The sequence below is a fragment of the Variovorax beijingensis genome (genome assembly GCF_003951285.1).
GTDB classification, from domain to species: Bacteria; Pseudomonadota; Gammaproteobacteria; order Burkholderiales; family Burkholderiaceae_C; genus Variovorax; species Variovorax beijingensis.
This window is the reverse complement of sequence record NZ_RXFQ01000006.1, coordinates 218,524-406,722: the sequence shown is the minus strand read 5'-3', so window position 1 is coordinate 406,722 and position 188,199 is coordinate 218,524. Positions and strand designations below refer to the sequence as shown.

The following is a 188,199-nucleotide window of genomic DNA, read 5'->3' as shown; positions in this document are numbered from 1 at the left end:
ACATCGCGCCGGTAGCGGCCCTCTGCCACCAGCGTGCCGCAGGCCAGCTCGCCCAGCACCTCGCGCAATGCGAGGTCGACGCCCGGCGCCATGCCTTCGAGGCTGCCGCAGACGTAGACCACCGCACCCTCGGCCACCCATTGGCGCAGCAGGCCGGCCGCCTCGCGCAGCCGGTGCTGCACATACAGGCGCTCGGCCTGGTCGCGCGAGAACACCAGGTCGACGCGCGCGAGCGCCGCGGCCGCCTGCCACTGCGCGATCTCCTCGGCGCAGAAGGCGTCGTGCGCGGCCTGCCGCTCGCCGAACACCAGCCAGTTGCGGCCGTGGCCTCGGCGCACGCGCTCGCGAAGATGCGCGCGCAGGCCGGCAAAGCCGGAGCCATTGCCGATGAAGACGCAGGGCACCTCGTCGTCGACGAGCGCGAACGCGGGATTGGGCAGCAGGCGCAGTTCGACCTGCGCATCCAGCGGCGCTCCGTCGGTCAGCCAGCCCGAGGCCACGCCCATGCCGTCCGCATGGCGCGCCTGGCGCACCAGCAGCTGCACGCAGCCATCGGCCGTGGTCGAGGCCACCGAATAGCGCCGCGGTGCGAGCGGCACCAGCGCGTCGGCCAGTGCCTGCGCGCTGGCCGCCGGTGCGGCCGGAAGCATGCTGCGGGACAGCGCGTCTTCGAGCGTGCACTCGCGGCCTTCGCAGCGAACGCGCGTTCGCCCGTCGAGGCCGGAGCGGCGCAGCAGTTGTTCGACGGCGTGGCCGGACTGGCGCGGCAGCAGTTCGACCAGCGCGCCCGGCGCCCAGGCGGCCGCGCCCGCATGCGCGAGCTCGATCTCGAAGAGCGGATCGCCCTGGCTGCCGGCATTGAGCAGGGTGCGCCGCACGAGGCGCCAGGGCGCGAAGGGCGCCGCCTTCGGTTCGTGCGCCTTCCACGCGCCGGGCTGCAGCACGCCGAAGGCTTCGGCCAGCGCGTGCTGCCAGCGGGCCAGCGCACCGGCATCGCCGTTGTGCACTTCGATCATCGGGAACAGCGCCTCTGCGCCATGGCCGCGCAGGTCGCGGTCGAGCGACCGGCCGAAGCCGCAGAAGTTGGCGTAGTGCCGGTCCCCCAGCGCGAGCAGGCCGTAGCGCACATGCTGCAGGCCGGAACCGGTCTGCAGCGCGAACTGGCGCGCAAAGGCGCGCAGGCTGTCCGGCGGACCGCCGTCGCCGAAGGTGCTGGCCACCAGCAGCACCTTGCGGTAGCGCCGCAGCGCATCCACGCTCAGGCGCACCAGCGGCTGCAGCACCACCGCGACGCCGGCCGATTGCAGCACCGCGGCCGTCTGCAGCGCGATGCGCTCCGCCTGGCCGGTCTGGCTTGCAAAGGTGAGCAGCACGGGCTCGGCGCCGGGTCCGTCCGGCCGCAGCGCAGGACCGAGCCGCGTGCGCTCCTCGCGCACGGCCCGCTGGGTGCGCCGGCGTCCGAGGTAGAGCATCCACCCCGTGACCGCGAACAGCGCCAGGCCCAGGCTGCCGAGCAGCATCACGATGCGGCCCGGCAATCCCCAGTAGGTGCCCATGTGCATCGGATAGATGCTGTTGACCAGCCGGCCGGCCAGCGGCTTGTCGGCATAGCGCTGGTGGCGGCTGGGCTCGCCGGTGGTGGCATCGAGGTAGAGGCGGTTGCGTGCGCGTTCGTGTTCGGGGTGGGCGCGCAGGTAGGTCGCTTCCACTTGCGATGCATTGCGCGCCGGCGGGCGCAGCGTGGCCAGGCTCCAGTCGCCGCCGGTTTCATCGAGGAAGGACTGCCACACGCGCTGCAGGTCGGGCGCCGCCTGCGCCTTGGCGGGCGCGCTGCCGGCCTGCATGCCTTGCGCGCGGACCACGCGCCCTTCGCCGGCGGCGTTGTCGACCACCGTACGCACGGCATCGAAGGCCCAGTAGATGCCCGTGAGGCTCGAGACCAGGTACACCAGCAGCGCAAGGGTGCCGGCCACCGCATGCAGGTTCCAGAGAAACGCGCGGCCGGTCAGCGCGAAGTCCAGCTTCAACCAGGCCCGCCACGCGAGCGGCCGGCGCGGCCAGCGCAGGTAGAGGCCCGACAGCGCAAGCACCAGCAGCCCCGCGGCCAGGGTGCCGGTGACGGGCTTGCCCGCATCGCGCGGCAGCAGCAGCCAGCGATGCAGGTGCTCGGCGAACTCGAAGAAGGCCTCGCCCGTAGGCACGGGCAGCAGCGCACCCGTCCAGGGGTCGATCAGCCGGACCTCGCCTTGGCGCTGGCCTTCGGGCGGCGCGAAGTTGACGCGCGCCGCCCGCCCGGGTTCGGCGAACACCGTGAGCGCGGCGATGCGCAGCGCCGGCTCTGCCGCCTGCACCTGCGCCGCCAGCGCCGCGGGCCGCAGCGCCGGTACACCGGCGGGGTTGGGAATGTGGCGCAGCGCGGGATTGAGCGCGTCGACGATCTCGGCGCGAAAGGAGAGCACCGCGCCGCTCAGCCCGATCACGACAAGCACGCTTCCGGCCGTGATGCCGATGAACCAGTGGATCTGGAACCAGACCCGTCTCAGGAGAGCCATAGGGGAAAAACGCCGAAGGATGCGGAGGGACGCTGCCGTCTTGTTGCGGATGCGTTCAAAGGTCGATCTTGAGCGTCGCCTTGATGCTGCGCGGCGCGCCCACGGCCAGCCGCGTGCCGGCCGCCGCCCAGTAGCGCTTGTCGGCCACGTTGTCGACGTTGACCTGCCACAGCGTGCGCTTGCCGAACAGCTGCGCCACATAGCGCGCGCCCAGGCCGAAGAGGGTGTTGCCGCCGATGAAGGCCTGGTTCAGGTCGTCCACCGGCCGGCGCCCCGTGTAGTAGGCGCCCGCGTTGACCGACAGGCCCGGCACCGCGGCAATGTCGTACGAGAGGAAGGCGCTGGCCGTTTGCCTGGCGGTGTTCTCGGGCATCTTCCCGTTGTATTGCGCGTTGATGCCGCGGAACTCGGCGTCGAGCGACTGGGCCGACAGCTGCCAGGCGAGCGCGCGCGTCAGGCGGCCCTGCGCCGAAATTTCAAGTCCGCGGTAGCGCTGGCGGCCGTCGGCCACGAAGGTGTTGGCGCTGTTGGTGTAGGCGCCGGGGCGTTCGATGTCGAACAGCGCGCCCGACAGCAGCATGCCGCCGCCCGTGAGCCAGCGCAGGCCGATTTCCTTCTGCCTGCTCACGCCGGGCGGCATGCGGGCGTTCTGGTTGGCGGTGCCGGCCGGTGCGATCTCGCCTTCCTCCACGCCCTCTGCATAGGAGACGTAGCCCACCAGCGCGGGCGTGAACCTGTAGCTCAGCGCAGCCAGCGGTGTGGTCTTGCGCACGTCGTAGGCGATCGACGGGATCGTGGCGCTGGCCCCCTGCGTGCTTTCGTAGCGGGTGCGGCGCAGGCCGGCCACCAGCTGCCACTGCGGCGAGAAGGTGATGCGGTCGAGCGCATAGAGCCCGAGCTCCTCGCTCTCCTGCGCCCCGGTGGTGGGCCGGGTCGGCAGCGCCGTCAGCGGCAGATAGCCGATGGGCACCGGGTTGTAGAGGTTCTGCACGGTGCTTGCGCCGCCGTAGTTGCGCTGGAAGATCGGGTCCTGCGTCTTCTTGCTGCGCGCGGCGCCGAGCGTGAGTTCGTGCTGCACGCTGCCGGTCGAGAAGGTGCCGAACAGCTCGGTGCGCAGCAGGTCCGAGGTCTGCTTCAGGCTCTGGTCGTTGCCGGTGATGCGGCCGGCACCGGTCAGCACGTTGTAGTTGCTGAAGCTTGCAAGCCGGCGGTCGCGCTCGGCTTCGGAGTGGCCGGCTTCCACGGTCAGCGCCCAGTTGTCGCCGAGCGAATAGTCGGCGCGCAATTGCGTGTTGGTGACCTCCGCATCGAACACGGCCCACGGCGGCCCGAGCAGCTTGTCGGGGTTGGGCACGGCGGGCAGCGCGATCACGCCGTTGACGGCCGCGAGCCGGGTGATGCCGGCCTGCTCGGTGATGCGCTTGCGGTAGTTCTCGACGTCGGCCTTCAGCGTGAGCCGGCTGCTGACGCGCCAGTCGAACGCGGCCGACACGAACCTGCGGTGGCCGTCCACGCCGTCGATGCTGGAGCCGATGCGCCCGCCGGCCGCGTTGATGCGCAGCCCGTACTGCTTCTGGTCGCCGAACTGCCGTCCGAGGTCGACCAGCGCCTGCGCCGAGCCGCGGTCGCCGAGCGTGAGGCCCACGGTGCTCACGGGCGTGCTGCCCGCGCGCTTGGTCGCGAGGTTGACGATGCCCGCCGGCGTGGTGAAGCCGTAGTAGAGCGCCGATGCGCCCTTCAGCACCTCGACGCGCTCCTTGTTCTCCATGGGAATCTCGGAGATGTTGGGAATCGCGAGCGAGCCGTTGAGCCGGTAGTTCGTGCGGTTCTCCACCGCGATGCCGCGGATCACGAGCTGGTCGAAGGTGTCGCCGCCGTTCTGCTGGCGCGTCACGCCGGCCGTGTTGCGCAGCGCCTCGTAGATGCTGGCCGCGCCCTGCAGCTCCAGCACCTCGCGCGTGACGGTGTTGACCGTGGCGGGCACGTCCATGATGCCGGCGCCGCGGAAGGTGCCGGCCTCCACGGTGTGGGCGACGAAGCCGGTGGTCGCACTGGATTCCACCGTGACGGTGCCGAGCTGTCCGCGCGCCTCGGCGGCGGGCTCGGTGGTTTGGGCATGGGAAAAGGCCCCCGCGAGCGCGAGAGGCGTTGCCAGAAAGAACTTGTGCATGGGAAAAGCAGGGGCCGGCGCTGCTTCGATCGACGCGGGCAGCAGCCGGAAAGGAATCGTGCGGACGGGGGCGCCATTCTACCGATGCATTTGAGAATCATTCTCAGACCCCCTGCTGACGCAGGGCAGGTGGGTAAGCCCTGTGAGGCGATGTCGTCACGCTTGATACGATTTTTGCCGGAACGCCCCCGTCAAGGGCGCTGGAGACAAGATGGACCCGAGCAATTCAGGCACGGCGCTGTACCGCGCCATGGTGCGCATCCGCGCCTTCGAAAACGCCGCCGAAGCCGCGAGCCAGGGCGGCGTGAGCGCCTATGGCCAGCAGGCCGCCGGCGCCGCCAAGGTGCGCGGTCCGCTGCACCTTTCGACGGGCCAGGAGGCGGTGCCCGCGGGCGTCTGCGCGCATCTGCGGGCCAGCGACTACCTCACCTCCACGCACCGCGGCCACGGCCACACGCTGGCCAAGGGCGCCGACCTCGCCCGCATGATGTGCGAGCTGTTCGGCAAGGCCACCGGCTTCAACGGCGGCAAGGGCGGCTCGATGCACATCGCGGACTTCTCGGTCGGCATGCTGGGCGCGAACGGCGTGGTGGCGGCGGGGCTGCCGATCGCGGTGGGCGCGGCGCATGCGCAGAAGCTGCTGAGGAAAAGCGACGACATCACGGTCTGCTTCTTCGGCGACGGCGCGATCAACCGCGGCCCTTTCCTCGAAGCGCTGAACTGGGCGCGCGTGTACACGCTGCCGGTGCTCTTCGTCTGCGAGGACAACCGCTGGAGCGCCACCACCGCGAGCGGCCCGATGACCGCGGGCGACGGCGCCTCGGCGCGCGCCGCCTCGATGGACATCGCGGCCACGCAGGTCGACGGCAACGACGTGTTCGCGGTGCACGAAACCGCCGCGCGGCTGGTCGCCGAAGTGCGCGGCGGCGGCGGACCGCGGCTGCTGCATGCGCTGACCTACCGCGTGAAGGGGCATGTGTCGGTCGATCTTGCGGCCTACCGCGATCCGGCCGAACTGGCCGCCGCGCTCGAAACCGATCCGATCGCACGGGCGCGCGGGCACCTGCTGGACATTGGCGTGGCCGCCGCGACGCTGGACGCCATCGAGAATGCCGCGCGTGACGAGGTGGACACCGCCCTCGCCGTCGCCGACGCTGCGCCCTGGCCCGACGCCAGTGCCGCCTTCACCGACGTGCAAACCACCGGAGCGGGCCAATGGCATTGAAGGATTTGAGCTATTCCGAAGCCGCCGTGCTCGCGCTCCAGCACGAGATGCAGGCCGATGCGCGCGTGGTGGTGCTCGGCGAGGACGTGGGCCGCGGCGGCATCTTCGGGCAATACAAGGGCCTGCAGCAGGCCTTCGGCGCCGAGCGCGTGATCGACACGCCGATCAGCGAGGCCGCGATCATGGGCGCCGGCGTGGGCATGGCGCTCGCGGGCCTCAAGCCCGTGGTCGAGATGCGCGTGGTCGACTTTGCGCTCTGCGGCATGGACGAGCTGGTGAACCAGGCCGCCAAGAACCGCTTCATGTTCGGCGGCCAGGGCCGCGTGCCGCTGGTGGCCCGCATGCCCGGCGGCATCTGGGACGCCTCGGCCGCGCAGCATTCGCAGTCGCTCGAGGCCTGGTTCGCGCACCTGCCGGGCGTGGTGGTAGTGAGCCCGTCGACGCCGCAGGACAACTACGGCCTCCTGCGCGCTGCGCTCGCGTGCGGCGACCCGGTGGTCTACATCGAGCACAAGACGCTGTGGGGCCTGCGCGGCGAGGTCGACGAAGACATCGCCGTGCCGCTCGGCAAGGCGCGGCGCGTGCGCGAAGGCAATGCGCTCACGCTCGTGAGCTGGAGCCGGCAGATGCAGGCCTGCGCCGCGGCCTGCGATGCGCTGGCGGCCGAAGGCATCGCGGTCGACCTGATCGACCTGCGCACGCTCTGGCCCTGGGACCGCGAGACGGTGCTCGCGTCGTGCGCGCGCACCCAGCGGCTGCTGGTGGTGCACGAGGCGGTGCAGGTGGCCGGCTTCGGCGCCGAGATTGCCGCCAGCGCCGCGGAGGCCACGGGCTGCCGCGTGGCGCGGCTCGGCGCGCCGCGCATTCCGGTCGGCTATGCGCCGGTGCTGGAGGCGCAATCGCGCGTCGGCCCCGAAGCCGTCGTGGCCGCCGCGAGAAAACTGCTGGGCTGAACCGCGCCGCGCCATGGACCCGCTGTTCTTCAAGCTGGTGCGGGTGGTCAACCTCACGGCGCGGCCCTTTCACGAGAAGGTGGGCCGCGAGCACCACCTCACGCTCAACGAATGGCGTGCCATGGCGGTGCTCGGCGCGCAGCCGGGGCTCAATGCCACGCAGATCGCGGATCTCACCGGGCTCGACAAGATGGCGGTGAGCCGCGCCCTGGCCGGCCTGAAGCGCCACAAGCGCGTGCAGCCCCTGGGCGACCCCACCGACCGGCGCCGCAGCCGGCTCTATCTCACCGCGGCGGGCAAGGCGCTGCACGAAACCGTCGGCGTGCTGGGCCGGCAGCGCGAGGCCGTGCTGTTCGAAGGCATCGACGCCGACGAGCTCGCCCGCCTCGATGCCACCCTGGACAAGCTCATTGCCGCCGTCCAGCGCGCCGGGTAGCCGTCACGCGGCGAAACCGCCGTCGATGTTGAGGCTGGCGCCCGTCACAAAGGCGGCTTCGGGGCTTGCAAGGTACGCCACCATGCCGGCGATTTCCTCGGGGCGCGCATGGCGGGCCAGCGCCATCAGGCCATGCATCGCGGCGGCGTTGGGGCCGTCGACCGGGTTCATGTCGGTGTTGACCGGGCCGGGCTGCACGTTGTTGACCGTGATGCCGCGCGGTCCGAGGTCGCGCGACAGGCCCTGCACCAGGCCCTTGAGCGCCGACTTGCTCATGGCATAGGCGCTGCCGCCGGGCCAGGGCATGCGCTCGGCGTTGGTGCTGCCGATGTTGATGATGCGCCCGCCCTCGCCCATGTGGCGCACGGCCGCCTTGGCCGCCACGAACACGGCGCGCACGTTGATGTCCAGCGTGCGGTCGAAATCCTCGAGCGAGAAATCCTCGAGCGTGCCGGGCAGGAAGATGCCGGCGTTGTTGACCAGCACGTCGATGCGGCCGAGCTTGCGCGCGGCCTCGTCGATGCCGGCGGTGAGCGCGGCGGCATCGGCGCTGTCGATCTTCAGCGCCAGCGCGCGGCCGCCTTCGGCCTCGAGGCTGCGCACGAGTTCGTCGGCCGGGGCCTTGGAGCTGGCATAGCTGAAGGCGACGGCGGCGCCGTCCTCGGCCAGGCGGCGCACGATGGCGGCGCCGATGCCGCGCGAGCCGCCGGTGACGAAAGCGACCTTGCCCGCGAGCACGGGGGAAGTGGATTTGCTGAGAGCCATGGTGGTGGTTTCCTGTGGGTGGTGAGGTGGAAGACCTTCAGTGTCGGGATTCCATTACCGTTTCGGTAGCCGTCAATTGGTCCAATCAGATTCAACTACTGGTTGAAAATAGCCCCATGGAACCGCTCAATCACCTCCAGTCCTTCGTGCAGAGCGCCGAAAGCGGCAGTTTCTCGGCCGCGGCCCGCCGGCTCGGGCTCACGCCGGCCGCGGTCAGCAAGAACGTCGCGCGGCTCGAAGCGCGGCTGGGCGTGCGGCTGTTCCAGCGCAGCACCCGCCGCCTCACGCTGACGGAGGGCGGCGAGCGCTTCCTCGGCCAGATCGGCGGGGCGCTGGCCACGCTGCAGGATGCGGTGGCCGGCCTCTCGAAGGACGACGGCCAGCCCGCCGGCACGCTCAAGGTGAGCATGGGCCAGGCCTTCGGCCGCGAGCACGTGCTGCCGATGATGGGCGACTTCCTGGCCCGCTATCCGTCCATCCTGCCCGACTGGCACTTCGACAACCAGCAGGTGGACCTGGTGGGCGAAGGCTTCGACGCGGCCATCGGCGGCGGCATCGAGCTGTCGCCCGGCGTGGTGGCGCGCGAACTGGCGCGCATCCATGTGGTGGCGGTGGCCGCACCGGCCTACCTGGCAGGCCGCGCGCTGCCGGCGCAGCCCGCGGAACTGGCGCAGCTCGACGCCCTGCTGCGCCGCTCCTCGCCCACCGGCCGGCTTCGCAGCTGGACGCTGCAGCACGCGGGCGGCGACCAGGTGACAGTGGAGCTGCCGCGGCCGCGCGCGATCTTCAACGACCCCGAAGCCATTGCGCATGCCGCGCTGATGGGCCTGGGCGTCGCCATGCTGCCGATGCCCTTCGTCGAACGCGGCTTGCGCAGCGGCGAGCTGGTGCGCCTGCTGCCCAAGTGGCACTTCGACGCGGGCGCGGTCTGGCTCTACTACCCGAGCAAGAAGCTGCTGCCCGCGAAGACCCGCGTGTTCATCGACTTCGTGCTCGAGCGTTTTCGCAGCGAGCGCTTCGCCGAGCGGATGCAGGTGGCATAGCCCGGCGCTCCACGGGGTTTTTACCCGCCATGCGCGCAGCGGTTCCCCTGTACAAACGCCCGCATGACCTCTTCAAATTTCAAGACAAACCGCCGCGCCGCACTGGCCGCTTCCGCCGCCGCCATCGCCCTCGCAGCCGCCCCTTCCTGGGCCCAGAACGCCTGGCCGAACAAGCCGGTGCGCATCGTCGTGCCCTTTGCGGCCGGCGGCACCACCGACATCCTGGCGCGTGCCATCGCGCCCGAGCTGTCGAAGGCATTCGGCCAGCAGTTCATCGTCGACAACCGCGCGGGCGCGGGCGGCAACGTGGGCGCCGAGATCGTGGCGCGCGCGCCGAACGACGGCTATACGCTCCTGATGGGCACGGTCGGCACGCACGGCATCAACCGCGCGCTCTATCCCAAGCTGCCGTTCGACCCGATCAAGGATTTCGCGCCGATCACGCTGGTGGCGGCCGTGCCGAACGTCATGGAAATGAACGCCGACAAGGCCAAGGCGCTGAACATCCACAACGTGCAGGACTTCATCAAGTACGCCAAGGCCAACCCGGGCAAGCTCAACATGGCCTCGAGCGGCAGCGGCACCTCGATCCACCTGGCGGGCGAACTCTTCAAGAGCATGACCGGCACCTTCATGGCGCACATCCCGTACAAGGGCTCGGGCCCGGCGCTGCTGGACATGGTGGGCGGCAATGCCGACGTGATGTTCGACAACCTGCCTTCGTCGATGGCGCAGATCAAGGCCGGCAAGCTCACGGCCCTGGCCGTGACCAGCGCCAAGCGTTCGCCGGCGCTGCCCGACATTCCGACGGTCGAGGAAGCGGGCGGTCCGGCGCTCAAGGGCTTCGAGGCGAGCTCGTGGTTCGGCCTGCTGGCGCCGGCCGGCACCTCGCCAGAGATCGTGAACCGGATCCAGCAGGAAGTGGCCAAGTCGCTCGGCACGCCCGCCATCAAGGAAAAGATGCTCGCCCAGGGCGCCATCCCGAGCGGCAATTCGCCGGCCGACTTCGCCAAGCTGATTGCCAGCGAGCACGTGAAGTGGGCGAAGGTGGTGAAGGACTCCGGCGCAAAGGTTGACTGACCCCCAGGCTTCGCGCACTTCGTGTCGCTTCTCCCTCCCCCTTGCAGGGGGCAGCGCCTGCGGCCCGGCGAAGCCGGTTCCGCGGCGCTTCTTGAAATGAGAAGGCAGGAGAAGCTCAGGTCTTCCAGGTCACGTCTTTTTTGTCGGCCAGGGAGTCCCTGAGCATGTGGAGCAGCGGGGCCGCGCGCTGGTGCAGGCCCACGTGCTGCTTCTCGGCCTCGTCGGCATGGCCTTCGACGGCGTAGTCGTCGTGGTTGTGCGGGTTGCTGGCCTCTCGCGCCAGCGCGGATTCGAGCGCCGCGATGGCACCGGGAATCTGCTCGAGCGTGATGATGCCCTGCGGCGCGGGCGCCTTGCCGACGATGTCGAACAGCTGGCGGGCATGCACCTCCAGCATCACGAAGTCAGGGGAGGCCCGGGACTGGAATCGGTACAGCATGGTTGTTCTCACTCACTTGTAGATGTAGTCACGGGCAAAAGGGTACACCGATTGCGAACCGCGCAAAACACCATGCTCGACGCGGCCGTCGGGCTTGCTCGAAAGCATCTGGTGCAGTGAGATCCAGCCCTGCTCGAAGCTCATGGCCGAGCCCGCCAGGTAGAGGCGGTAGGCCCGCAGGATGCGTTCGGCATTCTCGCCCTGGCGCCCGCCCGCGCGCGCGAGCACTTCGCGCGCCGTGTCCAGCTGCGACTCCAGCGCGTCCGACCAGGCCCACAGCGTGCGCGCATAGTGCGGGCGCAGGCTTTCGGTATCGACCATCTCCAGGCCCGCGGCCGCCGTCTCGCGCAGCACGTGCGTCACGTGCAGCAGTTCGCCGCCCGGGAAGATGTACTTCTCGATGAAGTCGCCCATGCCCGCGCCCAGCTGGCGGTAGTCGAGCTGGCCCGAGGTGATGCCGTGGTTCAGCACCAGGCCGCCGGGCTTGAGCAGCGAATGGATCTTGCGGAAATAGGTGGGCATGTTGGCCGCGCCCACGTGCTCGAACATGCCGACCGAGGAGATCTTGTCGAAGGGCGCATCGGCGGAGAGTTCGCGGTAGTCGCGCAGCTCCACCCGCACGCGGCCCTGCAGGCCCTTTTCCTCGATCAGGCGCTGCACGTGCGCATGCTGGTTCTTCGACAGCGTGATGCCGGTGGCGTCGACGCCATAGTGCTCCGCCGCCCACAGCAGCAGCCCGCCCCAGCCGGAGCCGATGTCCAGGAAGCGCTCGCCGGGCTGCAGCAGCAGCTTGCGGCAGATGTGGTCCAGCTTGGCCTCCTGGGCCTGCGCCAGCGTCAGCCCGGGGGTGCGGAAATAGGCACACGAATACACCCGGCGCGGATCGAGCCACAGCGCGTAGAAGTCGTCGGAAACGTCGTAGTGGAACTGGATCTGCTCGGCATCCTTGTGCAGCGAATGCGAGTTGTGGGACTTGGCCAGCCGCAGCAGGCGGGTCCACCAGGTGGTGTTGGTCTCCGCGGGATTGCCCGGGAGCATGCCGACCGTGGCGTCGATCAGGTCGCGCATCGCGCCTTCGATCTGCACCCGGCCCTCCACGTAGGCCTCGCCGATGGCTCCCACCTGGTGCGCCGCCAGCTTGGCCAGCGCCGACCATTCGCTGAACGCCAGGGTGACACGCGACCCCGGCTTGGCAACTCTTCGGCCATCAGGCAGTTCCAGCGCGATGGGCACGGGCAGCGACGCAAGCTGCGACTCGATCTTGGGTATCAAGCTTTGCATGGTGAAGCCATGGTATTGATTTTTTCAGTTTTTTGCATGACACCCGGCCTCCCGGGGTACCCCGCCGGGGATGGCCCCGTTGACACCAGATTGTTTATGCTTAAACTATTCAATCATGAATAGCCTAACCGCCGGCTCCTTTGCCGCACCCGCCATGGACCTTCAACGCATCCTGTGCATCGGCGGCGGCCCCGCGGGCCTGTACTTCGCGCTGCTGATGAAGGCGCGCAACCCCGCGCTCGAGATCACCGTGGTGGAGCGCAACCGCCCCTTCGACACCTTCGGCTGGGGCGTGGTGCTCAGCGACCAGACGCTCGCCAACCTGCGTGCAGCCGACGCCGAGACCGCGGCGCTGATCGGCAGCGAGTTCCACCACTGGGACGACATCCAGGTGTTCTTCAAGGGCCGGCAGGTGCGCTCGGGCGGCCACGGCTTCTGCGGCATCGGCCGCAAGCGGCTCCTGAACATCCTGCAGGAGCGCTGCCTCGCGCTCGGCGTGAAGCTGGTCTTCGAGACCGACGCCGCCGACGACCAGGCGATCGCCGCCCAGTACAACGCCGACCTGGTGATTGCCAGCGACGGCCTCAACAGCCGCATCCGCCAGCGCTATGCCGACGTGTTCAAGCCCGACATCGACCTGCGCAACTGCCGCTTCGTGTGGCTGGGCACGCACCAGACCTTCGACGCCTTCACCTTCGCCTTCGAACAGACCGAGCACGGCTGGTTCCAGGCCCATGCCTACCAGTTCGACGACAAGACCTCGACCTTCATCGTCGAGACGCCCGAGGCGGTGTGGAAGGCCCACGGCCTCGACCGGATGGAGCAGCCCGAGGCCATCGCCTTCTGCGAGAAGCTGTTCGCCAAGTACCTGGGCGGCCATTCGCTCATCAGCAATGCCACGCACCTGCGCGGCTCGGCCAACTGGATCCGTTTTCCGCGCGTGGTGTGCGAGCGCTGGACCCACCGCATCGACGTCGAGGGCCGCTCGGTGCCCGTGGTGCTGATGGGCGACGCGGCGCACACGGCGCACTTCTCGATCGGCTCGGGCACCAAGCTCGCGCTGGAAGACGCGATCGACCTGGCCAACGAATTCGCGCAAGGCGGCACCGTCGACCGCGTGCTCGAGGGCTACGAGGCGCGCCGCAGCGTCGAGGTGCTCAAGATCCAGAACGCCGCGCGCAACTCCACCGAATGGTTCGAGAACGTGCCGCGCTACACCGGCATGCAGATCGAGCAGTTCGCCTACTCGCTGCTCACGCGCTCGCAGCGCATCAGCCACGAGAACCTGCGCGTTCGCGACACGCAATGGCTCGGCGGCTACGAGCAGTGGCTGGCCGGCGGCAAGCCCATTGCGCCCATGCTGATGCCGCTGCAGGTGCGCGGCCTCACGCTGAAGAACCGCATCCTGGTGTCGCCGATGGCCACCTACAGCGCGGTCGACGGCGTGCCGCAGGACTTTTTGCTGGTGCACCTGGGCGCCCGCGCGCTCGGCGGCGCCGCCATGGTGTTCGTCGAGATGACGAGCCCGACGCCCGAAGGCCGCATCACCCCCGGCTGCACGGGCCTGTACAACGACACGCAGCAGGCCGCGTTCAAGCGCATCGTCGATTTCGTGCACACGCAGTCGAGCGCGAAGATCGCCATGCAGCTCGGCCACAGCGGCCCCAAGGGTTCGACGCGCGTGGGCTGGGAAGGCACCGACGAGCCGCTGGAAAGCGGCAACTGGCCGCTGCTGGCCGCCAGCGCGGTGGCCTACGGCGAACAGAACCAGCTGCCGGCCGCCATGACGCGCGAGCAGATGGACGCCATGCGCGACCAGTTCGTGGCGTCCACGCGCCGCGCCGCCGAATGCGGCTTCGACTGGCTCGAGCTGCACTGCGCGCACGGCTACCTGCTGTCGGCCTTCATCAGCCCGCTCACGAACCTGCGCACCGACGAATACGGCGGCGGCATCGAAGCGCGCTGCCGCTACCCGCTCGAGGTGTTCCGCGCCATGCGCGCCGCCTGGCCGGCCGACAAGCCGATGAGCGTGCGCATCTCGGCGCACGACTGGGCCCCCGGCGGCAACACCGATGCCGATGCCGTGGTGGTGGCGCGCCTCTTCAAGGAGGCCGGCGCCGATTTCATCGACGTCTCCTCGGGCCAGACCACGCGCACCGCCAAGCCGGTGTACGGCCGCATGTACCAGACGCCGTTCTCGGACCGCATCCGCAACGAGGTCGGCATCTCGACCATCGCAGTCGGCGCCATCACCGACGCCGACCAGGCCAACAGCATCATCGCGGCCGGCCGCGCCGACCTCTGCGCCATTGCGCGCCCGCATCTTGCCGACCCCGCGTGGACCTTGCACGAAGCCGCCAAGCTGCAAAGCCGCGACGTCGACTGGCCCAGGCAGTACCTGAGCGGGCGCGACCAGATGTACCGCGAGATCGCCAAGCAGCAGCAGATCGCCGCGGCCAACGCCGCGATGACCGTCGCGCCGAACCCCGAGGAGACACACTGACATGGACCTCGAAGCACGCGCCCACAGCGAGCACCCCGAGGCCCTGCGCCTCTGGCTGCGGCTGCTCACCTGCACTCAGCTGATCGAGAAGCAGGTGCGCAACGAACTGCGCTCGCAGTTCGCCACCACGCTGCCGCGCTTCGACCTGATGTCGCAGCTGGAGCGCTCGCCCGATGGCCTGAAGATGAACGAGCTGTCGCGCCGCATGATGGTGACCGGCGGCAACGTCACCGGCATCACCGACCAGCTCGTGACCGAAGGGCTGGTCGAGCGCATCAACGTCGAGGGCGACCGCCGCGCCTGGCGCGTGCGGCTCACGGCGCGCGGACGCAAGCTCTTCAACGAGATGGCGCAGCAGCACGAAGACTGGATCGTCGACGCCTTCGCGGCCCTCAGCGCCAAGGAGATCGCGCAGCTGCACAAGCTGCTCGGCAAGGTCAAGCAACACTCACACAGCCAGATGGCGGAGGCCGAATGAAGCACTACATCGGCGCGGGCAATCCCATGCACGCGCAATTCGAGGCCAAGGCGCCTTACGCAGCGAAGCACTTCGCATGGCACTACGAAGCGGGCGTCGGCACCATCACGCTGAACCGCCCCGAGCGCAAGAACCCGCTGACCTTCGATTCGTATGCCGAACTGCGCGACCTGTTCCGCGCCTTGACTTATGCGACCGACGTGAAGGCCATCGTGGTCACCGGCGCCGGCGGCAACTTCTGCTCGGGTGGCGACGTGCACGAGATCATCGGCCCGCTCACCGGCATGCGCATGCCCGAGCTGCTCGAGTTCACGCGCATGACCGGCGACCTGGTCAAGGCCATCCGCCATTGCCCGCAGCCGATCGTCGGCGCGATCGACGGTGTGTGCGCCGGTGCCGGCGCGATGATCGCGCTGGCCTGCGACCTGCGCTACGGCTCGCCCGCCACGCGCACCGCGTTCCTGTTCACGCGCGTCGGCCTTGCCGGCGCCGACATGGGTGCCTGCGCCTTGCTGCCGCGCGTGATCGGCCAGGGCCGTGCCTCGGAACTCCTCTTCACCGGCCGCGCGATGACGGCACAGGAAGGCCAGGCCTGGGGCTTCTTCAATGCGCTGCACGAAAGCGAGGCACTGCTCGAAGCGGCCACCAAGGTGGCGCGCGAACTGGCCGAAGGCCCGAGCTTCGCGCACGGCATGACCAAGACCATGCTCTCGCAGGAGTGGTCGATGACCATCGACCAGGCCATCGAGGCCGAAGCGCAGGCACAGGCAATCTGCATGCAGACCGAGGATTTCAAGCGCGCCTACGAAGCGTTTGCGGCCAAGCGCAAGCCCGTGTTCGGCGGGGATTGAGCCATGATGACCAAGACCCCCGCACCGCCCTCGACAGCGCACCTCGCGCTGCCGTTCTTCGACGATGCGCATCGCGCGCTCGCAAGCGAGCTGCTGCCCTGGTGCGCCGCGCAGGAAGTCGACGAGCGCGACGACCGCGCGGCCTGCCGCGAATGGGTGCGCCGCCTCGGCGATGGCGGCTGGCTGCGCTATGCCGTGCCCGGCAGCGCAGGCGGTGCGCTGGAACGCCTCGATTCGCGCGCGCTCGTGCTGCTGCGCGAGACGCTCGGCTACCACTCGCCGCTGGCCGACTTCGCGTTTGCGATGCAGGGGCTGGGCAGCGGCGCGATCACGCTGGCGGGCACGCCCGAGCAGCAATCGCACTACCTCACGGCCGTAGGCAAGGGCGAGAAGATCGCCGCCTTTGCCCTCAGCGAACCCGACGCGGGCTCCGACGTGGCGGCCATGGCCATGCGCGCCGAAGCCACGGCCGACGGCTGGCTGCTGAACGGTGAAAAGACCTGGATCAGCAACGGCGGCATCGCCGACTTCTACTGCCTGTTCGCCAAGACCGATCCCGCAGGCGGCACGCGCGGCATCACGGCTTTCATCGTCGATGCAACGGCGGCCGGGCTCGACACCTCCGAGCACATCGACGTGATGGCACCGCATCCGCTGGCCACGCTGCGCTTCCAGGACTGCGTCGTGCCGCGCACGGCGCAGCTCGGCGAACTCAACGGCGGCTTCAAGCTCGCGATGCGCACGCTCGACATCTTCCGCGCATCCGTTGCAGCGGCGGCATTGGGCATGGGGCGCCGCGCGCTCGCCGAAGCCATCGCGCATGCGAAGGGCCGGCGCATGTTCGGCCAGACGCTCGCCGATTTCCAGCTCACGCAGGCCAAGCTCGGCGAGATGGCGGCATTGATCGACAGCGCCGCCTTGCTCACCTACCGCGCCGCATGGATGCGCGACGACGCCGAACAGCGCGGCGCACCTGCGGTGGGCGACGTGTCGGCCGCCGCGGCCATGGCCAAGATGTGTGCCACCGAGAACGCGAGCCGCGTGATCGACATGGCGCTGCAGATGCACGGCGGCCTCGGCGTGAAGGTTGGCACGAAGATTGAGAGCCTCTACCGCGACATCCGCTCGCTGCGCATCTACGAAGGCGCGACGGAGGTTCAACAACTGATCATCGGCAAATCCGTTTTGCGGGGATAAATACCGTGTCTGCCCAAGTCGACCGCTTCGTTCACGACCGCCTGCCGCCCGCCGAGCAGCTGCCGGTCTTCCGCTACGACCTTCCGGAGCTGCAGCTGCCCGACCAGCTGAACCTCGTCGAGGAGCTCCTGGACAAGGCGCCCGCCAAGGGCTTCGGCGACAGGCCGATGCTGCGTTCGCCCGCCGGCACGCTGACCTATTCGCAGGCCGCCGTCGAAGTCAACCGCATCGCGCAGGTGCTGACCGAAGACCTCGGCCTCGTGCCCGGCAACCGCGTGCTGCTGCGCGGCGGCAACTCGGTGGCCATGGCGCTGTCGTGGCTTGCGGTGGTCAAGGCCGGGTTGATTGCCGTCGCCACCATGCCGCTGCTGCGCGCCAAGGAACTCGGCGAGATCATCGAGAAGGCGCGCCCCGTGGCAGCGCTGTGCGACGGACGCCTGCTCGACGAACTCGTGCTGGCGCAGCGGGAGCATCCCGTGCTCGCATCGGTGATCGCGTTCAACAAACCCGATGCGCCCGATTCGCTGTCGGCACGCGCGGCCGGCAAGAGCGGCGTGTTCACCGCCTGCCCCACGGCGTCGGACGACATCGCCCTGCTCGCGTTCACCTCCGGCACCACGGGCAAGCCCAAGGCACCGGTCACCACGCACCGCGATGTGCTCGCGATGTGCAACACCTGGCCGCGCCATGTGCTGCGGGCGCGCAGCGACGACATCGTGATCGGCTCGCCGCCGCTGGCCTTCACCTTCGGGCTCGGCGGGCTGCTGGTGTTCCCGATGTGGGCCGGCGCCTCGGTGTACTTTGCCGATGCGCCGTTCACGCCCGAAGCCCTCGTGAAGCTCATCAACGAGGTCGGCGCGACCATCTGCTACACGGCACCCACCTTCTACCGCCAGATGGCGCCCTTCGTGCGCCAGCACGGCGCGCCGAGCCTGCGCATCTGCGTGAGCGCCGGCGAGGCACTGCCCGACGCCACGCGGCAGCTGTGGAAGGAAGCCACCGGCATCGAGATGCTCGACGGCATCGGTGGCACCGAGGTGTTCCATATCTACATCTCCGCCGCCGGCGACCAGGTGCGCCGCGGCGCGGTCGGCAAGGTGGTGCCCGGCTTCACCGCCAGGGTGGTGGACGACCAGGGCAACGAAGTGCCGCGCGGCACGGTCGGCAAGCTGGCGCTGCAGGGCCCCGTGGGCTGCCGCTACCTGGACGATCCGCGCCAGGCCGACTACGTGAAGAACGGCTGGAACTACCCCGGCGACTCGTTCGTGCAGGACGACGACGGCTACTTCTTCTACCAGGCGCGCGCCGACGACATGATCATCACGGCCGGCTACAACGTCGGCGGTCCCGAGGTCGAGGATGCGCTGCTCAAGCACCCGGCCGTGGCCGAGTGCGGCGTGATCGGCAAGCCCGACGCCGACCGCGGCATGATCGTGAAGGCCTTCTGCGTGCTGAAGCCCGGCCATGAAGGCGATGCGGCGCTCGTCAAGGCGCTGCAAGACCATGTGAAGGCCACCATCGCGCCCTTCAAATACCCGCGGGAGATCGAGTTCGTGCCGGTGCTGCCGCGCACCGAGACCGGCAAGCTCCAGCGATTCAAACTGAGACAACTCAACGACGACACCACATCATGATGAACAAACTCTTGCAGCCCCCGGGCTGGTTGCCCCCCAAGGGCTATGCGAATGGCGTGGCCGCACGCGGCACCATGGTGTTCATCGGCGGCCAGATCGGCTGGAATGCGCAGCAGCAGTTCGAGTCGGACGACTTCATCGAGCAGTGCGGCCTGGCGCTGCGCAACATCGCTGAAGTGCTGCGCGAAGCCGGCGCCGGCCCCGAGCACATGGTGCGCATGACCTGGTACGTGACCGACCGCGACGAATACAGCCGCCGCCTCGGCGAGCTCGGCCCGGTCTACCGCGATGCGATGGGGCGCCATTTCCCAGCCATGACCTGCGTGCAGGTTGCGGCGCTGGTCGAGCACCGCGCCAAGGTCGAGATCGAGGTCACGGCGGTCATTCCGGACTGACGGAACGCCCGCGAGAAGCCGCCCGTGCGGCACAAACAAGAATGCCCTCTCGCGAGGGCATTTTTTATGGACGCATGGATCTGCGGATCCGAAGATCGTCGGCCAAAGAAAAAAGGCCCTTTGAAATTCAAAGGGCCTTTTAAATTGGTTGCGCGAGCAAGATTTGAACTTGCGACCTTTGGGTTATGAGCCCAACGAGCTACCAGGCTGCTCCATCGCGCGGCAAGATGGAATTATACCTTATTCAGCAGCGCCTTGCTCGGCGGCTTCTTCTTTAATTTCAGGACGGTCGACCAGTTCGACCAGCGCCATGGGTGCATTGTCGCCAACGCGGAAACCCATCTTCAGGATGCGGGTGTAGCCGCCCGGACGCGCTGCGAAACGCGGGCCGAGTTCACCGAAGAGCTTCACGACGCTGTCGCGATCGCGCAGGCGGTCGAAGGCCAGGCGCTTGTTGGCAACCGTGGGCTTCTTGGCGAGCGTGATCATCGGTTCGATAACGCGGCGCAGTTCCTTGGCCTTGGGGACCGTGGTCTTGATGACTTCGTGCTCGATGAGCGAATTCATCATGTTCTGCAGCATCGCAAGGCGGTGCGAGCTGGTGCGGTTGAGTTTGCGGAGTCCGTGTCCGTGACGCATGGTGCTTTCCTTTACTTTATTAAACAGGCAGCCGTATCAGGTACTGCCCGGTGCACGGGCCCTCGTGAGCCCACTTCTTCAAAAAATCAACGCTTGTCGAGACCGGCCGGCGGCCAGCTTTCAAGCTTCATACCCAAGGTCAGGCCGCGCGAGGCAAGCACTTCCTTGATTTCGTTGAGCGACTTGCGACCCAGGTTCGGGGTCTTGAGCAGCTCGTTCTCGGTGCGCTGGATCAGGTCGCCGATGTAGTAGATGTTTTCGGCCTTCAGGCAGTTGGCCGAACGCACGGTGAGCTCGAGCTCGTCGACAGGGCGCAGCAGGATCGGATCGAATTGCTGTGCGCTGCGCGGTGCCGGCGCATCGAATGCAGCCAGTTCGCCGCCTTCGAGCTGCGCGAACACGGCCAGCTGTTCGACCAGGATTTTAGCCGAGGCGCGCACGGCGTCTTCGGCGGTGATCGCACCGTTGGTTTCGATTTCGACCAGCAGCTTGTCCAGGTCGGTACGCTGTTCGACACGGGCGCTTTCGACCGTGTAGCTCACGCGCTTGACGGGCGAGAACGAGGCGTCCAGGACGATGCGGCCGATCGACTTGGTCGGCTCGTCGGCATAGCGGCGCATCGTGCCGGGCACGTAGCCACGGCCCTTTTCGACCTTGATCTGCATGTCGAGCTTGCCGCCTTGCGACAGGTGCGCGATCACGTGGTCGGGGTTGATGATCTCGACGTCGTGCGGGGTCTGGATGTCCGATGCCAGCACCGGGCCTTCGCCGTCCTTGCGCAGGCTCAGCGTGACTTCGTCGCGGTTGTGGAGCTTGAACACCACGCCCTTGAGATTCAGCAGGATGTTGACGACATCTTCCTGCACGCCGTCGATCGACGAGTATTCGTGCAGAACGCCGGCGATCGTGACTTCAGTGGCCGAATAACCGACCATCGACGACAGCAGGACGCGGCGCAGCGCGTTGCCGAGCGTGTGGCCGTAGCCGCGCTCGAAAGGCTCGAGCGTCACCTTGGCCTTGTTGGCGGCAAGTTGCTCGACCTGGATGGTCTTGGGTTTCAGCAGGGTGGTTTGCATGCAGACTTCCTCTCAATACCCCCGGCTCGTTACACCGGTAAGGCTGGTGAAGCACCCGTCGGGAGTGCCTCCCGATGGGAACAAAAAAATCAAAATCGGGCCGCGAAGCGCGGCCCGTTGTCGCCCGTTTAGCGCGAGTACAGTTCGACGATCAGCGATTCGTTGATGTCGGCTGCGAATTCGTCGCGATCGGGCACCTTCTTGAAGGTACCTTCGGCCTTGTCGGCGTTCACCTCGACCCAGGCCGGGATGCCGACTTGCTGGGCGAGCTGGAGCGCTTCGGCAATGCGGGTCTGCTTCTTCGACTTGTCGCGAACGGCGATCACGTCGCCGGTCTTCACCAGGTACGACGGGATGTTGACCGACTGGCCATTCACCGTGATCGCCTTGTGCGACACGAGCTGGCGTGCTTCGGCGCGCGTCGAGCCGAAGCCCATGCGGTAGACGACGTTGTCCAGGCGCGATTCGAGGATGAACAGCAGGTTGGCACCGGTGTTGCCGCGGCGGCGGTCGGCTTCTTCGAAGTAGCGGCGGAACTGCTTCTCGAGCACGCCGTACATGCGCTTGACCTTCTGCTTTTCGCGCAGCTGCAGGCCGTAGTCGGAGGTACGCTGACCCGAAGTGCGGCCATGCTGGCCGGGCTTGGAGTCGAACTTGGCCTTGTCCTGGATGGAGCGGCGGGCGCTCTTGAGGAACAGGTCGGTGCCTTCACGGCGGGAAAGTTTGGCCTTGGGGCCGAGGTAGCGTGCCACGATTTTTCCTTTGTGTCATCTGCCGCAGTTGCCTGCGGGAGCCATCGGCGAGGACGCGGATGGCGGTGGGCTTAGTAAAAAAACAAATGCGCAGCCGCTCAAAAGCCGGCTGCGCCTTGCGGACTGACGATCAGATGCGGCGACGCTTCTGGGGACGGCAGCCGTTGTGCGGAACGGGCGTCACGTCGGCAATGGAATTGATCCGGATGCCGAGCGCAGCCAGTGCGCGCACCGACGATTCGCGACCGGGGCCGGGGCCCTTGATCTCGACGTCGAGGTTCTTGATGCCTTGTTCGACAGCAGCACGGCCGGCCACTTCGGAAGCGACCTGCGCAGCGAACGGGGTCGACTTGCGCGAGCCCTTGAAGCCCTGGCCACCCGACGAAGCCCACGACAGGGCGTTGCCCTGGCGATCGGTGATCGTGATGATGGTGTTGTTGAACGAGGCATGCACGTGGGCGATGCCGTCCGCAACGTTCTTGCGAACCTTCTTGCGAACGCGCTGTGCGGCGTTGTTTGCAGGTGCTTTAGCCATGCTGGTCTATCCTTATTTCTTCAGGGACTGCGCAGCCTTGCGCGGACCCTTGCGGGTGCGGGCGTTGGTGCGCGTGCGCTGGCCGCGCATCGGCAGGCCGCGACGGTGACGGAAGCCGCGATAGCAGCCGATGTCCATCAAACGCTTGATGTTCATCGTCGTCTCGCGACGCAGATCGCCTTCGATGGTGAACAAGGCGATCTGGTCGCGGATCTTCTCGAGATCGGCGTCAGTCAGGTCCTTGATCTTCTTCGAATATTCGATGCCGCTCGCTTCGCAGATCTGACGGGCGCGGGTGCGACCGATGCCGAAGATGGCGGTCAGGCCGATTTCAGCGTGCTTGTGCGGCGGAATGTTGATGCCAGCAATACGTGCCATGTGCGTCCTCTAATACTCTTCAATCAACCCTGGCGCTGCTTGTGGCGCGGGTCGGTGCAAATCACACGCACCACACCTTTACGGCGGATGACCTTGCAATTACGGCAGATGGTTTTGACCGAAGCCGAAACTCTCATTTCATTCTCCTAAAACTGTTTAACGTGGCGGTACACCGCCCATACCCAAATTCTCAATACTGAAACTCACAGCCCTACGATGTCTTGAAGTTGGCCTTCTTCAGCAGCGATTCGTACTGCTGGGACATCATGTAGTTTTGCACCTGGGCCATGAAGTCCATCGTGACGACCACGATGATCAGCAGGGAGGTACCACCGAAGTAGAACGGTACGTTGTACTTCAGGATCAGGAACTCGGGCAGCAGGCAGACGAAGGTGATGTACACCGCGCCGGCCAACGTCAGGCGAACCAGAATCTTGTCGATATAGCGAGCGGTCTGGTCACCCGGACGAATGCCCGGAATGAATGCACCGCTCTTCTTGAGGTTGTCGGCCGTTTCCTTGCTGTTGAACACGAGCGCCGTGTAGAAGAAGCAGAAGAAAACGATCGCGGCAGCGTACAGCAGCACATAGATCGGCTCGCCCGGACGCAGCGCGCCGGCAATGTCCTTGATCCAGCCGAAACCACCTTCGCCGGTGCTGAACCAGCCGACCACCGTTGCGGGCAGCAGGATGATCGACGAGGCGAAGATCGGCGGAATCACACCGGCCATGTTCAGCTTCAAGGGCAGATGCGACGACTGGCCGCCATAGACCTTGTTGCCGACCTGGCGCCGCGCATAGTTCACGAGGATCTTGCGCTGGCCGCGTTCGACGAACACCACGAAGTAGGTGACCAGCACCACGATCGCGATGATGAACAGCGCGATGATCGGATTCATCGCACCGGTGGTCACCAGCGAAGCGAGGCCGCCAATGGCGCTCGGCAGGCCGGCGGCGATACCTGCAAAGATCAGGATCGAGATGCCGTTGCCGAGGCCGCGTTCGGTGATCTGCTCGCCGAGCCACATCAGGAACATCGAACCTGCCGTGAGGCTCACCATGGCGGTCAGGCGGAAGCCGAAGCCGGGGGAGTTCACCAGGCCGGCCGAAGACTCGAGCGCCACTGCAATGCTGAACGACTGGAACAGGGCCAGGCCGAGCGCGCCATAGCGCGTGTACTGCGTGATCTTGCGGCGGCCGGCCTCGCCTTCCTTCTTCAATTGCTCGAAGGTCGGAACCACGTAGGTCATCAGCTGCATGATGATCGACGCCGAGATGTACGGCATGATCCCCAACGCGAACACGGTGAAGCGCGACAGCGCCCCGCCCGAGAACATGTTGAACAGGCTCAGGATGCCGCCCTGCTGGCCCTGGAACAACGCCGCCAGCTGGTCCGGGTTGATGCCCGGCACAGGAATGTGCGCGCCGATCCGATAGACCACGAGCGCGAGCAGCAAGAAGACGAGCCGGCGACGCAGGTCGCCGAACTTGCCTGTCTTTGCGATCGTTGCCGCGTTAGTTGCCACGAAGAACTTCTTTCAGTCCGGTGTGATCAGGCGACGCTGCCGCCGGCTGCTTCGATCGCAGCCTTGGCACCGGCGGTTGCACCCACGCCCGTCAGCTTGACGGCCTTGGTGAGTTCACCGGTCTTGACGATCTTGACGACCTTGGCGAGCTGGCCCACGAGGCCGGCTTGCTTGAGCGCCAGGACATCCACTTCGGCCAGGCCAAGCTGCTCGAGGGCAGTCAGCGTGACTTCGGCGTTGAACTTCAGCAGGTGCGACTTGAAGCCACGCTTGGGCAGGCGGCGCTGCAGCGGCATTTGACCGCCTTCGAAGCCGACCTTGTGGAAACCGCCTGCGCGCGACTTCTGACCCTTGTGACCGCGACCTGCGGTCTTGCCGATACCGGAGCCGATACCGCGGCCGACACGGCGCTTGGCGTGCTTGGCGCCAGCTGCCGGCTTGATGCCATTGAGTTCCATATCAGTCTCTCTTACAGAACTTTGACCAGATAACTGATCTTGTTGATCATGCCGCGCACCGCCGGGGTGTCCTGCAGCTCGCTCACGCTGTTGAGCTTGCGCAGGCCGAGGCCACGCACGGTCGCGCGATGCGATTCCTTGGTACCAATCGGGCTCTTGACCAATTGCACCTTGAGGGTTTGTTGTTGCGTCGTCATTTGAATGCTTCCTTCAGCCTTGCGAGAGCTTGCGCTCAGGCGAAGATTTCTTCGACGGTCAGGCCGCGCTTGGCAGCCACTTCGGACGCGGTCGTCGAGTTCTTCAACCCGTCGAGCGTGGCGCGAACCATGTTGTAGGGGTTCGACGAACCATGGCTCTTGGCCACGATGTCGGTGATGCCCATGACTTCGAACACGGCGCGCATCGGGCCGCCGGCGATGATGCCGGTACCCTTCGGGGCGGGGATCATGACGACCGAAGCGGCGCCATGGTGACCCGTCACGCGGTGATGCAGCGTGCCGTTCTTGATCGAGATCTTGGCCAGGTTGCGGCGGGCTTCTTCCATCGCCTTCTGCACGGCAGCAGGCACTTCCTTGGACTTGCCCTTGCCCATGCCGACGCGGCCGTCGCCGTCGCCCACGACGGTGAGTGCTGCGAAACCGAGGATACGACCACCCTTCACCACCTTGGTGACGCGGTTGATCGCGATCATCTTCTCGCGCAAACCGTCTTCAGGGCCTTCGTTCTGCGTTCTTGCTTGAATCTTTGCCATTTTGAATCTCGTGTCCGTTTAGAACTGCAGGCCGGCTTCGCGGGCAGCGTCGGCCAGCGCCTTGACGCGGCCGTGGTACGCGAAACCAGCGCGGTCGAAGGCGACCTTCTCGACGCCGGCAGCCTTCGCCTTTTCAGCGATGCGCTTGCCGATGGCCGTTGCAGCGGCGGCATTGCCGCCCTTGCCCGAGCCGCCGAGTGCAGCGCGCACTTCGGCTTCGGCCGTCGATGCGGTGGCGATCACCTTGGTGCCGTCGTCGGAGATGACGGTGGCATAGATGTGCAGGTTGGTGCGGTTCACCGTCAGACGGGCCACACCCTGCGTCGCGATGCGGATGCGGGTCTGGCGCGAGCGGCGAAGACGCTGTGCTTTTTTGGTCAACATCATTTTGCTGCCCCTTACTTCTTCTTGGTCTCTTTGATCACGATCTTCTCGTCCGAATAACGGATGCCCTTGCCCTTGTAGGGCTCAGGCGGACGAACAGCGCGGATCTCAGCGGCGATTTGACCAACGCGCTGACGGTCAGCACCCTTGATCACGATTTCGGTCGGGGTCGCAGTGGCCACCGTGATGCCTTGCGGCATGTCGATGTTGACCGGGTGCGAATAGCCGACTTGCAGGTTCAACTTGTTGTTGGAGGCTGCAGCCTTGTAGCCGACGCCGACCAGGTTGAGCTTCTTCTCGAAGCCCTTGGTCACGCCAACCACCATGTTGTTCACCAGCTGACGGATCGTGCCGCTCATCGCGTTCGCTTCACGCGACTCGTTGGCGGGCTCGAAATTCAGCTTGCCGTCGTTGCTGACGATCTTGACCAGGGGGTTGCGCGCGAGGGCGAGCGTGCCGCCCGTGCCCTTGACGCTGATCTGGTCTTCCTTGATCGACACATCCACGCCTGCGGGGATGGTGATCGGCATTTTTCCTACTCGGGACATTTCAGTTACTCCTCGATGTCTCGGTTAGGCGACGTAGCACAGCACTTCGCCACCGACACCGGTAGCGCGCGCCTTGCGGTCGGTCATCACGCCCTTGGGGGTCGTGACGATCGCGACGCCGAGGCCGTTCTGGACTTGCGGAATGGAAGCGCTGGCCTTGTAGACGCGCAGGCCGGGACGGCTCACGCGCTCGATGCGCTCGATGACCGGACGGCCGGCGTAGTACTTCAGGGTGATGACGAGTTCGGACTTGCCGTCTTCGGTCTTGACCTGGAAACCGTCGATATAGCCTTCGTCCTTCAGGACCTGCGAGATCGCGATCTTCACCTTGGAAGACGGGACCGACACAGTGGGCTTCGCCACCATCTGCGCGTTACGGATACGCGTCAGCAGGTCGGCAATGGGATCACTCATGCTCATGTTGTTTGCTCCTGCCTGGCTTACCAGCTGGCCTTGGTGACACCGGGGATGTCGCCATTGAAGGCCAGTTCGCGGATCTTGGCGCGGGCCAGACCGAATTGACGGAAGGTGCCACGGGGGCGACCGGTGATTTCGCAACGGTTGCGCTGACGCGTGGGGTTCGCGTTGCGCGGGAGCTTCTGCAGGCCCAGGCGGGCAGCAGCGCGCTCTTCGTCGCTCTTCTTCAGGTCGTTGGAAATTGCCTTCAGTTCCGCGTGCTTCGCAGCGTACTTGGCGACCAGCTTGTCGCGCTTGAGTTCGCGTTGGATCAGGGATTGTTTAGCCACGGTGCGCCTCAGTTCTTGAACGGGAAACGGAAACCAGCGAGAAGCGCCTTGGCTTCTTCGTCGGTCTTGGCCGTCGTCGTGATGCTGATGTTGAGACCGCGCAGGGCATCGACCTTGTCGTATTCGATCTCGGGGAAAATGATCTGTTCCTTGACGCCGATGTTGTAGTTGCCACGGCCGTCGAACGCACGGCCGGAAATGCCGCGGAAGTCGCGAACACGCGGCAGCGCGATGGTCACGAAACGGTCCAGGAACTCATACATCTGCACGCCACGCAGCGTGACCATGCAGCCGATCGGCTGGTTTTCGCGGATCTTGAAACCGGCGATGGCCTTCTTCGACTTGGTGACCACGGGCTTCTGGCCGGCGATCTTGGTCAGGTCGGCAACTGCGTTGTCCAGGACCTTCTTGTCGGCGACAGCTTCGCCCACGCCCATGTTGAGCGTGATCTTGGTGAGGCGGGGGACCTGCATCGGCGACTTGTAGCCGAACTTTTCCGTCAGGTCTTTCGCGATCTTTTCGCGATAGTGTTGTTGGAGACGTGCCATGTGAGTACCTCTTAGGCGAACTTGATTTCGTCGCCGCTCGACTTGAAGACGCGAACAGCCACGCGCTTGCCGTCAGCACCCTGGGTGATCTTGATGCCCACGCGATCGGCCTTGCCGGTCGCGGCATTGAAGATCGCCACGTTGGATTGGTGGATGGGCATGGTCTTCTCGACGATGCCGCCGGTCGTACCCTTGAGGGGGTTCGGCTTGGCGTGCTTCTTGACGATGTTCACGCCCTCGACGACGAGGTGCGAATCATCCTTGCGCAGCGAGACGGTGCCGCGCTTGCCTTTGTCGCGCCCGGCCAACACGATGACCTGGTCGCCTTTGCGAATCTTGTTCATGGCGTTGTTGTCCTTAGAGAACTTCGGGGGCCAGCGACACGATCTTCATGAACTTTTCGGTGCGCAGCTCGCGCGTCACCGGTCCGAAGATGCGGGTGCCGATCGGCTCCAGCTTGGCGTTGAGCAACACGGCTGCGTTGCCATCGAATTTGACGAGCGAGCCGTCGGCGCGACGGATGCCCTTGGCGGTGCGGACCACCACTGCGCTGTAGATCTCGCCCTTTTTGACGCGACCACGCGGAGCGGCTTCCTTGATGCTCACCTTGATGACGTCGCCCACGCTGGCATAACGCCGCTTGGAGCCACCGAGCACCTTGATACACAGGACGGACTTCGCGCCTGTGTTGTCGGCCACTTCGAGCCGGGATTCAGTTTGGATCATTGCTAGTAGTTCCCAACTTGTACCGATGCGCCTCCGGGAGGGAAACGCTGCGGTCAGTCTTGGGCCCGTCGTCCGCACCTCGAACCACTCGAGGCACTTCCGCTTTGGGCTGAAAGCTTCGCCTTTTTTGAAGCGAAGCCTGCGATTGTTGCACGCAGGCAAAGGCATGTCAACTGCCTTCTGAGATCGAATTGGACTGGAACTAGACTCGGCGGCGTGCGCACCTTCGATCCTGGCCCCACATCGTCCATGCGCCGCCGGCTGCTGGCGGGCGCGGGCGCCATGGCGGCGGGGCTCGCAGGGCTGGGATTGGCCGGCTGCCGCAGTCCGGCCAGCCCCCCCGCGGGGCCGGCGCGGCTGCGCCGCCTGGCCGAGGCGCACTGGCCGCACCGGCTGAATATACAGGGCACGACCGCCGGCGGCCTCTCGGGCATCGACTACGACGCGGAGAGAAGTGAGTACCTGCTGCCAAGCGACGATCGGTCAGACCTCGACCCTGCGCGTTTCTATGTGGTGCAATGGGCATCTCCCTGGGCGCAGCCACCCGAACCGAAAGGTGTCGTGCGGCTGCAACGTCCTGGTGGCGGCCCCTGGCCCGCACGGCGCCGCGCCGAGCCCGGCATCCCGGTTCCGGACCCCGAATCGCTGCGCCTGCGCCCAGGCGCCGGAACCCTGCTCTGGACGAGCGAAGGCGACGTCGGGCGGGGATTCGGCCCGGCCTTGTACGAGTCGGCGCGGGACGGCCGCCTGCTGCGCGAGTTCGCGCTGCCGGCCATGTTCAACCCCGATCCGGCGCAGCGCAGCGGCCCGCGCGACAACCTGGGTTTCGAGGGCCTGGCGCTGACGCCGGACGGCCGCCACGCCTGGCTTGGCATGGAAAACGCGCTGCTCCAGGACGGCCCGGTTCCCACCACGCGGACGCCGGGCGGCCCCTGCCGGCTGACCCTGGTCGACCTGGAGACCGGCCAGGCCACGCGCCAGATCGCCTATGTTCCCGATGCGATTCCGTTGCGGCCGCTCGTTCCCGGCAGCCATGCCGACAACGGCATCAGCGAGATCCTGATGCTCGACGCCGACCGCATGCTGGTGCTGGAGCGCGCCTATGCCACCGGCGCCGGAAACTCGCTGCGCCTCTACGAGATCGATACCCGCAACGCCACCGACGTGCTGGCGATCGACGCGCTCGCCGAGGGCAACCACCGCGCCGCGGCGAAGACGCTGATCGCCGACTTCGCCTCGCTCGGCCTTTCGCGCCTCGACAACACCGAGGGCATGTGCTGGGGACCGCCGCTTGCGGACGGCAAGCGCACGCTGGTGGTCGTGAGCGACGACAATTTCAACCCGCTGCAGACAACCCAGTTCGCGGCATTCGAATACACCGACCGACCATGACCATCGCCGTCACCTTCCTGCCCCGCACCGCACCGCCGCCGCTGCCTCCGATCGCCTTCATCGGCGGCGGCAACATGGCCAGCGCCATCATCGGCGGCCTCATCAAGCAGGGTACGCCCGCCAGCACCTTCGAGGTGGTCGAGCCTTTCGAGGAAGCCCGCACCAGGCTCGCGCAAGCCTTCGGCATTGCCGCCCACGCCGAGGCCGGCGACGCCCTTTCGCGCTGCGCCGTGGTGGTGTGGGCGGTCAAGCCGCAGACTTTTGCGGACGCTGCCGCCCCGGTGCGCGCGTTCGCGGCCAACGCACTGCACCTGAGCGTGGCGGCCGGCATTCCGTCGGGCAGCATCGCGCGCTGGCTCGGCAGCGAACGCGTGGTGCGCGCCATGCCCAACACGCCGGCGCTGGTGGGCCAGGGCATGACCGGCCTCTATGCGCGAGCCGCGGTGGACGCCGCCGACCGCGCCCTGGTCGGACAGCTGCTGGCGCCGACCGGCGAGCTGCTCTGGGTCGACGACGAAGCCGCGCTCGACGCAGTGACGGCCATGTCCGGCTCCGGCCCCGCCTATGTGTTCTATTTCATCGAGGCCATGACGGAGGCCGGCGTCGAGATGGGCCTGCCGCTCGAGCAGGCCCAGCGGCTGGCCATCGGCACCTTCACCGGCGCTTCGGCGCTTGCGCACAGCGCCACCGAGCCGCCGTCGGTGCTGCGCGAGCGCGTGACGTCGAAGGGTGGCACCACCCATGCGGCGATCACCTCGCTCGAGGGCGCCGACGTCAAGGCAAAGTTCAAGGCCGCCATCCGCGCGGCGCAGAAGCGCGCCGCCGAACTGGGCGAGGAATTCGGCCGCGCCTGAGCCTCGTCAGGCCGCCAATGCGCGCGGCCCGAGGAAGACCAGCCACTCGGCCGCCAGCGTGACGGTGCCGTCCTCGAGCTCGAGCAGCACCGCCTCCTTCAACAGGAAGCTGTCGCCGGGCTTGGACGCCACCTCGAGAATGCGCACACGTGCCCGGAAGCGCGCACCGACCGGCATCGGCCTGACGAAGCGCAAGCGGTCGAATCCATAGTTCAGCGCGTGGTTCGCATCGAAGGGCAGCAGCGTCCGCATGGCCTCGCCGGTCAGCCGGATCAGGTGCGACACCTGGAAGAAGCCCGGCACGATCGTTCCGCCGTAGCTCGCCTCGCGTGCGGCGCGCTCCGGATCGAGGTGGATCCATTCGCCCTCGCCGTCGCCCGACAGCGCCGCGTAGCGGTCGACCATCTCCTGCGTGATGAGGTGCCATCCGGACAGGCCTTCCTGGCCGATCTTCTGCGTCAGGCGATCGAGCATGTGCGTCCTGTCTGTCTAGCTAGCGAATGGCGTAGCCGGCCGCGATGCCGGCAAACACGGTGAAGCCCAGCCAGTGGTTCAGCCGGAAGGCCTTGAAGCAGCCGTCGCGGGTGCGCTCGCGGATCAGCCGCCAGTGCCAGGCGGCCTGCGCCAAGGCGATGCCGATGGCCGCGAAGAACACGGCCCCCAGGCCCCGGCTCGCGCCCGCCCACGCCCAGACGGCCAGGAAGATGCCGTAGCTCGCCATGACGGCCGCCACGTCGAGGCGGCCGAAGGTGATGGCCGAGGTCTTCATGCCGATCTTGAGGTCGTCGTCGCGGTCGACCATCGCGTACTCGGTGTCGTAGGCCAGCACCCAGAACAGGTTGCCGGCCAGCAGCCAGGCGGCGAACACGGGCACGCTGGCCTGCACTGCCGCAAAGGCCATCGGAATGCCGAAGCTGAAGGCAATGCCGAGCACCGCCTGCGGAACCGACACGAAGCGCTTGGCGAAAGGATAGGCCAAGGTGATGGCCAGCGCTGCGAACGACCACAGGATGGTGAGCCGGTTGGTCGTGAGCACCAGCCCGAAGGCCAGGAGCGCCAGCACCGCGCCCAGCGCGAGCGCCTCCCTGACCGACACCGCGCCGCTGGTCACCGGCCGCTGGGAGGTTCGCTTCACATGGCGATCGAAGTCGCGGTCGGCCACGTCGTTGACACAGCAGCCCGCGCTGCGCATCAGGATGGTGCCCAGCACGAACACGGCCAGCAGGTGCCAGCCCGGCCAGCCTTCGGCCGCGAACCACAGCGCGCCCAGCGTGGGCCACAGCAGCAGCAGCCAGCCGGCGGGGCGGTTCCAGCGGATCAGGTCGAGATAGAGCGCAAAACGGCGGGCAAGCATGCGGCGGGCAAAAAAAGAGCGGCCATTGTGCCGCTCCTGGGTTCCCGGGCTCGGGCGATCAATCTTCGAGCAGCGAGCGCAGCATCCAGGCGGTCTGGTCGTGCACGGTGCAGCGCGCGGTCAGCATGTCGGCCGTCGGGTCGTCGCCGGCTTCCTCGGCCACGGGGATGAATTCGCGCGCGATGCGCGACACGGTTTCGTGGCCCTTGACCAGGATGCGCACCATCTCCATCGCCTTGGGCGGGGTCTGGGGCACGTCGGGCACGGTGGCGATCTTGCTGAACTCGGCGTAGGAGCCCGGCGCGTAGTGGCCAAGGGCGCGAATGCGTTCCGCGAGCACGTCGGTGGCGCCCCAGAGCTCGGTGTACTGGCCCATGAACATCGCATGCAGCGAATTGAAGTGCGGCCCCGTCACGTTCCAGTGGAAGTTGTGGGTCGTGAGGTAGAGCGTGTAGGTGTCGGCCAGCACGCGGCTCAGGCCCTCGGCAATGGCGGCGCGGTCCTGCCGCTCGATGCCGATGTTGATGAGGGGCGCATTGCGGCTGCCGGATTCCTGCGCCACCACGGCGCCGCCCTTCTTGGGCACCTTGCCGGACGATGAGGACAACGATGTTTTCTTCGATGCTTTGGCCATGGCTGGAAACTCTTTCTTCAGGTTTTGCTGAACACGCCGTTATTCTGAAAGCCGACCCGCGGCTTCGCAACAGCGCCACTCTATCCCGGCGATCAACGAATTCGAACGGCCGCCGCGTAGGCCAAGTTCGCGTCTTTCCTTCTACGACAGCCGTTTGACACCCGGCAGCTCGCACGCATAGATCGCGTTGCGCAAGGCCGCGATCGCCTCGTAGCGCGTGAAGGTGCGGCGCCAGGCCAGCACCACGCGCCGCGTCGGCGGATCGCGGTCCTGCGCGTCGCGCACCGGCAGGTAGCGCACCATCTGCTCGGGCTCCTTGCGCCCCTTGACCTTGGGCTTGAGCGCTTCGGCCGGTACCGACAGGCGCGGCACCAGCGTCACGCCCATGCCCGACGCCACCATGTGCTTGATGGTCTCGAGCGACGAGCCCTCGAAGCTCTTGCGGATGCCCTCGGCGTTGCTCGAGAAGCGCGCGAACTCGGGGCACACCTCGAGCACGTGGTCGCGAAAGCAATGGCCGGTGCCCAGCAGCAGCATGGTTTCGTTCTGCAGCTCTTCCGAAGTGATCGACTCGCGGTCGGCGAACTTGTGCTTCACGGGCAGCGCCGCCATGAAGGGCTCGTCGTAGAGCGGCGCCATGGCCAGGCCGGTGTCGGGGAAGGGCTCGGCCATGATCGCGCAGTCGATCTCGCCGGCACGCAGCATCTCGAGCAGCTTGGCGGTGAAGTTCTCCTGCAGCACCAGGGGCATCTGCGGCGTACGCGCAATCACCTGGCGCACCAGGTCGGGCAGCAGGTACGGGCCGATGGTGTAGATCACGCCGAGGTTCAGCGGGCCCGCCAGCGGATCCTTTCCGCGCTTGGCGATTTCCTTGATGCTGGCGGCCTGGTCGAGCACGCTCTGCGCCTGCTGGACGATCTGCTCGCCGAGCGGCGTGACGGTGACTTCGCCCGCGCTGCGCTCGAAGAGCTTGACCTCGAGTTCGTCCTCGAGCTTCTTGATGGCCACCGAGAGAGTGGGTTGGGAGACGTAGCAGGCCTCGGCTGCCTTGCCGAAGTGCCGTTCACGGGCCACTGCGACGATGTATTTGAGTTCGGTGAGAGTCATAGCTTGCGTCAATTATGCGCAAGCGACCGTGACCGGACATTGTCTGGGGTCGGCCTGCAGATAATGGTGGCCCCATCGACACCGGTGCAGCCATGACCTTGTCCACCTATCTGCTGTTCCTGCCGGCCTGCTTCGCCATCAACATGGCCTTCGGCCCCAACAATCTGCTGTCGGTCACCAACGGCGCGCGCCACGGCGTTTCGCCGGCGGTCATCGCGGCCGGCGGGCGCCTCGCGGCCTTCGCCATCATGATCGCCATCGCGGGCCTGGGCATGGGCGCGGTGCTGGTCGCGTCGGAGCTGGCCTTCGACGTCATCAAGTACATCGGCGCCGCCTACCTTGTGTGGATCGGCATCCGCCTGCTGCGCGCCCCGGCGCCGGCGGCCGAAGCGCAGGCATCGGACGCGGCAGCGCCACCCTCGATGCGTGCGCTGGTGCGCCAGGAGTTCACCGTGGCGGCGGGCAATCCCAAGGCGATCCTGGTGTTCACGGCCTTCTTTCCGCAGTTCGTGGTGCCGGGGGCCTATGCCACCAGCTACCTGCTGCTGGGCACCACCTTCCTGCTGCTCGAAGTGGTCGCGATCGCGCTCTACGCGATGCTCGGCGCCCGCATGCGCCGGCTCGCCAGCGGCAGCCGCGCGATGCGCTGGTTCAACAAGGTGAGCGGCAGCATGATGGTCGGCTTCGGGCTGCTGCTGGCCTTCACGCGCCGCCCCGCCGCCTGAGGAAGCGCGTTCAGGCTTTCAGGTACTCCGCCTTGGTGCCGAGCCAGCGGTCGATGTGGCGCTGGGCCAGCTCGGGGTGCTTGTCGAGCATCAGCGGCGCGAGTTCGCGCGCCCAGTCGAGCAGCATCGTGTCGGTGCTGAGGTCGGCAAAGCGCAGCAGCGGCGCGCCCGACTGGCGCGCGCCCAGGAATTCGCCCGGGCCGCGGATCTCGAGGTCGCGCCGCGCAATCTCGAAGCCGTCGCCGGTTTCGGCCATGGCCTTGAGCCGGGCGCGGGCCGCTTCGCCGACGCGGCCGCTGTCGCCCGGCGCGTAGAGCAGCACGCAGGCCGAAGCCGCGGCGCCGCGGCCCACGCGGCCGCGCAGCTGGTGCAGCTGCGAGAGCCCGAAGCGCTCGGCATGCTCGATCACCATCAGCGAGGCGTTCGGCACGTCCACGCCCACCTCGATCACCGTGGTGCTCACCAGCACCTGGATCTCGTTGGCCGTGAAGGCCGCCATCACCGCCTGCTTCTCGGCCGTGGGCATGCGCGAATGCAGCAGCCCGACGTTGACGGCCGCGCCGAGCGCATCGGCGAGCTCGTCGCGCGTCTCGGTGGCGTTGCGCAGGTCGACCGCCTCGCTCTCCTCGATCAGCGGGCAGACCCAGTAGACCTGCCGGCCCTGGGCGATCTGCGCCTGGATGCGGTCGATCACCTCGTCGCGCCGGTGGTCGGCCACCAGCTTGGTGACGATGGGCGTGCGGCCCGGCGGCAGCTCGTCGAGCGTGGAAACGTCCAGGTCGGCGTAGTAGCTCATCGCCAGCGTGCGCGGGATCGGGGTGGCGCTCATCATCAACAGGTGCGGCTCGAGATGGCCCACGGCCTTGCCGCGCAGCGCCAGGCGCTGCGCCACGCCGAAGCGGTGCTGCTCGTCGATGATCGCCAATGCGAGGTTCTTGAAGCGCACCTTCTCCGAGATGACCGCGTGGGTGCCGATGACCAGGGCCGCCTCGCCGCTCTCGACCGCGGCCGACATCGCGTCGCGCTCCTTCTTCTTCTGGCTGCCGGTGAGCCAGGCCACGCGCAGGCCGCGCTCGGCCAGGAGCGGATCGAGCCAGCCGACCAGCTTGCCGAAGTGCTGGGCCGCGAGGATTTCGGTCGGCGCCATCAGCGCGCACTGAAAGCCCGCGTCGATGCAGCGCGCCGCCGCGAGCGCCGCCACCACCGTCTTGCCCGAGCCCACATCGCCCTGCAGCAGGCGGTGCATCGGGATCTCGCGGCCGAGGTCGCGCGTGATCTCCTCGCCCACGCGCTGCTGCGCGCCGGTCAGGCCGAAGGGCAGCACCGCGAGCAACTGCGCATGCAGCGAGCTCGCCTGCGGCTCGGCCGAGGAAGGCAGCATCGGTGCCCGCTGCGCCGCGCGCTCCAGCCGCGCCTGCAATTGCGAGAGCTGCTGCGCCAGCAGCTCTTCCGCCTTGATGCGCTGCCATGCCGGATGGCTGTGGTCTTCGAGCGTGGCCATGGCCACGTCGGGCGTCGGGTAGTGCAGGAAGGTCAGCGAACTGCGCAGGTCCCAGGCGCCGCGCCATCCGATCTGCACGGGAATCGTCTCGTCGAGCACCGCACGCGCCAGGCCCGAGCGCACCTCGCGCCGGAGCACCGGCTGCGGGAGGCCCGCAATGGTCGAGTAGACCGGCGTCAGCGCCTGCGGCAACGCCGTGCCGGCCGCCTTGACGGCGGGATGCATCATCTGCCGCCCGACGAAGCCGCCGCGCATCTCGCCCCGCACGCGCACACGCGCGCCGGCGGCCAGCTGCTTCTGCTGCGAGGGATAGAAGTTGAAGAAGCGCAGCTGGCAGGTGTCGCTGCCGTCGTCGATGGTGGCGATCAGCTGCCGGCGCGGGCGGAACACCACCTCGCATTCGGTCACCACGCCCTCGACCTGGGCCATGTCGCCGTCGCGCGTGTCGGCCAGGCGCACGATGCGCGTCTCGTCTTCGTAGCGCATCGGCAGGTAGAGCGCGAAGTCGATGTCGCGCACCAGGCCGAGCTTGCGCAGCGCGCGCTGCACGGCGCTCAGCCCGGCCCCGGGCGCGGCCGGGGCGGCAGCGGGCGGGCTTGTGGTCTTTTCGGGCGGCACGGACTTCGCGGAAGCGGGCATGGGACAATTCTGCCCGGCTCCGGCCACGTCCCACTCATCTTCCATGCCTCCTTGGCACGGGCCCGTCCGGCCCTCAAGCACCATGCGCGCCTTCACGCTTTCCGATTTCGATTTCGACTTGCCGCCCGAACTGGTGGCGCAACACCCGGCCCCCGAACGCACGTCCTCCCGCCTTCTCGACGGCACCGGCAGCACCCCGGTCGACCGCATCTTCAAGGGCCTGCCCTCGCTGCTGCGCGCGGGCGACCTGCTGGTCTTCAACGACACGCGCGTGGTCAAGGCGCGCCTGTTCGGGGAGAAGCCGACCGGCGGCAAGCTCGAGCTGCTGGTCGAGCGCGTGCTGCAGGGCCACGAAGTGGTGGCGCACATGAAGGTCAGCAAGAAGCCGCCCGTGGGCACCACGCTGCAGATGGTCGGCGGCTTTCGCGCGACGCTGCTGGGCCGTTGGCCGGAGGAAGACGGCGCGCTGTTCCGCTTCGGCTTCGAGAGCGACGCCGGCGAAGACCCCTATGCGCTGATGGCCCGCTGCGGCCACGTGCCGCTGCCGCCCTACATCACGCACACCGATTCGGCCGACGACGAGCGCCGCTACCAGACCGTGTTCGCGCGCGTGCCGGGCGCGGTGGCCGCCCCGACCGCCGCGCTGCATTTCGACGAGGCGCTGCTGGCGGAGCTCGAAGCGCGCGGCGTGCAGCGCGCCAGCGTCACGCTGCACGTGGGCGCCGGCACCTTCCAGCCGGTCAAGACCGAGAACATTTCAGAGCACACGATGCACGCCGAGCGCTACGAAGTGCCCGAGGCCACGCAGCGCGCGATTGCCGACTGCAAGGCGCGCGGCGGCCGTGTGGTCGCGGTCGGCACCACCACCGTGCGCACGCTCGAATCGTGGGCCAGGAGCGGCGAGGCCACGGGCGACACGCGCATCTTCATCACGCCGGGCTTCGTGTTCGAGCACGTCGACCTGCTGGTCACCAACTTCCATTTGCCGAAGAGCACGCTGATGATGCTGGTCTCGGCCTTTGCGGGCTACGAGCACGTGATGGCGCTCTATGCCCACGCCATCGCTCAGCATTACCGGTTCTTCAGCTACGGCGACGCCATGCTGCTGGCGCGCGCTTCCGCATGAACACCAGCGCCATCCGCTCCGCGCTGGCCGCGCTCGCATTCGGATGCGCGCTGCTGCTGCCCGTGGCCGTCCAAGCACGCGGCTACACCCCGCAGGGGCTGTGCGGCGTCTATGCGCGGCTCGACATCGGCAGCCCCGCGGGCACCTGCGTCGCGCTGCTGGCCGACGAGGCCCAGGGCCTGCGTGCGCCCCGGCGCATCCTCGAGGTGGCGCCGGGCCGCTACTGGGTCGTCGACATGGGCTCGTGGGAGCCGCGCCGCGGCCGCCTGCTCGAGATGGTGCTGCCCACCGAAGGGCCTGCGCCGCGGCGTGCGCGCTTGAGCGTGCTGGCCGAGCAGCTCGACCGGCCCCTGGGCCTCGTTGCCGGACCCGACGGCAAGATCTACGTCGGCGAGTCGGGCGCGGTCTGGCGCACGCCGATCCCTTCTTCGCCTGGCGGCGCGCTGCAGCGCGAGACGGTGATCGACGGCCTGCCGGGCGACGGCACGCATCCGCTCAAGGAACTGGCCTTCGGACCGGACGGGCGGCTCTACGTCAACGTCGGCTCCGACTCCGATGCCTGCCGCGATGCGTCGTCGAAGCAGTACCCGCTGCCCTGCCCCGACCTGGCCGGGCCGAAGCCGCGCGCCGCCGTGTACGAGGCCGTGCTCGCCGGGCCGGACCACAAGCTGCAGAGCTTCAAGCCCTTTGCCACCGGCCTGCGCAACTCGGTCGCCTTGACCGTGCTGCCGGACGGCCCCGCCAGGGGCACCGTGCTGCAGGGCGAGAATTCCATCGACTACGAAGACGTGGGCCAGCCGCCCGAAGAGCTGAACCGGCTGCAGGCCGGGCGCGACTACGGCTGGCCCTATTGCGTGGGCAACCGGCAGCCCGCGCGCGGCTACGAGAGCCGGCCGGGTTGCAAGGCCACCGAGGCGCCGCTGATGCTCTGGCCCGCGCACGCCGCGCCGCTGCAGATGATCACCGGGCCCGCGGGCAGCCGCTTCGCGGGCCAGCTGCTGGTCGCCTGGCGCGGCCACCAGCCGCCCGGCCACCGCGTGGTGGGCTACAGGCTCGACGCGCGCGGCCTGCCGTCGGGCAAGCCGGTCGAATGGCTCGCCGGCTGGAGCCCCAAGCCCGGCGTGCGCCCGATGGGCCGCCCCACCGGCATCACCGTCGACCGGCAGGGCCGCCTGCTCGCCGTCGAAGACTTCAACCGTACCATCCTGATGCTGCTGCCGGACACCGGCGCCGCCCTCCAGAAATGACCGCCACCACGTCCCTGCCGCGCCTGAAGTTCGAACTTCTCAAGACCGATCCCGCGAGCCACGCGCGCCGCGGCACGCTCACGCTCAACCATGGCGTGGTGCAGACGCCGATCTTCATGCCCGTGGGCACCTACGGCACCGTCAAGGGCGTGATGCCGCGCAGCCTCGAGGAGATGGGCGCGCAGATCATCCTGGGCAACACCTTCCACCTGTGGATGCGCCCCGGCCTCGACGTGATGGCCAGCTTCGGCGGGCTGCACCAGTTCGAGAAGTGGAACAAGCCCATCCTCACCGACTCGGGCGGCTTCCAGGTCTGGTCGCTGGGCGCGATGCGCAAGATCAGCGAGGAAGGCGTGAAGTTCGCCTCGCCCGTCAACGGCGACAAGCTGTTCCTCACGCCCGAGGTCTCGATGCAGATCCAGACCATCCTCAACAGCGACATCGTGATGCAGTTCGACGAGTGCACGCCCTACGACACCAAGGGCCACATCACGACCGAGGCCGAGGCGCGCATCTCGATGGAGCTGAGCCTGCGCTGGGCCAGGCGCTGCCAGCACGAGTTCGCGCGGCTTCAGAACCCCAACGCGCTGTTCGGCATCGTGCAGGGCGGCATGTTCGAGAACCTGCGCGAGGAATCGCTCGCGGCGCTGGTGGAGATGGACTTTCCGGGCTACGCCATCGGCGGCGTGAGCGTGGGCGAGCCCAAGGAGGAGATGCTGCACATCATGGGCCACACGCCGCACCGGCTGCCCGCGAACAAGCCGCGCTACCTGATGGGCGTGGGCACGCCCGAAGACCTGGTGCAGGGCGTGGCCGACGGCGTCGACATGTTCGACTGCGTGATGCCCACGCGCAATGCGCGCAACGGCACGCTGTTCACGCGCTTCGGCGACCTGAAGATGCGCAATGCGCGCCACAAGAACGATCCGCAGCCCATCGACCCGAGCTGCACCTGCCATGCCTGCGCGGGCACCTCGGGCGTTTCGTGGAACGACGGCGGGCGCGAGGGCTTCAGCCGCGCCTACCTGCACCACCTCGACCGCTGCGCCGAGATGCTCGGGCCGATGCTCGCCACCATCCACAACCTGCACTATTACCTGAACCTGATGCGCGAGATCCGCGAAGCGCTCGAGGCGGGCACGTTCACGGAATTCCGCGCGCGCTTCAAGTCGGAGCGCGCGCGCGGCGTCTGACGCGCAGGGCAAGCTACTTCGGCGGCTGGATCGCGAGTGGCGTGGCATGGGGCTCGATGCGCAGCAGTTCGTTCCTGAAGACCACGATCTGCCTGAGCGGCGCCTGCACCAGCGCGCCGCTCGCGTCCTTGTGCGAGGCGTACTGCCACAGCGTGAGCTGGCCCTTGGCCGCGAGCTGAGCGGCCAGCCGTTCCACGGCCGGGTTGGAGCCCGGGCCCAGCTGCGCCGCATCGGCGCCCACGATCACCTCGTCGCGCGGCGAGACCACCTTGAAGAGCTGCATGGAGGCCGCCGCCTGGGCGCGCACGGAGCGCACCGCCAGAGCGGCGGGAAGAAGCGCGACCCCAAGGAGGGTGCGGCGGGGAAGCGTGTTCGTCGTCATGGAGAAGGAGCGTAGCCACGCGCGCCCGCGCCGGCCATTCGCCGTAAGCCATACGCCTGCCGGCGGCCCCTCGCCCGGCAGGGGCACGCCCATCCGGTACGCTTGCCGCCCGTGTCCATCGCCGTTGCTGCATTCACATGACCGACGCATCACCACTTTCGCCCTACACCGCCCGCTATCCCTCGCTGGCCGGCCGCACCGTCTTCATCTCCGGCGGCGCCAGCGGCATCGGCGAGGCGCTGGTGCGGGCCTTCCATGCGCAGGGCGCGAAGGTCGGCTTCTGCGACCTCGATACGGCCGCCGGCACCGCGCTCGCGGCGCAGCTGCAGGGCGGCACGCCCGCGCTGTTCCGCGAATGCGACGTGACCGACATGGCGGCGCTCGCAGCCACCATCGCCGCGGTACGCGCGCAATTCGGCCCGATCGGCGTGCTGCTCAACAATGCCGCCAACGACCGGCGCCACGAGATGGCCGACGTCACCAGCGAGGACTTCGACCGCCTCGTGGCCGTCAACTTCAAGCACCAGTTCTTTGCCGCGCAGGCCGTAGCCGACGACATGCGCGCGCTGGGCGGCGGCTCGATCATCAACTTCGGCTCGATCAGCTGGATGATCAAGGGCCGGGGCTACCCGGTCTACCAGGCCTGCAAGGCGGCCGCGCGCGGCCTCACGCGCTCGCTGGCGCGCGACCTGGGCAAAGAGAACATCCGCGTCAATTCGATCGTGCCGGGCTGGGTGATGACCGAGCGGCAGGTCAGGCTGTGGGTCAAGCCCGAGTCGGCCGCGGAGATCGATGCGGCGCAATGCCTGCCGGGGCGCGTGATGGCGCAGGACATCGCCGCGATGGCGCTGTTCCTGGCGGCCGACGATTCACGCATGTGCACCGCGCAGGACTACGTGGTGGATGCCGGCTGGACCTGAAGCCTCTTGTCGCCCTTCAAAGCAAAAAGCCCGGCATGCCGGGCTTTTTGCTTTGTGCATTGCGCGCAGATCAGTCGCGCAGTTCCGCCGGCACCTTGCCGCCGTTGGCGGCCAGCTTGGTCATGACCTGGCGATGCAGCCAGATGTTCATCTTGGCGCTGTCGCTGGTGTCGGCGCCGTAGCTCAGTTCGGCGGCGAGCTGCTTGCGTGCGTCGAGGCTGCTGTCCAGGCCGAGCAGCTTCATCAGGTCGACGATCGACGTGCGCCAGTTCAGGCTGCTCGCACCGGGCATGCCGTCGAGCAGGGCCTCGACGTCCACCACCGTGATGGCGGGCGGCGGTGCCGCGGCGGCGGGTGCGCCTGCGGGCGCCGGGGCTGCCGGAGCAGCAGGTGCGGGGGCGGCGTTCGCGGAAGGAAAGATCTTGGAAAGGATGCTGCCGAAAATGCTCATGCTTTTTGCTCCGTCGAGGTTGATGGCTGACTGAAAACCGCGGCAGCGTGCGTGCCGCAGCCGGCGGTTGTAGCACGCGCATGCGGCGGCGCCGCTACACGGCCGGCTTCAGCGGCCCGCCGGGCGTGAACGAATCCACAGACCCGGGCGCCGATCCACCGGCCGCTGCCTGCGGCACGCGTGGCAGCGCGGAGGTACCGCAGGCATGGCAGAACTTCGAGAACGCGCTCTTGCGCGTCTCGCACTGGCCGCAGTGGTCGAACAGGCCGATGCCGCAGTGCGGGCAGAAGTCGATCTCGTCGTTCTTCAGGTCCACCGGGCGTTCGCAGCCGGGACACACGCCCTTGCCGAGCCGCGCGAGCGCGACGTCGTAGCTGAGTTCCTCGCGCCGGACCTGGTCGGGCTGCTGCTCGGCGAGCTTCTGGCGCGCGAGGTAGGCGTTGAGCGCCACGATCGCATAGCGCCCGACGAGCACCGTGACCAGAATGCCCACCACGTAGCGCACATAGCCGCCGTAGCTCGGCAGGTAGGGCACCAGTTCGACGAAGAAGGCGAACAACGCGAAGAAGATGAAACCCCAGACGAAGGGCCAGTAGGTGCTCTTGCGCTTCTTTGCGAACAGCCAGCCCGCCACGACCAGCAGCGGCAGCGTGAGCGCAAGGCGGTAGGCGAACACGCGCAGTTCGACGCGGCGGTACTCGGCGTCGAGTTTTTCCCGCGCATCGCGCTCCAGCAGCGACAGCGCTTCGCGGGCGCGCTGCTCGGCGTGGCGCGCGTCGAGCACGACCTGCTGCTGCGCATTCACCAGGCGCTGGACCTCGTCTTCCTTCTGCTTGAAGGCATCGAGCGCCTTGGTGCGTGCGATCAGCTCCGTGTCCTGGTCGGGCTGCGCGGTGGCGCGCCGCGTGGCGATCCAGTTGCCGAAGGTCTCTCGGGCGTTGGCGCTGGCCTGCCGCGCAGCGCTCTGCTGCAGGCGGACCTGCTCCAGCTCCCGTGTCGCCTGCAGCTCGGCGGCCTCCGACGCCTTGATGGTGCTGCGCAGCGGCTCGGCCGCGGGGCGGTCGATGAAGTCGTCGAGCTCGAGCGCCCGCTCGACCTGCGGCAGGTCGTCCACGATGGCGCCGCCGAGTCCGATCAGGAAGCTCGCGAACGCCAGCGCCACGAGCCAGAGCCCGCGACGAAACCATTTTTCGGACAGACGCAATGACTTGCTCATTTCATTCTTTCGGTGAGAGAGAGATTTCTTACTGCAGCTTGAACGCCACCGGCGCCGCGCCGAGCCCCGCGCGCGGCATCCATGCGAACACCGAGTCGACCGTCACCGTCTCGATGCGGTCCGAGAACCGCTTCTCGTTCGGATGGTCGTCGAAAGCCACGTTGGCCGAGCCCACGCGGCCGCCCAGCCGCGTGAGCGGGCCGAGCCGCAATGCGGTCGGTTCGTAGCCCTTGAACTGCATCCACGCCTGCGCCTGCGTGCGGCTGCCGATGGTGGCGGGCTCCATGGCCGCGGCCAGCGTCTCGACCGCCCACTGGTTCGACTGCTGGTACTTCTGCCCCCAGGCGTAGCTCACGATGCTGTAGGACGAGATGTTCAGCCGCACGATGCGCGCGGGCGGCTCATGGAGCGCGGCCAGCAGCTGCGTTTGCACGGCGGGCGTGGGCACCACCCAGGCGGCCTCGTAGCGCCACAGGTCGTCGAGGAAGAACTCGCCGAGCCCCTGCCGGTAGACCGCGGCCACGGCGGTGCCGCACTGGTTGAGCTTGTGCACCACGCGCCATGGACCCTCGTCGGTCTTGTAGGCGATGCCCAGGTGCGAATAGCGCAGGCCGTACTTGCCCAGGTCCTGCCCGGCGCGCGCCAGCAGCACGACGCGCGCGCCGCTGGCATCGAGCTGCTGCGAGGTGCGCTCGGCCAGCTGCATGCCCTTGACGATCAATTCGGCGGCTGGCCTGGCCTGTTCGCAGGAGCGGCCGGCCTGCGCCTGCAGCGGCAGTGCCGCCGCGAGCGCCAGCAGGAGCGCAGGAAAGGCCGTGCGCTTCACGACAGCCTCTCGTTGTGCAGCAGCGCGCGGCCGATGGCATTGGGCACGAAGGCCAGCACCTCGCCCGCGGCCGACAGCACGACGCCGCTGCCGATGACGCTGACCAGGACACCCGTGCCCACCGCCGCCGACACGCCGTTGGCGGCGCGCCCCATCACCTTGACGCTGGCACGCGCGCCGTCCGAGGCACGCTCCAGCAAATAGACGGTGCCATCGGCCGAAGCCTCGACCGCCACCACGGTGAGCATCGAGCCACCCACCGAGAGTGCGGCAGGCAGCGCGACCACGGCCGTCGCGGAGGCGCCCACCGCCGAAGCGGCACCCACGACCGAGGCCACCGGCAGCAGCGAGAGTGCGGCCGAAGCCTCGCTCTGCGCCTGGGCATGAAGGGGCAGCGTGGCGCCCGCGAACGCGGTGCAGGCGGCAACCAGAAGCGCAGCAACGGATTTTTTCATGGCGGTCTTTCGTGGATTGATGAAGAAGAAAAAAGCAGCGCTCATTCGGCCGAGCCGGCAGCAGCGGCTTCCTGGCGGGCGGCGCGGCGGCCTTGCAGGCGCGCGTCGACCAGGTCGGCCTCGTGGCGGTCGCGCAGGGTCTTGGCCAGCGTGAAGGCCGAGCTGATCAGGAACAGCCAGCTCACACCGAGGAAGGCCTTGTAGGCGTCGTTGATCTCCATGCGGACCAGGCCCCAGCCGGTCAGGCCCATCGCGGTGAAGAAGCTGCCCCAGACCACCAGGCGCCACATCGGCACGTCGCGGCTTGCCGTCGTGCCGCCGGCGCCCGCCTGCTGGCTGTCGCGCACGAACTTGGCCAGCATGAAGGCGGTGCTCAGGCAGAACACATAGCCCATCACCATGAACGCACGGTCCAGCGCCTCGCCCGGCAGCCAGCTCAGGCCGGTGGCACACAGGAACACGGCGATTGCGAACGAAGCCCAGGCCTGGAATTGCCAGGCCCGCGTGTCGCGCTGGATCGAAACGGTGGTGGAAGGGAAGGTTTGCATGAGTGCCTCGCGGCGTAGTGAAGGTGAGCGAATGATGGTTCGCTCCCGCACTGCGGGGCTCGAATACTTCGACCAGTTCCGGTTTGAGCCGCTACTGGTATCTGGGCAAGATACTTTTCTGGCGCCTCAGGCGGCCAGCAGTCCGCTCACGCGCTGCTGCAGCGCCTCGGGCCGCACCTCGGGCGGCGGCACGGCATGGCCGACGTTGAGCCCCACGCGGCTGAAGAAGCCGCGGCGGAAGGGCTTGGCCATGGCCACGTTCTCGCCGCCGCGCAGCTCGATGCGGCTGAAGTACGAGCCCCAGAGGTTGGTCAGCGCCATCGGGATCACCGGCGGCTCGATGCCTTCGGCGCGCGCGCTTTCGATGATCTTCATCACCCCGCGCTTGAAGGGCTGCAGCTGGCCGTCGCGCGTGATCGCGCCCTCGGGGAAGATGGCCAGCAGGTCGCCTTCGCGCAGCACGCCCAGCGCCCTGGCAAAGGCCGCTTCGTAGGCCGCCGGGTCTTCCTTCTGCGGCGCGATCGGAATCGCCTTGGCCAGCTTGAACAGCCAGCCGAGCACCGGCACCTTGAAGATCCGGTGGTCCATGATGAAGCGGATCGGACGCGGGCTCGCCGCCATCAGCAGGATGGCGTCGATGAAGCTCACGTGGTTGCACACCAGCACCGCGGCGCCTTCGGTGGGAATGTGCTCGTCGCCCTTGATCTCGAAGCGGTAGACGAAGTGCGACAGCATCCACGCGATGAAGCGCAGCAGGTACTCGGGCACCAGCATGAAGATGTAGAACGCCACCACGGCGTTGGCAATGCCCGTGAACAGGAAGATCTGCGGAATCGTGAAGCCGGCGCCGAGCAAGGCGCCCGCGATCACCGAGCTGCCGATCATGAACAGCGCATTGAGGATGTTGTTGGCCGCGATGATGCGTGCGCGGTGCGTGGGCTGGCTGCGCAGCTGGATCAGCGCGTACATCGGCACGCTGTAGAGTCCCGCGAAGAGCGACAGCAGCGCCAGGTCGGCCATCACGCGCCAGTGCGCGGGCTGGCCCATGAAGGCGCCCAGCCCCATGCCGGCGGACGGCGGCAGCGCACGCGACGCAAAGTACAGGTCGATGGCGAACACGCTCATGCCGATGGCGCCCAGCGGCACCAGGCCGATCTCCACCTGCCGGCGGCTCAGCGTCTCGCACAGCAGCGAGCCCACGCCGATGCCCACCGAGAACACCACCAGCAGCAGCGAGGCCACCTGCTCGTCGCCGTGCAGCACTTCCTTCGCGAAGCTGGGGAACTGGCTCAGGAACACCGCGCCGAAGAACCACATCCACGAGATGCCCAGGAGCGAGCGGAACACCACGATGTTGCCGTGCGCGAGCTTGAGGTTGCGCCAGGTCTCGCTGAACGGGTTCCAGTTGATCACCAGGCCCGGGTCGGTGGCGGGTGCCCGCGGAATGGCCTGCGCCACGCCGCGCCCGGCCAGTGCCAGCAGCAGGCAGGCCACCGCCACCGTGGTGTGGCCGACTTGCGGCAGCGCCACCAGCAGCCCGCCCGCGACCTGCCCGAGCAGGATGGCGACGAAGGTGCCCATCTCGACCATGCCGTTGCCGCCCGTGAGCTCGCGCGCGTCGAGCACCTGCGGCAGGTAGGCGAACTTGACCGGCCCGAACAGCGTGGAATGCAGGCCCATGAGGAACACGCAGCCCAGCAGCACCACCGCATCGGCGCGCACGAAGCCCCAGGCCGCAATCAGCATGATCGCGATCTCGAGGTTCTTGACGAAGCGGATCATCTTCGTCTTGTCGAACTTGTCGGTGAGCTGCCCCGCCGTGGCCGAGAACAGCAGGAACGGCAGGATGAACAGCGCGCCGATGGCCAGCCCCGCCATGGCCGGCGGCATCCAGCTCAGCTGGAGCTGGTAGGTCACCATCACGGTGAAGGCGAACTTGAAGAGGTTGTCGTTGGCCGCGCCCGCGAACTGGGTCCAGAAGAAGGGTGCGAAGCGCCGCTGCCCGAGAAGCGCGAACTGGTTGGCGTGGGCGTTCGCCTCGTGGGGCGCGGTGGCGGCAGTGGCAGCAGCGGCGGGGGTTGTCATTCGAAGAATTCTCCTCATGCCGTCAGGGCGGCGGCTGCGTCGGGATTGTGCCGCAGCAGGGTCGCGCGCCAGTTCATGTCGAGCTTGCGCAGCGCCGCCAGCACCGGCAGGCCCGCCAGCGATGCGGTCAGGTGCTTGAGGGTGTGGCCCGAAACCACCTGCTGCGTCGCCTCGTAGATCGCGTGGTCCGCCAGCTCGAAGACCTTGGCCAGGGCATAGAAGCAGATCACCCAGCCCAGCTTGAGCCCCACCGCGCCGCGCATCGGCGTGGCCAATGCGAGCGTGAGCACCAGCGCCATGCCGCCGAACTGCACGATCGCCCAGGGCAGCACGTTGCCGCTTTCCTGGAACACCTCGGCCGAGAGCAGCCCGGCCATCAGCACGAACCAGGCGGCCGGCCAGCCGGCGCGCTGGCTCACGCGCTCGCAGACCGCGATGCCGATCAGCCCCGCGAAAGCCACCGCCATGCCGGCGCGGTCGGCGGCGAGCCGGGCGCCATCGGGCACCAGGTGGAAGAAGGCCGATCCCGCGGCGGTGGCGACCAGGCCGGCAAAGAAAAGCCAGGCGCAGTCGAGCGTGTTGTCCGGCGGATCGTTGGCCGGCGGCGCCAGCGGGAACTGCGCCAGCGCCTCCTGGTGGGCCCGGTCGATGCGGTTGAGCCGGTACAGGCCCCAGAAGCCGATCAGCAGGAAGGGCAGGTTGCTCAGCACGTCCATCGCGTTGGGCAGGCCGTGCCAGCTGCGGTCGTCGGCGAACACCGAGGCAATGGCCACCTCGGCCGCCGGCAATGCGGGTCCGAACAGAGCCACCAGCGCGAGCAGCGCGAAGGTGAAGAGCAATCCGCGCTCGCGGCGGCTGAGGGTGGGCAAAGGCATGGCGGTCCTCGGTGGTGGGTGGCAGAAGCCGCGGAATTTAGTTGCCAGTCGCTCCACAGGCATCGAGAATCGATACGAGGCACTAATTCACACCTTTCGGTATCTTTTTCCAATACCTCCTTCCGCATCACCACCCTCATGAGCACCACCGTCGACCTCGTCCAAGCCCTCAAGAACGAACTCAAGAGCGCCCGCATGACCTACGCCGATCTGGCGCGCTCGCTCGACATGGCCGAATCCAGCGTGAAGCGCATGCTGGCCAAGAGCGACATGCCGCTGTCGCGCGTCGACGCGATCTGCCGCGCGCTCAAGATCGACTTCGCCGAGCTGGCGCGCCGTGTCGCCGACGCCCAGCCGCTGCTGAAGGAGCTCACGCAGGAGCAGGAAAAGGCGGTGGTCAAGGACAAGAAACTGCTGCTGGTGGCCATCAGCGTGCTGAGCCAGTGGACGCTGGAGCAGATCGTGGCGGCCTACCGGATCAGCGAGGCCGAGTGCATCGGCTGCCTGGCGCAGCTGGACCGCATCGGCATCATCGAGCTGCGCCCGCTGAACCGCTACCGGCTGAAGCTGGCCAAGACCTTCCGCTGGCGGCCGCACGGCCCGGTGATGGAGTTCTTCCGCGAGAACGTGGTGCTCGACTACTACGCCGGCGGCTTCGACGGCCCGGCCGAGGGGCTGCTGCTGGTGCATGGGCAGATCAGCCGCTCGCTCGCGCCCGCGTTCCTGGAACGCCTGCAGCGCGTGGCGCAGGACTTCGCGCAGCAGCACCAGACCGACCAGAAGCTGGCCGCCAAGGACCGCGAGGGCTACACGCTGCTGCTGGGCATGCGGAACTGGGAGTTCGAGGCCTTCACTAGGCTGCGCCGCGCCTGATTGGCTCTCCCCCAGGCTTCGCGCACTTCGTGTCGCTTCTCCACCCCCTCGCCGGGGGCAACACCAGCGGCCCGGCAAAGCCGGTTCCGCGGTGTTCCACGAAAAGGCCCGTCAGGCCTTGGCTGTTTCCAGCGCGTCGCGCGTGGTGCGCGCGGCCTTTTGGGCCGCCTCGGCAAAGTCGTCGCCCGAGGAGGCGTAGATGATGGCGCGCGACGAGTTCACGATGATCGGCGCATCGGGGCGCCAGCCGGCGCGCACCGTGGCCACCGCATCGCCGCCCTGCGCGCCAACGCCCGGAATCAGCAGCGGCACCGTCGGCGCGAGCTCGCGCACGCGCTCGATCTCGGCCGGGTAGGTTGCACCCACCACGAGGCCGAGCTGGCCGTTGAGGTTCCACGGGCCCTGCGCCAGCCGGGCGACGTGCTCGTAGAGGAAGGGCTGGCCCTCGATGTCCGCCAGCCGCTGGCCCTGCAGGTCGGAGCCGCCCGGGTTGCTGGTGCGGCAGAGCAGGAAGGCGCCCTTGCCCTGGTGCTTGAGGTAGGGCGCCACCGAGTCGAAGCCCATGAAGGGCGACAGGGTCACGGCGTCGGCGCCGTAGCGCTCGAAGGCCTCGATCGCGTACTGCTCGGCCGTGGAGCCGATGTCGCCGCGCTTGGCGTCCAGGATCACGGGCACGCCGGGCGCGTTGCGGCGCATGTGCTCCATCAGTTGTTCGAGCTGGGCTTCTGCGCGGTGGGCCGCGAAATAGGCGATCTGCGGCTTGAAGGCGATGACCAGGCCGGCCGTGGCGTCGACGATGCGCGCGCAGAAGTCATAGATGCGGCTGGCGTCGCCCTTGAGCTGCCCCGGGAACTTGGCTGGCTCCGGATCGAGCCCCACACAGAGCAACGAACCGTTTGTTTGCTGTGCGGTGGCCAGCTTGTCGAGGAAAGTCATGGGGTCCGATTTTACGGACCCGCCCGCCGCACCTCAGTTCGACGGTGTTTGCTGTTCAGCGGCCAGGCACAAATCCGCCCAGGCGCGGGCCTTGTCGGCCGGGTTTCGCAGCAGGTAGGCCGGATGGTAGGTGGCCACCGCCGGCACGCCGCTGGCCGAGGGCAGCGGCACCGCGCGGCCGCGCAGCTTGCCGAGCGGATCGGTGCTTTGCATCAGGCTCTGGGCGGCCAGCGGACCCATGGCGAGCACCAGGCTCGGCGCCAGCGCGGCGGCGTGTTCCGCGAACGCCTCGTCCATCGGACGCGGGCTGCCGGGCTGGCCGGCGCCCACGCCGCGGTGCGTGCGCATCAGGTGCACGGGCATCCTGCCGTCGTGCAGCTGGAGGGCGCGCAGCATGTTGTCGAGCAGCTTGCCGGCATCGCCCGCAAAAGGCTCGCCGTGGCGGCCGTCGGCTTCGGGCGGCATGTCGGCCACCACCAGCCAGCCGCCTTGCGCCGCTTCGGCGGCGGCCTCGGCGTAGAGGCGGCGGGGCGCATCGACCAGCACGGCGGCGCCCTGCCCGAGCAGCGCGGCGGGCGCGGTGGGGCGCGCCGCCGGGGCCGGTGCGGCTGCAACAGGCCTTGCGGCCGGCGCCTCGGCCACGGATGGCGCGCGCTCGCGGACGGTGGGCGGCGGCGCGGCCACCGCAGCCGCTTCCATGGCCGCGGGCGCCGCTTCGGCCACCTCAGGCATCGGCCACCAGACCTTCACGCCCATCTCGTCGAGCATCGCGCGCTGCCGGGCGTCGAGCTTCAGTGTCTGTACCGCGTTCATCGCAAGGCTCCCCAGGCAGAGCCTGATTCGTTCAATCGCAGGCTCATGACGACCGCGTCCTCGCGCTTGCCTTCGTGGGCCGGGTAGTAGCCCTTGCGCACGCCGACGCTGCGGAAACCGTGGCGCATGTAGATGTCGAGCGCGCGCCGGTTGCTCTGGCGCACCTCGAGCCAGAGCCACTGCGCGCCCTGCGCGCGCGACCAGCCGGTCAGCGCCTCGAGCATCAGCGGCGCCCAGCCCTGGCGCTGGAAGACCGGCGCCACGGTGATGTTGAGCAGGTGCACTTCGTCCACGCCCTTCATGGCGACGAAGTAGCCGATCAGCGTCTCGCCGAGACTGGTGATCGGCGTGCCCAGGTCGGGCCGCGAAACCGGGGCCAGCAGGCACTGGCAGTGGTAGCCGACCGCCATCGAATCGATGAAGTTGGCCCGCGTCCACGGATGGCTGTAGGCCGTCTGCTCGACCGCGCAGACGGCATCGAGCCGCTCGACGGTGAGCGGTTCGAGGCGGGCTTCGACGGGCTGGAGGACGGCGCTCATGGCTAGTTGGCAACAGGTGGAACCGCCAGGGCGGCCGCCTTGATGGCAGCGCGCTCATCGGTGGTTTGCGCCACTTTATCGCGAACATAGAGCGGCCAGGCATGCGCCGCATCCACCGTGCGTCCCGCGGCGAGCAGCGCGGGCGCCAGCCGCAGCATGGCGGTGGCTGTCGGCAGCACTTCGTGGCGCGCCGCGGCCGGTGCCAGGCGGGGGCCGTAGGCGGCAAAGGCGTTGCCGGCAAGGGACCAGCCGGCGGGCACTTCGAGCGCCTCGGGCGCGAGCAGCAGCGGTTCGCCGTCCGCGCCGCCCAGCCCACCGCCCCCGTCGAAGTCGTAGCGCGCGGCATAGAGCTGGTCCATGCGCGCGTCGAGCACCGCCACCACCTGGCGTGCGCCGAAGGCATGGCGCGCTTCCTCGGCCACGGCCAGCAGCGTGTCGACCGGCAGCAGCGGCACGCCGGCGCCGAAGGCCAGGCCCTGCGCCACCGAGCAGGCGGTGCGCAGGCCCGTGAAGGAGCCCGGCCCGCGGCCGAAGGCGATGGCGTCGAGCGCGGCCAGTTCGAGCCCCGCCTGGGCCAGCAGTTGCAGGATGAGCGGGATCAGCGTGCTCGACGCCTGCGCGCCGCCGGCCCCGCTGTGCATGAACAGGCGCTCGCCGTGGCGCACCGCCACCGACAGGTGCTCGGTGCTGGTATCGAAAGCCAGGAGCCTAGGCATCGCGGCACCCCGTGGCGGTGGCCGGCACTGCGGGCCGCGGAGCGGCGCGGCCGCCGGCCGATGTTTTCTGCACGCCGAACAGGATGCCGGCGGTCACCAGCAGCAGGCCGGCGATCAGGTTCCAGTAAAGCGGCTCGTCGAGCCAGATCACTGCGCCGAAGGCCGAAAGGCCGGGCACCAGGGCCGTGATCATGGTGCTGCGCACCGGCCCGAAGTACTGGATCATCTTCGTGAAGGTGATGCCCGAGACGACGACCGAGCCGACGCCCTGGAACAGCATCTGGAACGCCACCTCGCCCCAGGGCGCGGCGCCGATGTGGCTCACGACCGCGCCGCCCGCCACCAGCAGGCCGTAGACCGGAACGTAGGCCAGCAGCGCGAACACGGTGATGGCGATGGTCGCGCGCACGGCGTCGAGCCCGTGGCGGCGCGCCACCACGCTGTAGCAGGCCCAGCAGAAGGCCGCGGCCATGAAGAGCAGGTCGCCCTTCCAGACCTCGCCGCCGTCGAAGGCATGCAGCAGGCTGCGCCCGCCGACCACCAGGTCGCCGGCCACGATCAGCGCGAGGCCGAAGGCGCGGCCCGGCGTGATGCGCTCGCGCAGCACCAGGGCGGCCAGCAGCGTGGTCCACAGCGGCAGGCTGCCGGGCATCAGCACCGAGGCATGGCCCGCGGGCGCGAAGAAGAAGCCGCTGTAGGCCAAGAGGGCATAGGCCACGCCGCCGAAGATGCCGGCACCGGCCGTGAGGCGCAGCGACAGCGGCGACAGCCCGAACAGCGACGACGCGGTGCCGTCCTTGCGCCGCAGGTCCTTCATGACCATCCAGGCGCCCCAGGGCACCAGCACCAGGCTGGCACCGCAGATGCGCGCGAGCGCCAGGTCGAACGGGGTGAGCGAGCGTGCGGCCGAAGCCCGGGCGATCACGATGAAGGCGGTCCAGACCAGCACGGTGACCACGGCCGCGCCGATGCCGATCGTGCGGGGCGAGAAACGGGGCGGGGCGGGCATCCCCCGATTATCCAGGGCAGGCCGCGGCCGCGCCGGCCAGGGGCGAATCGGCGGCGGACCGGCGCGCTCAGCCGCCGTCGCTGCGCAGGATGGCAAGCCCGGCCTTGCGCAGCGGCGCCAGCGCGGCGGCGGGCGCTTCCGGCGACACCAGGAGGGTGGTCGCGGCCGAGACAGGTTGGATGACCCAGGCCGAGGCCGCGCCGATCTTTTCCGACGAGGCCAGCACCACCGTCTCGGCCGCGGCCGCCATGAGCGCGCGCTTGATCGCGGCCTCCTCGACGTCGCCGGTGGTCAGGCCCGCCTCGGCATGCACGCCGGTCACGCCCAGGAAGCAGGTGTCGGCGTGGATGCGCGAAATGGCGTCCATGGCCGCGGCGCCCACCGCCACCATCGAATGCCGGAACAGGCGCCCGCCGATCAGCACCACCTCGATGCCGGCATGGCCCGCGAGCTCGACCGCCACCGACGGACTGTGCGTCGCCACGGTGGCGCGCAGGCCGGCCGGCAGGTGCCGCGCCATCTGCACGGCCGTGGTGCCGCCGTCGATCAAGACCACCTGCCCGGGCCGCACCAGGCGCGCGGCGGCACGGCCGATCGCCACCTTTTCCGCGGTTGCGAGTTGCAGTCGGCCCGCGAAGTCGGCTTCGGCCCTGGCGACCGGCAGCGCGCCGCCGTGCACGCGCTGCAAGAGCCCCTCGGCGGCCAGTTCGCGCAGGTCGCGGCGGATGGTGTCTTCCGACAGTGCCAGCTCCTCGCTGAGCGACTTGGCGACGACGTTGCCGTCGCGCTGCAGGACCGAGAGGATGTGTTGCTTGCGCTGGCGGGTGAGCATCGGGCGATGGTAGCGGGCAGGACCGCGAATTGCACGAATTTTCTTGTTTCTGCACGAATTTGCGCATAAGCTGCGCACCATGACGACCCTCCACGACCGCGTCCGGGTGCACGAAGTCACCCTGCTTTCCGACAACTGGTACACGCTCAAGACCACCGCCTTCGACTGGCGGCGCAACGACGGCCAGTGGCAGCGCATGCACCGCGAGACCTACGACCGCGGCAACGGCGCCACGCTGCTGCCCTGCAACCTCGCGCAGCGCACGGTGCTGCTGACGCGGCAGTTCCGCTACCCGGCCTTCGTCAACGGCCATGACGACCTGCTGATCGAGGCGGCGGCCGGCCTGCTGGACAACGCGGCGCCCGAGGAGCGCATCCGCGCCGAGGTGGAAGAAGAACTGGGCTATCGCCTGGGCGCGGTGCAGAAGGTGCTCGAAGCCTTCATGAGCCCGGGTTCGGTGACCGAGAGGCTGCACTTCTTCGTGGCCGAGTACGAGCCGTCGATGCGCATCGGCGACGGCGGCGGCCTGGCCGAGGAGGGCGAGGACATCGAGGTGCTCGAGCTCGGCATCGACGAGGCGCTGGCCATGGTGGCGGACGGGCGCATCGCCGACGCCAAGACGGTGATGCTGCTGTATCACGCGCAACTGCATGTTTTTCCGCCGAGATAATCGGCACGATGCGTCTTCTTCGTCTCTCCTTGCTGCGCACCGCCTGCGCGCTTTCCTTCACCGCACTCGCCGTTCCGGGTGCCCTCGCGCAACAGGCCGCCTTTCCAGGCGAAGTGGAGACCGCCCTCGCGCGCGCCAAGGTGCCGCGCGATTCGGTGACGATGCTGGTGGCCGACGCCGACGGCCTGCGCCCGCCGCGCCTGGCCTGGCGCACGCAGGTGCCGGTGAACCCGGCGTCGATCATGAAGCTGGTCACCACCTATGCCGCGCTCGACCTGCTCGGGCCGGCCTACAGCTGGAGCACGCCGGTGTATGTCGACGGCACCGTGAACAACGGCGTGCTCAACGGCAACCTCTACATCAAGGGCCAGGGCGATCCCAAGCTGGTGCTGGAACGGGCCTGGCTGCTGCTGCGGCGCGTGCAGGGCCTGGGCATCACCACCGTGAGCGGCGACATCGTGCTGGACCGCAGCGCCTTCGATGGCGCGATCGAGAACAACGACCCCGCCGCCTTCGACGGCGAGCCGCTGCGGCCCTACAACGCGTCGCCCGAGGCGCTGCTCGTCAACTTCAAGTCGGTCAACATGGTCTTCACGCCCGAGCGCGGCGGCCAGCAGGCGCGCGTGAGCTACGAGCCGCCGCTCGCCAGCGTGTCGATGCAGCCCACGGTGGCGCTCGCGCCCGGCGAATGCGGCGACTGGCGCGCGGCGATCAAGCCCGACTTCAGCGACCCGAACCGCATCCGCTTCCTGGGCGCCCTGCCGGCCGCCTGCGGCGAGAAGAGCTGGGCCGTGGCCTATGCCGATCCGCGCTCCTACGGCCTGCGCGCCATCGGCGGCATGTGGGCCGAGATGGGCGGCCGGGTCGGCGGCCAGATGCGCGACGGCCGCGTGCCGGCCGGGCTCAGGCCGGCGTTCGAGTTCGGCTCGCCGCCGCTTTCGGAGGTGGTGCGCGACATCAACAAGTACAGCAACAACGTGATGGCGCAGCAGCTGTTCCTCACGCTCGGCCTCACGCAGAAGAACCGCGGCAGCTTCGAGGCCTCGCGCAGCGCGCTGGGCCAGTGGTGGCGCGAGCGCATCGGCACCGGCGAGGCACCGCCGGTGTTCGACAACGGCTCGGGCCTGTCGCGCGACGAACGCATCAGCGCCGCGGCGCTCGGCCGGATGCTGCAGGTGGCCTGGCGCTCGCCGCTGATGCCGGAGCTGGTGTCGTCGCTGCCCGCCATGGGGGTGGACGGCACGCTCAGGAAGCGCACGCTGCGCTCGGGCGGCGCGGCCCACCTGAAGACCGGCTCGCTGCGCGATGCGGCCGGCGTGGCCGGCTATGTGCACGGCGCGAGCGGCCGGCGCTACGTGCTGGTGGCCATTGCCAACGGCGAGAACGCCGGCGCCGCGCGCGCCGCGTTCGACGCGCTGGTCGACTGGGCGTCGCAGGACAACTGAGGGCCTTCGGCCGCTTGGCAGCGGCCCTGTACTGAAAACTTCTCTAGGTAGACGCGCCGCTTGCGCGTGGCCATGGCGCTGCACAGAATCGGACGCTCGTTCGATTCGACAACATCAGGAGCCACGCCTTGAAAAAAAAGCCGCAACGACAACTCCCCACTGCGCTGCACAAGATTGCGGCTCTGGCCGGTGCCACGCTGCTGCTGGTGGCCTGCGGCGGCGGTGGTGGAGGGGGCGGCAGCATCGGCATCGGCTTTCCGCCCCCGGCCGGCGACACCGGCCGCGGCACGGTCGTCACGGACCCGCCCGAGCAGACCGCCAAGCTCTCGGCCGACCAGTTCCGCACCAGCCTCCAGGCTACCGACCAGGGCAAGGCCCTGCTGCAGGTGGCCGGCACGCCCAGGTGCGGGGTCGAGGTGCGCTATCTCGAATACCGCACCATCGGCGCCAAGAACGAAGCCACCAACGCAACCGCCGCGATCATGCTGCCCTCCGGCGCCGACGTGGCCTGCAACGGGCCGCGCCCGGTGGTGCTGTATGCGCACGGCACCACGGCCGCGCGCAACTACAACCTCGCCAGGTGGACCGACGCCACGCAGCCGGCCGCCGGCGAAGGCCTGACGGTCGCCGCCATGTTCGCGGCGCAGGGCTACATCGTGGTGGCGCCCAACTACGCGGGCTACGACAAGTCGACGCTGCCCTACCATCCGTACCTCAACGGCGACCAGCAGGGCAAGGACATGGTGGACGCGCTCACCGCGGCGCGCAAGACCTTCGCGGGCATCAGTGCCAGCGACGCGGGCTCGCTGCTGATCACCGGCTACTCGCAGGGCGGCTACGTGGCGCTGGCGGCGCACCGCGAGATGCAGGCCACGGGCAGGCCGGTGACGGCGTCGGCGCCGCTCTCGGCGCCTTCGGCCATCGGCCTGCTGGCGGACTACCCCTTCATGGGCTGGCCGGCGCTCGGCAGCACGCTCTTCGTGCCGCTGCTCTCGGCCAGCTGGCAGCAGCAGTTCGGCGATGTCTACGGCAGCACCAGCGACATCTACGAGTCGCAGTACGCCACCGGCATCGACACGCTGCTGCCGAGCCTGACGCCCATCGCCACGCTGTATGCCGACGGCAAGCTGCCGCAGCTCGCGCTGTTTCCTGCCGGTGCGACGCCGGGCCCGGTGAGCCCGGAGCTGTCGATCTTCTACGGCGCGAACAACCTCATCCGCCAGAGCTACCTGACGCAGGCGGCCGGCGACATCCAGGCGAACCCCTGCCCCGGCAATGCGCTGCCCGCCACGGCGGCCTCGCTGAGCACCACCTCGCCGCTCGATTGCAGGCCGGCGGTGGGCTTTCGCAAGGCGGCGCGCGCCAACGACCTGCGCAACTGGCTGCCGACGCGGCCGGTGCTCATGTGCGGCGGCGCCAACGATCCGACCGTGAACTTCCTGAGCACCCGCGCCACCGCCGGCTACTTCCGCGCCCGCGGCATGCCCGCTGCGGCACTGACGGTGGTCGACCTCGAGGATTCGGCCACCACCGACGCCTACTCCGCCGCGCGCGCCGGCTTCGCCCAGGCCAAGAGCACGCTGGCGCAGAACACCCCCGGCAGCGACGCCGACAAGCGGCAGGCCGTCACCCTGGCCTACCACGGCACCCTGGCGCCACCGTTCTGCCTGGCTTCGGCGCGCGGCTTCTTCCAGGGCGTGCTGGCCGCCGGCGGCTAGCGAAAGGCCTGGGGGTCAGCCCATCGACGCGCGATGGAGGCGGTCCCGCACGCCTTCCCATTCGGGCGTGTCGGGCGGCGTCTCGACCCAGATCAGCTTGACGCCCTCGGCATCGAACTCGCGCAGCACCGCGAACAGCTGGTGCGCGCTGGCCGCCGCGTCGTCCGGCATGCGCCGCTGCAGCACGCGCTGCGAGTGGCTGCGCACCTCGGCGCGCGTCCACACGGCGATGTGGGCCGCGCCCGGGCCGAGCACGTCGAGGCCGGCCTGGATGGCCTTGGCATCCATCAGCCGCAGCTTGGCGTTCGGCGCGTAGTGCGCCTCGAGCGTGCCGGAGGCGCGCGGATCGGGTGTCTCGAGCACCTCGCGGTTGCTCAGGCGCTCGCCCGCGGCGGCCTCGATCTGCGCGCGCGTGATCAGGCCCGGGCGCAGCAGCACGGGCGCGCCGCGGCTGCAGTCGACGATGGTCGACTCGATGCCCACCTCGCAGGCGCCGCCGTCGATCACCGTCAGCGCATCGCCGAACTCGTCATGCACATGCTGCGCGGTGGTGGGGCTCACGCGGCCGAAGCGGTTGGCGCTCGGGCCCGCGAGCCCCGGCACGCCCTGCTCGGCGCAGGCCTCGAGCAGGGCCTGCGCGACCGGATGCGATGGGCAGCGCAGGCCGATGGTGTCCTGCCCGCCGGCGGCCGCGGCCGCCACGCCGGGCTGGCGCGTGACGATCAGCGTCAGCGGGCCGGGCCAGAAGGCCTGCACCAGCTTCTGCGCGAAGGGCGGCAGCGGCTGCGCGAAGCGCGACAGCGCCTCGGTGCCCTTGATGCCGGCCGCCACGTGGACGATCAGCGGATGGTCGGCCGGCCGGCCCTTGGCCTTGAAGATGCCGGCCACCGCCATGTCGCTGGTGGCATCGGCGCCCAGTCCGTAGACGGTCTCGGTCGGGAATGCGACCAGCCCGCCCGCGCGCAGCACGCGCACGGCCTCGGCAATGGCTTCCGGGGATTGGCCGTCGAGGATCATGCGAAGTCGGCCGCCGACAGCGCCGGCAGGCCAAGCAGCGTTGCGGCCTGGGAGGCCGCGGCGCGCACATTTTCGAGCGTGGCGCCGGTGAGCGTCAGGTGGCCCATCTTGCGGCCGCGGCGCGGTTCGATCTTGCCGTACAGATGCAGGTGCACGCCGGGCAGCGCGAGCACGTCGCTCCAGCGCGGCGCCACCGGCTTGTCGCCGCCCGCGGTGAACCACAGGTCGCCCAGCAGGTTCAGCATGATCGCCGGACTGTGCTGGCGCGGCGCGGCCAGCGGCAGGCCCGCGAGCGTGCGCACCTGCAGCTCGAACTGCGAGACGTCGCAGGCTTCCATGGTGTAGTGGCCGCTGTTGTGCGGCCGGGGCGCCATTTCGTTCACCACCAGCGAGCCGTCGGCCAGCGCGAAGAACTCCACGCACAGCACGCCCACGTAGTCCAGCCCGGTGGCAATGCTCTTGGCCGAGTTGATGGCCGCCTGGGCCACGGTCTTGGGCATGTTCTGCGCGTGCACCTCGGTCACGGCCAGGATGCCGTCGCGATGCAGGTTGCGCTGCGGCGGAAAGTGCACCAGCTGCCCGTCGCGGCCGCGCGCGACGATCACCGAGCATTCGAATTCGAGCGGCAGCAGCTTTTCGAGCACGCAGGGCACGCAGCCCACGGCCTGCCAGGCGTCGACCAGTTCGGCGCGCGTGGCCACGCGCTGCTGGCCCTTGCCGTCGTAGCCCAGGCGCGCGGTCTTGAGGATGCCGGGCAGCAGCATGTCGGAGGCGGCGGCGAGCTGGGCCGCGGTCTCGATGACCGCATAGGGCGCGCAGGCCACGCCGCAGCGCGTGAAATGGGCCTTTTCGGCGATGCGGTCCTGCGCGATGGCGATGGCGCCCGCATCGGGCGCCACGGGCCGGGCCACCGACAGCTTCTCCAGCGAGGGCGCCGGCACGTTCTCGAACTCGGTCGTGACCGCATCGGCCAGGCCCGCGAGCCGCGCCAGGCCGTCGACGTCGGCGTAGTCGGTGTGGATGTGGTGGTGGCTCACGCGGCCGGCCGGGCTGTCGGCGTCGGGGTCGAGCACGGCCGTGAAATAGCCCATGCGCTGGGCGGCATGGGCGAACATGCGGCCCAGCTGGCCGCCGCCGAGCACGCCGAGCGTGGCGCCGGGAAGAATGGGAAGGCCGTTGTTGCCGTTCACAGCGCACCCCCGCCTTGGGGCGAGAACGGCGACACGGCGGCGGCATCCGCGGCCGGCGGCGGCAGCGTCATGGCCTCGGCCGCGGCGGTCTGCGCGGCACGGAAGGCGTCGAGTCGCGCCCGCAGCGCCGGATCGTTCACCGCCAGCATGGCCACCGCGAACAGCGCCGCATTGGCCGCCCCCGCATTGCCGATGGCAAAGGTGGCCACCGGCACGCCCTTGGGCATCTGCACGATGCTGTAGAGAGAATCGACGCCCTGCAGGTGGCGGCTGGCCACCGGCACGCCGAGCACCGGCACCGTGGTCTTGGCAGCCAGCATGCCCGGCAGGTGGGCCGCGCCGCCCGCGCCCGCGATGATCGCGGCGAGCCCGCGCCCGGCGGCGCTTTCGGCATACGCGAAGAGCGCATCGGGCATCCGGTGGGCCGAGACCACCTTCGCTTCGTGCTGGATCCCGAATTGCTGGAGAATCTCGACCGCGTTGCGCATCGTCTCCCAATCGGAGTTCGAGCCCATCACTACACCGACCTGAATGGTTTCGTTCATGGTTCCAATTTTACGTTTCACCCCCAGTTGTTCCCGATGATCGACATCACTCTCGAAAATTTTCAGGCTGAACTGATCGAAGGCTCGGTCGCCACGCCGGTGCTGCTCGACATCTGGGCCGAATGGTGCGGACCGTGCAAGCAGCTCGGCCCGGTGCTCGAAAAGCTCGAAACCGAGTACGCCGGGCGCTTCACGCTGGCCAAGCTGGATGCCGACAAGGTGCCCCAGATCTCGTCGCAGCTGTCCGAAATGTTCGGCGTGCGCAGCATCCCGTTCTGCGTGATGTTCAAGGACGGCCAGCCGGTGGACGGCTTCGTGGGCGCCATTCCGGCCGACAAGATCCGCGAATTCCTCGACAAGCACGTGCCCGCCGCCGAGCAGGTCGAAGCCGCCTCCCAGGAGGCCGCGGCCCAGGAAGCACTGGCCGAAGGCGACACAGAGGGCGCGCTCGAGCGGCTGCAGCATGCGGTGGCGACCGACCCGGCCAACGACGATGCGCGCTTCGACTACATCAAGCTGCTGCTGCAGATGGGCCGCATCGACGATGCCAAGGTGGCGTTCGCGCCGGTGATCGCCAGGACCACGCTGGTGCGCCGCTTCGATTCGCTGCAGCGCTGGATGGACGCCATCGATTTTGCGGCGCCAGCCTCGGGCCCCGCGCCCACCCTGGCCGATTTCGACGCCCGCATTGCCGCCGGCAAGCGCGACTTCGACGCCCGCTTCGGCCGCGCGCAGTTGCTGATGGATGCGCAGCGCTGGACCGACGCCATGGACGAGCTGCTCGAGATCCTGATGCGCGACAAGAGCTGGAACGAGGAACTCGCGCGCAAGACCTACATCGCGATCCTCGACCTGATCGAGCCGCCCAAGGTGAAGGTGGCGGACGGGCAGATTCCGCCGGACGATCCGGTGGTGGCCACCTACCGCCGCCGGCTCAGCAGCGTGGTGCTGAGCTGAGCTGAACCGGCTGCGCGGCCGATGGCGGCAGGCGCATGCATCTTGGCGAGCCGGGGCGGCCTCGCATACGATGGCGGCGATTCAACTTGTTGCAATTGAGAAGGACACACCGGCCATGCGCTTTTCCGCCCGCCACCGCGCCCGCATCGCGCTTTCCGTTTTCGCGACCGCACTGATGGCGGCCGCCCTGGCTGGCTGCGGCAGCGGCATCAGCCTCGACGAGCCGATCGAGGGGCCGGTCTGGCGCCTGGTGCAGCTGGGCGACGAGCCCGTGCCGCCCGGCGGCGAAGCGCAGATCCAGTTCGACCGCAGCAGCGGGCGCGTCAGCGGAACGGGCGGCTGCAACCGCGTTTCCGGGTCGTTCACGCGCAGCGGCATCACGCTGCGCATCGGCCAGCTGGCCTCGACCCGCATGGCCTGCGCGGACCCGGTGCGCGGCGCCAACGAGGCGCAATTCATCTCGGCGCTGCAGACCACCGCGACCTACCGCCTGGCCGGCCCGGGGCGGCTCGCGCTGCTCGACGCGAGCGGGCGCACCGTGGCCACGCTGAACTCGGCGAGCCGCTGAAGCGGCCAGCCGCTTCCCTTTTCCTCAGCCCGTGAGGCGCTCCAGCGCTTCGCGGTACTTGGCCGCGGTCTTTTCGATGACCTCGGCCGGCAGGCGCGGCGCCGGCGGGGTCTTGTCCCAGGGCTTGCCGTTGATCCTGGTGGCTTCGAGCCAGTCGCGCACGAACTGCTTGTCGTAGCTCGGCGGATTGGTGCCCGCAGCCAGCGCGGCCTGATAGCCCTCGACCGGCCAGTAGCGCGAGCTGTCGGGCGTGAGCACCTCGTCCATCAGCACCAGCGTGCCGGCCTCGTCCAGGCCGAACTCGAACTTGGTGTCGGCAATGATCATTCCCTTGGCCAGCGCGATCTGCGCGGCGGTTTCGTAGATCTCGAGGCTGGTCTCGCGGATCTGCTGCGCCAGCTTGGGGCCGACGATCTCGACCACGCGGTCGTAGCTGATGTTCTCGTCGTGCTCGCCGGCCGCGGCCTTGGCGGCGGGCGTGAAGATCGGGCGCGGCAGCTTGCTCGCGTTGGTGAGCCCTTCGGGCAGCGGAACGCCGCAGACCGAGCGGCTTTCCTGGTATTCCTTCCAGCCGCTGCCGGCCAGGTAGCCGCGCACCACGGCCTCGACCGGGATCGGCGTCAGGCGCTTGACCAGCATCGAGCGGCCGGTGACCTGCGGCACCTCGTCGGGCCTGACCACGCTCTCGGGCGCTTCGCCCGTCAGGTGGTTGGGGCACAGCTGGCCGAGGCGGTCGAACCACCACAGCGCCATCTGCGTGAGGATTTCGCCCTTGCCCGGAATCGGCTCGCCCATGATCACGTCGAAGGCGCTGAGCCGGTCGCTCGCGACCATCAGGATGCGGTCTTCGCCGACGGCGTAGTTGTCTCGCACCTTGCCGCGCGCAAGCAGGGGCAGGCTCTGGATGGAAGAGGTGTGGACGGTGGTCATGGGACGGTGCTGCTGTGCGGAAACGGGTGACGGGGGAAAACGGATTGTGCGCGCAGAAAAAAGCCACCGCGAACGGTGGCCTGCGATTCGCGGAAAAAGTTTGTCTTCAGACCACTTCTTGCGCGAGCTCGCCCTTGGCGTACTTGGCGGCGACGACCTGCAGCGTGTCGCCCTTGATCTTGGCGCCCTGGCCTTCGCAGCCGAACTCGATGTAGCGCTGCTTGCAGATCAGCCTGGCGGCCTCGCGCGCGGGCTTGAGCCATTCGCGGGCGTCGAACTTCTCGGGGTTCTCGGCCAGGAACTTGCGCACCGCGCCGGTCATGGCCAGGCGGATGTCGGTGTCGATGTTGATCTTGCGCACGCCGTGCTTGATGGCTTCCTGGATTTCCTTCACGGGCACGCCGTAGGTTTCCTTCATGTTGCCGCCGTACTGGCGAATGATGGCCAGCAGCTCCTGCGGCACGCTCGACGAGCCGTGCATCACCAGATGGGTGTTGGGAATGCGGCGGTGGATTTCCTTGATGCGGTCGATCGCCAGGATGTCGCCGGTGGGCTCGCGCGTGAACTTGTAGGCGCCGTGGCTGGTGCCGATGGCAATGGCCAGCGCGTCGATCTGGGTGCGCTTGACGAAGTCGGCGGCCTGCTCGGGATCGGTCAGCAGCTGCTCGCGCGTCATGGTGTCGTCGGTGCCGTGGCCGTCTTCCTTGTCGCCCTTCATGGTCTCCAGCGAGCCCAGGCAGCCGAGCTCGCCTTCGACGGTCACGCCCAGGCGGTGGGCCATGTCCGACACCTTCTTGGTGACGTCCACGTTGTAGTCGTAGCTCGCAATGGTCTTGCCGTCGGCCTCGAGCGAGCCGTCCATCATCACCGAGCTGAAGCCCAGGTCGATGGCGCCCTTGCAGACGTCGGGGTTCTGGCCGTGGTCCTGGTGCATGACCAGCGGGATGTTGGGGTACTGCTCGATCGCGGCCTGGATCAGGTGCTTGATGAAGGCTTCGCCGGCGTATTTGCGGGCACCGGCGCTGGCCTGCAGGATGACGGGCGCGCCGGTTTCCTTGGCGGCCTCCATCACGGCCTGGACCTGTTCGAGGTTGTTGACGTTGAAGGCCGGAATGCCGTAGCCGTTGGCGGCTGCGTGGTCCAGCAGTTCGCGCATCGAGACGAGTGCCATGGGAAATACCTCGCGGAAATAGGGGAAAAAGAAGGCGGAAAGACGAGAGAAAACTGCCCCAATTCTATCGAGCCCCCTTGTGGGACGGCACTGACACGGGCCGCAGGCCCCTCCGGCGCGCAGCCGCAGGCGCTCCTAGATGGGCAGCTGCGTGGTCGACAGCACCTGCTTGAGCACCACGAAGGTCCGGATCTGCCGCACGCCCGGCAGGTACAGCAGTTGCTCCGCATGCAGGCGGTTGAAGCTGTCGTTGTCGCGCGTGCGCACGAGCATGAAGTAGTCGAACTCGCCCGTGACCACGTGGCATTCGAGGCAGCCCGAGACCTTTTGCGCGGCCTTCTCGAAATCGGCGAACGAATCGGGCGTGGAGCGGTCGAGCACCACGCCGATCATCACCAGCATGCCGAGCTCGAGCGCCTGGGCGTCGAGCAGCGCCACGATGCCCTTGACGAGCCCCGCGGCCTTGAGCCGCTCCACGCGGCGCAGGCAGGCGGGCGCGCTCAGGTTGACCTTGGCGGCCAGCGCCACGTTCGACACCGAGGCATCGCGCTGCAGGGCGCGCAGGATGGCGCGATCGGTGCGGTCGAGCTCCGCCGCCGCTTCGGCCGCCCGTGCCGGCGTGGTACGCAACTTTGTTGTGCTCATTGTGGTTCCGGCGAATCAAAAAACTCGGACTCCCCGATCTTGTCTTTTTTTGCACCGTAATTCCATCAAAGTTTGCAAGCACGTTTCGACGGCTTCTTCCTACGATCGATGGCATCCCTTTTTCTCGGAGCACACATCGATGAACCTCAAGAAATTTCCCCGCCACGCGCTCACCTTCGGCCCGACGCCGATCCATCCGCTCAAGCGCCTGAGCGCCCACCTGGGCGGCGAGGTCGAGCTCTACGCCAAGCGCGAGGACTGCAACAGCGGCCTGGCCTTCGGCGGCAACAAGACGCGCAAGCTCGAATACCTGATTCCCGAGGCGCTCGAGGGCGGCTACGACACGCTGGTGTCGATCGGCGGCATCCAGTCGAACCAGACGCGCCAGGTGGCGGCCGTGGCTGCGCACCTGGGCCTGAAGTGCGTGCTGGTGCAGGAGAACTGGGTCAACTACTCCGATGCGGTGTACGACCGCGTCGGAAACATCGAGATGTCCCGCATCATGGGCGCCGACGTGCGGCTGGACAGCGCGGGCTTCGACATCGGCATCCGCAAGAGCTGGGAAGAAGCCATGGCCGACGTGCGCAAGGCCGGCGGCAAGCCCTTTCCGATTCCGGCCGGCTGCTCGGAGCATCCGCGCGGCGGCCTCGGCTTCGTCGGGTTTGCGGAAGAAGTGCGGGAGCAGGAGGCCGAGCTGGGCTTCAAGTTCGACTACATCGTGACCTGCTCGGTCACGGGCAGCACGCAGGCCGGCATGGTGGTGGGCTTCGCGGCCGACGGCCGGGCCGACCGCGTGATCGGCATCGACGCCTCGGCCAAGCCCGAGCAGACCTTCGCGCAGATCGTGCGCATTGCCAAGGGCACAGCCGAGCTGGTCGAGCTGGGCCGCGACATCACCGACAAGGACGTGGTGCTCGACCGCCGCTTCGGCGGCCCCGAATACGGCCTGCCCAACGAAGGCACGCTGGAGTCGATCCGCCTCTGCGCGCGCCTGGAAGGCATGCTGACCGACCCCGTGTACGAGGGCAAGTCGATGCACGGGATGATCGAGAAGGTGCGCCTGGGCGAATTCCCGGCCGGCTCGAAGGTGCTCTATGCGCACCTGGGCGGCGTGCCGGCCCTGAACGCCTACAGCTTCCTCTTCAGGAATGGCTGAGCGGGCTCAGCTCGCGCGGCAGATCTTGAGCATGTTGGTGCCGCCGGGGGCGCCCATCGGCTCGCCGCAGGTGATGGCGTAGACGTCGCCGGTCTGCACGATGCCGCGCTTCTTCAGGTGGGCTTCGGCCTGCTCGAGCGCGGTGTCGCGGTCGCTCTCCGAATCCATCAGCAGCGGGCGCACGTTGCGGTAGAGCGCCATCCTGCGCTGCGTGGCCAGGCGCGAGGTCAGCGCGTACATCGGAATGTGCGCGCGGTGGCGGCTCATCCACAGCGGCGTGGAGCCCGACTCGGTGAGCGCGACGATGGCCTTGGCGCCCAGGTGGTGGGCCGTGAACAGCGCGCCCATCGCAATCGACTGGTCGATGCGGCTGTAGGTCTTGCCGCTGAAGTCCGCGTCGAGCGTCTTGTCCTCGGCCGCTTCGGCGGCTTCGCAGATGCGGCTCATCTCCTGCACGGTTTCGAGCGGATAGCGGCCCGAGGCGGTTTCGGCCGAGAGCATCACGGCGTCGGTGCCGTCGAGCACGGCGTTGGCGACGTCGCTCACCTCGGCGCGCGTGGGCACGGGGTTGGTGATCATCGACTCCATCATCTGGGTCGCGGTGATCACCACCTTGTCCATGTCGCGCGCCATGCGGATCATCTTCTTCTGCAGCGCCGGCACGGCGGCATTGCCCACCTCCACGGCCAGGTCGCCGCGCGCCACCATGATGCCGTCGCTCGCGCGCAGGATCTCCTCCAGCTTGGGAATGGCCTCGGCGCGCTCGATCTTGGCGATCAGCCCCGGCTTGTGGCCATATTCGGCCGCGGCCACGTTGCACAGCTGGCGCGCCATTTCCATGTCGGTGGCGTTCTTGGGAAAGCTCACCGCCACGTAGTCGGCCTGGAAGCTCATCGCGGTCTTGATGTCTTCCATGTCCTTGGCGGTGAGCGCCGGCGCCGTGAGGCCGCCGCCCTGCTTGTTGATGCCCTTGTTGTTGGAGAGCTCGCCGCCGAGCTTGACGGTGGTGTGCACCGCCTCGCCGCGCACGGCGTCGACCGTGAGCACGATGAGGCCGTCGTTCAGCAGCAGCCGGTCGCCGGGGCGCACGTCGCGCGGCAGGTCCTTGTAGTCGAGGCCGACCGCGTCGGCGTCGCCGGGCTCGGTGCGCGAGGCGTCGAGCACGAATTTGGCGCCCGGCTCGAGCCAGACCTTGCCCTGCGCGAACTTGCCGACGCGGATCTTGGGGCCCTGCAGGTCGGCCATGATCGCCACCTCGCGGCCCGTCTTGCGCGCCGCCTCGCGCACCATGGCCGCGCGGTCGATGTGGTCCTGCGCCGTGCCATGGCTGAAATTGAGCCGCACCACGCTGACCTTGTTCAGGATCATCTGCTCCAGCAGCTCGGGCGTGTTGGACGCCGGGCCGAGCGTGGCGACGATCTTGGTGGCGTGGCGGGGAAGGCGATCCGTGATCATTGAACTTGTCTCCATTTTGTATCCGCTACTGTATACACTTTGTGTGACAACAGGAAGCGGGCACCGCCGCGCGAGCGCGAAAAATCAGCCCGCGGCACGCTTGGCGAGGATTTCGAAAGCGGGAAGCGTCTTGCCCTCGAGCACCTCGAGGAAGGCGCCGCCGCCGGTGGAGATGTAGCCGACCTGCTTCTCGATGCCGTACTTGGCAATGGCCGCGAGCGTGTCGCCGCCGCCGGCAATCGAGAAGGCGCTGCTCTCGGCGATGGCCTGGGCGATGGCCTTGGTGCCGCCCGCGAAGGCGTCGAACTCGAACACGCCCACCGGGCCGTTCCAGACGATGGTGCCGGCCTTGCGCAATTGCGCAGCCAGGATCGCGGCGGTCTTGGGGCCGATGTCCAGGATCAGGTCGTCGTCGGCCACGGCGTTCGCGTCCTTGACGGTGGCGGGCGCATCGGCCGCGAAGGTCTTGGCCGTGACCACGTCCACCGGGATCGGCACGTCGGCGCCGCGCGCGCGCATGGCCTCGATCACCGCCTTGGCCTGGTCGACCAGGTCGGGCTCGGCCAGCGACTTGCCGATCGAAAGGCCGGCCGCGAGCATGAAGGTGTTGGCAATGCCGCCGCCGACGATCAGCTGGTCGACGTTGGCCGACAGGCTCTTGAGGATGGTGAGCTTGGTGCTGACCTTGGAGCCGGCCACGATGGCCACCAGCGGCCGCTTGGGGTGGGCCAGCGCCTTGGTGATGGCGTCGATCTCGGCCGCGAGCAGCGGACCGGCCGCGGCCACCTTGGCGAACTGCGCGATGCCGTAGGTGGTGGCTTCGGCGCGGTGGGCGGTGCCGAAGGCATCGTTCACGTAGATGTCGGTGAGCGCGGCGAGCTTGCGCGCGAGCGCCTCGTCGTTCTTCTTCTCGCCCTTGTTGACGCGGCAGTTCTCGAGCAGCACGACCTGGCCGGGCTTGACGTCGACGCCGTCGACCCAGTTGGCCACCAGCGGCACCTCGCGGCCGAGCAGTTCGCCCAGGCGCCTGGCGACGGGGGCGAGCGAGTCCTCGGGCTTGAATTCGCCTTCGGTCGGGCGGCCCAGGTGCGAGGTCACCATCACGGCGGCGCCGGCGTCGAGCGCCAGCTGGATGCAGGGCACCGAGGCGCGGATGCGCGTGTCTTCGGTGATGTGGCCTGCATCGTCCTGCGGCACGTTGAGGTCGGCACGGATGAAGACGCGCTGGCCGGCGGCCTTGCCCTGCGCGCAGAGGTCGGTGAATCGAATGACGTTCATGGATCTGGAGAAGGTGGTGGAAGACAGGTCGCCTTCCATTGTAGGTTTGGCCCCGGCACCGCTCTGAGCGCCTGTTGCGGCGTACCGATGCTTTTCATCCGCCCTTGGGCTGCGCCCGGGCGTAGCGCTCGAGGATCTCGACGAAGCTCGCGGCCGCGGGCGACAGGGTGCGCCGCGCCGCGCTGTAGATGCACACCTCGCGGTGGAAGTCGGGCGATTCGAGCCGCACCATCTGCAGGCCGTGGGCACGCACCAGCGGCGCCGAGTAGGTCGGGCACACCGTGAGCCCGAGCCCCGAGGCCACCATGCCGAGCGCGGTGGTCATGTACGACACCTCCTGGGTGCCCGGGCGCAGCATGAGCTCGCGCTCGGCCGGCGCCAGCTCGGGCAGCACGCGCTGGCGGAAGTCGCGCGTGGGCGCGATGAAGGTGTAGGGGCCGAGTTCGTGCCAGCGCACCTTGCGGCGCTTCGCAAAGGCGTGGCCGGGCGGGCAGATCAGCCAGTGCCGGTCGCGAAAGAGGGTGCGGCGCTCGACGGCCCCGTCGACCGCCACGTCCTGCCCCACCGCAAGCTCCACGTCGCCGGCCGTCACGCCGGCCAGCAGGTGCTCGGGGAGCGTGTCGGCCAGGCGCACGTCGACGTCGGGGAACGCCTCGCGGTAGAGCGCGATCACGCGCGGCATCAGCGTGCAGGCCATGAGCTGCGGCGCTGCAAGCCGCAACAGCCCTTTCTTCTTGTCACGCAAATCCGTGACGCCGGCCACCGCGCCCGCGAGGTCGGCCAGCAGCCGGTGCACCGAGGGCAGGAACTCGCGCCCGGCCTCCGACAGCTGCACGCGCCGCGTGTGGCGGTCGAGCAGCTGCACGCCCATCTCGCGCTCGAGCTCGCGCACCAGCACGCTGAGCGCCGACTGCGTGAGGTGCAGCTGCTGCGCCGCCGCGGTGAAGCTGCCGGTCTCGGCCACGGCAGCGAAGGCGCGCAACTGGCGCAGGGTCAGATTCATATGATTATTTCATCAATCGATGAATTAATTTCGATTGCATCATAAGACGCGGCATCGCCCAATAGCGGCTCACCGGAGACAAAAAAGCCATGCCGACGACTGCCAACGCGGCCCCGCCAGTTCGCGGGCTGCACCATTTCGCCTGGCGCTGCCGCGACAGCGAGGAAACCCGCCGCTTCTACGAAGACCTGCTGGGCCTGCCGCTCGCGCACGTCATCAAGAGCGACCATGTGCCCAGCACGGGCGAGTACTGCCCCTACGTGCACATCTTCTTCCGCATGCGCGACGGTTCGTACATCGCCTTCTTCGACCTGGGCGACGACGTCGCCGCGCTGCCTTCGCCCAACACGCCGGCATGGGTGAACCACATCGCGCTGCGGGTCGATTCCGTGGCCGACCTGCTCGCCGCCAAGGCGCGGCTCGAAGGCGCGGGCGTCGAGGTGCTGGGCGTGACCGACCACCACATCATCGAATCGATCTACTTCTTCGATCCCAACGGCCTTCGCGTGGAGCTCACCACGCCGACGGTGCCGCAGGCCGAGATGGAGGCGCATGCGCTGCGCGCCCGTGCGGACCTCGATGCGTGGACCGTGCGCAAGGCCGATCTGCGCACAGCGAGGGGTGCATCGCATGCCTGAGCTGCAACTCGCCGTCATCGACGTGAAGCCCGGCGCAGCCATGGAGAGCCAGTCGGGCCTGCAGATGCTTCGGCCGCGCATCTACGGCGCCTTCCGCGCGCCGCCGGGCCCGAAAAGAATCGCGGCCATCGTGATGCACCCGACCAGCAACTTCATGGGCCACTACCTGATCGGCCCGCTGGCCGAGCGCGGCATCTGCTGCATGGGGCTGAACTCGCGCTACGTGGGCAACGACACCGTGCTGCTGATGGAGCGCGCGATCCAGGACCTGGGCGCCGGCGTGCAGTACCTGCGCGCGGCCGGCTACGAGAAGGTGTTCCTGGTCGGCAACTCCGGCGGTGCGGCGCTCTCGGCCTTCTACCAGGCGCAGGCCGAGACGCTCACCGCCACCCACCTGCCGGACGGCGACCCGACGCACCTGCACCCGGGCGACCTGCCACCCGTGGACGGCATCGCGCTGTGCGCCGCGCACCTGGGCCGCACGCGGCTGATGCGCGACTGGATCGATCCGTCCGTGACCGACGAACACGACCCGCTCTCGGTGGACCCCGAGCTCGACATGTACGATCCGCGCCACCGCATGCCCTACGACCGCGGCTTTCTCGCACGCTTCAGCACGGCGCAGCAGGCGCGGCTGGGCCGCATCGAGCAGTGGTGTGTCGACCGCCTCGCGCTGCTGCGCAGCACCCCCGGCGCACCGCGCGACCAGACCTTCATCGTCTACCGCACGCATGCCGATCCGCGCTGCGTGGATCTTTCGCTCGACGCCAACGACCGCCTGCCGGGCAGCGTGTGGGGCGATGCGCGCCAGGTCAACTACTCGGCCAATGCGATGGGTCGCACCACCTCGCTCACCGCGTTCCTCTCGCAATGGTCTTCGCGCTCGCAGGCCGACGGGCCGGCCAACCTCGCGCGCACCAGCATTCCGAAGCTGCTGCTGACCTACACCGGCGACCAGTCGACCTTCCCGAGCACGCGCGATGCGTGGATGGCCGCGGGCGGCGCGCGCATCCGCAACGTCGACATCGTGGGCGGCAACCACTATCTCGCGGGCCAGCCCGAGCTGATTCCGAAGGCGGCCGACGCCATCGCCGAATTCGCCCACGCGCTGTAGAAGAGACATGGAAAGCTTTGCATTTGCGCCGGCCTACGAGTTGCCGGTCTGGCCCTTCGTGCCGCCGCCCGAGCTGGGCCGTGCGGAAGCCGTTCGCCACCCGATCGTGATCGTCGGCGCGGGACCTTCGGGCCTCACGCTGGCCTGCGACCTTGCGCAGCGCGGCGTGCGCGCGGTGCTGCTCGACGAGGACGACACCGTCGGCGTGCGCGGTGCGTCCTCGCGCGGCATCTGCTACGCACAGAAGAGCCTCGAGATCTTCGAGCGCCTGGGCATCTACGAGCGCATCGCGGCCAAGGGCATCACCTGGTCGTTCGGACGCACCTTCTCGGGCGAACAGGAGGTCTACAGCTTCAACCTGCAGGCGGAGAGCGTCTCCAGGCAGCCGCCCTTCATCAACCTGCAGCAGTTCTACATCGAGTGGTTCCTGGTCGAGCGCATCCTCGAACTCGGACTCACCGATGTGCGCTGGAAGAGCCGCGTGACGCGCGTCGAGCCCTTGAGCGATGGCGTGCGCATCGAGATCGAAACGCCCGCAGGCAGCTACACGATCGAGGCCGACCGGCTGATCGACGCGACCGGCGCCAACAGCCCGATCCGCACGCAGCTCGGCATCGACGCGCATGCCTCGCGCAGCACCGACCGCTGGTGCATCAGCGACGTACGCTTCAAGAAGCCGCTGCCCACCGAGCGCTGGACCTGGGTCGACGCGCCCTTCAACGAAGGCCGCGGCGTCTGGCAGCACCTGATGGCCGATGGCGTCTGGCGCATCGACTACCAGATGCCCGAGGACTGCGACACCGCCCACATCAGCCGGCCCGAAGTGGCGGGCGCGCGGCTGCGCGAGCAGCTCGGGCCGGGCGTGGAGTTCGAGTTCGTCTGGATCGGCCCCTACGGCTACCGCGACCACCTGCTGGACAGCTTCCGCCACGGCCGCGTGTTCTTCATCGGCGATGCCGCGCACGTGGTGAGCCCCTTCGGCGCGCGCGGCGGCAACAGCGGCATCCAGGATGCGGCGAACCTCGGCTGGAAGCTGGCGCTGGTCGCACAGGGGCAGGCAAACGATGCGCTGCTCGACAGCTACGACGCGGAGCGGCAACCCGCCGCGAAGCAGAACCTCGAGGTGACGAGCCGCTCGGCGCGTTTTCTCGCACCACGCTCGCCGGCCGAGCACACGCTGCGCCGCGCGGTGGTGGCGCTCGCCGCGCGCCATCCGTTTGCGCGCGCGCTGGTCAATGCCGGCCGCATGTCGGTCGCCAACGACTACCCGCCCGCGCCGCAGTTGCCGGAAGGCGCACGCACGGTGCAGAACCTTGCACTGCGCTGGGCCGGTGGCAGCGAGACCACGCTGATGCAGTTGCTGGCCGAGGGCACGCAGTGCCTGGGCCTGTGGCTCGCGCCGGCACGCGCCGAAGCCAGGGCGGCCATGGATGCCACGGCGTCGCTGCCGCTGCGCCTGCTCGCCATCGGTGGCGACAGCGGGCTGCCGGCACTGCAAGCCGACGAGACGCTCATGCGGCATCTCGGCCTCCACGACGCGGGCAGCTTCGTGCTCGTGCGGCCCGATGCCTACCGCGCCGCGACGCTGCCGCAGGCCACGCCCGATGCGATCGCCGCCGCGCTGCGCACGGCCCTCGCCCTCGACCACCACGCCCCATGATCACCGAGCCCCGCATCCCCGACCCCGACGGCTTCTACGCCGCGCTACTCGCCGCGCACGAAGGCCTGGGCGAAGCGCAGAGCGCCGACCTCAACGCCCGCCTCGTGCTGCTGCTGGCCAACCAGTGCGGCGACCAGGCCGTGCTGCTGGCCTGCATTCGCGCCGCCGCAGAAGACCCCACGACAACCCGGGAAGCCCCATGAGCGCCAACGTCTCCTTCGCCTCGGCCTCCGACACGCGCGAGCAGAAGCCGCAGCTGCGCGAGCTCGCGCCCGACGTGTATGGCTACATCAGCGACTTCGATCCGAACTGCGGCTTCGTCGTCGGCGACGAGCACGTGGTGCTGATCGACACGCGCCCCACGCCGCGCATGGCGCGCGACTTCCTGGCCGCCATCCGCACGGTGACCGACAAGCCCATCCAAACCATCGTGCTCACGCACTACCATGCGGTGCGCGTGATGGGCGCGAGTGCGTTCGGCGAGGTCGAGACCATCATCGCGAGCAACGGCACGCTCGACTGGATCCGCACGCGCGGCCAGGCCGATTTCGATTCGGAGGTCGGCCGCTTCCCGCGCCTCTTCGCGGGCGTGGAAGAGATCCCGGGCCTGACCTTTCCGACGCAGAGCTTCGAGCGCGAGATGAGCCTCTGGCTCGGCCCTGGCCGCAGCCAAGGCCGCGAGCTTCGCCTGATGGCGCTGGGCCACGGCCATTCGAGCGGCGACACGGTCGCGTGGCTGCCCGACTGCGGCGTGCTGTTCTCGGGCGACGTGGTCGAGAACCGCTGCGGCGTCTACGCGGGCGACGCCTACATCGGCGACTGGGCCGGCACGCTCGATGCGGTGCGGGCCCTGAAGCCGCGCGTGCTGGTGCCCGGCCGCGGGGCCGTGCTGCAGGGCGAGGCCGAATGCGCCGACGCCATCGGGCTGACCCAGGCGTTTCTCGGTACCTTGCTCGACAGCGTGAAAGCCGGCATCGCCGCGGGCGAAACGCTCAAGGGCTGCTTCGCGCGGGCAGAGGCGGCGATGGCCCCGCGCTTCGGCAGCTGGCCCGTGTTCCAGCATGTGCTGCCCTTCGACGTCTCGCGCGCGTACGACGAACTGCGCGGCATCGAACACCCGGTGGTGTGGACCGCGGAGCGCGACCGCGCGCTGTGGCAGACGCTGCGCGGCGAATGACCTGAACAGATTTCAAGACAAGCAACGGAGACAAGAAATGATGAAGCGACTGATTCCGCTCATGGCCGCGGCCCTCGCGCTGGCCATCCCCTTCGCATCGGCGCAGCAGCCCGCCGCCTACCCGAGCCAGCCGGTCAAATGGATCGTGCCCTATGTGGCCGGCGGCGGCACCGACAACCTGGCGCGCTCGCTGGCCGAGGCGATGCAGCCTTCGCTCGGGCAGCCGCTGGTCATCGACAACCGGCCCGGCGCATCGACCAACATCGGCGTCTCGGTGCTGATGCAGGCCAAGCCCGACGGCTACACCATCATGCAGGCCGAGAACGCGGCGCTGCTCTTCAACGAGCACATGTTCGCCAAGCTGCCCTACAGGCCCGCGAGCGACTTCACCTACATCGGCGCCATCGGCCGCTTTCCGGTGGCGCTGGTGGTGCATCCCGACTTTCCCGCCAGGAACGTGGCCGAGTTCGTGCGCTACGTGAAGGCCAACCCGGAGAAGGTGAGCTATGCCTCTCCCGGCAACGGCTCGCCGCACCACATGGCGATGGAGCTCTTCAAGCAGAAGGCCGGCCTGACGATCACGCACGTGCCCTACAAGGGCGCCGCGCCCGCCATGACCGACCTGATGGGCGGGCAGGTGCCCACGATGATGCTCGACCTGGCCTCGGGCCTGCCGATCATCAAGGCGGGCAAGGTGCGGGTGCTGGCGATCGCGCTGCCGCAGCGCGCGAGCGCACTGCCCGAGGTGCCCACCTTCGTCGAAGCCGGGTTCAGCGACGTCAACGCCTATGCGTTCCACGGCCTGATCGGCCCGGCGGGCATGTCGCCCGAAGCAGTGGCACGCATCAACGGCGAACTGCACAAGGCGATGAAGGCGCCGAAGGTGGCGAAGCTGTTCTCGGAGTTCGGCTTCGAGGCCCTGCCGGGCACGCCGCAGGATTTCTACAGGCTCTCGCGGGCCGAGAGCGATCGCTGGGGCAAGATCATCCAGGCCGCCGGCGTGAGGCTGGATTGAAAAAAAAGCAGGGCCGCCGGCTACCAGCCCAGGGAGAGGTGCAAGGGCAGGTACACCGCCATGCCCGCGAGCATCGTGCCGAGCACGCCGCGCCGCCAGTAGTAGTAAGCGGCGCCGACCACGGCCGCATACAGGCGTGCGTCGTGCAGCGTGGTGATCAGGTGGCCCTGGGTCATCACGATCTCGGGCGCGATCACGCCGGCCAGCGCGGCCGCCGGTGCATAGTGCAGCGCGCGGTGGGCCCACTCGGGCAGGCCCCAGGGCCGGTCGAGGATGAAGAAGAAGCAGCGCGTGAGCACCGTGACCGCGGCCAGTCCGACGATCACGCCCATCGTCCACAGGTCGGTGCCCCTCACTTGTCGTCCTCCGCGTCGGGGTCGAGCCCGAACCGCCTCTCGAGCCAGAAGCACAGCAGCACCGCGGCCCCGATGGCCACGACGATGTTGAGCTTGAGCGGCAGGGCATAGGCCGCCACCGCGGTGGCGCTGGCGACCAGCGCGGCCAGCACGCGCAGCCGCGTGGTGGCCATCGAGCAGACGATCGCCACCAGGCTCAGCACGCCGGCAAAACCCAGGCCCCAGCTCTGCGGAATGAAGTTGGCCAGCGCAATGCCCAGCAGGCTCATGCCCATCCAGGAGCACCAGGTCACGAAGTAGTTGCCGGTGAGGTAGGCCTCCTGCGACTGCTGCTCGGCGACGGTGGCCGGCGGCGCCGCGTACTGCCGGGTGAAGAGTGCATAGCTCAGGTCGGCCGTCAGGTAGCCGTGCGTCATGCGGCGCCAGCGCGGCATGTGCATGAGGTAGGGCCGCAGGTGCAGGCTGAAGACCACGAAGCGCAGGTTGACGCAAAAGCCCGTGGCCAGGATCACCCAGGCCGGCGCGCCCGCGAACAGCAGCGGAATGGCCGCGAGCTGGGAACTGCCGGCGTAGACCAGCAGCGTCATGGCCACCGACTCCAGCACGCTCATGTTCGACTTGACCATGGCCACGCCGGTCATCAGGCCCCAGGCGCCGATGCCCAGCGCGGCCGAGGACATGTCGCGGATGCCGGCGCGGAATTCGGGTCGGCGGCGAATGGCTGCGGAAAGGAACATCAGCCGAACCGCTGCCCGGGCTTCAGGTCGAAGCCGCGCAGGAAGTCGGCCACGGCCAGGCGCTTGCCGCCGGGCCGCTGCAGTTCGGTGGCCATCACCACCGAGCCGGCCGCTGCCACCGCCACGCCGGCGTCGCTCACAGCCAGCAGGGTGCCCGGCGCGGCCGAAACCGCGGCCGGCGGCGCCGCATGCGCGGCCCAGAGCTTGATGGTCTCGCCGTCGAGCAGGCTGTTGGCGCCCGGGAACGGGTCGAAGGCCCGGATGCGCCGCACGATGGCGTCGGCCGGCTGGTTCCAGTCGATCTGGGCTTCGTGCTTCTCGACCTTGCTGGCGTAGGTGACGCCCTCGGCCGGCTGCGGCGTGCGTACGAGGCGGCCGATGTCGGCCAGCGCCTGGACGATCAGGCGGCCGCCCAGTTCGGCCAGGCGGTCGTGCAGCCGGGCGGTGGAGTCGCTGCCGATGTCGAGGGCTTCGCGCAGCAGCATGTCGCCGGTGTCCAGGCCGGCGTCCATCTGCATGATGGTGATGCCGGTCTGCGCGTCGCCGGCCTCGATGGCGCGGTGGATGGGCGCCGCACCGCGCCAGCGCGGCAGCAGGCTGGCGTGGATGTTGAGGCAGCCGTGCGCCGGCAGGTCGAGCACCCATTGCGGCAGGATGAGGCCGTAGGCCGCCACCACCATCACGTCGGGCCGGGCCGCCAGCAGCGCCTCGCGCGCGGCCGCGGCGTCTTCCGGATACTTGCCGTCCAGCCGCAGGCTGCGCGGCTGCGCCACCGGCCAGCCGTGGGCGAGGGCGCATTGCTTGACGGGCGAGGCCTGCAGCTTCATGCCGCGGCCCGCGGGCCGGTCGGGCTGGCTCAGCACCAGCGCGATCTCATGGCCGGCGGCGGCAATGGCTTCGAGCGCGGCGCGCGCGAACTCGGGCGTGCCCGCGAAAACGACTTTCAGCGCAGTCAATCGCGGATCCGGACGAGTTCGAGGTCGTCCCCCGTGTGGTAGCGGCGGACCACGCCGGTGGGGTCGATGTAGATATAGAGCATGCGGCGCTCGTTCACGGCCTTGTAGCGCCAGGTCCAGACCACGCCGTCGAACGAGCTGACGCGGCTGGTTTCAAAAGGCCGGCCATAGAAGGCGAGCACGTCGTTCTGGCGCCACTGGTCGACCTTGATGTCGTGGCCGAAGCGCGCCTCGCTGAGCACCTGGGTCACGGAGACGACCTTGCCGGCGGCATCGACGTCGATGTCGGTGACCTCGAAGCCCGCCGGCATGCGCGAATACTGCAGGCGCTCGCCGCCGCCGGTGAGCGGATAGCGGCCCGTGGGCGGGCCCAGGCGCTGCAGGGTCTCGGCGGCGGTGGTGCCGGGAACGATGCGCGTGGGTTCGCTGGCGCAGCCCGCGAGCACGAGCGCTGCGGCAAGACCGAGCGCCCAGGGCCGCAGGGAGGCTTTCATGCCCGGCCCTCTTTGGCCTCTTCGCGCTGCTGCTTGAGCAGCTTGCTCTTGATGCGGTTGCGCTTGAGCGGCGACAGGTATTCGACGAACACCTTGCCCATCAGGTGGTCGAGTTCGTGCTGGATGCACACGGCCAAAAGGCCTTCGGCCTCGATGGTGCGCAGTTCGCCGTTCTCGTCCAGCGCCTGGACCTTGACCGAGGTGGAGCGCATGACGCCGTCGTAGATGCCCGGCACCGAGAGGCAGCCCTCTTCGTTCAACACTTTTTCGTCGCTTGCCCAGATAATTTCGGGATTGATGAGCACCAGCGGCTCGTTGCGTTCCTCGGACACGTCGATGACGACCAGCCGCTCGTGCACGTCGACCTGGGTCGCGGCCAGGCCGATGCCGCTGGCGTCGTACATGGTCTCGAGCATGTCGGCCACCAGGGCCTTGATGCGCGCGTCAACGCCCTGCACGGGCTTGGCAACCGTGTGCAGGCGCTTGTCCGGGTAACTCAGAATGATTCGTTTGGCCATGAAACAGGGGGAAAGTTGTGGCTATTTTCGCCAATTCCGCGACGCGGCGACTCCGGATCGCCTGAAAACGTTGCCCTCCCAAGGGCTTCGGGCGCAGAATTCGTAGCAAATTGTGAGATTCGTATGCGCGCCGATACGCGGCGCGCTCACCCATCCAGACATGAAAAAGCTCCGAATCACTGTCCGCCAGCGCCCGCATCTTCTCGCCACGTTGGCTGCCCTTGCGGTGATCACTGGCGGCACGACGGCGGCGTGGGCGCAGAACTACCCCGTCACGCCGCAGCAGCGCGCCACCGCCCAGCAAACCGCCCAGAGCGGCGTTCCGCTGAGCGAACTGGCGCCCAACGCGCCGGACGAATACACGGTCAAGCCCGGCGACACGCTGTGGGCCATCTCGCGCCTCTACCTGCTGCGTCCCTGGCGCTGGCCGGAACTGTGGGGCATGAACATCAGCGAAATCGCGAATCCGCACCGCATCTACCCGGGCCAGATCCTCTATCTGGACAAGACCGGCGGCCGTGCGCGCCTGACCATGCGCCGCGGCGCGGGCGGCAGCGGCGACGGCGGCACCATCAAGCTGTCGCCGCGCACGCGCTTCGACTCGCTGGCCGGCATGGCCTTGCCCACGCTCAACCCGAGCGTCATCGAGCCCTTCCTCAGCGAGCCGATCGTGGTCGATGCCGACACGCTGCAGGCCGCGCCGCGCATCGTCGCGGGCAACGACAGCCGCGTCCTGCTGTCGCGCGGCGACCGCGCCTATGCGCGCGGCAATGCCGAGACGCCGCTGCTCGAAACCCCGGGCCCGCTGAAGAATTTCCGCGTGTTCCGCAGCGCCACGCCGTTGAAGGACCCGGGAACCGGTGAAATCCTCGGCTACGAGGCGCAGTACCTGGGCAAGGCGCAGCTCCAGCGCGGCGAATCGACCACGGTCGAGACCACCAACGACAAGGACGTCATCACCGTGGTGCCGGCCAGCGTCGACATCATCGCGGCACGCGAGGAAATCCGCGCCGGCGACCGCCTGCTGCCCGAGCCGCCGCGCCAGCTGCTGAGCTATGTGCCGCGCGCCCCCTCCTCGCAGGTCGAGGGCCGCATCATCTCGGTCTATGGCAACGCGGTGCAGTTCGCGGCCCAGAACCAGGTGGTGGCCATCAACAAGGGCACGCGCGACGGCATCGACAGCGGCCACGTGCTGGCCATCCTGAAGAATGGCGAAACCATTCTCGACCGCACCGGCGCGCGCAAGGAAACCATCAAGCTTCCGAACGAACGCATCGGCCTCCTGATGGTGTTCCGGCCCTTCGAAAAGGTTTCGTACGCACTGGTGCTCGAGATCACCGACACTCCGAAGGCGGGCGACTTCCTCGTCAATCCCTGACGCTTTTCCGATTTTTTACCCGCTTTCTTTTTCCGCTTTCATTTGGACCGAGCAGAACTCGCAGGCTGGCTGCGGCTTTCACTGACGCCGGGCATCGGCGATGGCGCCGCGCGCCGGCTGCTGGCGGCCTTCGGCCTGCCCGAGAACGTCTTTGCGCAGACCGGCGAGGCGCTGCGCCAGGTGGTGTCGGCGGCGCAGGCCGATGCCTTGCACCAGCCGCCGCTGGGCCTGCAGGCCCAGCTCGACCAGACCTGGCAGTGGCTGCAGCCCGGCCACGATGACGGCACCGCGCGGCGCCTGGTCACGCTGGGCGATGCCGCCTACCCCGCCTCGCTGCTCGAGATGGCCGACCCGCCGTTGATGCTCTACGTGCTCGGCGCCGCGGACTTCGACCTGACCCAGCTCGGCCGCAGCATTGCGGTGGTGGGCAGCCGCAACCCCACGCCGCAGGGCGCCGCCAATGCCCGCGCCTTTGCGCGCGCGCTGGGCGACGCGGGCCTGCCGGTGGTGTCGGGGCTCGCGCTCGGCGTCGATGGCGCCGCGCACCAGGGCGCGCTCGATGCGGCCGGCGACATGCCGCGGCTCGCCACGGTGGCCGTGGTGGGCACCGGCCTGGACCGCGTCTATCCCGCGCGGCACCGCGACCTGGCGCACCGCATCACGCTGCAAGGGCTGATCGTGAGCGAGCTGCCGCTCGGCACGCCGCCGCTCACGCAGAATTTCCCCAAGCGCAACCGCCTCATTGCCGGCCTGGCGCGCGGCACGCTGGTGGTCGAGGCCGCGCTGGCGTCGGGCTCGCTGATCACCGCGCGGCTCACCTCGGAGCAGGGCAAGGAAGTGTTCGCCATTCCGGGCTCGATCCATTCGCCGCAGTCGCGCGGCTGCCATGCGCTGATCCGCCAGGGCGCGAAGCTGGTCGAGTCGGTCAACGACATCCTCGAGGAGCTGCCGTCGCCGCACGCGGGCAGCGCGGCGACGCCGGCTGCCGCGAACGGTGATGCCGGCGCTGTGTCCGCCGCGCGCGAAGAGCCCTTGCTGGACGCGCTCGGCTTCGACCCCGTGAGCCTCGACGCGCTGAGTGCGCGCACCGGCTGGAGCGCCGCCGCGCTGCAGGCCAGGCTGCTCGAACTCGAGCTCGACGGCCAGGTTGCGCGCCTGCCCGGCGGCCTGTTCCAGAGAACGGCAGCAGCGTAGCCCGCAGGCTTCGCGCAGGAAGCCTGCCGTCGAGCAACAAGCATCGGCTATATTGGGCCCATGTTCGAAGTGCTCGTGTTTGTCTACGAAAACTATTGGCGCGGCGATGCCTGCCCCGAACCCGAACAACTGGGCCGCAAGCTCAGCGCCCACGGCTTCGAGGCAGAGGAAATCCGCGATGCACTGCACTGGCTCGACGGCCTGAGCCTTGCCACGCAGGGCATGCAGCTCGAACGAAGTCCCGGCGACGACGCCGTGGCCACGGTCACGCTGCGCGGCGCGCCCGAAGCGGCCCTGCCCCAGTCGGACAACGCCATGCGGGTCTACTCGCAGGCCGAGCAGGAGCACCTGGGCGCCGACTGCCTGGGCTTCATCCGCTTTCTCGAATCGTCGAGCGTGCTGTCCTGCGGCTTGCGCGAGATCGTCATCGAGCGCGCCATGGCGGCGCCGGGCGATCCGGTCGCGCTCGACGAGCTCAAGATCATCGTGCTGATGGTGCACTGGAGTACTGGCATCGAGCCCGATGCGCTGGTGCTCGACGAACTCTGCGAAAGCCGCGAGGGGCGCGTCGCCCATTAGCCTGGCTAGTTCAGCAGCCGCTCCGGGTTGGCGTCGAGCTTGGCCAGCGCCTCGCGCGTGGCGCGCACCGTGAGCGTTTCTTCCTCGGCCGGCACCAGCAGGCCGGCCTGCAGGTAGTTGGCCAGCCGGCCGACCTGGATCAGGAAGCTGCGGCCATCGCTCGAGGCGAACAGGTGCAGCTGCTTGCGGTCGCTGCGCCAGACGAACTGCACCTGGCTCACGCGGTCGTTGTGGTCGAGCATGAACCAGTTGCCCACCTCCAGCTCGTGGGCCCACGCCAGCATGTCTTCGGCCGGAACGCCGCCCACGGTGTCGGCCACGACCTCGATCGAGGCGGCATCCACGCCCAGCAGCAGTTCGATGCTGTTCGCATCGAGCGGCAGGCTGGAGGCGCCGCCGTCGTCGCTGACGAAATCTTCCAGGTGCGCGAGGCGTTCGGCCATGGCCTCGATCTTGGCTGCGGGAATGGCCTCGGTCTTCGACAGGAAGGCGTCGGACAAGGTGGCGCCGATGGCCTTGATGTGGGCCTCCTGGGGCTCGTCGATGATGCCCAGCAGGTTCATGCCCAGGCGCAGGCGCTGCAGCAGCTGCGGCAGGTCCTGGATCACGCGTGCGCGGTCGGCGCGGTTGGGCTTGGCGCTTGCCGCCCACACCAGCTCGGAGGCCACGCGCTTGAGCATCACCGTCTGCTCGCCCTGGGCGCCGTAGCGCAGCGCGGCAATCGCCAGCACCTCGGCCCAGACCTTGAAGAGGAACTCGCGGATCTCTTCGCGCACCGGCATGTCGTTGAGCATCTTGCGCAGCTCGATGGTGTACTGGATCGCCATCGTCTCCTTTTGCTCGACCTGCTGCGCCACGCTCATGACGCGCTGGGTGGCGTCGCTTTGCGTGAGATAGCGGTTGAGGAAGGCGACGAACTCGTCGAACACCAGCTTGAAGACGCGCTGGCCGGTTTCGGGATACTGCTCGATCACCTGCACCACGCGCCGGATCTCGCCTTCGAGCGCACTGCCCGAGATGGCCGCGGCATCGAAGCCCATCACGCAGGAGCCCATGCGGTCGATCAGCATGCGCGCGGGGTGCTGCAGCGTGCCGAAGAACTCGGGCTCGGCAATGGCCACGCGCAGCACCGGCATCTGCAGGCGGGCAAACCACACGCGCGCCGAGAAAGGAATGCGCTCCTCGGCGAGGATGGCCTGGAACATGAGCGCCACGATCTCGACCGTGGCCTTGTCGGCGGTGGTGGGCGCCCTTTTCTTGAGCTCGGCGCTGCGCCGCCGAAGGTCGACCGCGGTCTGCTGGATGAGGGTGGCCTGATCCGCGGAGCCCGGCACGGAGCCCTGCATGTACTGCGAGGCCGCCACCCGGTAGGCGGCCTCGGCCTCGGCGATCGCGCCGGCAAAGGTCTTGGAGGCGGCGCGGGCGGACCCCGCGACAGCCGCGTGACCGTCCATTCCCGTCGTCGTCATCGAAGCCGAAGCCGGCGGTTCCGCGCCGATGCGGGCGGCGACGAAGCGCTTGAGGCTCAGAAGCGCCGTCTGCGCGCGCTGGCGGGCGACCATCAACGGCGAGCCGCCCGTGGTGAAGGCCGGCGCGGACGGCGCAAAAGCCCGTGCCTGTGGGGAGGAAGTTTCGGCGCCGCCCGGCCGCTGCACGGCACCCGCGGCCTGCGCCGCACCGCCGGCATAGGGCGATGCCGGCATCGTCGCCGGTCCGGTGGCACTGCCGCCGCCGCTGCTGCTGCCGGTGCGGCGGACAAAGCTCTTCAGATCGATTTCGGGCATCACGCCCTGGGAGACAAGGAAGGCGTTGGCGTCTTCATAGGCCTTGACGACCACGCCGACGAGCTGCTGCTGCACGGTGTCCTGCACCCGCGCCCACAGCGCGCGGCTCAGGCCGGCCGCCAGCCATTGGTCCACCAGCAGCCTGGCCAGGGTTTCGGGCCTGAGCACGTCGTGGGCGTCGAGTTCTGCGGTGCCTTCCAGGAACTGGATGCGCAGCCGCAGGTCGCTGAGTTCGAAGCTGGCCTTGTCGTGGATCAGCTGCGCCAGGCGCGATGAAAGGATGCTGCTTTCCATCGCGTCGTCGTCGATGAGTTCGAGCCGCAGCTTCGCGCCGGACGACACGGCCGGCGCCGCCCCCGGGGTGCCGACCGACCTGCGCCAGCCCGCCTGCGCGAGCGATACCCATTGCGAGGCCTGGTCCTGGAACGCCACGAAGTCGTCGCGGCTCTCCTGCATGGCGCGCGCGCTGCCGATTTCCGAGGCCTGCTGCGTCAGGCGGTCCCGTATCGCCTGCGCCAGCGGGACGATGACGCCCTCGGTGGCGCGAACGAAACGCTCGCGCGTCTCGCGTGCGAGCTGCAGGGAGGAAGCGGACCGCGCAATGCTCATTGAAGGATCGGGAAGACCAATGGGACTCTATTTTTCGGCGAAAGCCGAGAGCTTGCATCGGCAAGCGCCACCGCACAAGTGTGCATCACCTGCGGCATGGCGGCGGGCTTGCGCGGTGCGTCCCGTTGATCCGGCGCAAATCAGACCACGGCGCCGGCGTTCGGGTCGTCCTCGGAGCCGCCGTCGCGCTTGGTCGGGCCGCCCTTGATCAGGTCTTCGCGCTTGACGCCCAGCCACATCGCGATGGCGGCCGCCACGAAGGCCGACGAGTAGATGCCGAACAGGATGCCGATGGTCAGCGCCAGCGCAAAGTAGTGCAGCGTCGGGCCGCCGAAGAAGAACATCGAGAGCACCACCAGCTGCGTCGAGCCGTGCGTGATGATGGTGCGGCTGATGGTCGAGGTGATCGCGTTGTCGATGATCTCGACCGTGCTCATCTTGCGGTAGCGCCGGAAGTTCTCGCGCACCCGGTCGAAGATCACGACCGACTCGTTGACCGAATAGCCCAGCACCGCCAGCACCGCCGCCAGCACCGCGAGCGAGAACTCCCACTGGAAGAAGGCGAAGAAGCCCAGGATGATGACCACGTCGTGCAGGTTGGCCAGCACGGTGGCCACCGCGAACTTCCATTCGAAGCGGATCGCCAGGTAGATCATGATGCCCACCACCACCATGCCGAGCGCCTTGAGCCCGTTGGTGGTGAGCTCCTCGCCGACCTGCGGGCCGACCACCTCGATGCCGCGCTGCGTGGCCGAGGGATCCACCGTCTTGAGCGCCTGCATCACCTGCGCGCTCTGCTGGTCGGAGTTCATGCCCTTTTGCGCCGGCAGGCGGATCTGCACGTCGCGCGAGGTGCCGTAGCTTTGCACCTGCACGTCGGGATAGCCGAGCTTGCCGATGGCCTCGCGCACCTTGCCGATGTCGGCGGACTGCTGGTAAGCCACCTCCATCACGGTGCCGCCCGTGAACTCCACCGACAGGTGCAGCCCGCGGTGCAGCAGGAAGAACACCGCCAGCGCGAAGGTGACGAAGGAGACGATGTTCAGCACCAGCGCGTGGCGCATGAACGGGATGGTCTTGTGGATGCGGAAGAATTCCATGGCGCTTGTCCTTGACCTTTACTTGCCTTCAGCCACGGCGGTGCCGTCGGTCTTGGGGCGCCAGACCGTGCCGATCGACACCGTCTTGAGCTTCTTCTTCTGGCCGTACCAGAAGTTCACGAGGCCGCGCGAGAAGAACACGGCGGAGAACATCGAAGTGACGATGCCGATGCAGTGCACCACCGCGAAGCCGCGCACCGGCCCCGAGCCGAAGGCCAGCAGCGCGATGCCCGCGATCAGCGTGGTCACGTTGGAGTCGAGGATCGTGCCCCAGGCGCGGTCATAGCCGGCGTGGATGGCCGCCTGCGGGGAGGCGCCGTTGCGAAGCTCCTCGCGCACGCGTTCGTTGATCAGCACGTTGGAGTCGATCGCCACGCCGATGGCCAGCGCCATGGCCGCGATGCCGGGCAGCGTGAGCGTGGCCTGCAGCATCGAGAGAATGGCCACCAGCAGCATCAGGTTGACGGCCAGCGCGATCGACGAGAACAGGCCGAACAGCGCGTAGTAGGCGCACATGAACACCATGATGGCCAGGAAGCCATACATCACGCTCTTGAAGCCCTTCTCGATGTTGTCGGCGCCCAGGCTTGGACCGATGGTGCGTTCCTGGATGATCTCCATCGGCGCGGCCAGCGAGCCGGCGCGCAGCAGCAGCGCGAGGTCGGCGGCTTCGGTCACGGTCATCGAGCCGGAAATCTGGAAGCGGTTGCCGAGCTCGCCGTTGATCGACGGGGCCGTGAGCACCTCGCCCTTGCCCTTCTCGAAGATCAGCATGGCCATACGCTTCTTGTAGTTCTCGCGGCTCACGTCGCGCATGATCCGGCCGCCCTTGGCGTCCATGGTCAGGTCGACCTTGGGCTGGTTGCTCTGCTGGTCGAAGCCGGGCTGCGCGTCGGTGAGGTTTTCGCCGGTGACCAGCACCTGCTTCTTCACGATCACGGGGCGGCCGTTGCGCTCCAGGAACTTTTCGGAGCCGAAGGGCACCGGTCCGCCGCTCAGCTCGGCCGCGCGGCCTTCGGCGCTTTCGTCGACCAGGCGCATCTCGAGCGTGGCGGTGCGCCCCAGGATGTCCTTGGCCTTGGCCGTGTCCTGCACGCCGGGCAGCTGCACCACGATGCGGTCCAGGCCCTGCTGCTGGATCACCGGCTCGGCCACGCCGAGTTCGTTGATCCGGTTGTGCAGCGTGGTGATGTTCTGCTTGAGCGCCGCGTCCTGGAGCCGGCGTGCGGCTTCGGGCTTGATGGTGGCCACGAGGCGCCAGTTGCTGCCGTCCTGGCTGTCGGTGGTGGCGAGGTCCTGGAACTGGTCCTGGATCAGCCGCTTGGCCGCTTCCAGCGCGGCCGCGTCGCGGAACGAAACCTCGATGGCCTGGCCGTTGCGGCTCACCGAGGTGCCGCGGATGCCCTTGTCGCGGAAGGTGGTGCGCAGGTCGCTCGCGAAGGATTCGGCCTTCTTGTCGATGGCGCCCTTCATGTCGACCTGCAGCAGGAAGTCGACGCCGCCGCGCAGGTCCAGGCCCAGGTACATCGGGAACGCATGCAGCGCCGTGAGCCAGGCCGGCGAACGCGAAACCAGGTTCAGCGCCACCACGTAGGGCGGATCGGCCGGATCGGGCACCAGCGCGCGCTGCACCGTGTCGCGCGCCTTGAGCTGCTCGTCGGGGGTGGCGAAGCGCGCGCGCAGCGAGCCGCCTTCGAGCGTGAGCAGGTCGGGCGCAAGCCCGGCTGCCTTGAGCGCCTCCTCGACCCGGCTCTGGGTGGCCGCGTCGACCTTGACGGTGGACTTGGCCGCGGACACCTGCACGGCAGGCGCCTCGCCGAAGAAGTTCGGCAGGGAATAGATCAACCCCACAAGCAGCACGATCACGATGATCGCGTACTTCCAGACCGGATAACGGTTCATGAGAAAGCGCTTTTCAGAAACGGAACAGTGGCGTGACTTGGGGCCAGGCGCCGCAAAGCGCAAGGCCGGGCCGCGCGTTGATTGCCTGGCTTACTGCTTGACGGCGCCCTTGGGCAGGACCTGGACCACAGCGCTGCGCTGGATCTTGATCTCCACGCCATTGGCGATTTCGAGGCCGAGGTACTGGTCGCCGAGCGAGGTGATCTTGCCGAGCACGCCGCCGGCCGTTGCCACTTCGTCGCCCTTGGCCAGCGCTTCGATCATGGCGCGGGCCTCCTTCTGGCGCTTCATTTGCGGACGGATCATGACGAAATACAGCACCACGAACATCAGCACCAGGGGCAGCATGCTGCCGAGCGAGGACAGCATGTCGCCACCGCCGGAAGCTGCGGGTGCGGTTTGGGCGAAAGCAGAGGAAATGAACAAGAGAGTCTCCAGCAGAGAGAAGAGAGGAATGTCAGAAGCGCGGACCGGGCCCGCGGTTCCGCGGCCCCGAGGAAAAGGCCGCGAGTCAGAGCTTGAGGCGGCGTCGGCCGCGCGCAGCAGCGGGCATTGTATTCGTGGCAATGCCCCGCTCCGCGCGCTTATCCGGCGCGCGGGGCAGGGCTTTCCATGGGCTTGGGCTGCGCGTCTTTTGCTATCTTTTCAGGAGCAATGGCGCGGGACGGCCGGCGGTGCCGGACCGGCCTCCCGAAAAATCACGCGGCGGCGCGCTGCGACTGCTGCGGGTTGCGCCACTTGGCGAGCAGCTCGCTCCAGCGGGTGCGGGCGGCGGCGAGGTTGCGCTCCTTCACATGGCCGTAGCCGCGGATCTGCTCGGGCAGGCTCGCGATCTCCAGCGCCAGCGCATGGTTCTCGGCGCGAAGGCCAGCAATCACTTCCTCGAGGCTTGCGCGGTACTCGCCGATGAGCGCGCGCTCGGTCCTGCGCTCTTCGGTGCGCCCGAAGATGTCCAGGGCCGTGCCGCGCAGGCCCTTGAGCCGGGCCAGCAGCCTGAAGCCGGAGAGCATCCAGGGGCCGAACTTCTGCTTCTGCAGCTGGCCCTTGGCATTCTTCTTCGCGATGATGGGCGGCGCCAGGTGGTAGTTGAGCTTGAAATCCTTGCCCATCTCACCCTCGAACATGCCCTCGACGCGGGCGAGGAAGCTGCGGTCGGTGTGCAGCCGCGCCACCTCGTACTCGTCCTTGTAGGCCATGAGCTTGAACAGGTAGCGGGCCACCGTTTCGGCCAGCGCGGTCTTGCCGAGCGCCGATTCGGCCTGCCGGACCTTGTCCACGAACTGCCGGTATTCCTCGGCATAGGCCGCGTTCTGGTAGCCCGTGAGGAATTCGACCCGGCGCGCCACCAGGCTTTCGACGGTTTCGCGCTTCTTGAACTCGATGACCTGGCCCGGGCGCAGGCGCTTTTGCAGCTCGTCCGGATGGACGGCCGCCTGGCGGCCCCAGGCGAAGGCGGCCTTGTTGTTCTCGACCGCCACCGCGTTGAGCTCGATGGCGCGCAGCAGCGACTCGAGCGCCAGCGGGATCCAGCCCTTTTGCCAGGCAAAGCCCAGCAGCATGGGGTTGGCATAGAGGCTGTCGCCCATCAGCGTGGTGGCCGCGGCATCGGCGTCGAAGGTGCCGAGCGCATCGGCGCCGATGGCGCGCGCGATCTGGCTGGCGCAGTCGTCCTGCGGGTTCACCCAGTTGGCGTTGCGCACGAAGGCAGCGGTGGGCGTGCTGTGCGTGTTGAGCGCCACGTGCGTGCGCCCTTCGCGCATGCGCGCCAGGGTTTCGGCGTTGACGGCCACCAGCGGATCGGCCGCCAGGATGAGGTCGGCCGCGGCGGTGCCGACGCGCGTGGTGCGGATCGCGTCCTGCGACTGGCCGATCAGCGCATGGCTCCAGGTGGCGCCGCCCTTTTGCGCGAGGCCGGCCGCGTCCTGCGTGACGATGCCCTTGCCCTCGATGTGCGCCGCCATGCCCAGCAGCTGGCCGATGGTGATGACGCCCGTGCCGCCGACGCCGGCCACCACGATGCCCCACACCTGGTCCCGCGCCAGCACGGGCACGGCCGGTTCGGGCAGCGGGCCCAGCGCGAGCGGGGAATCGGCCTTGTCCCTGGCCTTTTTCTTGAGCTGCCCGCCTTCGACCGTGACGAAGCTCGGGCAGAAGCCCTTCAGGCAGCTCATGTCCTTGTTGCAGCTGCTCTGGTTGATGGTGCGCTTGCGGCCGAACTCGGTTTCCAGCGGCTCGACCGACAGGCAGTTGCTCTGCACGCTGCAGTCGCCGCAGCCTTCGCAGACCAGCTCGTTGATGACCACGCGCCTGGCCGGATCGACGGCCGTGCCCCGCTTGCGGCGGCGGCGCTTCTCGGTGGCGCAGGTCTGGTCGTAGATGATGGCCGTGGTGCCGGCGATCTGGCGGAATTCGCGCTGGACCTCGTCGAGCAGGTCGCGGTGCTTGACCGCCACGTGGTCGCCCGGGATGTTCACGCCCTCGTATTTCTCGGGCTCGTCGGTCACGATGACGACCTTCTTGGCGCCCTCGGCATGCAGGCTCTCGGCGATCTGCAGCACCGAGTGGCCCTCGGGCCGCTCGCCGACCTGCTGGCCGCCGGTCATGGCCACGGCGTCGTTGTAGAGGATCTTGTAGGTGATGTTCACGCCCGCGGCAATGCTCTGGCGGATGGCCAGCAGGCCGCTGTGGAAGTACGTGCCGTCGCCCAGGTTCGCGAAGATGTGCTGGTCGGTGGTGAAGGGCTGCTGGCCGACCCACGGCACGCCCTCGCCGCCCATCTGCGTGAAGCCGATGGTGGAGCGGTCCATCCAGGTGGCCATGAAGTGGCAGCCGATGCCTCCCATCGCGCGCGAGCCTTCGGGCACCACGGTGCTGGTGTTGTGCGGGCAGCCCGAGCAGAACCAGGGCTGGCGGTCGGCCCCCTGCACGCCGCCCACCTTGAGCACTTCCATCGAGCGCTCCTTGGCTTCGAGGATGGCCATCTGGGCGTCGATGCGCGCGTGCATGCCGGCGCCGGCCTGCTCCAGGATGCCGAGCTTGCGCAGGCGCTGCGCGATCGCCTTGGCGATCAGCGCCGGGTTCAGGTCGGCATTGGCGCGCAGCAGCGTGTTGGCGGTGGGGTTGGGCATGGCCCATTCGCCGCCGGAGAAATCGCCGTCGAGCTCGTTGAACTTGCCCAGCACGGTGGGGCGCACGTCGGCGCGCCAGTTGTAGAGCTCTTCCTTCAGCTGGTATTCGATGACCTGGCGTTTTTCTTCCACCACCAGGATTTCCTGCAGGCCGGTGGCGAAGTCGCGCGTGAGCTGCGCCTCCAGCGGCCACACCACACCCACCTTGTGCAGCCGGATGCCCAGCTGGCGGCAGGTGGCGTCGTCCAGGCCCAGGTCGATCAGCGCCTGGCGGGTGTCGTTGTAGGCCTTGCCGCTGGCCATGATGCCGAAGCGATCGTTCGGGCCTTCGATCACGTTGTGGTTCAGCCGGTTGGCCCGGATGTAGGCGAGCGCGGCATACCACTTGTAGTGCATGAGCCGCGCTTCCTGCTCGAGCGCGTGGTCGGGCCAGCGGATGTGCAGGCCGCCGGGCGGCATCTGGAAATCGGTGGGAATGACGATCTCGACGCGGTCCGGGTCGATCATGGCGGTGGCGCTCGACTCGACGATCTCCTGGATCGTCTTCATGCCCGACCAGATGCCCGAGAAGCGGCTCATGGCAAAGGCGTGGATGCCCAGGTCCAGGATTTCCTGCACGTTGGCCGGGAAGAACACCGGCGTGCCGCAGGCCTTGAAGATGTGGTCGCTCTGGTGCGCGGCCGTGCTGCTCTTGGAAATATGGTCGTCGCCCGCCACCGCGATCACGCCGCCCCATTCGGTAGTACCCGCCATGTTGGCGTGCTTGAAGACGTCGGAGCAGCGGTCCACGCCCGGGCCCTTGCCGTACCAGATGCCGAAGACGCCGTCGAACCTGTTGGTGCCCGCGGGCGAGAAGCCCAGCTGCTGGGTGCCCCAGAGCGCCGTGGCGGCGAGCTCTTCGTTCACGCCGGGCTGGAAGACGATGTTCTGTTCCTTCAGGAACTTGCTGGCCTTCCACAGCGCCTGGTCGTAGCCGCCGAGCGGGGAGCCGCGGTAGCCGCTGATGAAGCCCGCGGTGTTCTTGCCGGCCTGCTTGTCGCGCAGGCGCTGCAGCATCGGCAGCTTGACCAGCGCCTGGACACCGCTCATGAAGGCACGGCCGTAGTCGAGGCTGTACTTGTCGTCGAGCGTGACCGTTTCGAGGGCCTTGCGAATGTGCTCGGGCAGCGGTGCGTTCATGTTTGTCTGTCTCCGTGTGGCAGGGCCTCGTGGGCCTGGCTGATGGGGTGTGGGTCTGTGCCCGGGTAGGGCGCGAGCCCATGATCACGCAAAGTGTATGCCGGGGTGCGCGACAGGTGTTTGCGTTCTGTGCCCCAAAAAAGCGGCTTCCAGGAAGAATCTTGCTTAATATCGCCATCCATGGAAAGCATTGACAAGTTCGACCTCTCAATCCTGCAAGAACTTCAGGCCGACGGCCGCCTTACCAACGCCGAGCTTGCGCAGCGCGTGGGGCTCTCGGCCGCGCCCTGCTGGCGCCGGGTGCGCGCGCTGGAGGAGGCCGGCTTCATCAAGGGCTACCACGCCGAGATCGACCGCCACAAGATCGGGCTGGGCGTGCTCGCTTTCGTGCGCGTGGACACCGAACGCGTCACCAACGATGCAACGCTGAAACTGGAGGACGCGATCCGCAAGCTGCCCGAGGTGGTGGCCTGCCACTACATCAGCGGCACCGGCACCTTCGAGCTGCAGGTGGTGGCGCAGGACCTGGACAGCTTCTCGGCCTTCGCGCGCCAGCACCTCATGAACCTGCCGAACGTGAAAGACCTGCACACCAGCTTCTCGCTGGGCGAGGTGAAGGCCAGCAGCGCCTGGCCGCTCGGGCACCTGGCGCGCTAGCTGCACCCTAGAATTCCCGCCCACCCCGCATAGACATACCGCCGTCCGGCGGAACAAAGAGGAAGAGGTCCCCGCATGAACCCCATCCGCCGCGCCCTGGCGCTCGGCCTTGCCGCCGCCACGCTCGCCTTCGGCGCCCAGGCCCAGAACCGCGAACTCACCGTGGCTTCCAGCGCCACCTACGCGCCCTTCGCCTTCGAGAACAAGGACAAGCAGATCGTCGGCTTCGACATCGACATCATCAATGCCATCGCCAAGCAGCAGGGCCTGAAGATCAAGGTGGTCAACACGCCGTTCACGGGCATCTTCGGCGCGCTCAACAACGGCGACGTCGACCTCGTGATCTCGGGCGTCACCATCAACGACAAGCGCAAGCAGAGCTACGACTTCACGCCGCCGTACTTCGCGGCGCGCCAGCTGATCGCGCTGCCCAAGGGCAGCACGGTCGCCTCGCTGAAGGACCTCGCGGGCAAGAAGATCGCCGTGGTGAGCGCCTCCACGGCCGACGACATCACCTCGCGCGAGTTCGGCAAGACCAGCCCCAACATCCGCCGCTTCGAGAGCACGCCGCTCATCATTTCCGAGCTGGCCGGCGGCGGCGTCGATGCCGCCATGGGCGACAACGGCGTGATCGCCTACCGCGTGGCGCAGAACCCCGAGCTCAAGACGCTCGACGACAAGTCCTTCCCCGAGGAAGGCTTCGGCATCGTCGTGAAGAAGGGCGACAAGGCGCTGCTCGACAAGCTCACGGCCGGCCTGGCCGCGATCCGTGCGGACGGCAGCTACGCCGCGATCTACAAGAAGTGGTTCAACAAGGACCCGAACGCCCGATGAGCGCGTCCGGCCCGGGCGGAAGGGAGCCTTAGATGGAGCAGCCGATCCTCCTGTTCGGATGGTTCCGCTGGGACATCCTGGTCGAATACAAGGACCTGTTCTGGCAAGGCGCGTGGATGACGCTGCGCATGACGGTGGTGTGCGTGCTGCTGGGTGCGAGCTGGGGCCTGTGCCTGGCGCTCGCGCGGCTCGCCCGGCCGCGCCATGCGCCCTGGAGCTGGGTGGCGCGCTTCTTCCTGCGCTGGCCGGCCACGGTGTACGTGAGCTTCTTCCGCGGCACGCCGCTGTTCGTGCAGATCCTGCTGATCCACTTCGCGGTGATGCCGGTGTTCATCCACCCGGCGACCGGCCTCCTGATCAGCGGCGACCTGGCGCGCGAGCTCAAGCAGGAGCATGGCGCGCTGATCTCCGGCGTGGTGGCGCTCACGCTCAATTCGGCGGCCTACATCTCGGAGGTGTTCCGCGCCGGCATCCAGTCGATCTCGCGCGGGCAGTTCGATGCCGGCCGTTCGATCGGCTTCACGCCCATGCAGGTGATGCGCTATGTGGTGCTGCCGCAGGCCTTCAGGCGCATGCTGCCGCCGCTGGGCAACAACGCGATCGCGCTGCTGAAAGACACCTCGCTGGTCTCGGCCATCGGGCTGGCCGAGCTGGCCTACGCCGCGCGCACGGTGGCGGGCGCCTATGCGCGCTACTGGGAGCCTTATCTCGCGATCTCGGTGGTCTACTGGGTGATGACGCTCGTGCTCACGACGATGCTGCGGCGGCTCGAACACCGCCTGGCCCGCAGCGACAGGGGATAGGCACAATCGGGCGACATGCCACCGATTTCCCCCGAAGAAACACCCATTCCCCCGGCCCGGCCGCAGCCGCCGAAGTTCGCGGCGCTCGAGCCGCTCAAGCTGCCCGTGTTCCGCATGCTGTGGAGCACCTGGCTCATCGCCAACATCTGCATGTGGATGAACGACGTGGCGGCGGCGTGGATGATGACCTCGCTGACCACCTCGCCGATCTGGGTGGCGCTGGTGCAGTCGGCCTCCACCCTGCCGGTGTTCCTGCTGGGCCTGCCCAGCGGGGCGCTGGCCGACATCCTCGACCGCCGGCGCTGGCTGGTGGCCACGCAGTTCTGGCTGGCCGGCACGGCCATCGTGCTGTGCGCGGCCATTGCGATGGACATGATGACCGCGCCGCTCCTGCTGGCGCTCACCTTTGCCAACGGCATCGGCCTGGCGCTGCGCTGGCCGGTGTTCTCGGCCATCGTGCCCGAGCTGGTGCCGCGGCCGCAATTGCCGGCGGCGCTGGGCCTGAACGGCATCGCGATGAACGCCTCGCGCATCATCGGCCCGCTCACGGCCGGCATGCTGATTGCCAGCGCGGGCAGCGTCTGGGTGTTTGCGCTCAACGCGGTGCTGTCGGTGGCCTCGGGCTTCGTGGTGCTGCGCTGGCGGCGCGAGCACACGCCCAACCCACTGGGCCGCGAGAAGCTCATCAGCGCGATGCGCGTGGGCGTGCAGTTCGTCTGGCAGTCGCAGCGCATGCGCGCGGTGCTCTCGCGCATCACGATCTTCTTCTTTCACTCCACCGCGCTGCTCGCGCTGCTGCCGCTGCTGGCACGCAACCTCAAGGGCGGCGGCGCGGCCACCTTCACGCTTCTGCTGGCGGCCATGGGCGCGGGCGCGATCATCGCGGTGCTGTTCCTGCCGCGGCTGCGCCAGGCGCTCGGGCGCGACCAGCTGGTGCTGCGCGGCACGGTGCTGCAGTCGCTCGCCACCGCGGTGATGGCCTTCGCGCCCAACGCCTGGGTGGCGGTGCCTGCGATGTTCTTCGGCGGCATGGCCTGGATCACCGTGGCCAACTCGCTCTCGGTGTCGGCGCAGCTCGCGCTGCCCGACTGGGTGCGCGCGCGCGGCATGTCGACCTACCAGATGGCGATCATGGGCGCGAGCGCGATCGGCGCGGCGCTCTGGGGCCAGGTGGCCACCGTCACCGACCTGCGCTCCAGCCTCGAGATCGCCGCCGTGAGCGGCACCCTGCTGATGCTGGCGGCGCTGCGCTGGGTCACCGACGTCTCGGGCGAGGAAGCCGACATGAGCCCGGCGCGCGCCGGCTGGGCCGCGGGCCCGCCGGCGGAAACACCGGAGGAAAGCGGCCGCGTGGTCATCACCATCGAATACATGATCGACCCGGCGCGCGCGGCCGCCTTCCACCTGGTGATGCACCAGACCCGGCGCGCGCGCATCGGCCAGGGCGCCATAGGCTGGGAACTGCTGCACGACATCGCGGAGCCGGGCCGCTACCTGGAAGAGATCGTGGACGAAAGCTGGACCGACCACCTGCGCCGCTTCAACCGCGCCACGGCCGCCGACATGGCGCTGCGCGAGCGGCGGCTGGCCTTCCACATCGGCGAATCGCCGCCGGTGGTGACGCGCTACGTGGTGAAGCGCTGAGCGGCCTGCAACGCCTTCAGTGGAAGAACAGCAGCCGCGTCAGGAAGGTGTAGTCGGCCTCCGCCGCCATCAGCCCGGCCAGCACCAGCAGGCACAGGGGCGGCACCAGGATGGCGTAGACCAGCGACATCCGCTCCCAGGCCATGTGCATGAAGACCGCGACGATCAGCCCCGCCTTCAGCAGCATGAAAGCGATGATCAGGACCCAGCGCAGGTACCCCTGGAAATGGAAGTAGTCGACCAGGTACGACATCGTGCTGAGCACGAACAGCAGCCCCCAGATCTTGAGGTAGAGGCCGATCGGATGTTGCTGGCCAGTGACGGGGTTCATGATCTTCTTCCTCCTCACCAGAGATAGAACAGCGCAAAGATGAACACCCACACCAGGTCCACGAAGTGCCAGTACAGGCCGGCAATCTCGACGATCTGGTAGTTGCCGGACTTTTCGTAGTCGCCGCGCATCAGCTTGAAGGCCACGACGAACAGGAAGACCACGCCCGCCGACACGTGCAGTCCATGGAAGCCCGTGATCATGAAGAAGGCCGAGCCGAACTGCGCCGCGCCCATCGGGTTGCCCCAGGGCCGCACGCCCTCCTCCAGGATCAGCTTGGACCACTCGAAGGCCTGCATGCCGACGAAGAGTTCGCCGAAGGTCGCGGTCACGAGCATCAGCGTGGCGGCGTTCACGCGGTCGCCGCGGTAGGCGAAATTGACGGCCATCGCCATCGTCCCGCTGCTGGTGATGAGCACGAAGGTCATGATCGCTATCAGCAGCAGCGGGATGTCGGCGCCCCCCACGTGGAGCGCGAATACCTCGCTCGGGTTGGGCCACGGCATCGTGGTCGAGATGCGTACCGTCATGTAGCCGGTCAGGAAGCAGCTGAAGACGAAGGTGTCGCTGAGCAGGAAGATCCACATCATCGCCTTGCCCCACGAGACGTGGAACGCCTGTCGGTCGGAGGACCAGTCGGCAATCAGCCCGCGCCAGCCGTTGGCGGCGAGGGTCGGACTCGAGGGCGCTGCTGCGATCGTTGCGGTGTTGTTCACGAGATGCCTCCTCAGGATGTGCCGCAGATGAAGCGCGCCACTTCCGGCGTCACCCAGCCCAGCAGCGCGAACAGCACCAGCCATACCGCCAGCATGAAGTGCCAGTAGCGCGCGCACAGCGCGATGCGCCAGGCGGAGCTGGCCGGATCGGGCCAGGCGGCGTTCGCCGTCCAGGCCCACCCGACCAGCCCGCCCGCGAGGTGGAGCCCGTGCATGGCCGTCAACAGGTAGAAGAAGCTGCCCGCCGGATTGCCCGCCGGCATCACCTGCGCGCTCAGCAGCGCCAGCCAGGCCCACAGCTGCACGGCCAGGAAGCCCAATGCGAAGAGACCACCCGCCAGCAGCAGGCGACGGGCCCGCACCGGGCCGGGACCGCGCGAAGCGGCGCCGGCGCCCTGCAGCGCCACGCTGCCCGCCACCAGCAGCGCCGTGCTGAGCCACAGCTGCCACGGCAGCGCGATGGTCATCGCATCGCCGCCGCTCATGCGCATCACGTAGGCCACGATGAAGAGGGAGAACAACGCGGTCACCACGCCCATGAAGACCCACAGGCCGATGCCGGCCGCGCTCGCATGCGGATCGCGGGCGCGGCCATGGCCGCGGCCGGCACCGCGGATGCTCAAAGCGGCTCCTGAAATCATGCCGGTGCTCCCCGGACCTCGCTCTGGCCCTCTGGCTCGGGCTCCCCGGGCCCGGCTTCCGGCGGCGTGTTCTGCGCGATGAAATCCTCCGCCGCACCCGGCTCCCCATAGGCGTAGGCCCACCGGTAGACCACCGGCAGCCGCGGCCCCCAGTTGCCGTGGCCCGGCGGCGTGGCGGGCGTCTGCCATTCGAGCGAGGCAGCACGCCATGGATTGGCGTCGGCCGGCCGGCCGCGCCAGGCGCTCCAGGCGAGGTTGATGATGAACAGCAGCTGCGCCGCGCCGACGATCAGCGCGACCACGGTGATGAATTCATTCATGCTGAACGCCGATGGCGGAATGAACTTGTAGCCGTCGAAGTTGTAGTAGCGCCGCGGCATGCCCAGCACGCCCAGGTAGTGCATCGGAAAATAGATCGCGTAGGTGCCGAGGAAGGTGATCCAGAAATGCAGCCGGCCGAGCCGGTCGTCCAGCATGCGGCCGGTGACCTTGGGAAACCAGTGGTAGATGCCGCCGAACACCACCAGGAGCGGCGCCACGCCCATCACCATGTGGAAGTGCGCCACCACGAAATAGGTGCCGGACAGCGGGATGTCCACGCTCACGTTGCCGAGGAACAGGCCAGTCAGCCCGCCGATCAGGAAGGTGCACAGGAAGGCCAGCGCGAACAGCATCGGCACCGTCAGGTGGATGTCGCCGCGCCACAGCGTCAGGATCCAGTTGTAGACCTTGATCGCGGTGGGCACCGCGATGATCAGCGTGGTGGTCGCGAAGAAAAAGCCGAAGTACGGATTCATGCCGCTCACGAACATGTGGTGCGCCCACACCACCACGCTGAGCGCGCCGATGGCCACGATGGCCCACACCATCATGCGGTAGCCGAAGATGCACTTGCGCGCGTGCACGCTGATCAGGTCGGACACGATGCCGAAGGCCGGCAGCGCCACGATGTAGACCTCGGGATGGCCGAAGAACCAGAACAGGTGCTGGAACAGCAGCGGGCTGCCGCCCTTGTAGCCCGTCAGCTGGCCCATCGACACCAGCGCCGGCATGAAGAAGCTGGTGCCCACCGTCCGGTCGAGCAGCAGCATCACGCCGCTCACGAACAGCGCCGGGAAGCCGAGCAGCGCGAGGATGGTGGCAACGAAGATGCCCCACACCGTGAGCGGCATGCGCAGCAGCGTCATGCCTTCGCAGCGCGCCTGCAGCACGGTGGTCACATAGTTGAGGCCGCCCATCGTGGTCGCCACGATGAAGATGACCAGCGACACCAGCATCAGCACGATGCCGCCCGCATGGCCCGGCGTGCCGGGCAGGATCGACTGCGGTGGATACAGCGTCCAGCCCGCGCCGGTGGGACCGCCCGCGACGAAGAAGCTCGCCATCAGGACCACCACCGACAGCAGGTAGACCCAGAAGCTCAGCATGTTGAGATAGGGAAAGACCATGTCCCGCGCTCCCACCATCAGCGGAATCAGGTAGTTGCCGAAGCCGCCGAGGAACAGCGCCGTGAGCAGGTAGATCACCATGATCATCCCGTGCATGGTCACGAACTGGTAGTAGCGCTCGGCGTTGATGAACTCGAACTGGCCCGGAAAGCCGAGCTGCAGCCGCATCAGGTTGGACAGCACCACGCCCACCACGCCCACCGCGATGGCGGTGCAGGCGTACTGGACCGCGATCACCTTGTGGTCCTGGCTCCAGACGTAGCGGGTCAGGAAACTCCGCGGCGCGGGGTGCCCTGCGTCGTCGGCGTCGTCGGCGTGGTCGGCGTGGGACATGGCGTGTCCCGTGGGCGAAGGAGAGTTCATCGCACAGCCTTCTGTTCGGCGGCAGCCTGCGCCGGCGGACTGCCCAGACTCTGGATATAGGCCACCAGCGCGGCCAGTTCTTCATCGCTCAACTCGACCTTGGGCATGACCGGCGGGAAGCCCTTCACGTGGCGGGCCTGCGGGTCGCGGATGAAGCTGCGCAGGAAGGCTTCGTCGACCAGCGCGGTGGAGCCGTCCGCCATGGTTTCGGTCTTGCCGTACAGGCCCTTCCAGGTCGGCCCGACGCGCGGGCTGCCGTCGATCGTGTGGCAGGCCACGCAGCCCTTGCTGTCCGCCAGCGCGCGCCCCTGCTGCACGCGTGCATCGCCGCCGGCCGGGGCCTCGGGCGCCTTGGCCTGGGACTTTGCGAAGGTCGGCAGCGCCGCGTGCCAGGCCTTGTAGTTCGCCGGGTCTTCCACCACCACGTAGCCGCGCATGTTGGGATGGCCCACGCCGCACAGCTGCGCACACAGCGCTTCATAGCGGCCCGCGACGGTCGGCGTGAACCAGAAGCGGCTGACCTGCCCCGGCACCGTGTTCATCCGGGCGCGAAAGTTCGGCACGAAGAAGTCGTGCAGCACGTCGTTCGAACGCATCAGCACCAGCACCGGCTTGCCGAGCGGCAGATGCACCTCGTCGCCGGCGATGAGCAGATCGTCCTGCCCGGCCCGGTCGACGGGATCGATCCCGAACGGATTGGTGGCGCTGAAGAAGCGCGCATCGGTCGCGCCCAGCTTGCCGTCCTCGCCCGGAAAGCGGAAGCGCCATTGCCATTGCTGAGCCAGCACCTCCAGCACGAGCGCATCGCGGGGCTCCCTGACATAGTTCGCGTACACCAGGAGACCGGGCGCCAGCAGCGCCATGATGGCGACGGTGGTGCCGCCGATCAGCCAGCGCTCGAGCTTCCTGTTCTCGGGCTCATGCGCCGCGCGCTGCCCCGCGCGGTGGCGAAAGCGCACCAGCATGTAGGCGATGAACAGGTTGATGACAATGAAGAAGATGCCCGTGATCGCCAGCGTGATGCCAAGGGTGTCGTCCATCAGCTTCCAGTTCGAGGCAAGGGGCGTCGTCCACCACGGATTGAAGACGTGAAACAGCACCGAGCCGGCCACGATGAGCAACAGGGCAACGGCCATGGTCATGTGCGCTCCCTCGGCTCGGCATGGTTTCGGGGCTCGTGCGCGCGTCAGAGAAACGCCGGGACTTGCGGCTCTTCGCCCTCGAACCGGGCTTCGGGATGCGCGGAGCGCAGCAGCGCCTCGATGTCCCGCACGCGCGAACGCGGCAAGTCCACCATCAGCAGGATCTGCCCCTGCGCGATGGCCCCCTCGAAACGCTGCAGCCTGGGGCTCGGGATGGAAATGCCGATCATGCTGGCCGACCAGGCGCCGACCACGCCACCCAGGATGGCCACCAGCACAGCCACTTCCCATTCGGGGCCGTCGCCGACGATCGGGAACAGCAGCGCGGCCACGAGGCCCACGACGATGCCGCAGGCACTGCCGACCACCCACCCGGTCTTGGCTGCGTGGACGAGGTCCGAGGTTTGCCACACGTTGGCTGCATGGAGCCCGGCCATGTCCATGCCTTCCGGTCCGGCGAAATGAATGTGCGCGGCGTCGACGCGTGCCCACACCAGATCGTCCATCGCCCGCCTGGCGCTCGCCAGGTCCGGCATCAGCCAGTAGATGCGCCTCTTCATAGCGCCCCCTTTCGTCTTGCGACGAGTCAAGGAACCATGAATGACTTATATGCCCAAGGCAGGCCGCCATCAAGTGGGCGCCGCATTTCACGCGGCAGCGACATGGGGGTTATTGCCAACCCATCTTTTTTTGACCGATTGGATAATTTAGCTCATCATCCCGCCCCTGTTGCCCCACCACGAGGTACGCCACGATGAACCCGCACCCCCTGCGCAGCCGCTTCTGGTCCGACCTGACCAGCGAAGAGTTCTCCCGCCTGGACCGCGAACGGCTGATCGCCGTGCTGCCGGTGGGCGCGACCGAGCAGCACGGCCCCCACCTGCCGATGTCGACCGACACCGCCACCATCGACGGCATGGTGCACGCCACGCTGCCGCACCTGCCCGACGACCTGCCGGTGCTGTTCCTGCCGACCGTGGCCTACGGCAAGAGCAACGAACATTCGCGCTACCCGGGCACGCTCACCGTCTCGGCCACCACGCTGATCTCGCTGTGGAAGGACATCGGCGCCTGCGTGGCGAAGGCCGGCGTGCGCAAGCTGGTGCTCTACAACAGCCACGGCGGGCAGATGAGCGTGATGGACATCGTGGCGCGCGACCTGCGGGAGGAACACGGCATGATGGTCGTGGCCGCCAACTGGTACACGCTGGGCCTGCCCGAAGGGCTTTTCACTGCGCACGAAGGCCGGCACGGCATCCATGCCGGCGACCTCGAAAGCTCGGTGATGCTGCACCTCGCGCCCGACGACGTGCGCCGCGACCGGTTCCAGAACTTCCACTCGATGACCGAAGACCTGGCCGCCGAGAACAAATTCCTCTCGATCACCCCCAGCGGCAAGCTCGGCTGGCAGATGCACGACATCAACCCCGCAGGCGCGGCCGGCGACGCCACGCGCGCCACCGCCGGGAAGGGCGCCGCGGTGCTCGACCACGTGGGGCGGCGCTTCGTTGAACTGCTGCAGGAGGTGGACCGCTTTCCGCTGTCGCGCCTCGCCAACGAACCCGCCTGGCGCTAGGCTCGCCGACCATGGAAAGCCTCACGTCTTCTTCCCCGCCGCTGGTCGGCCTGCGCCACGTCAGCAAGCGCTTTGCCAACGGCACGCTCGCGCTGCAGGGCATGACGCTCGACATCGGCGAGCACGACTTCATCAGCTTTCTCGGCCCCTCGGGCTGCGGCAAGAGCACCGCGCTGCGGCTGATCGCCGGCCTCACGCGCCTGAGTTCGGGCGACATGCACTGGTCGGGCGCCAGCACCGGCGCGGCCAAGGACAGCAAAAGCGACCGCGACCTGGGTTTCGTGTTCCAGGAGCCCACGCTCATGCCCTGGGCCAAGGTGTTCGACAACGTGTGGCTGCCGCTCAAGCTCGCCGGCATGAGCCGCGACGCGGCGGCGCCCGTGGTGCAGCAGGTGCTCGAGATGGTCGGCCTCTCGCGCTTTTCCGACGTGTACCCGCGCGAGCTTTCGGGCGGCATGAAGATGCGCGTGTCGATCGCGCGCGCGCTGGTCACGCATCCACGCCTCCTGCTGATGGACGAGCCCTTTGCCGCGCTCGACGAGATGACGCGCATCAAGCTCAACAACGACCTGCTCGCGATCTGGCGCGAGCACCGCTTCTCGGTGGTGTTCGTCACGCACAGCGTCTACGAGTCGGTGTACCTCTCGAACCGCATCGTGGTGATGGCCGCGCGCCCGGGCCGCGTGATCGACGAGATCCGCATCGACGAGCCCTATCCGCGCGGCGAGGAATTCCGCACCTCGAGCCGCTACAACGCGCACTGCACCGCCGTGTCGCAATCCCTGCATGGAGCCCTGCATGGCATCGACATCGATCACTGAGCCCGCCGCGCTCGCCGATGCGGACACGGCGCCTTCCGAAGCCACGCTGCGCGCGCACGAAGACAAGGTGCGCCGGCGCGAATCGATGCTGCGCATCGCGGTGCCCGCGGGCATCGTCATCGCGCTGCTGCTGGCCTGGGAATGGATGGTGCGCGCCAACAACATCCCGCACTACATCCTGCCCGCGCCCTCGCTCATTCTTCGCACGCTGTTCGACAACTGGGGCTCGCTCTCCAGCGCGCTGTGGTTCACGGTGAAGCTCACGCTGCTCGCGCTCGGCGCGGCCATCGTGGGCGGCGTGCTGCTGGCGATTGCCTTCGCGCTCTTCAAGTGGGTGGAGATCGGCCTGTTCCCGATCGCCGTGATCCTGCAGGTGACGCCGATCATCGCGATCGCGCCGCTGATACTGATCTACGTGTCGAGCACCACCGCGGCGCTCCTGCTGTGCGCGTGGATCGTGGCCTTCTTCCCGATCCTGTCGAACACCGTCATCGGCCTGAAAAGCGCCGACAGCAACCTGCGCGACCTGTTCCAGCTCTACAAGGCCTCGCCGTGGCAGACCTTCCGCTACCTGCTCGCGCCGAGCGCGCTGCCGTACTTCATGGCGGGCCTGAAGATCGCGGGCGGGCTGAGCCTGATCGGCGCGGTGGTGGCCGAATTCACGGCCGGCACGGCAGGCAAGGAGACGGGGCTGGCCTCGCGCATCCTCGAATCGAGCTTCCGCACCGAGATCCCGATGATGTTCGCGGCGCTGCTGCTGGTGTCGTTGCTCGGTATCGTGATCTTCATCGTGTTCGCGGCCCTGTCGCGGCTGGTGCTCGGGCACTGGCACGAAAGCGAAATGCGCCGTGAACGCTAGGACCATCGTGCCTGCCGTCGATTGGGACGCCGTGCGCGCCGGCCTGCGCGGCCTCAACCTGATCACCGCGCCCGGCCAGCGCAGACAGCTGTCGAAGGACTTCTACTGGTACAGCCCCATCCTCACTGCGCAGCTCGCGGGCTGCATGGCCGACCTCGTCGTCAAGGTCAGCACCGAGGACGATGTGCGCCAGGCGGCGGCCGTGGCCGCGAAGTGGAAGCTGCCGCTCACCGTGCGCGCCGGCGGCACCGGCAACTACGGCCAATGCGTGCCGCTGGCAGGCGGCATCGTGCTCGACGTGACGCAGATGTGCCGCGTGCTCGACATCCAGGACGGCCGCATGCGCGTCGAAGCCGGCGCGCGCATGCACGACATCGACCTGATGGCCCGCGAAACCGGACAGGCCCTGCGCATGTGGCCCTCGACCTGGCACGTGGCCACCATCGGCGGCTTCATCGCGGGCGGCTTCGGCGGCATCGGCTCGTTCCGCCATGGCATCCTGCGCGACCCCGGCAACCTGCTGCACGCGCGCGTGATGACGGTGGAGCGCGAGCCGCGCGTGATCGAACTGCACGGCGACGAGATCCAGCAGGTGCACCACGCCTACGGCACCAACGGCGTGATCCTCGACGTGGAAGTGGCCCTGAGCCCGGCCGTCGAGTGGGTGCACTGCACTGTGCTCTTCGAGACCTACCGCGGCGCACTCGACTTCGGCATTGCGGCGCAGGCGCCCGCGCTCGACATCTTTCTCCTTTCGACGGTCGAGGCGCGCTTCTCGCCCTACTACACGGCGATGCGCGACCGCTTTCCGCGCGACCGGCATGCGGTGTTCACCATGGTCTCGCCCGCGTCGATGGCGGACTTCCGCGCGCTCGCCGACGCGCACGGCGGCACGATCTCCGTTGCCGGCACCGAGGCCGAACTGCTCGCCGAGGGCCTGCCGCCCGCCTACGAATGCGCGTTCAACCACACGACGCTGCAGGCGCTGAAGGCCGATCGCGGCTGGACCTACCTGCAGGTGGCCTACGCCCAGCCGTTCGACCCGGCCGTGGTCGAGCGCCACCTCGAAATCTTCGGCGACGACGTGCTGCAGCACCAGGACTTCGCACGCGCGGGCGGCGAATGCGGCACCTTCGGCATCCTGCTGGTGCGCTGGAAGGGCGAGGCCCACCAGTACGAAGTGATCCGCGAGATCGAATCGCAGGGCGGCTGCAGGATCTTCAACCCGCACGTCGTCACCATCGAGGACGGCGGCATGAAGACCATCGACACGCAGCAGATCGAATTCAAGAAGCGCAGCGACCCGATGGGTTTGATGAACCCCGGCAAGACGCGCGGCTGGCATGCCGACATGGCCGTCGAGCGCTGAAATGAAACCCGGCTTTTCTCTTCATCGCATTGGGAGTTCGATGCTTTGTTCAGGGGCGCAGCGCTTGATCCGCCTGCACAAGCGCAGCGTTCCTCGTGCACAGGGCGCCGGGTGCTCCCCCAGCCTGTGCACTCGCCCCGAACAGAAGCACCCCAACACACGCACCTCGGTCAGTGTCATTGCTGACATGAAAATACCCCGTCGCATTCAACCCAGGAGTTCACTGCCATGCGCGTTCCCGCTCTGACAATCCGTCCGCTTGCTCTAGCCCTCGCCCTCGCGGCCGCCGCCTTCGCCGCGCAGGCGCAGGAAAAAGTGGTGTTCGCCACCAACTGGAAGGCGCAGGCCGGCCACGGCGGCTTCTACCAGGCGCTGGTGGACGGCACCTACAAGAAATACGGCCTCGACGTCGACATCCAGCAGGGCGGACCGATGGTCAACAACCGGCCGATGCTGCCGGCCGGCAAGGTCGACTTCCTGATGACCGGCAACCTGCTGCAATCCTTCGACAACGTGAAGAACGGCGTGCCCACCGTGGTGGTCGCGGCCTTCTTCCAGAAAGACCCGCAGGCCATGTTCGCGCATCCGGGCCAGGGCTTCGACACCTTCAAGGACATGGCCAAGGCGCCCGTGGCCTTCATCGGCAAGGACGGCCAGTTCAGCTTCTGGCAGTGGATGAAGTCGGAGCACGGCTTCAAGGATTCGCAGCTCAAGCCCTACACCTTCAACGTCGGCCCGTTCCTCGCGGACAAGAAATCGATCCAGCAGGGCTACGCCATCTCCGAGCCGCTCTCGATCAAGGCCCAGGCCGGCTTCGACCCGGTGGTGCAACTGCTGGCCGACAACGGCTTCTCGACCTATTCGACCACCATCGAGACGCGCGCCGACCTCGTCAAGACCAAGCCCGAGACGGTGCGCAAGTTCGTCGAGGCCTCGATCATCGGCTGGAACAACTACCTCTACGGCGACAACAAGGCCGCCAACGAGATGATCGCCAAGATCAACCCCGACTCGCCCGTGGCCGCGTCGCAGGGCTCGATCGAGCTGATGAAGAAGATGGGCATCGTCGACAGCGGCGAATCGCTCGCCAAGGGCATCGGCGCCATGGACGAGGCCCGCGTGAAGGACTTCTACGACAAGATGGTGAAGGCCGGCCTCTACAAGCCGGGCGAAGTCGATCTGTCGAAGGTCGTGACCACGCAGTTCGTCAACAAGGGCGTCGGTCTCGACGTCCGCAAGAAGCTCGCTGGAAAGTAAGCGCGCCGATTTTTTTCTCCCGTGGGCCGCGCGGGGCTTGCGCCGGGGTCAGATGCCGGCGCCTGGGTTGCCATAAGGCACTGCGCGGCTCTTCATTCCCTGGGCTCTGACCCCGTCTCGCCGACCCGGCGAACCGGCCCTCCTCATGAAAACGCTCGTCGTCCACTGCCATCCGAACCCTGACAGCTTCAACCACGCGCTGTACCGCACCGCCCTCGAGGCCCTCGAGCCGCGGCACCCCGTCAAGGCCATCGACCTCTACGCCGAAGGCTTCGATCCCACGCTGACGCGCGAAGAGCGCATCGCCTATCTCGACAACCCCGAACTGATCCGCGAACGCGTCAAACCGCATGTCGAAGCGCTGCTGTGGGCCGAGCACCTGGTGTTCGTCTATCCCACCTGGTTCCACGGACCGCCGTCGATGCTCAAGGGCTGGCTCGAGCGCGTGTGGCTGCCGGGCGTGGCCTTCCTGCCGGCGCAGCGCAAGGGACAGCTCGCGAGGTCGGGCATGCGGCACATCCAGCGGCTGACGGTGGTGACCACGGGCGGCTCGCCGCGCTGGTTCGTGATGCTCATCGGCGACCCGGGCCGGCGGCTCTTCACACGCGCGCTGCGGGCGCTGTTCGCGTGGCGCTGCAAGGTCACCTGGCTGCAGCTGCACGACATGAACGCGGTCACCGCGCGCGACCGCACCCACTTCATCGAACGCGTTGCGCGCAAGCTGCAGAGCATCTAGCAGGAGAGAGACCCCACCATGAGCCTCGAACGCACGCTCACCGTCCGCGTCGAACGCATCTCGCGCCAGACGCCGGAAATCCTGGCCTTCGAGCTGGCCCACCCCTGGGGCCGCGCGCTACCGGGCTACGAGGCCGGCGCGCACATCGACGTGCACATGCCGGGCGGCTTCTCGCGCCAGTATTCGCTGGCGCGATGGTCTCTCTCGAATGCGCCGTCGAACGCCGCCTCGTCCTATGTGATCGGCGTCAAGCGCGAGGCCGAAAGCCGCGGCGGCTCGGCCTCGATGCACGAACGCGTGCGCGAGGGCGACCTGCTCGCGATCAGCGCACCGCGCAACACCTTTGCGCTGCGCGAAGAGGCCGGGCACCATCTGCTGATGGCCGGCGGCATCGGCATGACGCCGCTGCTGGCGATGGCGCAGGCGCTCGCGGCGCGCGGCGCCTCGTTCACGCTCTGCGTGTTCGCGCGCAGCGAGGAGCACCTGGCCTTTGCCGATGCGCTGCATTCGCCCGCGCTGGCGCCGCACCTGCGCCTGCACCTCGACCAGGGCGGCGCCAGCCAGCGCATCGACCTGCGCGCGCTGCTGGCCGAGCGCACGCCGGATACGCACCTGTACGTCTGCGGCCCCGGCGGCTTCATGAAGGCGGTGCGCGAGGCCGCGGCGCACTGGCCCGAAGACACGCTGCACGCCGAATACTTCGCCGCCCCCACCGACACGAACACGAGCACCGGCCTGCCCTTCACGCTGAGGCTCGCGCAGCGCGGCATCAGCGTGGCGGTGGCCGCCGACCAGACCGCCGTCGATGCGCTGCACGAAGTGGGCATCGACATTCCGGTGTCGTGCCAGCAGGGCCTGTGCGGCACCTGCGTGGTCGAGGGCGACGGCGAAGGCGCGGAGCACCGCGACTTCTGCCTCACGGGCAGCGAGCGGCGCCACAAGGTGGCCCTGTGCTGCTCGCGCGCCAAGGGCCGGGAACTGGTGCTGCAGCTGTGAGCATCGGCGAAGAAGAACAGGGCGACGGCGAGGCGCCCGCCACGCGCGGCCGCTCGCGCAAGTACACGCAGGTGCTCGGCCTCATCAACCAGGCCGCCATCGAGGTGTTCGCGAGCGAGGGCTTGGCCGGCGCATCGACCCAGGCCATTGCCGACAAGGCCGGCCTTTCGAAGGCGCAGCTGCACTACTACATCGAAAGCAAGGAAGCGCTCTACCGGCAGATCCTGCAGGACATCCTGAACGACTGGATCGTGGTGTTCGGCTTTGCCGACGAAGCCTTCGGCCCGCGCAAGGTGCTGGGCGACCTGATCCGCCGCAAGATGGTGTTCTCGTTCGAGCACCCGCTGCGCTCGCGCATCTTCACGGCCGAGATGATGCGCGGCGCGCCGGTGCTCAACAGCATGATGGACACGAGCAAGCAGCGCACCGACCAGGCCGCCGCCGTGATCCAGAACTGGATGAACCAGGGCCTGATGGACAAGGCCGACCCGATGCTGGTGCTGTTCCACATCTGGGCGGTGACGCAGTTCTATGCCGACCACGCCACGCAGGCGGCGTACTTCCGCAACGTGGCGCAGCAGGGCGACGACAAGGACCGGCGCTACCTGATCGAGCAGGTGACCGAGTTCCTGCTGAAAGGCGCGGGCGTCAGGTAGCGCGGTGCTGCGGCAGGTACATGGTGGCCTCGACCTCCACCAGCACCTCGTCGCCCGGCAGGAAGCGCGACACCTCGACCACCGTGCTGACCGGCGGCTCGCCCGGATAGAACAGCCCGCGCACGCGGTTGTAGAAGGCGTAGTGCGGCAGCTGGCGGAAGTACTGCACCAGCTTCACCACGTCTTCCATCGTGCCGCCATGCTCGGCTGCGATCTGGCGGATGCGCTCGAGCACGAACCAGCTCTGCGCCACGATGGGCGCCTCGAAGATGTCGACCGACATCTGGCCCGTGGCATAGCCCAGGCCCTGCAGGGCCGTACGGCCTTCCTCGGGCAGGGCGTCGTAGCCGGCCACGGCGCGGCGCGTGGCGGGGTCGACCGCGACCACGCCGCTCATGAAGACGAAATCGCCCACGCGCTTGGCGGCGGCGTAGTTGGCCATTGGCTTGCCCATGCTCATCGTGTCTGCTCCAGAATTTCCTGACCGCCACGGATCACGGTGCGCCGGCACCCGCGCGGGCCGACGAGCTCATGCTCGCCGGTGGCCGCGAGCAGCACCAGGTCCGCGGGACAGCCCGGGGCGATGCGGCCGTCCCACGCGAGGCCGAGCGCCTTCGCGGGGCTGATGGTGATGGCGTCGAGCCATTCTTCCGCGGGCGCGAGGTGCGCCATCTGCACGCCGAGGCCGAAGGTTTCCAGAAGGTCGTAGCTGCCATAGGGATAGAAGGCGTCCTGCACGTTGTCCGTGGCCAGGCTCGCACGCAAGCCCCGTGCCGCCGCCTCGTGGATGCGCGTGATGCCGCGCGGCACGGGCGTGCGGTCCCAGGCGCCCTGCAGGTAGAGGTTGGTGGTCGGCAGCGCGACGATGTGGATGCCGGCGCCGGCGCACAGCGCCAGCGTTTCGCTCGCGACGGCGTCGTCCTGCATGGCCAGCGAGCAGCAGTGGCCGCAGACCACGCCGCGCCGGAAGTCGCGTGCGCGCATCAGCTGCGCAATGCTGCGCAGGCCGCTCGCATCGGCGTCGAGGCCCTCGTCGACATGGAAGTCGAGGCCGAGGCCGTGGTCCTGCGCGAGGTCGAACACGCGGCCCAGCTTGTGCACCAGGCCCTCGTTGCGGTAGACGAAGGCGCCGAGCACGCCGCCCGCGCGCTTCACCTCGCGCGCAATGCGCTCGCCGGCCGCGAGGTCCGCGAACAGGTCCAGCGGCGTGAGCGAGACGAACTGCAGCTCGATGCGGCCGCGCCATTCTTCGCGCAGTGCCTCGAACACCGCCAGCGCGGCGGGCGGCTCGCCCTCCACCCAGTCGATGTGGGTGCGCAGCGCGCGCGTGCCCGACTGCCAGGCCTCGCGCAGCGCGCGTTCCATGCGCGGGCGCAGCGTCTGGCCGCTCCAGCCCGCGCGGTGCTGCGCCATGCGGTCGATGGCCGCGAACAGGTTGCCCTCGGCCGCGCCGACTTCCTGCACGGTGTAGTTCTTGTCGATGTGCGCATGCGCCTCGACCAGCGCGCTCAGCAAGGTGCCGCGCGGCTGCGACTGCGATGCGCTTGGCACGACGGCCTGCACCCTGTCGCCGGCCAGCGTGACGTCGAAGACCTGTGCATCGCCCGCGGCAAAGCCCCGCAGCCGCGATGGAATGCGCAGCGACTCGAGCTTCATGCGCGCTGTTGCAGCGCCCGCAGCCAGCCCAGCCCGGCCGAGGTGCCGCCGGGTTCCGAGCCGCGCCTGGGCCGGTACTCGCAGCCGACCCAGCCCTGCCAGCCGCTCTGCGCCGACACCTCGTCGATCAGGTCGAACAGGTAGGGGTAGTTCTGCTCGCCGATGTCGGGCTCGTGGCGCTCGGGCACGCCGGCAATCTGGATGTGGCCCACGCGGCCCGTGGGCAGGTACTTGCGGATCTTCATGGCCACGTCGCCCTCGACGATCTGGCAGTGGTACAGGTCCATCTGCACCTTGAGGTTGGGCGCGCCCACCATGTCGACGATCTCGTGCGCATGGTCCTGCCGGTTGAGGAAGAAGCGCGGGATGTCGCGCGTGTTGATGGGCTCGATCAGCACGTCGCGCCCGGCCTTGGCCGCCTCGGCGGCGGCCCAGCGCAGGTTGTCGACGTACACGGGCTGCACGGCCTCGCGCTCCAGGCCTTCGGGCACCAGGCCCGCCATGACGTGGATGCGCGGGCAGCCGAGCGCCACCGCGTAGTCGATGGCGCTGGCGATGCCTTCGCGGAATTCGGCGTCGCGCCCCGGCAGGCAGGCCAGGCCGCGCTCGCCGCGGTCCCAGTCGCCCGGAGGGGCGTTGAAGAGCACCTGCTGCAGGCCGTTGTGCTTCAGGCGGGCTGCAAGCTCACGGCGCTCGTAGGGGTAGGGGAAAAGATATTCGACGGCCTTGAAGCCGTCTTTCGCGGCGGCTTCGAAGCGGTCGAGGAAGTCGAGCTCCGGATAGAGCATCGAGAGGTTGGCGGCGAATTGGGGCATGGCGTGTTTTTACTACTACGGGTGGCTACCAGCGCGCGCCGAAGGTGCGGCGCAGTTCGTCGATCTGTTCGCTGCCGAGCGGCTCGGGCCTGGCGGGGCCGGCGAGCAGCTGGAGTCTTGCGGTTTCCTCGAGTTCCTCGAGCACCGCCATGGTGGCGGCCGGGCTCTCGTGCCAGACATTGGGGCCGAGCCGTTCGAGCATCACCGCGCGGATCGGCGTGCCGGCCGCGCCGTGGCGCTCGATGGCCTGCGCCACGAGTTCGGCCGCTTCGGGCGCGCCGGGGCGGTGGTACGGAATGAGCGGCACGTGGCCGACCTTCATCACGAAGTAAGGCGTGAGCGCGGGCAGCAGTTCGTCGCCCGGCGCGCTCGCCAGCGTGAGCGCGACGCAGTGCGTGCTGTGCGTGTGGATCACGCAGGCCGTGCCTGCATCGAACTTGCGCGCTGCCGCGTAGATGCGCGTGTGCAGCGCGATGGTCTTGCTGGCGCGGTCGCCGCCGGTCTGGTTGCCCTGCGCGTCGAGTTTGGCGAGGCGCGCCGGATCGAGAAAGCCCAGGCAGGCATCGGTCGGCGTGATCAGAAAACCGTCGTCCAGCCGCACGCTGATGTTGCCCGCGGTGGCATGCACGTAGCCGCGTTCGAACAGGCTGCGGCCGACGCGGCAGATTTCTTCTCGGGCTTGGTTTTCGGTCATGCAAGCACTGTAAAGGCCTTGGTGAAGAAATCGTCCCCCCCAAAATTGCCGGACTTGAGCGCGATGTGCAGACCCGCCCCGGGCGCAGCATCGGAACGCGCATGGCACCACGGCACCCCAGGATCGATCTGCGGGCCGATCTGCATCTGCGCGATGCCCAGCGCCTGCACGCAGGCACCGGAGGTTTCTCCGCCCGCCACCACCAGCTGGCGCACGCCCCGCTCGACCAGGCCGCGCGCAATCGCGGCAATGGTGCGCTCGACCATCGCGCCGGCTTCCTCGACGCCGAGCCTGCCCTGCACCGATTTCACGGCGCCGGCCTCGGCCGTGGAATAGACCAGCACCGGCTGCCTCTCGACCAGCGGCGCGGCCCAGGCCAATGCCTCGGCCGCGACATCCACGCCCGCGGCAATGCGCAGCGGATCGATGGCCAGCGCCGCGCCGCCGCGCTGGATGAAGTCGAGCACCTGCCGGTTGGTGGCCAGCGAGCAGCTGCCCGACACCACGGCGCGCAGTCCGCCGGCCGCCGGCAGTGCACTGGCCTGCGACGACGGTGCAAGGCCGAAGTTGGCCGGCAGCCCGATGGCCACGCCCGAACCCGCAGTGACCAGCGGCATCTTCGCGAGCGCCGGGCCAAGGCGCAGCAGGTCGTCGTTCGACACCGCATCGACGATGGCGATCGACACGCCCTCGGCCTTGAGCTGCTCGATGCGCTCCGCGACGGCCGCCGCGCCGCGCGCCACCACCGCATGGTCGATCAGCCCGACCTTGCGCGTGCACTGCGCCTGCAGCACGCGCACGAGGTTCGGGTCGGTCATGGGCGTGAGCGGATGGTTCTGCATGCCGCTCTCGCTCAGCAGCACGTCGCCCGCGAACAGGTAGCCCTTGAACACGGTGCGCTTGTTGTCGGGGAAGGCGGGCGTCGCAATGGTGAAGTCGCACTTCAGCGCCTCCATCAGCGCCTCGGTCACCGGGCCGATGTTGCCTTGCGGCGTGCTGTCGAAGGTGGAGCAGTACTTGAAGTAGATCTGCTGCGCGCCCTGCGCCTGCAGCCAGCGCAGCGCATCGAGCGACTGCGCAATGGCCTCGGCCGGCGCGATGGTGCGCGACTTGAGCGCCACCACCACCGCATCGACTTCCGCATCGAGCGGCGTGACCGGCACGCCGATGGCCTGCACCACGCGCATGCCGGCACGCACGAGGTTGTTGGCGAGGTCGGTGGCGCCGGTGAAATCGTCGGCGATGCAGCCGAGCACGAGCTTTGCCATGGTGTTCGGTCCCCCTTCAGTCCTTGGCGACGGGCAGCTTCACGGCCTGGGCGTTCTCGCGCACGTAGTCGCGCAGGATCGCGTCGAAGCTCGCGTCGGCCTTCAGGCCCAGCGCCTCGGCGCGCGCCGCGTGGATGCGGCTGGGCCAGCTGGTGACGATCTTCGCGATGGCGGCGTCGGGCTCCCAGTCGATCAGGCCAGTGGCCTCCTTGCCGGCGATGCGCTCCAGCGCCTGCGCCATCTCGCGCACGGTGGTGGTCAGCGCGGGCAGGTTGACCGCCGTGCGCGCGCCCCATTCGGCGGCGCTGGCCGTGGCCGCGCGCACGATGCCGGCGACGGTGTTGCCGGGCGAGGCGAGCGCGACGGGCGTGTCGGGCGACACGGGGCAGCGCGCGCGCTCGCCCGCCAGCGGCTCGCGCAGCATGCCGCTCAAAAAGCTGGAGGCCGCGCCGTTGGGCCGGCCCGGGCGCACCGAGACCGTCATGAGCCGCACGTTGCGGCCCTGCACGAAGCCCTTGCGCGTGAAGTCGGCCACCAGCTGCTCGCCGATGAACTTCTGGGTGCCGTAGCTGTTCTGCGGCGTCGGCAGCGTGGTGTCCTCGATCACCGCCGGCAGGCGCTGCTCGGGCGAATCGCCGAACACCGCGACCGAGCTGGAGAACACGAACACCGGCGCATGGCCCGCGCGGCGGCAGGCGTCGAGCAGCGCGCGCGTGGTGTCGAGGTTGCTGCGCATGCCCAGGTCGAAGTCCGCCTCGCATTCGCCGCTCACGGCTGCGGCCAGATGGAACACGGCGTGGGTGTCCGCCAGCGGCAGCGCGCCGTTGACAGCCTGCTCGTACAGGTCACCCTGCACGAACTGCACGCGCGCATCGGCCTCGAGGTCGGCGGGCGGCGCGACGCGATCGGCCAACGTGATGCGGGATATGGGCTGGGCCGCGCCGCCGGCCAATGCCAGCGGGCCGCCTGCGAGCAGCGTGCGGGCGAGCCGCGCGCCGACGAAGCCGCAGCCTCCGGTGATGAGAATGTTCATGGTGCTTGTCTTCCTTTGACTTCAGGCTTTCTTGTCGGCAGCCGGCAGTTCGATGCCGGGGAAAATCTTGATGACCGCGCTGTCGTCCTCGCGCGCGAAGCCCGCGGTGGACGCCTGCATGAACATCTGGTGCGCGGTGGACGACAGCGGCAGCGGGAACTTGCTCGCGCGCGCCACGTCGAGCACCAGGCCGAGGTCCTTCACGAAGATGTCGACGGCCGACAGCGGCGTGTAGTCGCCCGCCAGCACGTGCGCCATGCGGTTCTCGAACATCCAGCTGTTGCCCGCGCTGTGCGTGATGACTTCGTACAGCGCCGCCGGGTCCACGCCTTCGCGCAGGCCCAGCGCCATGGCCTCGGCGGCCGCGGCAATGTGCACCCCGGCCAGCAGCTGGTTGATGACCTTGACCTTGCTGCCCGCGCCCGCGCGGTCGCCCAGACGATAGACCTTGGCCGCCATCGCGTCGAGCACGGCGCCGGCCTTTTCATAAGCGGCGGGCGTGCCGGCGGTCATCATCGTCATCTGGCCGCTCGCGGCCTTGGCGGCGCCGCCGGAGATCGGCGCGTCGAGGTACAGGATGCCCTGCGCCGCCAGGCGCGCCTCGAGCGCGACCGACCAGTTCGGGTCCACGGTGGAGCACATCACGAACAGGCTGCCTGGTTTCATCGATGCCGCGCAGCCGGGCGTGGTGCCATCGCCGAACAGCACCGATTCGGTCTGCGCCGCGTTGACCACCACGGAAACCACGATGTCGCACTGCCCGCCGAGCGCGGCCAGCGTGTCGCAGGCCACGCCGCCGTCGCGCGCAAAGGCGTGGGCCACGTCCAGGCGCACGTCGAACACATGCGGCTCGTAGCCTGCGCGGCGCAGCGACTGCGCCATGCCGCCGCCCATGGCGCCGAGACCCACGACGCCGACGACGGGTGTGCTGGTGTTGGAAGTCATGTGAGGGTTCTTTCGATCAGCGGTTGACGAGTTGCTTGGGCGTGAGCCACACGCCGATGGCCCCGAGCACCAGTGCACCGGCCAGCACGTACATGCCGATCTGCGTGCTGCCCGTCAGGTCCTTGAGGTAGCCGATGAGGTACGGGCTCGCGAAGCCCGCGAGGTTGCCCACCGAGTTGATGGCCGCAATGCCGGCCGCCGCCGCCGTGCCCGAGAGGAAGGCGGTGGGCAGCGACCAGAAGAGCGGCGCGCAGGTCAGCACGCCGGCCGCGGCGAGCGAAAGGAAGGCGAGCGACACGGTCGTATTCTGCGTGTACGACGCGGCCACCGTGAAGCCCACCGCGCCCATCAGCGCCGGCACGATCAGGTGCCAGCGGCGCTCCTGCCGGCGGTCGGCGCTGCGGCCGAAGAGGTTCATCGCGACGATCGCGCAGATGAACGGAATGGCGCTCAGGAGCCCGATGTGCAGGTTGCCCTTCACGCCGGTGGCCTTGACCAGCGTGGGCAGCCAGAAGGTCAGCGCGTACTGCCCCATCACGAAGGCGAAGTAGATCAGCGCCATCCACCACACGCGCATGTCGCGGAACATGGCGGCCACCGAGTGCGGCCCTTTGGCGCCGTGCGCCTGGTCGCGCTCGACCTCGCGCTGCAGCAGGCTCTTCTCCTCGGGCGAGAGCCAGCGCGCATGCTGGATGCCGTTGTCCAGGTAAAGCAGCACCATCACCCCCACGAGCACGGCCGGAATGGCTTCGATGATGAACATCCACTGCCAGCCCTGCATCGACGACACGCCGTGGAAGCTGTCCATGATCCAGCCCGACAGCGGATTGCCGAAGATGCCCGCCACCGGAATGGCCGACATGAAGACCGCGATGATGCGCGCGCGCCGGTGCGCCGGGTACCAGTGGGTGAGGTACAGGATCACGCCGGGATAAAAGCCCGCTTCCGCCACGCCGAGCAGAAAGCGCAGGATGTAGAAGCTGGTGGGCGTTTCCACGAACACGAAGCAGGCCGACAGCACGCCCCAGGTGATCATGATCCGCGCGATCCAGATCCGTGCGCCCACCCGGTTGAGCAGCAGGTTGCTCGGCACCTCGAACAGGAAATAGCCGAGGAAGAAGATGCCCGCGCCCAGTCCGAACACCGTTTCGCTGAAGCCCAGGTCCTGCCCCATCTGCAGCTTGGCAAAGCCCACGTTCACGCGGTCGAGATACGCGACCACATAGCACAGCATCAGAAAGGGAACCAGGCGCCAGAACACCTTGGCATAGGCGCGCTTCTCGAGCGCGGCGTCGGCGGACACGGGCAGTGCGCCAACCGGAAGGGTGGAGGAAGTCATGAAAAAAGGGTTGTCCCGCTTTGGATGAGAAAGAGGCCTAGCCGCCGCCGGCTCGTGCGACTGCCGCCTTATTTGTCAGGTCATCATACAAATTTGATTTCAGAGCTTTGCCCCGGGTAAACCCGGAGACGCCGTTGTCCGCAGCGCCTTTTTGGTGAGCTTGTGTGTCGCGGCCGCTCAGCTGCCGACCGGCCAGCCTTCGACCAGCGGCCGCGCAAGCTGCGCGCCCTCCTGCTGCCAGAAGGCGGGGTCGGCCTGCTCGATGCGGCGGATCGCGTTGTCCATGTGGGACTTGGCCGCCTCGCGGGCGCGCAGCGCGTCGCCGGCCTCGATGGCCTCGACGATGCGGGCGTGTTCCTGCGCCACCTCGCGCGCGAAGTCGGCACGGCGCGCCTCGTTGGCGCGCGTGACGCGCGTGGCGCCGTGCAGGAACTGCCGCAGGTACTGCAGCGTGCCGATCAGGAACGGGTTGCGCGCGGCCTCGGCGATGGCGCGGTGAAAGCGCACGTCTTCCTCGGCGCCGTTGCCGCCCGCGGCCACGGCCGCATGCAGCGCGTCGATGGCCGCGCGGATGCGCTGCACGTCGTCGGGCGTGCGTCGCTCGGCCGCGAGCGCGGCCACCTCGGCTTCGAGCGCGCGGCGCAGCTCGACCATCTGGATCACCGCCTCGCGCGAAGCCACGTGCGGCATCTCGAAGCGCAGCGGCTCGACGCCCGCGGCGCGCACGTACACGCCGCTGCCCTGGCGCGAATCGAGCAGCCCCAGCGACTTGAGCCGCGACACCGCCTCGCGCACCACCGTGCGGCTCACGCCGAACTGCGCGGCCAGCGCAGCCTCGGTCGGCAAACGGTCGCCCTCCGACAGGCGCCCGCTGCGCACCTCGGCCGCCAATGCGTCGGCCACCTGGTCGGCGAGGCGGGCACCGGGAGCGATGGATTGGAAGCGGGCGGTCATGGGCGCGAAGGGGATGGGGCCTGCGACTCTAACGCAGGCCCGCACGGCAAGGCACCGGCAAGGCGCCGCCCGGAAGGCTCAGCCGAGTGCGTGGCGCGCCGCGTTCGCGATGCTCGCCGCATCCACCCCGAAGAAGCTGCGCAGCGCCGCGCGCGTGTCGCTGCGCCCGAACCCGTCGGTGCCCAGCGTGAGGTAGCGGCGGCCTTCGGGCAGGAAGGCGCGCACGCTCTCTGGCACGGCGCGCACGTAGTCTGTGGCGGCGACGATCGGGCCTTTGCTCGCGCCGAGCTGCTGCGCGATGAACGGCACGCCGGCTTCTTTCTCGCCCGCGATCGCGCGCTGCTCGCAAGTCAGGCCGTCGCGCGCGAGTTCGCTCCAGCTCGTCACGCTGAACACCTCGGCCTCGATGCCTTCATCGGCCAGCAGCTGCGCGGCCTTGACGACCTCGGTGAGGATGGCGCCCGAGCCCAGGAGCGTGACCTTCTTTTTCGCCTTGCCTGAAGCGGGCGCGTACACGCCGAAGCGATAGCAGCCGCGCAGGATGTCCGCCTGCGCGCCCTCGGGCACGTCGGGCTGCGCGTAGTTTTCGTTCATGAGCGTGACGTAATAGAACACGTCCTTCTGCTCGACCATCATTTCGCGGATGCCCGCATCGACGATCACCGCCATCTCACCCGCATAGGCCGGGTCGTAGGCCTTGCAGTTGGGAATGGTCGCAGCCACGAGGTGGCTGCTGCCGTCCTGGTGCTGCAGGCCTTCGCCGCCGAGGGTGGTGCGGCCCGAGGTGGCGCCCAGCAAAAAGCCGCGTGCGCGCTGGTCGGCCGCAGCCCAGATGGCGTCGCCCACGCGCTGGAAGCCGAACATCGAGTAGTAGATGTAGAAGGGCAGCATCGCGAGGCCGTGCACGCTGTAGCTGGTGGCCGCGGCCGTCCAGCTCGCGATGGCGCCGGCTTCGCTGATGCCTTCTTCGAGGATCTGGCCGTCGGTGGCTTCGCGGTAGCTCAGCACGGAGCCGATGTCCTCCGGCGCGTAGCGCTGGCCCACGCTCGAATAGATGCCGACCTGCTTGAACAGGTTGGCCATGCCGAAGGTGCGCGCCTCGTCGGCCACGATGGGCACGATGCGCGGGCCCAGCGCCTTGTCCTTGAGCAGGTTGCCCAGCATGCGCACGAAGGCCATGGTGGTGCTCATTTCCTTGCCGGCTGCCGCGGTGGCGAACTGCGCGTAGCTCGCGATGTCGGGCTTGGGCACCGCCTCGCACGAGGTCTCGCGTCGCGGCATGGCACCGCCGAGCGCGGCGCGGTGGCTGCGCAGGTACTGCATCTCGGCGCTGTCTTCGGGCGGGCGGTAGAAGTCCATCGCAATGGCCTGCGCATCGGTCAGCGGCAGGCTGAAGCGGTCGCGGAATTCGAGCAGGTCGACGTCGCCCATCTTCTTGTGCGAATGCGTGGTCATCTTGCCCTGCGCGGCGCTGCCCATGCCGTAGCCCTTCTTGGTGTGGGCGAGGATCACGGTGGGCCGGCCCGTGTGCGCGGCCGCGGCGGCATAGGCCGCATGGATCTTCACGAGGTCGTGGCCGCCGCGCTTGAGGCGGTCGATCTGCTCGTCGGTCATGCCTTCGGCCAGGCGCGCGAGCTCGGGGTTCTGGCCGAAGAAGTTGTCGCGGTTGAAGCGGCCGTCCTTGGCCGCGAAGGTCTGCATCTGGCCGTCGACGGTTTCGGCGAAGACGCGCGCCAGCGCGCCGCTGGCGTCCTGCGCGAAGAGGCCGTCCCAGTCGCTGCCCCACACGAGCTTGATGACGTTCCAGCCCGCGCCGGCAAAGAGCTTCTCGAGCTCGTCGATGATGCGGCCGTTGCCGCGCACCGGGCCGTCCAGGCGCTGCAGGTTGCAGTTGACCACCCACACGAGGTTGTCGAGCTTCTCGCGCGCGGCCAGCGTGAGGGCGCTCATCGATTCGGGCTCGTCCATCTCGCCGTCGCCGAACACGCCCCACACCTTGCGGCCTTCGCAGTCGAGCAGGTTGCGGTGCGTGAGGTAGCGCATGAAGCGCGCGTGGTAGATCGAGCTGATGGGGCCGATGCCCATCGAGCCGGTCGGGAACTGCCAGAAGTCCGGCATCAGGTAGGGATGCGGATAGCTGCTGAGGCCGCGCGCGCCGCTGCCTTCGGTGAAGGCGGGCGCTGTCAGTTCCTGGCGGTAGTGCTTGAGGTCGTCCTCGCCGAGGCGGCCTTCGAGGTAGGCACGCGCATAGACGCCGGGTGCGCTGTGAGGCTGGAAGAACACCAAATCGCCTCGATGATTTTCATCGCGCGCATGAAAGAAATGATTGAACCCGGTCTCGAACAGATCGGCCGCGCTCGCATAGCTCGCGATGTGGCCGCCGAGCTCGCCATAGGCCTGGTTGGCGCGCGCCACCATCGCGAGCGCATTCCAGCGCATCAGCGAGGCCAGCCGCTCCTCGACGGCCAGGTCGCCCGGGAACGGCGGCTGGTCTTCCACCGCGATGGTGTTGACGTAGGGCGTCGCGAGCTCGGGCTGCCAGCCGATGCGTTGCTGCCGCGCAAGGCGGGCGAGTTCCGCCAGCATCTGCCGTGCGCGCTGGGGGCCGTGCGCCTGGGCCAGCGCCAGGAAGGCATCGCGCCATTCGGCGGTCTCGGCAGGGTCGGGGTCGTGCGTGAGCGGCGTGTCGAGCAGCAGCGCGCGCATCTGGTCGGCGGAAATCGGGGCGTTCATGCCGGCACTTTAGGCCGCCATGCGACAAATTAGCTACCGGTGCAGCCAATTCCATGCGAGCCTTGCGGCATAAAATTCCGGCAAATCTTTATTTTGCGGCATTTCATGCAACTGGACACGATCGACCTGCGCATTCTCGACGAGCTGCAGCGCGACGGTGCGCTCTCGAACGTGGAACTGGCGCGGCGCGTGCACCTCTCGCCCTCGCCGTGCCTCGCGCGCGTGAAGATGCTCGAGGCGAATGGCGTGATCGACCGCTACGTGGCGCTCGCGAGCGCCAAGGCGCTGGGCCTGGGGCTCAACGTGTTCATCTCGATCAGCCTCACGACGCAGAGCAAGCAGTCGCTCGCCGACTTCGAACAGCGCATTGCCGAGCACGACGAGGTGATGGAGTGCTACCTGATGACGGGCGACAGCGACTACCTGATCCGCATCGCCGTGGCCGACATGGCGGCACTGGAGAAATTCATCCTGGAACAGCTCACGCCGATTCCGGGCATCGAGAAGATCCGCTCGAGCTTTGCGCTCAAGCAGGTCAGGTACAAGACGGCGCTGCCGCTGCCCCGGTAGGAGCAGCGGCAGCGCAATCGGTCAGAGGCCGATCAGGCCACCGTCATCCTTGGTGATGACCACCGTGGCCGAGCGCGGGCGGCTCTTGGCGCCGTCCGGCCAGTGGCTGATGTAGCCGTCCGGATTGCCGATGTCCTTCGAGCCTTCGCCCGGATGCTGGATGTTCACGAACAGCGCACGGCCATCGCCGGATTCGGCAATGCCGGTGATCTCGCAATCGGCCGGGCCGACGAGGAAGCGGCGCAGGCCATCGGTGCCGGGCGCCTTGCCCACGAAGGTGTTCTGCGTGCGCGTGGTGGCACCGTCGACGTTGGTGACCGTCCTGGCACCGCCGTCGCCCACCTGGCCGGGCAGCGCGGCCAGCAGCATGCAGTTGGTGACGTCGGTGTAGGCGCCGTCGTCCGTCTCCAGCCAGAGCAGGCCGGCGGTGGCGTGGCTGAACCACATGCCGTCGGGGCTGGAGAAGTCGTTGTCGGCGCTGAGCTGCGACAGGTTGACGTCGGCCGAGGCGGTGGAGCGCGCGCCGAACAGGTACACGTCCCACTTGAAGCTCAGCGAGGCCGGGTCGGCGTTGTCGTCGGCAAAACGCACGACGTGGCCGTTCGGATTGCCCTTCTGGTCCGCGCCGGCGGTCGTCTTGTCGTTGTAGAAGCGCGGATTGGCGCCATCGGTGGCGGTGATGGGGCGCGAGGCGGCGTTGGTGTTGGTGAGGGTGACGTAGACGTCGCCGGTCTTCGGATTGACGGCCGTCCACTCGGGGCGGTCCATCTTGGTCGCGCCGGCGGCGTCCGCGGCCAGGCGCGCGTTGACCACCACATCGGCCGCATCGGCAAAGGCGTAGGCCGGGTTGCTCGCGGTGATGCCGTTCACGCCGAGCTTCAGCTCGAGCCATGCGCCGGTGCCGTCGGCGTTGAACTTGGCCACGTAGAGGCGGCCGTCGTCCATGTACTTGTCGCCGGCCGCGATGCCGCCGCCCACGTCGGCCGCATCCCAGTTCTTCGCAGAGACGAACTTGTAGATGTACTCGTTGCGCGAGTCGTCGCCCATGTACCAGACCAGCGGCTTGCCGACCACGACCGGGCCGAGGCAGGCGCCTTCATGGCCGAAGCGACCGAGCGCGGTGCGCTTCTTGGGGGTGCTGGCGGGGTTGAAGGGATCGATCTCGACCACCCAGCCGTAGGTGTTGGCACCGTTGCGGAAGTCGTCGGTGGCGGTGGCGCCGACCACCTGGGCATTCCAGCGGCCGTAGATGTTGTCGGCCGTGTCGGGCGTGACGGTGGCCCAGAGTTCGCGGCCGGCGCTGGCAACGCCGTAGCGGGTGAACGAGGCGATCTCCTTGGCGCTGCGGCTGGGGTCGTCGGTGGCCTTGATGCGCCGGAAGTAGCCGGCCCAGTTCTCTTCGCAGGTCAGGTAGGTGCCCCAGGGCGTGGTGCCGTTGGCGCAGTTGTTGAGCGTGCCGCGGGTCTTGCTGCCATCGGTAGAGTACTTGGTCTTCAGGTAGTCGGTCTTGGCGGCCGGGCCCGAGAACGCCATTTCGGTGAGCGTGTGGACGCGGCGGTTGAAGCTCGAGTCCTGCTTGTAGCTCCAGGCGCTGCCGCTCTTGTTGACCTCGATCACGCTCACGCCGTGCAGGTAGAACTCGCGCAGCACTTCGTCGGCGGAGGTGCGCACCGCCGCGTTGCCGGTGCCGCTGATGGTCTGGCCGGCGGGGTGCAGGAACAGAGGGGTGATGGCTTCGTGGTTCATCACGAGCAGGCCGCGCGAGGCGTTGGCCGCGTCCCACTTGTTCGACGCATTCATGCCGAAGAAGGTCATGCCGTCGTGGTGGTCGCCGGCGCGGCGGTCGTAGGTGGCCGGATCGTCGGTGCCGTCGTTCTTGTAGGCGGCCACGCCCGCGGCGATCGGGTCGCCCAGGCGGTAGAGCACGCTCGCGGTGTAGCCGGCGGGCACGGTGACCACGTCGGCAAGGCTCTTGGCCACGGCATTGAAGCCGAGCTTGGCCGGTGCGGGCGCCGGCGCGGGGGCTGGCGCCGGTGCCGGCGCAGGAGCGGGCGCCGGTGCGGGCGGAATGATCGGGAAAGCCACGCCACCATCGCCGCCGCCGCCGCAGGCCTGCAGCAATGCGGTGCTGGCGGTGCCGACACCCAGGCCGAACAGTTGCCGGCGGCTCAGGCGCGAAGCGACCAGGTCGGTGAAGGACGGATTCGAAGTGGGGTTGGTGCCGATGTCGTCAAGATCGATGCCATTGGCGTCGGTACGGGTGTTTGCGGTCATGCGCAATTACTTTCGTGGGTTGGAAAAGAAACCAACCCGCGAAGTTAGGCACTTCGCATGACACCCGCGTGAAACGGCTCAGGGCGCCGGCGTTTGCCTTGGCCACAGCGCCCACAGGCGCAGCGGCTGGTTCATGCTGGCGGCCAGGCGCCCCGCGTCGGCGCCAGTGCCGGCAAAGTAGTCCGCGCGCACCGCGCCGACGATGGCGCTGCCGGTGTCCTGCGCCACCACCAGCTTCTGCAGCTGCGCCGCCGGCCCGCTCGATGCGAGCCAGACCGGCGTGCCGTACGGGATGCTGTCGCGGTCGACGGCGATGGAGCGCCCGGCCGTCAGCGGCACGCCCTGCGCACCGCGCGGGCCAAAGGCGGCGTCGAGCTCGCTCATGGTTTCCTCGCGGAAGAACACGTAGCGCGGATTGCTCCACAAGAGCTGCGTCACGCGCTGCGGGTTCTGCGCGGCCCATGCCTTGGTGTCGTCGGGCCATTTGCCGACCTTGGCCACGCCCTGGCCGATCAGCCATTGCTGCACGCTCTTGTACGGCTGTTCGTTGGTGGCCGAGAACGCCACGCGCACGGTGCGCTGGATGCCGTTGGCCTCGGTGATGCGAAGGCGCCCCGAGCCCTGGATGTGCAGCATCAGCGCGTCGATGGGGTCGGCCATCCATGCGATCTCGCGGCCGCGCAGCGCGGCCTGGGCTTCGGGCAGGGTTTCGATTTCCTGGCGGGTGTACCAGGGGCGGCGCGGCACCAGCCCGTCGGGCGCCTGGTAGATCGGCACGCTGAAGGTGGCGGTGGGCACGCGCGACGCCTCGTACACCGGCTCGTAGTAGCTCGTGAGCTTGCCTTCGCTCGAGCCCGCGAGCGACTCCACGCGGTAGGGCTGCAGCCTGTCGGTCATCCACTGGCGCTGCTCCTCGGGCGTGGCGATGGCCAGCTGGCGCACGTCGCGGCACAGCGGCGCAAAGGCGGCGTTGGGCCGCGCGCAATTGGCCAGGAGCGCAATCCAGGCTTCGTGCAGCGGGTCGTCGCCGAAACCCGGCAGCTCCGACCAGCCGACGGGCACCCACCGGCTCTTGGGGTGCGCGAGCGAACCGGTCAGCGGTCCGAGGTCGCGCGGCGGCGTGGCGGCCGGCCGGGCCGGGGCGTCGGGCGTGCGCGGGGCAATCGAGCAGCCGGCCAGCGTTGCTACGATCGCGAGCCCAACCAGCCACTGGAGTCCATTTCTCATGGGTTTGATTTTGCTTGAAGCCCTCGGGGCCGGGCTCGTGTTCATATTGATCGTCTGGTGGACCATGTTTTCCGGTCGAAAAAAAGGCGAATTGCACGGCGACGACGAAACCGCCGATGGCAGCGAAGCCGACGAGAAAAAGAATCCCCCGCCCGAAGCGTGAATTACTTGCGTAGCCAAAAGCCGCGGCGGCATGTCGGAGAACAGGCTACAAGCTATTACTTTAGTAGCAATCATCGCAGCATTCACGGGGCTTTGCAGAAAGTTTTCTTCTTTCCTGCAAGCTGGTAAGGCCGTACCATCGCAGGTTCGCCGAGGCTAAGCTGTGGCCCGCCTGATTCAACCTTGAAAGGGATTGCCATGAAAAAGTTTGTACTCGCCACCACCGCTGCCGCCCTCGTCCTGTCCGGCTGTGCCGGCGGCATGACCGAGACCCAGCGCAACACCGGCATCGGCGCCGGCATCGGCGCACTGGGCGGCGCGGCCATCGGCTCGGCCACCGGCGGCAACCGCGGCGCCATCGGCACGGGTGCCGTGGTCGGCGCCGCAGCCGGCGCGCTCGGCGGCTATCTGTGGTCGCAGCGCATGGAAAACCAGAAGCGCCAGATGGAAGCCGCCACCCAGGGCACCGGCGTGGCCGTGACCCAAACCCCGAACAACGAGCTCAAGCTCCAGATCCCGAGCGACGTCTCCTTCGACGTGGGCCGCTCCAACATCAAGCCCAACTTCGCGCCGGTGCTCGACCAGTTCGCGAGCGGCCTGCGCAACAACCCGAACGCCGAGGTGCGCATCATCGGCCACACCGACAACACCGGCTCGGACGCCATCAACAACCCGCTGTCGGTCGACCGCGCCGCCAGCACGCGCGACTACCTGGTGGCGCGCGGCGTGAGCGCCGCGGCCTTCCGCATCGAAGGACGCGGCTCGCACGAGCCGATCGCCAACAACAACAGCGATGCCGGCCGGGCGCAGAACCGCCGCGTCGAGATCTACGTGGGCGAGCGCGCGCCGCGGGGCTGACCGAATCGGCTGATATAAAAAGAAAGCCGGCCGTGCGGGAGCGGCCGGCGCCCATCGTCATCGTTTCATGTTCACAAAGAGGGAAAAACTCATGAGGAAGCTTGTTGTTTCGGGTGCGGCTGCGGCCGCATTGTTCGTTGCGGGGTGCGCCTCGCAATCGCCCGCGCCGGGACCGGCCGCCGCGCCGGCCGCCCAGGCGGCTGCGCCTGCCAACAGCTGGACTGCGCGCCTGGCGGCGCTCAAGACCGAGCTGGAAAATTCCACCAAGGGCACGGGCGTGGTGATCGAGCAGACCGCGGACAACCAGCTGCATCTCGTGGTTCCCAACGAACTGTCGTTCGACGTGGGCCGCGCCAACGTCAAGCGCAACCTGGCCCAGGTGCTCGACAACGTGGCCGAAGGCCTGCGCAGCGCCGCCGCGGCCAGCGTGCGCGTGGTGGGCCACACCGACAACACCGGCAGCGAGGAAGGCAACGAGCGCCTCTCGGTGAGCCGCGCCGACAGCGTGCGCAACCACCTGGTGAGCCGCGGCGTCTCGACCACGGCCATCACGACCGACGGCCGCGGCTCGCGCGAACCGCTGGCCGACAACAGCACGCCGGCAGGCCGCGCCCAGAACCGCCGCGTCGAGATCTTCGTGGCGGAAAAGGTCTGATCTCCTAGAGATCCCGCAGGCGGTTGGCCAGCTCGACCGCCGATTTCACTTCCATCTTGTCGAACACGCGTGCGCGGTGGACCTCCACCGTGCGCACGCTGATCGCCAGCTGATCGGCGATCAGCTTGTTCGGCAGGCCCTCGACCACGAGCCGCATCACGTCGCGCTCGCGGTCGGTCAGTTCGGCGATGCGGCCGGCCAGGCTGCGCCGCACGCGCCGCACCTCCAGCGCCCGCAGCGAAGCGCCCAGCGCCTGCTCGATGCGGTCGACCAGGGCGTTGTCCGAGAACGGCTTCTCGCAGAAGTCGAAGGCACCGCGCTTCACCGCATCCACGGCCGTGGGCACGTCGGCATGGCCGGTCAGGAAGATCACCGGCATGGCGTCCAGCAGGCCGCGCTCGGCGAGCCGGTCGAACAGCACCAGCCCGCTGGTGCCCGGCATGCGCACGTCCAGCAGCAGGCACAGCGGCTGATCGGGCAGCGGGCCCTCGGCCAGGCGCAGCTCGAAGGCCTCGGCGCTCGCGAAGTGCTCGCTCTCCAGGCGGCGCGAGCGCAGCAGCCAGGCCAGCGCCTCGCGCACGCTGGCATCGTCGTCCACGATGAAGATCAGGCCGTCGATCAGGGGTTGCATGTCATGTCGATTCCGGAAACGGGCGCAAAAGCCTGGGAGTAAATCATGTGCTCGGCAGGGTAAACCGGAACACGGTGCCCCGGGGCCGGTTGGGCTCGAAAACGAGCACCCCGCCATGCTGCTCCACCACGGTGCGGCACAGGCTCAGGCCCAGGCCCATGCCGTCGGCGCGCGTGGTGAAGAAGGGCGTGAAGAGGCGGCCCGCCACCTCTTCGCTGATGCCGCAGCCGAGGTCGGCCACTGCAAACTCCAGCCAGCGCCGCGCGTCCTCGGCCCCCGCCGGGCCGCCGACCGCGACGACACGCGACACGCGCAGCCGCAGCACGCGCTCGCCCACGTGCTCCGGCGTGTCCATGGCCTGCATGGCATTGCGCGCGAGGTTCAGCAGCACCTGCTCGACCAGCGTGCGGTCGCACACGGCCGGAGGCAGGCGGTCTTCGAGCACCACCTCGATGCTCACGCCGAGCTTGCGCGCCTGCAGCCGCACCAGCGGCAGCACCGCGTCGATCAGCGCCTGCGGCGCCACGGCCTCGCGCGTGCGGTCGCGGCGGCGCACGAAGTCGTGCACGCTGCGGATCACCTGGCCGGCGCGGTCGGCCTGCTCGGCAATGCGCCGCACCGCCATGGCCACTTCGGCCTGCTCGCCCTTGGCGTGGGGGCCCAGCATGTTGAGCGACCCCGTCGCATAGCTGGCGATGGCGGCCAGCGGCTGCGTGAGTTCGTGGCTCAGCAGCGAGGCCATTTCGCCCACCGTGGCCAGCCGCGCACTGGCCTGCAGCCGTTCCTGGCTGGCGCGCGAGAGTTCCTCGATGCGGCGCTGCTCGCTGATGTCGATGAAGGCACTCATCCAGCCGGTCTGCACGCGCTGCGCGTTGATCAGCGGGGCCTCGAAGATGAGCACCGGAAAGCGCGTGCCGTCCTTGCGCATGAAGACCGACTCGAAGCCCTCGCGCGGCGGCATGCCGCCGGCCAGCCGGCGGGCCTGCCGCTGCTGGTATTCGTGCGCCAGCTCGGTGGGCCAGTAGGGCGCCTCGATGGCTTCGCCGCTGCCGGCCATCAGCTCTTCGGGGCTGAAGCCGACCATTTCGCAGAACGCGGGGTTCACGTAGGTGATGCGCCCCTGCAGGTCGCGTGCGCGCAGGCCGGTGATGACCGAGTCTTCCATCGCCTTGCGGAAGGCCAGCGCATCGGCCAGGTCGCGTTCGGCGCGCAGCCGGCGGCGCGTGTCGCGCGCGAGCAGCACCAGCACCGACACCAGCGCAATCGAAATCGCAGTGACCAGCGCCGTCAGGACGTTCGGAAAAAGATCGGGCGCGGCGCGCCAGCCGTCCACGCGCAGCATCAGCGCGGCGCCGGGCAGGTCGATCAGCTGCTGCGAGGTGAAGACGCGCGTCCCGGTGCGGCGCGAGGTGCCGAGCGCCACCAGGCGCGTGCCGTCGGCCTCGGTGAAGGCCACCTCCTGGCCGCGCGTGAGCGTGGGGCCGACCAGCTCGATGAGCGTGTCGCGCAGCGAGTAGCTCGCCACCAGGAAGCCGCCCGCGTCGATCGGCACGCAGAGTTCCATCACCTCGACGCCGCCTCCGCCGAGGATCGGCACGTAGTGGCTCGGCGAATAGGCCGGCGCGCCGAGCTTGCGCGCGGCCGCGCAGGCGAGCCCCACGTCCGACTGGTCGGCGCCGCGGCTCTCGTCGGCGATCAGCCGCATGCGGTAGGGCGTGTTCACCGCTTCGAGCGGACGCAGCGCGGCATCGCGCCATTCGAGCCGGAGCCACTCGCGGTGCTCGCGCAGCAGGGAGGCGGCGGCTTCGGGCCAGTGCGTGCGGTCCAGGCCCGCGGCCTGGGTGGCGCGCAGGCTCTGGGCGTTGCGCTGCAGGCCGATGCGAAGGTCCGAGACCGCGTCGGCGGTGTCGCGGTCGAGGTTCGCCTGCACCTGCTCGACCTCGTGCCGGCCCGCGAGCCACACCACCGTGACCAGCAGCGCCGACACCAGCACGGCCAGGATCAGCCAGAGGAACCAGCGCTGCCACAGCGAGCGCAGCCGCGCGAACGCCGACAGCGCCCACCGCGGCGGTGCGACAGTCAGGGCGGCCTCCTCCATCTAGAGCACGCAGTGCGAGAGAACGGGCAGCTGGGTGCGCACGCGCTCGATCTGCCCGGCATCGAGGTCGAACAGCACCACGCCCTCTTCGCTCGCCTGCTGCGCCACCACCGTGCCCCAGGGGTCGACCACCATCGACTGGCCCCAGGTGTGGCGGCCGTTCTCGTGCGTGCCGCCCTGCGCGGGCGCCACCACCCAGGCCAGGTTCTCGATGGCCCGCGCGCGCAGCAGCACTTCCCAGTGCGCGGCGCCCGTGGTGCGGGTGAAGGCGCTGGGCACCAGCAGCAGCTCGGCGCCCCGTTTGGCGAGCGCGCGGTACAGCTCGGGAAAGCGCAGGTCGTAGCAGACGCTCATGCCCACGCGCCAGCGGTGGCCGTCGCGCGAGGGCAGCTCGAACACCACGGGCTCGGCGCCCGGCGCGATGACGCGGCGCTCGTCGTAGCGCTCGCTGCCGTTGTCGAAGAAGAAGAGATGGATCTTGTCGTAGCGCGCCACGCATCGGCCGTCGGGCGCGTAGCACAGCGAGCTGTTGAACACGTGCTCGGCGTCGCCGCTTTCGATGGGCAGGGTGCCGCCCACGATCCAGAGCCCGAACTCGCGCGCCGCATCGGCAAGAAAGCCCTGCACGGCGCCCGCGCCGGCGGTCTCGCGCAGCCCGAGCTTGTCGGTGTCGCGCGCGCCCATCATGCAGAAATACTCGGGCAGCACCGCGAGCTCGGCGCCTGCGGCCGCGGCTTGCGCGAGCAGGCCGTGGGCGCGCGCGAGGTTGGCTTCGCGGGCGATGGCCGACACCATCTGGATGGCTGCGACTTTCATTGCGTGGTCTCCGTTTTCACTTGCCCTGCCCACCGGCCGGCGCCGCGGCGGGGCCGGGTACGTTCGGCAGGATGGATCGTGGCACCTTGGCTATTTTGGGGTCGGCCCAGGTGCCTTCGATGTGGAACTCCTGCGTGGCCGCGGCCGCAAGCGGCTTGCTCAGCACCCACTGCGCAAGGAAGGTGCCCAGGCCGATCGCAGGGTTGATCGCGGTGGCCACCAGCGCGGCCGTGCCGGCGTTGATCTCGGGCACCACCACCACGCGCAGGTCCTGCGTTTCGCGCACGATGTCGGCCGAGCCGTCCATCAGCGCGCCCGCGTTCACGCCCTTCATCTGCAGGTTGTTGGTACTCGCGATGCCGTTGTGTATTTTTGCGTCGCCGCGGATGAAGTCGAAGGCGAAGCCCTGGCTGAAGACATCGCGGAAATCCAGCGTGAGCCGGCGCGGCAGCGCCTGCAGGCTCAGCACGCCGAGCAGCTTGGCAAGCCCGGGGTCGGCCTTGAGGAACTGGCCCGATTCGACGTTGACCTGGAGCTGCCCGCCCAGGCTCGGATAGTCGAGCGAGAACGGCGAGCCGCGCCAGTTGACGTCGCCTTCGAGCCGCCCGCTGCCGCGCCGCAGGACGCCGGACATGCCGAAGCGCGTGAGCAGGTCGCCGGCGTCCGCGATGTCCAGCCTGAAGGTCATGGCCGTGCGGCGCTGCTCTGCGCGCCCGGGGGTGCCGCCCGGCGCGGCGGCCCAGGTGCCCTTGGCCGAAAAACTGGCCTCGGGCATGGTGAAGCTCAACTTGTTGAGCATCCATTCGCGGCCCGCGCCGCCGCGGTTGACGGCATCGATCTCGGCGCGGCCCAGGCGCTTGCCCAGCAACTCGAAGTCGTCGATGACGATGTCGAGCGCGGGCAGCGTGCCCGGCTGCTCGTCGAGCAGGGTTTCGACCTGCCTGGCCTCGGTGGGCGCAATCTTGAGCCGCGCAAGCCGCGCATAGAGCCGCCCGGCCTGGGCGTGGCGGTACTCGGCATAGCCGCTCAGTTCGGTGGCGTCGATGTTGGCGCGCCAGAGCGCGCCGTCGCGCGTGCCGCCGAGCACCACGTTGTGCAGCGTGCGCCCCGCGATGCCGAGTTCCTGCGCCCGCACCGCAATGCGCGTGGGCAGGTAGCCCGTGGCCGCGTCTTCGGGCCGCTCGGCGCCGCCCGCCGCTTCGGGCGCGCTGCCTCCGGTGTCGCCGACCAGCGCCTGCCACGCGGGCATGTCGAGCTTCGCCACGTTGACGTTGGCCAGCACGCCCTTGTCGGGCAAGGGGGCGGTCTCGCCCGCGGCAAGGCCGATGCCGATGCTGCCGCGCAGCACGCGCGCTTCGGTGCCGGAGATGTCGCGCACATAGTGGGCGGCGCCGATGCGGCCGAGCTCCATCGAGAGCTGGTCCTGCACGGCGACGGCGGCGCCCGCCCGGGTCTCGCGCTGCAGCACCTTCTTCTCGATGCGCAGCGGCATCTGTTCGTCCGCCGTCTTCACGAGCGGTGCGGGCAGCTGCAGGGCCAGGCCCTGCAGCGTGCTGGTGAGCGAGAACTCCGGCGCGCCGTCGCGCATCGAGAAGGTGACCGCATAAGGCGTGCTGCCGCTCGCCTTGGCCGCAATGCGCGTGAGCCAGTCGGCCTCGCGCGCAGCGCGCAGGCCTTCGGCCGTTGCGGTGCCCTGCGCCTTCAATGCCACCTCGCGGTTGGGCCCGGCGAAGCGGCCGCGGCCTTCGACCCGGACGTCGCCACCGAGCAGCCTGGCGTTGACGCCGGCCAGCGAAAACCCCGTTTCGGTGAAGCCGACGACGCCCTTCGCATGGGTGAAGGACGGCGCCTCGGGCACCAGCTGCAGCTCGTTGTCGGCGAGCGCGATGCTGGCCTGGACCTTGGCCGCCTCGAGTGCGGCCAGCGGCAGTTCGAGATGCAGGCGGTAGTCGGCCGTGCCGGTGGCGCGCACGCGGGACAGCGCCTCGCCGGTTTCCCCGGCCAGCGGCGCGCCCACGCGCAGCAGTTCGGCGAGCGGGCCCTTGGCCTGGGCATCGACGCGCAGCAGCGAGGCATGGTGCGACATGTCGGCAATCTGCGCCTCGGCCTTGGTCACCTCGATGCCGGTGGCGCCGGCCAGCCGCCCGCGCGCATTGCGCACCAGCATGCCCGCGCGCTCGAACACCAGTTCGCCCGAGAGCCCGGTGAGCGCGGGCCAGGCCGGCGCCGGCGCGCCGCTGCGCGCCGCGGAGGCCGGCGCCTTCGATGCCGTCGACGCGGCAATGGCCGAGGCCGGCGGCACATAGGCGTAGTTAACGTCGGCCACCTTGGCCGCGATGCGGAATTCGCCCTGCTTCGGGTCCATGAACGGCATGTCGTGCAGGTCGCCGCGCACGCGGAAGTCGACGCTGCTGGCCGTGCCCTTGGTGACCGCATCGCGCACGTAGTCGCGCGTGTGCTGGGGAATCTCGAGCGGCAGGTAGCGGAACACGCGCGTGCCGTCGGCGCGGGTCAGCTTGCCCTGCAGGTCGAGCACGCCGGGGTAGAGCGACTGCCCGCGGGACACGGCGGGATCGCTGGTGCGCCAGCTGGCTTCGGCTTCGCCGTCGGCATCGGCATTGGCGAAGCGCAGCTTGGAAACCTGCAATTGCGCATGGCCCTTGTCGAGCTTCCACTGCAGCTGGGCCGCGAGCCGGTCGATGGGAATGACCGGCTCCTCGAACACGCCCGGAAATTCGAGCGCGCCCTGCGCCATCGACAGTGCGGCACTGCCGCCGGCCTGGGTGGCGTCGAACTCGATGGTGGCGCCGCTCAGGCCGGGCGCGCCGGCGTGCGGCCGCTGGGCCGCCGGCGCGGCGCCGGTGGGTCTGGCTGCGGTGGCCGGCGGGACGGGGGTGGCTTCAGGCGGGGCCGCCGGCTGCGATGCGACGCGCAGGCCGCTGATCCGCCCCTTGGCCTGGTAGCGCTCGGGCGCGCCCAGCGAACCTTGCCAGTTCAGGTCGATGCGCTCGACCAGCCCGCGCGGCGCATAGGCATCGAGCACGCGGTGCGTGGCATCGCCCAGCGGCAGCCGGTCGGCAATGAGGGCCAGTGCGGCCAGGTCGAGCCGGTCGGCGCGCAAGGCGCCCTGCTCCGGCGTGCGGCCCCGCGCGGGCGAGTGCTGCAGCCACAGGTTGCCGCCGGGCCAGCGCATGCCGTCCGCGGTGTCGAACTGCAGGGCGGTGGTCGAGAACTCGAGCTTTTCGTCGTCCAGCTGGCCGGCCAGCCGTCCGGTCACCGCGCGCAGCACCAGCGGCTGCAGGCCCCGGCCCAGCGAGGCATCGATGCGGTTGAGCCCGAGGTCTGCCGCGCCGCCCACGATCTGGCCCCTCTTCACGTCGGCCCAGAGGCGCAGCGCGCCGTTGCCTTCGCGGATGCGGGCGTCGAGGGAGACATAGCGGCCCAGGCGGGTGACGTCCATGTAGGGCAGGTCGGCATAGAACTGGCCGTCCCAGGTCTGCCAGCGGCCCGAGCGCACCGACAGCAGCGGCTGGCGGAACTGCCCGCGCAGCGTGAAGCGCTCGCCCCATCCAACCGGCGGCGTGGCATCGAGCCTGAGGCCGTGGCGCCGGGCGCTGTTGCGCGCGACAAAGCGCACATCGGTCAACAGCAGGGGCTCGGCCTGGCGCTGCTCGTCGGTCCAGCGCACGGTGCCGCCTTCGACCACCAGCTCGCGCTGGGCGAAAAACCAGTCGGCGGCGCGGGTCTCTCCGGTGGTGTCGGTGTCCATGTGCAGGCCCGCCACGTGCAGCTTGCCGAGTGCATCGCGGCGCACGTCGACCTGCGGCCCCTCGATGTAGAGCTGCTCGAAATTGAGGCGCCACAGCGAGCGCGGCGACACGCTCGCCACCACCCGAACGAGGCGCAGGGCTTCCCGCTTCTGGGCGTCGTGCAGCACCACGTCGCGCAGTTCGAAGACGGGAAACAGACTATCGGAACGGGCGGTGATCGACCCGATGCGCACGGGTACCCCGATGGCCTTGCTGGCTTGTGCCTCGAGCGCGCCACGGTAATCGCCGATTCGCGGCACAATCCACGCGTGTAGGACAACCACTGACAGTGCCAGCAGAAGCCATGCAGCGATCAGTAAACCCAGCAGCCAGCGCGCCGTCGCAGCGGTGATCTTGAGCAGACGTGAAGGGGAAGACGCCGTGTCGTTCATTGAGGATCGCGCTGTGTCCGGAATTATGACCGCCAGCATTCAGAGGGGTTCCACGGAAACCAACACCAGTGTGAACCAGTTGCCAGCCACGCCATCGACAGCCGCGACCGAGGTCGCGCTCTCTTCCTATTCGCGCTTCGTCCAGCGCCTGCGCCGCAGGTATGCGGCCGAGCTTGCATTGCTTTCCCCTGGCGCGCCGCGGCGCGAGTCGATGTCGAAGGCCTACGAGGCACTGCGCGAACGCGGGGACGGCGTCGGCGATGCGTTGCGCATTGTGCGGCAGCTCGTGATGGAACGCCTTGTCACCCTCGATTGCGATGACCAGGCGCCGCTGGCCGTGGTGACCACCGCCGTGACCGAACTCGCGGAATTCGCGCTCGACGTCGCCTGCCGCGACGCCTGCCAGGAACTCGACGCGGTCCACGGTGCGCCGCTCGGCCCCGAGGGGGAGCGCGCGCAGCTCTGGGTGGTGGGCATGGGCAAGCTCGGCGCGCGCGAGCTCAACGTGTCGAGCGACATCGACCTGATCTACCTGTACGACCTGGACGGCGAGACCCGCGGCGATGCCGACGGCCGCGGCCGCCTCTCCAACCAGGAGTATTTCTCGCGCGCCGTGAAGCGCATCTATGCGCTGGTGGGCGACACCACCGAGCACGGCTTCGTGTTCCGCGTCGACCTTGCGCTGCGGCCGAACGGCAATTCCGGGCCCAGCGTGGTGTCGCTCGATGCGCTCGAAGAATATTTCCAGGTGCAGGGCCGCGAGTGGGAGCGCTTTGCCTGGATGAAGAGCCGGGTGGTCGCGCCGCGCGACGTGGTCGCCGACGGCCTTGCGCAGGGCCTGCGCGCCACCGTGCTGCCCTTCGTGTTCCGCCGCTACCTGGACTACAGCGTGTTCGATTCGCTGCGCACGCTGCACCGGCAGATCCGCGAGCAGTCGGCCCGCCGCAGCGCGGGGCGGCCCGAGCGCGCCAACGACGTCAAGCTCTCTCGCGGCGGCATCCGCGAGATCGAGTTCACCGTGCAGCTGCTGCAGGTGGTACGCGGCGGCCAGTTCCCCGAACTGCGCACGCGCCCCACGCTCGACGCACTGCAGCGGCTCGCGCGCGCCGGCCTGATGCCGCAGGAAACCGCCGACACGCTGGCGGCGGCCTACGAATTCCTGCGCCGCGTGGAGCACCGCATCCAGTACCTGGACGACCAGCAGACCCACGTGCTGCCGGTGGCCGACGACGACCTGCGCTGGATCGCGCAGACCATGGGCTACGCCGGCTGCTGCCCGTTCCTCGAGCAGCTCGACACGCACCGCGAGTTCGTGGCGCAGGAGTTCGACAAGCTGCTCGGCGGCGAGAAGCCCTGCAACGGCAAATGCAACGGCAAGAAGGCGGCCGCCCCCACCGACCTGGCCGACCTGCTCGATGACCTGCCGCCGGCCTTTGCCGACCGTATCCGCAACTGGTGCGAGCAGCCCCGCGTGCTGGCGCTGCGCGAGGAAACGCGCGCACGGCTGCGCCAGCTGGTGCAGCGCACCGGGCAATGGCTGAAGGAGCCCGACGGCGACGGCCCCGGCCAGACGCCGCGCCATGTGGACGCCGCCCTGCGCTGGGCCGACTGGATCGAGCCGCTGCTGCGGCGCGAGAGCTACCTGGCGCTGCTGGTCGAGCGGCCCGCGGTGCAGGAACGGCTGCTGAGATTGCTCGGCGCCGCGAAGTGGCCGGCGCGCTACCTGATGCAGCATCCGGGCGTGATCGACGAACTCGCGAGCGACGAAATGCTCTCGGGCCGCTTCATGGCGGCCGAGTTCGAGCGCGAACTCGAGGCGCGCCACGCCTCGCTCAGCCGCACCGGCGAAGCCGACGAGGAGCGCCTGCTGAACCTGCTGCGCCATGCCCACCACGCCGAGGTGTTCCGCACCCTGGCGCGCGACGTGGACGGCCGCCTCACGGTGGAGCAGGTGGCCGACGACCTGAGCGCGCTGGCCGACGCCACGCTGCGCGTGACCGCCCATTGGTGCTGGCCGCATGTGCGCAACAGGCACCGCGAGCTGCCGCAGTTCGCCATCATCGGCTACGGCAAGCTCGGCGGAAAGGAGCTGGGCTACGGCAGCGACCTCGACATCGTGTTCGTCTACGAAGACGACGACGAGCGCGCGGGCGAGGTCTACGCGGCCTACGTGCGCAAGCTGATCAACTGGCTCACCGTGAAGACGCGCGAGGGCGACCTGTTCGAGATCGACACCGCGCTGCGCCCGAACGGCAACTCGGGCCTGCTGACGACCAGCTTCGAAGCCTACGAGCGCTACCAGCTCGGCCGCGGCAGCAACACCGCATGGACCTGGGAGCACCAGGCCATGACCCGCGCGCGCTTCGTGCTCGGCAGCGCAGCGCTCGGCACCCGCTTCGATCAGGTGCGCGAAGCCGTGCTGGTGGCGCCGCGCGACCGCGAGGCGCTCAAGGCCGAGATCATCGCAATGCGCAACAAGCTGCGCGGCGCACGGCCGGTGAAGGCCGATCGCTTCGACGTCAAGCACAGCCCCGGCGGCATGGTCGATGCCGAGTTCGCGGTGCAGTTCCTGGTGCTGTCGGCCTCGAGCGGGCACCCGGAGCTGATTCCCAACGTCGGCAACATCGCGCTGCTGGTGCGCGCGGAAGAAGCCGGCCTGCTGCCCGCCGGCGTCGGCCGCAAGGCTGCCGCGGCTTATCGCGAACTGAGGCGCGTGCAGCACCGCGCGCGCCTCAACGAAGAACCGACCCAGGTCACCCCGCCCGCACTGGCCGCCGAACGCGACGCGATGCTGGCGCTATGGAAGGCGGTATTTGGCTGAGCGCACCCGCTCCCTCGCCACCCCCGCGCTGGCCGCCTGCGCGGTGGCGGTCGCCGTCCTCCTCGCGGGCTGCGCGAGCGGCACGCGCAGCGGCGGCGGCGCACTGAGCGGCCGCGACGGCCCGGGCAGCAACATCCCGTCCGACCTCGACCGCGTACCCGACGCCGAGCCCCGCGTCGAAGCCATCCGCAGCAGCGGCGGCACCAGCAAGCCCTACACGGTGCTGGGCCGGGCCTACCAGCCGATCACCGACGACCGGCCGTTCCGCGAATCGGGCATTGCCTCGTGGTACGGCCGCAAGTTCCACAGCGCCTCGACCGCGAGCGGCGAGCCCTACGACATGTACGCCATGACGGCCGCGCACAAGACGCTGCCGCTGCCCAGCTACGTGCGGGTGCGCAACCCGGCCAACGGGCGCGAGGTGATCGTGCGGGTGAACGACCGCGGGCCCTTCGTCGACGGCCGCATCATCGACCTGAGCTACACGGCGGCGCTCAAGCTCGACCTGCTGCGCGGCGTGGCGCCGGTGGAGATCGAGCGCATCACGAACGAGGACATCCGCACCGGGGCGTGGCGGCGCGATGCGGGAACGGCGTACGCCTCGGCCTCGCCAGCGCCGGCGCAGCCCCAGCGAGCGGCGGCTGCACCGGTGGCCGTGCCCTCGGCCTGGGTGGCGCCGGTGGCGATGACCGCTGCAGCGCCGGCCTCGGCAATGCCGGTCGCGCCGCAAACGCCCATCGCGCCGGTGACGCCCGCCGAGCGGATCGCGCAAGCCGGGCCCGCGCCCGCGCCCGAGCCGGAGGCCGCATCGCCCCGCCAGCCGATCATGGTCACCGACCTCCCGCCGATGGCGCCGCTCACCGCACCGCCACCGGCGTCCCGGGCCGCATCGCAGGACTCTGCGCCCTCCTCGTCTTCGGCCGCGGCCGCAGGCTTCTGGGTGCAGCTCGGCGCCTTCCGCGAGCGCGATGGCGCCGAGGGCCTGCGGAGCCAGGCGGCGCGCGGCCTGCCGACGCTGGCGCCGCAGCTGCGCGTGTTCAGCGAAGCCGGCACGCACCGCCTGCAGGCCGGGCCGTTCGCCTCGCGCAGCGAAGCCGGCGAGGCCGTCACGCAGCTGCGCGAGAGCCTGCGCATCGCCCCGATGGTGGTCGAGCGCCGCTGAAGAAATTCAGTCCAGCGCCTTGACGGCGACCGGCATGCGCATGCCGACGTTGATGCGGTTCCAGGTGTTGATCTGCGCGACAGCCACGGTGAGCTCGGCGATCTCGACGTCGCTGAACTGCGCCTTCAGGGCTGCGAACTCGGCTTCGCGCTCATCGTGGTTGTCGGCCAGCCGCGTGAGCGATTCGGCCCAGGCCAGCGCCGCGCGTTCGCGCTCGTTGAAGAAGCTCACCTCGCGCCAGGTGGCCAGGCTGTTGATGCGCTGCCATCCTTCGCCCTGCTTGCGCAGGTCGCGCACATGCATGTCGAGGCAGTAGGCACAGCCATTGATCTGCGAGACGCGCGCGAAGACGAAATCGAGCACTGTCTTGCCGACAGTGCTCGAATCGATGCTGGCGCTGACGGCCAGGATGGCTTCGAATGCCTTGGGGATGGTCTTGAACCAGTTCAGGCGGGGGGTCGTGTTCATGAAGATGCTCCAGTGAGTCTGGGTTGAAAAATCTGCTTCCTACCCACTGAAGACGGGCCAGCCCTCGGCCCTGTGACACGCCGCCGGAAAATTACTTCAGCGAATAGAGCTGCGCGATGCGCGCGAGCTTGTCGGGGTTGCGCTGCACGCGGACGCGCACGATGCGCTCGCCCTCGATCTCGAAGGTCTGGGCCGATTCGAGCTGGCCGTCCAGGAAGCGCAACAGCCCCGGCTCGCCGTTGATCTCCACCAGTTCCATGCGCACCGCGGCGCCCATGCGACGCCACAGCGCGAAGTACAGCTGCGCGAGCCGCTGGCTGCCGCGCAGGACCTTGCTGAAACTCTGCACCTTACCGCCGCCGTCGCCGATGAGCTCCACGTCTTGCGCCATCAGCGCCTTCAGATCCTGCAGGCTGCCGCGCGCGGCCGCATCGGCAAAGGCGCGCAGCAGGCGCTCGTGGGTTTCGCGCGGCACCTGGAAGCGCGGGCGGGCCTCCTGCACCTGCGCCTTGGCACGGTGCACCAGCTGCCGGCAGGCGGCCTCGCTCTTGCCGAGCGTGCGGGCCACTTCGTCGTAGTCGGCATCGAACACTTCGCGCAGCAGGAAGGCCGCGCGCGCCTCGGGCGCCAGGCGCTCGAGCACGGCCAGGAAGGCGACGGAGATGTTGTCGGCGCGCTCGAGCAGTTGCTCCGGGGTGTCCGGCCCGCCGGTCAGCGTGGGCTCGGGCATCCAGGCGCCGATGTAGTGCTCGCGCTGGACCTTGGCGGCGCGCAGCCGGTCGATCGAAAGGCGCGTGACGACGGTGACCAGCCAGGCTTCGGCGCTGCCCAGGGCGGCCTTGTCGGCCTCGTGCCAGCGCAGCCAAGCGTCCTGCACCACCTCCTCGGCCTCCGCGACGGAGCCGAGCATTCGGTAGGCGATGCCCTGCAGGCGGCGGCGGTGGCTGTCGAAGGCGAGGGTGGGATCGTCCATGCTCACAAGACGGGCGACCCACCGGGTTTGTGACAGGCGGCCGCTATGCGCCCTGGTATTCGGGCTTGGGGCCGAGCGTGGCGGCCAGTTCCTTGCGATAGCGGTTGAGTTCCTGCACGGTCTTGAAGCTGCGGTTCATCAAGAGGCTCAGGTTGTGCAGGATGCGTTCGCCGACCTTGCTTTCCCAGACCGCGTCGAACTTGATCTGCTTGTCGAGCCAGTGCTCGAGCCAGTCGGGATCGGGCATGCGGCTCTGGATGGTGTCGTTGGGGAACAGCGCCTTGTTGACGTGCAGGTTGGTCGGGTGCAGCGCCTGGGCGGTGCGGCGCGCGCTGGCCATCAGCACGCCCACCTTGGTGAAGGCGGCGCGCGCCTCGTCGCCGAACTTTTCCATGGCGCGCTTCATGTAGCGCAGGTAGGCGCCGCCGTGGCGGGCCTCGTCCTGGCTCAGCGTGGTGTAGATGTGCTTGATGACCGGCTCGGTGTGCCACTGGGCGGCACGGCGGTACCAGTGGTTGAGGCGGATCTCGCCGCAGAAATGCAGCATCAGGGTTTCGAGCGGCGGGGCCGGGTCGAAGTCGAAGCGCACTTCGTGCAGCTCCTGCTCGGTGGGCGCATGCTGGGGGCTGAAGCGCTTCAGGTACTCCATGAGCACCAGCGAGTGCTTCTGCTCCTCGAAGAACCAGATCGACATGAAAGCGGAAAAATCGCTATCGTGGCGGTTGTCGCGCAGGAACATCTCGGTGGCCGGCAGCGCCGCCCACTCGGTGATGGCGTTCATCTTGATGGTCTGCGCCTGCTCTTCGGACAGCAGCGAAGCATCGAACGACTGCCAGGGAATGTCCTTGTCCATGTCCCAGCGGACAGATTCGAGTTGTCTGAAGAGTTCCGGATAAAGCATCAAAGTCTTTCTAAGGCCGTCGATTTTAGTCGGCTCGTTTGGCGCACCCATGACAGACGCGCGATGATGTGTGGATAAGCGCGGTCTTATGACGCGAAATGCACACCTTTTTGTCTTCAGGAGCCCCCTTATGCGAATCCCTGCCGCCCTGGCCGCATGCCTCCTTGCCGCTGGCACGGCGGTCGCCCAGGCCCCCTCTCCCACACCCTCTCCTGCGCCATCCGCCCCGGCCGACGGCGCCGCCGCTGCGGCCTGCCCGCCCACACTGCAACACACCTTCCCGCGGCTGCAGGACGAAAAACCACAATCGCTGTGCCAGTACGCGGGCAAGGTGGTGCTGGTGGTGAACACCGCGAGCTTCTGCGGCTTTACCCCGCAATACAAGGGGCTGGAGGCGCTGGACAGCAAATACCGCTCGCGCGGGCTGGTGGTGCTGGGCTTCCCGTCCAACGATTTCTCGCAGGAATCGGGCTCGAACAAGGAAATCGCCGATTTCTGCGAAAGCACCTTCGGCGTGAAGTTTCCGATGTTCGCGAAGTCGTCGGTGCGCGGCGCCAATGCCAACCCGCTGTTCAAGCAGCTCGCGCTGGCCTCCGGCACCACGCCGAAGTGGAATTTCTACAAATACCTGATCGGGCGGGACGGCAAAGTGGTGCAGGCCTGGTCCAGCATGACGGCGCCCGACGAGAGCGCCTTCGTCAAGGTCATCGAGAGCCAACTTGCGGCGGGGGGCTGACGGCCTTGCCGCTGTGAACCAACGGTCACAAACGTTTACCACTGGAGGGGGAACCGGGCTGGCACACTGTGCTCATAACGGACGAGGGCAGCAAATGCCTTCCAGTTTTCATGTTGCGAGGTCTTCCAGGCGTCTTGTCTGGTCGAAATCCCGAGGCGATTCTTCTCCTCCTCCCTCCCTCCCTCCTTCGCGTCGGGGCGCCTCGCAGCATTTTTGTATTTCCCGCACGGGCGGGGCGCGGCAGACACCGGCGCCCTGAAACGAAAAAGGCGCCTCTGGCGCCTTTTTTCATGGTTGGGTGTCGATGAAGCTGGGCCGCAGCATCAGCTTGTCGTACAACTTTGCGAGGTTGGAGTGGCGGTTGCGCCAGTCGATCTCGGGAAAACGCAGCCCCAGCCAGCCCAGCGCGCAGCCCACGGCGATGTCCGAGAGGCTCAGGTGGATGCCGCTGCAAAAGGGCTTGTCGGCCAGCCCCTTGGCCATGGCGGCGATGCCGCCTTCGACCTTGGCGCGCTGGCGCTCGATCCAGGCGGCGCTGCGCTCGCCGTCGCTGCGGCCGGACCAGGTGGCTTCCAGGCGCCAGAGCACGCCGGCGTCCATGACGCCGTCGGCCAGCGCTTCCCAGGTCTTGACCTCGGCGCGCTCGCGGCCCTGCTGGGGAATCAGCTTGCCCACGGGGGACAGGGTGTCGAGGTATTCGACGATCACGCGCGAATCGAACATCGCGTCGCCGCCTTCCATGATGAGGCAAGGCACTTTCCCGAGGGGGTTGGAGTGCGCGATGGTGGTGTCGGCCGCCCAGACGTCCTCGATCACGAACTGGTAGTCGAGACGCTTTTCGGCCAGCACCACGCGCACCTTGCGCACATAAGGGCTGGCGGCCGATCCGATCAGTTTCATGAAAGCTCTCTCCCCTTGGATTGATGACGTTTGTTCATCTTCATTTTAGGGGAAGGGCCAAGGAGCAGGCCCCGATCCGTGGCAAACGTGCATCGGCGCCAAGCCACCTAAAATTCGGGGAATGAGCTTCTCCACCGTTTCCGCCCTCTCCCCACTTGATGGCCGCTATGCGGCCAAACTCGCGGCCTTGCGCCCGCTGATGAGCGAACAGGGCTACATGCACCGGCGCGTGCAGGTCGAAGTGGCGTGGTTCATCGCGCTGTCGGACTGCGGCTTTGCCGAATTCAAGCCGCTCACGGGCGGCGCCCGCAAGTACCTGCTGGGCTTGGTTTCGCACTTCTCGGAGGCTGACGCGCTGGCCATCAAGGACATCGAAAAGACCACCAACCACGACGTGAAGGCGGTCGAATACTGGATCAAGTCCAAGTTCGAAGCCCGGCCCGAGCTGCTGGCCGCCGCCGAGTTCGTGCACTTTGCCTGCACCAGCGAAGACATCAACAACACCAGCCATGCGCTGCAGATCCAGGCCGCACGCGAGAAGGTCATGCTGCCGGCCATCGACGGGCTGATCGCCAAGCTGCGCGAAATGGCGCACCAGTTCGCCGGCGTCTCGATGCTGTCGCGCACGCACGGCCAGACCGCCAGCCCGACCACCGTGGGCAAGGAAATCGCCAACGTGGCGGTGCGGCTTTCGAAGGCGCGCGCGCAGATCGCCTCGGTGCAGCTGCTCGGCAAGATGAACGGCGCCGTGGGCAACTACAACGCCCACCTGGCGGCCTGGCCCGACTTCGACTGGGAGGCGTTCAGCCGCAAGGTCATCGAAACGCCGGCGCCGCTCGGCCTGGGCCTGAGCTTCCAGCCCTACAGCATCCAGATCGAGCCGCACGACTACATGGCCGAGCTGTTCGACGCGGTGGCGCGCGCCAACACCATCCTGATCGACTTCTCGCGCGACATCTGGGGCTACGTGAGCCTGGGCTACTTCAAGCAGCGGCTCAAGAAGGGCGAGATCGGCTCCTCGACGATGCCGCACAAGGTCAACCCGATCGACTTCGAGAATGCCGAGGGCAACCTGGGCCTGGCCAACGCGGTGCTGCGCCACCTGAGCGAGAAGCTGCCGATCAGCCGCTGGCAGCGCGACCTGACCGACAGCACGGTGCTGCGCAACATCGGCGTGGCCTTCGGCTATGCCACGCTGGCCTACGCGAGCCTGGCCACGGGCCTGGGCAAGCTGGAGCTCAACGAGGAAGCGCTGGCCGAAGACCTCGATGCCTCGTGGGAAGTGCTGGCCGAGCCGATCCAGACGGTGATGCGCCGCTTCGGCGTGCAGGGCGCCTACGAGCAGCTCAAGGAAGTGACGCGCGGCAAGACCGTGACGGCCGAAGCGCTGCACGGCCTGATCCGCTCGCTCGACATTCCCGAAGCGGAAAAGGAACGCCTGCTTGCCATGACGCCCGCGAGCTACGTGGGCAAGGCCGCGGAGCTCGCCAGTAGAATCTAGCCTTCCCGCACGCCGATGCAGCAGCCGCCCGAGGGCGGCTGTTTTCTTCGTGCCGTGCCCCCTTTCCAGCCAACGCGCCCCGTGCGGCGCGCCAGCCAACAACCAGACGGGGCTCTTTCGAAGCCCCTGTTGTCCATGCTGCGCGCCCCCCTGAGACGTCTCTGGCTCAAGATTCACCGCTGGATCGGCCTTTCGCTCGGTCCGGTCCTGGCCCTCACGGCGCTGCTTGGCGCCGTGCTGGTGGTGGCCTTGCCGATCGACCGCTACGCGCATCCCGCGCTCTTCGTCGCGCGAAGCGCGGCCGATGCGAGAACGGGAATGGCCGCGCTGCCGCTCGAACCGCTGCGCCAGCGCATCCTGGCCGAGTTCGGCCCCGGCACCAGCTTCACGCTGCGCCCGCCGCGCACCCCGCACGAGACGCTCTGGGTGTACGTGCGCGGGCCCTGGGATGGCACGCTCTATCTCGACCCCGCCACCGGCGCGGAGCAAGGCCGGCGCGGCTCGCACGAAGGCGCCTACAACCTGCTCTTCGAGCTGCACAGCAGCCTGCTGCTGGAAGACACGGGCAAGGGCATCCTGGCCTTCGTGGCGCTGGCCTACCTCTTCCTGCTGGTCACCGGCCTGGTGCTCTGGTGGCCCACGCGCTGGCCGCCGTCGCTGCGCATCGTGCTGAACCGCGGCCTGCTGCGCGGGCTGTTCGACCTGCACCGGATCGGCGGCGCAGTGCTCGGGCTGGTGATCGCGGTGTCGATCTTCACGGGCGCGTACATGGCCTGGCGGCCGCTCGGCGGCTTCATTTCCACCGCCATGGGCCAGGAGCTGGTCAAGCCGCCCGTAGTTCCGAAGGGCCCCGCAACAGGTCCGCGGCTCTCGCTCGACGAACTCGTCGCCCGCGCCCGGCAGGTGTTTCCGGGCCAGCCGGTCGGCTATGCCCAGGTGCCCGCCAAGCCGGACCGCCCGATGCGCGTGCGCTTCCGGCTGCCCGACGATCCGCATCCGAACGGCATCAGCTCGGTGTGGCTGCATCCGCTCACGGGCGAGGTGCTGGCGGTGCGCCGCTGGCAGGACCTGGACGCCGGCAGCGGCGCGGTGGTGGTGATCTACCCGCTGCACACGGGCGAGCTGGGCGGACTGGTGCACCAGGCAATCACCGTGCTGCTCGGCCTGGCGCTCGGCGGCCTGGGCCTGAGCGGCCTCTGGCTCTGGTGGCGGCGCCGCGCGGTGGCCGCCGCAGCCCGCGACATCGCCCTTGCCAACAACCGCACGAGCTCCTGAGCGGAACGTCGCGGCTTTCGATTTACCGATCTCCGAGGAGAAACCTTGTTCAAACAAAAGAAGTGCGCCGCGCTGGTCATGGCGCTGTTCCCCATCAGCTTCCAGAGCCTGGCGGCCGAAGCCGAGCCGGCCGGCTCCGCATCCGGCGCGAAGTCGCTGGAGGCGGTGACCGTCACCGGTGACTGGCTCGGCACGCCCAGCGAGACCAAGGTGCTCGAGCATCCGGGCGCGCGCAGCATCATCGAGCGCACGCAGATCCAGGAAAGCGGCGCCACCAGCGTGCGCGAGGCGCTGCGCCAGGTTCCCGGCGTGCAGGTGCAGGAGAGCAACGGCACGGGCGGCAGCGACATCTCGCTCAACGTGGGCGTGCGCGGCCTCACCTCGCGGCTGTCGCCGCGCTCGACCATCCTGCTGGACGGCGTGCCGCTGGCCTATGCGCCCTACGGCCAGCCGCAGCTTTCGCTGGCGCCGCTGTCGCTCGGCAGCCTGGAAGCGGTCGACGTGGTGCGCGGCGCGGGCTCGGTGCGCTACGGCCCGCAGAACGTGGGCGGCATCATCAACTTCGTGACGCGCTCGATTCCCAAGCAGTTCGCGGGCGAAGTGAGCGTGGGCGTTGAAAGGGCCAGCCACGGCGGCGGCCTCAAGACCACGCCCAGCCTGTTCATCGGCGGCACCAACGAGAACGGCCTGGGCCTGGCGCTGCTCTATTCGGGCACGCACGGCGACGGCTTTCGCCGGAGCAACGACCACACCAGCATCGACGACCTGATGCTCAAGGGCGCCTACCGCCTGTCGAAGACCGACGACATCGCGGTGACGCTGCATCACTTCGAGGGCAAGGGCCGCATGCCGGGCGGGCTGACCACCGCGCAGTTCGCGGCCGACCCGTTCCAGTCGGACCGCCCGTTCGACGAATTCACGGGACGCCGCACCGACGGCTCGGTCAAGTACACGCACGACGACGGCGTGAACAAGTTCGAGATGCTGAGCTACTACACGGACTCCTACCGCAGCAGCTACCTCGAGCAGGAAGGCACCGGCGCCAACGCCGGCCGGCGGCGCCTGACCTCGGCGCCGCGCAACTACAAGACCTACGCCTTCGAGCCGCGCTACTCGCGCCTGATCGATTCGGGCAGCGTGGTGCAGGAGATCAGCGTCGGCGCGCGCTACCTCAAGGAAGAGGCCTCCGAAGTGGCGACGCGCAGCGCCTACTACCGGCCGAGCGCGGGCTTCGACGCCTACACGCTCGCCCAGCCCGCCTACCAGTCCAGCAAGGGCGGCACCACCGCCCATGCCGTCTACATCGACGACCGCATCGACTTCGGCAACTGGACGGTCACGCCCGGCGTGCGCTACGAATCGATCCGCTCGCACAACGACGTCTTCACGCTTGCGAACGGCCGGGTCACCGGCGCGAACTATCCGAAGATCGACTCCAACGAAGTGCTGCCGACGCTGTCCGTGCTCTACCGCATGAACGAACGCTGGTCGGTGTTCGCGAACGCCGGCGTGTCGTTCGGGCCGCAGCAGTACGCGCAGCTCGCGCAGTCCACCAGCGGCCTGCACCCCGAGAAGGCCAAGACCTACGAGATCGGCACGCACTACAAGGGCGAGGCCTGGAGCGGCGAGCTGACGCTGTTCAACATCAACTTCGACAAGGAACTGCTGCTGGCCCGCTCCATCACCGGCGACGTCGGCCAGTGGACCGACCTGGGCGCCACGCGGCACCGCGGCCTGGAGTCGGCGCTGCGCTACCAGCTCGGCAGCCTGAGCGACTCGCTCAAGGGCCTGTCGGTGTCGGCGACCTACACCTACACGCAGGCGATTGCCAAGGCCGGGGCCTTTGCCGGCCGCGACCTGCCGTTCTACTCGCGCCAGGTGGCCACGCTCGGCGCGCGCTACGAGCGCGGGCCGTGGACCTTCAATGCCGACGTGTACGCGCAGTCGAAGCAGCGTTCGCCGGGCTCGCCCGACGACGGCGCGCAGTACATCACGCAGGAAGACTCGACCGGCCGGCTCGGCAACATTCCGGGCTACGCCACCATGAACCTGCGCGCCGCGTACGACTTCGGCCCGTCGATGAGCCACCTGAAGCTGGCCGTGGGCGTCAAGAACCTGTTCGACCGCCGCTACTACAACCGCTCGGTCGACAACAACGGCGGCAAGTACGTGGGCCAGCCGCGCACGGTGTACCTGCAGGCCTCGGTGGCGTTCTGACGCGGCCCATGGGGGCGCATACACTCGCGCACCCATGGCCCTCAAATCCACCATCTTCAAGGCCGCCCTCGCGGTGGCCGACATCGACCACGGCTACTACGCCGACCATGCGCTGACCCTGGCGCGCCATCCGAGCGAGACCGACGAGCGGATGATGATCCGGCTCGTCGCGCTCGCGCTCAACGCGCACAAGCTGCAGGACGTGTGCAACGGCGACGGCACGCTGGCCTTCGGCGCGGGCCTGTCGAACGTGGACGAGCCCGATGTCTGGCTGCGCGACTTCACGGGCGAGACCAAGCTGTGGATCGAGGTCGGCCAGCCCGAGGACAAGCCCGTCATCAAGGCCTGCGGCAAGGCGGACGAGGTGATCGTCTACTGCTTCAACCACGCCGCCGAGATCTGGTGGCGCGGCATCGAGAACAAGCTCACGCGGCCGCAGAACCTGCAGGTCTACCGGGTGCCGACGGAAGCCTCGCAGGCGCTGGCCGCGCTCGCGCAGCGCAGCATGCAGCTGCAGGCCACGATCCAGGAGAACACGCTGACGCTGGGCGACGGCACCCACAGCATCGACGTCGAGCTCTTGCGCTGGAAGTAGCCTCAGGCCACCGGCATCATCGCGCCGCAGTGCCAGCACTGCTCGAAGCCGCCTTCGATGCGCTCGCCGCAGGCGCACTGCCAGTTGCGCTGCGGCCGATGCTGCGCCGCATGCAGCACCTGCTGTGCGCGCTCGAACTGTGTTTCGTCGTCGATCCAGATCTCGGGCAGGCACTGGTCGGGCGGCAGCTGGCCCATGACGGCGCCCAGGTATTCGCGCTGCACCGTCGCCTCCACGCCCTCCTCCCGCAGCGCATGCACCCACAGGACCGCGATCGCGAGGTTCGGAGCCTGGGCAAGTCGGCGCATGGGGCGGCCTCGTTCAGGGGGTGTCGTCGGGGCCGAGGGGCTCGGCGGGATCGTCGGGCCACTGCGGGGGCTCGGCCTCGCGCGCACGCTCGGCGTACTTGTTGAAGCGCCAGGCCGAGTCCTCCATGGTGATGCGGCGCCAGGTCACGCGCTTTTCGGCCGGCGTCATGGCGGGCCAGTGCTGCACCTCGTCGAAGCTGCGCCCGCAGCCCTTGCACTGGTCGTCGCCCTGGCTGGTGGAGCAAATGGCGATGCAGGGGGTGTCAGGCGTGGAGTGGTACCAGTCGAGCCAGGCGGCCCAGGCCTTTTCGGGAAAGCCGAACTCGTCGACCTCGTCCTCGTGGTGGAACACCATGAGCGCGTAGACCTCGGCCAGCGCGCGCAATTCGGGCGCCAGCGTGATGCCGTCGGGCGAGGGGCTTTTCTCCCGCCAATGGTTGATGGCGGCCTCGATGTCGGTGATGTGAATGGCGGCCATGAAGAGAGAAAAATCAGCGAGCGGCGATCATAGTCCGGCAATGTCCCACGTCAGCCGAAGGTTATAGAGGCTGCAAAACCCATAGCGCCGCAGCCCCTGTTCATAAGGCCTTCGATAGCATTCTTTTTGAAGCCCAAAAATTTTCAGGTTGCCAGAACAGGGGCCGCGATGCTCTAATCCCGCCCACGAAGGGGAGTAGCTCCCGACCGCCGCGCACAACGGCGGAAATCGACAGGTCGTCAATACGAAGCACAACACTTCCGGCCTGCCGGGCAACACGTACCCCCCGGGGTGCGCGCTGTCGAGCAAGACCTTCGATTTGAACCTGCGCAGGTTTGGTCGAAGCGTTCCAGAAATCCCCGGTCTTCATCGCCCGGTCTTCGCCATCGCTTCGACATTCCTGCACGGGATGGATCGAAATGCAACGCATGCGCCGGACCGGCGCCATCCAGCCTAGGATGGACGGACCGCGCGAAGACAAGAGGAATCTATGGAACAGTTCATGACCCCGGAATTCTGGGTCGCGGTCGGTCAGATCATCATGATCGACATCCTGCTCGGTGGCGACAACGCCGTCGTCATTGCCCTGGCGTGCCGCAAGCTGCCGCCCGCGCAGCGCACCAAGGGCATCCTTTGGGGCACGGCCGGTGCCATCGTGCTGCGGGTCATATTGATCTTCTTCGCGCTCACGCTGCTGGCCATTCCGTTCCTGAAACTGGTCGGCGCCGCGCTGCTGGTGTGGATCGGCATCAAGCTGCTGGCGCCCGACCATGACGACGCGCACGGCAACATCCAGAGCAGCGACAAGCTGTGGGGCGCGGTCAAGACCGTGATCGTGGCCGACCTGGTGATGAGCGTGGACAACGTGATTGCCATCGCCGGTGCCGCGCAAGGCGCCGGCCAGGCCCACCAGATGCCGCTGGTGATCTTCGGCCTGCTGGTGAGCATTCCGATCATCGTCTGGGGCAGCCAGCTGGTCATCAAGCTGATGGACCGCTTCCCGATCATCATCACGCTCGGCGGCATGCTGCTGGGCTGGATTGCCGGCACCATGGCTGTGTCCGATCCCGCACTGGCGAACACCGCCGCCTGGACCTGGGTGCCGAAGCTCCCTCAGACCGACACCATCAGGTACGCCGCAGGCATTGCCGGCGCGCTGCTGGTGCTGGCCATCGGCAAGTGGGTGGCCCTGCGCCAGGCTCGCCAGAAGCCGGCCGAAGCCGCAACGTCGTCGAGCTGATGGCCGCCTGCAGGGGCTTGGCGAAAATGCTCTTCCCCTGCTGCCCGGTCTCTGCCACTCTAGCTACTTGAAGGAGCACCCATGGAAAAGGTCATTCTGTACGTCGACGACGCCGGCTACGCGGCCGAGCAGTTCGCCGAGCTTGCTCCGGACGCCGGCAGCGTCGTGGCACGCCATTGGGTACTCGTGGCCTGCGCTCCGCGCATGACGCACCGCATCAGCAAGTGGGTGAGCCACAGCGCGCGCGAGAACTGGCGCGCCAAGTGGTTCAGCAAGGTGCAGGCGCAGCTGCTGCCGCTGCTCGAACGCAATGGCGGACAGGTGACGCCGGTGCTGGCCAAGGGCCCGCTGACCGACCTCACGCAGCAGCTCAAGCGCGAGCATTCGGCCACGCTCGTGGTCGACGCGCGCCGCCCCAAGATCGGCGTCGACCTGGAGCCGGTCACGCTCGACCAGGCGCCGCCGCGCCAATCGGGCTGGGCCTTTCCCGGCGCCGTGATGGGCATGGGTGCGCTGCTGGTGCTTGCGAACGAGCTGGCCGAATAAGGGCGAACCGCCCCCCGTCAACGTGTCAACGAGCCCCGGTGCGGCAACGCGCCGGGGCTCGTTGTTTTGGGGGCTCTGGGGTATCCTGCGCCGCATGCGCATCATCATCAAATGGCTGCTCAGCGCCGTCGCGCTGCTGGCGGTGGCTTATCTCTACAGCGGCGTCCAGGTCAACAGCTTCGGCTCCGCGCTGATTGCCGCGGCCGTCATCGGCCTGCTCAACATGGTCGTGCGGCCGGTGCTGGTGGTGCTGACGCTGCCGGTCACCATCGTCACGCTCGGGCTGTTCCTGTTCGTGATCAACGCGCTGCTGTTCTGGGCCGCATCGGGCCTCTTGTCCGGCTTCCAGGTCAGCGGCTTCGTGGCGGCGCTGATCGGCTCGCTGATCTATTCGCTGCTGGGCCTGGTCATCGAAGCCGCGCTGGGCGGGCTGCTCTCCAAGGGCTGAGCCGTCGGGCGAGCAGCGCCCTCCTCGCTCACTTCAGCGGCGGCTCCTCGGCCTGCCGCTTCACCAGCACCTCCACGGCCCGCGCGCGGGTGTCGATGATCGACGCCTCGTAGTGGTCGACCGGCACGCCGGGCTTGCGGATCAGCTCCTGCGCGGCCTTGAGGCGGTCGCGTGCGGCCGGATAGTCGAGGATGGCCACGTTGGCCTCCGCATCGGCGCGCACCGCACGCACCGTATCGTTCTGCGCGCCGTACAGGTTGGCCAGGGCCCGCCAGGCCGTGGCGTCGCGCGGATTCGTGGCCACCCAGTCGCGCAGCACCGGCACCATGGGCGCGGGCTGGCGCGTGGCCACGGCGGCATCGGCCGCGAGCAGCATCTCCGGACGTTCCTTCGACTTGATGTCGAGCAGGCCCGCGGCCTTGGGGGCGCCTCCGCCGGCCAGCTCGATCTCGGCATTGAGCCAGCGCGCCAGCCTGGCGGCCGAGGCGTCGTCGGCGGTGCGCGCCGTCAGCCGCTCGGCCATGGCGCGGGCGGCGCGGAAGTCGCGCAGCTCCTTGGCCGACAGCGCGGCCGCGTAGAGCGTGCCGGCCTGCTGGGCCGCGCTGCTCTTGGCGAATTCGCCGCTGGAGGCCGCATCGACCCACAGCCGCAGCACGTCGACGCCCGGCCGCGTGAGCACGCGGGCGCGCGCGGCGATCATGGCGTGGTCCATGGCCAGCGGCATGGCCGGGGCGGTGTCGGGGCGGAACTGGAAGCGCCCCTGCATGTCCGAGATGCGCTCGGACGTGAGCGGATGGCTGCGCAGGTAGGGGTAGGAGCCGTTGTCGTTCAGGCGCGAGGCGTACTGCAGCTTCTCGAACATGGCGGCCGCGCCCTGCGGCGCGAAGCCCGCCTGCGTCATCACGCCAAAGCCGACGCGGTCGGCCTCGCGCTCCATGTCGCGCGAGAAGCTGAGCTGGTTCTGCATGAACAGCGCCTGGCTGCCCATCATCACGGCCTGGCCCGCGTCGGCGTTGCGGCTCTTGCTGGCCGCGATCATGCCCAGGATCAGGCCGGCCAGCATCAGCGGCATCTGCTTGCCCTGCTGGTTCATGATGCGCGAGATGTGGCGCTGCGTGACGTGCGACAGCTCGTGCCCGAGCACCGTGGCCAGCTCGTCGCGGCTGCCCACGGTGGCAATCAGGCCCATGTTCAGGCCCAGGTAGCCGCCCGGCAGCGCAAAGGCATTGATGTTGCGGTCGCGCCCCAGCAGGATGGTCCAGGCAAAGCGCTCGTCGAGCTCGGGCGTGAGCTCGCCGCGCTGGCGGGCGGCAGCCAGCAGGCGCTGCCAGATGTCCTGCACGTAGGCGGCGACCACCGGGTCGTCGACGTAGTCGGTGTCGCGGTAGAGCTCGCGCGCAATCTGGTCGCCCAGCTGGCGCTCGGCACTGGCGGTCATTTCGCCGCCGTCGCCCAGGCCCGGCAGCACCTGCATCTGGGCGCGGGCCGGTACCGGCAGCAGAACCTGGCACGCTATCAAAACGGTAGCGCAGAGCGACCGCAAGGCGGGCGCGGCGGAAGTCTTTCGGGTGGCAAAGGGAGTCAAGCGCGGCATTCCTCGTCCATGGCTCGGGCTCGTATGATGCACCTCCACACCCGAACGTTCACACATGAGTTCCCTCACCCATTTCGATGCCCAGGGCCAGGCCCACATGGTCGACGTCGCGGCCAAGCCCGCCACCCATCGCGTGGCCGTGGCCACCGGCCGCATCGAGATGCAGCCCGCCACGCTGGCGCTGATCGAATCGGGCACCGCCAAGAAGGGCGACGTGCTCGGCATCGCCCGCATCGCGGGCATCCAGGCCGCCAAGAAGACCAGCGACCTGATCCCGCTGTGCCACCCGCTGGCGCTCACGCGCGTGGCGCTGGCGTTTGCGCTGGCCGAAAAAGGCAATGCGCCGCAGGTGGTGTGCACCGCCACCGTCGAGACCGTGGGGCCGACCGGCGTCGAGATGGAAGCGCTCACCGCCGTGCAGGTGGCGCTGCTCACCATCTACGACATGTGCAAGGCGGTGGACCGCGGCATGCGCATCACCGACGTGCACGTGCTGGAAAAGCATGGCGGCAAGTCGGGCAGCTACCTGGCCACCCCTCAAGGCTAGGGCGCCTGCCCGTCGACCGGCAGCCCCTTCAGCCAGCGCTCGTACTCCGCCGGAAAGGCGATGCGGAAACGCTCCGCCTGGTCGCGCGCCTCCTCGCCCCGCCCCATCAGCTCGGCGCTCTCGATCAGCTTGACGATCACGCGCGGCTCGGGCGAGAAATGCAGCGTGCGCTCGGCCAGTGAATGCATCGCGGCGGCGTTGGCCGGCGTGACCGCCGTGAGCGTGAGCTCGGCAAAGTCGACCTGCCTGGCGAAGAGCCACGATTTCCTGGCCTTGGCGAGCGTCCCGTCTTCATAGGCCGGCAGGCGCTCGTCGCGCGCCAGGTAGATCTGGCTGATGCGGATGTAGTCCCAGGTGGCATAGCCGACCACCGCCATCAGCACCACGGCCGCGACGGAAGACAGCACCGGCGGCTCGGGCCACCGGGCCTTGAACCGCTGCCGCAGCGATGAAGCCGTTGCGGCACGCCGCGCCGGCCACAGCATGCCCAGGCACAGCCCGAACACCAGCTGGAACGGCCCGTACCAGAGCGGATATTCGAGCAGGCTGTGCAGCGCGATCGCGCCCAGCATGCCCCACGCCATGAGCCGCACCGGGTCGTGCTCGCGCCAGGGCCTGGCCGCCATCACCATCCAGAGGAAACCGCCGCAGACCAGCACCGACACCGGAATGCCCATTTCCACCGCCAGGTGCAGCGGCAGGTTGTGCGCGTTGTCCAAGATCTCCGGGAAGCGCGGCCCGTCGTACAGCGTGCTGTAGTGCGCGAAGGCCAGCTCGCCCCAGCCCCACCCCGCGAGCGGGTGCGCCGCAATCAGCGAGAGCACGTTGCGCCACAGGATCATCCGCGTGTGGTCGCCCGGCGCGCCCTCCTGCAGCCGCTGCATCATGCCCTCGACCTCGCCCGCCGCCAGCTGCGGCAGCAGCCAGGCGATGGCGAAGTAGACCGGCACCATCGCCAGCAGCACCAGCGGCGGCGGCAGGCTGAAGGGCGGCCTGCTGGTGGCGCCATCCGGGGCCGCGCCGCGGCGCTCCCACCGCGCGATGAAGGCGGCAACGCCCACGATCGACAGCAGCTGGAGCAGGCCCGTGCGCGAGGTGGACGCCGCCGCGGCCACCAGCAGCAGCAGCGCCGCCGCCACCAGCCAGCGGCGAATGCGCGCCGAGGGCTGCGCCGCGTAGATCCAGAGCGCAGCCACCAGCGCCATGCTGATCAGCGTGGCGAACTGGTTGCGCTGGCGCAGGTTGCCATAGGCCTGTCCCAGCGCGGGCGTGGTGGTCCAGGGCACCAGCGGCTCGGCCAGGCCGTAGTACTGGAGCAGGCCCAGCACGGCGCTGGCGAGGCCGGCCACCAGCACGCCCACCGCCAGCACCCCCGAGGTGCCCGCCCCGCCGCGCGCCATGCCCGCGCCCACGCAGGCTGCGGCCGCCATGGCGGCGAGCACGACCACGGCGGGTAGCCATGCGGCGGCGCCGGCATGCGGGGAGGAAAAAAGCACGACCGCGGCCGCCCCGGTACCCAGCCAGGCCCAGATGCCGCGCGCCGGCACGGCGGCAGGAACGGCCAGAAGCATCGCCGCCAGGCAGACCCAGGTGGCCAGCAGCTGCCAGGCCTGGACCGACGGGCCGGCGACGAGGGGGCAGAGGAACGGAAACGCCACCAGCCCGGCACGCACGGCGCCGACGGCCTTAGGCGAGAGAGCGTCGGCCTCGGCAGGCACTGCGCGGGAAGTCATTCCGCCGATTGTGCCGACCGGCCGGGCCGACGAATGGCGGCGGGTGAGAGACGAGCGGTTTTGCGGGAAAACACATTTGGAGACATTCTTGGACAACTGTCTACAACTGTTGTTCGGCCCCTGCTCAAGTGCGGCCGCGCTCGAAAGATGTCAATGAAACAACCTTCTGTTCCGCGCCAGCCCATGAGAGATCGGCGCGGTTCACGTGGCTTCACGCTGATCGAAGTGATGATTACCGTGGCGATCATCGGCGTGCTGGCGGCCATTGCCATTCCCAGCTACCAAGACTACGTGCGGCGCGGCTACGTGGTGGACGGCACCAATGCCCTGGCGACCATGCGCGCCGATATGGAGCGTTACTACCAGGACAACCGGACCTACGCCACGTCGGGAACACTGGTGCCGCCATGCGATGCGAGCGTGGCGGCGAGCAAGCGCACCTTTGGCAATTTTCTGGTGAGTTGCCCGGCGCCCGGCGCACCTACCGGAACGACCTACACGCTCAAGGCCGTAGGAAGCGGTCCGGCCAACGGTGCCATCTACACGATCAACGAACTGAACGTGCGAGCTACTGCTGGAATGCCTCCTGGATGGTCGGGCTGGACCAACACCTGCACCACTTCGTGGATCGTGAAAAAGGGCCAGACGTGCTGACACAGCATCGCCCTTGCAGTCGCCAGAGAGGCTTCACTCTGGTCGAGATGGTCATAACCTTCGCGATCATGGCACTTCTCGCCGCGCTTGCCATGCCGTCCATGCTCGGATGGGTTCGGAACAACAAGATCCGCACGGTCAGCGACTCGCTGCAGAACGGACTTCGTCTCGCCCAGGCCGAAGCCACGCGCCGCAGCCGGCAGGTTGTCTTCGCGCTGACGGACGACAAACCCGCAGGCGCTAGCACCGCCTACACGGCAAAAACCGACGGAAGCAACTGGGCAATTGAGACGGTGGCCGCACTCACCGAAGACGGAACCGGCGCGTTCGTTGAAGCCGGCGTCCTGCGCGATGTGGGTTCGAACGTGATGATTTCCGGACCAGCGGCCATTTGCTTCAACGCTCTTGGGCGCCTTGTCGCGAACGCATCCCCGGGTGTAACTGGCGCGAATTGCGGACTCCCGAGTAGCTCGGCGCATGTGTACACCATCACGATGAGCGATCAGGTCACAGGCGACAGGCCGTTGAAAGTCACTGTTGCGCTAGGCGGGCAAATCCGTCTGTGCGACCCCTCCAGGACTCTTTCAAGCAGCCAGCCTGACGGCTGCCCCGCGTCGCCATGAAACGTTCTCAAGCCTCCTCTTTTCGTCGCGGGCAGACCGGTATCGCGCTGCTCGAAGTTCTGGTTTCCGTGCTGCTCTTCTCGTTGGGTCTGCTTGGCCTCATTGGACTGCAGGCGCGCGCCATCAGTTTCTCGAGCGATGCAGAAGACCGCAATCGCGCTGCGCTGCTGGCGAATGAGGCGGTCGCGTTGATGTGGCTCAACAAATCCGTGAACGTTCCCGCCGGCGAGTTGAGCAGCTGGCAGTCACGTGTCGCTGACCCGCTCGCCGGCGGCCTGCCCAGCGGAGACGGGCAAGTGAACGTGTCTGGCACAGCCGCCACCGTGGTCATCAAGTGGCGCGCCCCAACACACGATGCAGACAGTCAACTCACGACACGCGTCGTATTGCCCTGATGAACAAGTTGCACACTCCAAGGGCCATACAAGAGCGTGGCCTGACATTGATCGAACTGCTGGTCGCCGTGACCATCGGTTTGGTCGTGACCCTGGCTGTCACCAGCGCGGTGATATTCGGCGAATCGACCAAGCGAACCACGACCTCCGTCAACGACATGAGCCAATCGGGCTCCTATGCCGCATATGTGCTCGACCGTGCAGTGCGCAGTGCAGGCTCCGGCTTCGCACAGTCGTGGGACCTTGGCGTATTCGGCTGCAAGCCGCAGGTTAAAAAAGGCGCCACGACCATCCTGCCGCGCACCACCGCCTTTCCTGCTCCATTCGAAAAATTCCTGGGAGGCGCCGCCGGCAGCGCCAATCTGCGCGTTGCACCCGTGGTGATTGGCAAGGGCCAGTCTCCAGACGGGGTTTCCGACGTGTTGATGGTGATGAGCGGCAACGGCGCTGCAGGCGACGTGCCGCGCCCGATCATCGCGGCGGGCGCGAGCGCCAACATCCTGCGCCTGGACAACACGGTGCAGTTGAACAAGAACGACCTCACGCTGATCAGCCAGGTCGGAGCGGACTGTCTGCTCGAACAGGTCGATTCGACATTTGTCGACAGTGCAAGCAACGAACTTCTGCCCTTAGGCGGCACGAACGCGTACTACACGGCAGGCAGCGGAACCACGCTCGCCGCGCTGGCCGCCAGCGGCTCGGCATACCTCACCCTCTTGGGCAACGACACTGCAAAGAACGTGCAGTTCCAGTTGTTCGGTGTGAGCAACGACCGCACCCTGTTCAGCTACGACCTGTTGCGCAGCAATGGAACGGACACTCCACAGGCCTTGGCCGACGGCGTCATGGAAATGCACGCGATCTATGGCGTCGATTCGAACAAGGATGGAATCCTCGACGCGTGGGCGGCGCCTGACTCGGCAGACTATGGCGTCGCCGCCAAGATGGCCGTAGCGGGCACCACTGCCGCGGAAATTGCAGAAAGCACAAGAAAGATCGTCGCGGTGCGCGTCGGCCTGCTGCTGCGAAGCAGCACTCTCGAAAGAGACGAAGTCACTCTCAAGATTCCCGCCATGTTCAGCGGCACGGGCGTCGCCCGCGCTGAAGTCAACTTGCCGGCAGGCGATGCCCGTCGCTATCGGTACCGGGTCGTCGAACTCACCATTCCGCTGCGCAACCTGCTGTTGCTGCCTTCATCATGAAAACTTCTTTCCGCCGGCGTCCCGCAGAGCGCGGCGTCGTGCTCCTGCTTTGTCTCATCGTTCTGGTCGTGCTGCTGGCCGGTGGCGTTGCCGTCATGCGCTCCATGAACACCTCACTCTCCAGCGCCGGCAATCTGGCGTTCAAGCGCGATCTGGTCAACCAGGGTGAACAGGCGGCCGACACAGCGTTGAAGCTGTTCGGCACCGGCGCGCTTTCTGCTGCCGGGGCCGACATCGCAAGCGCGAAGGCTCAGAACTACAGCGCAGAAAAATTGCCTTCGAACGATCGCGGCATTCCTCTCGCCCTGCTCAGCGACACGGCATTCGATGCCGTAGCCAGCGCGACAAACGATATCAAGGACGCCTCCCGAAAGGACCAGGTCAAGGTCCGCTACATCATCGACCGCCTCTGCAATGCACCTGGTGCCCCAAGCAAGAGCAACTGCGTGTATGCGCCGGGAAGCACCGACGTACGCGGCGGAAGCGTGCAGGAATCCCAGCGGCCGCCGCCGCCAAAGGCATTGGTCTACAGACTGAGCATTCGTGTGGACGGTCCCCGCGACACGCAGGTTTTTCTGCAGTCCTCTTTCACGAAGCCCGAATAACAAATCTCGGACCCGTCATGAACATATCTTCAGTTCCCGCCGCACGCCTTGCCCGCGCCACCGCGCTCGCTGCCGCCCTGCTTGGCGTTTCGGGCTTGGCCGAGACTGCCAGCCTGGCGAACCAGCCCGTCTTTTCAACCTCCAATGTGCCCGGCAATCTGGCCCTGACGCTGTCGGTGGAATGGCCAACCGCTTCGCGCACCGCGCACACGGCGGCCTATGCAAGCGGCAGTACCTTCCTGGGCTATTTCGATCCGGACAAGTGCTACACCTATGTTGTGGATGCAACTCGCAACGAGACCGACACCGGCGACAAGAGCTACTTCAATCCGACCGGCATTGCGACAGGCCACAAGTGCAGCGCGGTCGTGGGCACCTGGAGCGGAAATTTCCTGAACTGGGCGGCAACCGCAACCATCGATCCGTTCCGCTGGGCCATGACCGGCGGCAGGCGCGTGGTGGATACGCCGACCGAAACGATCCTGGAAAAGGGGTTTCACTCGGGACAGGGCCTGTTCGGCGATCGCACCTTGCCTGTCGGTGAAATTGCCGGTGCAACGCCATTCCCCCAAGCAACCAGTCTTGGCATCTCGGTCAATGGCCGAGGCTATGCGATGCGGATCACCACCACCGGCGGCACGCTCAAGGGCGAGTACTTCAAGAAGGCCAACAAGACCCTGGCGGGCTCGCCAGATGCCACCGTTGACCCGGATAGCGCCGATCACGATTGGGGCTCAAAGGAGCCCGTATCAGGCATTGGAAAAGACAACTTCGCAGCGCGGTATACAGGCACATTCGTTGCCCCCACGACCGGCACCTACACCTTTCGCATACGTGCCGACGACGGTGTACGCCTGTGGATATCCAACGTTCTAAAGATCGACAAGTGGATCGACCAGGGGGCGACGGACTACGACGCGACCGTAACCCTGAACGCCGGGCAGAGCTTCGATGTCAAGATCGAGTATTACGAGAACTCCGGCGACGCATCCCTGCAATTCTCGTGGAAGAAGCCAGGCGACAACTCCTTCAGCATCTTCACCAGTGACGCCACTGCTGCGACATCCGGCGACTACACCATGCGCAACAAGGTCTGCGTGCCCACGGCACCCGGCGGCGTGGAAAGCAATTGCAAACAGTACGGCTCCAACTGGAAGCCTGAGGGATTGATTCAGCAGTACTCGCGAAGAATGCGCTTCAGCGCCTTCGGTTACCTCAACGAGAGCGGCAATCAACGCGATGGCGGCGTGCTGCGGGCGCGTCAGAAATTCGTCGGCCCGTTGCAGCCGATGCCGGGCCTTCCGGATGTCGCAAACACCGAGAAGGAATGGGACGACAGCTCCGGTGTTTTCGTTCGCAATCCAAATCCGACGGATGCCGCGGCCACTTCTGCCAACGGCGTGACGATCAGCGACAGCGGGGTGATCAACTACCTCAACAAGTTCGGGCAGCTGATCCCGGGCAACTACAAGTCCAACGACCCGGTCAGCGAACTCTATTACGCCGCATTGCGCTACTACCGGAACCTGGGCAATGTGCCCGAGTGGAGCGACCTGAACACGACAGACAAGGCCACCACCGCAAGGCGCCTCGACGGCTTCCCGGTGATCAAGGATTGGGACGACCCGATCCAGTATTCATGCCAGCGCAACTTCGTTCTGGGCATTGGCGACATCTATACCCATGGTGACAAGAATGTACCGGGCAATACCAACAACGCTGACGAGCCGGCAATGCCCGCCAAGGTCACCGCGGATACGACCGTCAACGCAGTGACGGCCACCAACAAGGTCGGCCAGTTGCAAGGCATGGGAGACGACCTGGGCACGCGCACGAACATCTCCAACAACTGCTGCAGCAACAACTCGGCCCGCATGGCGGGCCTGGCCTACGATGCCAATACCAAGGACATTCGACCTGACGACGCTACCAGCCCGAACACCATAGGGAAGCAGACTGTCCAGACCTACTGGGTCGATGTGCTCGAGCAGGCCTTCCAGGCAAACAACCAGTTCTACCTGGCAGCGAAATTCGGCGGACTGAAGATTCCCACCAACCTGCAGAGCACCTTCGACCCCTACAGCTTCCTCGGCCCCATTCCGCAGACCTGGTGGGCGACCAGCACGGACACGCTCACCGATACGCGCGGCACAGGCACGACGCAACCCCGGCCGGACAACTACTTCACCGCCGGGCGGCCAGACGCCATGGTCGACGGGCTGACGCGGGCCTTTGCAAGCATTGCCAATGCGATCAAGTCGTACACCACGTCGTTCTCGCTCTCGAGTCCTCAGGTGTCGTCTTCAGGGTCGGCCTCCTATTCGTCGCAATACGATTCCAATGGGTGGACCGGCCTGCTCACGGGCAGCCTGCTTACCTTTCCCGACGGCGTACCGACATCGAGCGAACGCTGGAACAGTTCCACGACGCTGGAGGCCCAGTTGGCCGGCACCGGCTGGGACACCGCCCGGCAGGTCGTGACCTGGAACGGCACCACCGGCGTGCCTTTTCGCAAGGCCAGCCTCACGGCAGCGCAGGTGACCGCGCTCGATACGCCATGGGCCACCGGCGACGACAGCGGCGATTTCCTCAACTACCTGCGCGGAGACCGCAGCAAGGAAAGAACCGCCACCGACGACACCAAACCCTACCGTCGTCGCGCCCTGCTGCTCGGCGACATCGTGAATGCCAAGGTGACGCCGGTGGGCCCGCCTTCCGGGCAACTCTCGAACACGGTGAATCCCGGGTATGCCGCCTTCAAGACTTTGCGCGCCAGCCGGCCGACCATGGTCTATGTGGGCGCCAACGACGGCATGCTGCACGCCTTCAACGGTGCATTGACGGGGACGGACGCAGGGAAGGAACAGTTCGCCTATGTGCCCAGCGTATTGTTCTCCGGCCCAAGCAGCCCGGCCACGCCGTCGATCGACGGACTGCGGCAGCTCGGCAATCCGGACTACGACCACCGCTACTACGTGGATGCGTCTCCCAAATCCTTCGACATCGACTTCAACACCGCCGGCGGCACCTTCACCACAAGTGCGAACGGCAATGGCGCCGACTGGCGCACGGTTCTGATCGGCGGCCTCGGCAAGGGGGGCAAGGGCTTCTACGCCATCGACATCACCGATCCCGCGAGCATGACGACCGAGGACATCGTCAAGACCAAGATCCTTTGGGAGTTCACGGCTGCCACGGCCGGCGTCGGCGACACACTGGGGTTCAGCTTCGGGACTCCCATGGTGCTGAAGACAAAAAAATATGGCTGGGTGGTGGTGCTCACCTCGGGCTACAACAACGGTGACGGCTTCGGCTACATCTACTTCGTGAATCCGAGAAACGGCACGCTGCTCGAGAAGGTCCAGACCGGCAATTCTTCTGCCGGGCTGACTCAGGCGACAGCCTATATCGGCGACTTCACCGACGGAACGGCCGATGCCATTTACGCAGGCGATCTGAATGGCCAACTCTGGCGCTTCGACGTGACGGCCGCCAAGGGCAGCACCGGCGTTTACCCCGCACCGCTGAAGCTTGCAACACTTGCGGACGCCAGCAGCAATGCGCAGCCGATCACCACGCAACCGCTGGTGGAAATCGATCCGAGGTCGAAGAAGCGCTACGTCATGTTCGGAACAGGCCAGCTGCTGGACACCGTCGACATCAGCTCGTCCGCGGCGCAGAGCTTCTATGCCATCGTCGATGGCAACGCAACGAGCTTTGGCACGGGGGGCACCTACCCGGTCACGCGGAGCCTCCTGACACAAATCACCGAGGCCAACCTGAAGGGCACCACGCCGGTCAGCTTCGGCAACACCCAAGGTTGGTACCTCGACCTGGGCAAGGACACGACCATTGCCTGGCGCATGGTGCTGAACCCGACTTCGTTCAATGGCGTGGTGGTGTTCTCGACCCTGCTGACCACGGGCAACGCCTGCAGCCCTTCGGGCCAGAGCCGCATCTATGCGGTGAACTTCGGATCGGGCACTTCCGCCCTGCTTCCGGTTGGAACCGCTTATGTGGCCTACAGCAGCGCGATCACCGACATCCAGATCGTCAACAACGACGGCAAGATGCAGGGCATTGCCGGCGATGTGGATGGCAAGCTTCATCCACCGAAAATCAACTTTGGCGGAGGAACGTCGCTGCGATTGCTGAACTGGCGGGAAGTGCCGACGATTGATTGAGTGGACGGGCCAGCTGCCCGCACGCAAGCGGAAACGAGAAGCAGGACGCCCGATGAATCTCATCGGGCGTTTTCAATTTGATGGGCAGTGAGGCCCCTCCTGCTTTTGGATCCATACAGACTACTCAAACTTGCGGCGGACGGTAGCCGTAAAGTTCGTCGGAATCTGCGCAAGGGTCAGATTTACTTCGGCGTTGACAGATAGTTGTCAATGTCGGAAATTCGTCGTCAGCTCCGGAGAGATTGGCGGACGCCTTACGTCGCCGCGCGGATCCTGGTCGTCATTCCAGTGAATGATGTAGTTCGCCATTGATGCTCCAGATTTCGATGCCCTGGATCTACGAGCCAAAGAAGCCTCTCCGCTTTCCGATCCCCTCGCGTACCGTAGATTCGAGCGCGGTGACCTGGTCCTTGACCTCAAGGATTGCGTCGAGCGTTTCGCCTGACCGGGAAATGGAGAGCCTGCGCCAGTGCTTCTCCAGTTCAGGCCTTTCTATGTCCGACTGGTTGGAAGCCCAATTGAGGACCCTTTCAGAATAACGCTCGGGATGCTCAAGGACATGTGAGGCTACTTCCTGCTGCTCTGGGGTTTGATAAACGCGACCCACGAGATACTGGAGCACGATATCCGGCATCTGCAGGAGTTCCTCGGCTTTCATCAGACCCATGCCATATTTGGTTGGCAAGTTCCAGGCGAGGCTCCTGGCCAGTTCCGGTTCCGCTTTTCTTGCCAGGGTCCATCCATCCTTCATGGAGCTGCCGGCCGTGTGGGCCTCCATCCCGTTCGTGAACTTGGTGGCGAACTCCGCTCTGACCCCAGGTTTGAGGAAAAACTCTTCACTGCATTCTGCGAGTTCCGAGCCAGGAATTCCAGCCGCCAGGCCTGCATCAAGGAAGCTCACGAGGGTGCTCAGCGACATGTCGATGTCACTCCGGATCGCCAGAAGCCGCGCCAGCTGCGGCAGTTCGATGGTCAGGCTAGGACTTCGAACGACGGCTCTCACCAAAGCGCACTCATCAACTTCAGCCCTCTCCGCGAGTGCGCGCTCCTCAGCAGTGTCGTGGTGAAAGTACGCATGCTTTGCCCCCCAAAACCTCACGATCGCAGCCGCATCTCCAAGCGCCAGCTTGACCAGCCAATCCGGTGGACGACTCATGTGCAGTACCAGCATTGCGTCGATCAATTGGAGCCTCGACTCGGTGCATAGATCGGGCCACGCCGCCTTGATCAGCGGCTGGCACAACGGGCTTTTTCTTGTCAGCTCCTCGAGCACTGATTCCAAAATCATCGGACGGCCTCGCTTTCCTCTTCATATCGGAATTGGACAGCTTCACCAGCCGCAAGACAAGGCTTGCTTCCTCGACACCGCAGGAGCCGAAACACCGTTGAGCGCTCTCGCTCCGCCTTGTCTGATATCCCGTACCTTCGTCAAGCGGTAATAGATGTCTAAGTTGCGGGCGAGAGATGGAGCGTTCCGATGATCTTTATCGTCATCGGCGAACTTTATTTCCCCCCACACCTCTGGATGCCGTAGCGCTCCTGGGCCTGCTTATAGCTGAGCTCGCCCTTTTCTACCTGATCGACCACCATGAGCTTGAAAGCCAACCTGTATTCGCGCTGCGAGCGTTTGACACCTGATTCCATTGACTTGCCTTTTCTAGGTCTCAACCCAGATCAGCAGACGCAAAAAAGCCGCCCGAGGGCGGCTTCTTGGATACCGTGAAGATATTAGGCGGCGGCGGCAGCGCAGGTCTTCGGGCGGAGCTTTTCAACCACGTTGCTCGTGCAGGTCCAAGAACCGGCTGCGCCAGCAGTCGTGTCTTGCGTGCGGGTCCAAACGATGGTTTGGCCGTTGATCGAAGCAGTCCCAGCAATCGTGCAGGTAATCGTCGATGCGCCGGTCGTGGCGACGTTCAGAGCGATCGCGCTGCAACGGCTGGTGACGTTGCTGGAAAGGCCAGCGAGTTGCGCATTGGCTGCAGTATTACCGGTCAGAGCGGTTGCCTGAGCAGCCGTGATGCCCTGGCTCAGCTTCTCTTCGATGTTGGTCTTAGCCGGGGTGATTTCAGCGAGTGCTGCGGTGACCTGCGAACGGGCTGTGTAGTCCTGATAAGCCGGCAGAGCCACAGCAGCCAAGATACCGATGATCGCCACAACGATCATCAATTCGATAAGGGTGAAACCCTTTTGCACATTGCGTGCGATCAAACGACGGTTCATTCAAAACTCCAGGTTGGTTTGTAGAGCCCGGGAACCAAGCCCGGAGCGCAGTACCTTCCGCAGCATCTGTGCCACCCCGCTTCCGAGCCTTGCGCCCCCGAAACCGAGCACTTTCCACTCAGTTCAGTTACATCAAGTGACAGAAACTGCTTCCAGATGCTACAGAGCGTGACAAATTTGTCAGCCCTCGCCGGCTCCCTGACTCAAAAAGTCAGCACCCCATCCGCCTTCAACCACCGGATATCCCGCTGCGCCAGCCCCGCCACCTGGTGCCCGGCCAGGGCCTCGATCTGCCACATGATCTCTTCGGTTTCCGCAGGCTTGGTGTGGGTGATGTAGATCGGAAACTGCTTGCCCGGGTCGATGTGCGCCAGCTCGTCGGCCAGCGCGCGGGGCGACAGGTGCAGGCTGCGCTCGGCCAGGGCCTGTTCGCGGTTGCTGAATGCCGTTTCTATGACGAGCATGGCCACGTCCAGGGCGTTGAGGCGGTCCCAGAAGGGGGTGTTGCGCTCGGTGTCGCCGGTGAAGACCCAGTTGGCGCCGCCCTCGGCGCGGCTCACGGCAAAGCCGCAGGCGGGCACGGTGTGCACGGCCGGCAGCACCTCGATGCGCTTGGGGGCGGCGGTGCCCAGCTGCAGCACCTGGCCCACGGCAATGTCGTGAAAGCTCACGAAGGGGGCCTCGGGGCTGGGAATGCTCTCGAAGTCGGGCCAGATGACGTTGTTGAACACATGGGCGCGCAGCGCCTCGATGGTGGCGCGCAGGGCGTGCACGCGCAGCGAGCGGGTGCGGCGGCCGCCCACGGCGTCGAGCATGAGGGGGAGGGCGGCGATGTGGTCGAGGTGGCAGTGGGTGAGCACCACGTCGTCGATGCCGGCCATTTCGTCGAGCGTGAGGTCGCCCACGCCGGTGCCCGCATCGACGAGCAGGTCGGTGTCGATCAGGAACGAGGTGGTCCGGCAGTCCTTGGCAATGGCGCCCGAGCAACCCAGCACGCGAACCTGCATTGTGAGAGACCCTCTGCTTGTGTCTTCTGCCGTCATTTGGTTTCGAAGCGGGTTGCGCCGTCCCATTCGGGGTCTTGGGGCCGCAACGCCATGGAGGCTAATCGTTGTGCGTAGAGCTGGTAAAGGACTTTTTTGGCATCCGCGGCCAGGAGCGGATCCAGCAAGTTCCGGCCCATGGCCCAGTCCTGGCGGCGGTAGGCGGCCAGCACTTCGGCCCAGCGCTGCAGCTGGGCGGATTGCTGCAGTGCGGCAGGCGTTTGCGCCTCTGCTTCCGTGGTGGCGCCCAGCGGCGTGAACACGGCCACGGCCTGCGCCCGTCCCTTGACGAGCACGCTGTCGAGCTCCTGCCAGACGAAGCCGGGCGCGAGTTCGCGGGTGGCGCCGCTGGCGACGATCTCCACGCCGTAGTGCACGCTCAGGCCTTCGAGGCGGGAGGCGAGGTTGACCGCATCGCCAACGACGGTGTAGCTGCGCCGCGCGGCCGAGCCCATGTCGCCCACGCTCATGACGCCGCTGTTGATGCCGATGCCCACGCTGATTTCGGGCCGGCCGGTGGTGCGGTGGATCTTGTTGATGTCGCGCACGGCCTCGGCCATGTCGAGCGCGGCGCGCACGGCCAGGGTGGCGTGGTCGGGGGTGTCGATGGGGGCGCCCCAGAAGGCCATGACGCAGTCGCCCATGTATTTGTCGACGGTGCCGCGGTGGGTGCTGATGACGCTGGTGAGCCGGTTGAACACGTTGTTCAAGAAGGCCTGCAGTTCGGCCGGGGCCATCTGCTCCGACAGGCGGGTGAAGTTGCGCATGTCGCAGAACATGACGGTCATGTGCTTGCTCTCGGCGCGCATGCTGTAGCGGCCGGGGGTGACGAGCATTTCGTTGACGAGCTGCGGCGGCACGTAGGTGCCGAAGAGCCGCACCAGGCCGCGGCGCGCGCGCGACTCGACGAAGTAGCCCCAGCCCATGTTGAAGGCAAAGGCCAGCGCCGCCATGGCCAGCGCGGAGGCGAGCGGCAGCACGAGGTTGTGGTGCTTGTACAGCCAGGCATTGACGCCAACGAGCGCCGCGAGGGTGGCAACGGCAAGCACCACCGCGCGCGGGGCGGGCAGCAGCGACAGGCCCAGCGCCAGCACGAGCCCCGCGGCCAGCACGCTGAGCACTTCGTAGCCGGGGGCGTAGTCGGGCACGGCGAGCAGGCGGTGGTCGAGCATGGCCGAGACGATGTTGGCATGCACTTCGACGCCGGGAAACGCGGCGCCCACCGGGGTGGCGCGCAGGTCTTGCAGGCCCGGCGCGGTGGCGCCGACGAGCACGATGCGGTCCTTCAGCTCGCCGGGCGCGAGCTGCCCTTCGAGCACGTCGCCGGCGGACACGTAGCGGAACGACCCGCCCTGCGCGCCGCCGGGGCCGCGGAACGGCACCTGCATGGAAGCGGCTTCGTTGACGGGTATGCGCAGGCCGCCGACCAGCAAGGACTGGAGCGGCGGCGCGGCGGCGCCTGGTCCGCTGGGTGCAAAGACCGGCCGCACGGGCGGCGTGCCGCTGGCGAGCCGGTAGACGGCGAGCCCCAGCGATTCGTAGTAGCCGGGCCGGGCGCGGTCGCCCTCATAGCGGGCGATGAGCGGCACGGCGCGGATGACGCCGTCACCGTTCGACATGACCAGCGTATTGAGAAAGCCCGCCGCCGGCGCGGCATCGGCCAGCACGGGCAGGCTGGCGCCAAAGCCGTTCCAGGCGGTGGCATAGCCGCGGCCCGGCGGAAAGGCCTCGGCCTGCAGCACGGGGGCCGGCGGCAGCTGGCCCTTGGCGCCGGGCTTTTCGGTGCGCGTGAAGTAGTAGCCGAGCGCCACGCGCTGCCCCTGCATGGCGGCGGCAAAGATGGCGTCGTTGTCGAGCGCGGGGGCGAGGCGGTCGATTTCGGCGGCCAGGCCCGGCATTTCGCGCAGCGGCCCGCGTGCGATCTGGCGCAGCTTGTCGAGGCCGGCGCTGCGGTCGGGCTCGACGAACATCACGTCGAAGCCCAGCGCCGCCGCCTGCTGCCGCCCGGTGAGCTCCCGGGTGAGCCGGGCCAGCTTGTCGCGCGACCAGGGCCATTGGCCCTGCCGGGTGAGGCTGGCGTCGTCGACGTCGACGATCACGATGCGCGGATCGAGCGTGCCCGGCATGGTGGCGCGCAGGCGCGTGTCGTAGATCAGGTGGTCGAGCCGGTCGATGGCATCCAGGCGCCAGAGGCCGGTGGCATGCGCGAGCGCGAGCAGGACCGGCAGCAGGGTGATGGCAATGCGCAGCCCATGGCGCCTCATGGCAGTCACCAGCGCACCCTTGGCGCCGCGCCGCCGCAAGGAAGATCAGACCCGCACGAACTGCATGCGCGTGGCGCCGCCGAGCTCGAGCACGTCGCCTTCCTGCAGCCCGACGGGCTCGGCGCCGAGCGGAGCGCCGTTGAGCGTGACGCCGCCCATGATGGTGGAAGCCAGGTAGCTCTGCCGGCGGCGCGTGACCACGGCCACCGCGACGCCGGGCTTGCCGATGGTGGTGACCACCTTCTGCAGCGCCACTTCCTGGCCCAGGTCGGTGCCCGAGAGAACGCGCAGCGCGGGCATGCCCAGTTCGAGCAGCGCGCCGGCTTCGGTGGGCGCGGCCGACAGCGGAACGGAAGCCGCGTAGTCGCCGCGCGCACCGCGGGTGGAATCGGCATCGGTGGCCGCGCTGCTGCGGGCGCGGAAGTGCAGGCGGCAGCCGCCGATTTCGATGACGTCGTTGTCCTTGAGCTTCTGCTGCTTCTGGACGACGATCGCATTGACGTAGGTGCCGTTGGTGCTGTTGAGGTCTTCAATTTCGACTACGCCGCCGCGCATGTGCAGCACGGCATGCTCGCCGCTGACGGCGAGATTGTCGAGCACGATGTCGTTGTAGGCGCGCCGCCCCAGCGTGGTCCGGTCCTTGGCAAGCGCCATTTGCCCGATGACAGTGCCATCGATCGAAATGATCATCTTCGGCATTGCCGACTCCCTGAAAGCATGTTTTTATTCAGGCGCACTGCCAACGCGCGCCCTGGCCAGGACAACTGAAATATTGTCCCGGCCGCCATTGTCGTTGGCAACGGCCACCAGGAGTGATGCTTTCTGCTGAAGCTCGACATCGTGGTTCAAAAGCGTGAAAAGCTGCGCATCCGGGACCATCTCGCTGAGCCCGTCGGAGCAGAGCATATAGAGATCGTCGGGCCTGGCGGTGTGCTCGTGCATCTCGAGCACGACCTGCGGCTCCACGCCCATGGCGCGCGTCACCAGGTTGCGGTGCGGGGAGATCAGCGCCTCCTCGGCCGTGATGGCGCCGGCGTCGAGCTGCTGCTGGCGCAGCGAATGGTCGCGCGTGAGCTGCTCGAGCTTGTTGTTGCGAAGGCGGTAGCAGCGCGAATCGCCGATGTGGCCGACCAGCACGCGCTGGGGCCGGAACGCGGCCAGCACCAGGGTGGTTCCCATGCCGTGGAGTTCGGCATTGGCCAGGCCGGCTTCGAGGATGGCGGAATTGGCCTCGTCGGTGGCCGCCTGCAAGGCACGCCGGACCACGCGCGCGGGCGCCTGCAGGCCGGCCTGCGCGAACCAGCGCGCGAAGCTGGCGTGCACCAGCGACACGGCCATGGCGCTGGCCACTTCGCCGCCCTTGTAGCCGCCCATGCCGTCGGCCAGCACCGCCAGGCCGAGCGCGGGGTCGACGTGCAGGTCGTCCTCGTTGTGGGCCCGCGCGCGGCCGACGTCGGTCAGCGCCGCAAAGTCCCAGGAGAGCTGGGGCCGGGTAGAGAAAAGGGACGCGCCGACACTCGCCATATATTTTCAGAAGTGTCGACGCGCGACGGTTTCAGCGCCCCGCGCCGGCCTGCGCGCGCCGCTGAAGCAGGCGGCCCACGGCAACCACGAAGAAGGCACCGGCGGCGGCTGCCGCATGGAGGAGCCACGGATTGTCAGCCAGCACCTCGCGCAGCGAGACGTCGCTCACGATTGTTTCGCCGCCGACCCAGCCGATCAGGGCGGCGCCCAGCATGACGACAATCGGAAAGCGTTCCATCAGCTTGATCATGAGCGTGCTGCCGAAGATCACCAGCGGAATGCTGATGGCCAGGCCAAGCACCAGGAGCGGCATGTTGCCCTGCGCGGCGGCCGCCACGGCAATCACGTTGTCCAGGCTCATGACCAGGTCCGCCAGCAGGATGGTGCGCACGGCCGCCATCATGCTGCCGTATTCCTTGGCTTCGCCATCGCCATCATCTTCTTCCTCGCCGAGCAGCTGCAGGCCGATCCACAGCAGCAGCAGGCCGCCGACGATCTGCAGGTAGGGCAGCGCCAGCAGCCTGGCCGCCACCACCGTGAGCACGATGCGCAGCACCACGGCCGCGCCCGAGCCGAGCAGGACGGCTTTCTGCTGCTGCGCGGGCGGCAGCGCACGGGCCGCCATGGCAATCACCACGGCGTTGTCTCCCGAAAGAATGATGTTGATCCAGACAATCTTGATCAGACCGATCCAGAAATCGGCGCCTTGAAGGAGTTCCATGTCTCTTGTTCCACTGTGTTGTAGTGAAAAAAGCGCCCGCAATCCAGATTGCGGGCGCTTTTTCTTTTTGCGTGGTTCGCGAGAAACTGCCTGGGGCTGGTTTAGAGCTGTGCCTTGAGCAGCTTTGCGAGTTCCGAGAAGTTGCGCGTCACGGTGAAGCCGCACTCTTCCATGATGGCGAGCTTGGCATCGGCCGTGTCGGCGCCGCCCGAGATCAGCGCGCCGGCGTGGCCCATGCGCTTGCCGGGAGGCGCGGTGACACCGGCGATGAAGCCGACCACCGGCTTCTTCATGTGTTCCTTGCACCAGCGGGCCGCGTCGGCTTCGTCGGGGCCGCCGATTTCGCCGATCATGATGACGGCGTCGGTGTCGGGATCGTCGTTGAAGGCCTTCATCACGTCGATGTGCTTCAAGCCGTTGATCGGGTCGCCGCCGATGCCGACTGCCGACGATTGGCCGAGGCCGATTTCGGTCAGCTGCGCCACGGCTTCATACGTGAGCGTGCCCGAGCGCGAGACCACGCCGATGCGGCCCTTGCGGTGGATGTGGCCGGGCATGATGCCGATCTTGATTTCGTCGGGCGTGATGAGGCCGGGGCAGTTCGGGCCCAGCAGCAGGGTCTTCTTGCCGCCGGCCGCTTCCTTGGCCTTCATCTTGTTGCGCACTTCGAGCATGTCGCGCACCGGGATGCCTTCGGTGATGCAGATCGCCAGGTCCAGGTCGGCCTCGACGGCTTCCCAGATGGCGGCCGCGGCGCCTGCCGGCGGCACGTAGATCACCGACACGGTGGCGCCGGTCTGCGAGGCGGCTTCCTTCACCGAACCGAAGATCGGGATGTTGAAGATCGACTCGCCGGCCTTCTTGGGGTTCACGCCCGCGACGAAGCAGTTCTTGCCGTTCGCGTATTCCTGGCACTTCTCGGTGTGGAACTGGCCGGTCTTGCCCGTGATGCCTTGCGTGATGACTTTGGTGTCTTTGTTGATGTAGATCGACATGACTTGTTCCTTAGGCCTTCTTGACTGCTGCGACGACCTTCTGGGCCGCTTCCGCCATGGTGTCGGCGCTGATGATCGGCAGGCCCGAATCGGCCAGCAGCTTCTTGCCTTCGACTTCGTTGGTGCCCTTCATGCGCACGACCAGCGGCACTTGCAGGTTCACGGCCTTGCAGGCTGCGATCACGCCGGTGGCGATGGTGTCGCACTTCATGATGCCGCCGAAGATGTTGACCAAGATCGCTTCCACGTTCTTGTTCTTCAGCATGATCTTGAAGGCTTCGGTGACCTTCTCGGGGGTGGCGCCGCCGCCCACGTCCAGGAAGTTGGCCGGCTCGCCGCCGAACAGCTTGATGGTGTCCATGGTGGCCATGGCCAGGCCGGCACCGTTCACCAGGCAGCCGATGTTGCCGTCCAGCGAGATATAGGCGAGGTCGAACTTGGAGGCTTCGACTTCGGCCGCGTCTTCTTCGTCGAGGTCGCGCAGGGCCACGATTTCGGGGTGGCGGAACAGCGCGTTGCTGTCGAAGTTGAACTTGGCGTCCAGCGCCATGACCTTGCCCTTGCTGTCACGGTTGAGCGGGTTGATCTCGACCAGCGAGGCGTCCGTCTCCATGTAGCAGGTGTAGAGCTTCTTGAGGATGTCGACCGTTTGCGCGGTGGAGTCGGCCGGCATGCCGATGCCGTCGGCGATCTGCTTGGCCTGTTCGTCGGTCAGGCCTTCCTTGGGGTCGGCATACACCGTGATGATCTTCTCGGGCGTGGAGTGGGCCACTTCCTCGATGTCCATGCCGCCTTCGCTCGAGGCGATGAACGCGACCTTCTGCGTGGCGCGGTCGGTCACGGCCGAGACGTAGTATTCCTTGTTGATGTCGGCGCCATCTTCGATGTAGAGGCGGCGCACCTTCTGGCCTTCGGGGCCGGTCTGGTGGGTCTTGAGCTGCATGCCGAGGATCTCGCCGGCGAGCTTCTTGACGTCCTCGATGGACTTGGCGACCTTGACGCCGCCGCCCTTGCCGCGGCCACCCGCGTGGATCTGGGCCTTGACGACCCACACGGGGCCTCCAAGCTTCTGGGCGGCCTCGACCGCCTCCTGAACCGTATAGGCCGGGATGCCGCGCGGCACCGGCACGCCGAACTTGGCAAGGATTTCCTTGCCTTGGTACTCGTGAATCTTCATGAGGGATGTCTCTCGGAAGGAGGAGGTTGAGAACGGGGATCTGGGGTCTGAGGCGTCTTTGGCTCTGTTGCTCGCGGGCGACGGCAGCCTGACGGCTGGGGGCGGCGAACAACCGCGGACTGTATCATGGTGCGGCGCACCAATACTCGACGTGGCCTTGCGGTCAATACGTACTTTCTTCTAGCCCCTCTACGCATACTCCGATATGGCCAAGGTTTTCATCGACGGCGAAGCCGGCACCACCGGCTTGCAAATTCGCGAGCGGCTCCAGACGATGCCGCAGATCGAACTCGTGAGCATTGCGCCCGAGCTGCGAAAAGACGTGGCCGCCAAGCGCGAGCTGATGGCCGGCGTCGACCTGGTGGTGCTGTGCCTGCACGACGATGCGGCGCGCGAATCGGTCGCGCTGATCGACCAGCTGCCCGGCAAGAAGCCCAAGATCATCGACGCCTCCACCGCGCACCGCGTGGCGCCCGGCTGGGTGTTCGGCTTTCCCGAACTGGTGCAAGGCCACTGGCAGGCCGTGGCCGCGGCCGACCGCGTCGGCAACCCGGGCTGCTATGCCACGGGCGCCATCGCCATGGTGCGGCCGCTGGTCGACGCCGGCCTGCTGCCGGCCGACTTTCCGATTTCGCTGCCTTCGGTGAGCGGCTATTCGGGCGGCGGGCGGGCCATGATCGAAGACTACGAGAACGGCAAGGCGCCGCTTTTCGAGACCTATGCGCTCGGCCTCAAGCACAAGCACATTCCTGAAATCATGCAGTACACCGGCCTCACCCGCAGGCCGGTCTTCATTCCTTCGGTGGGCAATTTCAAGCAGGGCATGCTGGTGCAGCTGCCGCTGCACCTCGACCTGCTGCCCGGCAAGCCGAAGGCCGGCGACCTGCAAGAGGCCCTGGCCGCGCACTACGCCAGGAGCAACACGCCCGAGCAGTTCGTGAAGGTGCTGCCGCCGACCGACGACGGCAAGCTCGACGCGCTGGCGCTCAACGACACCAACAATCTCGAAATTCGCGTGTTCCCGAACGAGGACCATCGCCACGCCGTGGTGATTGCGCGCCTGGACAACCTGGGCAAGGGCGCGAGCGGCGCCGCGGTGCAGAACCTGAAGCTGATGCTGGCGCTCTGAGCGCCCGCTGCTGAGCCTCCCTTGGCAGGCCGGGGCCGCGCGCCCGGCCGTCAGTCTTCGTCGAAATCGCTCCGGAGCACCTTGGCGACCACCGCGCCTGAAAAGCCGCGCGCCAGCAGGAAGCGCGTTTGTTTGGCGCGCTCCTTCGCATCGGCGGGCGGCGCGTCGAAACGGCGGCGCCACAGGGCCGTGGCGCGTTCCACCTCGGTGTCCTGCAGGCTGGCCACGGCCTGTGCGATGGCCTCGGGCGCGATGCCCTTGGCCTGCAGCTCCTGCCGCACCCGCAGCGCGCCCGATCGGGCGGCGCGCTGGTTCAGCACCGAGGCCACCACGCGCGGCTCGCTGATGAAGTCCCTGGCGGCCAGCTCGTCGAGGGCGCGGGCGAGTTCGCCGGGTGCTTCCTCGTGCTTTGCCAGCTTGCGCTCCAGTTCCGCGCGCGAATGCTCGCGCTGGCTCAGGAGCCGCAGCGCGCGGCCTTTGAGGGAGGGGGCGCCGAAAGCCATGCGCTGCCTTCGCGCGTGCTCGCCGGCTTACTCGCCCTTGTCGGCTTTGTCGACCTTGGCCGCCTTGGCGGGCTTCTCGGCCTTTTCGGGCGCGGGAGCGCTGGCATCGGCCGCCAGCAGCGGAATGCCCAGCGATTCGCGCACCTTGTTCTCGATCTCGCGCGACAGCTCGGGGTTCTCGCGCAGGAACTCGCGGGCGTTGTCGCGGCCCTGGCCGATCTTTTCGCCGTTGTAGGCGTACCAGGCACCCGACTTGTCGAGGATCTTGGCGTTCACGCCCATGTCGATGATCTCGCCTTCGCGGCTGATGCCTTCGCCGAACAGGATGTCGAACTCGGCCGTCTTGAACGGGGGCGACACCTTGTTCTTCACCACCTTGACCTTGGTTTCGTTGCCGATGGCCTCGTCGCCCTTCTTGATGGTGCCGATGCGGCGGATGTCCAGGCGCACCGAGGCGTAGAACTTCAGCGCATTGCCGCCGGTGGTGGTTTCGGGCGAGCCGAACATCACGCCGATCTTCATGCGGATCTGGTTGATGAAGATGACCATGCAGTTGGTCTTCTTGATGGTGGCGGTGAGCTTGCGCAGCGCCTGGCTCATCAGGCGGGCCTGCAAGCCGGGCAGCGAGTCGCCCATTTCGCCTTCGATTTCGGCCTTGGGCGTGAGGGCGGCGACCGAGTCGACCACGATCAGGTCGACGGCGCCCGAGCGCACCAGCGAATCGACGATTTCGAGCGCCTGCTCGCCGGTGTCGGGCTGGCTGATGAGCAGGTCGGACAGGTTCACGCCGAGCTTCTGGGCGTACTGCACGTCGAGCGCGTGCTCGGCATCGACGAAGGCGCAGGTGCCGGCCTGCTTCTGCATCTCGGCGATGACCTGCAGCGTGAGCGTGGTCTTGCCCGACGATTCCGGGCCGTAGATTTCGATCACGCGGCCGCGCGGCAGGCCGCCGACGCCCAGCGCGATGTCCAGGCCCAGCGAGCCGGTGGAAACCACCTGGACGTCCTCGAGCGCCTCGCCCTCGCCGAGCCGCATGATCGTGCCCTTGCCGAACTGCTTTTCGATCTGGGCCAGCGCGGCCTGCAGTGCCTTGGCCTTTTCGCTGCCTGCGACCGAGATGCTGCTGCCTTTGACGAGTGCGTCCATGAAGAAATCTCCTTGAAAATCAACGGTTTGTGTGTGACTGCGATCCATCTGCTTTTAATTACAGGCTGGATGCTTGAACAGTAGTGTAGGGGCTCGTTGGTTTGAGTAAACCCATTTTTTGGTCAGTTTGCTTTACCATTTAGCCGATGGCCGAAAACGCTTTTCCGACCGATCCGGACGCCTGGCGGCAGACCCACCTGGGCCGCCTGCTGGGCCATGCGATGCGCCGCTTCGACGAGCGCGTGCTCGAACTCATGGCGCACGACGTCGACGTGCCGCTGGCGCTGTCGAACCTCGCGGCGCGCGCGCAGGTGAGCGCTGCGCACATCCACATCACCCGGCACCTGGCGCGCGAAGGCTCGCGCCTGACCGAGCTGGCCGGGCGCGCCGGCATGACCAAGCAGGCGATGGGCGCGCTGGTGGACCAGTGCGAGGCCTGGGGCCTGGTCACGCGCGGGCCCGACCCGCTCGACGCGCGGGCGCGGCGCGTGCTCTTCACGGCCGACGGCCTGGCCTGGCTCGACGCCTTCCGCGGCGCGGTGACGCAGGCCGAGCGCGAGTTCCGCGCCAGCGTGGGCAACGACGTCGCCACCGTGGTAACCATCGGACTCGAGGCCTACACGGCGGGCTAGACTCGGATGGAGGGACATATGTGAACGTGGCGCCGGGGCGGCGCCCGAACCGGCCGGAGGTGGCTCATGCGGATTCTGATTGCCGAAGACGACCAGGTGCTGGCCGATGCCCTGCTGCGCAGCCTGCGCACCTCGGGCGCGGCGGTCGACCACGTGGCGAACGGATCGCAGGCCGACACCGCGCTCATGACGCACAGCGAGTTCGACCTGCTGATCCTCGACCTGGGGCTGCCCAACCTGCACGGCATCGAGATCTTGAAGCGGCTGCGCGCGCGCGGCTCGCAGCTGCCGGTGCTGGTGCTCACCGCGGCCGACAGCGTGGAGGAACGCGTCAAGGGCCTGGACCACGGCGCCGACGACTACATGGCCAAGCCCTTCAGCCTGCAGGAACTCGAGGCGCGCGTGCGGGCGCTCACGCGGCGCGGCATGGGCGCCACCAGCAACACGATCCGCCACGGCCCGCTGGTGTACGACCAGGCCGGCCGCGTGGCCACCATCGACGGCAAGATGGTCGAGCTGTCGGCGCGCGAACTGGGCCTGCTGGAGGTGCTGCTGCAGCGCGCGGGCCGCCTGGTCAGCAAGGACCAGCTGGTGGAGCGCCTGTGCGAATGGGGCGAGGAAGTAAGCCTGAACGCGATCGAGGTCTACATCCACCGCCTGCGCAAGAAGATCGAGAAGGGGCCGGTGCGCATCGCAACGGTCCGCGGCCTCGGCTACTGCCTCGAGAAGATTCCTTGACGCGCCGCCCCACGTAGTGCCCGAAGACCCCCGGGGGCAACTGCCTTGAAACTCTTTCAGCGCGCGCAGCGCTCCCTGTTCGGCGAGATCCTCGACTGGATGCTCACGCCGCTCCTGCTGCTGGTGCCGGTGAGCATCGGCGTGACGTGGCTGGTGGCGCAGGGCATTGCCAATGCCCCCTTCGACCGCGCGCTCGAATACAACGTGCAGACGCTGGCGCGGCTGGTCACGGTGCAGCAGGGGCAGACGCAGTTCGTGCTGCCGCAGCCGGCGCGCGAGATCCTGCGGGCCGACGGCGCCGACCGCGTCTACTACCAGGTGCTCGACAGCCACGGCGCGCTGCTCAGCGGCGAGCCCGACGTGCCGCATCCCAGCACCGACGAGCCCCCGGTCCCCGGCGTGGTCACGCTTCGCAACGGCGAGATGCGCGGCAAGTCGGTGCGCGTGGCCTCGCTCTGGCTCGCGGGCCCCGACAGCGACACGGAGCCGGCGCTGCTGCAGGTGGCCGAGACGCGCGAGAAGCAGTCGGTGCTGGCCACCGAGATCATCAAGGGCGTGCTGCTGCCGCAGTTCGCGATCCTGCCGCTGGCCGTGCTGCTGATCTGGCTGGCGCTGGTGCGCGGCATCAAGCCGCTGTCGGTGGTGGAGGCGCGCATCCGCGAGCGGCGCCCGGGCGACCTGAGCCCGCTGGACGAATCGTCGGTGCCGCTCGAAGTGGTGCCGCTGGTGTCTTCGGTGAACGAACTGCTGGACAAGCTCAACGATTCGATCCACACGCAAAAGCGCTTCCTGGCCGATGCGGCGCACCAGCTCAAGACGCCGCTCGCGGGCCTGCGCATGCAGGCCGACCTGGCGCAGCGCGAGGGCGCCAATGCCGACGAGCTCAAGCAGTCGCTCAAGCAGATCGGCCGCGCCAGCGTGCGCGCCACCCACACGGTGAACCAGCTGCTCTCGCTCGCACGCGCCGAAAGCACCGGCGCCGGCACCGGCCGCCAGCCCTGCGACCTGGCGCGGCTCACCATCGAGGTGGTGCGCGAAGCGGTGCCGCGCGCGATCGAGAAGCGCATCGACCTGGGCTACGACGGCGCCGAGGCGGGCGCGCCCGGCGTGGTGATCGAGGGCAACCCGACCCTGCTGAAGGAGCTGGTGCGCAACCTGCTCGACAACGCCATCAACTACACGCCATCGGCCGCCGAGCGCCCCGGCGTGATCACCGCGCGCGTGCTGGCCGACCCCTTCGGCCAGGTGGTGCTGCTGCAGGTGGAGGACAACGGGCCGGGCATTGCGGAGGCCGACCGCGAACTGGTGTTCGAGCCGTTCTACCGCGTGCTCGGCAACGAGGCCGACGGCTCGGGGCTGGGCCTGCCGATCGTGCGCGAGATCGCCAACCAGCACCATGCGCAGGTGAAGCTGGAGGACGCGCATCCGGGCCGGCAGCCGCCGGGGGCGCGCTTCACGGTGCGTTTCGAGGGCGAAGAAGCCGCAGCCTGAGACGCGGCGGCGGGTTCATCAGGGCGTGCCCTTGGCGTCCTTGCGGATCTGGAGCCACTCGGGATGCACCTGGCGCGCGAGGCGCTGCGGTTCGCGCTCGTTGAAGCCCGCGGGCGCCAGGCCAAAGCCGGCCAGGTCGCCGCGCGACCACAGCCAGTAGCCAAGGTTGGCGACGAGCAGGGCAATCAGCACCAGGCGCAGTTTCATGGTGGCCGGCCTCAGAACGCCATGCCGCTCGGGCGCACGCTGACTTCGTCGCTCGAGACCAGTTGCAGCCCGTCGGCGGTGCGCACCTGGAGTTCGCCGCCCCAGGCCACGCCCTCGCACAGGCCGAAGCTGCCGTCGCTGAGCTGGACTTGCCGCCCGCGCAAGGCGTCGCGCGCGGCAAAGCGTTCGGCAAACGGCCCGAAGCCCTGGGCCTCGAAGGCCTGCACGCTGCGCACCAGCGGCGCGGCCAGCTCGGCCAGCACCTCGGGCGCAGTGGCATCGGGGCGCCACTGGCGCAGCCAGGCCGGCGGGGTGCGCATGCCATCGCCTTCGCGCGGGCCGATGTTGATGCCGATGCCGATCACCAGGTAGCGCGGCGGGGCCGGCGCGTCGGCACGGCCCGCATGCGGCATGGCGGTTTCGATCAGGATGCCGGCCAGCTTGCGGTCCTCCACCCACAGGTCGTTGGGCCACTTGAGGGCGACCTTGGCCGCGCCCGTGGGATCGAGGCTCTCCGCCACGCTCACGCCCACGGCCAGCGAGAGGCCCGCCCATTCGCGCGGCGCGAGCGGCAGGCCGAGCGAGAAGGTGAGGGAGGCGGTGCCTTGTTCTTCGCCCTGCTGCGCACTCTGCCAGGGCCGGCCGAGCCGGCCGCGCCCTGCCGTCTGGCGCTCGGCCACCAGCAGCACCGGCGGGGTGTGGCCGGCGCGCGCGCGGCGCATCAGCTCGGTGTTGGTCGAATCGATCTCGGCCACCGCCTCGACCGTGAAGCCGGGCAGGAGCGGCGCCACCGCCGCGGCGATCCGGTCTTCGAGCCAGGCAGCCTGGGTACCCATCATGCTCAGCCCTTGCCGGCTCCATCGTCCTTCTTGGACTTCTTTTTTTCCGACTTCTTTTCAGCCTTTTTTTCGGCCTTCTTGTCCGCCTTCTTGGCTTCCTTCTTCTCGGCCTTTTTCTTGTCGGCCTTCTTCCTGGCCTTTTTCTTCTTTTTCTTTTCTTCGTCCTCGTCCTTGGGCGTCAGCAGCGTGCCGCGGCAATTCTCGGAGCCGCACCAGCAGGGAAACTCGGACAGCAGCTTCGGCGTGTAGGGCTCGTCGATGATCAGGCCGTAGTCGTAGTTGAGCTCTTCTCCTGCAGCAATGTTGCGCAGCGCCTTGATATAAACGCGCCCATTGATCTCGTCGGCCTCGCAGTTCGGCTCGCACGAATGGTTGATCCAGCGCGCGTCGTTGCCCTTGACGTTGCCGTCGATCACGCGCCCGTCGTCGATGTGGAAGTAGAAGGTGTGGTTCGGCTGGGCCGGGTCGTGCGGGTGGCGGCGCAGCGCCTCTTTCCAGCTGATGACCTCGCCCTTGTATTCGATCAGCGTCTCGCCCTCGGCCAGGTCGTCCACGGCGAACACGCCGTTGCCGTGGACATCCGAGCGCCGCATCTGGATGCGGCGGCCGGCGAATTGTGGGGATTTGGAAGGCATCGCCGAAGTCTGTTAGGTTGAATATGCACACATGCGCGTGTGCGCGTGCGCACGCGGGAAGCCGCAGAGTATAGAGAGCCCTTAGATGACAAAGACTTTGGTAATCGCAGAAAAGCCGTCGGTGGCACAGGACATCGTCCGTGCACTCACGCCGGTGGCCGGCAAGTTCGACAAGCATGACGAGCATTTCGAGAACGACAGCTATGTCGTGACCAGCGCTGTCGGTCACCTGGTCGAAATCCAGGCGCCCGAAGAGTTCGACGTCAAGCGGGGCAAGTGGAGCTTCGCGAACCTGCCGGTGATTCCGCCGCACTTCGACCTGAAGCCGGTCGACAAGACAAAGACGCGCCTGAACGCCGTGGTCAAGCAGGCCAAGCGCAAGGACGTGACGCAGCTCATCAACGCCTGCGACGCGGGCCGCGAGGGCGAGCTGATCTTCCGCCTGATCGAGCAGTACGCGGGCGGCAAGACCGGCCTGAACAAGCCCGTGAAGCGCCTGTGGCTGCAGTCGATGACGCCGCAGGCCATCCGCGACGGCTTCGACGCGCTGCGCACCGAAAAGCAGATGCAGGGCCTGGCCGACGCCGCGCGCTCGCGCTCCGAGGCCGACTGGCTGGTGGGCATCAACGGCACGCGCGCCATGACGGCCTTCAATTCGCGCGACGGCGGCTTCTTCCTGACGACGGTGGGCCGCGTGCAGACGCCCACGCTGTCGGTGGTGGTCGAGCGCGAGGAAAAGATCCGCAAGTTCGTGAGCCGCGACTACTGGGAAATCCACGGCGTGTTCCAGGCCGAAGCCGGCCAGTACCCGGGCAAGTGGTTCGACGCCAACTTCAAGAAGCCGCCGCCGGGCCCCGACGGCACGGCCGACGCGGAGATCCGCGCCGACCGCGTGTGGAGCGAGCGCGAGGCGCGCGAGATCGCCGATGCGGCGCGCGGCAAGCCCGCCACCGTGACCGAGGAAAGCAAGCCCACCACCCAGGCCTCGCCGATGCTGTTCGACCTGACCTCGCTGCAGCGCGAGGCCAATGGCCGCTTCGGCTTCTCGGCCAAGACCACGCTCGCGCTGGCGCAGAGCCTGTACGAGCGCCACAAGGCGCTGACCTATCCGCGGACCGACTCGCGCGCGCTGCCCGAGGACTACCTGCCGGTGGTCAAGGACACCATGAAGATGCTCGCCGACAGCGGCATGAAGCATCTCGCGCCCTTCGCGCAGCAGGCGGTCGACGGCAGCTACGTGAAGCCGAACAAGCGCATCTTCGACAACGCCAAGGTGTCGGACCACTTCGCCATCATCCCGACGCTGCAGGCGCCCAGCGGCCTCTCCGACGCCGAGCAGAAGCTCTACGACTTCGTGGTGCGCCGCTTCATGTCGGTGTTCTTCCCGAGCGCCGAATTCCAGGTCACCACGCGCATCAGCACGGTGGAGGCCGGCGGCAGGAAGTACCCGTTCCGCAGCGACGGCAAGGTGCTGGTCAAGCCGGGCTGGCTCGCCATCTGGGGCAAGGAAGCCATCAACGACGACGACGAGAAGGACGGCAAGAACCTGGTGGTGGTGAAGCCCGGCGAAACGGTGAAGACCGAATCGGCCGACCTGAAGGCGCTGAAGACCCGTCCGCCGGCGCGCTATTCGGAAGCCACGCTGCTGGGCGCGATGGAAGGCGCCGGCAAGACCATCGATGACGACGAGCTGCGCGAGGCCATGCAGGAAAAAGGCCTGGGCACGCCAGCCACGCGCGCGGCCACCATCGAAGGCCTGATCACCGAGAAATACATGCTGCGCGAAGGCCGCGAGCTGATCCCCACGGCCAAGGCCTTCCAGCTCATGACGCTGCTGCGCGGCCTGGGCGTGGAGGAACTCTCCAAGGCCGAGCTCACGGGCGAGTGGGAATACAAGCTTGCGCAGATGGAGAAGGGCGCGTTGAGCCGCGACGCCTTCATGCGCGAGATCGCCGAGATGACGCAGCACATCGTCAAGAAGGCCAAGGAATACGACCGCGACACCGTGCCGGGCGACTACACGACGCTGTCGACGCCATGCCCCAACTGCGGCGGCGTGGTGAAGGAGAACTACCGCCGCTACAGCTGCACCGGCAAGGCGGGGCAGGAACCCTGCGGCTTCTCGTTCGGCAAGTCGCCGGCGGGGCGCACCTTCGAGGTGGCCGAGGCGGAAGTGCTGCTGCGCGACAAGCACATCGGCCCGCTGGAGGGCTTCCGCTCCAAGGCCGGCTGGCCCTTCACGTCCGAGATCGTCCTCAAGTACGACGAAGAGGCGAAGAACTGGAAGCTGGAGTTCGACTTCGGCGACGACAAGAACGCCGACACCGGCGAGATCGTCGATTTCAGCGAGCAGGACACGGTGGGCCCGTGCCCGGTCTGCGGCGCGCCGGTGTTCGAGCACGGCAGCAACTATGTCTGCGAGAAGTCCGTGCCCACCACTGCGCAGCCGACGCCGAGCTGCACCTTCAAGACCGGCAAGATCATCCTGCAGCAGCCGGTGGAGCGCGCGCAGATGGAAAAGCTGCTGGCCACCGGCAAGACCGACCTGCTCGACAAGTTCGTGAGCATGCGCACGCGCCGCGCCTTCAAGGCCTTCCTGACCTGGAACGCCGAGGAAGGCAAGGTGACCTTCGAATTCGCGCCGCGCGAAGGCGGCAGCAAGTTCCCGCCGCGCAAGACCTTCGGCAAGGCCGCGCCGGCGGGCAAGACCGCGGCGGCCAAGAAGGTGGCGGCGAAGAAGACACCCGCCGCCAAGAAGGCCCCTGCCGCGAAGAAGGCCGCGGCGCCGCGCAAGCCCGGTGCGGGCCTGAAGCCCAGCGACTCGCTGGCCGCGGTGATCGGCGCCGAACCGGTGGCGCGCACCGAGGTCATCAAGAAGCTCTGGGACTACATCAAGGCCAACGGCCTGCAGGACGCGGCCAACAAGCGCGCGATCAATGCCGACGCCAAGCTCAAGCCGGTGTTCGGCAAGGACCAGGTGACGATGTTCGAGCTCGCGGGCATCGTGGGCAAGCACCTGTCGGCGCCATGAGGGCGGGGCGCAGGCATTTCGCCGCCGGCCTCGCAGCCGGCGCGGCGGTGTTGTTTGCCGGCGCGGCCAGCCTGGCGCAGGCCGCGGCCTGGCCCGACCGGCCCGTCAAGCTGGTGGTGCCGTTCCCGCCCGGGCAGGCCACCGACATCTTCGCGCGCGCGCTGGCCGAGCAGCTCGGCAAGCGGCTGGGCCAGCCGGTGATCGTCGACAACAAGGCCGGCGCCGGCAGCAACATCGGCACCGACTTCGTGGTGCGTTCGCCGGCCGACGGCTACACGCTGGTGGTGGCGGGCAGCGCGATGGCGGTGAACCAGACGCTCTACGCCAAGCCGGGCTTCGACCCGCGCAAGGACCTGGTGGGCATCTCGCTCATCGCCACGGTGCCGCTGGTGTTCCTGGCCACGCCCGAAAGCGGCATCCGCAGCATGGCCGACCTGGCCGCGCGCGCGAAGGCCGAGCCCGGCCGGCTGAGCTATGCGAGCGCCGGCATCGGCGGCACGCAGCACCTGTCGGGCGAGATGTTCAAGTCGGCCGCGCGCGTCTTCATCACCCACATTCCGTACCGCGGCAGCGGGCCGGCGCAGTCGGACTTCCTGGGCAACCAGATTCCGCTGATGGTCGACTCGGTGACGGCCGCGCTGCCGCACATCAAGTCGGGCAGGGCGATTGCGCTGGCGGTGACCTCGGCCAAACGCTCCTCGCAGTTGCCTGACGTACCCACCGTGCGCGAAAGCGGCGTGGCCGGCACCAGGGACTTCGAGGCCGTCGGCTGGCTCGGCCTGATGGCGCCGCGCGGCACGCCGCCCGAGATCACGGCGCGGCTGAACCAGGAAGTGACCGACATCCTCAAGAGCGAGCAGATGGCGCGCTTCATCCGCGACCGGGGCTCCGAGCCCGCACCCACCACGGGCGCCGAGTTCGACCGCTTCGTGGCGAACGAGATCCAGCGCTGGGGCGGTGCGGTGAAGGCCTCGGGCGCCAAGCCCGAGTAGCCCGCCTCCGCGCGCCGGTCAGGCTGCGGCCGGCGGCGCTTCCTCCTCCGCGCTGCGATCGGCATCCGCCAGCAGCCAGCGGCGGAAGTGGTCGAGCGTGGCCAGCTGGCCACGGCCCTCGGGGTAGCAGAACCAGTAGCCCTGGTCGCCGCGGTAGCCGCCGCCCGGCAGCGGCTCGTCCACCAGCCCCGAGGCGATCTCGTCCTGCACCAGGCAGCGCGGCACCAGCGCCACGCCCATGCCCACCATCACCGCGCGGATCATGGTCTGGAACTGGTCGAACTGCGGCCCGGCGAGCGGATCGAGCCCGCGCACGCCATGCGCCTCGCTCCATTGCAGCCACGATTGCGGCACCGTGACGTGGCGCAGCAGGGTGCAGCGCGCCACGTCCTGCGGCGTGCGGATGGCGGCTTCGGCCAGGCCCGCGCGCGGCGCGATCAGCGCCACGTCCCGCCCGGCCAGGTAGTGCGAGCGCGCGCCGGGCCAGTGGCCGTCGCCGAAGAGGATGGCGCAGTCGAGCTCGGGCCGCTCGAAGTCGTAGCCGTGCACGAAGGGCACGAAATGCAGCGTGATCTGGGGATGCTGGCGCTGGAAGTCGGGCAGGCGCGGAATCAGCCACTTGGCGCCGAAGGTGGGCAGGGTGGACAGGTGCAGCGCGCCGCCGCCGTCGCCGCTGGTGATGAATTCCAGCGTGGCCGCCTCCAGTTGCGCGAGCACGGCGCGCACGGCCTTCTCGTAGCGCTCGCCCGCGGGCGTGAGCGCCAGGCGCTTGCGGCTGCGCTCGAACAGCGGCACGCCGATCCAGCGCTCCAACTCCTGCACCTGCTTGCTGACCGCGCCCTGCGTAAGGTGCAGCGCCTCGGCGGCGCGCGAGACGCCGCCGAAGCGCACCACGGTGGAAAAGGCGCGCAGCAGGTTCAGCGGCGGGTTGAGGCGGCGGAGCGACATGGCGGGATGCCCATTAAAACATTCCAAATCAGAATGTTAGCTGGTCTATCCTTTGCTTCAAGTAGTGCAGCAACTTTTGCTTCATCACTTCTGGTCTCATTGGAGAAATCCCCATGCAACGTCGTCATCTTCTTTCCGTCCTGGCTGCTGTTTCTGTCGCGCCTGGAATATCCTTTGCCCAGCAAGGCAAGCCGATCCGCATGATCGTGCCCTTCCCGCCCGGCGGCGCCACCGACATCACGGCGCGCGTGCTGTCGGAGCCGCTGGCCAAGATCCTCCAGCAGCCCGTGGTCATCGACAACCGCGCCGGTGCCGGCGGCTCCATCGGCATGGCCGAGGTGGCCCGCTCCGCGCCGGACGGCCTCTCCATCGGCGTGGCCACGCTTTCCACGCACGGCGTGAACCCGGCCGTCTACCAGAAGCTGCCGTACGACCCGGTCAAGGGCTTCGTCGCCGTGACCGAGCTGGTGAAGGCGCCGGGCGTGGTCGTCATCAACCCGCGGGTGCTGCCGGTGCAGAGCTTCGCGGAACTCGTGAAGTACCTGAAGGCGAACCCAGGCAAGGTGTCGTACGCCTCGCCGGGCAACGGCACCATCGGCCACATGTGGGGCGAACTCTTCAAGAGCAGCACCGGAACCTCGATGGTGCACATTCCCTATCGCGGTGCGGGCCCGGCCATCAACGACGTGCTCGCGGGCGAGGTGCCGGTGTACTTCGACCAGGTGGCCTCTTCGCTGCCGCATGTGAAGGCGGGCAAGCTGAAGGCGCTGGCCGTGTCCTGGAGCAGCCGGCTCGACGTGCTGCCCGAGGTGCCGACCTACCGCGAGCTCGGCTATCCGGCCAACAACGATCCGTCGTGGTTCGGGCTGGTGGCGCCCGCCGGCACGCCGGCCGACATCGCGCTGCGCATGCAGCAGGCGGTGGCCACTGCGCTCAAGGACGCCGCGGTGCGCGAGCGCCTCGCGCTGCAGGGGCTCTATGCGTCGGGCACCACGCCGGCCGAGTTCGCGAAGCAGATCGACAGTGAGATCGAGAAGATGAAGAAAGTCGCCGCCTTCGCTCGCATCCGATTGGACTGAGACATGAACCCCCACGCTCATCACTTCGTGTATTCGCTGCCCCCCGAGGGGGCGCAGGCCTCCCTTGGGGCGGCCCGGCGGGAGGCCTGACCTGCCTATGCATCCTGTTCTGAAGCTCATCCAAACCCGCGCCCAGGTGACCAGCGTCGCCGGGCACACGCCGCTGGTGCTCGATTCACCGCACAGCGGCACCGTCTACCCCGAGGACTTCCGGCCCGCGTGCGACCTGGCCACGCTGCGCCGCGCCGAGGACACGCACGTCGAGAAGCTCTACGCCTTTGCGCCCGCCATGGGCGCGGCGTGGATCGAGGCGCACTTTCCGCGCAGCTACCTGGACGCCAACCGCGACACCACCGAGCTGGACACCGCGCTGCTCGACGGCCCCTGGACCGAGCCCCTGTCGACCGACCCGCGCGTGCTTTCCAAGGTGCGGCTCGGCAAGGGCCTGGTCTGGAAGCTCACCGACGAGGGCCTGCCGATCTACGACCGCCTGCTCGGCGTGGAGGAGGTGCGCGCGCGCATCGACAACTGCTGGCGGCCCTACCACGCGGCGGTGGCCGAGGCGATCGAAGCGGCGCATGCGCGGCACGGCTACAGCATCCACATCAACTGCCACTCGATGCCGGCGGTGGCGGGCAGCCATGCCACCGATTTTCCGGGCCTCGTGCATGCGGACTTCGTGATCGGCGACCGCGACGGCAGCACCGCCGACCCGGCGCTGTCGCAAAGGATCTGCGAGCACCTGCGCGCGCGCGGCTACAGCGTGGACTACAACCATCCCTACAAGGGCGTGGAACTGGTGCGCCGGCATGGCCGGCCGGCCGGGCAGCGGCACAGCATCCAGGTCGAGGTCAACCGCAGGCTCTACATGGACGAAGCCACGCTGGCGCTCGACGAAGCGGGCGCGGCGCGGCTGCGGCAGGACCTGCAGTCGATGGTGGCGATGCTGCTGGCCACCGATCCGCGCTGACCGGCAACAACCCTGCCGCCGGCGCGTGTGTTGTTGCAGCGCCGGAAAAGCGCCGGCCTATAGTGGCCGCAAGTCCCACCATTGCCTGGAGTTTTACGTGAAGCCATTCATTGCAGCTGTTCTTGCCATCGCCATGGGCGCCCTGGCGGGCTGCGCCGGCACGGGGTCGGCCGGCAGCGGCGATCGCGCCGCCTCGTCGTCCGGCAGCGGCGTGACGGTGTTCGGCACCATCGACGCGGGCGTCAGCGGCAGCTCGAACCGTTCCGATCGGCGCTAGCCGGCGCCGGCCAATCCGCCCGTCAGCGCCGCAGCAGCGCCTGGCGCAGCACCCGCGCCGCGCGGTCGCGGATCCGGCCGTGCCCTGCATCCGGCACGGTACGCGGCGCCACCTTCGCGGTGGCGCAGGCCCAGAGAAAGTCGTGCAGGATCGGCGTGTCGTCCACCGTCTCGGTGCTGCCGTACTTGTGGAATTCGGGGTGCCACTGCGTGGCGGCGATGTAGCTGCGGCCCCTGTCGGCGCTGCGGCGGATGGCCTCGGGCACGCGGTCGGGCAGGCTCCAGGCCTCGATCTCGAAACCCGGCGCCAGGTCTTTCACGCCCTGGTGGTGGATGCTGTTGACCTTGGCGGTCTTCACCTCGGGGTAGAGCTTGGCCAGGCGCGTGCCCTGCACGATCTCGATCTGGTGGAAGTTCTGGTCGTAGGTCACGGGGTCGCGGTGCCGCACGGCTTCAGGGTGCTCGTGCTGTGCCTCGATGTCCTGGTAGAGCGTGCCGCCGAAGGCCACGTTGATCAGCTGCAGCCCTCGGCAGACGCCAAAGATGGGCTTGCCGGCCTGCTCGAAGGCCTCGACCAGCGCCAGGTCGTACAGGTCGCGGATGCGGTCGCCCACCCAGGCATCCTTGAGCGGCACCTCGCCGTAGCTGCCGGGCCAGACGTCGGCGCCGCCGTGCATCACCACGCCGTCGAGCCATTCGGCGTAGTGCGAGAGCTTGGTGTCGCCGCGCGCGGTTTCGCCCGTGGGGCAGGGCACCATCACCACCATGGCACCGGCCGACATGAGCCAGTGCGCGATGGACTGCTCGACGTACTGCAGCGTCTTGTTGGTGAAGAGCGAACGCGCCGGATCGGCATGGGAAAAGCAGGCGGACAAGCCGATCTTCAGCCGGGCGGAAACGGGTTGCGGCATCGCGGGACGAGCAGGGCGTGCTGTGCGGAAAGGAAAGTCCATTGTGGCGCTTTGGCCTCTCGCACGGGGTCGGACGACACGCCAAAGTATGCTTTCAACGCCGCCACGACCAAGAAGGAAGACAAGCCATGAAAACGATCAAGGGCCCGGCCATATTCCTGGCCCAGTTCGCCGGGGACGAAGCCCCGTTCAACTCGCTCGACGCCATTGCCGGCTGGGCCGCCGGGCTGGGCTACAAGGGCGTGCAGATCCCGAGCTGGGACGCGCGCCTGTTCGACCTCAGGAAAGCCGCCGAGAGCAGGACCTACTGCGACGAAATCAAGGGCACGCTGGCCGCGCACGGCGTGGAGATCACCGAGCTGTCGACCCATCTGCAGGGCCAGCTGGTCGCGGTGCACCCGGCCTACGACGCGGGCTTCGACGGCTTCGCGGCGCCCGAAGTGCGCGGCGACCCGGTGCGGCGCCAGCAATGGGCGGTGGAGCAATTGCACTTCGCGGCCAGGGCCTCGGCCAACCTGGGGCTCACGGCGCACGCCACCTTCTCGGGCGCGCTGGCCTGGCCGTATCTCTATTCGTGGCCGCCGCGCCCGCCGGGACTTGTCGAGGAGGCCTTCGACGAACTCGCGCGCCGCTGGCGCCCGATCCTCGATGCCTTCGACGCGGCGGGCGTGGACGTGGGCTACGAGATCCATCCGGGCGAAGACCTGCACGACGGCGTGAGCTACGAGATGTTCCTGGAGCGCGTGGACAACCACCCGCGCGCCTGCCTCTTGTACGACCCGAGCCACTTCATGCTGCAGCAGCTCGACTACCTCGCCTACATCGACCACTACCACGAGCGCATCAAGATCTTCCACGTGAAGGATGCCGAGTTCAACCCGACCGGCAAGCAGGGCGTGTACGGCGGCTTCCAGAGCTGGATCAACCGCGCGGGGCGCTTCCGCTCGCTGGGCGACGGGCAGGTCGATTTCAGCGCCATCTTCTCGAAGATGGCGCAGTACGACTTCCCGGGCTGGGCGGTGCTCGAATGGGAGTGCTGCATCAAGCACCCCGAGGACGGCGCGCGCGAAGGCGCCGCCTTCATTGCGGACCACATCATCCGGGTGGCGGAGCGGGCCTTCGACGATTTTGCGGCGGGCGGCGTGGACGTGGCCGCCAACAAGCGGATGCTGGGGATCGGCTGAGACGCTTTTTAATCGGCTGAGACGTTTTTCAGCTATATCTTCGATAGCACCAAACACTTGACCGGCGGGTGTTTGATGCCGAATTCGCCAATGCGTTGTTTTTAAGACAAGCAACTGTCATGCCCTGCGGGCTATAATGCCGGGTTCGTTTCGATACCACGACGAAGCACTTTTCGTCACTCCGCCGGCTGACCTGCACCGTCCCTTGGATTTTTCAGGCCTCTTTCCCCCAAGCCGGCTTCACAGTGTGTTGGAGCGCCAGACCGGGCGCCCATGATTGCCACCACTGCCTTCGTTCTTGTTGAAGCGAATAGCGCGTCCGCCGCGCCATTCCGGCCGGCCCACGCCCGTTTTCAATTTTTTTTCAGGCATTTTGCGCACACTTTTTGCGCAGGGTGCCAAGGCTTCATGGACATCATTCAACACAGTATCGCGGTGGGCAAGTACCTTGTTTCCCCGCTCATTCGCCACCAGGACGACGGCAATTTCGCCGCTTCCGTCTCGATCCGCTCCGGCCGGGGCAGCGGCATGCACGACCGCGTGATGCGTTTCACGCCGCGCTTTGCCAGCCACGCCGCCGCCGCACGCTACGCAGTCTCGGAGGGCCTCGGCTGGGTGCGCGAACGCCACCCCCGCAGCGCGCCGCTCGCTTTGCCGTGCGCGGGCTGAAACAATTACGCCCATCTTCATCTCCAACACACATCGAACGAGAATTCAGAGGTAATCACACATGCCCAAGGAAGAACTGATCGAAATGAACGGCGCAGTGACCGAAGTCCTGCCCGACTCGCGCTATCGCGTGACGCTCGACAACGGCCATCAGCTGATCGCCTACAGCGGCGGCAAGATGCGCAAGCACCACATCCGCATCCTGGCGGGTGACAAGGTGTCGCTCGAGCTCTCGCCCTACGACCTGACCAAGGGCCGTATCACCTTCCGCCACCTGGAGCGTCGCGGCCCGCCGCCGACCAACTCCGGCAACAACAACGCACCTCGCCGCTGATCCGCGACGGACGAAGGGCCTTGCAAGCGCCCCGCGGCGGGCGCTTGCAAGGCCTTTGTTTTTGTTGCGGCCGCC

General features: G+C 68.0%; 185 protein-coding genes, 1 tRNA gene and 1 pseudogene. 79 read left to right on the top strand and 108 right to left on the bottom strand.

The features are described from left to right. Together EJO66_RS13375 and EJO66_RS13370 are read right to left on the bottom strand one after the other, a co-directional pair. A partial coding sequence (locus EJO66_RS13375; RefSeq protein WP_125965437.1) for a PepSY domain-containing protein occupies positions 1-2,552 on the bottom strand: 2,552 nt, incomplete at its 3' end. A gap of 55 nt (positions 2,553-2,607) precedes the next feature. Beyond that, the gene (locus tag EJO66_RS13370; RefSeq protein WP_125965436.1) at positions 2,608-4,722 is read right to left on the bottom strand and encodes a TonB-dependent siderophore receptor; all 2,115 of its coding nucleotides are present in this window, start codon (positions 4,720-4,722) and stop codon (positions 2,608-2,610) included. 211 nt (positions 4,723-4,933) lie between these two features. On the opposite strand from EJO66_RS13370, the gene EJO66_RS13365 reads away from it, so the two are divergent. From EJO66_RS13365 to EJO66_RS13355, 3 genes are read left to right on the top strand one after another with little or no spacing between them, the layout of a single operon-like run. After that, entirely contained in the window at positions 4,934-5,947 is a 1,014-nt protein-coding gene (locus EJO66_RS13365; RefSeq protein WP_125965435.1) for a thiamine pyrophosphate-dependent dehydrogenase E1 component subunit alpha, read from the top strand. Next, entirely contained in the window at positions 5,938-6,900 is a 963-nt protein-coding gene (locus EJO66_RS13360) for an alpha-ketoacid dehydrogenase subunit beta (RefSeq protein ID WP_124959003.1), read from the top strand. The genes EJO66_RS13365 and EJO66_RS13360 overlap by 10 nt, the downstream gene beginning before the upstream one ends. A gap of 13 nt (positions 6,901-6,913) precedes the next feature. After that, entirely contained in the window at positions 6,914-7,336 is a 423-nt protein-coding gene (locus tag EJO66_RS13355) for a MarR family winged helix-turn-helix transcriptional regulator (protein WP_124959004.1), read from the top strand. Between the two features lie 3 nt (positions 7,337-7,339). Here the strand turns inward: EJO66_RS13355 and EJO66_RS13350 are convergent, their stop codons facing one another. Then, positions 7,340-8,101, bottom strand: coding sequence for an SDR family oxidoreductase (locus EJO66_RS13350; RefSeq protein ID WP_124959005.1), 762 nt, complete (start codon positions 8,099-8,101; stop codon positions 7,340-7,342). A gap of 116 nt (positions 8,102-8,217) precedes the next feature. On the opposite strand from EJO66_RS13350, the gene EJO66_RS13345 reads away from it, so the two are divergent. Together EJO66_RS13345 and EJO66_RS13340 are read left to right on the top strand one after the other, a co-directional pair. Continuing rightward, the gene (locus EJO66_RS13345) at positions 8,218-9,144 is read left to right on the top strand and encodes a LysR family transcriptional regulator (RefSeq protein WP_124959006.1); all 927 of its coding nucleotides are present in this window, start codon (positions 8,218-8,220) and stop codon (positions 9,142-9,144) included. Between the two features lie 63 nt (positions 9,145-9,207). Continuing rightward, complete coding sequence (locus EJO66_RS13340; RefSeq protein WP_125965434.1) at positions 9,208-10,224, top strand: Bug family tripartite tricarboxylate transporter substrate binding protein; 1,017 nt, start codon at positions 9,208-9,210, stop codon at positions 10,222-10,224. Between the two features lie 115 nt (positions 10,225-10,339). On the opposite strand, the gene EJO66_RS13335 is transcribed toward EJO66_RS13340, so the two are convergent. Continuing rightward, positions 10,340-10,663: a DUF1840 domain-containing protein gene (locus EJO66_RS13335; RefSeq protein ID WP_124959008.1), complete on the bottom strand. Its 324-nt coding sequence runs from the start codon at positions 10,661-10,663 to the stop codon at positions 10,340-10,342. 12 nt (positions 10,664-10,675) lie between these two features. After that, the gene (locus tag EJO66_RS13330) at positions 10,676-11,944 is read right to left on the bottom strand and encodes a class I SAM-dependent methyltransferase (RefSeq protein ID WP_124959009.1); all 1,269 of its coding nucleotides are present in this window, start codon (positions 11,942-11,944) and stop codon (positions 10,676-10,678) included. Positions 11,945-12,098: 154 nt separating this feature from the next. On the opposite strand from EJO66_RS13330, the gene EJO66_RS13325 reads away from it, so the two are divergent. The 6 genes from EJO66_RS13325 to EJO66_RS13300 are packed head-to-tail and all read left to right on the top strand — an operon-like array spanning position 12,099 to position 19,002. Beyond that, positions 12,099-14,447, top strand: coding sequence for a bifunctional salicylyl-CoA 5-hydroxylase/oxidoreductase (locus tag EJO66_RS13325; RefSeq protein ID WP_240648575.1), 2,349 nt, complete (start codon positions 12,099-12,101; stop codon positions 14,445-14,447). Between the two features lies 1 nt (position 14,448). Further along, complete coding sequence (locus EJO66_RS13320; RefSeq protein ID WP_015867787.1) at positions 14,449-14,925, top strand: MarR family winged helix-turn-helix transcriptional regulator; 477 nt, start codon at positions 14,449-14,451, stop codon at positions 14,923-14,925. Continuing rightward, positions 14,922-15,776 carry an enoyl-CoA hydratase family protein gene (locus EJO66_RS13315; protein ID WP_124959011.1) on the top strand — a complete coding sequence of 285 codons (855 nt, stop codon included), beginning with the start codon at positions 14,922-14,924 and terminating at the stop codon, positions 15,774-15,776. The genes EJO66_RS13320 and EJO66_RS13315 overlap by 4 nt, the downstream gene beginning before the upstream one ends. 3 nt (positions 15,777-15,779) lie before the next feature. Next, positions 15,780-16,973, top strand: coding sequence for an acyl-CoA dehydrogenase family protein (locus tag EJO66_RS13310; protein WP_124959012.1), 1,194 nt, complete (start codon positions 15,780-15,782; stop codon positions 16,971-16,973). A 5-nt stretch (positions 16,974-16,978) separates the two neighbouring features. Beyond that, positions 16,979-18,607, top strand: coding sequence for an AMP-binding protein (locus tag EJO66_RS13305; protein WP_124959013.1), 1,629 nt, complete (start codon positions 16,979-16,981; stop codon positions 18,605-18,607). Beyond that, on the top strand, positions 18,604-19,002 hold the full coding sequence (locus EJO66_RS13300) for a RidA family protein (RefSeq protein ID WP_124959014.1): 399 nt from the start codon (positions 18,604-18,606) through the stop codon (positions 19,000-19,002). Before EJO66_RS13305 ends, EJO66_RS13300 begins: the two co-directional genes overlap by 4 nt. A gap of 145 nt (positions 19,003-19,147) precedes the next feature. Here EJO66_RS13300 and EJO66_RS13295 read toward each other — a convergent pair. The 18 genes from EJO66_RS13295 to rplN form a co-directional block, all read right to left on the bottom strand. Next, positions 19,148-19,224 (bottom strand) — tRNA-Met (locus tag EJO66_RS13295). A gap of 18 nt (positions 19,225-19,242) precedes the next feature. Continuing rightward, entirely contained in the window at positions 19,243-19,641 is a 399-nt protein-coding gene (rplQ, locus tag EJO66_RS13290) for a 50S ribosomal protein L17 (RefSeq protein WP_015867792.1), read from the bottom strand. Between the two features lie 86 nt (positions 19,642-19,727). Then, complete coding sequence (locus tag EJO66_RS13285) at positions 19,728-20,717, bottom strand: DNA-directed RNA polymerase subunit alpha (RefSeq protein WP_009124827.1); 990 nt, start codon at positions 20,715-20,717, stop codon at positions 19,728-19,730. A gap of 128 nt (positions 20,718-20,845) precedes the next feature. After that, positions 20,846-21,469 carry a 30S ribosomal protein S4 gene (gene rpsD / locus EJO66_RS13280; protein ID WP_013544104.1) on the bottom strand — a complete coding sequence of 208 codons (624 nt, stop codon included), beginning with the start codon at positions 21,467-21,469 and terminating at the stop codon, positions 20,846-20,848. Positions 21,470-21,599: 130 nt separating this feature from the next. Then, positions 21,600-22,004: a 30S ribosomal protein S11 gene (gene rpsK, locus EJO66_RS13275; protein ID WP_009124825.1), complete on the bottom strand. Its 405-nt coding sequence runs from the start codon at positions 22,002-22,004 to the stop codon at positions 21,600-21,602. 12 nt (positions 22,005-22,016) lie between these two features. Beyond that, positions 22,017-22,382, bottom strand: coding sequence for a 30S ribosomal protein S13 (rpsM, locus tag EJO66_RS13270; protein ID WP_013544105.1), 366 nt, complete (start codon positions 22,380-22,382; stop codon positions 22,017-22,019). 23 nt (positions 22,383-22,405) lie between these two features. Continuing rightward, entirely contained in the window at positions 22,406-22,519 is a 114-nt protein-coding gene (gene rpmJ, locus EJO66_RS13265) for a 50S ribosomal protein L36 (protein ID WP_013544106.1), read from the bottom strand. A gap of 74 nt (positions 22,520-22,593) precedes the next feature. Next, entirely contained in the window at positions 22,594-23,907 is a 1,314-nt protein-coding gene (gene secY / locus EJO66_RS13260) for a preprotein translocase subunit SecY (RefSeq protein ID WP_124959015.1), read from the bottom strand. 26 nt (positions 23,908-23,933) lie between these two features. Continuing rightward, entirely contained in the window at positions 23,934-24,365 is a 432-nt protein-coding gene (gene rplO, locus EJO66_RS13255; protein WP_042577479.1) for a 50S ribosomal protein L15, read from the bottom strand. Positions 24,366-24,376: 11 nt separating this feature from the next. Then, positions 24,377-24,562: a 50S ribosomal protein L30 gene (rpmD, locus tag EJO66_RS13250; RefSeq protein ID WP_009124818.1), complete on the bottom strand. Its 186-nt coding sequence runs from the start codon at positions 24,560-24,562 to the stop codon at positions 24,377-24,379. Between the two features lie 35 nt (positions 24,563-24,597). Beyond that, entirely contained in the window at positions 24,598-25,116 is a 519-nt protein-coding gene (gene rpsE / locus EJO66_RS13245) for a 30S ribosomal protein S5 (protein ID WP_124959016.1), read from the bottom strand. A gap of 18 nt (positions 25,117-25,134) precedes the next feature. Beyond that, positions 25,135-25,500, bottom strand: coding sequence for a 50S ribosomal protein L18 (rplR, locus tag EJO66_RS13240; RefSeq protein ID WP_021012927.1), 366 nt, complete (start codon positions 25,498-25,500; stop codon positions 25,135-25,137). Positions 25,501-25,514: 14 nt separating this feature from the next. Beyond that, positions 25,515-26,048: a 50S ribosomal protein L6 gene (gene rplF / locus EJO66_RS13235; RefSeq protein WP_124959017.1), complete on the bottom strand. Its 534-nt coding sequence runs from the start codon at positions 26,046-26,048 to the stop codon at positions 25,515-25,517. A gap of 24 nt (positions 26,049-26,072) precedes the next feature. Continuing rightward, positions 26,073-26,468 (bottom strand): 30S ribosomal protein S8, encoded by a 396-nt coding sequence (gene rpsH / locus EJO66_RS13230; protein WP_021012928.1) that lies wholly within the window; start codon positions 26,466-26,468, stop codon positions 26,073-26,075. A 20-nt stretch (positions 26,469-26,488) separates the two neighbouring features. Continuing rightward, positions 26,489-26,794 (bottom strand): 30S ribosomal protein S14, encoded by a 306-nt coding sequence (gene rpsN / locus EJO66_RS13225; RefSeq protein WP_015867798.1) that lies wholly within the window; start codon positions 26,792-26,794, stop codon positions 26,489-26,491. 8 nt (positions 26,795-26,802) lie between these two features. Then, entirely contained in the window at positions 26,803-27,342 is a 540-nt protein-coding gene (gene rplE, locus EJO66_RS13220; RefSeq protein WP_013544114.1) for a 50S ribosomal protein L5, read from the bottom strand. 11 nt (positions 27,343-27,353) lie between these two features. After that, positions 27,354-27,686, bottom strand: coding sequence for a 50S ribosomal protein L24 (gene rplX, locus EJO66_RS13215; RefSeq protein WP_015867799.1), 333 nt, complete (start codon positions 27,684-27,686; stop codon positions 27,354-27,356). A 13-nt stretch (positions 27,687-27,699) separates the two neighbouring features. Further along, positions 27,700-28,068, bottom strand: coding sequence for a 50S ribosomal protein L14 (gene rplN / locus EJO66_RS13210; protein WP_009124801.1), 369 nt, complete (start codon positions 28,066-28,068; stop codon positions 27,700-27,702). 249 nt (positions 28,069-28,317) lie between these two features. Here rplN and EJO66_RS13205 point away from each other — a divergent pair, with 249 nt between their 5' ends. Beyond that, complete coding sequence (locus EJO66_RS13205) at positions 28,318-29,460, top strand: esterase-like activity of phytase family protein (RefSeq protein ID WP_125965432.1); 1,143 nt, start codon at positions 28,318-28,320, stop codon at positions 29,458-29,460. After that, the gene (gene proC, locus EJO66_RS13200; RefSeq protein ID WP_125965431.1) at positions 29,457-30,314 is read left to right on the top strand and encodes a pyrroline-5-carboxylate reductase; all 858 of its coding nucleotides are present in this window, start codon (positions 29,457-29,459) and stop codon (positions 30,312-30,314) included. Before EJO66_RS13205 ends, proC begins: the two co-directional genes overlap by 4 nt. A gap of 6 nt (positions 30,315-30,320) precedes the next feature. Here the strand turns inward: proC and EJO66_RS13195 are convergent, their stop codons facing one another. From EJO66_RS13195 to EJO66_RS13180, 4 genes are all read right to left on the bottom strand, one after another. After that, positions 30,321-30,788, bottom strand: a complete 468-nt coding sequence (locus EJO66_RS13195) for a MaoC/PaaZ C-terminal domain-containing protein (protein ID WP_124959020.1) — start codon at positions 30,786-30,788, stop codon at positions 30,321-30,323. 19 nt (positions 30,789-30,807) lie between these two features. Next, positions 30,808-31,668, bottom strand: a complete 861-nt coding sequence (gene ubiA, locus EJO66_RS13190; RefSeq protein WP_125965430.1) for a 4-hydroxybenzoate octaprenyltransferase — start codon at positions 31,666-31,668, stop codon at positions 30,808-30,810. Between the two features lie 58 nt (positions 31,669-31,726). Next, positions 31,727-32,302: a Dps family protein gene (locus EJO66_RS13185; protein WP_124959022.1), complete on the bottom strand. Its 576-nt coding sequence runs from the start codon at positions 32,300-32,302 to the stop codon at positions 31,727-31,729. Between the two features lie 141 nt (positions 32,303-32,443). After that, positions 32,444-33,409: a LysR substrate-binding domain-containing protein gene (locus tag EJO66_RS13180; protein ID WP_124959023.1), complete on the bottom strand. Its 966-nt coding sequence runs from the start codon at positions 33,407-33,409 to the stop codon at positions 32,444-32,446. 92 nt (positions 33,410-33,501) lie between these two features. Between EJO66_RS13180 and EJO66_RS13175 the strand changes: the two genes are divergently transcribed. Further along, entirely contained in the window at positions 33,502-34,134 is a 633-nt protein-coding gene (locus EJO66_RS13175; RefSeq protein ID WP_125965429.1) for a LysE family translocator, read from the top strand. Positions 34,135-34,144: 10 nt separating this feature from the next. On the opposite strand, the gene recG is transcribed toward EJO66_RS13175, so the two are convergent. Then, positions 34,145-36,274, bottom strand: coding sequence for an ATP-dependent DNA helicase RecG (gene recG / locus EJO66_RS13170; RefSeq protein WP_125965428.1), 2,130 nt, complete (start codon positions 36,272-36,274; stop codon positions 34,145-34,147). An 82-nt stretch (positions 36,275-36,356) separates the two neighbouring features. Here recG and queA point away from each other — a divergent pair, with 82 nt between their 5' ends. From queA to tgt, 3 genes are read left to right on the top strand one after another with little or no spacing between them, the layout of a single operon-like run. Next, positions 36,357-37,400 carry a tRNA preQ1(34) S-adenosylmethionine ribosyltransferase-isomerase QueA gene (gene queA / locus EJO66_RS13165; RefSeq protein ID WP_124959026.1) on the top strand — a complete coding sequence of 348 codons (1,044 nt, stop codon included), beginning with the start codon at positions 36,357-36,359 and terminating at the stop codon, positions 37,398-37,400. Continuing rightward, positions 37,397-38,647 carry a PQQ-dependent sugar dehydrogenase gene (locus EJO66_RS13160; RefSeq protein ID WP_125965427.1) on the top strand — a complete coding sequence of 417 codons (1,251 nt, stop codon included), beginning with the start codon at positions 37,397-37,399 and terminating at the stop codon, positions 38,645-38,647. The genes queA and EJO66_RS13160 overlap by 4 nt, the downstream gene beginning before the upstream one ends. Next, a complete protein-coding gene (gene tgt / locus EJO66_RS13155) occupies positions 38,644-39,840 on the top strand; it encodes a tRNA guanosine(34) transglycosylase Tgt (RefSeq protein WP_124959028.1) in 1,197 nt (398 codons plus the stop codon). Before EJO66_RS13160 ends, tgt begins: the two co-directional genes overlap by 4 nt. Positions 39,841-39,853: 13 nt before the next feature. Here tgt and EJO66_RS13150 read toward each other — a convergent pair whose 3' ends face one another. After that, a complete protein-coding gene (locus EJO66_RS13150) occupies positions 39,854-40,222 on the bottom strand; it encodes a hypothetical protein (RefSeq protein WP_223262269.1) in 369 nt (122 codons plus the stop codon). Between the two features lie 137 nt (positions 40,223-40,359). Between EJO66_RS13150 and EJO66_RS13145 the strand changes: the two genes are divergently transcribed. After that, positions 40,360-41,142: an SDR family NAD(P)-dependent oxidoreductase gene (locus EJO66_RS13145; RefSeq protein ID WP_124959030.1), complete on the top strand. Its 783-nt coding sequence runs from the start codon at positions 40,360-40,362 to the stop codon at positions 41,140-41,142. Positions 41,143-41,212: 70 nt separating this feature from the next. On the opposite strand, the gene EJO66_RS13140 is transcribed toward EJO66_RS13145, so the two are convergent. From EJO66_RS13140 to EJO66_RS13110, 7 genes are all read right to left on the bottom strand, one after another. Continuing rightward, on the bottom strand, positions 41,213-41,593 hold the full coding sequence (locus EJO66_RS13140; RefSeq protein WP_124959031.1) for a DUF3597 domain-containing protein: 381 nt from the start codon (positions 41,591-41,593) through the stop codon (positions 41,213-41,215). Positions 41,594-41,687: 94 nt separating this feature from the next. After that, positions 41,688-42,809 carry a zinc ribbon domain-containing protein gene (locus EJO66_RS13135; protein WP_124959032.1) on the bottom strand — a complete coding sequence of 374 codons (1,122 nt, stop codon included), beginning with the start codon at positions 42,807-42,809 and terminating at the stop codon, positions 41,688-41,690. 28 nt (positions 42,810-42,837) lie between these two features. After that, entirely contained in the window at positions 42,838-43,635 is a 798-nt protein-coding gene (locus EJO66_RS13130) for a DUF2145 domain-containing protein (protein ID WP_125965426.1), read from the bottom strand. Beyond that, positions 43,632-44,090, bottom strand: a complete 459-nt coding sequence (locus EJO66_RS13125) for a hypothetical protein (RefSeq protein WP_164547824.1) — start codon at positions 44,088-44,090, stop codon at positions 43,632-43,634. Before EJO66_RS13125 ends, EJO66_RS13130 begins: the two co-directional genes overlap by 4 nt. Before the next feature lie 41 nt (positions 44,091-44,131). After that, positions 44,132-44,638 (bottom strand): YiaA/YiaB family inner membrane protein, encoded by a 507-nt coding sequence (locus tag EJO66_RS13120; RefSeq protein ID WP_124959035.1) that lies wholly within the window; start codon positions 44,636-44,638, stop codon positions 44,132-44,134. A gap of 126 nt (positions 44,639-44,764) precedes the next feature. Next, positions 44,765-46,723: an MFS transporter gene (locus tag EJO66_RS13115; RefSeq protein WP_125965424.1), complete on the bottom strand. Its 1,959-nt coding sequence runs from the start codon at positions 46,721-46,723 to the stop codon at positions 44,765-44,767. A gap of 14 nt (positions 46,724-46,737) precedes the next feature. After that, positions 46,738-47,598 (bottom strand): hypothetical protein, encoded by an 861-nt coding sequence (locus tag EJO66_RS13110; protein WP_124959037.1) that lies wholly within the window; start codon positions 47,596-47,598, stop codon positions 46,738-46,740. Between the two features lie 138 nt (positions 47,599-47,736). Between EJO66_RS13110 and EJO66_RS13105 the strand changes: the two genes are divergently transcribed. Further along, entirely contained in the window at positions 47,737-48,471 is a 735-nt protein-coding gene (locus tag EJO66_RS13105) for a helix-turn-helix domain-containing protein (RefSeq protein WP_021012950.1), read from the top strand. Between the two features lie 111 nt (positions 48,472-48,582). Here the strand turns inward: EJO66_RS13105 and pyrF are convergent, their stop codons facing one another. The 6 genes from pyrF to EJO66_RS13075 all read right to left on the bottom strand — a co-directional run bounded on the left by pyrF (position 48,583) and on the right by EJO66_RS13075 (position 53,316). After that, positions 48,583-49,407 carry an orotidine-5'-phosphate decarboxylase gene (pyrF, locus tag EJO66_RS13100; RefSeq protein ID WP_124959038.1) on the bottom strand — a complete coding sequence of 275 codons (825 nt, stop codon included), beginning with the start codon at positions 49,405-49,407 and terminating at the stop codon, positions 48,583-48,585. Positions 49,408-49,440: 33 nt separating this feature from the next. After that, on the bottom strand, positions 49,441-50,220 hold the full coding sequence (locus EJO66_RS13095) for a uracil-DNA glycosylase family protein (RefSeq protein WP_125965423.1): 780 nt from the start codon (positions 50,218-50,220) through the stop codon (positions 49,441-49,443). Continuing rightward, positions 50,217-50,759: a ribosomal protein S18-alanine N-acetyltransferase gene (gene rimI / locus EJO66_RS13090; RefSeq protein WP_124959040.1), complete on the bottom strand. Its 543-nt coding sequence runs from the start codon at positions 50,757-50,759 to the stop codon at positions 50,217-50,219. Before rimI ends, EJO66_RS13095 begins: the two co-directional genes overlap by 4 nt. Positions 50,760-50,761: 2 nt before the next feature. After that, entirely contained in the window at positions 50,762-51,475 is a 714-nt protein-coding gene (tsaB, locus tag EJO66_RS13085; RefSeq protein WP_124959041.1) for a tRNA (adenosine(37)-N6)-threonylcarbamoyltransferase complex dimerization subunit type 1 TsaB, read from the bottom strand. After that, positions 51,468-52,484: a DMT family transporter gene (locus EJO66_RS13080; protein WP_124959042.1), complete on the bottom strand. Its 1,017-nt coding sequence runs from the start codon at positions 52,482-52,484 to the stop codon at positions 51,468-51,470. The genes tsaB and EJO66_RS13080 overlap by 8 nt, the downstream gene beginning before the upstream one ends. A 67-nt stretch (positions 52,485-52,551) precedes the next feature. Beyond that, positions 52,552-53,316: a DeoR/GlpR family DNA-binding transcription regulator gene (locus tag EJO66_RS13075; protein ID WP_125965422.1), complete on the bottom strand. Its 765-nt coding sequence runs from the start codon at positions 53,314-53,316 to the stop codon at positions 52,552-52,554. 79 nt (positions 53,317-53,395) lie between these two features. On the opposite strand from EJO66_RS13075, the gene EJO66_RS13070 reads away from it, so the two are divergent. The 3 genes from EJO66_RS13070 to EJO66_RS13060 all read left to right on the top strand — a co-directional run bounded on the left by EJO66_RS13070 (position 53,396) and on the right by EJO66_RS13060 (position 57,149). After that, complete coding sequence (locus EJO66_RS13070; RefSeq protein WP_124959044.1) at positions 53,396-53,986, top strand: NUDIX hydrolase; 591 nt, start codon at positions 53,396-53,398, stop codon at positions 53,984-53,986. Between the two features lie 8 nt (positions 53,987-53,994). Continuing rightward, complete coding sequence (gene dacB, locus EJO66_RS13065; RefSeq protein WP_124959045.1) at positions 53,995-55,431, top strand: D-alanyl-D-alanine carboxypeptidase/D-alanyl-D-alanine endopeptidase; 1,437 nt, start codon at positions 53,995-53,997, stop codon at positions 55,429-55,431. Between the two features lie 128 nt (positions 55,432-55,559). Further along, the gene (locus EJO66_RS13060) at positions 55,560-57,149 is read left to right on the top strand and encodes an alpha/beta hydrolase family protein (RefSeq protein WP_125965421.1); all 1,590 of its coding nucleotides are present in this window, start codon (positions 55,560-55,562) and stop codon (positions 57,147-57,149) included. A 15-nt stretch (positions 57,150-57,164) separates the two neighbouring features. Here EJO66_RS13060 and EJO66_RS13055 read toward each other — a convergent pair whose 3' ends face one another. Genes EJO66_RS13055 through purE form a run of 3 tightly spaced genes read right to left on the bottom strand, consistent with a single transcriptional unit; the run spans position 57,165 to position 59,901 of the window. Beyond that, a complete protein-coding gene (locus EJO66_RS13055; protein WP_124959047.1) occupies positions 57,165-58,166 on the bottom strand; it encodes an L-threonylcarbamoyladenylate synthase in 1,002 nt (333 codons plus the stop codon). Next, complete coding sequence (locus tag EJO66_RS13050) at positions 58,163-59,356, bottom strand: 5-(carboxyamino)imidazole ribonucleotide synthase (protein WP_125965420.1); 1,194 nt, start codon at positions 59,354-59,356, stop codon at positions 58,163-58,165. The genes EJO66_RS13055 and EJO66_RS13050 overlap by 4 nt, the downstream gene beginning before the upstream one ends. Next, positions 59,353-59,901, bottom strand: coding sequence for a 5-(carboxyamino)imidazole ribonucleotide mutase (purE, locus tag EJO66_RS13045; protein WP_125965419.1), 549 nt, complete (start codon positions 59,899-59,901; stop codon positions 59,353-59,355). The genes EJO66_RS13050 and purE overlap by 4 nt, the downstream gene beginning before the upstream one ends. A 36-nt stretch (positions 59,902-59,937) precedes the next feature. Here purE and EJO66_RS13040 point away from each other — a divergent pair, with 36 nt between their 5' ends. Then, complete coding sequence (locus tag EJO66_RS13040; protein ID WP_125965418.1) at positions 59,938-60,858, top strand: tetratricopeptide repeat protein; 921 nt, start codon at positions 59,938-59,940, stop codon at positions 60,856-60,858. Between the two features lie 115 nt (positions 60,859-60,973). Beyond that, positions 60,974-61,426: an META domain-containing protein gene (locus EJO66_RS13035; RefSeq protein WP_124959051.1), complete on the top strand. Its 453-nt coding sequence runs from the start codon at positions 60,974-60,976 to the stop codon at positions 61,424-61,426. A gap of 24 nt (positions 61,427-61,450) precedes the next feature. On the opposite strand, the gene EJO66_RS13030 is transcribed toward EJO66_RS13035, so the two are convergent. The 3 genes from EJO66_RS13030 to EJO66_RS13020 form a co-directional block, all read right to left on the bottom strand. Then, on the bottom strand, positions 61,451-62,356 hold the full coding sequence (locus tag EJO66_RS13030) for a phosphoribosylaminoimidazolesuccinocarboxamide synthase (protein ID WP_124959052.1): 906 nt from the start codon (positions 62,354-62,356) through the stop codon (positions 61,451-61,453). 106 nt (positions 62,357-62,462) lie between these two features. Then, positions 62,463-63,527: a class II fructose-bisphosphate aldolase gene (fba, locus tag EJO66_RS13025; protein WP_018905207.1), complete on the bottom strand. Its 1,065-nt coding sequence runs from the start codon at positions 63,525-63,527 to the stop codon at positions 62,463-62,465. A 135-nt stretch (positions 63,528-63,662) separates the two neighbouring features. Next, complete coding sequence (locus tag EJO66_RS13020; RefSeq protein WP_124959053.1) at positions 63,663-64,172, bottom strand: Lrp/AsnC family transcriptional regulator; 510 nt, start codon at positions 64,170-64,172, stop codon at positions 63,663-63,665. A 139-nt stretch (positions 64,173-64,311) separates the two neighbouring features. Here EJO66_RS13020 and EJO66_RS13015 point away from each other — a divergent pair, with 139 nt between their 5' ends. Continuing rightward, on the top strand, positions 64,312-65,328 hold the full coding sequence (locus EJO66_RS13015; RefSeq protein WP_125965417.1) for a 1-aminocyclopropane-1-carboxylate deaminase: 1,017 nt from the start codon (positions 64,312-64,314) through the stop codon (positions 65,326-65,328). A 6-nt stretch (positions 65,329-65,334) separates the two neighbouring features. On the opposite strand, the gene pyk is transcribed toward EJO66_RS13015, so the two are convergent. From pyk to EJO66_RS13000, 3 genes are all read right to left on the bottom strand, one after another. Then, complete coding sequence (gene pyk / locus EJO66_RS13010; protein WP_124959054.1) at positions 65,335-66,783, bottom strand: pyruvate kinase; 1,449 nt, start codon at positions 66,781-66,783, stop codon at positions 65,335-65,337. An 84-nt stretch (positions 66,784-66,867) separates the two neighbouring features. After that, entirely contained in the window at positions 66,868-68,061 is a 1,194-nt protein-coding gene (locus tag EJO66_RS13005) for a phosphoglycerate kinase (RefSeq protein ID WP_124959055.1), read from the bottom strand. 94 nt (positions 68,062-68,155) lie between these two features. Then, positions 68,156-69,064, bottom strand: a complete 909-nt coding sequence (locus EJO66_RS13000; protein WP_124959056.1) for a LysR family transcriptional regulator — start codon at positions 69,062-69,064, stop codon at positions 68,156-68,158. 89 nt (positions 69,065-69,153) lie between these two features. Between EJO66_RS13000 and EJO66_RS12995 the strand changes: the two genes are divergently transcribed. From EJO66_RS12995 to EJO66_RS12970, 6 genes are read left to right on the top strand one after another with little or no spacing between them, the layout of a single operon-like run. Next, entirely contained in the window at positions 69,154-69,702 is a 549-nt protein-coding gene (locus EJO66_RS12995) for a VOC family protein (RefSeq protein ID WP_125965416.1), read from the top strand. Then, positions 69,695-70,816 carry an alpha/beta hydrolase family protein gene (locus EJO66_RS12990; protein WP_125965415.1) on the top strand — a complete coding sequence of 374 codons (1,122 nt, stop codon included), beginning with the start codon at positions 69,695-69,697 and terminating at the stop codon, positions 70,814-70,816. Before EJO66_RS12995 ends, EJO66_RS12990 begins: the two co-directional genes overlap by 8 nt. Before the next feature lie 7 nt (positions 70,817-70,823). Further along, positions 70,824-72,476, top strand: a complete 1,653-nt coding sequence (locus EJO66_RS12985; protein ID WP_124959059.1) for an FAD-dependent oxidoreductase — start codon at positions 70,824-70,826, stop codon at positions 72,474-72,476. Next, on the top strand, positions 72,473-72,679 hold the full coding sequence (locus EJO66_RS12980; protein WP_124959060.1) for a DUF2783 domain-containing protein: 207 nt from the start codon (positions 72,473-72,475) through the stop codon (positions 72,677-72,679). Before EJO66_RS12985 ends, EJO66_RS12980 begins: the two co-directional genes overlap by 4 nt. Then, positions 72,676-73,653 carry an MBL fold metallo-hydrolase gene (locus EJO66_RS12975; RefSeq protein ID WP_125965414.1) on the top strand — a complete coding sequence of 326 codons (978 nt, stop codon included), beginning with the start codon at positions 72,676-72,678 and terminating at the stop codon, positions 73,651-73,653. The genes EJO66_RS12980 and EJO66_RS12975 overlap by 4 nt, the downstream gene beginning before the upstream one ends. A gap of 40 nt (positions 73,654-73,693) precedes the next feature. After that, positions 73,694-74,668, top strand: coding sequence for a Bug family tripartite tricarboxylate transporter substrate binding protein (locus EJO66_RS12970; protein WP_125965444.1), 975 nt, complete (start codon positions 73,694-73,696; stop codon positions 74,666-74,668). Between the two features lie 20 nt (positions 74,669-74,688). Here EJO66_RS12970 and EJO66_RS12965 read toward each other — a convergent pair whose 3' ends face one another. From EJO66_RS12965 to def, 5 genes are read right to left on the bottom strand one after another with little or no spacing between them, the layout of a single operon-like run. Beyond that, the gene (locus EJO66_RS12965; RefSeq protein WP_124959062.1) at positions 74,689-75,024 is read right to left on the bottom strand and encodes an AzlD domain-containing protein; all 336 of its coding nucleotides are present in this window, start codon (positions 75,022-75,024) and stop codon (positions 74,689-74,691) included. Then, the gene (locus tag EJO66_RS12960) at positions 75,021-75,761 is read right to left on the bottom strand and encodes an AzlC family ABC transporter permease (protein WP_124959063.1); all 741 of its coding nucleotides are present in this window, start codon (positions 75,759-75,761) and stop codon (positions 75,021-75,023) included. The genes EJO66_RS12965 and EJO66_RS12960 overlap by 4 nt, the downstream gene beginning before the upstream one ends. After that, positions 75,761-76,717, bottom strand: coding sequence for a methionyl-tRNA formyltransferase (gene fmt, locus EJO66_RS12955; RefSeq protein ID WP_125965413.1), 957 nt, complete (start codon positions 76,715-76,717; stop codon positions 75,761-75,763). The genes EJO66_RS12960 and fmt overlap by 1 nt, the downstream gene beginning before the upstream one ends. Further along, positions 76,714-77,211 (bottom strand): hypothetical protein, encoded by a 498-nt coding sequence (locus tag EJO66_RS12950; RefSeq protein WP_124959065.1) that lies wholly within the window; start codon positions 77,209-77,211, stop codon positions 76,714-76,716. Before EJO66_RS12950 ends, fmt begins: the two co-directional genes overlap by 4 nt. Further along, on the bottom strand, positions 77,208-77,729 hold the full coding sequence (gene def / locus EJO66_RS12945) for a peptide deformylase (protein ID WP_124959066.1): 522 nt from the start codon (positions 77,727-77,729) through the stop codon (positions 77,208-77,210). Before def ends, EJO66_RS12950 begins: the two co-directional genes overlap by 4 nt. A 160-nt stretch (positions 77,730-77,889) precedes the next feature. Between def and EJO66_RS12940 the strand changes: the two genes are divergently transcribed. Genes EJO66_RS12940 through EJO66_RS12930 form a run of 3 tightly spaced genes read left to right on the top strand, consistent with a single transcriptional unit; the run spans position 77,890 to position 80,880 of the window. Next, positions 77,890-79,107 carry a LysM peptidoglycan-binding domain-containing protein gene (locus tag EJO66_RS12940; protein WP_125965412.1) on the top strand — a complete coding sequence of 406 codons (1,218 nt, stop codon included), beginning with the start codon at positions 77,890-77,892 and terminating at the stop codon, positions 79,105-79,107. 42 nt (positions 79,108-79,149) lie between these two features. After that, the gene (gene dprA, locus EJO66_RS12935; protein WP_125965411.1) at positions 79,150-80,301 is read left to right on the top strand and encodes a DNA-processing protein DprA; all 1,152 of its coding nucleotides are present in this window, start codon (positions 79,150-79,152) and stop codon (positions 80,299-80,301) included. 60 nt (positions 80,302-80,361) lie between these two features. Next, positions 80,362-80,880: a Smg family protein gene (locus tag EJO66_RS12930; RefSeq protein WP_124959069.1), complete on the top strand. Its 519-nt coding sequence runs from the start codon at positions 80,362-80,364 to the stop codon at positions 80,878-80,880. 5 nt (positions 80,881-80,885) lie between these two features. Here EJO66_RS12930 and EJO66_RS12925 read toward each other — a convergent pair whose 3' ends face one another. From EJO66_RS12925 to EJO66_RS12905, 5 genes are all read right to left on the bottom strand, one after another. Beyond that, positions 80,886-83,273, bottom strand: a complete 2,388-nt coding sequence (locus EJO66_RS12925; RefSeq protein WP_125965410.1) for a DUF1631 family protein — start codon at positions 83,271-83,273, stop codon at positions 80,886-80,888. 140 nt (positions 83,274-83,413) lie between these two features. Further along, positions 83,414-84,373 (bottom strand): protein translocase subunit SecF, encoded by a 960-nt coding sequence (gene secF / locus EJO66_RS12920; protein ID WP_124959071.1) that lies wholly within the window; start codon positions 84,371-84,373, stop codon positions 83,414-83,416. Between the two features lie 18 nt (positions 84,374-84,391). Further along, a complete protein-coding gene (gene secD, locus EJO66_RS12915) occupies positions 84,392-86,275 on the bottom strand; it encodes a protein translocase subunit SecD (RefSeq protein WP_124959072.1) in 1,884 nt (627 codons plus the stop codon). Between the two features lie 90 nt (positions 86,276-86,365). Continuing rightward, positions 86,366-86,701, bottom strand: coding sequence for a preprotein translocase subunit YajC (yajC, locus tag EJO66_RS12910; RefSeq protein ID WP_018905224.1), 336 nt, complete (start codon positions 86,699-86,701; stop codon positions 86,366-86,368). 272 nt (positions 86,702-86,973) lie between these two features. Then, positions 86,974-90,582, bottom strand: coding sequence for an indolepyruvate ferredoxin oxidoreductase family protein (locus tag EJO66_RS12905; RefSeq protein WP_124959073.1), 3,609 nt, complete (start codon positions 90,580-90,582; stop codon positions 86,974-86,976). A gap of 180 nt (positions 90,583-90,762) precedes the next feature. Between EJO66_RS12905 and EJO66_RS12900 the strand changes: the two genes are divergently transcribed. The 4 genes from EJO66_RS12900 to EJO66_RS12885 all read left to right on the top strand — a co-directional run bounded on the left by EJO66_RS12900 (position 90,763) and on the right by EJO66_RS12885 (position 94,520). Then, positions 90,763-91,239, top strand: a complete 477-nt coding sequence (locus EJO66_RS12900) for an Lrp/AsnC family transcriptional regulator (RefSeq protein WP_124959074.1) — start codon at positions 90,763-90,765, stop codon at positions 91,237-91,239. Positions 91,240-91,314: 75 nt separating this feature from the next. Beyond that, complete coding sequence (locus EJO66_RS12895) at positions 91,315-92,073, top strand: basic amino acid ABC transporter substrate-binding protein (protein ID WP_125965409.1); 759 nt, start codon at positions 91,315-91,317, stop codon at positions 92,071-92,073. 32 nt (positions 92,074-92,105) lie between these two features. Continuing rightward, positions 92,106-92,876: an amino acid ABC transporter permease gene (locus tag EJO66_RS12890; RefSeq protein WP_124959076.1), complete on the top strand. Its 771-nt coding sequence runs from the start codon at positions 92,106-92,108 to the stop codon at positions 92,874-92,876. A gap of 15 nt (positions 92,877-92,891) precedes the next feature. After that, a complete protein-coding gene (locus tag EJO66_RS12885) occupies positions 92,892-94,520 on the top strand; it encodes an MFS transporter (protein ID WP_125965408.1) in 1,629 nt (542 codons plus the stop codon). A gap of 16 nt (positions 94,521-94,536) precedes the next feature. Here EJO66_RS12885 and EJO66_RS12880 read toward each other — a convergent pair whose 3' ends face one another. Genes EJO66_RS12880 through EJO66_RS12855 form a run of 6 tightly spaced genes read right to left on the bottom strand, consistent with a single transcriptional unit; the run spans position 94,537 to position 99,721 of the window. Beyond that, the gene (locus EJO66_RS12880; RefSeq protein WP_124959078.1) at positions 94,537-94,851 is read right to left on the bottom strand and encodes a cytochrome C oxidase subunit IV family protein; all 315 of its coding nucleotides are present in this window, start codon (positions 94,849-94,851) and stop codon (positions 94,537-94,539) included. 14 nt (positions 94,852-94,865) lie between these two features. Beyond that, positions 94,866-95,567 carry a heme-copper oxidase subunit III family protein gene (locus EJO66_RS12875; protein ID WP_124959079.1) on the bottom strand — a complete coding sequence of 234 codons (702 nt, stop codon included), beginning with the start codon at positions 95,565-95,567 and terminating at the stop codon, positions 94,866-94,868. Positions 95,568-95,578: 11 nt separating this feature from the next. Next, entirely contained in the window at positions 95,579-96,208 is a 630-nt protein-coding gene (locus EJO66_RS12870; protein WP_125965407.1) for a cytochrome c oxidase subunit 3 family protein, read from the bottom strand. Beyond that, positions 96,205-97,989, bottom strand: a complete 1,785-nt coding sequence (ctaD, locus tag EJO66_RS12865) for a cytochrome c oxidase subunit I (protein WP_125965406.1) — start codon at positions 97,987-97,989, stop codon at positions 96,205-96,207. The genes EJO66_RS12870 and ctaD overlap by 4 nt, the downstream gene beginning before the upstream one ends. Before the next feature lie 26 nt (positions 97,990-98,015). Further along, the gene (locus tag EJO66_RS12860; RefSeq protein WP_125965405.1) at positions 98,016-99,161 is read right to left on the bottom strand and encodes a cytochrome c oxidase subunit II; all 1,146 of its coding nucleotides are present in this window, start codon (positions 99,159-99,161) and stop codon (positions 98,016-98,018) included. Positions 99,162-99,205: 44 nt separating this feature from the next. Beyond that, positions 99,206-99,721, bottom strand: coding sequence for a DUF1269 domain-containing protein (locus tag EJO66_RS12855; RefSeq protein ID WP_124959083.1), 516 nt, complete (start codon positions 99,719-99,721; stop codon positions 99,206-99,208). A gap of 194 nt (positions 99,722-99,915) precedes the next feature. Between EJO66_RS12855 and EJO66_RS12850 the strand changes: the two genes are divergently transcribed. The 8 genes from EJO66_RS12850 (at position 99,916) to EJO66_RS12815 (ending at position 107,431) form a co-directional block, all read left to right on the top strand. Then, on the top strand, positions 99,916-100,737 hold the full coding sequence (locus tag EJO66_RS12850; RefSeq protein ID WP_125965404.1) for a creatininase family protein: 822 nt from the start codon (positions 99,916-99,918) through the stop codon (positions 100,735-100,737). A gap of 11 nt (positions 100,738-100,748) precedes the next feature. Continuing rightward, on the top strand, positions 100,749-101,558 hold the full coding sequence (locus EJO66_RS12845; protein ID WP_125965403.1) for an ABC transporter ATP-binding protein: 810 nt from the start codon (positions 100,749-100,751) through the stop codon (positions 101,556-101,558). Next, complete coding sequence (locus EJO66_RS12840) at positions 101,536-102,417, top strand: ABC transporter permease (protein WP_185738317.1); 882 nt, start codon at positions 101,536-101,538, stop codon at positions 102,415-102,417. Before EJO66_RS12845 ends, EJO66_RS12840 begins: the two co-directional genes overlap by 23 nt. Continuing rightward, complete coding sequence (locus EJO66_RS12835) at positions 102,407-103,786, top strand: FAD-binding oxidoreductase (protein WP_124959086.1); 1,380 nt, start codon at positions 102,407-102,409, stop codon at positions 103,784-103,786. The genes EJO66_RS12840 and EJO66_RS12835 overlap by 11 nt, the downstream gene beginning before the upstream one ends. A 228-nt stretch (positions 103,787-104,014) precedes the next feature. After that, the gene (locus EJO66_RS12830; protein WP_018905241.1) at positions 104,015-105,043 is read left to right on the top strand and encodes an ABC transporter substrate-binding protein; all 1,029 of its coding nucleotides are present in this window, start codon (positions 104,015-104,017) and stop codon (positions 105,041-105,043) included. Positions 105,044-105,188: 145 nt separating this feature from the next. After that, the gene (locus EJO66_RS12825; protein ID WP_124959087.1) at positions 105,189-105,779 is read left to right on the top strand and encodes an NAD(P)H-dependent oxidoreductase; all 591 of its coding nucleotides are present in this window, start codon (positions 105,189-105,191) and stop codon (positions 105,777-105,779) included. 18 nt (positions 105,780-105,797) lie between these two features. Further along, entirely contained in the window at positions 105,798-106,775 is a 978-nt protein-coding gene (locus tag EJO66_RS12820) for a PDR/VanB family oxidoreductase (RefSeq protein WP_125965402.1), read from the top strand. Then, a complete protein-coding gene (locus EJO66_RS12815; RefSeq protein WP_124959089.1) occupies positions 106,772-107,431 on the top strand; it encodes a TetR family transcriptional regulator C-terminal domain-containing protein in 660 nt (219 codons plus the stop codon). The genes EJO66_RS12820 and EJO66_RS12815 overlap by 4 nt, the downstream gene beginning before the upstream one ends. On the opposite strand, the gene EJO66_RS12810 is transcribed toward EJO66_RS12815, so the two are convergent. From EJO66_RS12810 to mdeB, 10 genes are all read right to left on the bottom strand, one after another. Continuing rightward, positions 107,424-107,891 carry a RidA family protein gene (locus EJO66_RS12810; protein WP_125965401.1) on the bottom strand — a complete coding sequence of 156 codons (468 nt, stop codon included), beginning with the start codon at positions 107,889-107,891 and terminating at the stop codon, positions 107,424-107,426. The two genes, EJO66_RS12815 and EJO66_RS12810, sit on opposite strands and share 8 nt — an antisense overlap. Next, positions 107,888-109,087, bottom strand: a complete 1,200-nt coding sequence (locus tag EJO66_RS12805; protein WP_125965400.1) for an amidohydrolase family protein — start codon at positions 109,085-109,087, stop codon at positions 107,888-107,890. The genes EJO66_RS12810 and EJO66_RS12805 overlap by 4 nt, the downstream gene beginning before the upstream one ends. Then, complete coding sequence (gene otnI / locus EJO66_RS12800; RefSeq protein ID WP_125965399.1) at positions 109,084-109,902, bottom strand: 2-oxo-tetronate isomerase; 819 nt, start codon at positions 109,900-109,902, stop codon at positions 109,084-109,086. The genes EJO66_RS12805 and otnI overlap by 4 nt, the downstream gene beginning before the upstream one ends. 25 nt (positions 109,903-109,927) lie before the next feature. Then, positions 109,928-110,596: a class II aldolase/adducin family protein gene (locus EJO66_RS12795; protein ID WP_125965398.1), complete on the bottom strand. Its 669-nt coding sequence runs from the start codon at positions 110,594-110,596 to the stop codon at positions 109,928-109,930. Continuing rightward, a complete protein-coding gene (otnK, locus tag EJO66_RS12790; protein WP_125965397.1) occupies positions 110,593-111,864 on the bottom strand; it encodes a 3-oxo-tetronate kinase in 1,272 nt (423 codons plus the stop codon). The genes EJO66_RS12795 and otnK overlap by 4 nt, the downstream gene beginning before the upstream one ends. A 16-nt stretch (positions 111,865-111,880) precedes the next feature. Further along, entirely contained in the window at positions 111,881-112,897 is a 1,017-nt protein-coding gene (gene denD / locus EJO66_RS12785) for a D-erythronate dehydrogenase (protein ID WP_125965396.1), read from the bottom strand. Positions 112,898-112,918: 21 nt separating this feature from the next. Continuing rightward, positions 112,919-113,842 carry an L-threonate dehydrogenase gene (gene ltnD / locus EJO66_RS12780; protein ID WP_124959096.1) on the bottom strand — a complete coding sequence of 308 codons (924 nt, stop codon included), beginning with the start codon at positions 113,840-113,842 and terminating at the stop codon, positions 112,919-112,921. Positions 113,843-113,858: 16 nt separating this feature from the next. After that, positions 113,859-115,181, bottom strand: a complete 1,323-nt coding sequence (locus EJO66_RS12775) for an MFS transporter (RefSeq protein WP_125965395.1) — start codon at positions 115,179-115,181, stop codon at positions 113,859-113,861. 177 nt (positions 115,182-115,358) lie between these two features. After that, positions 115,359-116,135, bottom strand: coding sequence for a FadR/GntR family transcriptional regulator (locus EJO66_RS12770; protein ID WP_124959098.1), 777 nt, complete (start codon positions 116,133-116,135; stop codon positions 115,359-115,361). A 78-nt stretch (positions 116,136-116,213) separates the two neighbouring features. Next, positions 116,214-118,868, bottom strand: coding sequence for an alpha-ketoglutarate dehydrogenase (mdeB, locus tag EJO66_RS12765; RefSeq protein WP_125965394.1), 2,655 nt, complete (start codon positions 118,866-118,868; stop codon positions 116,214-116,216). A 105-nt stretch (positions 118,869-118,973) separates the two neighbouring features. Here mdeB and EJO66_RS12760 point away from each other — a divergent pair, with 105 nt between their 5' ends. Beyond that, positions 118,974-119,438 (top strand): Lrp/AsnC family transcriptional regulator, encoded by a 465-nt coding sequence (locus EJO66_RS12760; protein ID WP_015867889.1) that lies wholly within the window; start codon positions 118,974-118,976, stop codon positions 119,436-119,438. Positions 119,439-119,459: 21 nt separating this feature from the next. Here EJO66_RS12760 and EJO66_RS12755 read toward each other — a convergent pair whose 3' ends face one another. Beyond that, complete coding sequence (locus EJO66_RS12755) at positions 119,460-121,712, bottom strand: PhoX family protein (protein ID WP_125965393.1); 2,253 nt, start codon at positions 121,710-121,712, stop codon at positions 119,460-119,462. Positions 121,713-121,790: 78 nt separating this feature from the next. Next, a complete protein-coding gene (mltA, locus tag EJO66_RS12750; RefSeq protein ID WP_125965392.1) occupies positions 121,791-122,939 on the bottom strand; it encodes a murein transglycosylase A in 1,149 nt (382 codons plus the stop codon). Between mltA and EJO66_RS32545 the strand changes: the two genes are divergently transcribed. From EJO66_RS32545 to EJO66_RS12740, 3 genes are all read left to right on the top strand, one after another. Next, positions 122,938-123,102, top strand: a complete 165-nt coding sequence (locus tag EJO66_RS32545) for a hypothetical protein (protein WP_164547823.1) — start codon at positions 122,938-122,940, stop codon at positions 123,100-123,102. The two genes, mltA and EJO66_RS32545, sit on opposite strands and share 2 nt — an antisense overlap. Positions 123,103-123,299: 197 nt before the next feature. After that, positions 123,300-123,959: a YiaD family glycine zipper/OmpA-like lipoprotein gene (locus EJO66_RS12745; RefSeq protein ID WP_124959102.1), complete on the top strand. Its 660-nt coding sequence runs from the start codon at positions 123,300-123,302 to the stop codon at positions 123,957-123,959. Between the two features lie 91 nt (positions 123,960-124,050). Next, the gene (locus EJO66_RS12740) at positions 124,051-124,614 is read left to right on the top strand and encodes an OmpA family protein (RefSeq protein WP_124959103.1); all 564 of its coding nucleotides are present in this window, start codon (positions 124,051-124,053) and stop codon (positions 124,612-124,614) included. Between the two features lie 4 nt (positions 124,615-124,618). On the opposite strand, the gene EJO66_RS12735 is transcribed toward EJO66_RS12740, so the two are convergent. Genes EJO66_RS12735 through EJO66_RS12720 form a run of 4 tightly spaced genes read right to left on the bottom strand, consistent with a single transcriptional unit; the run spans position 124,619 to position 132,360 of the window. Further along, entirely contained in the window at positions 124,619-125,245 is a 627-nt protein-coding gene (locus EJO66_RS12735; protein WP_124959104.1) for a response regulator transcription factor, read from the bottom strand. A gap of 43 nt (positions 125,246-125,288) precedes the next feature. Further along, complete coding sequence (locus EJO66_RS12730) at positions 125,289-127,343, bottom strand: two-component system sensor histidine kinase NtrB (RefSeq protein ID WP_124959105.1); 2,055 nt, start codon at positions 127,341-127,343, stop codon at positions 125,289-125,291. Continuing rightward, positions 127,344-128,159, bottom strand: a complete 816-nt coding sequence (locus EJO66_RS12725; RefSeq protein ID WP_125965391.1) for a carbon-nitrogen hydrolase family protein — start codon at positions 128,157-128,159, stop codon at positions 127,344-127,346. 16 nt (positions 128,160-128,175) lie between these two features. Further along, positions 128,176-132,360, bottom strand: coding sequence for a YhdP family protein (locus EJO66_RS12720; RefSeq protein WP_125965390.1), 4,185 nt, complete (start codon positions 132,358-132,360; stop codon positions 128,176-128,178). Between the two features lie 25 nt (positions 132,361-132,385). Between EJO66_RS12720 and glnE the strand changes: the two genes are divergently transcribed. After that, a complete protein-coding gene (gene glnE, locus EJO66_RS12715; protein WP_125965389.1) occupies positions 132,386-135,181 on the top strand; it encodes a bifunctional [glutamate--ammonia ligase]-adenylyl-L-tyrosine phosphorylase/[glutamate--ammonia-ligase] adenylyltransferase in 2,796 nt (931 codons plus the stop codon). Then, a complete protein-coding gene (locus tag EJO66_RS12710) occupies positions 135,174-136,343 on the top strand; it encodes a septal ring lytic transglycosylase RlpA family protein (protein ID WP_125965388.1) in 1,170 nt (389 codons plus the stop codon). Before glnE ends, EJO66_RS12710 begins: the two co-directional genes overlap by 8 nt. A 6-nt stretch (positions 136,344-136,349) precedes the next feature. On the opposite strand, the gene EJO66_RS12705 is transcribed toward EJO66_RS12710, so the two are convergent. The 3 genes from EJO66_RS12705 to EJO66_RS12695 all read right to left on the bottom strand — a co-directional run bounded on the left by EJO66_RS12705 (position 136,350) and on the right by EJO66_RS12695 (position 138,685). Then, positions 136,350-136,811, bottom strand: coding sequence for a carboxymuconolactone decarboxylase family protein (locus tag EJO66_RS12705; RefSeq protein WP_125965387.1), 462 nt, complete (start codon positions 136,809-136,811; stop codon positions 136,350-136,352). Positions 136,812-136,902: 91 nt separating this feature from the next. Next, positions 136,903-137,784 carry an RNA polymerase sigma-70 factor gene (locus EJO66_RS12700; protein WP_125965386.1) on the bottom strand — a complete coding sequence of 294 codons (882 nt, stop codon included), beginning with the start codon at positions 137,782-137,784 and terminating at the stop codon, positions 136,903-136,905. Positions 137,785-137,827: 43 nt separating this feature from the next. Beyond that, the gene (locus tag EJO66_RS12695; RefSeq protein WP_124959112.1) at positions 137,828-138,685 is read right to left on the bottom strand and encodes a ferritin family protein; all 858 of its coding nucleotides are present in this window, start codon (positions 138,683-138,685) and stop codon (positions 137,828-137,830) included. A 130-nt stretch (positions 138,686-138,815) separates the two neighbouring features. Between EJO66_RS12695 and EJO66_RS12690 the strand changes: the two genes are divergently transcribed. Beyond that, entirely contained in the window at positions 138,816-139,421 is a 606-nt protein-coding gene (locus tag EJO66_RS12690) for a glutathione peroxidase (protein ID WP_124959113.1), read from the top strand. A gap of 288 nt (positions 139,422-139,709) precedes the next feature. On the opposite strand, the gene EJO66_RS12685 is transcribed toward EJO66_RS12690, so the two are convergent. Next, positions 139,710-140,321, bottom strand: a complete 612-nt coding sequence (locus tag EJO66_RS12685) for a glutathione S-transferase N-terminal domain-containing protein (RefSeq protein WP_124959114.1) — start codon at positions 140,319-140,321, stop codon at positions 139,710-139,712. Positions 140,322-140,442: 121 nt separating this feature from the next. Between EJO66_RS12685 and purB the strand changes: the two genes are divergently transcribed. The 4 genes from purB (at position 140,443) to EJO66_RS12665 (ending at position 145,909) form a co-directional block, all read left to right on the top strand. Beyond that, the gene (gene purB / locus EJO66_RS12680; protein WP_124959115.1) at positions 140,443-141,822 is read left to right on the top strand and encodes an adenylosuccinate lyase; all 1,380 of its coding nucleotides are present in this window, start codon (positions 140,443-140,445) and stop codon (positions 141,820-141,822) included. 135 nt (positions 141,823-141,957) lie between these two features. Then, positions 141,958-143,097 carry a PepSY-associated TM helix domain-containing protein gene (locus EJO66_RS12675; protein ID WP_125965385.1) on the top strand — a complete coding sequence of 380 codons (1,140 nt, stop codon included), beginning with the start codon at positions 141,958-141,960 and terminating at the stop codon, positions 143,095-143,097. A gap of 78 nt (positions 143,098-143,175) precedes the next feature. Further along, complete coding sequence (locus tag EJO66_RS12670; RefSeq protein ID WP_420856686.1) at positions 143,176-145,314, top strand: TonB-dependent receptor family protein; 2,139 nt, start codon at positions 143,176-143,178, stop codon at positions 145,312-145,314. Between the two features lie 34 nt (positions 145,315-145,348). After that, entirely contained in the window at positions 145,349-145,909 is a 561-nt protein-coding gene (locus EJO66_RS12665) for a YaeQ family protein (protein WP_028254001.1), read from the top strand. 2 nt (positions 145,910-145,911) lie between these two features. Here the strand turns inward: EJO66_RS12665 and EJO66_RS12660 are convergent, their stop codons facing one another. Together EJO66_RS12660 and EJO66_RS12655 are read right to left on the bottom strand one after the other, a co-directional pair. Further along, on the bottom strand, positions 145,912-146,217 hold the full coding sequence (locus EJO66_RS12660) for a putative signal transducing protein (RefSeq protein ID WP_124959118.1): 306 nt from the start codon (positions 146,215-146,217) through the stop codon (positions 145,912-145,914). A 13-nt stretch (positions 146,218-146,230) separates the two neighbouring features. After that, the gene (locus tag EJO66_RS12655) at positions 146,231-146,695 is read right to left on the bottom strand and encodes a DUF3717 domain-containing protein (protein ID WP_125965383.1); all 465 of its coding nucleotides are present in this window, start codon (positions 146,693-146,695) and stop codon (positions 146,231-146,233) included. Between the two features lie 490 nt (positions 146,696-147,185). Between EJO66_RS12655 and EJO66_RS12650 the strand changes: the two genes are divergently transcribed. From EJO66_RS12650 to EJO66_RS12640, 3 genes are all read left to right on the top strand, one after another. Next, positions 147,186-147,935, top strand: a complete 750-nt coding sequence (locus EJO66_RS12650; protein WP_124959120.1) for a TerC family protein — start codon at positions 147,186-147,188, stop codon at positions 147,933-147,935. An 81-nt stretch (positions 147,936-148,016) separates the two neighbouring features. Next, the gene (locus EJO66_RS12645; RefSeq protein WP_125965382.1) at positions 148,017-148,481 is read left to right on the top strand and encodes a hypothetical protein; all 465 of its coding nucleotides are present in this window, start codon (positions 148,017-148,019) and stop codon (positions 148,479-148,481) included. Between the two features lie 94 nt (positions 148,482-148,575). Next, positions 148,576-148,929 carry a phage holin family protein gene (locus tag EJO66_RS12640; RefSeq protein ID WP_125965381.1) on the top strand — a complete coding sequence of 118 codons (354 nt, stop codon included), beginning with the start codon at positions 148,576-148,578 and terminating at the stop codon, positions 148,927-148,929. A 28-nt stretch (positions 148,930-148,957) separates the two neighbouring features. On the opposite strand, the gene EJO66_RS12635 is transcribed toward EJO66_RS12640, so the two are convergent. After that, positions 148,958-150,523, bottom strand: coding sequence for a M48 family metalloprotease (locus EJO66_RS12635; protein ID WP_125965380.1), 1,566 nt, complete (start codon positions 150,521-150,523; stop codon positions 148,958-148,960). 55 nt (positions 150,524-150,578) lie between these two features. Between EJO66_RS12635 and moaC the strand changes: the two genes are divergently transcribed. Next, positions 150,579-151,070, top strand: coding sequence for a cyclic pyranopterin monophosphate synthase MoaC (gene moaC / locus EJO66_RS12630; protein ID WP_124959123.1), 492 nt, complete (start codon positions 150,579-150,581; stop codon positions 151,068-151,070). On the opposite strand, the gene EJO66_RS12625 is transcribed toward moaC, so the two are convergent. Next, complete coding sequence (locus EJO66_RS12625) at positions 151,067-152,803, bottom strand: PglL family O-oligosaccharyltransferase (protein ID WP_240648573.1); 1,737 nt, start codon at positions 152,801-152,803, stop codon at positions 151,067-151,069. The two genes, moaC and EJO66_RS12625, sit on opposite strands and share 4 nt — an antisense overlap. A 153-nt stretch (positions 152,804-152,956) precedes the next feature. Between EJO66_RS12625 and EJO66_RS12620 the strand changes: the two genes are divergently transcribed. The 6 genes from EJO66_RS12620 to EJO66_RS12595 are packed head-to-tail and all read left to right on the top strand — an operon-like array spanning position 152,957 to position 160,466. After that, the gene (locus EJO66_RS12620) at positions 152,957-153,457 is read left to right on the top strand and encodes a type IV pilin protein (protein WP_276311972.1); all 501 of its coding nucleotides are present in this window, start codon (positions 152,957-152,959) and stop codon (positions 153,455-153,457) included. Further along, positions 153,451-154,080 (top strand): GspH/FimT family pseudopilin, encoded by a 630-nt coding sequence (locus EJO66_RS12615; RefSeq protein ID WP_240648572.1) that lies wholly within the window; start codon positions 153,451-153,453, stop codon positions 154,078-154,080. Before EJO66_RS12620 ends, EJO66_RS12615 begins: the two co-directional genes overlap by 7 nt. Then, positions 154,077-154,475, top strand: coding sequence for a fimbrial assembly protein (locus EJO66_RS12610; RefSeq protein WP_125965378.1), 399 nt, complete (start codon positions 154,077-154,079; stop codon positions 154,473-154,475). Before EJO66_RS12615 ends, EJO66_RS12610 begins: the two co-directional genes overlap by 4 nt. After that, positions 154,475-155,677 (top strand): PilW family protein, encoded by a 1,203-nt coding sequence (locus tag EJO66_RS12605; protein WP_125965377.1) that lies wholly within the window; start codon positions 154,475-154,477, stop codon positions 155,675-155,677. The genes EJO66_RS12610 and EJO66_RS12605 overlap by 1 nt, the downstream gene beginning before the upstream one ends. Continuing rightward, a complete protein-coding gene (locus EJO66_RS12600) occupies positions 155,674-156,282 on the top strand; it encodes a hypothetical protein (RefSeq protein WP_125965376.1) in 609 nt (202 codons plus the stop codon). The genes EJO66_RS12605 and EJO66_RS12600 overlap by 4 nt, the downstream gene beginning before the upstream one ends. A gap of 17 nt (positions 156,283-156,299) precedes the next feature. After that, entirely contained in the window at positions 156,300-160,466 is a 4,167-nt protein-coding gene (locus EJO66_RS12595; RefSeq protein ID WP_125965375.1) for a PilC/PilY family type IV pilus protein, read from the top strand. A 337-nt stretch (positions 160,467-160,803) separates the two neighbouring features. Here EJO66_RS12595 and EJO66_RS12590 read toward each other — a convergent pair whose 3' ends face one another. The 10 genes and pseudogenes from EJO66_RS12590 to sucC all read right to left on the bottom strand — a co-directional run bounded on the left by EJO66_RS12590 (position 160,804) and on the right by sucC (position 170,410). Then, positions 160,804-161,754 (bottom strand): hypothetical protein, encoded by a 951-nt coding sequence (locus EJO66_RS12590; protein WP_125965374.1) that lies wholly within the window; start codon positions 161,752-161,754, stop codon positions 160,804-160,806. A gap of 233 nt (positions 161,755-161,987) precedes the next feature. Continuing rightward, a pseudogene (locus EJO66_RS12585) lies at positions 161,988-162,110 on the bottom strand (IS3 family transposase); the annotation flags it as partial. A gap of 84 nt (positions 162,111-162,194) precedes the next feature. Beyond that, positions 162,195-162,686, bottom strand: a complete 492-nt coding sequence (locus EJO66_RS12580; protein ID WP_125965373.1) for a pilin — start codon at positions 162,684-162,686, stop codon at positions 162,195-162,197. 203 nt (positions 162,687-162,889) lie between these two features. Beyond that, entirely contained in the window at positions 162,890-163,693 is an 804-nt protein-coding gene (locus EJO66_RS12575) for a 3',5'-cyclic-nucleotide phosphodiesterase (RefSeq protein WP_124959140.1), read from the bottom strand. Positions 163,694-163,725: 32 nt separating this feature from the next. Then, positions 163,726-166,002 carry a CHASE2 domain-containing protein gene (locus EJO66_RS12570; protein WP_125965372.1) on the bottom strand — a complete coding sequence of 759 codons (2,277 nt, stop codon included), beginning with the start codon at positions 166,000-166,002 and terminating at the stop codon, positions 163,726-163,728. Positions 166,003-166,038: 36 nt separating this feature from the next. Then, positions 166,039-166,692, bottom strand: coding sequence for an FHA domain-containing protein (locus EJO66_RS12565; protein ID WP_125965371.1), 654 nt, complete (start codon positions 166,690-166,692; stop codon positions 166,039-166,041). Between the two features lie 24 nt (positions 166,693-166,716). Then, a complete protein-coding gene (locus tag EJO66_RS12560; RefSeq protein WP_125965370.1) occupies positions 166,717-167,517 on the bottom strand; it encodes a Stp1/IreP family PP2C-type Ser/Thr phosphatase in 801 nt (266 codons plus the stop codon). A 31-nt stretch (positions 167,518-167,548) separates the two neighbouring features. Then, positions 167,549-168,238 carry a TerC family protein gene (locus EJO66_RS12555; protein ID WP_125965369.1) on the bottom strand — a complete coding sequence of 230 codons (690 nt, stop codon included), beginning with the start codon at positions 168,236-168,238 and terminating at the stop codon, positions 167,549-167,551. 101 nt (positions 168,239-168,339) lie between these two features. Continuing rightward, positions 168,340-169,233: a succinate--CoA ligase subunit alpha gene (sucD, locus tag EJO66_RS12550; RefSeq protein ID WP_015867930.1), complete on the bottom strand. Its 894-nt coding sequence runs from the start codon at positions 169,231-169,233 to the stop codon at positions 168,340-168,342. A 10-nt stretch (positions 169,234-169,243) separates the two neighbouring features. Continuing rightward, positions 169,244-170,410: an ADP-forming succinate--CoA ligase subunit beta gene (gene sucC, locus EJO66_RS12545; RefSeq protein WP_124959145.1), complete on the bottom strand. Its 1,167-nt coding sequence runs from the start codon at positions 170,408-170,410 to the stop codon at positions 169,244-169,246. Between the two features lie 205 nt (positions 170,411-170,615). Between sucC and argC the strand changes: the two genes are divergently transcribed. Continuing rightward, complete coding sequence (argC, locus tag EJO66_RS12540) at positions 170,616-171,539, top strand: N-acetyl-gamma-glutamyl-phosphate reductase (protein ID WP_124959146.1); 924 nt, start codon at positions 170,616-170,618, stop codon at positions 171,537-171,539. A gap of 50 nt (positions 171,540-171,589) precedes the next feature. Here the strand turns inward: argC and recX are convergent, their stop codons facing one another. Together recX and recA are read right to left on the bottom strand one after the other, a co-directional pair. After that, positions 171,590-172,042, bottom strand: coding sequence for a recombination regulator RecX (recX, locus tag EJO66_RS12535; RefSeq protein ID WP_124959147.1), 453 nt, complete (start codon positions 172,040-172,042; stop codon positions 171,590-171,592). A 27-nt stretch (positions 172,043-172,069) separates the two neighbouring features. Further along, entirely contained in the window at positions 172,070-173,188 is a 1,119-nt protein-coding gene (gene recA, locus EJO66_RS12530) for a recombinase RecA (protein ID WP_125965368.1), read from the bottom strand. Positions 173,189-173,334: 146 nt separating this feature from the next. Between recA and EJO66_RS12525 the strand changes: the two genes are divergently transcribed. From EJO66_RS12525 to EJO66_RS12515, 3 genes are all read left to right on the top strand, one after another. Beyond that, positions 173,335-173,820 carry a MarR family winged helix-turn-helix transcriptional regulator gene (locus EJO66_RS12525; RefSeq protein WP_124959149.1) on the top strand — a complete coding sequence of 162 codons (486 nt, stop codon included), beginning with the start codon at positions 173,335-173,337 and terminating at the stop codon, positions 173,818-173,820. Positions 173,821-173,886: 66 nt separating this feature from the next. After that, positions 173,887-174,558: a response regulator gene (locus EJO66_RS12520; RefSeq protein ID WP_015867936.1), complete on the top strand. Its 672-nt coding sequence runs from the start codon at positions 173,887-173,889 to the stop codon at positions 174,556-174,558. Between the two features lie 45 nt (positions 174,559-174,603). After that, on the top strand, positions 174,604-176,049 hold the full coding sequence (locus EJO66_RS12515; RefSeq protein ID WP_124959150.1) for a sensor histidine kinase: 1,446 nt from the start codon (positions 174,604-174,606) through the stop codon (positions 176,047-176,049). Between the two features lie 18 nt (positions 176,050-176,067). Here the strand turns inward: EJO66_RS12515 and EJO66_RS12510 are convergent, their stop codons facing one another. From EJO66_RS12510 to EJO66_RS12500, 3 genes are read right to left on the bottom strand one after another with little or no spacing between them, the layout of a single operon-like run. After that, a complete protein-coding gene (locus EJO66_RS12510; protein WP_124959151.1) occupies positions 176,068-176,256 on the bottom strand; it encodes a sporulation protein in 189 nt (62 codons plus the stop codon). An 11-nt stretch (positions 176,257-176,267) separates the two neighbouring features. Next, on the bottom strand, positions 176,268-177,095 hold the full coding sequence (locus tag EJO66_RS12505; RefSeq protein WP_125965367.1) for a biotin--[acetyl-CoA-carboxylase] ligase: 828 nt from the start codon (positions 177,093-177,095) through the stop codon (positions 176,268-176,270). A gap of 2 nt (positions 177,096-177,097) precedes the next feature. Beyond that, the gene (locus EJO66_RS12500) at positions 177,098-177,730 is read right to left on the bottom strand and encodes an SET domain-containing protein (RefSeq protein ID WP_125965366.1); all 633 of its coding nucleotides are present in this window, start codon (positions 177,728-177,730) and stop codon (positions 177,098-177,100) included. An 85-nt stretch (positions 177,731-177,815) separates the two neighbouring features. Here EJO66_RS12500 and EJO66_RS12495 point away from each other — a divergent pair, with 85 nt between their 5' ends. Together EJO66_RS12495 and EJO66_RS12490 are read left to right on the top strand one after the other, a co-directional pair. Beyond that, a complete protein-coding gene (locus tag EJO66_RS12495) occupies positions 177,816-180,761 on the top strand; it encodes a DNA topoisomerase III (protein WP_124959154.1) in 2,946 nt (981 codons plus the stop codon). Then, positions 180,758-181,753: a tripartite tricarboxylate transporter substrate binding protein gene (locus tag EJO66_RS12490; RefSeq protein ID WP_125965365.1), complete on the top strand. Its 996-nt coding sequence runs from the start codon at positions 180,758-180,760 to the stop codon at positions 181,751-181,753. Before EJO66_RS12495 ends, EJO66_RS12490 begins: the two co-directional genes overlap by 4 nt. An 18-nt stretch (positions 181,754-181,771) precedes the next feature. Here the strand turns inward: EJO66_RS12490 and EJO66_RS12485 are convergent, their stop codons facing one another. Then, on the bottom strand, positions 181,772-182,701 hold the full coding sequence (locus tag EJO66_RS12485; protein ID WP_125965364.1) for a LysR substrate-binding domain-containing protein: 930 nt from the start codon (positions 182,699-182,701) through the stop codon (positions 181,772-181,774). Between the two features lie 113 nt (positions 182,702-182,814). Here EJO66_RS12485 and EJO66_RS12480 point away from each other — a divergent pair, with 113 nt between their 5' ends. From EJO66_RS12480 to EJO66_RS12470, 3 genes are all read left to right on the top strand, one after another. Then, a complete protein-coding gene (locus EJO66_RS12480) occupies positions 182,815-183,780 on the top strand; it encodes a tripartite tricarboxylate transporter substrate binding protein BugE (RefSeq protein ID WP_125965363.1) in 966 nt (321 codons plus the stop codon). A 97-nt stretch (positions 183,781-183,877) separates the two neighbouring features. Then, positions 183,878-184,750, top strand: coding sequence for an N-formylglutamate amidohydrolase (locus EJO66_RS12475; protein ID WP_125965362.1), 873 nt, complete (start codon positions 183,878-183,880; stop codon positions 184,748-184,750). Positions 184,751-184,847: 97 nt separating this feature from the next. Continuing rightward, the gene (locus EJO66_RS12470) at positions 184,848-185,027 is read left to right on the top strand and encodes a hypothetical protein (RefSeq protein ID WP_125965361.1); all 180 of its coding nucleotides are present in this window, start codon (positions 184,848-184,850) and stop codon (positions 185,025-185,027) included. 22 nt (positions 185,028-185,049) lie between these two features. On the opposite strand, the gene EJO66_RS12465 is transcribed toward EJO66_RS12470, so the two are convergent. Continuing rightward, positions 185,050-185,937 carry a gamma-glutamyl-gamma-aminobutyrate hydrolase family protein gene (locus tag EJO66_RS12465; protein WP_124959160.1) on the bottom strand — a complete coding sequence of 296 codons (888 nt, stop codon included), beginning with the start codon at positions 185,935-185,937 and terminating at the stop codon, positions 185,050-185,052. Between the two features lie 128 nt (positions 185,938-186,065). Here EJO66_RS12465 and EJO66_RS12460 point away from each other — a divergent pair, with 128 nt between their 5' ends. The 3 genes from EJO66_RS12460 (at position 186,066) to infA (ending at position 188,124) form a co-directional block, all read left to right on the top strand. Further along, entirely contained in the window at positions 186,066-187,121 is a 1,056-nt protein-coding gene (locus EJO66_RS12460) for a sugar phosphate isomerase/epimerase family protein (RefSeq protein WP_124959161.1), read from the top strand. A gap of 408 nt (positions 187,122-187,529) precedes the next feature. Further along, complete coding sequence (locus tag EJO66_RS12455) at positions 187,530-187,790, top strand: hypothetical protein (protein ID WP_124959253.1); 261 nt, start codon at positions 187,530-187,532, stop codon at positions 187,788-187,790. 61 nt (positions 187,791-187,851) lie between these two features. Further along, entirely contained in the window at positions 187,852-188,124 is a 273-nt protein-coding gene (infA, locus tag EJO66_RS12450; RefSeq protein WP_015867950.1) for a translation initiation factor IF-1, read from the top strand. The last annotated feature ends 75 nt before the right edge of the window (positions 188,125-188,199 follow it).

Excerpts from the sequence above, each read along its gene's own strand:
- EJO66_RS13370 (WP_125965436.1), bottom strand. The coding sequence starts at position 4,722 with ATGCACAAGTTCTTTCTGGCAACGCCTCTCGCGCTCGCGGGGGCCTTT.
- EJO66_RS13365 (WP_125965435.1), top strand. The coding sequence starts at position 4,934 with ATGGACCCGAGCAATTCAGGCACGGCGCTGTACCGCGCCATGGTGCGC.
- EJO66_RS13360 (WP_124959003.1), top strand. The coding sequence starts at position 5,938 with ATGGCATTGAAGGATTTGAGCTATTCCGAAGCCGCCGTGCTCGCGCTC.
- EJO66_RS13355 (WP_124959004.1), top strand. The coding sequence starts at position 6,914 with ATGGACCCGCTGTTCTTCAAGCTGGTGCGGGTGGTCAACCTCACGGCG.
- EJO66_RS13350 (WP_124959005.1), bottom strand. The coding sequence starts at position 8,101 with ATGGCTCTCAGCAAATCCACTTCCCCCGTGCTCGCGGGCAAGGTCGCT.
- EJO66_RS13345 (WP_124959006.1), top strand. The coding sequence starts at position 8,218 with ATGGAACCGCTCAATCACCTCCAGTCCTTCGTGCAGAGCGCCGAAAGC.
- EJO66_RS13340 (WP_125965434.1), top strand. The coding sequence starts at position 9,208 with ATGACCTCTTCAAATTTCAAGACAAACCGCCGCGCCGCACTGGCCGCT.
- EJO66_RS13335 (WP_124959008.1), bottom strand. The coding sequence starts at position 10,663 with ATGCTGTACCGATTCCAGTCCCGGGCCTCCCCTGACTTCGTGATGCTG.
- EJO66_RS13330 (WP_124959009.1), bottom strand. The coding sequence starts at position 11,944 with ATGCAAAGCTTGATACCCAAGATCGAGTCGCAGCTTGCGTCGCTGCCC.
- EJO66_RS13325 (WP_240648575.1), top strand. The coding sequence starts at position 12,099 with ATGGACCTTCAACGCATCCTGTGCATCGGCGGCGGCCCCGCGGGCCTG.
- EJO66_RS13320 (WP_015867787.1), top strand. The coding sequence starts at position 14,449 with ATGGACCTCGAAGCACGCGCCCACAGCGAGCACCCCGAGGCCCTGCGC.
- EJO66_RS13315 (WP_124959011.1), top strand. The coding sequence starts at position 14,922 with ATGAAGCACTACATCGGCGCGGGCAATCCCATGCACGCGCAATTCGAG.
- EJO66_RS13310 (WP_124959012.1), top strand. The coding sequence starts at position 15,780 with ATGATGACCAAGACCCCCGCACCGCCCTCGACAGCGCACCTCGCGCTG.
- EJO66_RS13300 (WP_124959014.1), top strand. The coding sequence starts at position 18,604 with ATGATGAACAAACTCTTGCAGCCCCCGGGCTGGTTGCCCCCCAAGGGC.
- rplQ (WP_015867792.1), bottom strand. The coding sequence starts at position 19,641 with ATGCGTCACGGACACGGACTCCGCAAACTCAACCGCACCAGCTCGCAC.
- EJO66_RS13285 (WP_009124827.1), bottom strand. The coding sequence starts at position 20,717 with ATGCAAACCACCCTGCTGAAACCCAAGACCATCCAGGTCGAGCAACTT.
- rpsK (WP_009124825.1), bottom strand. The coding sequence starts at position 22,004 with ATGGCTAAAGCACCTGCAAACAACGCCGCACAGCGCGTTCGCAAGAAG.
- rpsM (WP_013544105.1), bottom strand. The coding sequence starts at position 22,382 with ATGGCACGTATTGCTGGCATCAACATTCCGCCGCACAAGCACGCTGAA.
- rpmJ (WP_013544106.1), bottom strand. The coding sequence starts at position 22,519 with ATGAGAGTTTCGGCTTCGGTCAAAACCATCTGCCGTAATTGCAAGGTC.
- rplO (WP_042577479.1), bottom strand. The coding sequence starts at position 24,365 with ATGGAACTCAATGGCATCAAGCCGGCAGCTGGCGCCAAGCACGCCAAG.
- rpmD (WP_009124818.1), bottom strand. The coding sequence starts at position 24,562 with ATGACGACGCAACAACAAACCCTCAAGGTGCAATTGGTCAAGAGCCCG.
- rpsE (WP_124959016.1), bottom strand. The coding sequence starts at position 25,116 with ATGGCAAAGATTCAAGCAAGAACGCAGAACGAAGGCCCTGAAGACGGT.
- rplR (WP_021012927.1), bottom strand. The coding sequence starts at position 25,500 with ATGTTGACCAAAAAAGCACAGCGTCTTCGCCGCTCGCGCCAGACCCGC.
- rplF (WP_124959017.1), bottom strand. The coding sequence starts at position 26,048 with ATGTCCCGAGTAGGAAAAATGCCGATCACCATCCCCGCAGGCGTGGAT.
- rpsH (WP_021012928.1), bottom strand. The coding sequence starts at position 26,468 with ATGAGCATGAGTGATCCCATTGCCGACCTGCTGACGCGTATCCGTAAC.
- rplE (WP_013544114.1), bottom strand. The coding sequence starts at position 27,342 with ATGGCACGTCTCCAACAACACTATCGCGAAAAGATCGCGAAAGACCTG.
- rplX (WP_015867799.1), bottom strand. The coding sequence starts at position 27,686 with ATGAACAAGATTCGCAAAGGCGACCAGGTCATCGTGTTGGCCGGGCGC.
- rplN (WP_009124801.1), bottom strand. The coding sequence starts at position 28,068 with ATGATCCAAACTGAATCCCGGCTCGAAGTGGCCGACAACACAGGCGCG.
- EJO66_RS13205 (WP_125965432.1), top strand. The coding sequence starts at position 28,318 with ATGCGCCGCCGGCTGCTGGCGGGCGCGGGCGCCATGGCGGCGGGGCTC.
- proC (WP_125965431.1), top strand. The coding sequence starts at position 29,457 with ATGACCATCGCCGTCACCTTCCTGCCCCGCACCGCACCGCCGCCGCTG.
- EJO66_RS13195 (WP_124959020.1), bottom strand. The coding sequence starts at position 30,788 with ATGCTCGATCGCCTGACGCAGAAGATCGGCCAGGAAGGCCTGTCCGGA.
- ubiA (WP_125965430.1), bottom strand. The coding sequence starts at position 31,668 with ATGCTTGCCCGCCGTTTTGCGCTCTATCTCGACCTGATCCGCTGGAAC.
- EJO66_RS13185 (WP_124959022.1), bottom strand. The coding sequence starts at position 32,302 with ATGGCCAAAGCATCGAAGAAAACATCGTTGTCCTCATCGTCCGGCAAG.
- EJO66_RS13180 (WP_124959023.1), bottom strand. The coding sequence starts at position 33,409 with ATGACTCTCACCGAACTCAAATACATCGTCGCAGTGGCCCGTGAACGG.
- EJO66_RS13175 (WP_125965429.1), top strand. The coding sequence starts at position 33,502 with ATGACCTTGTCCACCTATCTGCTGTTCCTGCCGGCCTGCTTCGCCATC.
- recG (WP_125965428.1), bottom strand. The coding sequence starts at position 36,274 with ATGCCCGCTTCCGCGAAGTCCGTGCCGCCCGAAAAGACCACAAGCCCG.
- queA (WP_124959026.1), top strand. The coding sequence starts at position 36,357 with ATGCGCGCCTTCACGCTTTCCGATTTCGATTTCGACTTGCCGCCCGAA.
- EJO66_RS13160 (WP_125965427.1), top strand. The coding sequence starts at position 37,397 with ATGAACACCAGCGCCATCCGCTCCGCGCTGGCCGCGCTCGCATTCGGA.
- tgt (WP_124959028.1), top strand. The coding sequence starts at position 38,644 with ATGACCGCCACCACGTCCCTGCCGCGCCTGAAGTTCGAACTTCTCAAG.
- EJO66_RS13150 (WP_223262269.1), bottom strand. The coding sequence starts at position 40,222 with ATGACGACGAACACGCTTCCCCGCCGCACCCTCCTTGGGGTCGCGCTT.
- EJO66_RS13145 (WP_124959030.1), top strand. The coding sequence starts at position 40,360 with ATGACCGACGCATCACCACTTTCGCCCTACACCGCCCGCTATCCCTCG.
- EJO66_RS13140 (WP_124959031.1), bottom strand. The coding sequence starts at position 41,593 with ATGAGCATTTTCGGCAGCATCCTTTCCAAGATCTTTCCTTCCGCGAAC.
- EJO66_RS13135 (WP_124959032.1), bottom strand. The coding sequence starts at position 42,809 with ATGAGCAAGTCATTGCGTCTGTCCGAAAAATGGTTTCGTCGCGGGCTC.
- EJO66_RS13125 (WP_164547824.1), bottom strand. The coding sequence starts at position 44,090 with ATGAAAAAATCCGTTGCTGCGCTTCTGGTTGCCGCCTGCACCGCGTTC.
- EJO66_RS13120 (WP_124959035.1), bottom strand. The coding sequence starts at position 44,638 with ATGCAAACCTTCCCTTCCACCACCGTTTCGATCCAGCGCGACACGCGG.
- EJO66_RS13115 (WP_125965424.1), bottom strand. The coding sequence starts at position 46,723 with ATGACAACCCCCGCCGCTGCTGCCACTGCCGCCACCGCGCCCCACGAG.
- EJO66_RS13110 (WP_124959037.1), bottom strand. The coding sequence starts at position 47,598 with ATGCCTTTGCCCACCCTCAGCCGCCGCGAGCGCGGATTGCTCTTCACC.
- EJO66_RS13105 (WP_021012950.1), top strand. The coding sequence starts at position 47,737 with ATGAGCACCACCGTCGACCTCGTCCAAGCCCTCAAGAACGAACTCAAG.
- pyrF (WP_124959038.1), bottom strand. The coding sequence starts at position 49,407 with ATGACTTTCCTCGACAAGCTGGCCACCGCACAGCAAACAAACGGTTCG.
- EJO66_RS13095 (WP_125965423.1), bottom strand. The coding sequence starts at position 50,220 with ATGAACGCGGTACAGACACTGAAGCTCGACGCCCGGCAGCGCGCGATG.
- rimI (WP_124959040.1), bottom strand. The coding sequence starts at position 50,759 with ATGAGCGCCGTCCTCCAGCCCGTCGAAGCCCGCCTCGAACCGCTCACC.
- tsaB (WP_124959041.1), bottom strand. The coding sequence starts at position 51,475 with ATGCCTAGGCTCCTGGCTTTCGATACCAGCACCGAGCACCTGTCGGTG.
- EJO66_RS13080 (WP_124959042.1), bottom strand. The coding sequence starts at position 52,484 with ATGCCCGCCCCGCCCCGTTTCTCGCCCCGCACGATCGGCATCGGCGCG.
- EJO66_RS13075 (WP_125965422.1), bottom strand. The coding sequence starts at position 53,316 with ATGCTCACCCGCCAGCGCAAGCAACACATCCTCTCGGTCCTGCAGCGC.
- EJO66_RS13070 (WP_124959044.1), top strand. The coding sequence starts at position 53,396 with ATGACGACCCTCCACGACCGCGTCCGGGTGCACGAAGTCACCCTGCTT.
- dacB (WP_124959045.1), top strand. The coding sequence starts at position 53,995 with ATGCGTCTTCTTCGTCTCTCCTTGCTGCGCACCGCCTGCGCGCTTTCC.
- EJO66_RS13055 (WP_124959047.1), bottom strand. The coding sequence starts at position 58,166 with ATGATCCTCGACGGCCAATCCCCGGAAGCCATTGCCGAGGCCGTGCGC.
- purE (WP_125965419.1), bottom strand. The coding sequence starts at position 59,901 with ATGAACGAAACCATTCAGGTCGGTGTAGTGATGGGCTCGAACTCCGAT.
- EJO66_RS13040 (WP_125965418.1), top strand. The coding sequence starts at position 59,938 with ATGATCGACATCACTCTCGAAAATTTTCAGGCTGAACTGATCGAAGGC.
- EJO66_RS13035 (WP_124959051.1), top strand. The coding sequence starts at position 60,974 with ATGCGCTTTTCCGCCCGCCACCGCGCCCGCATCGCGCTTTCCGTTTTC.
- EJO66_RS13030 (WP_124959052.1), bottom strand. The coding sequence starts at position 62,356 with ATGACCACCGTCCACACCTCTTCCATCCAGAGCCTGCCCCTGCTTGCG.
- fba (WP_018905207.1), bottom strand. The coding sequence starts at position 63,527 with ATGGCACTCGTCTCGATGCGCGAACTGCTGGACCACGCAGCCGCCAAC.
- EJO66_RS13020 (WP_124959053.1), bottom strand. The coding sequence starts at position 64,172 with ATGAGCACAACAAAGTTGCGTACCACGCCGGCACGGGCGGCCGAAGCG.
- EJO66_RS13015 (WP_125965417.1), top strand. The coding sequence starts at position 64,312 with ATGAACCTCAAGAAATTTCCCCGCCACGCGCTCACCTTCGGCCCGACG.
- pyk (WP_124959054.1), bottom strand. The coding sequence starts at position 66,783 with ATGATCACGGATCGCCTTCCCCGCCACGCCACCAAGATCGTCGCCACG.
- EJO66_RS13005 (WP_124959055.1), bottom strand. The coding sequence starts at position 68,061 with ATGAACGTCATTCGATTCACCGACCTCTGCGCGCAGGGCAAGGCCGCC.
- EJO66_RS13000 (WP_124959056.1), bottom strand. The coding sequence starts at position 69,064 with ATGAATCTGACCCTGCGCCAGTTGCGCGCCTTCGCTGCCGTGGCCGAG.
- EJO66_RS12995 (WP_125965416.1), top strand. The coding sequence starts at position 69,154 with ATGCCGACGACTGCCAACGCGGCCCCGCCAGTTCGCGGGCTGCACCAT.
- EJO66_RS12990 (WP_125965415.1), top strand. The coding sequence starts at position 69,695 with ATGCCTGAGCTGCAACTCGCCGTCATCGACGTGAAGCCCGGCGCAGCC.
- EJO66_RS12985 (WP_124959059.1), top strand. The coding sequence starts at position 70,824 with ATGGAAAGCTTTGCATTTGCGCCGGCCTACGAGTTGCCGGTCTGGCCC.
- EJO66_RS12980 (WP_124959060.1), top strand. The coding sequence starts at position 72,473 with ATGATCACCGAGCCCCGCATCCCCGACCCCGACGGCTTCTACGCCGCG.
- EJO66_RS12975 (WP_125965414.1), top strand. The coding sequence starts at position 72,676 with ATGAGCGCCAACGTCTCCTTCGCCTCGGCCTCCGACACGCGCGAGCAG.
- EJO66_RS12970 (WP_125965444.1), top strand. The coding sequence starts at position 73,694 with ATGAAGCGACTGATTCCGCTCATGGCCGCGGCCCTCGCGCTGGCCATC.
- EJO66_RS12960 (WP_124959063.1), bottom strand. The coding sequence starts at position 75,761 with ATGTTCCTTTCCGCAGCCATTCGCCGCCGACCCGAATTCCGCGCCGGC.
- EJO66_RS12950 (WP_124959065.1), bottom strand. The coding sequence starts at position 77,211 with ATGAAAGCCTCCCTGCGGCCCTGGGCGCTCGGTCTTGCCGCAGCGCTC.
- def (WP_124959066.1), bottom strand. The coding sequence starts at position 77,729 with ATGGCCAAACGAATCATTCTGAGTTACCCGGACAAGCGCCTGCACACG.
- EJO66_RS12940 (WP_125965412.1), top strand. The coding sequence starts at position 77,890 with ATGAAAAAGCTCCGAATCACTGTCCGCCAGCGCCCGCATCTTCTCGCC.
- EJO66_RS12930 (WP_124959069.1), top strand. The coding sequence starts at position 80,362 with ATGTTCGAAGTGCTCGTGTTTGTCTACGAAAACTATTGGCGCGGCGAT.
- EJO66_RS12925 (WP_125965410.1), bottom strand. The coding sequence starts at position 83,273 with ATGAGCATTGCGCGGTCCGCTTCCTCCCTGCAGCTCGCACGCGAGACG.
- secF (WP_124959071.1), bottom strand. The coding sequence starts at position 84,373 with ATGGAATTCTTCCGCATCCACAAGACCATCCCGTTCATGCGCCACGCG.
- secD (WP_124959072.1), bottom strand. The coding sequence starts at position 86,275 with ATGAACCGTTATCCGGTCTGGAAGTACGCGATCATCGTGATCGTGCTG.
- EJO66_RS12905 (WP_124959073.1), bottom strand. The coding sequence starts at position 90,582 with ATGAACGCACCGCTGCCCGAGCACATTCGCAAGGCCCTCGAAACGGTC.
- EJO66_RS12900 (WP_124959074.1), top strand. The coding sequence starts at position 90,763 with ATGGAAAGCATTGACAAGTTCGACCTCTCAATCCTGCAAGAACTTCAG.
- EJO66_RS12895 (WP_125965409.1), top strand. The coding sequence starts at position 91,315 with ATGAACCCCATCCGCCGCGCCCTGGCGCTCGGCCTTGCCGCCGCCACG.
- EJO66_RS12890 (WP_124959076.1), top strand. The coding sequence starts at position 92,106 with ATGGAGCAGCCGATCCTCCTGTTCGGATGGTTCCGCTGGGACATCCTG.
- EJO66_RS12885 (WP_125965408.1), top strand. The coding sequence starts at position 92,892 with ATGCCACCGATTTCCCCCGAAGAAACACCCATTCCCCCGGCCCGGCCG.
- EJO66_RS12880 (WP_124959078.1), bottom strand. The coding sequence starts at position 94,851 with ATGAACCCCGTCACTGGCCAGCAACATCCGATCGGCCTCTACCTCAAG.
- EJO66_RS12870 (WP_125965407.1), bottom strand. The coding sequence starts at position 96,208 with ATGATTTCAGGAGCCGCTTTGAGCATCCGCGGTGCCGGCCGCGGCCAT.
- ctaD (WP_125965406.1), bottom strand. The coding sequence starts at position 97,989 with ATGTCCCACGCCGACCACGCCGACGACGCCGACGACGCAGGGCACCCC.
- EJO66_RS12860 (WP_125965405.1), bottom strand. The coding sequence starts at position 99,161 with ATGACCATGGCCGTTGCCCTGTTGCTCATCGTGGCCGGCTCGGTGCTG.
- EJO66_RS12855 (WP_124959083.1), bottom strand. The coding sequence starts at position 99,721 with ATGAAGAGGCGCATCTACTGGCTGATGCCGGACCTGGCGAGCGCCAGG.
- EJO66_RS12850 (WP_125965404.1), top strand. The coding sequence starts at position 99,916 with ATGAACCCGCACCCCCTGCGCAGCCGCTTCTGGTCCGACCTGACCAGC.
- EJO66_RS12845 (WP_125965403.1), top strand. The coding sequence starts at position 100,749 with ATGGAAAGCCTCACGTCTTCTTCCCCGCCGCTGGTCGGCCTGCGCCAC.
- EJO66_RS12840 (WP_185738317.1), top strand. The coding sequence starts at position 101,536 with ATGGCATCGACATCGATCACTGAGCCCGCCGCGCTCGCCGATGCGGAC.
- EJO66_RS12830 (WP_018905241.1), top strand. The coding sequence starts at position 104,015 with ATGCGCGTTCCCGCTCTGACAATCCGTCCGCTTGCTCTAGCCCTCGCC.
- EJO66_RS12825 (WP_124959087.1), top strand. The coding sequence starts at position 105,189 with ATGAAAACGCTCGTCGTCCACTGCCATCCGAACCCTGACAGCTTCAAC.
- EJO66_RS12820 (WP_125965402.1), top strand. The coding sequence starts at position 105,798 with ATGAGCCTCGAACGCACGCTCACCGTCCGCGTCGAACGCATCTCGCGC.
- EJO66_RS12810 (WP_125965401.1), bottom strand. The coding sequence starts at position 107,891 with ATGAGCATGGGCAAGCCAATGGCCAACTACGCCGCCGCCAAGCGCGTG.
- EJO66_RS12805 (WP_125965400.1), bottom strand. The coding sequence starts at position 109,087 with ATGAAGCTCGAGTCGCTGCGCATTCCATCGCGGCTGCGGGGCTTTGCC.
- otnI (WP_125965399.1), bottom strand. The coding sequence starts at position 109,902 with ATGCCCCAATTCGCCGCCAACCTCTCGATGCTCTATCCGGAGCTCGAC.
- EJO66_RS12795 (WP_125965398.1), bottom strand. The coding sequence starts at position 110,596 with ATGACCGAAAACCAAGCCCGAGAAGAAATCTGCCGCGTCGGCCGCAGC.
- otnK (WP_125965397.1), bottom strand. The coding sequence starts at position 111,864 with ATGGCAAAGCTCGTGCTCGGCTGCATCGCCGACGATTTCACCGGCGCC.
- denD (WP_125965396.1), bottom strand. The coding sequence starts at position 112,897 with ATGAACATTCTCATCACCGGAGGCTGCGGCTTCGTCGGCGCGCGGCTC.
- ltnD (WP_124959096.1), bottom strand. The coding sequence starts at position 113,842 with ATGACTTCCAACACCAGCACACCCGTCGTCGGCGTCGTGGGTCTCGGC.
- EJO66_RS12775 (WP_125965395.1), bottom strand. The coding sequence starts at position 115,181 with ATGACTTCCTCCACCCTTCCGGTTGGCGCACTGCCCGTGTCCGCCGAC.
- EJO66_RS12770 (WP_124959098.1), bottom strand. The coding sequence starts at position 116,135 with ATGACCGCCCGCTTCCAATCCATCGCTCCCGGTGCCCGCCTCGCCGAC.
- mdeB (WP_125965394.1), bottom strand. The coding sequence starts at position 118,868 with ATGAACGCCCCGATTTCCGCCGACCAGATGCGCGCGCTGCTGCTCGAC.
- EJO66_RS12760 (WP_015867889.1), top strand. The coding sequence starts at position 118,974 with ATGCAACTGGACACGATCGACCTGCGCATTCTCGACGAGCTGCAGCGC.
- EJO66_RS12755 (WP_125965393.1), bottom strand. The coding sequence starts at position 121,712 with ATGACCGCAAACACCCGTACCGACGCCAATGGCATCGATCTTGACGAC.
- EJO66_RS32545 (WP_164547823.1), top strand. The coding sequence starts at position 122,938 with ATGGGTTTGATTTTGCTTGAAGCCCTCGGGGCCGGGCTCGTGTTCATA.
- mltA (WP_125965392.1), bottom strand. The coding sequence starts at position 122,939 with ATGAGAAATGGACTCCAGTGGCTGGTTGGGCTCGCGATCGTAGCAACG.
- EJO66_RS12745 (WP_124959102.1), top strand. The coding sequence starts at position 123,300 with ATGAAAAAGTTTGTACTCGCCACCACCGCTGCCGCCCTCGTCCTGTCC.
- EJO66_RS12740 (WP_124959103.1), top strand. The coding sequence starts at position 124,051 with ATGAGGAAGCTTGTTGTTTCGGGTGCGGCTGCGGCCGCATTGTTCGTT.
- EJO66_RS12735 (WP_124959104.1), bottom strand. The coding sequence starts at position 125,245 with ATGCAACCCCTGATCGACGGCCTGATCTTCATCGTGGACGACGATGCC.
- EJO66_RS12730 (WP_124959105.1), bottom strand. The coding sequence starts at position 127,343 with ATGGAGGAGGCCGCCCTGACTGTCGCACCGCCGCGGTGGGCGCTGTCG.
- EJO66_RS12725 (WP_125965391.1), bottom strand. The coding sequence starts at position 128,159 with ATGAAAGTCGCAGCCATCCAGATGGTGTCGGCCATCGCCCGCGAAGCC.
- EJO66_RS12720 (WP_125965390.1), bottom strand. The coding sequence starts at position 132,360 with ATGAACGACACGGCGTCTTCCCCTTCACGTCTGCTCAAGATCACCGCT.
- glnE (WP_125965389.1), top strand. The coding sequence starts at position 132,386 with ATGACCGCCAGCATTCAGAGGGGTTCCACGGAAACCAACACCAGTGTG.
- EJO66_RS12705 (WP_125965387.1), bottom strand. The coding sequence starts at position 136,811 with ATGAACACGACCCCCCGCCTGAACTGGTTCAAGACCATCCCCAAGGCA.
- EJO66_RS12700 (WP_125965386.1), bottom strand. The coding sequence starts at position 137,784 with ATGGACGATCCCACCCTCGCCTTCGACAGCCACCGCCGCCGCCTGCAG.
- EJO66_RS12695 (WP_124959112.1), bottom strand. The coding sequence starts at position 138,685 with ATGCTTTATCCGGAACTCTTCAGACAACTCGAATCTGTCCGCTGGGAC.
- EJO66_RS12690 (WP_124959113.1), top strand. The coding sequence starts at position 138,816 with ATGCGAATCCCTGCCGCCCTGGCCGCATGCCTCCTTGCCGCTGGCACG.
- EJO66_RS12685 (WP_124959114.1), bottom strand. The coding sequence starts at position 140,321 with ATGAAACTGATCGGATCGGCCGCCAGCCCTTATGTGCGCAAGGTGCGC.
- purB (WP_124959115.1), top strand. The coding sequence starts at position 140,443 with ATGAGCTTCTCCACCGTTTCCGCCCTCTCCCCACTTGATGGCCGCTAT.
- EJO66_RS12675 (WP_125965385.1), top strand. The coding sequence starts at position 141,958 with ATGCTGCGCGCCCCCCTGAGACGTCTCTGGCTCAAGATTCACCGCTGG.
- EJO66_RS12670 (WP_420856686.1), top strand. The coding sequence starts at position 143,176 with ATGGCGCTGTTCCCCATCAGCTTCCAGAGCCTGGCGGCCGAAGCCGAG.
- EJO66_RS12665 (WP_028254001.1), top strand. The coding sequence starts at position 145,349 with ATGGCCCTCAAATCCACCATCTTCAAGGCCGCCCTCGCGGTGGCCGAC.
- EJO66_RS12660 (WP_124959118.1), bottom strand. The coding sequence starts at position 146,217 with ATGCGCCGACTTGCCCAGGCTCCGAACCTCGCGATCGCGGTCCTGTGG.
- EJO66_RS12655 (WP_125965383.1), bottom strand. The coding sequence starts at position 146,695 with ATGGCCGCCATTCACATCACCGACATCGAGGCCGCCATCAACCATTGG.
- EJO66_RS12650 (WP_124959120.1), top strand. The coding sequence starts at position 147,186 with ATGGAACAGTTCATGACCCCGGAATTCTGGGTCGCGGTCGGTCAGATC.
- EJO66_RS12645 (WP_125965382.1), top strand. The coding sequence starts at position 148,017 with ATGGAAAAGGTCATTCTGTACGTCGACGACGCCGGCTACGCGGCCGAG.
- EJO66_RS12640 (WP_125965381.1), top strand. The coding sequence starts at position 148,576 with ATGCGCATCATCATCAAATGGCTGCTCAGCGCCGTCGCGCTGCTGGCG.
- EJO66_RS12635 (WP_125965380.1), bottom strand. The coding sequence starts at position 150,523 with ATGCCGCGCTTGACTCCCTTTGCCACCCGAAAGACTTCCGCCGCGCCC.
- moaC (WP_124959123.1), top strand. The coding sequence starts at position 150,579 with ATGAGTTCCCTCACCCATTTCGATGCCCAGGGCCAGGCCCACATGGTC.
- EJO66_RS12625 (WP_240648573.1), bottom strand. The coding sequence starts at position 152,803 with ATGACTTCCCGCGCAGTGCCTGCCGAGGCCGACGCTCTCTCGCCTAAG.
- EJO66_RS12620 (WP_276311972.1), top strand. The coding sequence starts at position 152,957 with ATGAAACAACCTTCTGTTCCGCGCCAGCCCATGAGAGATCGGCGCGGT.
- EJO66_RS12610 (WP_125965378.1), top strand. The coding sequence starts at position 154,077 with ATGAAACGTTCTCAAGCCTCCTCTTTTCGTCGCGGGCAGACCGGTATC.
- EJO66_RS12605 (WP_125965377.1), top strand. The coding sequence starts at position 154,475 with ATGAACAAGTTGCACACTCCAAGGGCCATACAAGAGCGTGGCCTGACA.
- EJO66_RS12600 (WP_125965376.1), top strand. The coding sequence starts at position 155,674 with ATGAAAACTTCTTTCCGCCGGCGTCCCGCAGAGCGCGGCGTCGTGCTC.
- EJO66_RS12595 (WP_125965375.1), top strand. The coding sequence starts at position 156,300 with ATGAACATATCTTCAGTTCCCGCCGCACGCCTTGCCCGCGCCACCGCG.
- EJO66_RS12590 (WP_125965374.1), bottom strand. The coding sequence starts at position 161,754 with ATGATTTTGGAATCAGTGCTCGAGGAGCTGACAAGAAAAAGCCCGTTG.
- EJO66_RS12580 (WP_125965373.1), bottom strand. The coding sequence starts at position 162,686 with ATGAACCGTCGTTTGATCGCACGCAATGTGCAAAAGGGTTTCACCCTT.
- EJO66_RS12575 (WP_124959140.1), bottom strand. The coding sequence starts at position 163,693 with ATGCAGGTTCGCGTGCTGGGTTGCTCGGGCGCCATTGCCAAGGACTGC.
- EJO66_RS12565 (WP_125965371.1), bottom strand. The coding sequence starts at position 166,692 with ATGCCGAAGATGATCATTTCGATCGATGGCACTGTCATCGGGCAAATG.
- EJO66_RS12560 (WP_125965370.1), bottom strand. The coding sequence starts at position 167,517 with ATGGCGAGTGTCGGCGCGTCCCTTTTCTCTACCCGGCCCCAGCTCTCC.
- EJO66_RS12555 (WP_125965369.1), bottom strand. The coding sequence starts at position 168,238 with ATGGAACTCCTTCAAGGCGCCGATTTCTGGATCGGTCTGATCAAGATT.
- sucD (WP_015867930.1), bottom strand. The coding sequence starts at position 169,233 with ATGTCGATCTACATCAACAAAGACACCAAAGTCATCACGCAAGGCATC.
- sucC (WP_124959145.1), bottom strand. The coding sequence starts at position 170,410 with ATGAAGATTCACGAGTACCAAGGCAAGGAAATCCTTGCCAAGTTCGGC.
- argC (WP_124959146.1), top strand. The coding sequence starts at position 170,616 with ATGGCCAAGGTTTTCATCGACGGCGAAGCCGGCACCACCGGCTTGCAA.
- recX (WP_124959147.1), bottom strand. The coding sequence starts at position 172,042 with ATGGCTTTCGGCGCCCCCTCCCTCAAAGGCCGCGCGCTGCGGCTCCTG.
- recA (WP_125965368.1), bottom strand. The coding sequence starts at position 173,188 with ATGGACGCACTCGTCAAAGGCAGCAGCATCTCGGTCGCAGGCAGCGAA.
- EJO66_RS12525 (WP_124959149.1), top strand. The coding sequence starts at position 173,335 with ATGGCCGAAAACGCTTTTCCGACCGATCCGGACGCCTGGCGGCAGACC.
- EJO66_RS12520 (WP_015867936.1), top strand. The coding sequence starts at position 173,887 with ATGCGGATTCTGATTGCCGAAGACGACCAGGTGCTGGCCGATGCCCTG.
- EJO66_RS12510 (WP_124959151.1), bottom strand. The coding sequence starts at position 176,256 with ATGAAACTGCGCCTGGTGCTGATTGCCCTGCTCGTCGCCAACCTTGGC.
- EJO66_RS12505 (WP_125965367.1), bottom strand. The coding sequence starts at position 177,095 with ATGATGGGTACCCAGGCTGCCTGGCTCGAAGACCGGATCGCCGCGGCG.
- EJO66_RS12500 (WP_125965366.1), bottom strand. The coding sequence starts at position 177,730 with ATGCCTTCCAAATCCCCACAATTCGCCGGCCGCCGCATCCAGATGCGG.
- EJO66_RS12495 (WP_124959154.1), top strand. The coding sequence starts at position 177,816 with ATGACAAAGACTTTGGTAATCGCAGAAAAGCCGTCGGTGGCACAGGAC.
- EJO66_RS12490 (WP_125965365.1), top strand. The coding sequence starts at position 180,758 with ATGAGGGCGGGGCGCAGGCATTTCGCCGCCGGCCTCGCAGCCGGCGCG.
- EJO66_RS12485 (WP_125965364.1), bottom strand. The coding sequence starts at position 182,701 with ATGTCGCTCCGCCGCCTCAACCCGCCGCTGAACCTGCTGCGCGCCTTT.
- EJO66_RS12480 (WP_125965363.1), top strand. The coding sequence starts at position 182,815 with ATGCAACGTCGTCATCTTCTTTCCGTCCTGGCTGCTGTTTCTGTCGCG.
- EJO66_RS12475 (WP_125965362.1), top strand. The coding sequence starts at position 183,878 with ATGCATCCTGTTCTGAAGCTCATCCAAACCCGCGCCCAGGTGACCAGC.
- EJO66_RS12465 (WP_124959160.1), bottom strand. The coding sequence starts at position 185,937 with ATGCCGCAACCCGTTTCCGCCCGGCTGAAGATCGGCTTGTCCGCCTGC.
- EJO66_RS12460 (WP_124959161.1), top strand. The coding sequence starts at position 186,066 with ATGAAAACGATCAAGGGCCCGGCCATATTCCTGGCCCAGTTCGCCGGG.
- EJO66_RS12455 (WP_124959253.1), top strand. The coding sequence starts at position 187,530 with ATGGACATCATTCAACACAGTATCGCGGTGGGCAAGTACCTTGTTTCC.
- infA (WP_015867950.1), top strand. The coding sequence starts at position 187,852 with ATGCCCAAGGAAGAACTGATCGAAATGAACGGCGCAGTGACCGAAGTC.